Below are 228,359 nucleotides of genomic sequence, written 5' to 3' on the forward strand. Positions count from 1 at the left end.
TACGCCCTGGTGACCATGTGCATCGGCGGCGGGCAGGGCATTGCCGCCATCTTCGAACGGATCTGAGGTTCGCCTTGCGCCGTGTGTTGCTGAAATCGTCTGTCCCGGCGCTGGCCGCCGTGCTCGCCCTGACGGGCGCGGCGCAGGCCGCACCGGCGACCGAGTTGTCGACCGGCCCCGTCGGGGCCGTGTCGGGTGTCGGCGAAGGCCTCGGCATCAACCAGGCCATCCGCGATGGCGAGGCCAGGCGTGGCACGGCGCTGTCGACCGGCGCGCCCAGGCCGCTGGCACCGCGCGCTGAGTATTCCTCGCTGCCGGTTTATGTCGGCAAGGTCGGCGACCAGCCGGTGCGGCTGCGGCTCGGTCCCAAGCCCGACGAGCGCGACAGCGTGCGCGGGGAATACACCGGCCGCGGCGCCGGTGTGCGCCTGCTTGCCGGCGAATGGGAAAACGGCGCTTTCCTGATGGAAGAGTCCGACGACGGTACGCGCGTAACCGGCAACTGGGAGGGCAATATCGACGCCAGCGGCGCGGTACGCGGCACCTGGACCGATGCCTTCAACCCGGCCATCGTGCTGCCGTTCTTTATCCGCCCGCTGGGCGCGCTGGTCATTCCCCCGTTCGACATGACGCCCAACAGCGGCGTCACCTACGCGCCGCCGCCGCCCAGGTCGTCGATCTCCGGCTGGTAGCCGCGCACAATCCTCTCGCGAAATCTCGGGTGCCTCCTTGCATGCAGTACGGACCGCCACCGTACCCGGTGGCGCGGCAGGCATTTGCTGGTAAGCTCGGAGGCTCACCGAGTCTCATTCCTGGCCGGACAGCGTGATGCCCGCTTGGCATCGCAGCAGGACCGGCCAGCAGCCAGCAAGGAATCCGCCGTGTCCGATTCGCCGTCCGACAAGCCCGCATCCCGCCCCCATTACCTGCAGACCGTCGCGGTCCAGCCCGAGCTGGACATCGCGTCCGGCTTTGCTTCGTTCTCACCCGCCACCCACCGTGGCTCCACCGTGGTGTTCCGCAACCTGGCCGAACTGCGTGCGCAGGGCGACGGCGCCACCACTTACTGGCGCTACGGCCTGCACGCCACCCCGACCAGCGAGGCACTTTGCCAGCACCTGGCGCTGCTCGAAGGCGCGCGCCATACCTTGCTGCTGCCTTCGGGGCTGGCGGGGATTTCACTGGTCTACTTCGCACTGCTCAAGAGCGGTGACGACGTGCTGGTGCCGCACAACGTCTACGGGCCCAACCGCGACCATGGCGAATGGCTGGCACGCGACTACGGCGTGTCGGTGCGCTACTACGATCCGATGGACGTTGCCGGCATGGCCGCGATGATCCGTCCCGAGACGCGCCTGATCTGGATGGAGTCCCCGGGTTCGGTGACGATGGAGGTGCCGGACAGCGATGCCATCGTCGCCGCTGCGCAGGCGCATGGCGTGCTGACGGCAATCGACAACACCTGGTCGGGTGGCGTCTACTTCCGCCCCTTCGACAAGGGCATCGATATCTCGGTGCAGGCGCTGACCAAGTACCAGTCTGGCGGCAGCGATGTGCTGATGGGCGCGGTGTTGACCCGCGACGATGCGCTGCACGACCGCCTGCGGCGCACCCGCATGCTGATGGGCTGGGGCGTGTCCGCCGACGATTGCCACCTGGTGCTGCGCGGGCTGCCAAGCCTGCCGGTGCGGTTGGCGGCGCATGACCGCGGCGCGCGCGAAATCGCCGAATGGCTGCGCCAGCGGCCCGAAGTGGCGCGCGTGCTCCATCCCGCGCTGCCCGACTGTCCGGGCCATGCCAACTGGCGGCGCGACTTTACCGGCGCCACCGGCCTGTTCGCCATCATCCTGCGCGCGCGCTACTCGCGCCAGCAGGTCGATGCCTTCGTCGAGGCGCTGCAGTTGTTCGCGATCGGCTGGTCATGGGGTGGCGCGCACAGCCTGGCCGTGCCCTATCACGTGCAGGGCATGCGTCCGGCTGGCACCTGGCCGCCCGCCGGCTGGCAAGACACCGGCGAACTGGTGCGGCTCTATATCGGCCTGGAAGACACGCGCGACCTGATCGCCGACCTGCGCCAGGCGATGGAGGCAAGGCTGGGCGCGGTGTAAGGGCTGTAAGACAGGGCGGGGCGCGCAGGCGCGCCCCGCGCCGCTTCAGGCAGGCTTGCGCAGTGCCAGGTTGAGCTGGTCGACCACTTCGGCCCAGTCGGCGTCGTCGAGCAGTTCGTCGTGCAGCAGCGCGGATTGGGCCGGCGTCCAGAATGGTGCCTCCGCCAGCTCCACATCGTCTGGCAGCGGCGCATGCTGGCCGATAAAGCTGCGGATGCTGGCCTCATCGGAAGCCAGTCCGAGTTGTGCGAACAGTTCGGAAAACTGGTGGAAGGTAGGTTCCATGGCGGTCGGGTTCGATGATTGGGGGCTCATGTAGTGTAGGCGAGCCCCCGCCCAGCCGCCGGCGCTTAGCGGACGTCGGCGCCGGACATCGGCTTGGCGCTGGCAGTGGCCGCCGTCGTCACGGCAGCACGCGGCATCGCCCAGACCGACTCGGCCGGGCCGCTGCGCGCGCGCCGCAGGGTGGCGCGCGCGAGGGCGACAAAGCCCGCCGCCAGCGCGATGGCGCCGAGGTCGAAGCCGGCGATGATCCAATGCCCGCTGGGAATGCTGTGCAGCAGGTGGTCGCCGGTCAGGATGGCGTTGGCCACCGGCACGGTCAGCGCCGCCAGCGCCGCCACGTAAAGCAGCTCGATCGCTCCGCGTACCGGCGGGCGCAGCAGCGCCCACGCACAGGCGATGCCGAACGCCGTGAAGTAGGTGTAGCTCACCGCGCGCTCGGGCCACAGCAGCGCCGCCGGGAAGCACAGCGCCACGCCGATGCAGCAGCCGATGCACACGCCCACAGTCGCCTGCGCCAGCAGGCGGTGCACGCGCGGCTGCTCGGCCTGTCGCAGCTTGCGCCGCGACTCGATCCACAGCAGGTTGCCCGAGTAGAACAGGAACGCACCAGCCAGGCCCGCCAGCAGGTAGACCAGCCGCACTGGCAGTTCGCCAAAGGTGCCGAAGTGCAGGGCGTACAGCGCGCTGTAGAGCCCGTGGTTGCTGTCGCGCGTGCCGGCAGTCTGGTTGGCGGTCAGTTGGCCAGCGTTGGGCTCGCCCTGCGCGGCGTGGATGCCGACCGAGCCGAGATTGCCGAGCGCCCTGGTGCTGGTGCCACGCACCTCCACCACGGCATTGGCGTCGCCAAAGCGCTGGAAGCGGAATGACTCGGGCGTGAAGCGCTCGCCGCCATGCTGTTGCGCGATCTGCACCAGGCTCGCGGTGGGCATCGTAGGCACCGCGCGACCGGCGGCAGCCACCTCGGGCACCGCGGTGGTGGCGCGCGGCACCGCTTCGAACAGGCGGCCGTCGAAGGTCAGCGTATTGAACACCATCATCAGCACCAGCGACAGGCAGAACAGTGCGCCGGTGATGGCAAAGATCAAATGGAACGGCAGGCTGAACAGTCCCAGCACGTTGTGCGCGTCCATCCAGAAGCGCTTGAGGTTGCGGCCCGGTCGCACCGCGAGCAGGTCTTTCTTGAGGCGCGGCAGGTGCAGCAGCACGCCCGACACCAATGCCAGTCCATACAGCACCGAGATCGCGCCCATGAAGTAGATGCCGCCGACCGGGATGCCGAGCGAATAGTGCAGGCTGTTCAGGAACGCCGACAATTCCCCGATCACGTGGTCGCGCGACGTATCGCGCTGCATCGCGGCGTCGCCGGCCAGGCGCGCGTCGGTGGTCATCTGCCATTCGCCGGCCTTGTCCTGCCAGTAGGCGGCAATATTGGGCTCGCCTTCGGACGGCATGATCACGTAGGCGCTGGCGGCAGCCTCAGGATGGATCGCCACCAGCTTGTGCATGAAGCGATCGACCGCGGCCGGGTCGGCCTTGGCCTCGACCGGCGCATTGCCTTTCAGGCGCGTCGGCGATTGCCAGACGTGCAGCTCGTGGTGGAACACGGTCACGGCGCCGGCAAAGAAAGCGATGAACAGGGCCCAGCCGGCCATCAGGCCGACCCAGGTATGCAGCGTCTGGTACAGGCGCAGGGTTGCGGTTTTCATGATGGTGTTCTCAGGAGACAGGCAGTGCGGCCGGGGCCAGGCCCGCCAGGCGAAGCGCCCACAGCGCGCCGAAGCCGAGCAGGTTGGCACCCCCAAGCCACAGCCAGGCCGAGCGGCTGGTGCGGAACAGCAGGCTGCAACTGATGATGGTCACCCACACTGGCAGGCAAGCCACGACCGCGGCGACGATGCCGGTTTCCCAGCCGCCGGGCAGCCACAGGATCGACAGCGTGCACAGCAGGACGGCGAGGGGCAGGCCGAGCAGGGTGCCTGCCAGCCACTTGGTGCCCATGGTATCGGTGGCGGCGTTCATGCCTGCTGCCCCCCTTGCCCTGTACGCACCATTTGGCCCTGAGCCGCCTGGCGCTTGCGTTGGGCATAAATGCCGACGAAAGGCCAGGCCGACAGTGCGCAGGGCACCGTCGCCAGGCTGGCGGCGACCGCCACCGGCCAGCCGTTGGTCGTGCTCCACAGCCAGGTGCTGGCGATTACCAGCGCCAGGCCCAGCCAGCCAAATAGGCGCGGCCGCGGGCCGCGTCCGGGCGGCAGCAGGACCTGGTTAGGCGCAGCCAGGTACAGGCACGCAGCCGCGGCCAGGCCCAGGAAAACGGCCAGAACTTGCATGAGGGGAAATGTCAATGAATCAAAACATTAATGGTAATGATTCGCATTTGTCACTGCAAGCGGAATGTTGGAGAGCGGGGTCGAAACATGATGCAGCCGCCACCCCGCAAGAAAAGTACGATGTGGCGGCGCCACGTAACCGGCGCTGCGGGCCGATTGTGAATTTTCAGTGGGGGAACAGCGCCAGCAGCCCGTCCAGCCCGACGTGATTGAACGCCACGCTGGCCTGCGCGCGCACCACCGGCTTGGCGCGGAAGGCCACCGACAGGCCGGCAACCGCCATCATCTTGAGGTCGTTGGAGCCGTCGCCCATGACGATGGCCTGGTCCGGCGTGGCGCCGATCTGCGCGCAGACTTCCTGCACGGTACGGGCCTTGACGTCGGCGTTGACGATCTCGCCGACCACGTTGCCGGTCAGCTTGCCGTCGACGATCTCCAGCGTGTTGGCGCGGGTGAAGTCCAGCTTCAGGCGCGGCTTGAGCTGGTCGGTGAAGTGGACGAAGCCGCCGGACACCAGCAGCGTCTTGATGCCCAGCGCCTGGACGGCCTGCAGCATGCGTTCGGCACCCGGCGACAGGCGCAGGCGCTCGGCATAGACGCGGTCGAGCACGCTGGCGTCCAGGCCCTTGAGCAGCGCCACGCGGCGGCGCAGGCTTTCGTTGAAGTCGGTGATCTCGCCGCGCATCGCCGCTTCGGTGATGGCGGAGACCTCGGCCTTGAGGCCGCAGAAATCCGCGATCTCGTCGATGCACTCGATCGTGATCAGGGTCGAGTCCATGTCCATCGCCACCAGGCGGAAGTCCGACAGCTTGCGCCCGGCCGGCACCACGGCCCAGTCGATCGCGCGCGGACCGCAGAAATCGTCCAGCGCATCGCGCAGCGCCGGCGTCAGCGGCGCGCATTCCTCGGCGGCGGCCACGGTGTCGCTGCGCGGCACCAGTTCGGAGGCGCGGGCGAGGGTGCGGACGGTGTCGAGGTCGGCGGCGGGAAGCGGGGCGGTGCTCTGGAGGATCAGGGGCATGACAGGTGAGGATCGGGCGCGTGCAGCATGGCAGGCAAGCAGGGCGGCAACGTGGAAAAACCGCTATTGTAGCCGCCCCGGCCGACTAGCTGCGCGCTGTCCGGAGGCTCAGCGCTGCGCCATCACCATGTAGTTCACCGTCAGGTTGGACAGCGCGCGCACGCCGTTGATCAGCGCCGGCTCGTCAACATAGAACTCGGGCGAGTGATTGGAGGGCGCCTTGGTCACATCCTGGCCCTTCGGCGTCACACCCAGGTTGAAGAACAGGCCGGGCACCTTTTCCAGGGAGCAAACCAGCGGCGTCGAAGCTGGTCAGGCCACGCGCAGGCTATCCACCACCTTGTGCAGGAACCCCTCGCACGCCGCCAGCTGCTCCAGCGCGACAAACTCATCCGGCTTGTGCGCCTGCTGGATATCGCCAGGCCCGCACACCACCGCCGGAATACCCGCGCGCTGGAACAGACCGGCCTCGGTGCCATAGGCGACCTTGTTGGTATCGCGGTCCGCCGTCAGCGCCCGCACCAGCTGCGTGATCGCGGCCTGCTCGGCAACGTCCAGCGACGGCGCGGCGGCGATCTTGTTCAGCGTCAGGTCGGCATCGGCATGCTCGGCGCGCATCTTCGGCAGCAGCACGTCGTTGGCGTAGGCATGGATACGCGCGTAGATGGCTTCCGGATCCACGCCCGGCAGATTGCGGAACTCGAACACGAACTCGCACAGCGCGGGGATGGTATTGAGCGCGATGCCGCCCTGGATAGTGCCGGTCTGCGCGGTGGTGTAGGGCACGTCGAAGGCCTGGTCGTAAGGGCCGTTGGCCTTGAACTCATCGGCGATATCGCGGATGAAGCAGATCAGCCGCGCCGCGTATTCGATGGCATTGACGCCGCGCGGCGTCAGCGACGAGTGCGCGGCCTGCCCTTTGACGCAGCAGCGGTAGGCATTGATGCCCTTGTGCGCGACGATCACGCGCATGCTGGTCGGCTCGCCGACGATGCAGCCGCCGGGCGTCACGCCGCGCTCGCGCAGTTCGGCCAGCAGGTAGGGCGCGCCCATGCAGCCGATCTCTTCATCGAAGGAGAGGGCGTAGTGCACCGGCTCGCGCAGCTTCGCGCCGAGGATGGCCGGCAGCAGCGACAGGCTGGTGCCGATGAAGCCCTTCATGTCGCAGGTGCCGCGGCCATACAGCTTGCCGTCGCGGATCACCGGCTTGAACGGATCGGTGGTCCAGTTCTGGCCGTCCACCGGCACCACGTCGGTGTGGCCCGACAGCACGATGCCGCCGTTGGTGTCGCCATTGGCGGCGGGCACCGTGACGAACAGGTTGGCCTTGTCCTGCTGCGGGTTGTAGCTCAGATGCGGCTTCAATCCCCTGGCCAGGAAGTGGTCGCGCACGGACTCGATCAGGCCGAGGTTGGAGTGCCGGCTGGTGGTGTCGTACGCGACCAGCCGCTGGGTCCATTCGAGCGCGCTGCCGCGCGCGGCGGGTTCGTTGGCGGTCTGGCTGGCGGTGGCTCGGGCTGGCATGGGGGCGCTATCGCTGACTTGTCAAGGATCCGATGCTACACCCGGGTGCGCGCAGAGTCCATGCGATGCCTCAGGCCAGTTGCCGCAGCGTCTGCTTGATCGTCTGCGCGCGCACCGTCACGTCCGGCATCTTGGCCTCGATGCGCAGCTTGTCTTGTCCGGCCAGCTTGATATGCCGGTTTTTCTGCACAAGGTCGATGATGCGCATGGCATCGATCGGCGGGTTGGGCACGAACTGCACGCTGATGGTGGCTTCGCCCGCGTCGATCTTGCGCACGCCCAGCGGCGCCGCGGCGATGCGCAGCCGGTGCGTTTCCACCAGCGCCTGCGCCTGCGCCGGCAGCCGGCCGAAGCGGTCGATCAGTTCTTCCTGGATATCGTCGACACGCTCGGCGGTCTCGCAGTTGGCCAGGCGCTTGTACAGCGACAGGCGTTCATGCACGTCGCCGCAATAGTCATTGGGCAGCAGTGCCGGCGTGCCGAGGTTGATCTCGGTGGTGGCCGCCAGCGGTGCCATCAGGTCGGGCTCCTTGCCTGCCTTCAGCGCCTTGACGGCATGGTTGAGCATGTCGGTGTAGAGCTGGAAGCCGATTTCGTGGATCTCGCCCGACTGCTTGTCGCCCAGCACCTCGCCGGCGCCGCGGATTTCCAGGTCGTGCATGGCCAGGTAGAAGCCCGAGCCCAGCTCCTCCATCTGCTGGATCGCTTCCAGCCGGCGCTGCGCCTGCTTGGTCAGACCGTCGACATCATGCACCAGCAGGTAGGCATAGGCCTGGTGGTGCGAACGCCCGACGCGGCCACGCAGCTGGTGCAGCTGCGCCAGCCCGAACTTGTCGGCGCGGTGGATCAGGATGGTGTTGGCGGTCGGCACGTCGATGCCGGTCTCGATGATGGTCGTGCACAGCAGGATGTTGTCGCGGCGCGAGACGAAGTCGCGCATCACGCGCTCCAGCTCGCGCTCGTGCATCTGGCCGTGCGCCACCGCGATGCGTGCCTCGGGCACCAGCTCGGCCAGCCTGGCGCGCTTGTTCTCGATGGTCTCGACCTCGTTGTGCAGGAAGTAGATCTGGCCGCCGCGCTTGAGCTCGCGCAGGATGGCCTCGCGGATCACGCCGTCTTCCTCGCGGCGCACGAAGGTCTTGATCGCCAGCCGCTTCTGCGGCGCGGTGGCGATCACCGAGAAATCGCGCAGGCCTTCCAGTGCCATGCCCAGGGTGCGCGGGATTGGCGTGGCGGTCAGCGTGAGGATGTCGACCTCGGCGCGCAGCGTCTTCAGCGCCTCCTTCTGGCGCACGCCGAAGCGGTGTTCCTCGTCGATGATGACCAGGCCCAGGCGCTGGAATTTGACCTGGTCGGACAGGATCTTGTGCGTGCCGATGACGATGTCGACGGTGCCTTCGTTGATCTGCTTGATGGCCGCGTCGATTTCCTTCTTGGTCTTGAAGCGCGACAGTTCGACGATGCGCACCGGCCATTCGGCGAAGCGGTCCGACAGCGTCTGGAAATGCTGCTCGGCCAGCAGCGTGGTCGGCGCGAGCATTGCCACCTGCTTGCCACCCAGCACCGCGACGAAGGCGGCCCGCAGCGCCACCTCGGTCTTGCCGAAGCCGACGTCGCCACACACCAGCCGGTCCATCGGCTTGCCCGAGGTCATGTCGGCAATCACCGCGGCAATGGCGGCGGCCTGGTCCGGCGTTTCCTCGAAGCCGAAGCTCTCGGCAAAGGTCTCATAGTCCTTCGGCGAGAGCGGGAAGGCAAAGCCCTCGCGCGCGGCGCGGCGCGCGTAGAGGTTGAGCAACTCGGCAGCGGTATCGCGGATCTGCTGCGCCGCCTTGCGCTTGGCCTTGTCCCACTGGCCCGAGCCCAGGTGGTGCAGCGGCGCGGTGTCCGGATCGGCGCCGGAGTAGCGCGAGATCACATGCAGCTGGTGCACCGGGACATACAGCTTGCTGCTCTTGTCGTATTCGAGGTGCAGGAATTCCTCGTCGCCCTGGCCCATGTCGAGCGATACCAGGCCATGGTAGCGGCCGATGCCATGCTCGCTGTGCACCACCGGGTCGCCGATCTTCAGTTCGGCCAGGTCGCGCACCATCGAGTCGACGGCGGTGGCCTGCTCCTGCTTGCGGCGGCCGGCGCGGCGCGCGGTGCCGGCGTACAGCTCGGCTTCGGTCACGAAGGCCAGTTGCCCATGTGGTAGCGCAATGGGCAGCGCGAAGCCGCTCCCCAGCGGCGCCACCGCGATCGAGAAGTGCGATTCGCCGGCAAGGAACGCGGCAAAGTCGTCCACCGGCTGCGGGCGCAGGCCGCTTTCGGCAAACAGCTGCAGCAGCGTCTCGCGCCGGCCGGCGGAGTCGGCGCACATCAGCACGCGGGTCTGCTTGTCGAGCAGCAGTGCTTCCAGGTTGACCAGCGGATCGTCGGCACGACGGTTGACCGAGACATCGGGCAGGATCGCAGAGAACGGCGTCTGGTCCGCGCCTGGCTCCGTCTGCAGCACCAGCCGCGCCATCGGCTTGGCGCCGACGAAGAACTGCTCCTCGGACAGGAACAGGTCGGCCGGAGGCAGCAGCGGGCGCTCGCGGTCGTGCCGCATGAAGTTATAGCGCTGCGTGGTGTCGGCCCAGAAGCGGCGGATCGCTTCATCGATGTTGCCCGCGAAGGCGAGTTGCGTATCCGCGGGCAGGTAGTCGAACAGCGTCGCGCTGTCTTCGAAAAACAGCGGCAGGTAGTACTCGATGCCCGCCGACGGCACGCCATTGCCGATGTCCTTGTAGATCGGCGACTTGGTCGGGTCGCCCTCGAAGACTTCGCGCCAGCGGCCTCGGAACGCGGTACGCGCGGCTTCGTCGAGCGGGAACTCGCGGCCCGGCAGCAGGCGCACTTCCTTGACCGGGTACAGGCTGCGCTGCGTGTCCGGGTCGAACGCGCGGATGGTCTCGATCTCGTCGCCGAACAGGTCGATCCGGTACGGCAGCGCGGAGCCCATCGGGTACAGGTCGATCAGGCCGCCGCGCACGCTGTATTCGCCGGGGCGCATCACGGCGCTGACGTGCTCGTAGCCGGCCAGCGTGAACTGCGCCTTCAGCGCGGCTTCGTCCAGGCGCTCGCCCTGCTTGAAGAAGAAGGTGTAGGCCGCCAGGAAGGACGGCGGCGCCAGCCGGTACAGCGCGGTGCTGGCCGGCACCAGCATCACGTCGCATTGCCCGCCCTGGATGTCGTGCAGCGTGGCCAGGCGTTCGGAGACCAGGTCCTGGTGCGGCGAGAAGCTGTCGTAGGGCAGCGTTTCCCAGTCGGGCAGCAGGCGCACGCGCAACTCGGGTGCGAACCAGGGGATTTCCTCCGCCAGGCGCTGGGCGTCGACGGCATTGGCGCACACCACTGCCAGCATCGGCACGCGTTCGCGATGCCGGCGCGCGTACGCGGCAATGGCCAGTGCATCGGCGGAGCCACGCAGGCCGGCCACGGTGTGGCGCAGGCCGGGCTTGACCAGCGGCAGGTTGACGAAGGGTAGGGAGGGCGTAACGTCGGGCATGTCGGCAACGGGCGTTCAAAACGACAACACCCCGCCGGCGATGCGGGCGGGGGTCGGACAGAATGCTGCGGGCATGGGACTGCACCCGCCCACGCCGCCAGGCACACGCATGCGGCATGGCGACGGGCAAGGGCCGTATTATAGAATGCGACCCGGTTGTTCCGCTGGCGCCGCGACGCCGGCACAAGCCCCGTACCTCATTCACTTCCTGCCCAAGCCGTGTCCGCTCGCCGCTTTGCCCTGATTCCCTGTGCCGGTACCGGCAGCCGCGCCGGCGGCACCGTTCCCAAGCAATACCAGACCGTGGCCGGCCGGCCGATGATCTGGTACGCGCTGGCGGCGTTCTCGGCGTGCGACGCGATCAACGCCACCGCGCTGGTGCTGGCGCCCGACGATATGCCGCTGGAATCGCGCTTCGGCGCCGCGACGTTTGCCGGACTCCGCTTCGACACCGCCTTCGTTGGCGGCGACACGCGGCATGCATCGGTGCTGGCAGGACTGCATCACCTGGCCCAGCTCGGCGCCACCGATACGGACTGGGTGCTGGTGCACGACGCCGCGCGGCCGGGCCTGACCCCGGCGATGATCCACGCGCTGGTGCGCGCGGTCGAAAGCGACGGCGACGACGATCCGGATGCGGCCATCGGCGGCATCCTGGCGGTGCCGGTGCCGGACACCCTCAAGCGCGCGCAGGACGATGCCCGCATCGGCGGCACCGTGTCGCGCGAAGGGCTGTGGCAGGCGCAGACCCCGCAGATGTTCCGCCTCGGCGTGCTGCGCCAGGCGCTGCAGGATGCCATGGCGGCCGGCGCGGTGGTGACCGACGAAGCCAGCGCGATCGAACGGCTGGGGCTCCATCCGCGGCTGGTCAACGGCTCGCTGCGCAATTTCAAGGTGACCTACCCGGAAGACTTCGCGCTCGCCGAAGTGCTGCTGGGTACAGGCACAACAGGCACAACAGGAGCATAAGGAGCGTAACCGCAATGATGCCTTTCGATATCCGCGTGGGTCAGGGCTATGACGTCCACGCACTGGTACCCGGCCGCAAGCTGATCCTTGGCGGCGTGGAGATCCCGCACGACCGCGGCCTGCTGGGCCATTCGGATGCCGATGCGCTGCTGCACGCGGTGACTGACGCGCTGTTTGGCGCGGCCGCGCTGGGCGATATTGGCCGCCATTTCCCCGATACCGACGCGCAGTTTGCCGGTGCCGACAGCCGCGTGCTGCTGCGCGAGGCCGCGCGCCGCGTGCGTGAGGCTGGCTATGAGATCGGCAATGTCGATGCCACGGTCATTGCGCAGGCGCCCAAGCTGGCGCCGCATATCGGCGCGATGGTGGCTAACCTTGCGGAAGACCTCGGGCTGGCGCCCGGGCGCTGCAACGTCAAGGCCAAGACCAACGAAAAGCTGGGCTTCGAGGGCCGCCAGGAAGGGATCGTGGCACAGGCCGCGGTACTGGTCTGGCGCGCTTCGGTGACGGGCGTGCAGGACTGAGCGCCCGGTGGCGGGCCGGGCGGGCAGGGCAGGCGAGAGCCGCTAGCTTCGCGGCGCGTCCGCCGCCGGGGCGTTTTCCGGGGTGATGGCGTAGGTGTAGTCGATCAGGCGCGCCATGGCGCCCGAGCGGGCTCCGGCCTCGGTGCGCTTGGTGAAGCCCATCTGCTGCACCAGACGGTTTGCCGACGCCATTTCCGGCATGGTCCGCACCAGCAGCGTGGGCGAGCCAATATCGCGCGCGCGCTGGATGCAGATCTGCATCAGCGTGCGCCCCAGCCCCAGGCCGCGCGCCTGCGGGCTGACCGACAGCAGCCGCGCCTCCGGCTGCGTCAGCGTGATGGTGCTGCCGTCGAGCGCGGGCAGCGTCGCCCCGGGATGGCAGAACAGCACGGCCCCCATGATGCCGTGGTCGGTTTCCGCCACCCACCATTCCATGTCGGGATTGCTGGTCGCCAGTACGGACTGCATGCCGCGCTGGAACGAAGCCCGGCAGTCTTCCATGATTTCCAGCTCATACTGGCCGTAGGCTTGCTGCGTGACGGCGGCGATGTCGCCCCAGTCATGCACTGCGGCAAGGCGGTAGTGGAAACGGGGGGAAGTCGGCGAAGGCAGGGTCATGGCAGGCTGAAAGTGCATATGCTGCCTGGATTGTAGGCCGATCGCCGCGCCAGTCCAGTCCCGGCGCGCGGTCGGTTGCAAGATGGGGACAGCCGGCATTTCCCGCTGGGAAGCTGCCGGCTGCTGTGCTACAGGGGCCGTGGAACGGCCCCTCGGAGGGCGCGGGGGCGCGCTGTCCGCTCGCTTTCCGCTTACTGGGTGGCGATCACGTTGGCCGCGGCCACGATCACCGCGGCGATGCGGCCCACGTCGCGCAGTTGCTGCGCGGTCATGCCCTGTTCGTTCTTCAGCAACTGGTAGTGCGACTTCACGCAGAAGTGGCACTTGCCCACGATCGACGCGGCCAGCGCATACATCTCGAAACGGCGCTTGTCGACGCCGCCATGGGTGGCGTAGGCGTTCATGCGCAGGCCGGCCGGCTGGGTCGACAGGTCGGTGTCGCCCGCCATCTCGACGTACGGGTACCAGGTGTTGTTCATGCCCATCAGCGCCGCGGCGGTCAGCGCGCCGTTGGTTTCCTCGGGCGACAGCACGCCGGCATTGCGGATGGCATCCACCAGCACCTTGCTCTGCGCCGCGAATGCCGCCGCCAGCGCCACGCCGACCGCATCGTTGCCTTCCAGCGAGGAGCGGGCGATGGTGCCGTCCACGTTCAGGCGGATGTCCTTGGCGTAATCGGGAATAAGGTTCTTAATCGTGCTGAGGAATTCCATTTATTTCTCCTATCGATCGGGGCCCAAAAAACCCGCGCAAGCGGGTTTCGGAGCGGAGGGCTGGGCCCTCCGCGGATCGCCACGGTGTCTGGCGAAGAACTGCAAATTACAGCGTTGCGCCACCAACGGCACGGTTGCACGGGCACAGCTCGTCCGTTTGCAGGCCGTCCAGGATACGCAGGACTTCGTCCGGGTTGCGGCCGACGTTCAGGTTGTTCACCGAAACGTGCTGGATCACGTTGTCCGGATCGACGATGAAGGTCGCGCGCAGGGCCACGCCGGCAGCCTGGTCACGCACGCCCAGCTGGTCGATCAGCGCGCCGGTCACGTCGGCGAATTGCCACTGGTCCAGCTTGTTCAGGTCCTTGTGTTCGCGGCGCCATGCCAGCTTGACGAACTCGTTGTCGGTCGAGCCGCCCAGCACGATTGCATCGCGGTCGGCGAAGTCGCCGTTCAGCTTGGCGAATGCAACGATTTCGGTCGGGCACACGAAGGTGAAGTCCTTCGGGTAGAAGTAGATGACCTTCCACTTGCCTTCGAACGACTTTTCGGTGATGTCTTCGAAAGCCGACTGGCCGTTCTCTTCGTGATTGTTGAAACCCGGCTTGACACCGACGACGTGGAAGGCTTCCAGCTTTTGACCAACGGTCTTCATAAGACTATCTCCAGATACGTTGCAATAAGTACAGTGCCGCCGTTGTAACCCGGCGTGGATCTTGCCAGGCACTTTGCTGCGGTGCACCGCGACAAAACGTGATTATGCGTGAACATCCCGCATGGGGCTAATTGATATTCTCAAAGAGCCCGATAGGCACGGCATGTGGCGATTTAGTGCCGCCTGCATCGGCCGGCAGGGCTGGCCATGCGAAGCGGCAAGTATGCCATGCAAGGCAAGCACGCAAATGGCAAGTTGGTGACGATCCGCCGGGATTCAAGCCCGCTTTCACGCGCGGCGAAAACAGGCGCTGACCACCAGGCCCGAATCCGGCGCGGCGCGGTTGGCCAGCAGCAGCCGCCCGCCGTTGCGCTGCATGATGCGGTTGACGATGGACATGCCCAGTCCCGCGCCCTTGGCCTCGCTGCGCGCGCTGTCGAGCCGGTAGAACGGCCGCGTCAGCAGTGACAGCTGGCCTTCGGGCACGCCGTTGCCGCGGTCGGCCACGGTCAGCACCGCTTCCTTGTCGTCGACGCGGGTGGAAATCTCGACCACCGCCATGCCGCTCTGCTCGTCCTTGGCATAGCGGCGCGCGTTCTCGACCAGGTTGTCGAGGATGCGCTGGACTTCCATGCGGTTGGCCACGGCCATCACCGGCGCATTGGCGCGCACATGCACGCGCACGTCGTCGTGCGCGGCATAGACGCCCACGGCATCGTGCACCAGTGCTGACAGGTCGACCGGTTCGACGGTTTCCAGCGGCGGCCGCGCGTAGTTGAGGAACTGGCCGATGATCGCGTCCATCTGCTCGATGTCGGCGATCATGGCGTCGCGCGTGGGCGTGTCCATCGGCGACATCTCGGTCTCCAGCCGCAGCCGCGTCAGCGGCGTGCGCAGGTCGTGCGAGATGCCGGCCAGCATCACCACGCGGTCGTCGTCGAGCTGGCGCAGGTCTTGCACCATCTGGTTGAAGCTGTGGTTGGCCAGCGCCACTTCGCTGGCGCCGCGCTCGGGCAGCGGCGGCGGGTCGCCGCCGGCGCCGATCGCCCGCGCGGCATTGGCCAGGCGCTTGAGCGGATAGTTGACGCGCGCGGTGATAAAGGCCGCGCCGATGATCGACAGCAGCAGCGCGGCAATACTCCACCACAGCCACTGGATGCCGGGCACGCGCTCGAAGCGCTCGGGGCTGATCGCGACCCAGTAGTCGTCGCCCTCGATCTCGAAGCTGACCCACACGCCGGGGATGTCATTGACGGTGGTGGCCAGCACGGTGTCCTCGCCCAGGCGGCTGCGGATTTCCTGCTGGACCAGCGAGGTCAGGAAGGGATTGGCGGTGGGCGCGGCGAAGTCGTCGTCCTTCTCGCGCGGATAGACCTTGATGCCTTCGTTCTGCACCAGGTCGAGCAGCAGGAAGCGGCGCCGCGCGGGGTCTGAGTAGAGCAGCGCGGCGCGCGTGAGCTTGACCACGCTGACCACCTGCATGGCGATCTGCTGCGCGCGCGGGGCGCGTTCGAACAGCCGGTAGCTCTGGAACCAGATACCCAGCGAGATCGCCAGCAGCAGGGCGATAAGCATGAAGGTTCGCCAGAACAGCGAACCAAAGAACCGCGTCGCGGTCCTGCCGATAACGGTCGCCACGATAGGAACAGCGGCCGTTATCGGTTATTTCACGCCATCGGGAATGAAGACGTAGCCCAGGCCCCAGACCGTCTGGATAAAACGCGGGTTGCTGGGGTCCGGCTCGATCAGCTTGCGCAGGCGCGAGATCTGCACGTCCAGGCTGCGGTCGAATACTTCGTATTCACGGCCGCGCGCCATTTCCATCAGCTTCTCGCGCGACAGCGGCTGGCGCGGATGGCGGGCAAACACCTTGAGCACCGAGAATTCGCCGGTGGTCAGCGTGATTTCCTCGTCGTTCTTGGTCAGCGTGCGCGTGGCCAGGTTCAGCACGAAATCGCCGAAGGCGAAGGTCTCGGGCGTTTCCGACGGGGCGCCGGGTACTTCGGCCGGACCCTTGCGGCGCAGCACCGCGTGGATGCGCGCGATCAGCTCGCGCGGATTGAACGGCTTGGGCAGGTAATCGTCGGCGCCCATTTCCAGGCCGACGATGCGGTCCACATCCTCGCCCTTGGCGGTGAGCATGATGATCGGGGTCTGGTCATTGGCGCCGCGCAGCCTGCGGCAGATCGACAGGCCGTCTTCGCCCGGCATCATCAGGTCCAGCACAAGCAGGTCGAAACGCTCGCGCAGCCAGAGCTTGTTCATCGCGGTGGCGTTTTCCGCCACCAGCACGGTGAAACCCTGTTCGCCCAGATAGCGGCGCAGCAGATCGCGCAGACGCGGGTCATCGTCGACGACAAGAATCTTGTGGCTGGTATTTTCCATGGCGGTATCTTAGCGACTATCGCTTTCGCTCAAAATGGCTTAACAAAACGTTACATACTTTACCCCGTGGTATGGCAGCGTGCATCAATCGTGCGATTACACTGCGCCATCGCGTCTTTTTGCGTACCTTGCGCGCCGATTTTCCGCGCGTTTGACCGCAGGATCCACGGCATCGGCCGCCCCGGCTCGCGGGCCCTGGCCCGATGCTTGCAGAGGACAGTAGCGCCAGACGGGTATCGGACGGGGTAACGAAATTTCCCGGCTTCCGGCGGTTTCAAGGACCGCATTTCCCGAAGCCAAGACCGCCATTATCAATGAAAGTGAACCGAACCCGGCACGGGCTTCCGCAGCATGGTATCGCCGGCGCATGCATTGCGCTTGCTGCTGCCGCATGGCTGCTTGGGCCGGCCGGGCCGGCACGGGCGCAGTCGGCCGGCATGGCCAACCTGCTCAAGCGGCATCCGTCGGCGCAGGCGAGCGATCCGGGCAATGGCCAGCGCGAGGCGCGTGCCCGTGCCGAGCGCCATCGGGCCGAGCAGCGCGAGACCGACCGCCGCCGCGCGGACGAACGCGACCGCGGCGGTTCGCGGCTGTCGCCGGACGAGCGGCGCCGTCTGCGCAAGAGCCTCTACGATTTCAGGCGGGAGATGTACGACGGCAGTTGAAAGCTGCCGTTTGCCGTCAGCCGCGCGGCTGGAAGTGCCGCAGGAAGTCGACGAAGACTTCGGCCGCCAGTTGCGCATCGTGGGCGGTGATGGTCTCCAGCGGGTTGTGGCTGATCCCGCCATTGCCGCAGCGCACGAACAGCATGGCCACGTCGGTGATGCGGTGCATCATCATGGCGTCGTGGCCGGCGCCGGAAGGCAGCTCGAACGCCTCCAACCCCCGTTTCTTCAATACCGCGCCGAACTGGTCCATCAGCCAGCGGGCGCAGGGCGCGTTGTTGACCGGCGGCACGCGCTCGACCTGGGCCGACAGCCCGCGCCGTGCGGCGATCCGTTCGATGCCGGCCACGATGTCGACGATGGCCGCCTCGCGGATGTCGTCGGCACCGGCGCGGATATCCATCGAGAAGGTGCAGGCCGCCGGAATCACGTTGCTCGATCCGTTGGGCACCTGCAGCTGGCCGACGGTGCCGACCAGCGTGGGCGCTGCGGCGCAGCGCTCTTCCACCAGCAGGATCATTTCGGCCGCACCCGCGGCGGCGTCCTTGCGCATGCCCATCGGGGTGGTGCCGGCATGGCTGGCCTGGCCTTCCACCCGCACCTGGAAGCGGCTGCTGCCGGCAATCTGCGTGACCACGCCCAGTGGCAGGTCGTGGTGCAGCAGCACCGGTCCCTGTTCGATATGGACTTCGACAAAGCCCAGCAGGGTTGCGGGATCGAGCGCCGCCGCACGCAGCGCGTCCAGGCCGCCCGTGCCGGGCAGGCCGGAGGCAGCCAGCGCCTCGGCCAGCGTGACGCCGTCCGCGTCGGTGCGGGCTAGCAGGGCAGGATCGAAGCGGCCCGCCAGCACGCTGCTGGCCAGGAAGCTGGTCTTGAAGCGCAGCCCTTCCTCCTCGGCGAACCCCACCACCTCGAAGTGGTATGGCAGGCGGATTCCGGCCCGGTTCAGCGCGCCCACCACGGCGATCGGCAGCAGGATGCCAAGGCGCCCGTCATAGCGGCCGCCATTGCGCACCGTATCGAAGTGCGAGCCGGTCATCAGAACGCGGGCATCGGTGACGGCGGCGTCGGCGGCGTAGCGGCCGATGACATTGCCGATGGCGTCGATGCGCACCTGCATGCCCGCGGCTTCCATCCATTGCGCCAGCTGCTCCTGCGCGGCACGGTGCGCCGGCGTCAGGTAGGCGCAGGTCAGGCCGCCCTCCAGGTCGGAGAAGCGGGCGAGTTGGTCGGCGTGGTCGAGGATGGCCTGGCCGAGGGAAGCGGTAGTCTGGGTCATGACGGGTATCGTGGCTGGGCTGCCTATTTACTATGCATCAACTATTGCGGATCCAGGTCTTCCAGGCGATCCACAGCTTGCGCAGCGGCGTCAGGGCGATGCGCTGGCCGAGGACCTGGAACTGGCTGGCCTCCAGCTCATCGAGCAGCGCATGGTAGATCGCCCCCATCAGCAGGCCGGCGCGCTGGGCGCGGCGGTCCTGGCGGGGCAGGGCGGCCAGCGCCTCGCGGTACAGCTTGCGGGCGCGCTCGGCGTGGTATTGCATCAGCGCGACGAAGCGCTCGGAATGCTGGCCCTTGAGGATCTCGGAAGCCGGCACCTGGAACTGCTGCAGCGTATTGACGGGCAGGTAGATGCGGCCACGGCGGGCATCCTCGCCCACGTCGCGCAAGATATTGACCAGTTGCAGCGACAGCCCAAGCTTTTCGGCGAATTCCAGCGTCTTCGGGTCGGTATAGCCGAACAGCCGCGCGCTGAGCGTGCCGACCACGCCGGCCACGCAATGGCAGTAGCGGTTCAGGCCGGCTTCATCCAGGTAGCGTGTCTGCGCCAGGTCCATCTCCATGCCGTCCAGCACCTCGGCCATTTCGGCCTGGGGCAGGCCGGCGCCGGCAACATGCGGCTGCAGTGCCTGGGTGGTCGGGTGCGTGGGCGCGCCGTCGAACAGCCGCCGCAGTTCCGCGCGCCACCAGTCCAGTTGCTGGTGCGCCAGGCCCGTATCATGCGTATCGTCGACCACGTCGTCGACTTCGCGGCACCAGGCGTAGAGCGCGGTGATGGCGCGCCGGCGTTCGGCTGGCAGGAACAGGAAGCTGTAATAGAAGCTGGAGCCGCTCTGGGCGACTTTCTCTTGGCAATACTGATCGGGCGTCACGCCGGTCTCGGTCTGAAAGATGGGGTGGGGGAAGGGTGGGGGGAAGCGCGGGGCGCCGATTGTAGCATCGCCGCTCCCGGCAGCCGGCCGCCGCAGATCGCCGCCAGAGGGCCGCCAGAGGTCCGGGCGGCAGACATTTAACCACAGCTCATCCGCCGGGAACGGCACCTGAGGAGGCATTCCAGTTGTTTCATCGCCTGCCGTTTGACGCACCCCGGTGGGGATCGCTATATTACTGACCGGCCAGTTATTTATTGCCCCGCACTGGCCTCCGCGGCCGACGGCCTGTCTTGCCAGCTGTTCCATCCGACTCTAGCTTACCGATGCCAGTGCTTTGCCCAGTGCCGGAAGTTGCGGCCGCAGCGACTCTTTTTGACACCAAATCGTTACGCCGCGCGCGCTTCGGGCGCGCCTGGCGCCTGGGACGCCTGGGGCGCTTCGCAATTGCCGCGCTGGTGGCCGTTTCCGCCGTCACGGTCGCGGGCTGCGGCAAGAAGGCCGAGCCGGCGCCCGAGGTCCGCCCGGTGCGCCTGATGCAGCTCAGCCCGCACAGCGGCAAGACCGCCTTCGAGTTTTCCGGCGACGTGCGCCCGCGCGTCGAATCGCGGCTGGGGTTCCGCGTGGGTGGCAAGATCGCCGCCCGCCTGGTGGACGTGGGTGCCGTCGTCACCAGAGGCCAGCCGCTGGCCCGGCTCGATCCGACCGACCTTTCCCTGGCCGAAGCAGGCTCGCGCGCCCAGTTCGAAGCGGCGAAAACCGACCGCGACCTCGCCGCGTCAGACCTGAAGCGCTACAACGACCTGTATGCCAAGGGCTTTATCAGCGCCGCGGAACAGCACCGTCGCCAGGCCAGTTTCGAGGCGGCCGACTCGCGCCTGCGCCAGGCTCAGGCCGGCCTGCGCAGCCAGGCCAACCAGACCGCCTACGCCGTGCTGCATGCCGATGCCGACGGCGTGGTCACGGCCATCGATGCCGAGGTGGGCCAGGTCGTCACCCCGGGCCAGCCGGTGGTGCGCGTGGCCCAGACCGCGGAGAAGGAAGTGGCGATCGGCCTGCCGGAAGACCAGGTCGACCTGCTGCGCGGCATTACCGACGTCAGCATCCATACCTGGGCCGAGCCGCAGCGCGCGCTGCCCGGCCGCGTGCGCGAGATCGCCGCCGCGGCCGACCCGGTCACCCGCACCTATGCCACCCGCGTCACCATTCCCAATCCGCCGGCCGACCTCAAGCTCGGCATGACGGCCGTGGTGACGTTCGTACGCACCGGCGCCACGCCCGCGATCCGCGTGCCGCTGACGGCGCTGCTGCAGGAACAGGGCCGCAACCAGGTGTGGATCTACGACGCTGCCGCCGGCACGGTCAAGCCGGTCACGGTGACGCTGGGCGACGCCGTCGGCAACGAGGTGGAAGTGCGCCAGGGGCTGGCACCGGGCCAGACCATCGTCACCGCAGGCGTGCACCTGCTGCGCCCGGGTCAGAAGGTGCGGCCGCTGCAGACCGTCGCGCCCGCTTCCGCGCCGACCCCGGCCCCGACAGCGGCTCCGACAGCGGGCCCTAAGCAGGGCTGAGGTCGGCATGGATCATTCCCGCTTCAACCTGTCGCGCTGGGCGCTCGAGCACCAGCCGCTGACCCGTTACCTGCTGGTGGTGCTGCTGCTGGGCGGCCTGCTGGCGTTCTTCCAGCTGGGGCAGGACGAGGACCCGCCCTTTACCTTCCGCGTGATGGTGGTGCAGGCATTCTGGCCGGGCGCCACCGCCGAGCAGATCGCGGTGCAGGTGACCGACAAGATCGAGCGCCAGCTGCAGGAAGTGCCTTATGCGGACAAGATCCGCAGCTTCTCCAAGCCGGGCGAAACCACGGTGATCTTCCAGCTCAAGGACACCTCGCCGGCCAGGGAAACCGGGCAGATCTGGTACACCGTGCGCAAGAAGATCGGCGATATCCAGCAGACGCTGCCCGCGGGCGTGCGCGGGCCGTTCTTCAACGACGAGTTCGGCGACGTCTACGGCACCATCTATGCGCTGTCGGCCGATGGCTTCAACTACAAGGAACTGCGCGAGTACGCGGACCTGGTGCGGCAGGAACTGCTGCGCGTGCCGTCGGTGGCCAAGGTGTCGCTGATCGGACTGCAGGACGAAAAGGTCTACATCGAGTTCAACCAGGCGCGCTTTGCCCAGCTCGGGCTCGACATCAATGCCATCGCCGACCAGATCTCGCAGCAGAACAACCTGACCGGCAGCGGCGTGCTGGTCACGCCGAGCGACAACCTGCAGGTGCGCCTGTCCGGCCAGTTCGCCAGTGTCGAGGACCTGGAGAACCTGGTGCTGCGCGGGCCCAACGGCATCGCCAATATCCGTCTTGGCGATATCGCGCACGTGTACCGCGGCTATGTCGACCCGACCCAGACCCGCATGCGCTTCAACGGCAAGGACGTGATCGGGCTTGGCATATCGATGCAGAAGGGCGGCGACATCATCCAGCTCGGCAAGGACCTGCGCGCGGCCTTCGAGAAGCTGCGCGGCCAGCTGCCGGTCGGCATCGAGATGGACCAGGTGCAGGACCAGCCCAAGGCGGTCAGGCAATCGGTGGGCGAGTTCGTGCGCGTGCTGATCGAAGCCGTGGTAATCGTGCTGGCCGTCAGCTTCGTCGCGCTGGGTTTGCATACGCGGCCGCTGCGGCTGGATGTGCGGCCCGGGCTGGTGGTGGCGCTGACGATTCCGCTGGTGCTCGCGGTGACCTTCCTGTTCATGCACATCTTCGGCATCGGCCTGCACAAGATCTCGCTGGGCGCGTTGATCGTGGCGCTGGGGCTGCTGGTCGACGACGCCATCATCGCGGTCGAGATGATGGTGCGCAAGCTGGAAGAGGGCTTCTCCAAGATGGAGGCGGCCACCTTTGCCTATACCTCGACGGCGATGCCGATGCTGACCGGCACGCTGATCACGGCGGCGGGCTTCCTGCCGGTCGGGCTGGCGCGGTCGACGGTGGGCGAGTACACCTTCGCGATCTTTGCCGTGACCGCGCTGGCGCTGGTGCTGTCGTGGCTGGCGGCAGTGTATTTCACGCCTTACCTCGGCTACCTGCTGCTCAAGACGCGTGGGCCGGGCGCCGGCGAGCATCATGAGGTGTTCGATACGCCGTTCTACGCGCGCTTCCGCCGGCTGGTGGACTGGTGCGTGAGCTGGCGCAAGCTCGTGATCGCAGTCACGCTGGTAACGTTCGCGCTCGGCATCTATGCCTTCAAGTTTGTCGAGAAGCAGTTCTTCCCCGACTCCAGCCGGCCCGAACTGATGGTGGAGCTGTGGATGCCGGAAGGCACCAGCTTTGCCCAGATGGAAGCCGAGGCCAAGCGCTTCGAGCGGCTGGTGGGCAAGGACAAGCAGGTGGAGAGCCTGACCACCTTCGTCGGCACCGGCGCGCCGCGCTTCTACCTGCCGCTCGACCAGATCTTCCCGCAGAGCAACGTGGCGCAGGTGATCGTGATGCCGGTCAGCACCGAGGTGCGCGATGCGCTGCGCCGTCGCATCATCACGCTGCTCGACACCGAATTCCCATACCTGCGCGGCCGCGTCAAGCTGCTGCCGAACGGGCCGCCGGTGGCGTATCCGGTGCAGTTCCGCGTGATCGGCCCGGAGGCGGGCGCAGTGCGCCAGCTGGCCGACCAGGTAAAGGCCATGATGCGCGCGAACCCGAACACGGTCGGCGTCAATGACAACTGGAACGAGAACGTCAAGATGCTGCGCCTGGAGATCGACCAGGACAAGGCACGCGCGCTGGGCGTCACCACCAGCGCGATCGCACGCGTGACGCAGACCGTCCTGACCGGCGTGCAGGTAGGCCAGTACCGCGACGGCGACAAGCTGATCGAGATCCTGATGCGCACGCCGCGCAACGAGCGAGATGCCATTTCCGACCTGAACAACGTGCTGGTGCCGACCAATGCCGGCCGCACCGTGCCGCTGACGCAGGTGGCTCGCGTGGCGCTGAAGTCCGAGCCCGGCGTGGTCTGGCGCGAGAACCGCGACTTCGGCGTGACCGTGCAGGCGGACGTGGTCGACGGCATCCAGGGCCCGACCGTGACCGCGCAGATCAACCCGCAGCTGGACAAGCTGCGCGCGCAGCTGCCGGCAGGCTACCGCATCACCGTGGCCGGCGCGGAAGAAGAAAGCGGCAAGGCCGGCGCGTCGATCGCCGCGCAGCTGCCGCTGTGCATCTTCCTGATCTTCACGCTGCTGATGCTGCAGCTGCACAGCTTCTCGCGCGCGCTGATGGTGTTCCTGACCGGGCCGCTGGGCCTGATCGGCGCCGCCGCGACGCTGCTGCTGCTGCGCGCGCCGATGGGGTTCGTGGCGCAACTGGGCATTACCGCGCTGCTGGGCATGATCATCCGCAACTCGGTGATCCTGGTCGACCAGATCGAGCAGGACATCAGCGCGGGCGTGCCGCCCTGGACCGCCATTGTCGAGGCCGCGGTACGCCGATTCCGCCCGATCATCCTGACCGCCGCCGCGGCGGTGCTGGCGATGATTCCGCTGTCGCGCTCGATGTTCTGGGGGCCGATGGCGGTGGCGATCATGGGCGGGCTGATCATCGCCACCGTGCTGACGCTGCTGTTCCTGCCGGCGCTGTACGCGGCGTGGTTCCGCGTCAAGCGGCCGGAGGGCGGTGTCTCGACGCTGGCCGGCTGAAACTCAGTCCGCGCAACGGTGTCCTGAGAAAGTTGCGGTGAAGGCCGCGGCCGCCTGCGCCGCCTCCCGCATCAGCCCGGCCACGATCTGCGCGGCCGGCGTGATCGCGTCGCAGAAGCCGCCGGCCGGGCCCAGCGAGACGATGCCCGCTTCGACCTCGCCGTCGGCATAGACGCGCTGCCGTGTACGCGACGACAGGATCAGGTCGCCGAATTCCGCATGGCTGCGGGCCCCGGCGGCTTCCAGCCGCTGCACTTCGCGCGCCGCGTCGTTGGCCAGCACCCGCCAGGTGTCGCCGAGCGTGCCGAGGATCGCGGTGGAGCAGTGCTGGTCGGATTCGACGATGCGCTGCTTGAGCGCCGCATGCGCGCGGATCTCGGCGGCCACCATGAAGCGGCTGCCCATCACCACGCCGTCGGCGCCCATTGCGAGTGCGGCAGCGATCTGGCGGCCGTTGCCGATGCCGCCGCCCAGCAACAGCGGCACGCGCAGCCTTGGCAGCGCAAAGGCGCCGTTGACAAAGGTCGGCAGCTGGTTCGCGCCCGGGTGCCCGCCTTCCTCCATGCCGACCAGCGTGACCGCGTCCACGCCGAGCCGTTCGGCGCTCAGCGCATGCCGCACGCTCGGGCACTTGTGGATCACGATGCCGCCGCCCTGGTGGATGGGCTCGACCAGCCCTTCCGGCGAGCCCCCGGCAGTCTCGAAACAGCGCACGCCTTCATTCAGCGCCACATCGATCCACGCCTGCACATGGCGGTTGTGATCCGGCCGGCGCGCCAGTGTCAGGTTGACGCCGAACGGTTGCCCGCCGGTCAGGTCGCGGCAGCGGCGCAGGTCGTCGCGCAGCGCACCCGGTGAAGCGAACGAGCGCGCCGTGATGAAGCCCATGGCGCCGGCGTTGACCATGGCAGCGACGATGCGCGACTCGCCCAGGTGGTGCATGCCGCCCAGCAGGATCGGGTGGCGGATCGACAGCAACTCGGTGATGCGGGTACGGAATGCAGCTTGCATGGTGGGGTAACCGGGCATGAGCGGGGTGAGCGCGTCAGGCGCAGAGCGATTCGCGAACGAAGTCGGTCATGGTGCTCCCTGGCTGCGCCAGCAGCGACTGGCCAAGGATCCGGTTCCAGTACGCCTCCGAGCCGTCCGCCATGCGCCACTCATGCAGGCGCCGGGTGTACAGCTGCAGGTCGTATTCCTCGGTCACGCCGATGGCGCCGTGCAGCGCATGCGCGGTAGCGGCCACCAGCGGTACCGCCGTGCTGGTGCGGGCCTTGGCGATGGCCGCCGGCATGCGGGCGGGAGTGCCGCGGTCGCCAGCGAAGGCCAGTTCCGCCGCGATGCCAGCGGCCGCCACGTGCTGCGCCATCACGCTGAGCTGGTGCTGCACCGCCTGGAACTTGCCGATCGACTTGCCGAACTGGGCGCGGTCGTTGCAGTACTGCAGCGTCATGTCGAAGACGCGGCCCATCGCGCCGGCGATGGCGGCGGCGTGGATGGCGGCGCTGAAGTCGCGCACGCGCTCGCCGTGGTCGCCCACTGGTCCCGGCAGGTCCTGCACGGGCCAGGTCAGCGTGGCAACCAGGCTGCCACGCACGCCGGTCGGCTGGCGCCGGGCCAGGCTGGCGTCGAGCAGCAGCATGCCACCCTCCACATTGGCCAGTACCCAGTCAGCCAGCGTGCCGAAGGGCAGCAGGGGCGCGGTGATGGTGCCATCGGTGGCGCGCACGCACTGGCCCGCGAGCGTAATCATGCCGGCTGGCGCCTGCCTGCCCGTGGGCGCCAGCAGCGCGCGCGCCGCGATCGATTGCGCCGCCGGCACCGGCACCGCATGGCGGCCGAAAGCGGTGAAGATCGGCGCGACCGCCGGCAGCGACAGCGCCGCGCCTCCCGCCGCTTCCGGCGCCATCAGCTCCAGGAACCCGGCATCGGCCAGCGCGGCCCACAACGGCGCGGGCGATGCGCCGGCCTCGATGGCGCGCAGCGCCGCGGGGGTGGCATGGTCGCGCAGGATATCTTCGATGGCTTCGATAAACATGTTGTCCCTCGGTCTCTGTCCTCTGTCGTCTGTCTTCTGTCCTCGGCCCGGATTCGCTCAGCGCAGCCCGAGGCCGCGCGCGATCATTCCGCGCAACACCTCGCGCGTGCCGCCGCGCAGCGAAAAGGTGGGCGAGATCTGGCTCAGGAAGGCCACGGTGCGGACCAGTTCCTCATCCGGCATCGCAGCGGGGTTGGCGCTGATCACCGCTTCCAGCAGGGCGGGGATAGACTGCTCGAACCCGGTGCCCAGGTCCTTCACCAGCGCTGCTTCCACGATCGGGCTCTCGCCGCGTGCCAGCCGCGCCGTGACCGCCAGCGACAGGCAGCGCAGCGTGGCAAGCTGCGTGACGAAGCTGCCGAGCAGCGCGGCGCCGGCGTCGCACGGCTGGCCGGCGCGCAGCGACCGGATCCAGCGATCCATCAGCACGATGCTGGAATACAGCCGCTCGGGGCCGCTGCGCTCAAAAGCCAGTTCGGCCGTGACCTGCTCCCAGCCGCTGCCTTCCTCGCCTACCAGCGCGCCGTCGGGCAGGAACACGTCGTCGAACGTGACTTCCGAGAAATGCGCGTCGCCGGTCAGGTCCGCGATCGGTCGCACGGTGACGCCGGGGGCTGCCAGGTCGACGATGAACTGCGACAGTCCCTTCTGGCGGTCTTCCGGGACCCCGGAAGAGCGCACCAGCGCGATCATGTAGTGGCAGTGGTGCGCGTTGGTGGTCCAGACCTTGCGGCCGCTCAGGCGCCAGCCGCTCCCGTCCGCGCAGCGCGTGGCGCGGGTGCGCACGCTGGCCAGGTCCGAGCCCGAGTTGGGCTCGCTCATGCCGATGCAGAAGAAGGCGCTGCCATTGCAGATGCGCGGCAGGTAAAAATCCTTTTGCGCCGGCGTGCCGTACTTCAGGATCAGCGGGCCGCTCTGGCGGTCGCCCACCCAATGCGCCGCCACCGGCGCGCCCGCGGCCAGCAGTTCTTCCACCAGCACGAAGCGGTGCCAGGCATCCATGCCCGCGCCGCCGTAGCCGGCCGGCAGCGTCACGCCGACCCAGCCGCGCTGCGCCAGCAGCCGGCTGAAGCCGGCATCGAAACCCATCCACGAACGCGCGCGGATATCGGAAGTGGCTGGCGGCAGGTGCTCCGCCAGGAAGCGCTTCACCTCGGCGCGAAAGGCTTCCGCCGCCGGCGGCGGCGCGGTCAGCCGGAAGGCATCCAGCAAATGGCTCATGTCTTGCTCCTCACTGTGCATTCCAGTAGCGCTCGCGCAGCGACTGCTTGTACAGCTTGCCGGTCGGCAGGCGCGGCATGGTGTCGATAAAGTCGATCGAGCGCGGCACCATGTAGCGGGCTACCTTGCCGCGCAGGTATTCGAGCAGGGTCTCGGCCAGCTCGGCGGAGGGCGCGATGCCCCTGGCCGGCTCGACGATCGCCTTGACCTCTTCGCCCATCTCGGCGTTGGGCACGCCGATCACGGCGGCGTCGCCGACGCTCGGATGCACCGCCAGCGCGTCTTCGATCGCCTGCGGATAGATGTTGACGCCGCCCGAGATGATCATGAAGGCCTTGCGGTCCGTGAGGTACAGGTAGCCGTCTTCATCCAGCCGGCCGATGTCGCCGACCGAGGTCCAGGCGGCATGGCGCGGATGCTGCGCGGCGCGGGTCTTGTCGGGGTCGTTGTGGTAGTGGAACGGCAGCGCATCGCGCTCGAAGTACACCAGTCCGCTCTCGCCGACGGCCACTTCGTTGCCTTCGTCGTCGCAGATGCGTAGCACGCCCACCAGCGCCTTGCCGACCGAGCCCGGGTGCGCCAGCCACTCCTCGGTGTTGAGCGTGGCCACGCCATTGCCTTCGGTGGCGGCGTAATACTCGTGCACGATCGGGCCCCACCAGTCGATCATCTGGCGCTTGATTTCCTGCGGGCAGGGCGCGGCGGCGTGGATCGCCACGCGGTGGCTGGACAGGTCGATGCCCGCGCGCTGCGCCGGCTCCAGCTTGAGCATGCGGATGAACATGGTCGGCACCCACTGGCTGTGGGTGACGCGGTAGCGTTCGATCAGGCGCAGCGCCTCGAGCGCATCGAACTTCTCCATGAAGACCACGGTGCCGCCGCCGAACTGCGTCTCCAGCCCGTAGCCGAGCGGCGCGGTGTGATAGAGCGGCGCCGGCGACAGGTAGACGGTGTCGGCATCGAAGCCATAGCGGACGAACTGGGCCCGGCGCGGCGAGCCCGAGCCTTCGGTCACGTAGCCAGCTGGCTGCGCGCGCACGATGCCCTTGGGCCGGCCGGTGGTGCCGGAGCTGTAGATCATGGTGCCGCCCATCCATTCCTCGGCCAGGCACTCGGCCGGATGCGCGGCAATGGCCTGCTCGTAGCTGTCCCAGCCGGCAATGGTGCCGTCCAGCATCAGGCGGCCGTGGCACGTCGGCATCAGGTCCGACAGCTGGGCGGCCAGCTCGCGCATGGCGTAGGAGGTCACCAACACCCGGGCCTGGCTGTCCTCGATGATGTAGGCGGCTTCCGGTGCGGTCAGGAAGCGGTTGACGGGCGTGATCAGCAGGCCCGAGCGCAGGGCCGCCCAGCACAGCTCGAAGCAGCGCATATTGTTCTCGAGCACCATCGCGATGTGGTCGCCGCGGCGCAGGCCGAGCGCATGCAGGTATTGCGCGAAGCGGTTCGAGCGCTCATCGAGTTCGCGATAGGTCAGCACCTCGCCGGTGGTGCCGTTGATGGCGGCGGGCTTGCCGGGGGTGAGGGCGGCGTGGTCGCCCAGATACTTGGGTGTCGGATTCATGGCTGGGCTCGGTAGGTGCGGTCTGCTCGGTAGGTGCGGTCTCAGGCGGCAGTGATCTCGCCCGACGTGTCGGCGTTGGCCGCCGCCTGGCGGACCAGCGCGGGGATGTGGCGGCCGAGTTCCGTGGCGTCCCAGCGACCCTCCTTGTCGATGCGCGGGCCGGCATGCCAGCCTTCGGCCACGGTGATGCGGCCGCCGCGCACGCCGAACACGCGCCCGGTCACCTCGCCGGATTCAACGCTGCCGAGCCACGCCACCAGCGGCGCGATGTTGCCGGCGTCGAGCGGATCGAAGCCGGGCGCGGCGCCCGCGGTGAACTCGTCGCGCCGCCTGGCAAAGATGTCCTCGGTCAGCCGGCTCATCGCGGTGGGATAAATCGCGTTGACGGTGACGCCGTAGCGGTCCAGCTCGCGCGCGGCGATCACCGACATCGCGGCAATGCCGGCCTTGGCCGCGCCGTAGTTGGCCTGGCCGGGGTTGCAGTAGAGACCGGAGGAGGAACTGGTGTTGATCAGCCTCGCCGCGCGCTGGCGGCCTGCCTTGGATTCCTCGCGCCAGTAGGCGGCAGCATGCCGCGATGGCGCGAAGGTGCCGCGCATGTGCACGCGGATGACCGAATCCCAGTCGTCCTCGGTCATGTTGGCCAGCGTGCGGTCGCGCAGGATGCCGGCGTTGTTGACCAGCACGTCGAGCCCGCCAAAGGTATCGATGGCGGCGCGGATCATGCGTTCGGCACCGGCCCAGTCGGCCACGTCGTCGAAATTGGCGATCGCCTCGCCGCCGGCGGCGCGGATCTCGGCCACCACTTCCTGGGCCGGGCCGCTGGCGGCACCGCTGCCGTCGCCGCGGCCGCCGAGGTCATTGACCACCACTTTCGCGCCCTGGCGGGCGAACTCCAGCGCGTATTTGCGCCCGATGCCGCGGCCGGCCCCGGTGATGACGACAACGCGGTCCCTGCAAAGCTGTGACATGGTGAATCCCTTGAGATTGTTCGGTGTAGGCGTTCAGCGCGCGCTGATGTCGTAGGTCTTGACCAGTTGCCCGTAGCGGCCCCGCTCCGAGGCGATCATGGCGCTCATCTTCTTGCCCGGGTCGGCCAGCACTTCGGCATAGGCGGTGCGCGCGGCGAAGTTGCGGAACTCCGGCGTGCCGAGCGCCTTCAGCAGCGCGGCCTCCAGCTTCTGCGCCACCGGCTCGGGCGTCTTGCTGCTGACGCCGAAGCCGATCCACACCGACAGCTCGTAGTTGGCGACGCCGCTTTCGCGCATGGTCGGCACCTCAGGCAGTTCAGGATGGCGCGCCTTGCTGGTGACCGCGATGGCCCGCAGCTTGCCGGCGCGCAGCAGCGGCAGGGCGCCGCCGACATCGAGCAGCGCCAGGTCGACCGCGCCACCCATCAGGTCGGTCTGCACCTGCGCGGCGCCCTTGTAGGGGATGTGGTTCAGGTCGATGCCGGCGGCCTGCTGCAGCTGTAGCCCGCCGAGCCGGTAGTGGTAGCTGTAGTTGGCCAGGCTGACCGTGTGCGGCGTCTTGCGCGCGGCGGCGGCGACGTCGGCAAAGGTCTTGTAGGGCGAGTTGACGCCGGTCACGAGCACCGCCGAGGCACGGATCGCGGCGGCCAGCGGGCGGATCTCGCGCGGATCATAGGGCAGCTTGTCATTGACCAGCGGGTTGATGACCATCGCCGTGGGCGCGATCATCAGGATGCTGTAGCCATCGGCCGGCGCATTGAGCAAGCTCTGCACGGCAATGACGGAATCGCCGCCGGGGCGGTTCTCTACCACGGCGGGCTGGCCGAGGTCTTTGCCGACCAGTTCGGCCACATAGCGCGTGACGCTGTCCGAGGCGCTGCCCGGCGTCAAAGGCACGATAAAGCGCAGCGGACGCGACGGGAAATTGTCGGCGGCCCCGGCGGGCAGCACCATGGCGCAGGCCAGTGCGAAGCCGAGCAGGCGGGAGAGGGTGGCGGAAATGGTGGATGAAATGGTGGCTGAATGGGTGGCTGAATGGGTGGATCGTTTCATGGCGGTCTCCTTGCGGAACGCTGCCGTCGGCTGGTGCCGGCGGCGCGCCGCGTCGTTGGTGTGAACGGCCTAGTTCTTGCCGTACAGCGTCACCACGCAGGCGCCGCCGAGGCCAAGGTTGTGCTGCAGCGCCAGCTTTGCGCCCTCGACCTGACGATGCTCCGCGCTGCCGCGCAACTGGTGGGTCAGCTCATAGCACTGCGCCAGCCCGGTGGCGCCGAGCGGATGGCCCTTGGACAGCAGTCCGCCCGACGGGTTGACCACCACCTGGCCGCCGTAGGTGTTGGCGCCGTCCATCACGAATTTCTCGGCGCCGCCTTCGGGGCAGAATCCCAGCGCCTCGTAGGAGATCACCTCGTTATGCGCGAAGCAGTCGTGCAGCTCGCACACATCGATATCCTCCGGGCCGATGCCGGCCTGCTCGTACACCTTGTTCGCCGCCGCGCGCGTCATGTGCGTGCCCACGTAGTTGAGCATCGAGGGCGGGTCGAACGAGGCGGGCGGATCGGTGGCCAGTGCCTGTGCCACGATCTGCACATCGGTGCGCAGGCCGTGCTGGCGGGCAAAGCGCTCTGACACCAGGATCGCCGCGGCGCCGCCGCAGGTCGGCGGGCATGCCATCAGGCGCGTCATGATCCCGGGCAGCAGTTCGACGTCGTTCATCACGTCTTCGGTGGTGACGACCTTGCGGAACAGCGCCAGCGGGTTGTTGGCGGCATGGCGGCTGGCCTTGGCCCGCACCGCGGCAAAGGTTTCCATGCGCGTGCCGTAGCGCTGCATATGCTCGCGCCCGGCGCCGCCGAAGGTGCGCAGCGCCTGCGGCAGGTGCGCCATGTCGGCGGTCAGGCCGTGCATGATCGGCTGGAAGCGGGCGCGCGTGACTGGCCGGTCATCCCAGTGCGACTTCAGCGCGCCGGCCTGCATCTGTTCGAAGCCCAGCGCCAGCACGCAATCGGCATCGCCGGTCTCGATCGCCTTGCGCGCCAGGTAGAGCGCGGTCGAGCCGGTCGAGCAGTTGTTGTTGACGTTGATGATGGGAATGCCGGTCATGCCGACTTCATACAGCGCGGTCTGCCCGCAGGTCGAATCGCCGTAGACGTAGCCGGCAAACGCCTGCTGCACGTGTTCATAACCGATGCCGGCGTCGGCCAGCGCGCGGCGCGTCGCTTCGGCGCCCATTTCGGTGTAGCTCAGGCTTGCGCCGGGCTTGGCGAACGGGATCATGCCGACGCCGGCAACCAGGACTTTCTCGCTCATGGTGATTCCTGAAAAGTGCGTAAGTGAAGGAAGGGGACTGTCCGGAACTCAGAGCTTGCGCGCGATCAGGTCGCGCAGCACTTCGCTGGTGCCGCCGAAGATGCGCGTCACGCGCATGTCGACAAAGGCGCGCGCGATCGGGTACTCCAGCATGTAGCCGTAGCCGCCGTGCAGCTGCACCATGTCGTCGATGCACTTCCACAGGGTCTCGGTGGCGTACAGCTTGGCGATGGCGGCCTCCTGCAGCGACAGCTTCTGCACCATGTGCTTGCCGATGTAGTAGTCGACCATGGTGCGCACCGCCACTGCTTGCGCCTTGACGTCGGCCAGCTTGAACCTGGTGTTCTGGAAGTCCCACACGGTCTGGTTGAAGGCGCGGCGGCCCTTGACGTACTGCAGCGTCAGCTCCAGCTGGCGCTCCAGCTTGGCGGCGCAGTAGACCGCGATGATCAGGCGCTCCTGCGGCAGCTCTTCCATCAGGTGGATAAAGCCGCCGTTCTCGTTACCGATCAGGTTGCCCACCGGGACGCGCACGTTGTCGAAGAACAGTTCGGCGGTATCCGCGGCATGCTGGCCGACCTTTTCCAGCTTGCGCCCGCGGCGGAATCCGGCCCGATCGGCTTCGACCATGATCAGGCTCACGCCCTTGGCACCTGCTGCCGGGTCGGTCTTGCAGACCACCACGATCATGTCGGCATTGAGGCCGTTGGAGATAAAGGTCTTGCTGCCGTTGATGACGAACTCGTCGCCGTCGCGCACGGCGGTGGTGCGGATCGACTTCAGGTCCGAGCCGCTGCCCGGCTCGGTCATGGCGATGGCCAGGATCTTCTCGCCGCGGCAGATCTCGGGCAGCCACCTGCGCTTCTGTTCCTCGGTGCCCAGCCGCACGATGTAGGGCGCGGTGATGTCCGAGTGCACCGAGAAGCTCGGGCCGGAGATGCCGGAGCGGTGGTATTCCTCGGCCAGCACTGCGGAGTGGCCGAAATCGCCGCCGCCGCCGCCGTATTCCTCCGGCACGGTGACACACAGCAGGCCTTCGCGGCCGGCCTTGCGCCAGGTCTCGCGGTCGACCACGCCGGCCTCATCCCAGGCCGCCTGGCGCGGCAGGCATTCGCGCTCAAAGAAGCGGCGCGCCGTTTCCCTGAACATCTCGTGGTCTTCGCGGTAGACGCTGCGGACGATTTCCATCGATGGCTCCTGATTTGACTGGTTGGCGGCAGCGCTCAAGGGGCTGCCTCGTTGGAACCAGTTTGGCGCGGAGCCGGCGCGGCGTCCCTACACCGGTGGTGTGGGTGGGGAAGATCAGGATGCCGGCGCGGCAGGGCGCGAGGCGTTGGCATCGCGCAGGCGGGCCACCGCCTCGTCACGGCCGGTGACGTCGAGCTTGGCGTAGACATTGCGCAGGTGCCACTTCACCGTGTCGAGCGACACATTGAGCACGCGCGCGATCTTCTTGTTGGGCATGGCCTGCGCCAGCAGCCCGAGCACTTCCTGCTCGCGCTCGCTGAGGCTGGCCAGCCGGGCCGCGGCGGGCGCGGCAGCGCGGGCGCCCGGGGCCGGCGCGGCGGCGTCGGCCAGCCGCTGCGCGTAGAACGCCAGCACCGGGTCGAGGGTGTCGTCATCGGCCAGCGTGGCCAGCAGCGCCGGCACCTGCGTCGAGGCGTCGAGCAGGCTGCGCACCAGCCCGTGGCGGTGGCCAATGCGCAATGCTTCGATCAGCAGGCGGCGGGCCTCGGCAGGGTCGCGCCGGCCCTGGTGCGCCAGCGCCATCAGCATGCGCAGGGCGGCTACGCGCGGCCAGCGGCCGCCGGCCTCTGACAGCGCCGCGAGCGGCGCCAGCCGTGTCAGCGCGCCGTCGAAGTCGTTGTGGTGCAGGCACATGGCGATGCGGGCCAGGTCGGCATGCACCCGCACTTCCCAGGCCGTGCTGCGCACCGCGCCGGCGTGGCGGGCAGCCAGCGCCTCGAGCCGCAGCAGCGCATCGTCGGCGTCATCGACATTGCCGGCTTCCAGCAGCCGGCGCGAGCGCTGGCACAACGCGGCGGCCACCAGCCGGTCGACACGGCGGCGCTGCCCGTGGCGCTCCAGCCGGTCCAGCAGGGCCAGCGCACCGGCGTGGTCGCCGGCCAGCCAGCGGCTGCCGGACAGCGCCAGCAGCGCCCGCAGCACGGTGTCGGGGATCGAAATGCGCACCAGCACGCCCATGCGCGCCTCCAGCAGGCTGGCCGCGGCGTCGACGTCGTTGAGCTCGTACAGGGTTTCGCCGAGCAATGACGCAGCCATGCAGGCCACGCCCGCACAGGCGGGGCCGCGCTGGCCGGCCTCGGCCAGCACTTCCTGGAGCACGCGCTCGGCAACCAGCACCTTGCCTTCCACGGCGTGCGTCATGCCCCCCATGCAGCGGCCCAGCAGTGTGCCGCGCGGGGCGCCGCCGCAGGGGGCGCCGTCTTCGATCACGCGCCGGGCGAGCTCATACTCGCCGCGGTAGATATGCATCCACGACAGGATGTTGCCGCGCCCGGTCAGGGTAAAGTCATCGGCGCCCGGCGGCACGCGCTGCAGCTCGGGCAGCAGCATGGCCACGGCGTCGGAGTCGTCGCGCTGCAAGGCGATGCTGCCGCGCAGCAGCGCCAGGGCGTAGCGCTCGCGTGGGCCCAGGCGCTCGGGCTGGGCCTGCATCCGCTGCAGGCTGTCGTCCACGGCGGCGACATCACCGGCGTACATCTGCAGGTGGGCCTGCACCAGCAGCAGGCCGAAGCGGGCCTGGACCTGCGCGCCGGGCAGCAGCCGCATCAGCGCCGCAAGCTGGCTCAGTTCGCCGCGCGCCAGCAGGCCGTGGGCGCAGTCGTGCACCAGTTCAGCGGCCGCATCGGCATTGCCCGCCAGCACGGCGTGCCGGACGGCTTCGTCGAGGTCGCCGTGCGCGTGGAACCATTGCCAGGCCGCCGCGTGCAGCGTGGCCAGCTCGCCGGGGGGCAGCTGGCCCAGACGGCCGAGCAGCACTTCGCGCAGCAGCGGGTGGAGACGGTACCAGGGCTCGCCCTGGCCGGCATTGCCAAGCTGCGCGATAAAAAGGTCGTCCCCGGCCAGGTGCGACAGCCGGGCGTTGATCTCGGCGGCGGCGCCGAGCCGGCCCAGCAAGGTCGCGCACAGTGCGCCGCAGAAGCGGTGGCAGACCGCCATGCGGGTGAGCAGGTGCAGGTCAGCGGCGTCCAGGCGCACCAGCACCTCGCGCTCGAAATAGTGGGCGAAGGCCTGGGCGTCGCGCACCTCGACGGGATGGAAGGCGCCGCCGCGCTTGCCCTTCAGGTCGATGGCATAGAGCTGCAGGCCCGCGGCCCAGCCGTCGGTCAGTTCATGCAGGCGCCTGGCTTCGTGGGCTTCGATGGTGCTGAGCTGGTCTTGCAGGAAGCGCGCCGATTCCTGTGCGGAGAAGCGCAGGTCCGCCAGCCCGAATGCCGATAACAGACCTTGCGAGCGCAGCCGCGCCAGCGACAGCGGCGGCGCCGTGCGCGATGCCAGCACCACGTGGAGCTGTGGCGGCGCGTAGTCGATCAACCAGCGCAGGGCCAGCAGCGCGCCCGGGTCATCGAGGTGGTGGACATCGTCGAGCATCAGCACCAGTTCGCGCTTGCGCGCGGCGATCGCGCGCACCAGCGTGATGACCCAATGCTCGGCCGCGGACTGGTTGCCGTCCCGCCCCATCAGCAGCCAGGCATCGCGCACGATGGCCGCATCCACGGTTGCCAGGCTGGCCACCAGACCGTTGAAGAAGACCGCCAGGCTGTTGTCCTCGGCTTCCAGCGACAGCCAGGCCACGTCAAAGTCGAGCTTCAGCAGCGCCTGCCGCCAGGCCACCAGCGTGCTGGTCTTGGCGCAGCCGGCGGGGCCCTGGATCACCACGCAGCGCTGGCGCCGCGCTTCGGTCAGGCGCGCCAGCAGCGCATCGCGCGGCATCAGCGGGCGGGCGCTGCGCGGCGGCACCAGCCGGGTCGGGGCGACGTTGGAGGCGGGCGTATCGGGCGTGTCGGGGCTGCCTTGGCTTTCGTTGCTCTCGGGGCTTTCGTAGCTCTCGGAAGGGACGGGATCTCGGGGGAATGCCGTCGTGGGGCGTACTCCGGCCAGGGTCATGCTGCGGTCCTCAATGCATCCTGTGCCCGGATGCGATGAGGCCATTGTAGGAGTGCCGCGCCGGCTGGCAGAGGCCGGCGCGGCGAGCCACCCGACGCGGGTGGGCAGGGCGGGTGGCGAACGGGGCGCGGCGTGGCGCAGGCGTCACGGCCTTTCTGGTGCGTCCCGGTCGGCAACGATGCGCTCGGCCAGTGCAATCAGGCTGCGGTCGCTGCCGGCGGGCCCGAGCAGCGAGATGCCCAGCGGCGCACCGTCGCGGCTGGCCAGCGGCAAACTGAGTTGCGGGAAACCGCTCAGCGGCGTCAGGCACAGGGTCTGCGAGGCCAGGTTGCGATAGCTTTCCAGTGCGTCGATCGGTGTGGCGCGCAGCGGGGCGATATCGGGCATGGTGGGTAGCACCAGCACGCCGTCGTCGCCGAGCAGGCTGGCGAGATGCGCGGTGAAGTCGCGCCGCACTCCGCTGGCCTCATCGAACTGCGAGCGCGTCACGCTCTTCGAGAACGCAAAGCGCGCGGCCACGTCGGCGCCCAGCTCCAGCCCGTACTGCTCGATCAGCGCGCCGTCGCTGCGCCACGCTTCCCAACCCTGGATGTAGCGGAAGGCCCACCATAGTTCGGACAAGGGCCGGTCGGCCACCGTCACGGGCGACGCCTTGCCCAGCGCGATCTCGATCGTGGCGATGGCCGGCGACAGCGCGGCGCAGGCCTCGGGCGTGAGTTGCGCGAACAGGTCGGTTGCCAGCAGCAGGCGGGGCAAGGCGGGCAGCGGCTTGCCGTCGGCGCCGAACATCACCTCTGCCACGCGCGCGAACGTGCCGGCGGCCCGCGCGAAGAAGCCGCACGTATCCAGGCTCTCGGACAGCGGCAGGCAACGCTCCAGCGAAATGCGCCCGTGCGTGGGCCGGATGCCGAACAGCCCGCAGTGGCTGGCCGGCGCGCGCACCGAGCCCCCGGTGTCCGAGCCAAGCGCAAAGTCGCACAGCCCGTTGGATACCGCCGCGGCCGAGCCGGACGAGGAACCCCCGGTGATCCGGTCGGGCGCCGCGCCGTTGACCGGCCGGCCGTAATGCGCGTTCTGCCCGTTCATCGAGAACGCCAGTTCGTCGGTATGGGTCTTGCCGACGAAGGCGGCGCCCGCGTCCAGCAACTGCTGCACCGCGGGCGCGGTCGCGGCCTTGATGCCCGAGCGCGCGAGCACGTGCGGATTGCCGCCGCCGGTGGGATAGCCCGCCACGTCGAACAAGTCCTTGACGGCAAAGGTCAGTCCTTGCAGCGGACCGCCGGCGGCGTGGGGCACGGCAACGTCCGGATAGGGCATGAAGGCGCGGGCGGGATGGGTGGCAAGCGTCATGGGTGATCTCTTGGAAGGTGGGGCGATAGCGGGATTACGCCGCGGTGGCAACGGCCGGTTCGGCAGCCAGCACACAGCTGACACGGTGCCCGGCGCCGATGCTGACCGGCGCCGGCACTGCTGCCAGGCAGGCCGGCCGCGCATGCGGGCAGCGCGGCGCGAAGGTGCAGCCGGGCGGCAGGTCGGCGAGGTCGGGCGGGGCGCCGCCGATGGCCTGCAGACGCTGGCCGCGCGCCATGCCGTGCTGGCGGCTTTGCAGCAGGGCGATGGTGTACGGGTGCCGTGCCTCGCGCAGCAGCGTGCGGATCGGGCCTTCCTCGATGATGCGGCCGCCGTACATCACCGCGACGCGGTCGGCGATTTCGACCGCGGCGCCGATGTCATGGGTGACGAAGACGATCGACAGGCCGAGCTCGCGCTGCAGTTCGCGCAGCAGGATCAGCACCTGGATCTGCACGGTCGCGTCCAGCGCCGTGGTGGGTTCGTCCGCCAGCAGGATCTTCGGGCGCGCCGACAGCGCCAGCGCGATCATCGCGCGCTGGCGCATGCCGCCAGACATCTCGTGCGGGTAGGCGGCGAGGCGCCGCTCCGGGCTGGGAATGCGCACTGCCTCGAGCGCCTTGAGGGCGCGTTCCCGCGCCTCGGCGGCTGAAGCCTTGCCGTGGGTGCGGATGCACTCGACGATCTGCTGGCCGACGGTGTAGACCGGGTCCAGTGCCAGCAGCGGCTCCTGGAACACCATCGCCACGGTTCCGCCGCGCAGGCGCGCCAGCGCGCGCTGGTCCAGCGCCATCACGTCGGCGCCGTCGATGCGGATCTCGCCCTCCATGCGGGTGCGGCGCGGCGGGTGCAGCCGCATCAGCGCGCGCAGCGTGACGCTCTTGCCCGAGCCGGATTCGCCAATCAGCGCCACGGCCTCGCCGGCGCCTACATCGAGCGAGACGCCGTTGACCGCGCGGATGGTCTTGCCGCCGCCGGAGAAGGTGACGTGCAGGTCCCGCACCGAGACCATCGGCGCGGCGAGGGGAGCTTGTTGTGGGGTCGCAGTCATGTCGGGCTCCTCAGGACGCGGTGGCCAGCAGGCAGGCCGCCAAATGGCAAGGCACCAGTTCTGCCAGCTGCGGTTCCCTGCGCGCGCAAACGTCCTGCGCCATGGCGCAGCGCGGGTGGAAACTGCAGCCGGAGGGCGGGTCGATCGGATTGGGCGGGTCGCCGGCCAGCGGCGCGGCCTCGGTGCGGCGGTCCGGGTCCATCGACGGCATCGAGGCCAGCAGCGCGCGCGTGTACGGATGCGCGGGGTTCCGGTAGAGGGTCTCGGTGTCGCCGATTTCCACCACCTTGCCCAGGTACATCACCATCACGCGGTCGCACAGGTAGCGCACCACGTTGAGGTCGTGGCTGATGAAGACGTAGGTCAGGTCGAACTCGGCCTTCAGTTCGAGCAACAGGTTCAGCACCTGTGCCTCGACGGACTTGTCCAGCGCCGATACGGCCTCGTCCAGGATCACCAGCCGCGGGCGCAAGGCGAGCGCGCGGGCGATATTGACGCGCTGGCGCTGGCCGCCCGACAGTTCGTGGGGATAGCGCCCGGCAAAGCGCGCCGGCTCCAGCCCGACGCGCTGCAGCAGGAAGCGCGCGCGCTCGGTGGCCTCGCGCGCCGGCACGCCGTGCACGCGCGGCGTGAAAGAGATCGATTCCTCGATGGTCAGGCGCGGGTTCAGCGACGAATAGCTGTCCTGGAACACCATCTGCACCTGGCTGCGGAACTGCTTCATCGGCAACTGCGCCGAGCCGACGCCTTGCGCGTCGAAGATCAGTTCGCCGCTGTCCTGCCCGGTCAGCTGCATCAGCAGCCGCGCGGTGGTGGACTTGCCGCAGCCGGACTCGCCGACCACGCCAAGGGTCTCGCCCTTGAGCACGTCGAAGCTGACGCCGTCGACCGCGCGCACCGCGGCTGCGCGCGGGCGCAGGCCGGGCATGCCGGACTTGATCGGGAAGTGCTTGACCAGCTGGCGGGCGATCACCAGTGGCTGGGCCGGGCCGCCGAGATCGCGCGCGGCAGTGGGGGAAGGGGCCTGCATCAGTGCTGGCATGGTTCAGTCCTTGATTTCCATGGCCGAGCGGATCCCGTCGGCCAGCAGGTTGAACGAGACCGAGGTCAGGAAGATCATGGCACCGCGCAGCGCGGCCACCCACGGCTGGGTGTAGATCGCGGTGCGCAGCGTGTTGAGCATCAGGCCCCACTCGGGTTCGGGCGGCTTCACGCCCAGCCCGAGGAAGGACAGCCCCGAGGCCAGGATCATCGATACCGAGATCAGGCTGGTGGCATAGACGAAGATCGGCCCCAGCACGTTGTTGAGCACGTGGGCGCGCACGATCGTCAGCGACGAGGCGCCCGAGGCACGCGCCGCATCGACGAACTCGCGGTTGCGCACCTGCGTGGTCACGCTTTCCGCTACGCGCACGATCTGCGGTATGAAGACGATGGTCAGCGAAAGCAGCGCGTTGCCCACGCCGGCGCCCAGCGTGCCGGACAGCGCGATCGCCAGCAGCACCGACGGGAAGGCATAGAGGATGTCGGTGACGCGCATGATCACGGTGTTGGTCCAGCCGCCGGCATAGCCGGCGACGATGCCAAGCGTGCTGCCGATGACAAAGGCCAGCAGCACTGGCGCGATGCCCATGAACAGCGACAGCCTTGCGCCCAGCATCAGGCGCGACAGCATGTCGCGGCCCAGCTCGTCGGTGCCGAGGGGGAAGTGCTCGGTGCCGATCGGCTTCAGGCGCTTGAGGATGGACGAGGCATACGGGTCGGCCGGCATCAGCATCGGCGCGAACAGCGCCATCAGCACCAGCGCCAGCAGCACCAGCGCGGCCAGCATTGCGAGCTTGTTGCGCAGCAGGCGGCGGCCCACCGTCGCCCAGTAGCCGGGCGAGCGCTGCACCGCCGGCGCGGCTTGCGAGCGGTTGTCTAGCGTCATTTGCATGGCGGTCTCCCTGGCGCTAGCTGCGCTGGATGCGCGGGTCGAACAGCGTCTGCAGCGTGTCGACCAGCAGGTTGAGCAGCACGAAGAACACCGCCAGCACGAGGATCGTGCCTTGCAGCAGCGGGAAGTCGCGCTGGAAGATGGCGGAATTGAGCAGGAAGCCGGTGCCGGGCCACGAGAACACCGTCTCGATCAGGATCGAGCCACCAAGCAGGTAGCCCAGCTGCAGGCCCATCACCGACAGCGCGGTCGGCGCGACGTTCTTCAGCACATGGCGGAACACGGCCAGGTCCGACAGCCCGCGTGCCCGCAGGCCGACGATGAACTCGTTGGACAGGATCTCCGCCACCAGCGCGCGCACGGTGCGCGCGACGATGCCCATCGGAATCACCGACATGGTCACCGCGGGCAGCAGCATGTACTGCATGTGCTCCCAGTCCCACGCCCAGTCGCCCGAGCCGCCCGGTCCAGCGCCGGTAGCCGGCAGCCAGCCGAGCAGCACCGAGAACGCGATCACCAGCACCATGCCTAGCCAGTAGTGCGGGATGCTGACGCCCAGCACCGACAGCAGCGATGCGGTGCGGTCGGCAATCGAATCGCGCAGGTAGCCCGCGACGAAGCCGAACAGGCAGCCGAAGCTGAAGCCGATCAGCGTGGCGATGGTCGCCAGCCGCAGCGAATTGACCACGGCGTTGCCGACTTCGGCCATCACCGGGCGGCTGGTGGCGATGGACGTCCCCAGGTCGCCGTGCAGGGCGCGCCAGAGCCAGTGGACGAATTGCTCCAGGAAGGGCTTGTCGAAGCCGTAGAGCGCGGTGAGCTGGCGGCGCAGTTCTTCGGAGGCGTCGGGCGGCAGCACCGACACCAGCGGGTCGCCCGGTGCGATGTGAACCAGCGAGAAGCACAGCAGCGCCACCCCAAGCAGGATCGGGACGGCATAGAGGATGCGGCGGAACAGGTATTGCATGGCTGGCGGTATCCAGGTGAGGCGGGCTGCGGGGAACCACCGCCGTTCCCGCGCAGGCGGGAACGACGGTGTAGACGGCAGGCGGATCAATCCATCGACATCGTCGCGATGTCGATAAACCAGCTCTGCGGCTGCACCACGCCCTTGACCTTCTTCGAGATCGCGCGCGGGCCGACGTCATGCGCAATCAGCACGAACGGCGACTCCTCGACGATGCGCGCATGCAGCCTGGACAGCGCCGCGTCGCGCGCTTTCTCGTCGAACGAAGTGCGCGCTTCCTCGATCAGCTTGTCGAACTCGGCATTGCCGAAGTAGCCCCAGTTGTTGGAAACCGGTGGCTGGGTCTTGGTGCTGACGAAGCGCACCATCGCGAAGAACGGGTCCATTGCCGCGAAGCTGACGTTGATCGCATTGGCGCCGTGCGCGCTGGCGTCCTTGGCGCCGACGCGCCAGTTGGTGAAGAGCGTGTTCCACTCGACCACGTCGAAGTCGACGTCGATGAAGCACTCCTTCAGGTTCTGCTGCACGTACTCGTTCATTGGCAGCGGCTGCATCTGGCCGGAGCCCGAGGCCGACACCTGCACCTTCACCTTGACCGGCCTTGCGGCCGAGTAGCCGGCCTCCTGCATCAGCTTCTTCGCGGCGGCCGGGTCGTACTTGATGTCGAATTTCGGATTGCCCCACCACGGATTGCCGGCCTCGACGATGCCCTTGGCCTCGGCCATGTAGCCGCCCAGCAGCGTCTTCAGCCCGCCGCGGTTGACGCACAGGTTGGCCGCCTGGCGCACGCGCTTGTCCAGCCACGGCGAGCCGGGCGCAAACGACAGTTGCCATGGCCACATATGCGGCTGCGTGTTGGCATAGACCTGGAAGCCGCGGCTCTTGATCTGCGCGACGGCGTCAGGCGCGGGTGCCTCGATCCAGTCGACCTGCCCCGACAGCAGCGCGGCGGTGCGGGCGTTGGCCTCGGGCATCGGCACCATCACCACCTTGTCGATCTTCGGCACGCGCTTTGCGTCCCAGTATTGCTCATTGCGCACCACTTCCAGGCGCTCGCGCGGGACGAAACGGCTCATCTTGAACGGGCCGGTGCCGGCGGCGTCGGCGGCAAAGGCCACCCACGCCTGCTTGGAGCGCTCCACCGGCTCGGTGACCGAGGCCGGCACCGCGGCGAATTTCTTCTCCCACTGCGTGGGCGAAGCCATGAACAGGTTGGTCAGGTTGTAGGGCAGGAAAGAGTCCGGCTCGGACGTGACCAGCTCCACCGTGAGGTCGTCGACCTTCTTCGCGGAGCGCAGCGTCGGCATGCGCGACGCGGTCACGCCGACCTGGCTCGGGTCGAACTGCTTCGCGGTCTTGTCCAGGACCTTGCCGACGTTCCACACCACGGCATCGGCGTTGAACGGAGTGCCGTCGTGGAACTTGACGCCGGGGCGCAGCTTGAACACCCATTTGGTCTTGTCCCTGGCATCGACCTTCCATTCGGTGGCCAGGCCCGGGATCAGCAGGCTGGGGCCGTTGCCCTTGGACAGGTCCCACTGCGTCAGTCCGTCGTACATGGGGATGCCGGAGAAGCGGTTGCCTTCGAAGCCCTGGTCGGGCTGGCCGAGCGTGCGCGGGATGTCGGCCGCGGTCATGCCGATGCGCAGCACCTTGTCGGCATGCGCGGCCCCGGGCAGTGCGAGCAGCGTCAGCGCGGCGGCGCTCATCAGGGAAGCGGCGGACTTGAGGCCTTTCGCGAGAGGGGAGGGACGGTGGTGCACAGGCTTGCTCCTGGTTTGGCGTGAGGTCATGTGTGAAGGGACGCAGGTCGGCAAAGCAAGTCATGTGCCACTTTGGCGGTGGCGGTAGCTGCCGCTGCAGCGGCTGCATGCGGTGGTCTGCTTCTTGCTGAACCGATGTCATTCCCTCACCAACCAGCAGACATGGAACCGACACACCTTCCCCGCATCAATGGCGCCCGCCTGTGGCAATCGCTGATGGACCTCGCAGCGATCGGCGCGACGGCCAAGGGCGGCGTATGCCGCATCGCGCTGACCGAGGCCGACCGAAAAGGGCGAGATCTGGTGGTGCAGTGGTGCCGCGAGGCCGGGCTCGACGTGCGTGTCGACGAGATCGGCAACGTGTTCGCGCGGCGTGCCGGCACCGATCCCGCTGCGCGCGCCGTGGCCACCGGCAGCCATATCGACACGCAGCCCTCGGGCGGCAAGTTCGATGGCAACTTCGGCGTGCTGGCCGGCCTTGAGGTCATGCGCACGCTCGATGACCTCGGCGTCGCCACGCGCGCGCCGCTGGAGGTCGCGTTCTGGACCAACGAGGAAGGCACGCGCTTTACGCCGGTGATGATGGGCTCGGGGGTGTTCGCCGGCGAGTTCGACGCCGGCTTTGCGCGCGCGCAGAACGACCTCGACGGTGTCAGCGTGGGCGATGCGCTGCAGGCCATCGGCTACCTCGGCGCGCATCCCGCGGGCGAGGTGCCGGGTGGCATGTTCGCGGCGTACTTCGAAGCGCATATCGAGCAGGGGCCGGTGCTGGAGGCGGCCGGGATACCGATAGGCGTGGTCACGGGCGCGCTCGGGCAGCAGTGGTACGACGTGACCGTGACCGGCATGGACGCGCACGCTGGCCCCACGCCGCTGGCGCTGCGCCACGACGCCATGCTGGCCGCCGCGCGCATGGTCGATGCGGTCAACCAGATCGCGCGCGACGAGGCGCCGCACGGGCGCGGCACGGTCGGCTACCTGCAGGTCACGCCGAATTCGCGCAACGTGATCCCGGGCCGGGTCGATTTTTCAGTGGATTTCCGCAACCTGTCGCAGGCCGGGCTCGATCGCATGGATGCGGCCATGCATGCCGCCTTCGAAGGCATCGCCGCGGCCGCCGGTGTCGAGGTCGGGATCCGCCAGGTGGTCAAGTTCGCGCCGTGCGAGTTCGCGCCCGCGTGCGTCGACAGCGCGCGGCGCGCGGCGGCCATGCTCGGGCTGCCGCACATGGACGTGGTCAGCGGCGCCGGCCACGACGCGGTCTACGTCGCACGGCGCGCGCCCACCGGCATGATCTTCGTGCCTTGCAAGGACGGCATCAGCCATAACGAGCTGGAGGACGCGCTGCCCGAGCATATCGAGGCGGGCGCCAACGTGCTGCTGCAAGCCATGCTGGCGCAAGCGCGCTAGCGCCAGCCAGCGCGCGGCCATTGCAGGCGCGGGCCGGACGGCCTGCGCGCCTAGTTGCAGATCGTGCCGGGAACCGGCTTGCCGGAGTTGGTCAGGCCCTGGCAAGCGTCGCCGTTGGCCAGGCTGGTGTCGGAGGCCGAGGCCGGCGACAGCTTGAGCTTGCCTGCCACCGTGCAGCAGCCGCGCGGCGGCGGAGGCATCGGTGTGCGCTTGATCGGCGGAGCCAGGGCCGGGGCCGGTCCCGGTCCGCCGGCTTCAGCCGTTTCTTCGGCATCGGGGAACACGCACTGCCCTTGCTGGCAGATCCGCTCCCCTTTGCACTGCATGTCGTACTGGCATCCGGCAGCCTGGGCGAGCGATGACCAGCCAGCGGCCATCGACGCTGCCAACAGCAAGGCAGAAACTTTCATATGCCCTCCGAAGGGCTGAGATGAAGACTGGAGTGGCCGGGGAACTGTGCAACACCGCTCCAACACCTTCAGCATAGATCGCGTGGAGGGGCTGTGAAAGCCATTGGCACTCAGGTGTTCTACCACCTCCCGCGAAGCCAGCTCGTTTCGGCGCCCGCGGTCAGTGGGCGATCGAGCGGGAGATCGCCCACGCGCATTCCTGCACCAGCGGCGCCAATCTTTTCCTGGCATCGGCCATGGTCCAGCGGCTCGCCGGCGGCGACACGTGGACGGCGCCGACCGCCTGGCCCTGGCTGTTGACGATCGGCGCGGCCAGGCCCATGTCGCCGAGAAAAAGTTCCTCCTCATTGGAGGCGTAGCCCACAGTGCGGCATTCCTCGACGCGGGCCAGGATCGCCGCCACGTCGGTCAGCGTCGCCGGCGTTCGCGCGACGCGCTCGGACTGCTCCAGCATCTCCCGCACCTGCGCGTCGGGCAGCGTACTCAGGTAGGCGCGGCCGGAACTGGTGCAATACATCGGGATGCGCATGCCCACCGGCGTCAGTACCGGCATGTGCTTGGCGGTCATCAACTGCGCCACGTAGACCATGTCGAGCCCGACCGGCTCGGTCAGGTTGGCGGTCTCGCCGCTGGCGGCGGCGAGCTGCGACAGGTAAGGACTGGCCACCGGGATCAGCGCATCGGCGGCAAGGTAGTTGTAGCCGATCTCCATGACCCGCGGCGTCAGGCGGAAGCGGCGGGTCTGCGGATGCTTGTCGACGTAGCCGAGCGCCTCCAGCGTATGGACCGTGCGCTGGGCCGAACTCTTGGTCATGCCGGTCAGCGTGGCCAGCTCGGGCAACGTCAGCGTGCGGTGGACGCCGTTGAAGGCGCGCAGGACTTCGAGGCCTTTCTCGAGCGACTGGTTGAAGAGCGGGTTGTCGCGGTCGGGGGAGGGCGCTGCTGGGTGGCCGGGCTTGGTCGCCATGGGTCGGTCAGTTTTGTGGGGCTGGCTGCGGGGGCGGGGCGGCACGGGGGCACCAGCGACGGGCCCGCTGCACCACGATGGCAGGATATTGCACCAATATACGGGCATATCGAATAACGATATGCCGGCCATGATAGCGCTGAAGTTTCACGTGCGGAAGCTCCATGGCTATGCGATCTGCCGCGGCGTTATCGGTTCGACTGGGGATGTGGTGAGACCGCCACGGGAAGAGGCGGATGGTGCGAGGGAGGGGACTCGAACCCCTACACCATTGCTGGCGTCAGGACCTAAACCTGGTGCGTCTACCAATTTCGCCACCCTCGCGGTCCTTGCGGCGCAGCCCGGACGGGCGGCCGCGATGCTCGTTGGCTGTGCGGGACACGAAAGCAAAAAAGGCGGCTGGAACTGCCCGCCTTTCATCGGTCCGCTGCTGCCGGCGCCTGCCGTGGCAGCTTATGCGCCTGCAGCGCAACGAGGCTGCGGATTGTAGCGCAAGGCGCCGGGGGAATCCAGCCCTGCCGGCCGTCGATATATATTGTCGGCATTGCCAACGCGTGCCGCCTGGGGCGGCGCGCTCCCCGTCCCATGCTTCCTGGTCTGACTTCCTCTTTGAAGGCGCCGCCGTGGCGTCTGCTGTTCTGGGCCTGTGCCTGCGCCGTGCTGGCCCTGTCGCTGATGCCGCCATCCCAGCCGTTGCCAAGCACAGGCTGGGACAAGGGCAACCACCTGCTGGCCTTCGTTGTGCTGGCGCTGCTGGGGCGGCGCGCCTATGGCGGCCACTGGCTAGCCTTGCTGGTGGTGCTGGTTGCTTATGGCGGCGTGATCGAGTTGCTGCAGGGCATGACCGCCTACCGCGAAGCCGACTGGCTCGACCTGGTGGCGGACACCTGCGGGGTGCTGGCAGGCCTGGCGCTGGACTGGCTGTGGCGCAACCGCGGCCGGCGCTTGCCGCGCTGATTTGCTCTAGCGGGCGCTAACTGGCGCGGCGGCGCCTCGCGCTACCGCTCTTCGGCTTCCAGCGTGAACTTCGCGCCGTCGTCCTGGCCGAGCAGGCCGACCAGCAGCGGCATCGCCTCCTGCAGCATTTCCTTCAGCCGCCACGGCGGGTTGACGATAAACATGCCGCTGCCGTGCAACCCCAGCCCGCCTTCGGCCGGGTGCCTGACCGTCAGCGTCACGTGCAGCCAGCTCTTGAGCGGCAGGGCCTTCAGCTGCACCGGCAGCTGCAGCGATTCGCGCCGTTGCACCTGCGGATACCAGACCGCGTAGACGCCGGTGGCAAAGCGCTCCAGGCCATCGCGCACGGTCTGCACGGTGCGGGCGTAGTCCTGCTTGTCTTCGTAGGACGGGTCCACCAGCACCAGCGCGCGCCGCGGCGGCGGCGGCAGGATCGCCTTGATGCCGCCGAAGCCGTCGCCGTCGTACAGCATCACGCGGCGGCCGGCGCCGCGGAAGTTGTCGCGCAGCACCTGGACTTCGGTGCTGTGCAGTTCGAACAGGCGCAGCCGGTCGTGCTCGCGCAGCATCTGCCAGGCCAGCCATGGCGAACCAGGATAGTGGCGCAGGTTGCCGTCCTGGTTCAGCGCCCGGACCTGGTCCAGGTACTCGTCCAGCAGCGGCGGCAGCGCGGTGCCGCTGGCGGCGGCCTGCCACAGGGGCGCAATGCCGGTCTCGAACTCGGCCTTCTTCTGCGCCCATTCGTGCTCGAGCGCATAGAGCCCGGCGCCGGCGTGGGTGTCGATATACCAGAACGCCTTGTCCTTCTGCGCAAGGTGCTCGAGCAACTGCACGACGACGGCATGTTTGAGGACATCGGCATGGTTGCCGGCATGGAAGGCGTGACGATAGCTGAGCATGGCGAAGCGGGGCGCCGCTGAGGCGCAAGATCGGGAGCAGGGCGGCGTGGCCACTGCGGGGAAGGCCGCTATGCTACCATCCGCGGCGAGTCGCCCCCTCCCATGTCCGGCACGTCCGCCCGGGCCCTAGTATCCGTATCCCATGCCGCGCGCACTCGAGCCCGCCGAGCCCATCCTGTCTGCCGAAGGCACCCCGTACTCACCCCGCTACGACGACGTCTACCACAGCACCGAAGGCGGGCTGGCGCAGGCCGCCCACGTCTTCCTCGGCGGCAACGGCCTGCCGCAGGCGTGGGCCGGGCAGCGCCAGTTCGTCATCGTCGAGACCGGCTTCGGCCAGGGGCTGAATTTCCTGGCAACCTGGCAGGCGTGGCGCGACGATCCCCAGCGCTGCGGCACGCTGCATTTCGTCTCGATCGAGAAGCATCCCTTCACGCGCGAGGGCCTGGCCCGGTTGCACGCCGGCCTGGACGGCCTGGAGCCCCTGGCGCAGGCGCTGCAGGCGCAATGGCCCGATGCCTTGCCTGGCCTGCACCGGCTGGCATTCGACGGCGGGCAAGTGGTGCTGACGCTGGCGCTGGGTGACGCCGAGCAATTGCTGCCGAAGCTGGCGGTGGGTGCCGATGCCTTCTACCTCGACGGCTTTTCGCCGGCGCGCAATGCGGACATGTGGTCGCCGCCGGTGTTCCGGGGGCTGGCGCGGCTGGCCCGGCCGGGCGCGACGCTGGCTACCTACACCGCCGCGGGGTTCGTACGGCGAGGGCTGAAGGAGGTCGGGTTCGAAGTCAGCAAGGCGCCGGGCTTCGGCGGCAAGCGCGACATGACGGTCGCGCGCTTCCGGCCGCTGTGGAAGTTGCGCCGCCATGCGCCGCCGCCGGCGGCGCAGTGGCCCGATCGGCATGCCATCGTGATCGGTGCCGGTCTGGCCGGTTGCGCCGTGACCGAGCGCCTGGCCGCGCGCGGCTGGCGCATTACGCTGTTCGATGGCCACGACGGCCCCGCGCGGCAGACCTCGGCGCACCGCGCGGCGGCCATGCATGCCCATTTGTCCGCCGACGACAGCCTGCTGTCGCGCCTTTCGCGCGCCGGCAACCTGTACGCACTGCGCGCCTGGGGCGCGTTGTGCGAGGCCGGGCATCCGGTCAACTGGCACGGCTGCGGCGTGCTGCAGATCGGCGAGGACGAGGCCGAAGGCGAGGCCCAGCGCACCGCGCTGGTGGCCATGGGATTGCCGGAATCGTTCGTGCGCTGGATGAGCGCGGAGGAGGCAGCGTCTGCCCACCGTGCCGGCGTGCCGCGGGGAGGGCTGTGGTTTCCCGCCGGCGGCTGGGTGGCGCCGCCCGACATCTGCATGGCGCAGCTGGCCCGTGCCGGCGACGCGGTCACCGCGCGCTTCGGTTGCCGCGTGGCAAGCATCGCGCGCGAAGATGACCAGTGGCACGCGCTGGACGCTGACGGCGCCGTACTGGCGTCGGCGCCGGTGCTGGTGCTGGCCAATGCGCACGAGGCGCAGCAACTGCTGCCGCAACAGCACTGGACCATGCGGCGCGTGCGCGGCCAGCTCACCACGCTGCCGGCAGCGCAGGCCGATGCGATCGGCCGCTGGCCGGACTGCGTGGTAACGGGCGCCGGCTACCTGCTGCCGCGTGCCGCGGACGGCACAGGCCGTGTCGGGTCCAGCTACGACCCTGACGAAGGGCCACTGGCCGAGCGTCCGGAAGTGCATGCGGCAAACCTTGCACGCCTGGCTGGTCTGCTGCCGCGGCAGTCTGGCGCGGTGGCCGGTATCGATCCCGCCACGCTGACGGGCTATGTCGGCGTGCGCACGGTTACGCACAACCGGCTGCCGCTGATCGGGCAGGTCGCCGACGAGGCGGCCGCGCGTGCACACGCGAATGCGTTGCGCGGCGCGCACCTGCGCGACCTGCCACGTGTCCCAGGCCTGTACGCAGCCCTTGCCTATGGGTCGCGCGGCCTCACCTGGGCAGCACTGGGGGCCGAGCTGCTGGCCAGCCAGATCGAAGGCGAGCCATTGCCGCTCGAGGTCGACCTGGCCGATGCCATCGATCCGGCACGCCTGCTGCTGCGCGCGCTGCGCCACGGCCAGGTGGGCTAGCGGCGAAGGTGCCGGAAAGCAGTTCCTGGCCCGCTTCAGGGTAAAAACTGCCGGAACCGAACCGAAACCGTGCGATAATCCTCGTTTTCCGTTTGCGCGGAGCCCTCCGTGCGCCGTCGCGCCGCGTCGGCCCCAGGCAGTGCTGCAAATGGCGCAGCGCAAGCGGTAGCGCCAACGAACACAACTACATTTCTGGATTGGATCTACGACCATGTCGAACGTGATTGAGAACCTCGGCAAGCTGGACCGCAAGGTGACCCTGGCCATCCCCAAGGCCGAAGTGGAGAAGGAAAAGCAGGAGCGCCTGGTTCGCCTGTCGAAGACCGTGAAGATGTCGGGCTTCCGTCCGGGCAAGGTGCCGATGAAGATGGTCGAGAAGCAATACGGCCAGCAAGTCGAGTTCGAAGTGCGCTTCGACAAGGCCGCGCGCAAGTTCTTCGACCTCACCAAGGAGCAGGACGTCAAGGTTGCCGGCCAGCCCAAGTTCGAGATCAAGACTGAAGGCGTGGACGCTGACCAGGTCGCGTTCGATGCCACCTTCGAGGTGTACCCGGAAGTGAAGATCGGCGACCTGGCGGCTGCCGAAGTCACCCGTACCGGCACCGAGATCACCGACGCCGAAGTCGACAAGACCGTCGACATCCTGCGCAAGCAGCGCGTGCATTACCACACCCGCGGCGAAGCCGGCGAGCACGGCGACGGCGGTGCCGACGTCGCGGCCCAGAATGGCGACCGCGTGACGCTGGACTTCGTCGGCAAGATCGACGGTGAAGAGTTCGCCGGCGGCAAGGCCGAGGACTTCCCGTTCGTGCTGGGCGAAGGCCGCATGCTGCCCGAGTTCGAGCAAGCCGCGCTGGGCCTGAAGGTCGGCGAGAGCAAGACCTTCCCGCTGGCATTCCCGGAGGACTACCACGGCAAGGAAGTGGCCGGCAAGACTGCCGAGTTCACCGTGACGCTGAAGAAGATCGAGTGGGCCCACCTGCCGGAAGTCAACGAAGCCTTCGCCAAGTCGCTGGGCATCGCCGACGGCAGCGTTGAGAAAATGCGCGCCGACATCCGCGAGAACCTGGAGCGCGAAGTCAAGCGCCGCACGCATTCCATGCTGAAGGACCAGGTCATGGAAGCCCTGCTGAAGGCGAGCGAGCTGGAAGTGCCCAAGGCCCTGATCGAGCAGGACCAGGAACGCCTGGTCGAGATGGCCCGCCGCGACCTGGAACAGCGTGGCATGCCTAACGCCAAGGACATGCCGATCCCGGCCGAAATGTTCACGCAGCAGGCTGAGCGCCGCGTCAAGCTGGGCCTGATCCTGGCCGAGATCGTCAAGGCCAATGGCCTGGAAGCCAAGGCCGACCAGATCAAGGCTGAGATCGAAGATTTCGCCAAGAGCTACGAAGACCCGAAGGAAGTGATGCGCTGGTACTACGGCGACCAGCAGCGCCTTGCCGAAATGGAAGCCTACGTGCTCGAAAACAACGTGGTAAATTTCGTGTGCGACAAGGCCAAGGTCACCGACAAGAAGGTGTCCTTCGAGGAACTCACCGCCGAAGGCAACCAGCAGCAAGCCTGAGGTCGGGGATAACCCGCAAGCCCGCTTTCTTCGGCGCCAAGGCGCGGGGGAGCGGGCCGGTGTCCCGAGTGACTGATTGCCTTGCGATCCGATGAATCCATGGAGAACCTGCATGACCCGCAATGATTTGCTTGACCGTCTCGCCACCACGCAGGCTTCGGCACTGGAAACCCAGGGCCTGGGGCTGGTGCCGATGGTCGTCGAGCAGTCCGGCCGGGGCGAGCGCGCCTATGACATCTATTCGCGCCTGCTGAAGGAGCGTGTGGTGTTTATGGTGGGCGAGGTCAACGACCAGACCGCCAACCTGGTGGTGGCGCAGCTGCTGTTCCTGGAGAGCGAAAACCCCGACAAGGACGTGTCGCTCTATATCAACTCGCCGGGCGGTTCCGTGTCGGCGGGGCTGGCGATCTACGACACCATGCAGTTCATCAAGCCCGACGTGTCCACGCTCTGCATGGGCATGGCGGCAAGCATGGGTGCCTTCCTGCTGGCGGCTGGTGCGAAAGGCAAGCGGTTCGCGCTGCCGAACTCGCGCATCATGATCCACCAGCCGCTGGGCGGCGCGCGCGGCCAGGCCTCGGATATCGAGATCCAGGCGCGCGAGATCCTGTACCTGCGCGAGCGGCTGAACAGCATCCTGTCGGAAGTGACCGGCCAGCCGGTCGAGAAGATTGCGCGCGATACCGATCGCGACAACTTCATGAGCGGCGACCAGGCAGTGGACTACGGCCTGGTGGACAAGGTCATTGCCCGCCGCGGCTGATGCCACTGGCCGCCGTTGTGGTAGCCGGGCAACCCGCATTGCGCGGGACGTCCCGGCGCGGCAGCGTTGCACCAAATGGCGAAGGCTACACCGGAACGAGGCCTTGTGCCTCGTTTTTTGCTTTTGCCCCACAGCCGGGGGAGAGCGCCGGTGAGGCCAATTGTTTTGGCGTATGATGCGTTTAAAGCGTATCGCCGGGGAGCCTTTCGCCCCGCGGTGTGCGCAATGCAAAAGTGACTGATTCCTATGGCGGACAAAAAAGGTTCATCCAGCGAAAAGCTTCTTTACTGCTCCTTTTGCGGCAAGAGCCAGCATGAGGTCAAGAAGCTGATCGCGGGCCCCTCGGTGTTCATTTGCGACGAATGCATCGACCTGTGCAACGAGATCATTCGTGACGAAGCCACCGCAACCGAGAAAGACGCCGCCGCGGCCGCGCGCTCGGACCTGCCCACGCCCCACGAAATCCGCGAAAGCCTGGACCAGTATGTGATCGGCCAGGAACAGGCCAAGAAGATCCTGGCTGTGGCGGTGTACAACCACTACAAGCGCCTGAAGCACCTCGGCAAGAAGGACGATGTCGAGCTGTCCAAGAGCAACATCCTGCTGATCGGGCCGACCGGCTCCGGCAAGACGCTGCTCGCGCAGACGCTGGCGCGCCTGCTCAACGTGCCGTTCGTGATCGCTGACGCGACCACGCTGACCGAAGCCGGCTACGTGGGCGAGGACGTCGAGAACATCATCCAGAAGCTGCTGCAGAACTGCAACTATGAAGTCGAAAAGGCGCAGCGCGGCATCGTCTACATCGATGAGATCGACAAGATTTCGCGCAAGTCCGACAACCCGTCGATTACGCGCGACGTCTCGGGCGAGGGCGTGCAGCAGGCGCTGCTCAAGCTGATCGAGGGCACCATGGCCTCGGTGCCGCCGCAGGGCGGCCGCAAGCACCCGAACCAGGATTTCCTGCAGGTGGACACGACCAACATCCTGTTCATTTGCGGCGGTGCCTTCGACGGCCTGGAAAAGGTCATCATGCAGCGTTCGGACAAGACCGGCATTGGCTTTGCCGCGCAGGTCAAGAGCAAGGAAGAGCGCGAAGTCAGCGAAGTCCTGCCGCAGACCGAGCCGGAAGACCTGATCAAGTTCGGCCTGATCCCGGAACTGATCGGCCGCCTGCCGGTGGTCGCCACGCTGTCCAAGCTGGACGAGGCCGCGCTGATGCAGATCCTGGTCGAGCCCAAGAACGCGCTGGTAAAGCAATACCAGAAGCTGCTGGCGATGGAAGGCGTCGAGCTGGAAATCCGCCCCGGCGCGCTCACCGCCATTGCGCGCAAGGCAATCCGCCGCAAGACCGGTGCCCGTGGCCTGCGTTCGATTCTGGAGCAATCGCTGATGGACGTCATGTATGACCTGCCGAATTACAAGGGCGTGCAAAAGGTGGTGATCGATGAAAATACGATCACCGGCGACGCGCCGCCGCTGCTGATGTACGAAGAGCAGCAGCCGAAAGTGGCAGGCTCCAACTGACGCGAGGGCTGCCATCGGTGGTAAGTGGTTGGAACCACACCGGCAGCCAGGCGAGAAAGCCGTTCGCGTAGAAGCGAGCGGCTTTTTTTGTTTATTTCCACCGACGAGAAGGAGGAAACGCGGGTATGCTGTTTCAGAGGGGCCTGCAAGTGCAGGAAGCGGCATCTTCCTGTCTTGGTGAATCGATTGGCACGTATCTTGTAATCGACTCAGGCGGCCCAACTTACGCCTTAAATGACTGACTTGGGGAAAATGATGTCCGGAACACAACTCCTCCCGGCCGAGCCGATTCGCCTCCCACTGTTGCCGCTGCGCGACGTGGTGGTGTTTCCGCACATGGTGATCCCGCTGTTCGTGGGACGCCCGAAGTCCATCAAGGCGCTTGAGACTGCGATGGAGGCGGGCAAGAGCATCATGCTCGTAGCCCAGAAGACGGCGGCCAAGGACGAGCCGACCGCCGACGACCTGTACGAGGTCGGCTGCATCGCCAATATCCTGCAAATGCTGAAGCTGCCCGACGGTACCGTGAAGGTGCTGGTCGAGGGTACCCAGCGTGCCAATATCCGCGAGGTGAGCGAGGACGATTCGCACTTCATGTGCGAAGCCGTGCCCGTGCCGCCCGCACCTGGCGAAAGCGCCGAGACCGAGGCCCTGCGCCGCGCGATCGTGTCGCAGTTCGACCAGTACGTAAAGCTCAACAAGAAGATCCCGCCGGAGATCCTGACCTCGCTGTCGGGCATCGACGAGGCAGGCCGCCTGGCCGACACCATCGCCGCGCACCTGCCGATCAAGCTCGAGCAGAAGCAGAAGATCCTGGAGATGGTCAATGTGACCGAGCGCCTGGAAAGCCTGCTGTCGCAGCTCGAGGGCGAGATCGACATCCTGCAGGTTGAAAAGCGCATCCGTGGCCGCGTCAAGCGCCAGATGGAGAAGAGCCAGCGCGAGTACTACCTGAACGAGCAGGTCAAGGCCATCCAGAAGGAACTGGGCGAGGGCGAAGAAGGCGCCGACCTGGAAGAGCTCGACAAGCGCATCAAGGCGGCGCGCATGCCGAAGGAAGCCAAGAAGAAGGCCGACGCCGAATTCAAGAAGCTCAAGCTGATGTCGCCGATGTCGGCCGAAGCCACTGTCGTGCGCAACTACATCGACACGCTGGTGAACCTGCCGTGGCGCAAGAAGAGCAAGGTCAACAACGACCTGGCCAACGCCGAGCGCGTGCTGGATGAAGACCACTACGGCCTGGAGAAGGTCAAGGAACGCATTCTCGAGTACCTCGCGGTGCAACAGCGCGTGGACAAGGTGAAGGCGCCGATCCTGTGCCTGGTCGGGCCTCCCGGCGTGGGCAAGACCTCGCTCGGCCAGTCAGTGGCGCGCGCGACGAACCGCAAGTTCGTGCGCATGGCACTCGGTGGCGTGCGTGACGAGGCCGAGATCCGCGGCCACCGCCGTACCTACATCGGTTCGATGCCGGGCAAGATCCTGCAGAGCCTGTCCAAGGTCGGCGTGCGCAATCCGCTCTTCCTGCTCGATGAAATCGACAAGATGGGCATGGATTTCCGCGGCGATCCGTCGTCGGCGCTGCTCGAGGTGCTGGACCCGGAACAGAACCACACGTTCCAGGACCACTATATCGAGGTGGACTTTGACCTGTCCGACGTGATGTTCGTGGCGACGTCGAACTCGCTGAACATCCCGCCGCCGCTGCTCGACCGTATGGAAGTGATCCGCCTGTCGGGTTACACCGAGGACGAGAAGGTCAATATCGCCCAGCGCTACCTGCTGCCCAAGCAGATCAAGAACAATGGTCTGAAGGCAGGCGAGATCGAGGTCGCAGAAGATGCGATCCGCGACATCATCCGCTACTACACGCGTGAAGCAGGCGTTCGTTCGCTGGAACGCGAGGTGTCCAAGATCGCCCGCAAGGTGGTCAAGCTGCTGCTGCTGAAGAAGGAGTCGGGCACGATCAAGGTCGATTCCGAGAACCTGGATAAATTCCTGGGCGTGCGCAAGTACGACTTCGGCCTGGCCGGCAAGGAAAACCAGGTTGGCCAGGTGACCGGGCTGGCGTGGACCGAGGTGGGTGGCGACCTGCTGACCATCGAAGCCGCGATCATGCCGGGCAAGGGCAACATCACCCGCACCGGTTCGCTGGGCGATGTGATGAAGGAGTCGGTCGAGGCCGCGCGTTCGGTGGTGCGTTCGCGGGCACGTCGCCTGGGTATCACGGATGAGATGTTCGAGAAGCGCGACATCCACATCCACGTGCCCGAAGGCGCCACGCCCAAGGACGGCCCTTCGGCAGGCGGTGCCATGACCACGGCGCTGGTGTCGGTGCTGACCGGCATCCCGGTGCGCGCGGATGTCGCCATGACCGGCGAGATCACGCTGCGCGGCGAGGTGCTGCCGATTGGCGGCCTGAAGGAGAAGCTGCTGGCGGCCCACCGTGGCGGCATCAAGCTGGTGCTGATCCCGGAGGAAAACGTCAAGGATCTGGCCGAGATCCCCGACAACGTGAAGAACGCCATCGAGATCGTGCCGGTCCGCTGGATCGACAAGGTGCTGGAACTGGCGCTCGAGCGCAAGCCCGAGCCGTTGCCGGAAGACGATGCCAAGCCCGCTGACGTGGCGGACAAGGCTGCGGCCAAGGTGGAGCGCTTGCACCACTGATCCGGGCAGAGTGAAATGAACGCCGCGGGGCAGCGATGCCCGGCGGCGTTTTTTTATGCGCACGGCCTTGGCAAACTGAAATCCCCTGTATTACACTTGCGCCCTCGCAACGCAAACCACGGCAACTGCCGCGAGGTGCGAAGCGAAAGCAACCTGCAGGCAGCCTGCCTGCGATGGTCGAGCGGGTGCTTAGCTCAGTTGGTAGAGCGGCGCCCTTACAAGGCGTAGGTCGGGGGTTCGAGCCCCTCAGCACCCACCACGCTCCCCATCGCAAGCGCGGCAAACATGCGGCAGGAAGCAACCGACAAAGGAGTGGTAGTTCAGTCGGTTAGAATACCGGCCTGTCACGCCGGGGGTCGCGGGTTCGAGTCCCGTCCACTCCGCCAGTTTTATGAAACGCCCGCTTTAGCGGGCGTTTTTCATTTTGCGGAGTGGAGGAAGCCGCCTGCGCGGCTTCCGGCGGGAATCGAAGGGCTGCGCTTGCAAGCGCAGCCGCGGCCCGCGGGATGTGGGCGAGTCCCGTCCACTCCGCCAGTTTTATGAAACGCCCGCTTTGGCGGGCGTTTTTCATTTCTGCCGCAAGTTTCCCGCCCTGCACAAAAGGGCTGCCCCCACCGGCTCCTGCTAGAATCGCGGAGTTTGTCTTTCGTGCCAATCCACTACCCGAATCCGCATGCTTGATTTCGTACGCAACAACCGGCGCCTGATGCTCTTGCTGCTGCTGGTGCTTGTTTTCCCGTCGTTCGTGTTTTTCGGCGTGGAGAGCTACTCGCGCTTCATGGACAGCTCGCACGATGCGGCCAAGGTCGATGGCCGGGCCATCAGCGTTCAGGAAGTCGACAACGTCGTCCGTGACCAGAGCGAGCGTGCGCGCCAGATCCTCGGTGCCAATTACGATCCGCGCCAGTTCGAGGGCCCGGATGCCCGCAAGGCGGTACTGGACCAGCTGATCCTGCAGCGCGTGATGGCCAATACCGTGGCGCGCGAGCACCTGACCGTGTCGGATGCCAAGCTGCTCGAGGAAATCAGCAGCCTGCCGGCGATCGCCCAGCTGCCGCGCACGAAAGACGGCAAGATCGACGACAAGGCGTACCTGCAGCTGCTGCAGTCGCAGGGCATGACGCCCGAGCAGTTCGACGCACGCATGCGCTTCGAACTGGCAACGCAGCAACTGGGCGCTTCGGTGGCCGCGACGGCGTTCATGCCCAAGTCGCTGCTCGACCGCCTGATCGCCGTGCGTGACCAGCAGCGCGATGTGCAGGCGCTGGTGTTCAAGCCGGCCAGCTACACCGCCAAGGTGCAGCCCGATGCCGCCGCGCTGAAGGCCTACTATGACAGCCACCAGTCGGCCTTCTCGGTGCCGGAGCAGGCCAAGGTCGAGTACCTGGTGTTGTCGGGCGAGGCGCTTGCCGCCGCGCAGCCGGTCACGCCGGAAGAGTTGAAGTCCTACTACGAAAGCAATATCGCGCGCTTCCGTACCGATGAGCAGCGCCGCGCCAGCCATATCCTGATCGCCGCGCCGAAGGATGCGCCGGCTGCCGAACGCCAGGCTGGCAAGGACAAGGCCACCAGGCTGCTGGACGAGCTGCGCAAGCATCCCGGTACCTTTGCCGACGTGGCAAAGAAGCAGTCACAGGATCCGGGCTCGGCGGAGAAGGGCGGCGACCTCGGCTTCATGGGCCGCGGCGCGCTGGTCAAGCCGTTCGAGGACGCCATGTACGCGCTCAAGGATGGCCAGATCAGCGACGTGGTCGAGACCGACTACGGCTACCACATCATCAAGCTGACCGGCATCAAGGCGTCGGAAACCAAGCCGCTGGAAGCCGTGCGTACCGAACTGGAAGCCGAGCTGCGCAAGCAGTTCGCCGACAAGAAGTTCGCCGAGCAGGCCGACGCCTTCGGCAACACGGTGTACGAACAGGCTGACAGCCTGAAGCCGGCCGCCGACAAGTACAAGCTGACGATCCAGACCGCCGAGAACGTGACCCGCCAGCCGAATCCGGCCCTGGGCGCGCAGAACCCGCTCAACAACGAGAAACTGCTGAAGGCACTGTTCAGCGAAGAGTCGATCCAGAAGAAGCGCAATACCGAAGCCGTCCAGGTCGCGCCGAACACGCTGGTGGCTGCCCGTATCGTCGACTATCGCCCGGCCACCGTGCGCAAGTTCGAGGAAGTGGAAGCCAAGGTGCGTGAGGGCTATGTCGCCCAGCAGGCTGCGGAGCTGGCCCGCAAGGCTGGCGAGGCACGCGTCGAGGCGCTGAAGAAGGCCGACAGCGCCGATGGCTTCGGTGCGGTGCAGACCGTGTCGCGCGCCAAGATCGAGGGCGTGCCGCCGAAGGCGGTCGAGGCAGTGATGCGGGCCGATGCCACCAAGCTGCCCGCGGTGGTCGGTGTCGACCTGGGTGCCGACGGCTATGCCGTCTATCGCGTCACCAAGGTCAGCCAGCCGTCGCAAGCCAACCCGGCGCAGCGCCAGGCCGAAGCGCAGCAGCTGTCGCAGCTCGCTGGCCAGGCTGACCTGCAGGCCTTCTATGAAAGCCTGAAGGCGCGCTCCAAGGTCAAGCTGGTGACGCCGGCGGGCGGCACGCAGTCGCAGGGCGCCGAGTAAGACTGTCACGCATCACGCGCACGCCGCAAGCAAAAAAACCCCTGCCATGGTGGCAGGGGTTTTTTGTTTTCGGAAGCTTCGTCGTCAGGCGTTTACTTTGCCGCGGTGCGCTTGAGCATCGGCTTGAGCTGCGGCCATACGGTGTCCAGCAGCGCGGATTGCGCCTCGGCGGTGGGGTGGATGCGGTCCGGCTGGAACCAATCCTGCCTGGCCATCACCTTGTCGAGGAAGAACGGCACCAACCGCACCTTGTATTCGCCGGCCAGTCTTGGATACAGCGAAAAGAACTTTTCGGTGTAGTCCTGGCCATAGTTGGGCGGGATGCGCATGCCGACCAGCAGCACCCCGGCGCCGGCCTTCTGCGCGCTGCTGACGATCTGGCGCAGATTGGCCTCGGTGGTCTGCAGCGGCAGGCCGCGCAGGGCGTCGTTGGCACCCAGTTCCACCACCACGATGGCCGGCTGGTGCCGCGACAACAGATCCGGCAAGCGGGTCTTGCCGCCGATGGTGGTCTCGCCGCTGATGCTGGCATTGACGACGTTATAATCGAAACGCTCTTGCTTGAGCCGGTCTTGCAGCAGCGTGACCCAGCCGGTGCCGCGCGTGATGCCGTATTCGGCGGACAGGCTGTCGCCCAGTACCAGCAGCGCAGGCGCTGCGGCCTGTGCTGGCTGCATCCCGCCGAACATCGTCAGCGCCATCGTGGCTGCAAGCATCAGCCTGCGCCTTTTGCCCCGGATCACTCGGATCACTCGGATCACTTTATCCATGTCCTCTTCCATTCTTGCCGTCGAGTCTCTTGGAAAGACCGTAGCCGACACGACAGGTTCGCTGACGATTTTGCACGACGTGTCCTTTTCCGTCACGCCGGGCGAAACGCTGGCCATCGTGGGCGCGTCCGGCTCGGGGAAGTCTACGCTGCTGGGGCTGCTGGCCGGGCTGGACCTGCCCAGCGCGGGCACGGTGCGCCTGCACGGCCAGGACCTGTATGCACTGGACGAGGACCAGCGCGCAGCGCTGCGGGGTCGGCATGTTGGCTTTGTGTTCCAGTCATTCCAGCTGGTGGGGCACCTGACAGCGCTTGAAAACGTGATGCTGCCGCTGGAACTGCGCGGCGAAACGTCGCAGGTACGCGAGCGCGCGGTGGACATGCTGCAGCGCGTCGGCCTCGGCGCGCGGCTGAACCACTACCCGCGCACGCTGTCGGGTGGCGAGCAGCAGCGCGTGGCGCTGGCACGCGCGTTCGTCGCGAGTCCCGACATCCTGTTTGCCGACGAGCCGACCGGCAGCCTCGATACGGCCACCGGCGAAGCAGTGATCGCGCTGATGTTCGCGCTCAACCGCGACGCAGGCTCGACGCTGGTGCTGGTGACGCATGACCGCTCGGTGGCGGCACGCTGCGGGCGCATCCTGACCATCGACGCCGGGCGCGTGGCCAGCGACGAATGGATGGGCGCCGAGGTCTGATGCCTTAGCTGGCAGCGCCCGCTTTCAGGACTGCGCGGGCGCGCTCGATCAGCGCCGCGGTCGAGGCGTCGTGCTGGCCAGTGCCGGCGCCGGTGAGCTCGGCTTCGATCGGCCGGGCCAGGATCTTGCCCAGCTCCACACCCCACTGGTCGAACGAATTGATCTTCCACACCACGCCCTGCACGAAAGTGCGGTGCTCATAGAGCGCGATCAGCGCGCCCAGCACGTGCGGCGTCAGGTCCTCCATCAGCAAGGTATTGCTGGGGCGGTTGCCGTCGAACACCATATGCGCGATGCGCACTTCGTCGGTCAGGCCGGCGGCGCGCAGTTCGTCGGCGCTGCGGCCGCGCATCAGTGCCTCGGCCTGCGCAAAGCAGTTGGCGAGCAGCTTGGCGTGATGGCCCGGCAGCCGGCGCGGCGGCACCAGCGGCGCGACAAAATCCACCGGTACCACCTGAGAGCCCTGGTGGATCTGCTGGAAGTAGGCATGCTGCCCGTTGGTGCCGGCCGTGCCCCATACCACCGGCGAGGTATGGGTGCGCACGCGCTGGCCGTCGAGCTGTACCGACTTGCCGTTGCTCTCCATCTCCAGCTGCTGCAGGAATGCGGGGAACAGTTCTAGCGACGTGGAGTAGGGCGCCATGCAGCTGGTCGGCAGGTGCCAGAAATTGCGGTACCAGATGCCCAGCATGCCGAGGATCACTGGCATGTTGCGTTCCAGCGGCGCTGTGCGGAAGTGTTCGTCCATGGCGTGGCCGCCGGCGAGCAGGTCGGCAAAGGCGTTGAAGCCTACCGCCAGCGTGATCGACAGGCCGACTGACGACCACAGCGAGAAGCGTCCGCCGATCCAGTCCCAGAACTCGAACATGTTGGCGGGATCGATGCCGAACTCGCGCACGGCGTCGGTATTGGTCGAGACCGCGACGAAATGCTTGGCCAGGTCACTCTCGGCTACCCCGTTGGCGATAAACCAGGCACGCGCGCTGCGCGCATTGGCCATGGTTTCCAGCGTAGTGAAGGTCTTCGAGCAGACGATCACCAGCGTGCGCTGTGGATCGAGGCGCACCAGCGTCTCGGCGAGGTCGGTGCCGTCGACATTGGAGACGAAGTGCATGCGCGGACCGGACTGGCCGTCGGCGTCGGACAGGTGCGACAGCGCGCGGCAGACCATGCGCGGCCCCAGGTCGGAGCCGCCGATGCCGATATTGATGACGTCGGTGATGCGTTCGCCCGTGGCACCTTTCCAAACGCCGCTGCGTACGCGTTCGGAGAAGTCGCGCATGCGCACCAGCACCTGCTGGATTGCCGGCATGACGCGCTCGCCGTCGACCTTGTAGCCATCACCGGCCGTGGCGCGCAGCGCAACATGCAGAGCCGCGCGATCCTCGGTGGTGTTGATATGCTCGCCGGCGAACATGGCGTCTCGGCGGCGCGGCACGCCAGACTCGGCCGCCAGTTGCACCAGCAGCCGCATGGTCTCGGGCGTGATGCGGTTCTTCGAATAGTCGAGATAGAGGCCGGCGGCTTCCAGCGAGAACTGCGAGACGCGTTGCGCGCCCTCGGCATCGAACCACTCGCGCATCTGTGCATCGCGAATCGTGTCATGGTGCCGAAGCAGGGCGTTCCAGGCGTGAAGGTCAGTGGGCATGCAGGACTAGTCAGGTTGCAGGGGGCGAGCCGCGTCGCAGACGGAAAGTATAGCGTCAGCGATGTGGCTTTCCGGGCAGGCTGCCACGGCATATCGTTACCACTTGAAACATAGCAGGCACCGTGCCTGCCAGCTATCGGACGTTGTCCGACGGGCGCGTCGCGCGCAGACGCGCCGCCACCGCGCGTAATGCCGGCTCGCCGCCGGCGACGCACAGTCCACCCAGGCAGATGACGCCGATACCGGCCGCCGTGGTCCAGTCAGGCAATTGCCCGAAAGCCAGATAGCCGATCGCCGTGGCCGAGAGGATCTGCAGGTACAGGAAAGGGCTCAGGAACGAGGCATCTGCATGCTGGAAGGCACGGATGACGAAATAGTGGCCCAGCGCCCCCGTGATGCCCGCCGACAGCAGCAGCGCACATTGCATCGGCGTAGGCCAGGCAGGGAACCAGAAGAAGGGCACGATCAGCGTGGTCAGGCACGCGCCGGTCACGCCGCTCTGGATCAGCGTGGTCATGGGCGTGTCGTGCGCGGCAATGCGGCGTGTCAGCATCTGCAGCAGTGCGAACACCAGCGCCGACACCAGTCCCAGCCCGACGCCGAGGGGACTTAGCTGTCCGCCTGGCCGCACCACCACCAGCATGCCGGCAAAGCCGACGATCACGCCGGTCCAGCGCATCCAGCGCGCGTGCCGCCCGGGGCGCTCGCCCAGCAGCCACGGCGACAGTGCTACCACGAACAGCGGTGCGCAGAAATTCAGCGCCGTGGCCTGCGCCAGCGGCATCAGCATCAGCACGCTGAAGAACACCAGCGTCGACACCAGCATCAGGCCGCCGCGCAGCCACTGCAGGCCGGGCTTTGCCGGACGCCAGTGGCGCCGCCAGCCGGACGGCCCCAGCAGCAGGAAGATCGCGGCCACATGGCCGACATAGCGCACCCACGCCACCGCGACCAGCGGCAGGCCCTGCTGCGTCAGCGTCTTGCTGGTGGCGTCGAGCAGGCTCAGCACCCATTGGCCGATCACCAGCAGGGCGATGCCGGCCAGCAGCTGGCGGCGGTCGGATGGGTCACGCAGCAAGGCCGCGCCAGCCGTCATGCGGCGCTTTCCGCGAGCAAGCGGTTGAACACGGCGCGGGCGGGCAGATACAGTTCGCTGGCGGACACGCCTGCCGGTCCGGTGCCTTGCGCGACGAGGTCGTCCGCCGCCTGGCCGTGGATCCATACCGCCGCCTGCGCTGCCGCCAGCGGTGGCATGCCTTGCGCCAGCAGTGCGCCGATCATGCCGGCCAGTACGTCTCCGGTGCCGGCGCTGGCCAGCGCCGCGTTGCCTGTCGGGTTCAGCGTGCCGGGACCGCCGTCCGGTGCCGCGATGACCGATCCCGAGCCCTTGAGCACGACCACTGACTGCCATTGCGTAGCCAGCGCGGTGGCCGCCGCGATGCGGTCGCGCTGCACGTCTGCCACCGAGGTGCCCATCAGGCGCGCCGCTTCAAGCGGATGCGGCGTCATCACGCAGGGCGCCCGGGCGGCCGCCAGCGCGCCGGCGAGGGCAGGATCGGACGCGAGCAGGTTGAGCGCATCGGCGTCCAGCACCGTCGGCACCGGGGCCGCGGCGAGGCCCTGCAGCAGCCGCGCGAAGTGCCGCTGCGCCGTGGCATCAGTGCCAAGGCCCGGCCCGATTACCAGTGCCGACATCGCGCCGGGCGCCAGGCCGTCCAGCGCATGCAGCATCAGTTCCGGATGCATGGGGTCGAGCAGCGGCGCCGGCTGCGCGAGAAAGCCGATATGGACCTTGCCCGTGCCCAGGAACTGCGCAGCCCGGGCACCAAGCAGGGGCGCGCCGGTCATGCCATGGTTGCCGCCAATCACCGCCAGCGAGCCATGCGTGCCCTTGTTGCTGGCATGGCTGCGGCGGGGCAGTGCCGCGCCGAACAATGCAGGGCCGTTGACCCGTGCGCCTGGCGGTTCCGGCGGCGGATATTCGAGGCCGATCGGCGCGATGTCGACGGCGCCGGCGCAGTCGCGGCCATCCAGCGTCAGCAGGCCGGGCTTGGCGGCAATGAAGGTCAGCGTGCGACGGGCGCGGACCGCCGGCGCGCCCGCGCCGGTGTCGGCGAACAGCCCGCTGGGAATGTCGAGGGCGTAGACCGGCAGCCCGCTGCGGTTGATCTGTTCGATCCACCAGGCCATGCCGCCGCTGGCGGCGCGGTTCAGGCCGATGCCGAGCAGGCCGTCGACGATGGCGGCGGTTTGCGGCGGCCAGTCCGGTGCGGGATCCGCCGTCGATGCCGGCATCGCCCCAACTTCCCGTATCGGCACGCCTGCCACCTGCGCCTGCTGCCATGCGATCGCCGCGTCGGCCGGCAGCCGGGTCGGATCCGCAGTGATCCATACCTGTACCGTGTGGCCCGCGCCGTGCAGCAGGGTTGCCGCCACCAACGCGTCGCCACCGTTGTTGCCCGGGCCCGCCAGGAACAACAGCGGACCGGCCGGCGCATGCCGCGCCAGCCAGCCAGCGGCGGCGTCGCCGGCCCGCGACATCAGCGTGAACGAAGGCAGTCGTACAAACGCGGCGTTCTCGATGCGGCGGATGGTGGCGACGTCGTACAGCGGAACAGGCAACGGCGAGGCGGCGTCGAGCGCGAACCAGTCGTTGTCCTGGTCTGGCGGCGCGGCGGTGGATGCGGCAGGGTGGCTCATGGGTGGCTATCGGGCGGGGCCAAGGCCATAGCGGTCCGGCAGCAGGCCCTCCATGTCGATGTCGGGCCCGCATGCCGCGCCGGCGCTGGCGGCGATCTGGTCAGCCGCAATCTTGCCTGATCCGCAGCTCATCGCCCAGCCCGTCGAACCATGGCCGAGGTTAAGGAACAGGCCAGGCACGGCAGTGGGGCCGATCAGCGGTGGACCGTCCGGCAGCATCGGGCGCGCGCCGGCCCATTGCGTGGCCTCCTGGTAATTGCCCGCCACCGGGAACCAGTCGCGCGCCACCTTGATCAGCGTGCGCAGCGCGGCGGGGCGCAGGTCGAGCCGGCGCGAACCCAGCTCGGCCGTGCCGGCGACGCGCATGCGGTTGCCCAGCCGCGTGATCGCGATCTTGTGCGACTCGTCCATCAGCGCGCCCAGAGGCGCCTGCAGTTCGTCGCGCACCAGCAGCGTGACCGAGTATCCCTTGACCGGATACAGCGGCACGTGCAGGCCCAGCGGCTGTAGCAGCGGGGCGCTGTCGACGCCAGCGGCGACCAGCACGCGGTCCGCGGCCATTGCCGGCGCGCTGCCACCGCTGGCGTGCGCAAGTTCGACCTGGAGCCTGCCGCCCTGGTCCGCCCGGATGCGCGCCACCTGTGTCTCGAAGCGGAACGCGACGCCTGCCGCCTCGGCATGCCGGTGCAGAGCGCGCACGAACATCGGGCAGTTGCCGGACTCATCCTCGGGCAGGTGCAGGCCGCCGGCCAAGGGCGTATCGGCGGCCAGGCCCGGTTCAATGCGCCGGCATTCCTGCGCGCTGACCAGCTGGTGCGGGACGTTGTTCTCGCGCAGCAGCGCCACGGCGGGGCCGGCCAGGTCCAGGTCGCGCGCGGCACGGAACAACTGCAGGTATCCCTGCGACTGCTCGTAGTCGATCTCCAGTTCGCCGCGCAGCCGGTGCAGGCACTCGCGGCTGTAGAACGCCAGCCGCTGCATCCGCAGCTTGTTGGCGCGATAGCGTTCCAGCTTGCATTCGCCCAGCCAGCGCGCGATCCAGCGCCACATCGCCGGGTCCGCCGATGGGCGGAACACCACCGGCGCCTCGCGCGCGAACAGCGTGCGCAACACCTTGCCCGGCATGCCCGGCGCCGCCCACGGCGTGACATAGCCCGGCGCGATCATGCCGGCATTGCCGAAGCTGGTCTCCTGCGCGGGCGCGCCGCGCCGTTCCAGAACGGTGACGTCGAAACCGGCCTGGCGCAGGTACCACGCGGAACTGACGCCGATCACGCCGGCGCCGATGACGATCACGTGCATGCCGTTCGCAGCCTCCGCGCAGTGCATCGGAACCGAAGCGGCGCCCGGGGCATGCTATTTGACCTCCTGCTGCATGACCATGTCGGGCAGCCACGTCACCACTTGCGGCCAGATCGTGATGATGGCGATGGCGACCACCATCATCATGAAGAACGGCAGCGAAACCCTGGCGATATAGTTGCTGTCCTTGCCGGTCATGCTCTGCAGCACGAACAGGTTAAACCCGACCGGCGGCGTCACCTCGGCGATCTCCACCAGCAGCACGATGAAGATGCCGAACCAGACCAGGTCGAAGCCCGCTGCCTGCACCATCGGCAGCACCGTGGCGGTGGTCAGCGCGATCATCGAGATGCCATCCAGCGCGGTGCCAAGCACGATGTAGATCACCGTCAGCACCGCGATCAATGCCCATGGCGACAGGTGCAGCGCGGCTACCCACTCGGCCAGCGCGCGCGGAATGCCGGTAAAGCTCATTGTCACCGACAGGAACGAGGTGGCGCCGAGCACGAACATGATCATCGCGGTCAGGCGCGTCGCCGACATCAGGCTCTCCCAGAACGCCGCGCGCGTGAGCGAGCCGCCCGCCCACGCCAGCCCCAGCGACGCCACCACGCCGTAGGCCGCCGCTTCGGTCGCGGTGGCATAGCCGGTGACCATGACCCAGGTGATAAAGGCAATCAGCACGATGCACGGCAGCAGTTGCCGGATCGACGCCAGCCGCGCATGCCAGTCGAAGCGGTCCGGCGCCGGGGTCTTGTCCGGATTGGCCAGCGCCCAGACCACGATGTACCCGGAGAACAGCAGCATCAACAGCAGCCCGGGGATAAAGCCGGCCAGGAACACGCGGATGATCGACACGTCCGCCGACACCGCATACACCACCATCGTGATCGACGGCGGGATCAGGATGCCCAGCGTGCCCGCGCACGACAGCGAGCCGAGCGTGGTGCTCTCGTCGTAGCCGCGCCGCGTCAGTTCAGGCAATGCGGACTTGGCGATGGTGGCGCAGGTCGCCGCCGACGACCCCGATACCGAGCCGAAGATGCCGCAGCCCAGGATGTTGACGTGCATCAGCCGGCCCGGCAGCCAGTTCAGCCACGGCGAGAGCCCGTTGAACATCTGCTCCGACAGCTTGGTGCGGAACAGGATCTCGCCCATCCAGACAAAGAGCGGCAGCGAGGCCAGCGTGTATGACGCGCTCGACGACCACCACGCGTTGGCCAGGCTCACCAGCGCCTCGCGGTCGGAGAACACCACCAGCCCGATCCACGACGTGACCGCGATCGCCACCGGAATCCACGCGCCGATCGCCAGGAAGACGATCATCACCAGCAGCAGGACCAATGCAACCAGGACTGTGCTCATCAGACCGTCTCCCCGAAATCGCCGGCGGCAAGCTTGGCTTCCTGCGCGAGCTGGTAGCGGGGCTTCTGCCGGCGCAGCACGCGCAGCCATTCGTCAGCGACCGCCAGCAGGAAGCCGATGATGCCCAGCACCGCGAAGCTCTGCGGAATCCACAGCGGGATCACGATCTGGCCCTGCGAGACATCGCCGATGTCCCAGCTTTGCCAGGCGAAGGTGCCAAGCGCCCAGGCCGCGTAGGCGGCAAAGGCCAGGCAGATGGTCAGCGATGCCACCTCCAGAACCCAGCGCCGCCGCGGCCCGACAGCTTCGAGCAGCATTTCCACGCGCACGATGCCGCCGTGCTGGAAGGTCTGGCCGAGGACGAGGAAGGCGGAGGCCGCGCACAGCCAGGCGACGATATCGTCGCCGCCCTTGAAGATCACCGCGGTCTCGCGCGACAGCGACATCAGGATCATGATCACGCAGACGGCGAGGATGCAGAGCGCGCCGAGCGCGGCGAACAGGTCGAGCAGGCGGTCGAGCCAGCGCTTGGGGAGTGGGGCAGTCGGCATGATGGCGGCGTCAGGGAGGAGAGGATCCCCCGCCGTGCCAGCCTGCGCGGCCTGGCGGGAGGCTGCGGTGCTGCTGGCTTACTTGCGATAAGCGTTCAGGATGGCCTTGCCGTCATCGCCCGCGGTCTTGGCCCAGTCGTCCACCATGGTCTGGCCGACCTTCTGCATGTCGGCCTTGAGCTGCGGCGAGGGCGGCTGCACCGTCATGCCGTTCTTCGACAAGGTTGCCAGGTACTCCTTGGTCTTTTGCTCCGAGACTTGCCAGCCGCGCTTCTCGGCGTCGGCGACGGCCTTGAGCAAGGCATCCTGCGTCGGCTTGTCCAGCGCCGCGAAGGCCTTCTTGCTGACCACCAGCATGTTCTTGGGCAGCCACGCGTCCACGGTGTAGAAGTACTTCACGCTTTCCCACACCTTGGTGTCGACCCCGGTGGCGCCCGACGACATGAACGAGTTGACCGTGCCAGTGGCCAATGCCTGCGCCAGGTCCGCTGCCTGGATCGTCACCGGCTGGGCGCTGACCAGTTCGGCGATGCGCGAAGTGGCCGGGTTGTAGGCCCGCCACTTCAGCCCCTTCATGTCGCCGGCCGAGTTGATCGGCTTGTTGGCGTAGATGCCCTGGGGCGGCCATGCCACCGCATAGAGCAGCTTCATGCCCTGCTTGTCGAGCACCTTCTCTGTGACCGGGCGCGATGCCTGCCACAGCTTGTAGGCATCGGTGTAGCTGGTGGCCAGGAACGGCACCGCATCGATGCCGAACACGGGATTTTCGTTGGCCAGCAGCGACATCAGGATCTCGCCCATCTGCACCTGGCCGGTCTGCACGCCGCGCTTGATCTCGTTGGCCTTGAGCAGCGAGCCGTTGGGATGCAGCACGATCTTGAGCTTGCCGCCGGTCGCCTTGTCAACGTCGTTGGCCATCTGCTGCAGGTTTTCCGTATGCAGGTTGCCCGCCGGGTAGCCGGTGGGCAAATCCCACTTGGTATCCGCCTGTACCGTCATGGCGGCCAGCGCCAGGCCGGCCGCAACGATTGCCTTGACTCGCATCTCGATCTCTCCTGGTGTGCGCTTGGGGGCGCGGTTGTACAGCTGGTCTGCGTACTACCTGGTGCCTTCCGCGGCGTGGCCGCGGTCAGCGCAAGATCAACAGCGCGGCGGTGGTCTCAGTCGTCGCGCGAAGACGGTTGCACGATCCGTTCCAACGCAAGCGCTGTGCCCAGCAGTTCGGCATCGCGCATCGGGCCGTGCGACAGCATCAGCCCGACCGGCAGCTCGTCCGGCGCATGGCAGGGCATCGAGATCGAGCAGCCGTCGAAGAAGTTGAAGGCCGAGGTGTTGCGCAACAGCAGGGCATTGACGCGGAAGAACTGCGCGTCATCGGTGCGCAGCGGCGCGATCTCGGGCGCGACCATCGGCACGGTCGGACACACCACGGCGTCGAAGCGGGCCAGGCGCGCTTCCATGCGGGCGATCCAGTCGAGGCGGGCGCGGCCCAGGTCGATATAGTCGGCGGCGCTGACCGTTGCGCCGCGGTCGATGCGCGATGCCACGCGCGGGTCGTACAGATCGCGCTTGCCGGCCAGCACATGGCGGTGGATGGCATAAGCCTCGGGCGCGCTGAAGCCACCCTGGGCGTTCAGGGCGGCGAGCTCGCCAAGCTCGGGCAGGTCGACATGCTCCAGTTGCACGCCGGCGGCCGACAGCCGGCCGAGCGCGCGGTCGAAGGCGCGGGCGACGACGGGGTCGAGGTCGTCCAGCAGGTATCGGCGCGGAATCGCCAGCCGGATTGCCGAGGGGCTGGTGACGCGCGGCAGCGCCGCCTGGTCGGCGATTACGGCATCGATCGCCACGCAGTCGCTGACTGTGCGCGCCATGGCGCAGGCGGTGTCGAGCGTGTACGACAGCGGGAAGGCGCCGGTCAGGGGCACGCGCCGCGCGGTGGGCTTGAAGCCGGTGATGCCGCACAGCGCGGCCGGGATGCGGATCGAGCCGCCGGTATCGCTGCCGAGCGCCGCGACCGCCAGCCCCAGTGCCACCGACACTGCCGCGCCCGACGACGAACCGCCGGGGATGCGCGCCGCGCCGGGCTCGCTGGCCGGATTGACCGGCGTGCCATAGTGGGGGTTGATGCCGACGCCGGAGAAGGCGAACTCCGTCATATTGGTGCGGCCGACAATGGCGGCGCCAGCTTGCCGCAGGCGTGCCACCACGGTTGCGTCCGCCGCGGCCGGGGCTGCGTCCTGGCGCACGACAGAGGCCGCGCGCGTGACTTCGCCCGCCACGTCATAGAGATCTTTCACCGAGACCGGCAGGCCGGCCAGCGGGGGCAGCGTCTTGCCGGCGCCACTGGCGGCGTCGGCGGCGCGCGCGACCTGCGCGGCGGCCTCGAAGGTGCTGTGCAGGAATACCGCTGCGGCGGCGGGCCCGGCTGCCGCGGCGGCGGCCTGCTCAAGGATCGCTGCGCGGCACGTGGCGCCCTCGCGCAGGCGGGTGTTCAGGGTGTCGAGATCGGGAAGCATGGATGGCATGGGCGCGGGGTTGCGGTACCGGGGGTGGTGACCATGCTCATAATTCGTGAATCAAGTGTCAAGCTAAAAATGCCGAATGGCGCGCATAAGCGCAGCCCGGCATGCATGGCGGGGGCGGGCTTGCTTCCCGGGCTTGCACGTCACTCGGGCGATAAATTGCGCAAAGTGATGCATAAGCATTATCACGAACCCATCTAACACGGCCCCGCCGTGTTGGCGCAGTGCAAAATCCCCCGCCCGGCAAGGTACAATAATGGTTTCCCGCCAGCCGGACACCCCATGCAGCGGTGCCGGCCAAGCAGCAGCCATTAGCCATTACCCAGGCCTTTTTTGCCTTTACCCAGGCCTTACCTCCCCGACCGCTACGATCATGGCGCATTTCTCGTGCTTCCCCGGCGCTTTGGCGCTTTCCGCCTTCCGTCAGCAACGCCTGCTTACCGCCCTGCGGCAAATCGATGCCGATATCGAATCGGTGCACGGCCAGTTCCTGCATTTTGTTGACGCGCAGACGCCGCTGTCGGCCGACGAGCAGTCGCGCGTGGCGGCACTGCTGACCTATGGCGCACCCTTCGCCGAGCAGCCCGAGGGCGACCGTTTCGTCGTGATCCCGCGCTTCGGCACGATCTCGCCGTGGGCCAGCAAGGCCACCGACATCGCCCATAACTGCGGCCTGACGCACATCCACCGCATCGAGCGCGGCATCGAGATCACCGTCATCTGCAAGAAGGGCCTGCTGCGCGGCCGCAAGTCGCTGGACGCGGACACCCGCGCCGCCGTCGCCGCGCACCTGTTCGACCGCATGACCGAGACCGTGGTCGCCTCGCGTGACGATGCGGCCGGCCTGTTCCAGGAACTGCCGGCCAAGCCGCTGCGCTTTATCGACATCTCCGCCGGCCGCAGCGCGCTGGCCGCGGCCAACGTCGAGATGGGCCTGGCGCTGTCCGAGGACGAGATCGACTACCTGGTCGACGCCTACGCCAAGCTGGAGCGCAACCCGACCGACGTCGAGTTGATGATGTTCGCGCAGGCCAACAGCGAACACTGCCGCCACAAGATCTTCAACGCCACCTGGACCATCGACGGCGTGCAGCAGGACAAGTCGCTGTTCGCGATGATCCGCAATACGCACCAGCTCAATCCGCAGGGCTCGATCGTGGCCTATTCGGACAACTCGGCGGTGATGGAAGGCGACGTGGCCGAGCGCTGGTTCCCGCGCGGCGGCGACCACAAGTACGGCCGCCACGAGGCGCTGACGCACACGCTGATGAAGGTGGAGACGCACAACCACCCGACCGCGATCTCGCCGTTCCCCGGTGCCTCGACCGGCGCCGGCGGCGAAATCCGCGACGAAGGCGCGACCGGCCGCGGCGCCAAGCCCAAGGCCGGCCTGACCGGCTTCACGGTGTCCAACCTGATGCTGCCCGAGGCCGTCGAATCGTGGGAAAACGACCGCGACGCCGCCCAGCCGGTGGCGCACCGCAACCCGGACGACAAGCCCGGCGTGACCGGCAAGCCGGACCGCATCGCCTCGCCGCTGCAGATCATGATCGATGGCCCGCTCGGCGGCGCCGCGTTCAACAATGAATTCGGCCGCGCCAACCTGGGCGGCTACTTCCGCGTCTACGAGCAGAACGTCGGCGGCACCGTGCGCGGCTACCACAAGCCGATCATGATCGCGGGCGGCATCGGCAATATCGACGCCTCGCATACGCACAAGAACCCGCTGCCGGCAGGTACGCTGCTGATCCAGCTGGGCGGCCCGGGCATGCGCATCGGCATGGGCGGCGGCGCCGCCAGTTCGATGGCGACCGGCACCAATACCGCCGACCTGGACTTCGACTCGGTCCAGCGCGGCAACCCCGAGATGGAGCGCCGTGCGCAGGAGGTGATCAACGCCTGCTGGCAGCTCGGCGACGCCAACCCGATCCTGTCGATCCATGACGTCGGCGCGGGCGGTATCTCCAATGCTTTCCCCGAACTGGTGGACGGCGCCGACCGCGGCGCGCGCTTCGACCTGCGCCAGGTGCACCTGGAAGAATCCGGCCTGTCGCCGGCGGAAATCTGGTGCAACGAGTCGCAGGAGCGCTACGTGCTGGCGATCGCGGCCGACAGCTTCCCGCAATTCCAGGCCATGTGCGAGCGCGAGCGTTCGCCGTTCGCCGTGGTCGGCATCGCCACCGAGGAAAAGCAGCTGCAACTGGTCGACGCCAGCGTTGATGCCGCGCTCAAGGAGCACTACGCCGTCAACATGCCGATGGACGTGCTGCTGGGCAAGCCGCCGCGCATGCATCGCGACGTCAAGCGCGTCGAGCAGGCGCTGCCGGCCGTCGACGTGACCGGCATCAGCCTGGAGCAGGCCGTGCGCGACGTGCTGCGCCACCCGACCGTGGCCAACAAGTCGTTCCTGATTTCGATTGGCGACCGTACCGTCGGCGGCATGAACGCGCGCGACCAGATGGTTGGGCCGTGGCAGGTGCCGGTGGCCGATGTGGCCGTGACCACGCTCGACTACAAGGGCAACGCCGGCGAAGCGATGACCATGGGCGAGCGCACCCCGCTGGCCGTGATCGACGCGCCGGCTTCGGGCCGCATGGCGATCGGCGAGGCGCTGACCAACCTGGCAGCCGCTCCGGTCAAGGACCTGGGCAAGGTCAAGCTGTCGGCCAACTGGATGGCGGCCTGCGGCGTGGAAGGCGAGGACGCCAAGCTGTATGACACGGTCCACGCCGTCGGCATGGAACTGTGCCCGGCGCTGGGTATCAGCATCCCGGTCGGCAAGGATTCGCTGTCGATGCGCACCAAGTGGCAGGACGACGGCGTCAACAAGGAAGTGGTGGCGCCGGTGTCGCTGATCATCTCGGCCTTCGCTGCGGTGGACGACGTCAACCGTACGCTGACGCCGCAACTGCGCACCGACGCCGGCGACACCGTGCTGATCGCCGTCGACCTGAGCCGCGGCAAGAACCGCATGGCCGGCAGCATCCTGGCGCAGGTCATGCAGCAGGTCGGTGACAGTGCCCCGGACGTGGACAATGCCGAGGACCTGAAGAACTTCTTCAACGTGATCCAGCGCCTGAACCGCGAGGGCAAGCTGCTGGCCTACCACGACCGTTCGGACGGCGGTTTCCTGGCCACGCTGGCCGAGATGGCCTTTGCCGGCCACTGTGGCGTGTCGCTCAACGTTGACATGCTGGCACTCGATCCGCAGCAGGAACAGGACTACGGCGACGCCAAGAACTGGGCCCAGCAGATCGCCGAGCGCCGCAACGACCAGACCCTGCGCGCGCTGTTCTCGGAAGAGCTGGGAGCGGTGGTGCAGGTGCGCATGCAGGACCGCGACGCGGTATTCGCGGTGCTGCGCGAGGCCGGCCTGTCGGCATGCAGTCACGTGGTCGGCAAGCCCAACACCACCGACCAGGTCGAGATCTACCGCGATGCCAAGAAGGTGTTCGGTGCCTCGCGTACGGACCTGCAGCGCAACTGGAGCGAGGTCAGCTGGCGTATCGCGCGCCTGCGTGACAACCCGGCCTGCGCGGACAGCGAATATGACCGCCTGCTGGACGCCGCCGATCCTGGCATCAGCCCGGTGCTGACGTTCGATCCGGCGGAGGACATCGCCGCGCCGTTCATCGCTGCCGGCGCGCGTCCGCGCGTGGCGATCCTGCGGGAGCAGGGCGTCAACTCGCAGATCGAGATGGCGTACAGCATGGATCGTGCGGGGTTCGATACGCATGATGTGCATATGAGCGACCTGATTGCCGGTCGCGCCAACCTGGCGGATTTCAGCGGCTTTGTTGCCTGCGGCGGCTTCAGCTATGGTGACGTGCTGGGCGCGGGCGAGGGCTGGGCCAAGACGATCCTGTTCAATGCGCAGATGGCTGAGCAGTTCGCGGCGTTCTTCAATCGCCAGGACACGTTTGCGCTGGGCGTTTGCAACGGTTGCCAGATGATGAGCAACCTGGCGCCGATCATTCCGGGTGCGGGGGCCTGGCCGCAGTTCACGCGTAATCAGTCGGAGCAGTACGAGGCGCGCTACGTCACGGTGGAAGTGCAGTCGTCACCGTCGATCTTCTTTGCCGGGATGGAAGGCAGCCGCATTCCTATCGTGGTGGCACACGGGGAAGGGTTTGCTGACTTCTCGCAGCAAGGGAATGTCGGGGATGCCAGGGTGGCGCTGCGGTTTGTCGATAACTACGGCGCGCCGACGCAAACCTATCCGCTGAACCCCAATGGCTCGCCCGAAGGCATCACCTCGGTGACCACCGTCGACGGCCGCTTCACCGTGCTGATGCCGCACCCGGAGCGCGTGTTCCGTGCTGCGACGATGAGCTGGGCGCCGGATGCGTGGAAGCAGGTTGGCGATGGTGGCAGCCCGTGGATGCGGATGTTCCGGAATGCGCGGAAGTGGGTGGGGTAAGACTTTGGATTGGGGGGAAAGCCCCTGTCCTTCGCTTAGAGACCTCGTTGTTGGTGACATGCTGGCGGCCGTTGACGCGTTGGTGTCGCTGCTGGTGACATGCTGTCGGCCGTTTAACCGCCTGGTTCCGCCCTCCTGGGCGGGTCACTTTTTGGCCGAGCGCCAAAAAGTAACCAAAAAGCGCGTCGCCTGAGCGGCTGGCTATCAATTTGGCGGTGTGGGTGGTTCGGGCGGTGGTGATTTCCGTTTGGCTTGAGTGCCCGTTCGAACCTGCTAACGCCAGGTGATTCAGGGCCTGTGCCTGGCGTTAACCGGTTATTGAACGATCCCCATGCCGGGCGTAGGCCGCCTGCTGCATGCCATATTGGTGGGGGCGCCTTCGGCTGCGCTGCGCGCGGGTCCTGACGTGGCAGCGCGGCCGATCTCTCTCTGGCCATTGCCGTCGCCGCCTAGCGAGCGAAGCGATGCGTTCGTGCCAGGGCACCTCATCCGCGAGACTGAGCCGCGCGCAGCGCAGCCGTAGGCGATGATGCGATACCGCAGGCAGCAGGCGGCCTACACCCGTCCTGGGGATTGTTCAAAAGTGGGTATTCGCCAGGCACCGACATTCACTCACCTGGCGTAGCAGGCTGGCACCGCGACCACGTCTCACGGAGACCAATAACGCCCATACATCAAGAAGCGCCAAATTGGCTCAGCCAGCCGCAGGCGACGCGTTTTTTGGTTACTTTTTGGCGCTCGGCCAAAAAGTGACCCGCCCAAGAGGGCGGAACCAGGCGGTTCAACGGCCGACAGCATGTCATCAACAGCGACATCGGGCGCTTAAACGGCCGACAGCATGTCACCAACGGCGAGGGCCGTCGAGAATCTACGACAGAGCCGACTCACCCCAAAACCGCCCCCATCAACCTAGAACTCCACGACGCATACGCATAAGTCAACATCCGCCCCGCCTCAAAGCCGGGTGTAGGCCTGATCTCACCCCGAGCCTCCTTGTACGCCACCACGGCGTGCAGGATCTTCTCGGGCGCATAACGGTCACGCAGGGGAAGGTAGGAGTGGAGCTGGCGCCAGCCAGGGGCGGCGCCGTCCAAAGATGCCCAGGCCAAAGCGCAATAGCACATGCCCCGGGACGTGAGATGCCAAAGTTGCCAGTAGGGGGCGGTCGTCTCCACACGCTGCATCGTTCACCCTTGCAGAACCGGAGGCACGACCGGTCCGTGATTACTGGATTTTCGCCTTGTCCTTCAGCGACTTCATCATGGCCTGGAACTGCTCGCGCTGCCAGTTCTGGTCGCCCATCATCATCTGCATCAGCTGCGGCTTGACCTCTTCGAAGGACGGGATCTTGGCGTCGCGCACGTCCACCAGTTCGATGATGTGCCAGCCAAACTGCGTCTTGACCGGCGTATCGGTCATCTGGCCCTTCTTCAGGCCGGTCATGGCGGCCGAGAACTCCGGCACGTAGCTGCTGCTGTTGGCCCAGTCCAGGTCGCCGCCATTGGCTGCCGAGCCCGGGTCCTTGGACGCGGCCTTGGCCTGGTCCTCGAACTTGGCGCCGCCCTTGATCTTGGCGATGATGGCCTTGGCGTCCGCTTCCTTCTCTACCAGGATATGGCGGGCATGGTATTCCTTGCCATTGCCGAACTGCGACTTGATCTTGTCGTACTGCTTGCGCAGCTCGGCGTCGCTGGCGCCGTGGGTCTTGACATAGTCCTCGAACACCGCGCCGGCCAGCACGTTCAAACGTGCCTGCTCCAGTTGCTCCTGCACGTCGTCGCGCTGGGTCAGGCCGCGCTTGTTGGCTTCCTGCGCGAGCAGTTCGCGGTCGATCAGCATGTCGCGGCCACGCTTGCGCAGCTCCGGGTTGTCGGGCTGGCCGGTGCCGGCGATCAACTTGTCCAGCTTTGCCGACGGAATGGCCTTGCCATTCACGACGGCGGCATTCTGGGCGATGGCCGGCAGGCTGCCGGCTGCAAGCACAGCCGCCAGGCTGAACGAGAGGACTGTGGTCTTCATGGAATCAGGTCTGAGAGTTGCTGGAAGAAGCGCGCGCTTGGGCGCGCGATTGGTACTCTTGGTCGGTGTACGCAGTCACGGCCAAGGCGTGGATCTGCGCGGGGAACAGACTGCGCAGCGCATCATACACCATGCGGTGTCGCGCAACCCGGCTGTGACCTGCAAAGCGCTCGCTGACGATTGTCACGTCGTAATGTCCGCCGCCGGATGCGGCACCGGCGTGTCCGGCGTGCAATGCGCTGTCGTCGCGCACGGCGAGGTGGCTGGGGGCGAGCGCTTCACGCAGCATCGCCTCGATCGTGGCGGGATTGGCTGCCATCGTTGGATTCCTTTTGGGGAAGTGGGGCAAGACGGCCGGAACGCGTCAGTCCTGGCTGTTCTCAGGCATGTGGCGCGACAGCCAGACGCTCTGCGCGACGATGAACACCAGCATCAGCCCCATACTGCCGAACAGCTTGAAATTGACCCAGACGTCGGTGGAGAACTGGTAGGCCACGTAGAGGTTCAGCACGCCCATGGCCGAGAAGAAGGCGGCCCAGGCGGCATTCAGGCGCGTCCAGACCGGATCGGGCAGGCTGACCTGTTTTTCCATCATGGCGCGGATCAGGTTCTTGCGCCAGATGGTCACCGAGCCCATCAGCGCCGCGGCGAACATCCAGTAGAGCACGGTCGGCTTCCACTTGATGAAGGTCTCGTTGTGCAGCACCAGCGTGGCGCCGCCGAACACCCCGATGATCAGCAGGCTGACCCATTGCATCGGCTCGACCTTGCGGTGGCGGAACCAGACCCAGCCGATCTGCACCACCGTGGCGGCAATGGCCACGGCGGTGGCGGTGTAGATGTCGGCCAGCTTGAAGGCGGCGAAGAACAGGATGACCGGAAACAGGTCGAACAGGAATTTCATGCGGCACCAGGTTGTTGCCGGCGTCCTTGCCGGGGCATTCAGCGCGGCGGGTCGCGCCGTGGATCGTTGCCGCTGCCGGCGCCGTGGGCATCATCCGCCTCACGCTGCGCCGGGTCGCGATCGTCGAATTTTAGCGCAGCCGAGTTGATGCAATAGCGCAGGCCGGTCGGCGCCGGGCCGTCCTCGAAGACATGGCCCAGGTGGCTGCCGCATTCCTTGCAGCGGACTTCCACCCGCACCATGCCGTGCGTGTGGTCGGCATGCTCGGCAATGACCTCGCCGTTGATCGGGCGGAAGTAGCTGGGCCAACCGCAGCCGGCGTCGAACTTGGTGGCGGACTCGAACAGCGGCGTGCCACAGCCTACGCAATTGTATATGCCGCGATCCCAGTGGTCCCAGTAGCGGCCGGTGAACGGCCGCTCGGTGGCGGCCTCGCGCGCCACGCGGTATTCGATGTCGGAGAGCTGTTCACGCCACTCGGCGTCGGTCTTGGTGGTGGTCATTGTCATTTCCTCACGGTCTTGGCCGGGGTCATGGCCCCGGAACCTTCGTTGGTCGGCGCACTGGCGCGAACCTTACACCGTCCGGCGCCGGCGTGCCGGCTTCGTCTCATCCGCAATCGCATCATGACGAACAGCTGACTTCCAGCCCGGAGGCCCAGTCGGGCGGCAGCGCGGCGTAGTGCTCGGCCTCGGGCTGCTCGTCGAAGGGGCGCGACAGCACCGCCAGCAGTCGCTCGGTTTCGCTGAAGTCCTTTGCGCGCGCCTGCCGGATCGCGGTCTCGGCAAGATGGTTGCGCAGCACGTATTTGGGGTTAGCCGCCAGCATTTCCAGTTCTCGCGCGGCATCGTCCGATTGCTCCGCACGCAGGCGCGCGCGGTAGTCGGCGGCCCAGGCGTCGAAGGCGGCGCGGTCCAGGAACAGGTCGCGCACCGGTGCATCGCGCGAGGCATCCTGCGACGAGATGCCGCACAACTTTCGCCAGAACAGCGTGTAGTCCACGCGCTGCCCGTGCAGCAGCTGGAACAGGCTGGTCAGCAGGGGCTCGTCAGCCTTGTCGTCGCCACCCGCGGGCGGGCGCAGGCCCAGCTTGGCGCGGTAGTGGCGGAAGAAGGCGGCAGCATAGCGGTCGCGGAACGGGTCGAGCGCGGCGCGCGCGGCCTCGACGGCGGCGTCGCGGGAGCCTTCCTTGTTGTCGTCCTCAGCCGGCAGCCACAGCGGCAGCAGCGCCTGCGCCAGGCAGTGCAGGTTCCAGAACGCTACTTGCGGCTGCTGGCTGTAGGCGTAGCGGCCCTGCGTATCGGAGTGGTTGCAGATATGGTTGGCGTCGAACGCATCGAGGAAGCCGAACGGGCCGTAGTCGATGGTCAGGCCCAGGATCGACATATTGTCGGTGTTCATCACGCCGTGGCAGAAGCCGATGGCCTGCCAGTGCGCGACCAGTTCGGCGGTGCGCAGAGAGACTTCGCGCAGCAGCGCCTGGTAAGGCTGTGCATCGTCGCGGCAGGCCGGCATGAAGTTGTCGATGACAAAGTCCGCGAGCTGGCGCAGCGACGCTACGTCGTCATGCGCGGCGAAATGCTCGAAATGCCCGAAGCGGATAAAGGTCGGCGCCAAGCGCGTGACTACCGCCGCGGTCTCGATGGTTTCGCGCCGCACCGGGGCGTCCGAGCCGATGATGCTGAGTGCGCGCGTGGTCGGCACGCCGAGGGCGGCCATGGCTTCCGAGCACAGGTACTCGCGGATCGAAGAGCGCAGCACCGCGCGGCCATCGGCCATGCGCGAGTAGGGCGTCAACCCGGCGCCCTTGAGCTGGATTTCCCACGGACCCGTAAGGGTGTCGGCCTGTGCCAGCCGGATCGCGCGGCCGTCGCCGAGCTGCCCGGCCCAGATGCCGAACTGGTGTCCGGAATAGACCGTGGCAATGGGGTCGGCCCAGTCCGGTATCTGGTTGCCGACAAAGGTCTCGACAAAGCCCGGGTCGGCACCGATGCCGGCATCCCAGCCGAGCAGCTCCGCGGCGGCCGGCGCCACGCCGACCAGGTAGGGCGAAGGCAGTGGCGTCGGCTGCAGGCGCGTGAAGAATTTCTCGCCGAGCACGGAGAAGCCGGGCGTGGTGCCGAACGGTACGGCGAATGGTGCGGCGGGCGGCGTGGCGCCGTTGAGATCGGAGTCGTGCAAGGCGTTGGGCTGGGGCGTGTCTGGCATCGCGAAAGGGGCGCGCGGCATGCGCAATCCGCGGGTCCGGCCGCGGCGCGCAGGGCCGCTTCCGGGGCGATGCAGCGCCGCATGACGAGGGCACGGGAATGCGTAGATGGCTAGGGAAAACGACATGTTGAGGTGCAACATGCCACGCAGTATTGTACGTCCTCAACGGCTCACATCTGGTGAGACGGCCATGCACCGCACGGTTATTTCCCTCCTTCAGTGCGCACATGAATCCGGTGCATGGACTTCGCAGAATTGCGGCCCCGATGACCACGGCTTGAGTACGGCTTCACACCACGGCTTCACCACGGCTTCACCACGGCTTCACCACGGCTTCACCACGGCTTCACCTCACGGCTTAACCACAGCAGTACGGCAGTGCACAACAGACTCACCGTGACGCTGTTCCGAGGCGCGCGGACAACCGCCTAAAAATAGTACGGTTGTTCGTTTTTAGACGGAAAACAAAGACTTCAGGAGGCAGTTCCATGGCATTGATGGGTCAAATGATGAGCGCGCCGCTGCTCATTTCTTCCATCATCAAGCACGCCGCCCGTTATTACGGGGCAACGGAAATCGTTTCGCGCCGCACCGAGGGCGACCTGCATCGCTACACCTACCGCGATTGCGAACTGCGCGCCCGCAAGCTGGCGCAGGCGCTTGGCGCGCTGGGCGTGCAGCAGGGCGAGCGCGTCGGCACGCTGGCCTGGAACGGCTACCGCCACCTGGAAATCTACTACGGCGTGTCCGGCATGGGCGCCGTGTGCCACACCATCAATCCGCGCCTGTTCCCCGAGCAGATCGCCTATATCGTCAACCACGCCGAAGACGGCTATATCTTCTTTGACCTGACCTTCCTGCCGCTGGTGGAAGGTGTCGCGCCGCATTGCCCCAACGTGAAGGGCTGGGTCGCGATGACTGACCGCGCCCACATGCCGGCCGACTCCAAGGTGCCGCTGCTGTGCTACGAGGAACTGGTCGAGGGGCAGGACGGCAGCTACGAATGGCCGCAGTTCGACGAGAACCTCGCGTCGAGCCTGTGCTACACCTCGGGCACCACCGGCAATCCGAAGGGCGCGCTGTATTCGCATCGCTCCACCGTGTTGCATTCATACGCCTCGGCGCTGCCCGATGCGCTCGGCTGCTCCGCGCGCGACGTGATCCTGCCCGTGGTGCCGATGTTCCACGTCAATGCCTGGGGCCTGCCGTACTCGGTGCCGCTGGTCGGCGCCAAGCTGGTGTTCCCGGGCGCCAAGCTGGATGGCGCTTCGCTCTATGAACTGTTCGAGCAGGAGAAGGTGACCTTCTCCGCCGGCGTGCCGACGGTCTGGCTTGGCCTGCTGCAATACGTGCAGTCGAACAACCTGAAGTTCTCCACCTTCCGCCGCACCGTGATCGGCGGCTCGGCCGCGCCGCCGGCGATGATCCGCGCGCTCGAGGCGATGGACGTGGAAGTCATCCACGCCTGGGGCATGACCGAGATGTCGCCGCTGGGCACCTCGTGCAAGCTGCTGGCCAAGCACGAGGAACTGTCCGATGCCGACCGCCACCAGATCCTGGAGAAGCAGGGCCGCGTGATCTACGGCGTCGACATGAAGATCGTCGACGGCGAAGGCAAGGAGCTGCCATGGGACGGCAAGGCCTTCGGCGACCTGATGGTGCGCGGGCCGTGGATCATCGGCCAGTACTACCGCAACGACAGCAATCCGCTGGTCGACGGCTGGTTCCCGACCGGTGATGTTGCCACCATCGATGAAGACGGCTTCATGCAGATCACGGACCGCAGCAAGGACGTGATCAAGTCCGGCGGCGAGTGGATTTCGTCGATCGACATCGAGAACGTCGCCGCCGCGCACCCCGCGGTGCACATGGCGGCCTGCATCTCGGCCTACCACCCCAAGTGGGACGAGCGCCCGCTGCTGGTGGTGGTGAAGAAGCCCGGCGCCGAGATCACGCGCGAGGAACTGCTGCAGTTCTTCGAGGGCAAGGTTGCCAAGTGGTGGATCCCGGACGATGTGGCGTTCGTCACGGAGATTCCGCTGACGGCCACCGGCAAGATGCAGAAGCTCAAGCTGCGCCAACAGTTCAAGGACTACAAGCTGCCGGCCGCCTGAGGCCGGCAGGGCAGCATCCGGTACGCCATGCCTGCTTGCGGCACGGCGTTGCCGGGGCCGTCGCGCGGCGCACAGGGGGGCGCCACGCGGCCGGCCGCAATCCACGACAAGCCATCGACAAGCCAACGACAAGAGTGAAGGAGACAGGTATGACCAAGATGCGTCCGCTGGTGGCCAGCGTGGCCGTGTTCGCCGCAATGGGTTCTGCGCTGGTTTCGGGGTCGGCACTCGCGGATACGGTGAAGATTGCCTTCATCGATCCGCTTTCGGGGCTGATGGCCCCCGTTGGACAGAACCAGCTCAAGAGCTGGCAGTACGTGGCCGACGTCGCCAACCAGAAGGGCTGGGCCGGTGCGCACAAGTTCGAGGTGGTGGGCTTCGACAACAAGCTCTCGCCGCAGGAAAGCCTGACCATCCTGAAGCAGGCGATCGACCAGAACATCCGCTATATCGTGCAGGGCAACGGCTCGTCTGTGGGGCTGGCGCTGCAGGACGCGGTGGCCAAGCACAACGAGCGCAATCCCGGCAAGGAAATCGTCTACCTGAACTATGCCGCGGTGGATCCGGACATGACCAATGCCAAGTGCAACTACTGGCATTTCCGGCTCGATGCCAACTCGGACATGAAGATGGAGGCGCTGACCACCTTCCTGGCTAAGGATCCCAACGTCAAGAAGGTCTACCTGATCAACCAGAACTACTCGTTCGGGCACCAGGTGGCCAAGGCCGCCAAGGATTACCTGAAGCGCAAGCGCCCGGATATCCAGATCGTGGGTGAAGACCTGCACCCGCTGGCCCAAGTGAAGGACTTTGCGCCGTATGCGGCCAAGATCAAGGCGTCGGGCGCCGATACCGTGATCACCGGCAACTGGGGCAGCGACCTGGCGCTGCTGATCAAGGCGGGCAAGGACGCCGGCCTGACCACCAACTACTACACCTACTACGCCGGCACCACCGGCGTGCCGACCGCCATGGGCGCGGCCGGTGCCGAGCACGTCAAGTACGTGGGCTACTACAACCCCAACAACAAGGGGTTCAAGGGGGCAGATGTCATCGAAGGCTTCAAGAAGAAGTACAACGATGACTTCTACGTGATGGCGTCCTATACCGGCATCGCCATGCTGTCCAAGGCGTTCAAGGAAGCCAATTCGACCGACCCGGTCAAGGTGGCCAAGGCGCTCGAAGGCATCAGGGTCGAAAGCATGAACGGCACGGTCGAGATGCGCAACACCGACCACCAGGCCCAGCAGCCGCTGGTGGTGGCCACCTGGACCAAGATCGACGGCAAGGACATCAAGTACGACCAGGAGAACACCGGGTACGGCTGGAAGACCAATGCGCAGATGGACCAGTACGTGTCCGCGCAGCCGACGTCCTGCCAGATGAAGCGGCCGGGCTGATCCTGTCAGTTCTCGGGCCGGCCACGATGACGCGCCGCGCGAAACAGCGTGACAAGCGTGATAAAGCGTGACAGCGTGGCCGCCCGATCCTGCATACTTTCGGTCTTTCTGGATCGATAGCGGTAGCGTCCGGGGCGCCATGCGCCCTACGGAGGGGGACGCTCACCCCAATCCAACCGGACGGATGCCAACGCACCCCACTGCGGCGGCACCAGCTTGAAGGACACGCTGTGGAATTCTTCGTTATCTCTCTGCTCAACGGCATCAGCTACGGGCTGCTGCTGTTCATGCTGTCGTCAGGCCTGACCCTGATCTTCAGCATGATGGGCGTGCTCAATTTCGCGCACGCCAGTTTCTACATGCTGGGCGGGTACTTTGCCTACACCATCGCCAGCAAGGTCGGCTTCTGGCCGGCGCTAATCTTCGCGCCGCTGCTGGTAGCCGGGGCGGGCGCGCTGGTGGAGCGCTTCGGCCTGCGCACGGTGCACAAGTATGGCCACGTGGCCGAACTGCTGTTCACCTTCGGCCTGGCCTACCTGATCGAAGAGGGCGTCAAGCTGGTGTGGGGGCTGGCCGCAGTGCCGTACCGCATCCCCGCCGAGCTGGACGGGCCGCTGTTCCAGGTGTTCACCTCCTCCTTCCCCAAGTACCGCGCCTTCATGATGCTGGTGTCGCTGGGCATGCTGGTGGCGATCTACCTGGTGCTGACGCGCACGCGCATCGGCCTGGTGATCCAGGCCGCGCTCACCCATCCGGAGATGGTCGAGGCGCTGGGCCACAACGTGCCGCGCGTCTTCATGATGGTGTTCGGCGGCGGCGCCGCGCTGGCGGGGCTGGCCGGGGTGATCGGCGGCAATGCCTTCGTCACCGAGCCGTCGATGGCGGCGGCGGTGGGATCGATCGTGTTCGTGGTGGCGGTGGTGGGCGGCATGGGGTCGTTGGTAGGGGCCTTCATCGCCTCGATCCTGATCGGCGTGCTGCAGACTTTCGCGGTCACGATCGATGCCTCGCTCGCGGGGCTGCTGCGCAGCCTTGGCATGGCAGTCAGCGAAGCCACGCCGTTCTATGCCTTGTGGAAGCTCACGGTGGCCCAGGTGGCGCCGGTGCTGCCGTACCTGCTGCTGGTGGTGATGCTGATCTTCCGCCCGCGTGGACTGATGGGAACCCGGGAGAGCTGACACCATGGAGCAAGCGATGCAACAACGCCGCGAGCCGGTAGTCACCGGCCGCACCCTGCGCTACCGCCCGGTGAACCTGGCGCGGTGGCTGATCTGGAGCCTGACCATCCTCATCATGCTGGTGCTGCCGCTGGTGTTTACCGGGGGCTTCGCCATCACGCTGATGTCGCAGATGGGCATCATGGTCATCTTCGCGCTGTCGTACAACATGCTGCTCGGGCAGACCGGCATGCTGTCGTTCGGCCATGCGGTGTATTCCGGGCTGGGCGCCTTTATTGCCGTGCATGTGCTGAACATGGTTGGCGCCGGCAAGGTATGGCTGCCGGTGTCGATGCTGCCGCTGGTGGGCGGGCTGGCCGGCGCGTTCTTCGGCGTGATCTTCGGCTATGTCACCACCAAGAAGGCCGGCACCACCTTTGCCATGATCACCATGGGCATTGGCGAGATGGTGTTCGCCAGCTCGCTGATGTTCCCCGAGTTCTTCGGCGGCGAGGGCGGCATCTCCACCAACCGCGTGGTCGGGGACCCGTTCCTGGGCCTCACCTTCGGGCCCGGGCGCCAGGTCTACTACCTGATCGCGGTGTGGTGCCTGGTGTCGATGGTGGCCATGTACGCATGGACGCAGACGCCGCTGGGCCGCATTGCCAACGCGGTGCGCGACAACCCCGAGCGGGTCGAGTTCATCGGCTACAACACCCAGCGCGTGCGCTACCTGGTGCTGATCCTGTCGGCGTTCTTCGCCGGGATCTCGGGGGCGCTGGCGGCGATCAACTTCGAGATCGTCTCGGCCGAGAACGTCAGCGCGGTGCGCTCCGGCGGCGTGCTGCTGGCGGTGTTCATCGGCGGCGCGGGCGTGTTCTTCGGGCCAATCATCGGCGCGGTGGTGTTCATGCTGTTCGCGGTGGCGCTGTCGGACCTGACCAAGGCATGGCTGCTGTACCTGGGCCTGTTCTTCGTGCTGATGGTGATGTTCGTGCCGGGCGGCCTGGCCAGCCTGCTGCTGATGCAGCTGCCGCTGGCGGCAAAGGGCAAGCTGCGCCGGATGCTGCCGTCCTACGCCAAGGCGGGCGCGGCCGGCGTGGTGCTGCTGCTGGCGATGATCGTGACCGTCGAACTGGTCTACAAGGTGCAGGTCGACAGCGCCAATGGCACGGCCATGAAGCTGTTCGGCGTCGGCTTCGATGCCGCGACGTGGGCGCCATGGCTGGTGGCGGCGGTGATGTGGGCCGTGGGGCTGGCCGCATGGCGGCTGACGGTGCGCGCGGCGCGCGTGGAATGGGACAAGGTGCAGGCGGAAATCGCGGGAGGCACGGCATGACGGCGGCACTGGAACTGACCGAGGTACGCAAGAAGTTCGGCCAGACGGAGATCATCCGCGGCGTGAACCTGAGCATCCCGAAGGGCGAGCGCCATGCGCTGATCGGGCCCAACGGGGCGGGCAAGTCCACCACCTTCAACCTGATCTCGGGCCGCTTCGCGCCCACCAGCGGCACGGTGCGCCTGAACGGGCAGGAGATCGGCGGGCTGCAGCCGTTCGTGATCAACCGCATGGGGCTGTCGCGCAGCTTCCAGATCACCAATATCTTTCACCGGCTGTCGGTGTTCGAGAACCTGCGTTGCGCGGTGCTGTGGTCGCTCGGGTACAAGTACTCGTTCTGGCACCGCCTGACGGGTTTGCGCGATGCGCGCGAGCGGGCTGATGAGGTGCTGGAGCTGATCGGCATGCAGCACCGGCGCAATACGCAGGCGGGATTGCTGACCTACGCCGAGCAGCGCGCGCTGGAAATCGGCATCACCATCGCCGGCGGCGCCGAGGTGATCCTGCTGGACGAGCCCACCGCGGGCATGAGCCGCTCTGAGTCCGACCATGCGGTGGAACTGATCCGCAAGGTCACCGTGGGCAAGACGCTGGTGATGGTGGAGCACGACATGAGCGTGGTGTTCGGGCTGGCCGACCGGATTTCGGTGCTGGTCTATGGCGAGGTGATCGCCACCGATACGCCGCAGGCGATCCGCAACAACCGCAAGGTCAAGGAAGCCTATCTGGGAACCACGCTGGACGAAGACGCCACCGAAGGAGTGCACTGATGGGCAAGCGGATGCTGGAAGTCACGGGCCTGCATGCCTACTACGGCAAGAGCCATATCCTGCATGGCGTCGATGCGCATATCGGCGAAGGCGAGATTGTCGCGCTGCTGGGGCGCAACGGGGTGGGGCGGTCGACCATGGCCAAGGCCATCCTCGGCATGGTCAAGGCCGAGGGCTCGGTGAAGTTCCGCGGCGAGGAGATCCTGGGGCGGCGCACGTTCGAGATCGCGCACCTCGGCATCGGCTATGTGCCGGAGAACCGGGATATCTTCCCGACGCTGACGGTGCGGCAGAACCTGCTGCTGGGCGAGAAGCGCAATCCGCGGCAGCCCAAGCCGCGCTGGTCGGTGGAGGACATGTTCAATATGTTCCCCCGGCTCAGGGAGCGCGAGAACACCGCCGCGGGCGTGTTGTCCGGCGGCGAGCAGCAGATGCTGACGCTGTGCCGCACGCTGATGGGCGATCCCGACCTGGTGCTGATCGACGAGCCCACCGAAGGGCTGGCGCCGATGATCGTGACGCTGGTGGGCGACTACCTCAAGACGCTGAAGGAGCGGGGCATCTCCGTACTGCTGATCGAGCAGAAGCTGGCGATTGCGCTGGATATCTCGCAGCGGGTCTATGTCATGGGACACGGGCACATCGTGTTCGAGGGCACGCCCGGCGAGCTCAAGGCGAATTCGCAGATCCGGAAGGAGTGGCTGGAGGTTTAAGCGCTTCGGCCGGGGCCGCGCATCCTCGTGGCGTCGGCTTCACTTCATGTTTTCCCTGCAGGATGTGCCGAAAGTGGCTTGATGGTCGCCTTTCGCGGCAGCCCTCGGCGAAACAGCTGAGTGCTCCACCTCTTTTGCTGCTGACAAGCCGCTTTGTAACACTGTTGTAAATCTGTCTTAATTCTGCACTGGGAATGATTCGCATTTGTACTTCGATTCCTACATCCCTATAATCGCCCGCCGGGGATGGATGACTTGATTCACGGGCGACAGTGGTAGTGCTTCCTTGGGCTTGTCTTCATTGACCACGCTTGTTCGCGTCAAGAACTACAAGACAACACAGGGAAGGCAAGGCCGTGAAAGGAAACCAGAAGTCGTTTGAATTGACCCCGCTCGCCGCTGCGCTCGCGGGCGCCGTCGCAGCGTTTGCCATGCAGGGTGCATCGGCGCAGGAGAGCCAGCCTGTCGTCGTCGCCGCGGGCCAGGCCGCGCCGGTGACGCTGGAACGGGTTACCGTGACCAGCAAGCGCGAAGACGGCTACAAGGTGGAAGAGGCGCAGTCGCCCAAGTTCACCGCGCCGCTGCTCGACACGCCCAAGTCGGTGACCGTGGTGCCGGCCGAGGTGATCCAGCAATCGGGCTCCAACTCGCTGCAGGACGCGCTGCGTACCACGCCGGGCATCACCTTCGGCGCCGGCGAAGGCGGCAACCCGATTGGCGACCGTCCTTTCATCCGCGGTTTTGACTCGATGTCGAGCATCTATGTCGACGGCGTGCGCGATACTGCGTCGCAGACCCGCGACACCTTCAACATCGAAAGCATCGAAGTCATCAAGGGCCCCAGCTCGGCCTTCGGCGGCAAGGGCTCGGCCGGCGGCATGATCAATATCGTGTCGAAGCTGCCCCAGGCCGAGAACTTCGCGCAGGGCTCGATCGGCGTGGGCACGGACTCTTACTTCCGCGCCACGGCCGACGGCAACTACGTGATCAACGACAATACCGCCGTGCGCCTGAATGCGCTGGGGTACACCGCCAACGTGCCGGGCCGCAATGAAGTCGACCAGAATTCCTGGGGCTTCGCGCCGTCGGTGACGTTCGGCATGAAGTCCGATACGAAGGTCACGCTGTCCTACTACCACCTGCAGGGCAACGGCATGCCGGACTACAGCATTCCGTACTCGCGCCCTGCCAGCCAGTCGACCAAGGCCAATCCGTCGCAGCCGGCAAACGTCAACCGCAACAACTTCTACGGCCTGACCGACCGCGACTTCCAGAAGACGCAGAGCGATATCGCCACGGCCACCGTCCAGCATGATTTCCGCAACGGCCTGGTGTTCAGCAACACCACGCGCTGGGGCCGCGCCACCAACGACTACATCGTCACCAACCCTGACGACAGCCGCGGCAACGTGCCGCGCGGCTTTGTCTGGCGCAACACCAAGAACCGCGACTCGGCCACCGAGACGCTGACCAACCAGACCGACCTGACGGCCAAGTTCGAGACCGGCAGCCTGAAGCACAGCGTGCTGTTTGGCTTCGAGTTCAGCCGCGACGATACCAACAACACGCCATATAACGTTCTGTCGGCAAATCCTGCTTCCAATCCCACGGCCGCTGTGCCGACGGTGCCGGGCATTTGCAACGCATCGCTGGTGGCGAGCTTCGACTGCACGTCCCTGGCCAACCCGAACCCGAACGACCCGTGGCGCGGCAGCATCACCAAGATGCCGTTCACCACCAACACCACCACCAATACGCGCTCGGTCTACCTGTTCGATACGGTCGAGATCACCAAGCAGTGGATGGTCAACGGTGGCGTTCGCTACGACAGCTACGACACGCACGCCTTCACCAACGCCTACACCAACCCGAATACCGGCGCGGCAGTGGCGCAGGTGGACATTCGCAACAAGTCGAACTTCTTCAACTACCAGGCCGGCGTGGTCTACAAGCCGGTCGAGTACGGCAGCATCTACGTGTCGTACGGCACCTCGTCGACGCCGCCGGGTTCGACCAACGGTGACGGCGCCGACAACATCACGGCGGCGCAGCGCAACCTGGAGCCGGAAACCGCGCGTTCGGTGGAAATCGGCACCAAGTGGGATCTGCTGGCCAGGCGCCTGTCGCTGACTGGTGCGATCTTCCAGATCGAGAAGAACAATGCGCGCGTGGCGGTCGATGCCAACACCACGGTCAATGCGGGCAAGCAGCGCGTGAAGGGCTTCGAGCTGGGCTTTGCCGGTAACCTGACTGACAAGTGGGGTCTGTTCGGCGGCTATACGTACCTGAACAGCGAACTGATCGACAATGGCCCGCAAGCCGCCAATGCGGCCAACAACGGCAACCAGTTCCCGAATACGCCGAAGAACAGCTTCAGCCTGTGGACCACCTACCAGGTGCTGCCGGCGCTGACGGTTGGCGGTGGTGCGTACTACGTCGACAAGCTCTATGCCAATCCGGCCAACTCGCTGTACGTGCCTTCATACTGGCGCTTTGACCTGATGGCCGCGTATCGCGTCAACAAGAACCTGTCGCTGCAGCTGAATGTGCAGAACCTGTTTGACAAGACCTACTACACCAAGGCGCATAACCACTACGGTGGGCTGGGTGCGGGCCGGTTCGGGATGCTGACGGCCAACTTCAAGTTCTGACAAGGGCGCAAGTCAGCCTGAACGGCTGACGCCGCCACCCAATGAAAACCGCGTGCTCCGGCTGATGCCGGGGCCGCGGTTTTTTGCTTTCCGGCGTGACGCGCTCACTCACGGCCGCGGCCTGTGCCGGGCTCCCAAATAAAGTCGCATACTGCTTAGAGCCAGCCTTCGGTACAAAGCCGGAAGTGCATCGGGCGCCATCGAGCAGCGCGGCGCTATGGCGTTTTCGGCGTCCGGATGGCGGACGTCATGCACGCCGATAAGGGGCGCAATGCGTGCGGCTTATTCCGCATGGGAAGCCTCCAAATTGAAATTGAACGACCGTGCTATTTTGTGTATGCTTGTTTCGCCCAAGCCCCGGAGGGCTTGTGGCAAGCAGCAACCGCGGCGGGTTAACCCTGTGCCAACCGCGCCCGCACCCAGCAGCAAAACAATAATTCGAGAATTCGAATCCCGAGACAAACTTCTGTAAAAGGAACCAGCATGACAGCGCAGTATCAGGTTCAGGACGGCGTAGCCGTCATCACGCTCGACAATCCCCCTGTCAACGGCCTGGGTCACAGCACCCGTCTTGGCATCGTCGAAGGCATGACCCGTGCGCTGGACGATGCCGCCGTCAAGGCCATCGTCATCACCGGCGCCGGCAAGGCATTCTCGGGCGGCGCCGATATCCGTGAATTCAATACCCCCAAGGCCATGCAGGAGCCGACCCTGCACTCGGTGATCCGCGTGCTGGAGGCGTCGTCCAAGCCGGTTATCGCCGCCGTGCACTCGGTCGCCATGGGTGGCGGCCTGGAACTGGCGCTGGGCTGTAACTACCGCGTGGCGTCCAAGGGCGCGCAGATCGCGCTGCCGGAAGTGAAGCTGGGCCTGCTGCCCGGTGCCGGCGGCACGCAGCGCCTGCCGCGCGTGATCGGCCTGGAGGCCGCCGCCAACATGATCGTGTCGGGCACCCCGGTGCTGTCCGAGAAGTTCGCCGGCACCAAGCTGTTCGACGAGATCGTCGACGGTGACGTGCTGCCCGCAGCGGTCAAGTTCGCGCAGAACGTCGGCGCCGCCAACGGCCCGCATCCGAAGGTGCGCGACCTGAAGGTGCGCCACGAGAACCCGGAAGGCTACCTCGGCTTTGCCCGCAACACCGTGGCCGCGATGGCCAGGAACTTCCCGGCGCCGCTGAAGTGCCTGGAAGCGGTGGCCGGCTCGCTCAAGCCGTTCGAGCAAGGCCTGAAGGAAGAGCGCGAGGGCTTCCTGTTCCTGGTGACCACGCCGGAATCGCGCGCGCTGCGCCACGCCTTCTTTGGCGAGCGTGCCGCCAGCAAGATCCCCGACGTGCCCGAAGGCACCCCCGTGCGCAAGATCGAGAAGGTTGCCGTGATCGGCGCCGGCACGATGGGCGGCGGCATCAGCATGAATTTCCTGAACGCGGGCATCCCGGTCACCATCCTGGAAACCAAGCAGGAAGCGCTGGACCGCGGCGTCGGCATCATCCGCAAGAATTACGAAAACAGCGCCAGGAAGGGCAAGCTCACGCAGGAGAAGGTCGAGCAGCGCATGGGCCTGCTGAGCACCACGCTGTCCTATGACGAGATCAAGGACGCCGACATGGTCATCGAGGCCGTGTTCGAGGAAATGGGCGTCAAGGAAATCGTCTTCAAGAAGCTGGACGAAGTGATGAAGCAGGGCGCAATCCTGGCTTCGAACACCTCCACGCTGGACGTCAACAAGATCGCCTCGTTCACCAAGCGTCCGCAGGACGTGGTCGGCATGCACTTCTTCAGCCCGGCCAACGTGATGAAGTTGCTGGAAGTGGTGCGTGGCGAGAAGACCGGCAAGGACGTGCTGGCCACGGTCATGCAGATCGGCAAGAAGATCAAGAAGACCGCGGTGGTGTCGGGCGTGTGCGACGGCTTTATCGGCAACCGCATGATCGAGCAGTACAGCCGCCAGGCCGGCTACCTGCTGGATGAAGGCGCGCTGCCGGAGCAGGTGGACAAGGCCATCGAGAAGTTCGGCTTTGCCATGGGCCCGTTCCGCATGGGCGACCTGGCCGGCAACGACATCGGCTGGGCCATCCGCAAGCGCCGCGCCGTGGACAAGCCGGAGATCCAGTACTCCAAGACCGCCGACCTGCTGTGCGAGATGGGCCGTTACGGCCAGAAGACCGGCGCGGGCTGGTACGACTACAAGGCGGGCGACCGCAAGCCGTACCCGAACCAGCAGGTCAACGACATGATCGTGCAGCACTCGAAGGACCTGGGCATCACGCGCCGCAAGATCTCTGATGAAGAGATCGTCGAGCGCCTGGTGTTCGCGCTGGTCAACGAAGGCGCCAAGATCCTGGAAGAGGGCATTGCTTCCAAGGCCTCGGATATCGACATGGTGTACCTGACCGGCTACGGCTTCCCGCTGTTCCGCGGCGGCCCGATGCTGTACGCGGACCAGGTCGGCCTGTACAACGTGGCGCTGGCAATGAAGCGCTACGCCAAGGGCTACCACGGTGAAGCCTGGCAGGTCGCGCCGCTGCTGCAGAAGCTGGCGGACGAGGGCAAGGGCTTTAACGGTTAATACGCCACGAGGGTTCAGCCCGGAGCTGAGTTGAACACCACCATCGGACCTGACGATTGCCTGCTGGTGATCGACGTGCAGAACGACTTCATGCCTGGCGGCGCGCTTGCCGTGCCCAACGGCGATGAAGTGGTGCCCGTCATCAACCGGCTGGCACGCGCGTTCGGGCACGTGGTGGTGACGCAGGACTGGCATCCGGCCGCGCACGTTTCGTTCGCGGCCAACCATGCCGGCACGCAGCCGTTCCAGATGCTCGCGCTGCCGTATGGCGAGCAGGTGCTGTGGCCGGTGCACTGCGTGCAGGACACGCCCGGCGCCGCGCTGCATGCGGGCCTGCACGTGCCGCAGGCACGGCTGGTGATCCGCAAGGGCCACCACGCCGACGTGGACAGCTACTCCGCTTTCCTTGAGGCGGACCGCACCACGCGCACCGGGCTGGCCGGCTACCTGCGCGAGCATGGCGTGAAGCGCGTGTTCTGCGCCGGGCTGGCGACGGACTACTGCGTGGCATGGAGCGCGCTCGATGCGCGCGCCGCGGGCTTCGAGGCCGCGGTGATCGAGGATGCATGCCGCGCCATCGACCTGCAAGGGTCGCTGGCGCAGGCATGGCAGGACCTCGGCGCCGCCGGCGTTGCACGTGTCATGTCCGCCGATGTGCTGAATGGGGCTTGAGGGCCAGGGCTGAACCGAACCACCGAACTGAAAGACACAAGAGATTCCGAGGAGCAACACATGAACGAAGCAGTCATCGTATCCACCGCACGTACCGCGCTGGCCAAGAGCTGGAAGGGCGCCTTCAACATGACCCACGGCGCCACGCTGGGTGGTCATGCCGTCGAGCACGCCATCGCCCGCGCCAAGATCGACGCCGCCGAAGTGGAAGACGTGCTGATGGGCTGCGCCAACCCGGAAGGTGCCACCGGTGCCAATATCGCGCGCCAGATCGCACTGCGCGCCGGCTGCCCGGTCACCGTGCCCGGTGCCACCGTCAACCGCTTCTGCTCGTCGGGCCTGCAGACCATCGCCATGGCCGCGCAGCGCGTGATCGCCGATGAGGGCGACATCTTCGTCGCCGGCGGCGTGGAAAGCATCTCCTGCGTGCAGCAGGAAATGAACCGCCACATGGTCCAGGAAAGCTGGCTGGTGAAGAACAAGCCGGAAATCTACTGGAACATGCTGCAGACCGCCGAGAACGTGGCCAAGCGCTACAACATCGCGAAGGAGCGCCAGGACGAATACGGCGTGCGCAGCCAGCAACGCGCCGCCGCCGCGCAGGAAGCCGGCAAGTTCAAGGACGAGATCGTGCCGATGACGGTGCTCGCCGGCGTCGCCGACAAGTCCACCGGCCAGCTGGTGACCAGGGAAGTCACGATCTCCGCCGACGAAGGCATCCGCGCCGACACCACGCTGGAAGGCGTGGCCAAGATCCGCAGCGCGGTGCCGGGTGGCGTGATCACCGCGGGCAATGCCTCGCAGTTCTCGGATGGTGCTTCGGCGGCCGTGGTGATGAACGCGCGCGTGGCCGAGGCCAGGGGCCTGCAGCCGCTCGGCGTGTTCCGCGGCTTTGCCGTGGCCGGTTGCGAGCCGGACGAGATGGGCATCGGTCCCGTCTTCGCGGTGCCCAAGCTGCTGAAGAAGGCTGGCCTGAAGGTCGAAGACATCGGCCTGTGGGAGCTGAACGAGGCCTTCGCCGTGCAGGTGCTGTACTGCGCCGACAAGCTGGGCATCCCGATGGACCGCCTCAACGTCAACGGTGGCGCCATCGCGGTGGGCCACCCGTACGGCGTGTCGGGTGCGCGCCTGGTTGGCCATGCGCTGATCGAAGGCAAGCGCCGTGGCGTGAAGTACGTGGTGGTGACCATGTGCATCGGCGGCGGCCAGGGCGCGGCTGGGTTGTTCGAGGTCCTGTAACGGCAGACCGCTGGTTTGCTCCCCTCTCCCGCCTGCGGGAGAGGGGCCGGGGGAGAGGGCAGGCGCTGGCACACCAACGCGCTTTACTTCGTCGCCCCGCCGGCCCTCTCCCCAACCCTCTCCCGCAAGCTGGAGAGGGAGCACCCACGCGATTCGTCTTAGAGCCCCGCGGTCAGCACAAGAAGCCAACAAGAAAATCGCGGCCGCGCCACCGCAGTGCGCCGCATGGAGACACCATGTCGATGATCCTTTCCCGCCGCGACCTGAACTTCATTCTGTACGAATGGCTCAAGGTCGACGAGCTGACCCGCATCCCGCGCTATGCCGACCACTCGCGCGAGACGTTCGACGCCGCGCTGGACACTTGCGAGAAGATCGCCGCCGACCTGTTCGCGCCGCACAACAAGAAGAACGACCAGCAGGAACCCGAATTCGACGGCGACACCGTCACCATCATCCCCGAGGTCGGCACCGCGCTGAAGGCCTTCTGCGAGGCCGGCCTGATGGCCGCCGGCCAGGATTACGAGCTGGGCGGCATGCAGCTGCCGGTAGTCGTGGAAAAGGCCGGCTTCGCCTACTTCAAGGGCGCCAACGTTGGCACCAGTTCCTATCCCTTCCTGACCATCGGCAACGCCAACCTGCTGCTGACGCACGGTACGCCGATGCAGGTCGAGACCTTCGTCAAGCCGGAGATGGAAGGGCGCTTCTTCGGCACCATGTGCCTGTCGGAGCCGCAGGCCGGCTCGTCGCTGTCGGATATCACGACGCGCGCCGAGTACGAGGGCGAATCGCCGCTGGGCGCGCAATATCGCCTGCGCGGCAACAAGATGTGGATTTCCGCCGGCGAGCACGAGCTTTCGGACAACATCGTCCACCTGGTGCTGGCCAAGATCCCCGGCCCGGACGGCAAGCTGATCCCGGGCGTGAAGGGTATCTCGCTGTTTATCGTGCCCAAGTACCTGGTCAACGAGGACGGCTCTCTGGGCGAGCACAACGACGTGGTGCTGGCCGGCCTGAACCACAAGATGGGCTACCGCGGCACCACCAACTGCCTGCTGAACTTCGGCGAGGGCATGAAGTACAAGCCGGGAGGCAAGGCCGGTGCGATCGGCTACCTGGTGGGCGAGGCGCACAAGGGCCTGGCCTGCATGTTCCACATGATGAACGAGGCGCGCATCGGCGTGGGCCTGGGCGCGGTGATGCTGGGCTATACCGGCTATCTGCATGCGCTCGACTATGCGCGCAACCGTCCGCAAGGCCGCCCCGTCGGCCCCGGCGGCAAGGACGCCGCCAGCCCGCAGGTGAAGCTGGTCGAGCACGCCGATATCCGCCGCATGCTGCTGGCGCAGAAGAGCTATGTCGAGGGTGGCCTGGCGCTGAACCTGTATTGCGCGCGGCTGGTTGACGAAGAAGAAGCCGCTGCCACCGCCGGTGACCAGGAAGCGCACGCGCGCCTGGCGCTGCTGCTCGACATCCTGACCCCGATAGCCAAGAGCTGGCCGTCGCAATGGTGCCTGGAGGCCAACAACCTGGCGATCCAGGTGCATGGCGGCTACGGCTATACCCGCGAATACAACGTCGAGCAGTTCTACCGCGACAACCGCCTGAACCCCATCCACGAAGGCACGCACGGTATCCAGGGCCTGGACCTGCTGGGCCGCAAGGTGGTGATGAAGGATGGCGCCGCGTTCAAGCTGCTGGGCGAGCGCGTGCAGGCCACCATCGGCCGCGCGCTGGCCGCGGACGATGCCGAGCTGGCGGGGCAGGCGCGCGCGCTTGGCGCCGCAACGCAGCGCCTGGCCGAAGTGACCCAGACGCTGTGGAGCGCCGGCGATTCCAACGTGACGCTGGCCAACGCGTCGGTCTACCTGGAAGCCTTCGGGCATGTGGTGGTCGCGTGGATCTGGCTGGAGCAGGCACTGCTGGCGCAAGCCGCGCTGGCGCAGGCGAGCGGCAAGGAAGACCAGGACTTCTATCGCGGCAAGCTGGCCGCGGCGGCGTACTTCTTCCGCTTCGAGTTGCCCAGGGTCGGCCCTCAGTTCGACCTGCTGGCGTCGCTCGACCGCACCACGCTGGACATGCAGGACGCGTGGTTCTGACCTCTGGTTCTGACCGATTACTACTGATTCAAAGACAACCAAGGAAGAGACACATGCGCACCATCCAGCAACTGTTTGACCTGAAGGGCAAGACCGCACTGATCACCGGCGGCTCGCGCGGCCTTGGCCTGCAGATCGCCGAGGCACTGGGCGAGCAGGGCGCGCGTATCGTGCTGTCGGCGCGCAAGGCCGACGAACTGCGCGCGGCGCAGGAACACCTGAAGGGCCTGGGTATCGAGGCCGACTGGATCGCCGCCGACGGCTCGCAGGAGTCCGAGATCGCACGCCTGGCCGACGAAGCCATCGCCAGGCTTGGCCACGTCGACATCCTGGTCAACAACGCCGGCGCCACCTGGGGTGCGCCGGCGGAAGACCATCCCGTGGAGGCGTGGGACAAGGTGATGAACCTGAACATCCGCGGCCTGTTCCTGCTGAGCCAGCGCATCGGCAAGCTGTCGATGATCCCGCGCCGCTATGGCCGCATCATCAACGTGGCGTCGATCGCTGGCCTGGCCGGTAATCCGCCGGGGTCGATGGACACCATCGCCTACAACACCTCCAAGGGCGCCGTGGTCAACTTCACCCGCACGCTGGCGGGCGAGTGGGGCGAGCACAACATCACCGTCAACGCGCTGGCACCGGGCTTCTTCCCGTCCAAGATGACCAAGGGCTCGCTGGAGCGCATGGGCGTCGATGCGATGTGCGCCGGCGTGCCGCTGCACCGCCTGGGCGACGACGAAGACCTGAAGGGCGCGGCGCTGCTGTTCGCCAGCGATGCCGGCAAGCACATCACCGGGCAGATCCTGGCGGTCGACGGCGGCGTGAGCGCAGTCTGAGCGACAGCCTGCGTTTGCGGCAATAATGCGGGATCGGCGCCGGCGGGCAAGCTGCCACCGGCGCCTCTCCAACCCCCACTTCCACTCGCATTGCCATGAACCAGTACACCGGCTCCCTGAGCCATATCCCGTTCCTTGCCGACCTCGGCGTGACCTGCACTGTCGCAGAGGGCGGGCGCAGCGAGATTTCGCTGCCGGTTGAAAAGCGTCACCAGAACAGCTGGGACATGGCCCACGGCGGCGTGATCATGACGCTGCTCGACGTGGCCATGGCGGTGGCCGGCCGCAGCAGCGATGCCGATGGCCGCGGCGTGGTCACCATCGAGATGAAGAGCAGCTTCATGGCGCCGGGCCGTGGCCAACTGACCGCGCGCGGCACCACCGTGCATCGCACCACCACCATGGTGTTCTGCGAGGCCGAGATCGTCGATGCCGAGGGCAAGACCGTGGCGCGCGGCTCGGGCACGTTCAAGTACATCCGGCGCATGCCGCCGCAGCGCCCGGGCGAAACCGATACCGGCGCCGACGGCTGAGCGCCGGCGCCAGGACATGCGGGGCGGATCACGCCCCGCTTTAGCAGTTTCCATGCAGTTTCCATCTCCCATTGGAAGGAACCCGACCATGTCCAACACGTTCAAGCGCATCGTCCTGGCCTCGCGTCCCGAGGGCGCGGTGACGCCGGCCAATTTCCGGCTGGAAGAAGTGCCCGTGCCGCAGATCGCCAACGGCCAGGTGCTGGTGCGCAACCACTACCTGTCGCTCGACCCGTATATGCGCGGGCGCATGAACGACAGCAAGTCGTACGCCGCGCCGCAGCCGCTCAACGAGGTGATGATCGGCGGCACCGTTGGTGAAGTGGTGGAGAGCAAGAACAGCAAGTTCAAGCCGGGCGACAAGGTCGTCGGGATGTTCGGCTGGCAGGAAATGGGTGTCAGCGACGGCACCGGCCTGCAGCCCGTCGATACCACGCATATTCCGCTGTCGGCCTACCTGGGCTCGGTCGGCATGCCGGGCGTGACCGCATGGTATGGCCTGAACAAGATCATCCAGCCCAAGGCGGGCGGGACCATCGCGGTCAGCGCCGCGTCGGGCGCGGTCGGCAGCGTGGTTGGCCAGCTGGCCAAGCTGGCGGGCTGCCGCGCGGTTGGCTTTGCCGGCGGCAAGGACAAGTGCGACTACGTGGTCAATGAGCTGGGGTTCGACGCCTGTATCGACTACAAGGCGGCGAAGGATCCCAAGGAGCTCTACACCATGCTCAAGGAAGCCACGCCCGACGGCATCGATGGCTATTTTGAAAACGTCGGCGGCGAGATCTTCGACGCGGTGCTGTCGCGCATGAACGCCTTCGGCCGCATCGCCATGTGCGGCATGATCGCCGGCTATGACGGCCAGCCGCTGCCGCTGAAGAATCCGCAGCTGATCCTGGTCTCGCGCCTGACGATCGAGGGCTTTATCGTCTCCGAGCATATGGACGTGTGGCCGCAGGCGCTGAAGGAGCTGGGCACCGCGGTTGCGCAGGGCAAGCTGAAGTTCCGCGAGAGCATCGCCGAAGGCCTGGCCAGCGCGCCGGAAGCCTTCATGGGCCTGCTCAAGGGCAAGAACTTCGGCAAGCAGCTGGTCAGGCTGGTCTGAGCGCAGCACCGGCACCCCCGTGTCCCCACGGGTTTGCCGGGCAGGACAACGCAGGCAATACAAGAGGAGGAGACACCCATGAATGCCCCGCAAGTTCCGCAAGTCCAGCAAGTTCCCCAGGCAACCGATGACGAGATCGGCGCCGGCCTGCCTGAAGAGGTCAAGGCCCGCTACCGCAACCTGCCGCGGCCGCCGCAGTTTGCCACCGCCGCCGAAGAGCGGCTGCACCGCAAGCAGCGCGTGGCCGCCGCCTTCCGCCTGTTCTCGAAATTCGGCTTCGATGAAGGCGTGGCCGGCCACATCACGGCGCGCGATCCCGAGTTCACCGACACCTTCTGGGTCAATCCCTTCGGCGTGCATTTCAGCCAGGTCAAGGTCTCCAACCTGATCCGCTGCGATCACCACGGCGACGTGGTGGAGGGCGATTACCCGGTCAACGCCGCGGCCTTCGCGATCCATTCCCGCGTGCACCAGACCCGGCCCGACGCGGTCGCCGCCGCGCACTCGCACAGCACCTATGGCCGCGCCTGGTCGACGCTGGGCCGCCCGCTCGATGCGCTGACGCAGGACGTGTGCGCGTTCTACAACGACCACGCGGTCTACGACGATTTCGGCGGCGTGGTGGTGGAGCTTGACGAAGGCCAGCGCATCGCCAACGCGCTCGGGCAGAGCAAGGCCGCGATCCTGCAGAACCATGGCCTGCTGACGGTCGGCAAGACCGTCGACGAGGCCGCGTGGTGGTTCATCACCATGGAGCGTTCGTGCCAGGTGCAACTGCTGGCCGAAGCCGCCGCGGCGCGCACGCAGGCGCCCCTGAAAGTCATTTCCGACGCGGCCGCGCGCCAGGCGTTCTCGATCGTCGGCACTGCGCAGGCGGGCTGGTTCCAGTTCCAGCCGCTGTACGCGCGCATCGTCAAGGAACAGCCCGATCTGCTGGACTGATCGCCGGCATCGGGTGTTGCAGCACGGCCGCCGGCTGGCGGCCATTCTTGCAGTCGTTCCACTGACAGGGAGGTGGCTCGCATGGCAGACATCATTCTTCACCAGTACGCAACCTCGCCGTTCTCGGAAAAAGTCCGGCTGCTGCTGGGCGCCAAGGGCCTCGCATGGCAGGCGGTGGAAATCCCCGCCATCCTGCCCAAGCCCGACCTGCTGTCGCTGACCGGCGGCTACCGGCGCACGCCGGTGATGCAGGTCGGCGCCGACATTTATTGCGACACGGCATTGATCTGCGAGGTCATCGACGCGCTGGCGCCATCCGCGCCGCTGTATCCGCCCGTGCAGGCCGCGGCGGCGCGCATGATGGCGGCGTGGTTCGACAGTGCGCTGTTCACTGCCGCCGCGACTTACGTGTTCCAGCCGGCCGGCGTCGCCAGCATGCTGGGCCATTTGTCGCCGGCGCAGATCCAGGCGTTTGTCGCCGACCGCAAGGCCATGCGGGGCGACACCAACGCGCTGCGCATGCCGTTGCCCGAGGCCACCGCGCAGCTGCATGAAACCTTCGGCAGAGTGGAAACGCAGTTTGCTGCCGGCGTCGAGCATGTCGCCGGGCCATTGCTGTCGGTGGCGGATTTTTCGCTGTACCACAACCTCTGGTTTATCCGCCGCGCCGGCGCGCTGGCGCAGATGCTGGAGGCGTATCCCAGGCTGCAGGCCTGGTATGCGCGCATGAATGCCTTCGGCCACGGGCGTCCCCGTGTGATCGACGGCGAGCAGGCCATCGGCGTGGCGCGCAGCGCCGACCCGGTGGCGCTCGAAGAAGGCGTGCGCGAGGGTGAAGGCGTGCAGCAGGGCGACCCGGTCACGGTCACGCCCACCGACTACGCACGCGACCCGGTGGCAGGCGTCTTGCTGGCACTGGGCCCGCACCGCGTCACGCTGCGCCGGCAGGACCCGCGCGCCGGCGCGCTCAACGTGCATTTCCCGCGGCAGGGCTACCAGGTGCAGCGCGCCGCCTGAACCGGCGCTGCGCTGCGTCGCTGCGCGCGGCCATCCACCTACAGATTTCACGCGACAGGACAGACGACATGAAGGATTTTTCCAACAAGGTAGCCGTCATCACCGGTGGTGCTTCGGGGTTTGGCAAGGAATTTGCCCGCATCGGCGCCGATCTCGGCATGAAGCTGGTGCTGGCCGACGTGCAGGAAGACGCGCTGGACGCGACCGTGGCCGAATTCAAGGCGCGCAACGTGCCGGTGATCGGGCTGCGCACCGATGTGTCGCGCGCCGAGCAGGTGCAGGCGCTGGCCGATGCCGCCATGGAGGCGTTCGGGCAGGTCAACCTGCTGTTCAACAATGCTGGCGTGGGCGCGGGGGGACTGCTCTGGGAAAACTCGCTGCGGGACTGGGAATGGGTGCTCGGCGTCAATCTCTACGGCGTGATCCACGGCGTGCGCATCTTCACGCCGCTGATGGTGGCCGCCGCGGAGAAGGACCCATCGTACCAGGGCCATATCGTCAACACCGCGTCGATGGCAGGACTGCTCAACCCGCCGGCGATGGGCGTGTACAACGTGTCCAAGCACGCGGTGGTGTCGCTGTCGGAAACGCTGTACCAGGACCTGGGGCTGGTCAGCGAGCAGGTGCGTTGCTCGGTACTGTGCCCGTATTTCGTGCCCACTGGCATCAACCAGTCGCAGCGCAACCGGCCGGCGGAGCTGGCCAACCAGACGCCGCCGACGCGCTCGCAGCTGGTGTCGCAGGCGCTGTCGGACAAGGCGGTCGGTTCCGGCAAGGTGACCGCGGCCGAGGTCGCGCAGCAAACCTTCGATGCCATCCGCGCCGATAGCTTCTATATTTATTCGCATCCGCAGGCACTGGCGCCGGTACGCCAGCGCTTCGAGGACATCGTCGGGCCGCGCAACCCCGGCGATCCCTTTGCCGACAAGCCCGAAGTCCGTGCGGGCCTCGTTGCCGCGCTGCGCGGCTGACACGCCAACGCTACCAACGAGGAGCCACGCACATGGAGACCACCATGGCCGCCCCCGCCGCCGTGATCCGGCACCTGCAGTACGCCAGCCTGTCCAACGGCACCCGTCTGCACTACGCCAGCGCCGGCGAGCGCGGCAAGCCGCTGATGCTGTTCGTGCACGGATTTCCCGAATTCTGGTACGAATGGGAAGCCCAGCTGGCCGAGTTCGGGCGCACGCACTTCGCCGTCGCGCCCGACCTGCGCGGCTTTAACCTGTCGAGCAAGCCGGGCGACGTAGCGTCCTACCGACCGCGCCATATCGTCGAAGACCTGGTGCAGTTCATCGGCGCACTGGGTTATGACCAGGCCATCGTTGTCGCGCACGACTGGGGTGGCGCGATCTGCTGGAACCTGGCGATCCAGTTCCCGCAACTCGTGCGCCAGCTCGTCATCATCAACTCGCCGCACCCGTACCTGTTCGCGCGCGCGCTGGCCACCGATCCGGAGCAGCAGGCCGCTTCCGCCTACATGAACTGGCTGCGCAAGTCCGGCTCGGAAAGGGCATTGGCCGCCAACGACTTCGCGCTGCTGGACCGCATGCTGGCGGATGCCGACGGCAAGCCGGCCGCGTGGTACACGCCGGAGACGCGCGAGCGCTACCACGCCGCGTGGTCGCAGCCGGGCGCAGAGGGTGAAGAGGGCGTGCATCCGCTGGCCGGCGGCGTCAACTTCTACCGCGCCTCGCCGATGCGGCCGCCCGGCGATGGCGAAGCGGGACCGGACCTGTCGCAGCTGGATCCGGCCAGGTTTGTCATCCGCGTGCCGACGCTGGTGATCTGGGGCGAACGCGACCGCGCCTTGCCGAAATCCCTGCTCGATGGCCTGGAGGACTTTGTCACGGACCTGCGCCTGGAGCGCATCCCGGACGGCACCCACTGGGTCGTCCACGAGCAGCCGGAGCACGTCAACCTGCTGATCCGCAGCGCATTGCCAGCGGGCTAGCCGACGACGGCCAGGCTGTGCTCCGCCCAGGCCTGCGCCACAAGTTCTGACGCAGGCCCCGGCGGCCAGCGTCAGGCCAGGCGCTCGCGGTACAGGCGGTAGTTCTCGTCGTCGAAGCAGACGAAGGTCACCTGCTCGATCTCGGGCGCTGCCGCCAGTGCCTCGCGCACCGCGGCTATGGCGATATCCGCCGCGCGCTCGCGCGGGAAGCCGTAAATGCCGGTGCTGATATTGGGGAAGGCGAGCGTGCGCAGGTGGTGCTGCGTGGCTACGCGGATGCTGTTGCGGTAGGCGTCGGCAAGCTGTTCGTCCTCGCCTTGCCCGCCGCCGTGCCAGACCGGCCCGACCGCGTGGATGACGTACGGCGCGGGCAGGCGCCCGCCGGTGGTGATGACTGCCTCGCCGGTGGGGCAACCGCCGTTCGCGTCGCGGATCGCGCGGCAGGCCTCCATGATGGCGGGGCCGCCGGCCCCGTGGATGGCGCCGTCAACGCCGCCGCCGCCCAGCAGGCCGCTGTTGGCCGCGTTGACGATGGCATCGACTTCCATCCGGGTGATGTCGCCATGGACTACCTGCAGGTGCTCGCCGGTCATGTCGTCTCCTGGTTTGAGAGCGCGCCCGCCGCGGTGCCGGCGGGCCATCTTGCTGCTACGTACTACATGGATTGCTCAAGCATACGCCGATAATCGGCCGCGCTGGCTTCTTTGGGGTTGGTCTTGTGGCAATGGTCGGCCAGCGCGCCGGCGATCACCTTGTCGAACATGTCCTCGGTGACGCCCATCTGGCGCAGGCCGGTGGGCAAGCCCAGGCGCGCGGTCATGTCATGCACGGCTTGCGCGAGATCGGCGCCGTCGGGCAAATGCATGGCGCGGCGCAGGCGCGCGTAGCGGTCGTCGCGCACCACCGTGGGCGCGTCGGCGTTGAAGCGCAGCACCGCCGGCATCACCACCGCGTTGAGCGTGCCGTGGTGCAGGCCGGTGCGGCCGTCGATCTTCAGCCCGCCCAGCGGGTGCGACAGCGAATGCACGCAGCCCAGGCCCTTCTGGAATGCCATCGCGCCCTGCATCGATGCGCTCATCATGTTCAGCCGCGCGTCGCGGTCCTGGCCGTCGCGGGTGGCGCGCTCGATATGGGTCCAGCCGCGCTCCAGCCCGTCCAGCGCGATGCCGTCGGCGGGCGGGTTGAAGGCGGGGGCGAGATAGGTCTCGATGCAGTGCGCGATCGCATCCATGCCGGTGGCAGCGGTCAGCCCCGCGGGCAGGCCCAGCGTCAGCTCCGGATCGCAGATGGCCGACTTGGGCAGCAGGTGCCACGAGTGGAAGCCCAGCTTGCGTCCGTCGTCCAGGATGATGATGGCGCCGCGCGCCACTTCGCTGCCGGTGCCCGAGGTGGTGGGCACGGCGATCAGCGGCGCGGCCTGGTCGGTGATCTTGATGCTGCCGCCTTCGATGGTGGCATAGGTGGTCAGCTCGCCCGGGTGGGTGGCGAGGATGGCGATGCCCTTGGCCAGGTCGATCGACGATCCGCCGCCCACCGCCACCAGCCCGTCGCAGCCGGCCTCGCGGTATTGCCCGGCGGCCTTGCGCACCATCGCCTCGGTCGGGTTCGACGGCGTCTCGTCGAACACCGCGACCTGCAGCCCCTGCATCGCGTCGATGGCGCGCTGGGCCACGCCGGCGGCGACCACGCCCTTGTCGGTCACCAGCAGCGGACGGCGGATGCCGATGCGTTCGCACTCCGACTTGAGCAGGCTGACTGCGCCGAAATCCAGGTGGATGTTGGTCAGATAGTAGATAAACGCCATATTTGTTTGTCTCCTGCAGGGTTCTGCCGCGATCTGGGGTCCGGGTAAGGCACTGGCCAGGTGCGCCGCCTTCGGTTTCAATGGGTTGTCGTGGCCCCGTGCCGCGCGTCAGCCGATCATCGCGCAAAAACTGGCCGCGTGGCAGGCTGGCGTGAGGCTTTTGGGGTTATCTCGTACTGCCTCGTTTCAGAAACATCTGGCATCATACTAAAATCGAACGATCGTTCACTATTCGAACTTCCACCGATGCGGGCGGCGTCCGCGACACGCCGGCCGCTGCAGCCGGAGTTCGGATTTAACTGATTTCTTCATGTCCGCCGTACCGTCTTCCGACAACCCAACGCCCGGCCTGCCGTCGGCGCCGCTTGACCCGCAGGTGGCGCAGCTGCTGGAACTGATCGCCCGCGCCAAGCGGCCGCCGATCAACGCACTGGATCCGGAGGACGCCAAGATCGCCTACGAGAAAAGCGCGCCGATCCTCGACATCAGCCCGCCCGCCGTGCACACGACCGAAGACCTGCACGTGCCTGCGCGTGATGGCCATGCCATCCCGGCGCGGCTGTACACGCCGCGCGAGGCCAGCTGGGCCGAGCCGTTGCCACTGCTGGTGTACTTCCATGGCGGCGGCTTTACGGTCGGCAGCGTCAGTTCGCACGACGCGCTGTGCCGGCTGCTGTGCAGCCAGGCCGATTGCATGGTGCTGTCCGTGGATTACCGCCTCGGACCGCAATGGCGCTTTCCCACCGCGGTCAACGACGCGTTCGACGCGCTGCACTGGATTTTTGCGCAAGCCGGGCGGCTGGGCGCCGACCCGGCCCGCATCGCGCTGGGCGGCGACAGCGCCGGCGGCACGCTGGCAGCGGCCAGCGCGGTGGAGGCACGCAACGCAGGGCTCGCGCCCGTGTTGCAGATGCTGCTCTATCCCGGCACCTGCGCGCGCCAGGACACGCCATCGCACCGCGCGCTGGCCGAGGGCTACCTGCTGACCGCCGGGATGATCCGCTGGTTCTTCTCCCAGTACCTGGACCAGGAAGCCAGCCGCGACGACTGGCGCTTTGCCCCGCTGGACGGTGGGGGCACCGGCGCCGATGTGCGCAATGTGTGCCCGGCGTGGATCGCGGTGGCGGGCTACGACCCGCTGCATGACGAAGGCGTCGCATACGGCGCCAAGCTGCGCGCCGCCGGCGTGCCGGCCACGCTGGCGAACTACCCCGGCATGATCCATGATTTCTTCAAGCTGGGCCGGTTCGTGCCGGCGGTGGCGCAGGCGCATGCCGACGCCGTTGCCGCGCTGCGCACAGCATTCGACCAGCCCTGAACACAAAAAAGCAGCACCGACAATTTTCAGCAGTGACTTGCAGCACAAGGAGACCTAGTCAAATGCAACGCCGCCATTTCCTCGCCCGCGCGGGCCTCGCCGCCGCCACCGCAGCCATCGGCCTGGCCGCCATGCCTGCCCAGGCACAGGCCGACAAGTTCCCGCAGCGCCCGATCCGCCTGGTGATCGGCTATACCGCCGGCGGCTCCACCGACATCCCGTTCCGCGTCCTGGCCGAGAACGCGTCCAAGATCCTGGGCCAGCCGGTGATCGTCGAGAACAAGCCCGGCGCCGGTGGCGTGCTGCCCGCGCAGATGATGCAGGCGACCGCGCCCGACGGCTACACGCTGGCGCAGGTCGCCATGCCGGTCTACCGCCTGCCGTACACCACCAAGATCAACTGGGACCCGGTCAAGGACCTGAACTACATCATCAACCTCGCCGGCTATTCGTTCGGCCTGGTGGTGCCGGCCGATTCGCCGATCAAGACCATGCAGGAGTACGTCGCCTACGCCAAGGCCAATCCGGGCAAGCTGACCTATGGCACGCCAGGCAGCATGACCACGCTGCACCTGACCATGGAGGAGCTGGCGCTGAAGCAGGGCGTGCAGTTCTCGCACATCCCTTACAAGGGCAATGCGGAATCGATGCAGGCACTGCTGGGCGGCCACGTGATGTCGGTGGCCGATACGCCGGCCTGGGCGCCATACGTGGAGCAGGGCAAGCTGCGCCTGCTGTCGACCTGGGGCGAAAAGCGCTCGGCGCGCTTCCCCAACGTGCCGACGCTGAAGGAACTGGGCATGGGGATCGTGCAGACCTCGCCGTTCGGCCTGGTCGCGCCCAAGGGCACGGACCCGAAGATCGTGCAGAAGCTGCATGACGCCTTCAAGAAGGCGATGGAAATGCCCAACTACCGCGAATCGCTGGCCAAGTTCGACATGGAGCCGTTCTACATGAACAGCCAGCAGTACGCACAGTTCGCGGCCGAAACCGTCAAGAAGGAAAAGGCGATCATCGAGAAGCTTGGCCTGGCCAAGCCGCAGTAAGCCAGCGCCGATTCCATTCAGCCAGGCCGCCGCGCCTGCCGGCCCTGTGCCGGCGGGACGGCGGCCTGATGCTATGCATCGCTCAGGCAAGCAACCAAGGAGACCATGTCAATGGCCAAAGAGGAGTTCCGCCACACCATCCCGCTGCGCGTGCGCTGGTCCGAAGTCGACCCCCAGTCGATCGTCTTCAATGCGCACTACCTGACCTATTGCGATATCTGCGTGACCGAGTACTGGCGTGCGCTGGGGATCCGCTATCCGGAGGACGTGCTGCACGCGCATGGCGTGGATATCTTCGTGGTCAAGTCCACGCTTGAATATCACGCGTCGGCGCGGTTTGACGATGAGCTGGAACTGCGAGGGCGCATGGCGCGGCTGGGGCGGTCCAGCATGTTGTTCCGGGTGGAGATGTACCGGGGCGACGAGCACCTGATCACCGGTGAAATCGTCTATGTGTGCGCGGACCCGGCGACGCAGCAGTCGGCGGCGATCCCGGGGGTGGTGCGGGAGATTATCGAAGGGTATGAGGTGGTGAAGCCGGCCATGTGACTGGCCAGAGGCGCCACCATCCTGTCGGCGCCCACGCCTTAGCTCCAGTTCTTTGCAAAAGTCACTGCAAATAGGACGTTTCCGATTGCTTCTCGTCGCCGATTTCGGCCCACTGATATTCGGTAAAAGCCGATTTCGCACGAGGAGCAATGATGCCAGATACTCGCTACGCACTCCGGAACGGAGACAAGACCAGCACTAGTGGCGTACTTGTCGCCACGGGCCGCAGCGTCTTCCACCATGACACGACGATAGGTGTGGAAGGTGACTACGCAACCTGCCCAGTCTGTAAAGCTGGCGGTCCTGTGATGAATGACTGCTACCCAGCTTTCGATATTGGCGGAAAGCAGGTATTGGTCAGTGGTGCGCACGTCTACTGCAGGTGCCAAACGAAGCCGGTCGTGCTGCCATCGCAACATGATTTCACCATCGAGGTAAACCGGCTAGGCCGCAGCATCGCTACCAACCCTGGGCCCTCCACGATTCTTGGTGAAACCAGTTATACGGGCAGTCATAAATGCGACGAGCTAATCGTTCTAGTGGACGAGGATGGCTATCCAGTGGCCCACCAGCGCTACAAAATCACCACAGAAAATGGATGGATTCATGAGGGCATGACCAACGAGGCCGGTGAAGCGAGTCGGATTAGCACCGATGGTCCGAGCAAGCTCACGATCGAATTGGTATGAGTGAAGTCATGTCAAATTTCATGCGGAACAATGTCGCTACAACGAATTCCCGTGACGGCAGCCGGCATGCTGTCATCGTCGAAACGCGCTACGTAAAACTGGATGAGAATACATACGGTTGGCTAAGAATCGCCTTGGCCGATGGTGGCTTTGATTTTCTCTGCGAATATACCAAGGTGACAATGGTGAAAACAGAGAATGGGCGCACCCATTTCAAGGTCGCTGATGGATGGAGCGCCAGTGTTGGTAAAACGGCGAGCCTGTCCGAAGAAAACGCCGCAAAGCATTTGGTGAAATCCGCCCCCGCTAACAGAATGGAGACCGTGAGGATAAAGTATGGCCCACGAAAGGAGGAGGTGTCGCCGTTTAAAGGTCGGTTGTTGCAGCAATGGGCGACGTTGAACGTAAGGGGGCAGGCTATCCGGGTGACTCTCAACAGCCTGTGGAATGGAGCCTTTTTCCCAATTCCCCAAGGCATTCATCGAATCATGGCACCCGATACTTCTCATGCAAATATTTCGACCCGTGGTTATCGTGACAGTTTCCCTGGGCGGATCAAGGCAAACGATGTTTGGTTTCCGATCGAGTTGGATGGAAAGATCGGGAATTCATCCCGCTATGTCCATATCGGTCACCTGTCGGAGGGTTGCGTCACTGTGTACGATATCGAGCGATGGAATATCGTTTATGATTTTCTTATTTCAAACCGATTGTCGGGTAGCAACGGAAGATATGTTGCACTGCTCGAGGTGACAATATGAAGTGGGTTTTTCTGCTGTGCCTGATTGCAATACTCGGAAATGCAACGGCATCAGAAGAAGCAGCGCCGCATCTTGTTTGCGGCGACTTTATGAGCCGGCTTGGCTTGCAACGACCCGACGTAAGATTCGTCAGTTGTGAGCCGGTCAGGAGTAGCGATCCCGGTATGGATAGGCTGGAGGCGGTGTACCGCGTCGAAGGAAAAGATATTGCGAAGGTGGAGAACTGGCTGATCCGATTTGCCCACGTGAAGCCGTTGAGATTCGCGTGCTGTGGCTGGCAAACCAGCGAGGGAGCCTTCACTGGCCGCGATGGTGCCTTTTATACGATTGGCATGGGCGGCGAAACGTCCGTGAGCACGCGCAAAGCGTTTGCCAAGATTCCATTCCTGAAACTGCGGATAACGCGCTACTTCGAGCAGCCATGAGAGCCTCGCGGGCTTTGACGCTTGCGCATGTCACGAACCCTCTCCCGCAAGCGGGAGAGGGAACCGTTCTTCAGCAGATGTAGGGCGTCGTCATAACGAAAGCAGCAACTTCTTACTTGCCCACCCCGGCATCTTCCATATAAGCCCGGATCACCGCATCAAAGCTGGCATCGCTCTCGAAGCCCAGCGACAGCGCCCGCTCGGCATTCCACGCCGCCGGCCACGTGCCGACGATCTTCTCGACGCGCTCTTCGCGTTCCCACGTCACAAGATCCGCCACAGCATCGCCGGCCACGCGGCGCAGCGCATCGACCATGCCCGCCGCCGTCACCGACAGCCCCGGCAGGTTGACCACGCGGCGGTTGCCCAGGCGTTCGCCGGCCAGTTCGATGCCGTTGACCAGCGCCGCCACCGCCGCGCGCGGCGACAGCAGCCACAGCTTGGTCTCCGGTGCCACCGGGCAGTTGGCCGCCACGCCCGACAGCGGCTCGCGGATGATGCCGCTGGCGAACGACGAGGCCGCCGCGTTGGGCTTGCCCGGGCGCACGCTGATGGTGGGCAGGCGCAGCACGCGACCGTCGACGAAGCCGCGGCGGCTGTAGTCCGACAGCAGCAGTTCGCCGATCGCCTTCTGCACGCCGTACGACGATTGCGGGTTCAGCGCGGTGTCGTCCTGCACCACCGGCGGCAGCTCGCCGCCATAGACGGCGACCGAGCTGGTGAACAGCACGCGCGGCTTGTGGCCGAGTTCGCGGCAGGTTTCGAGCAGCGCGCGCGAGGCGTCGAGGTTGACGCGCATGCCCAGTTCGAAATCCGCCTCGGCCTGGCCACTGACCACGGCGGCGAGGTGGAATACCGCGCCGGTGTCCTGGTCGATGGCCTGGCGCAGCACCGCCGGGTCGGACAGGTCGCCGGTGACCACGCGCACCCGTGCATCGTCCAGACCTTGCGGCGCGACCACGTCGAGCAGCGTCAGGCGGTCGAAGGCGACGGCATTGCCGTCCAGGTTAAGGGTGCCGCGTTGCAGCAGCAGGCGGGCGAGTTGCAGGCCGAGGAAGCCGGCGCCGCCGGTAATCAGTACGTTCATGGCAAGAGATCAGTGGTTGTTCTGTGTCAGCGGCCGAGGTAAGGCTTGAGCCAGCCCAGTCCTTCGGAGGTACCGGCGCGCGGACGGTATTCGCAGCCGATCCAGCCCTGGTAGCCGAGCGTGTCGATCAGGTCGAACAGGTACGGGTAGTTCAGCTCGCCCAGGTCAGGCTCATGGCGCTCGGGCACGCCGGCGATCTGGATATGGCCGATGCCGGGCATGTCGCGCTTGAGCTTCATCGCGATATCGCCCTCGACGATCTGGCAGTGGTAGCAGTCGAACTGCACCTTCAGGTTGGCGGCGCCGACTTCCTTGCAGATCGCCTGCGCGTCGTCCTGGCGGTTCAGGAAATAGCCCGGCATGTCGCGCGTGTTGATCGGCTCCAGCACGATGGTCACGCCCTGTGCGGCGGCGGCCTTCGCGGCGAAAGCGACGTTTTCCAGATAGCTGGCACGGTAGCGCGCGCGGTCGGCGTCGGCCGGCACCAGGCCTGCCATCACATGCACGCGGTCATTGCCGATCACCCCGGCGTATTCCAGCGCGCGGCCGACGGCGTCGCGGAATTCAGCCTCGCGCCCCGGCAGCGACGCCAGGCCGCGCTCTCCGGCTGCCCAATCGCCCGGTGGGGCGTTGAACAGCGCCTGCGTGAGACCGTTCGCATCGAGGCGCGCGCGCAGCTCGGCGGCGGGGTGCTCGTACGGGAACAGGTACTCCACCGCCTGGAAGCCGTCCGCCGCGGCAGCGGCGAAGCGGTCCAGGAAAGCGTGCTCGTTGTACATCATCGAGAGGTTTGCGGCGAAGCGCGGCATGGGAACTCCAGAGCGTAAGACGGAGCCGGCCCCGTCGCAGTTGCGCGACCGGGCCGGCCGGATATCAGCAGTATCAGCGGTATCAGCGGTATCAGCGGTTGACCAGTTTAGCCGGCGTCAGCCACACCAGCACGGCACCGACGATCAGGATCGCGGACAGCACGTACATCGGCAGCTGCGTGCTGTGCGTCAGGTCCTTCAGCGCGCCGACCATGTACGGCGACACGAAGCCGGCCAGGTTGCCGACCGAGTTCACCACGGCGATGCCGGAAGCGGCGGCAATGCCGGACAGGAACGCGGTGGGCAGCGACCAGAACAGCGGTGCGCAGGTCAGCACCCCGGCAGCGGCCAGCGACAGCGCGGCGATGGACACGGTCGTATTGTTGGTGAACGAGGCGGCAATGGCAAAGCCCACCGCACCCATCAGCGCGGGTACGATCAGGTGCCAGCGGCGTTCCTGGCGCGCATCGGCGCTGTGGCCGAGGATGTTCATGACGACGATGGCGCAGATGAACGGGATCGCCGAGAGCAGGCCGATCTTCAGGTTGCCGGTGACGCCGCTGGCCTTGACCAGCGTGGGCATCCAGAACGTCAGCGCGTACTGGCCGGTGACGAAGCAGAAGTAGATCAGGCACATCCACCACACGCGGCGGTCGCTGAACACGGCGCCCAGCGAGTGGCCGTGCGCCTGGCCGGCGGCGGCGCCGGCCTTCTGCTGGTCTTCCTCGACATTGCGCTTGAGCACGCGCTTTTCATCGGCGCTGAGCCACGGTGCCTTGTCGATGCCGTCGCGCAGCACGAAGACCGTCACCACGCCGATCACCAGCGCGGGCAGGGCTTCCAGCAGGAACATCCATTGCCAGCCGCTCATGCCATGCGTGCCGTTGAAGGCATCCATGATCCAGCCCGACAGCGGGTTGCCGAACATGCCGGCGACCGGAATGCCCGACATGAACAGCGCGATCATCTTGGCGCGGCGGTTGGCCGGGTACCAGTAGGTCAGGTACAGGATCACGCCGGGGTAGAAGCCCGCCTCGGCCAGGCCGAGCAGGAAGCGCATCACGTAGAACTGGGTCGGCGTCTGCACGAACACGAACAGCGCCGAGATGATGCCCCAGGTGATCATGATCCGCGCAATCCAGATGCGCGCGCCGATCTTGTGCATCAGCAGGTTGCTGGGCACCTCGAACAGGAAGTAGCCGATAAAGAACAGGCCGGCGCCCAGGCCGAACACGGTCTCGGAGAAGGCCAGGTCCTGGCCCATCTGCAGCTTGGCGAAACCGACGTTGACGCGATCGAGGTAGGCGATCACGTAGCACAGCATCAGGAACGGCATGATGCGCCAGAACACCTTGTTGTAGGCGCGTTTCTCGATCTGGGTGTCGGTGTCGAGCCGGGCGTTGCCGCCCAGGCTGTCGAAGGCGGGCGCGCTGGCCGCCGGTTGGTTGGATGGCATCGGTGGTCTCCGGGTAGGGTGAGTCTGGTCTAGTAATGGGTTGCGGCCACGCGAAGCGCAGGCGTGCGCGTGCCCCGCACGGTGGCCGCAAGGCAACCGCGCCGGTTAAATGCGTATGGCCGTGGTCAGTCGGAAAAAACGGGTGGCTGTGCTACCAGCGCGCCTGGAAGGCGTCGCGCAACTCAGCCAGTGCGCCGTCGGGCAGCGCCGCGCGGGCGGCGAAGCCCGGCGTGTCTTTCATCATCATCCATAGCTTCGCGGTCTCCTCCAGTTCTTCCAGCGCGAACGCGGCGCGCGAGACGCTGGATTCCCACACCACCGGGCCAAGGCGCTCCAGCAGCACGCCACGCACCTGCGCGGCCAGCGTGGCCACGCGCGCGGCGACCGCGGGATCGCCGGGCCGGTGATAGGGAATCAGCGGGATATGGCCGACCTTCATCACGTAGTACGGCGTGAGCGGCGGCAGTACGTCGTCCGGTTGCCAGGCACCGGCCAGCGTCAGGGCCACGAGGTGTGTCGAGTGCGTGTGCACCACGGCGTGTGCCCCGGGGTTGTTGTCGTAGATCGCGCGATGCAGCGTGAGCGTCTTGGACGGCTTGTCGCCCGATACCCAGGTGCCGTCCGTGGCCACCTTGGCGACCGCGGCGGGGTCCATCATGCCCAGGCAGGCATCGGTCGGGGTGATCAGCCAGCCGTCATCCAGCCGCGCGCTGATATTGCCGGCCGAGCCGACGGTGTAGCCGCGCTGGTAAAGGCTGGCGCCGATGCGGCAGATCTCTTCGCGCAGCTGGCTTTCCGTGGACATCACTGACCTCCCAGCTGTCGCAGCGCTTCGTCGAAGAAGTCCGGGCCGCCGAAGTTGCCCGACTTGAGCGCCAGCGCCAGCGGCGTGGCGCCCAGCGTGACCGTGGCCGGCACGCCGGGGGCGATCTGCGAGCCAATGCGCAGCGCGCGTACGTTCAGCGCCTGCACCACGGCGCCGGAGGTCTCGCCGCCGGCGACGACAAAGCGGCGCGTGCCGCGCGCGAGCAGGCCGGCAGCGACCGCAGCCAGGCATTGCTCGACCAGGTGGCCGGCGCGCTCGACGCCCAGCTCGGCCTGCACGGCCTTGACCTCGTCGGGGCTGGAGGTGGCGTAGACCAGCACCGGCTCGTCGTGCGAGGCGGCGAAGTCCAGCGCGGTGTCGGCCACGGCTTCGCCGCGCGCCAGCGCCAGCGGGTCGATGCGCAGCGCCGGGCGGCTTTGCTCGAGCCAGCGGGCCACTTGCCCGTTGGTCGCGCGCGAGGCACTGCCCGCCAGCACCACGCCCGGGCCGTCGATGGCGGGGACCGCGTCGGCATCGCCGCGCTGCGGCAGCAGGCCGGCGCGACGGAAATTCCCGGGCAGGCCCAGCGCGATGCCGGAGCCGCCGGTGATCAGCGGCAGGCCGGCGCAGGCTTCGCCCAGCGTAAACAGGTCGGCATCCGAGACCGCATCGGCAATCGCCAGCCGCACGCCATCGGTGCGCAGCGCGGCGATGCGGTCGGCCGTGGCCTGCGCGCCGCGCGCCACGGCGTCATAGCGCAGCAGCCCGACCTTGCTCTGGCTCTGGCGCTGCAGCACGCGCACCAGGCTGGCATCGGTCATCGGCGTCAGCGGGTGGTGCTCCATGCCCGATTCGTTCAGCAGCGCATCGCCCACGAACAGGTGGCCGCGGAAGATGGTGCGGCCGTTCTCGGGGAAGGCGGGGCAAGCGATGGTGAAGTCGCTGTCCAGCGCGCCCAGCAGCGCTTCGGCGACCGGGCCGATATTGCCGGCGTCGGTCGAATCGAAAGTGGAGCAGTACTTGAACACGAACTGGCGGCAGCCCTGCGCGCGCAGCCATTGCAGCGCGGCCAGCGACTGCGCCACGGCTTCGGCGGCGGGGATGGTGCGCGACTTCAGCGCGACCACCAGTGCATCGGCGTCGCCGATATCGGCTGCGGTGCCCGCTTCAGGCACGCCGATGGTCTGCACGGTGCGCATGCCATTGCGCACCAGCGTGTTGGCGAGATCGGTGGCGCCGGTAAAGTCGTCGGCGATACAGCCCAGGAGCGCGGTCATGGTCGGTGCTCCTTATTCAGCCTTGCCCGGCAGCTCGATGCCCGGGAAGATCTTGATCACCGCCGAATCGTCCTCGCCGCCATGGCCGGCGGTGGAGGCCATCATGAACATCTGGTGCGCGGCGGCCGACAGCGGCAGCGGGAATTTGCTGGTGCGCGCGGTGTCGAGCACCATGCCCAGGTCCTTGACGAAGATGTCGACGGCCGACAGAGGGGTGTAGTCGCCCTTCAGGATATGGGGCACGCGGTTCTCGAACATCCACGAGTTGCCGGCGCTGTGCGTGATCACGTCATAAAGCGCGTCCGGATCGACACCTTCGCGCATGCCGAGCGCCATCGCCTCGGCCGCGGCGGCGATATGCACGCCGGCCAGCAGCTGGTTGATGATCTTCACCTTGGAGCCCGCGCCGTGCGCGGCGCCCAGGCGGTAGACCTTGCCGGCGATGGCGGCCAGCACGTCCTCGGCCAGCGCATAGGCTTCGGCCGGGCCCGAGGTCATCATGGTCATCTCGCCGCTGGCGGCGCGCGCGGCACCGCCGGAGACCGGGGCGTCCAGCAGCAGCAGGCCCTTCTCGGCGAGGCGGCGGGCCAGGGTCTCGGCAAAGCCCGGCGGCACGGTGGCGCTGGCGATCACCAGCTTGCCCGGCGCCATGGCGGAAGCGGCGCCTTCAGCGCCGAACAGCACGGCCTCGGTCTGCTGCGCGTTGACGACCAGCGTCAGCACCACGTCGCAGCGGCTGCCCAGCTCGGCGGGCGAGACGCACGGCACGCCGCCGGCATCGGCAAAGCGCTGCAGCACTTCGGGGCGCAGGTCGCAGGCGTGCACGTTGAAACCGGCACGCAGCAGCGACTGCGCGACACCAAAGCCCATGGCACCAAGGCCGATGACGCCGATATTCCTGGACATAGAGGGACTCCTGAAGCTGATACGGGAAATGCTCGAATGGTGCGGGTAGCGTCAGTTGGACGCACCCCGGATGGTGGCGGCGTCATCGCCGCTGGTCGCGTTTTCATCGGCACCCAGCTGGGCGAGCCGGCGCGCGGCGTTGTACATGTGGTTCTGCGCGGCATTGCGCGCGGCCAGCGGGTCGCCGGCGCGGATCGCCGCGACGATGGCCTGGTGCTCCTCGCGCACCTGGCGCGAGAAGTCGGCGCGGCGCGCCTCGTTGGTACGGGTCACACGGGTCGCGGCTTCCAGGTACTGGCTGAGGAATTCCAGCGTCTTCAGGAAGTAGGGGTTGCCGGTGGCGCCGGCGATGGCGCGGTGGAAGGCCACGTCGGCGGCCACGCCGTCGCCGCCTTGCTCGACTTCCTCGTCGATGCGGGCCAGCGCGGCATCGATGGCGGCCATCGACGCATCGGTGCGGCGGCGGGCGGCCTGCGCGGCCACCTCGGCCTCGATCGCGCGGCGCAGCTCGACGATCTGCAGCACCGATTCCAGCGTGCCCGTGTCGGTGTAGTCGATGCGCAGCGGCCGGATGCCGGCCTGCAGTGTCACGAACACGCCGCTGCCCTGGCGCGACTCGACCACGCCTTCGTACTTCAGCCGGGAAATCGCCTCGCGCACCACGGTGCGGCTGACGCCGAACTCCTCGGACAGCACCGCTTCGGTGGGCAGCTTGTCGCCGCGGGCAAAGGCGCCGTTCTGGATCTTGTCCAGCAGTTGTTCGGCGACGTTGTCGGTCAGGGCGCGGGCAGGGACTTTCTGGAACATGCGGATTCCCCGGGTTATTCGGTAATCAGGTCATCATACAAATTTGCTAGAGCGATGCCGATCCCGGGAAAACCCTAGTATGGTGCGATTTGTGAAGGATTGGGGTTGCAAATGCTCCACTTTGGTGCTTCGTCGCTTGTTTTGGGTTGGCGTATCATGGGCGCCCGTCCGGGATCGCAAAGCCGGACACCTACGAATGCTCCAGCCTGACCCTAGCCAACATGCCAGTCACTGTCCTGATCTGCCCCTGGTCCGAAGCGCGTGAGCGCGCGCGCGCCATCCGTTACACCGTGTTCGTCGAAGAACAGAACGTGCCGGTGGAACTGGAATGGGATGAATGGGACGAGCCCAGCTGGCACGCACTGGCGCTGGCCGAGGACGGCACCCCGGTGGCCACGGGCCGGCTGCTGCCCGACGGCCATATCGGCCGCATGGCCGTGCTCAAGGCGGCGCGCGGGACCGGTGTCGGGGCGCAGGTGCTGCAGGCGTTGATGGAGAAGGCCGCGCAGCTGGGCTATCCGGAGCTGGTGCTCAACGCCCAGACCCATGCCGCGCCGTTCTATGCGCGCGCGGGGTTTGCCCAGTTTGGCGGGGAGTTCGAAGAGGCCGGCATCCCGCATATCGAGATGCGCAAGCGGCTGGCGGGCTGAGCGCCCGCTACCGTCAGTACCGCGGCGTTTGCACGATGCCGGTGTCGCGCGACAGGTTCAGCTTGCCGTGGTAGGACACGTCGCCGATGCGGCCAGTGGCGTCGAAGCTGCGTTCGCTCAGGTCGAAGCGGCCATCGTGCCGAACGCGCAACACCGTGCTGGCGCGGGTGCCGTATGACGGCGAGCGGATAAACGCCGACGACAGCAGTTTCTCCCACTCCGGCGCAACGCCGGTGGAAGGCAGCTCGAAATCCGCCGCCTGGCGCTCGTCGGCCAGCATCCGCAGGTATGGCTCGGCACTGGCATCGGCCCGCCCGCTGTCGCGCGCCAGCACCTCGGCCAGCGCGCCCACGCGGCTGCGCACCTTGGGCCAGGGGGTGTCGAGCAGTGCATTGGACAACCCGTACAGGCCCGGCCGCAGCTTCTGCGGCTGGCGCGAGGCCGAGCGGTTGCTGTACCACCAGAGTTCGCGCAGGTCGCTGGCGAGCAGGTTGAAACCGTTGTAGCAGCCGTCCTCGCCGGCCAGCCCGTCGAGGTAATCAAACGGCGCATGGTGGCCGCGCAGGAAGCCAGCCACCAGTTCGCCGCGCGAGCGCGCATCCGTGCGTTTCTCGGAAGGGGCGCGGTAGTTGGTCAGCGCCGCAAACCGCCCGTCGGCATTGACGCCCATCCAGGTGCCGGGCTCGCCGATGACTTCCGCCAGGTCGCGTCCGGCCAGCACTTGCGGCGCTTCCTGCCACCAGTGCGCGGCCGCCGCGGGGCGGACATAGAATTCATCGCGGTTGCCGGCGACGACCAGGGCATAGTCCGGGTGGGATTGCCAGGCAACCAGGATCAGGCACATCGTTCGACTTCCTTTGCCGACGGGGGCGCTGGGGGGCGCGGTAGTCCCGGCGTACTTCGCGTTTCGGCGGTTCCCGGACGCTACAGCACGTCCAGGTCGATAAAGTGTTCGGCCTGCCGCTCGCCGTCCACCCACTGGTCCAGCCCGCTCTGGCGCCACAGGCCGGCCAGCGTGACATCGAAGGCGGGCGGCACGTCGGCGTAGCATTCCATCCAGGTCTGCAAGCCGGCTCGGGTCTCGGGCCTGCGCATCAGCGTACCACCAATTCCGGTCGCCTCGGCAACCGTCTCCATCCAGCGGTGCCAGAGCGGCATCGCTTCGGCGGCGGCGGCTTCGGGCACGCGGAAATAGACGAACAGGTGGTCGCTCATGGAGGGGCCCCGTTTCAAAAAGTCAGCCCGCCGCCTGGGCAGCATCGCCCAGCGGCACGTCGTAAGGCAGGGTGGCAGTCGCCAGCGCCGGGCCTTCTGCGCTGCCCAGCCGCAGCGTGCTCCCGGCGGCGTCGATCTTCAGCTCGGCCAGGCCGGCCCAGCCGCCCTGCGGCGCGGGCGCGGCATTGACGATCATGCCGCACGGCTGGCCGGGATCTTCCGGCCGGTAGATCTCCGCGGCGGGCGCCGGCACCTCGCCGTCGCCCTGCACCAGCCACATGCGGCGCTTGAGCGTGCCGCGGTACTGGCTGCGCGCCACGATTTCCTGGCCCGGGTAGCAGCCCTTGCGGAAATTCACGCCGCCGACCAGTTCGAAATTGATCATCTGCGGCACGAACTGTTCCTGCGTCGCGGCGACGATGCGGGGCAGGCCGGATTGCACCTCCAGCCAGTCCCACAGCGCCGGCGGCGCCTCGTGCAGCTTGCCGGCGAGCGCCGCGCGCACGGCGTCGGCGCGCCCGGCCGGCACCACCAGTTGCCAGCGCGGCTGGCCGGCGGCGTCCGGCAGGCGGATCACGGTGATGCCGTCAGCCTCGGCCACGCCAAAGGCGGCTTCCGGCGTCGGCAGGTTTGCGGCAGCCAGCGCGGCTGCGCCACCGGCGCCCGCCACGCCGATGACGGCGCTGGTGGGCGAGATATCGGAGAGCCTGGCCTTGGCGCGCAACACGAACATCGACAGTCGCTTCTGCACCGCAGGCTGGATATCGGCAGACAGCTGCAACACGATGCCTTCGGCATCACGCCACATCAGGAAGGTGGCCAGCAGGCGCCCCTTGGGCGAACAGTAGCCAGCCAGGCGCGCGGTGCCCGGCTCCAGGTCTTCAACCCCATTGGTGAGCTGGGTGTGCAGGAAGCTGGCGGCATCGTCGCCTGCCACGCGGATCAGTCCGAGCCCGGCGGGGGCACAGACGATTCCGCCGGCCTGCAAGGATTCAAGGCTGGCGGCGAGTTCCGGGGCTTGGGCATTCATCACTGGCATTGCGAAATTGTGGCGATCGTCGGGACGGATTGTCGGGACAAAGCGGGTTGGAAAGGCACCGATGGCGGCGCGCGCGGCCGGGGTGCGCAAGCGGCGCCGGAGCCGCCGCGCATGGTCGGTGCGAGGCTGCCGGTTATTATATGGGGCTACGAGATTTTCGGCCGGGGCCGGCGCCGCTGCGGCGGTGCGACAGCGCTCCGAGGGCGTTCGGAGGGCGGTAAGCACTGTCCTGGACCACCCGCGCCGCCGTCTCGCCCCTGATCCTGATACATGAAACGTTTTTTCCTTCGCCTGGGCCTGGCCGTCCTGGTACTCGCGCTGGCGGCAGCCGGCGGCTTTGCGTGGTGGGCCAATCACCCGCTGGCGCTGAACCGTTCGCCGGTAGAAGTGGTGATCAAGCCCAGTTCCGGCGTGGCCAGCGTCGGCCGTCAGATCCAGCGCGGCGGCGTCGGCATGGATCCGCGGCTGTTCGCGTTGCTGGTGCGCCTGACCGGGCACGGCCCCGACCTGAAGGCCGGGGGCTATGAATTCGAGACCGGCGCCACGCCGCTGTCCGTGATGGGCAAGCTGGTGCGTGGCGAAGTCACGCACTATGTGGTCACCGTGATCGAGGGCTGGGAATTCCGCAAGATGCGCGCGGCGGTCGATGCCAGCCCCGCGCTGCGCCACGAGACGCGCGACATGTCCGACGCGGAGCTGATGAAGGCGATCGGCGCCGCCGAGACTTCGCCCGAGGGGCTGTTCTTTCCGGACACCTACCTGTTTGCGCGCGGCAGCAGCGATATCGACCTGTACAAGCACGCCTACCGCGCCATGCAGCGCCGCCTCAACGAGGCCTGGAACGCACGCGCGCCCGACCTGCCGTACAAGTCCCCGTACGAAGCGCTGGTGATGGCATCGATCGTGGAAAAGGAAACCGGGCAGGCAGCCGAGCGCCCGATGATTGCCGCGGTGTTTATCAACCGCCTGCGCAAGAACATGATGCTGCAGACCGACCCGACCGTGATCTACGGCCTGGGCGAAGCTTTTGACGGCGACCTGCGCAAGCGCGACCTGCAGGCCGACACCCCGTACAATACGTACACCCGCACCGGCCTGCCGCCCACGCCGATCGCGTTGCCGGGCCTGGCCTCGCTGGCGGCGGCCACCGCGCCGGCGCCGTCCGATGCGCTGTACTTCGTCGCCCGCGGCGACGGCAGCAGCCATTTCTCCAACTCGCTACCTGAACACAACCGCGCGGTCGACAAATACCAGCGCGGCAAATAGGCATTCCATGCGCGGAAAATTCATCACCTTCGAAGGCATCGACGGCGCCGGCAAGAGCACCCATATCGACTGGGTGGCGGCAAGGCTGCGTGAGCGCGCCGGCATTCCCGCAGTCGTCACCACCCGCGAGCCGGGCGGCACGCCGCTGGGCGAAGACCTGCGCCAGCTGCTGCTGCACCGGAAAATGCACCTCGAGACCGAGGCGCTGCTGATGTTCGCGGCGCGGCGCGAGCATATCGCCGAGGTCATCGCTCCCGCGCTGGCGCGCGGCGAATGGGTGATCTCCGACCGCTTTACGGACGCGACCTTTGCCTACCAGGGCGGGGGCAGGGGCCTGCCGACGCAGCGGCTGGAAGTCCTGGAAAAATGGGTGCAGGACGGGCTCCAGCCGGACCTGACGCTACTGTTCGACGTGCCGCTGGAAACCGCCAGCGAGCGGCTGGCCGGGGCCCGTGCGCCGGACAAGTTCGAGGCGGAATCGCGTGCGTTCTTCCAGCGCACCCGCGATGAGTACCTGCGCCGTGCCGCCGCGGCGCCGGGGCGCTTCCGCGTGATCGACGCCACGCGCAGCATCGAGGCGATTCGCGAGGAACTTGAACAAATCATCGCAAGCCTTTGATCAGGCAGAACCATATGCAGACGATGATGGCGGCGCCTTGCACTGTTGCGCGCCCCGCAATAACGCGGTCTGCTAAGCCAATACGTCAAATACCGCGGCTAACCCACTGATTCACATGCTCTATCCCTGGCAGAAGGAAGACTGGAAACGGCTCGGCATCCTGCGCGAACGGCTGCCGCATGCGCTGCTGATCCATGGCCAGCAAGGCATCGGCAAGCGCGACCTGGCGCTGCATTTCGCCCAGGGGCTGCTGTGCGAGGCAGCGCTGCCTGACGGCCAGCCCTGCGGCCAATGCGCGGCCTGCCACTGGTTCAGCCAGGGCAACCACCCCGATTTCACCGTGGTGCGCCCGGAGGCGCTGGACGCCTCGGCCGAGCCCGATACCGACGAAGGCGGCAAGAAAAAAGCGCCGAGCAAGATCATCCGCATGGAGCAGGTACGCGCGTTGATCGATGCCGTTGGCGTTGGCACGCACCGGGCCGGCCTGCGCGTGGTGGTGGTGTATCCGCTCGATGCGCTGCAGACCGAGGGCGCCAACGCGCTGCTGAAGACGCTGGAGGAACCGCCGCCGTCGACCGTATTCCTGCTGGTGACCGATCGGCTCGACCGTATCCTGCCGACCATCCTGTCGCGCTGCCGCCAGTTTTCGGCGCAACGCCCGACGCCGGAGGCCGCGCTTGCGTGGCTGCAGCGCCAGGGCGTTGCCGATGCCGAAGCGCAGCTGGCCCAGGCCGGCGGCTCGCCACTGACGGCGTTGCACGCGGCCGAGGCCGAGGAGCAACCGCTGCAACGCCTGCTGGTCAGCCAGCTGGGTGCGGGCGCCGCGTTCGACGCCTCCGCCGCCGCCGAACAACTGCAGAAGCTGCCGGTGCCCGCCGTGCTTGGCATCCTGCAGCGCTGGACGTACGATCTGCTGAAGCTGCGGCTGGATGCCGCCGGCAGCACCGCGCCGCGGTATTTCCCCAAGGAGCGCGTCGCGCTGGCGCGCTGTGCCGCGGCAACCGACGCGCACCGGCTGCAGGCGTATGCGACGCGGCTGACCGCGCACCGCCGCAGCGAGAACCATCCGCTGGCGGCGCGGCTGGTGATGGAAGCGGTATTCCTGGAGTACCGGCAGCTGTTCCGATAGCTGTTCCGATAGCTGTTCCGATAAGGCAGCGCCATTGCAGGACAAAGCCAAAACAACAAAGCAACATCGTCATTCAGGGGGTCAACCATGAACACTGCAGTGACCGGGGCACCACCGGCCGCCCCGCTGGGCGCGCCGACCGGCAGCGGCGCCGCATCGCGTCCCAATGTGCTGTCCTTGTCGATCAAGGACCAGGCCGGACTGTACGCGGCCTATATGCCTTTCCTGGCGCGCGGCGGCATTTTCGTGCCGTCGAACCGGCCGTTCCGGTTGGGCGAGCAAGTGTTCCTGGTGCTGTCCCTGCTGGACCGGCCGCAGAAGTACCAGATCGCAGGCCAGGTGGCCTGGATCACCCCGGCGGGCACGCCGATGAAGACCCCCGGCGTCGGCGTACACTTCCCCGACGACGACAACGGGCGCAACCTGCGCCGTGCGGTGGAGGAAATCCTGGGCAAGCTGCTGGAGTCCGGACGGCCCACCCAAACCTTATGAAGATTGCGAAGATCGTTTCGCAGTGTATTGATTGTTAATGAATTCTTCCCGTTTTTCCCTGCGTATTGCCGAGCCCCGCGACCTGCCGGGCATCGTGGCGATCTATAACAGCACCGTGCCCTCGCGCATGGTCACCGCCGACACGGAACCCGTCACCGTGGCCTCGCGCCAGGCCTGGTTCGACGCCCACCAGCCGGGGCGCCGCCCGCTATGGGTGTGCGAGGATGCCGATGGCCGCATGGCCGGCTGGATGAGCTTCTCCGATTTCTATGGCCGCCCGGCCTATGGCGGTACTGCCGAGGTCTCGATCTACCTGGACGCCGAGCGCCGCGGCCAGGGGCTGGGCCGCTACCTGCTGCAGCAGGCCATCGACCATGCGCCCGCCGTTGGCGTGAATACGCTGCTCGGTTTCATCTTTGGCCACAATGCCCCCAGCCTGGGCCTGTTCGACGCGATGGGCTTTACCCGTTGGGGCGACCTGCCGCGCGTGGCCGTGCTGGACGGCGTCGAGCGCGACCTGATCATCCTCGGCCGCCGCGTGGATGGCGAGCAGCAGGCCTGAGCAGCCGAGAACCAGAGATTTCCCATGTTTGTTGATTCCCACTGCCATATCGATTTCCCCGAGCTGGCCGCGCGCCTGCCCGAACTGCTGGACAACATGCGCGCCAACCAGGTCACGCATGCGCTGTGCATCTCGGTGACACTGGAGGACTTCCCGCGCGTGCTGGCGCTGGCCGAGCAGCATCCCAACCTGTATGCCTCGGTCGGTGTGCACCCCGACTATGAAGAGGGCGAGGACCCATCCGTCGAGCGTTTGGTTGCGTTGTCGGCGCATCCGCGCGTGGTCGGCACCGGCGAGACCGGGCTGGACTACTACCGCCTGAACGGCCGCAGCATCGCCGACATGGAATGGCAGCGCGAACGCTTTCGTAACCATATCCGCGCCGCGCGCCAGACCGGCAAGCCGCTGATCATCCATACCCGTTCGTCCGCCGACGACACGCTGCGCGTGATGCGCGAGGAAAACGCGGGCGAAGCCGGCGGCGTGATGCACTGCTTCACCGAAACCTGGGACGTCGCCCGCCAGGCGCTGGACCAGGGCTTCCATATCTCGTTTTCCGGCATCGTCACCTTCAAGAGCGCCGCCGACCTGCAGGAAACCGCGCGCAAGGTGCCGCTCGACCGCATGCTGATCGAGACCGATTCGCCCTACCTGGCGCCGGTGCCATACCGCGGCAAGACCAACGAGCCGGCGTGGGTGCGCCACGTGGGCGAGTTCATCGCGCAGCTGCGCGGGGAGCCGGTGGCGCAGGTGGCGGAGCAGACTACGGAGAATTTCTTTAACCTATTCAAGCACATCGACAGGAATGCTCATGTTTGACCTGAAGTTTGTCCGCCGCGCAGCGGGCGCCCTGGTGCTCGCGGCGGCCACGCTGGCGCAGGCGGCGCCCGCCGACGACATGCGCAAGGCGGTCGAATTCGACGACGCCAATACCGTCAAGAAGCTCCTGGCCAAGGGCGTCGATCCCAATATCGTCGACAGCCGCGGCAACCCGGCCCTGGTGCTGGCACTGCGCGAGAAGTCGCTCAAGGCGGCGACGGTGCTGATCCGCGCCAAGGACATCGATTTCGACAAGGCCAACCCCGCCGGCGAGACCCCGCTGATGATGGCGGCGCTGCAGGGCCAGCTCGACATGGTCAAGCTGATGGTCGACGAGATGGAGGCCGAGATCAACAAGACCGGCTGGACCCCGCTGCACTACGCGGCCACCAACGGCCATAACAACGTGGTCAAGTACCTGGTCGACCATGCCGCGTATATCGACGCCGAGTCGCCCAACGGCAGCACGCCGCTGATGATGGCCGCGCGCGGCGGCCATATCGAGACCGTGAAGCTGCTGCTGGACGAAGGCGCCGACATGCGCCTGAAGAACCAGCAGGGCATGACCGTGATCGACTTTGCCGAACGCTACAACCACGCCGAAATCGCCAACGGCCTGAAGTCGCGCTGGCAGAAGATGTATCCGCAGACGCCGATCGTGCCGGCGCCGCCGCTGAAGGCGCCCACGGGCACCCCGGGTGGCCAGCGTCCCGCCACCGCGCCGGCCGCGCCGCAGACCAAGGGCTGGTAAGGGCTGCTAAGGGCTGGCAGCGCGCCCCGGCATGGATGCCGCACCAGCCCCGGCCGCGCCAGGCCGCCTGCGCCAATGGGCGCGGCGGCTCAAGGCCAGCCTGCTGACGCTGTGGTTCTGCAGCCGCCACCCCGGCACGCCGTGGGGCGCGCGGCTGCTGGCGGTGCTGGTGGTCGGCTATGCCTTCAGCCCGATCGACCTGATTCCCGATTTCATCCCGGTGCTGGGTTACCTCGACGACGTGGTCCTGGTGCCGCTGGGCATCTGGCTGGCGTTGCGGATGATCCCGCCTGCGGTCACCGAGGAATGCCGTGGCCGTGCCGAGGCCTGGCAGGCCACCCATGCGCAACGGCCGCGCAATCGCGCGGCCGCCGTGGTCATCGTGCTGTTGTGGGTCCTGCTGGCGTGGCTGTCGTGGCGCTGGCTGACGCCGCGCTGAGCCGGAACCGCCCGACGGCAGCTAGACGTCGTCCGCCAACCGCACGCCGGTGAACTGCCAGCGCTGGTGCGGGTAGAAGAAATTGCGGTAGGTCGCCCGGATATGCGATTCGGGCGTGACGCACGACCCGCCGCGCAGCACCATCTGGCCGCTCATGAACTTGCCGTTGTACTCGCCGACCGCCCCGGCGTTGGGGCGGAAGCCAGGGTAGGGCAGGAAGGCGCTGCCGGTCCATTCCCAGACGTCGCCGAACATCTGGCGCAACACGCCGGAAGTGTTCTGCCGGTCCGGCAGCGGCCGCAGCGCGCGGCCTTCGACAAAATTCCCCGTCGCCGGCAGGCTGCGCGCGGCTTGCTCCCATTCGGCTTCAGTCGGCAGCCGGCGCTCGGCCCAGCGCGCAAAGGCGTCGGCTTCATAGAAGCTGATGTGTGTGACCGGGCTGTCAGGGTCGACCGGATGCATGCCGCGCAGCGTCATCTGCCACCACGTACCCTCACGCGCTTCCCAGTACTCCGGCGCCTGGACGCCTTGCTCGCAGACCCAGCGCCAGCCATCCGACAGCCACAGGCCGGCGGTCTGGTAGCCGCCGTCGTCGATGAACTCGAACCACTGGCGGTTGCTCACCGGATGCGAGCACAGGGTAAAGGGCTGCAGGTAGACCTTGTGGCGCGGGCCCTCGCAGTCAAAGGCAAAGGTGTCGCCGCGATGGCCAATCTCGACCACGCCGCCGTCGAAGCCGATCCAGTCGGGCGCCGGGCGCGGATCGGCGATCACCGGCTCGGGCAGCTCCGGCGCAAAGGCCGGTCGCAGCGGGTTCTGGGCGAACAGGTGCAGGATGTCGGTCAGCAACAGTTCCTGGTGCTGCTGCTCATGCTGCAGGCCCAGCGTGATCAGCGCGGCCTCGGCGTCGGTCTGGGCGCTGCCGAGCAGCGCCATCATCGATTCGTCGACGGCCTCGCGGTAGGCCAGCACCTCGTCCAGCGACGGGCGCGTCAGCAGCCCGCGCCGCGGGCGCGGATGGCGCGGGCCGACCGCTTCGTAATAGGAGTTGAACAGGTATCGGTAGTCCGGATCCACCGGCTCGTAGTCGGGGATGCGCGCGGCCAGCACGAATTCCTCGAAGAACCAGGTGGTGTGCGCCAGGTGCCATTTTGCCGGGCTGGCGTCGTCCATCGACTGCACGGTGGCATCGGCATCGGACACGTCGGCCACCAGCGTCTCGGTGCTGGCGCGGACGTGGCGATACTGCGATAGCAGGGCGGGTTCGTGCGGGGGATGGAGGGCGGCGGCGGGCAACAGGGCTGAAGTCATGCGGGCTCCCGGGTATGGATCGATCGATGACTGCGGCCGGCCGGCGCTTGCCTTGCTGCCTGCGCCAGCGTGCCGCCAATGGCACGCGGGGCGCCGTAGCGCCCCGATCCATCATAGACCCGATCCGTTGCCGGAGCGAGCAGGCGCCGTCCTACAAGGCGCGTAGCTGCTTGCTGGCTTCAGATGGCCGATCAGGCGGCCAGCCGGGTAGCGTCGTTCAGCGCCGCGGCTTCGGTGCGGGCGTTGGCCAGGCCGGCTTCGCGGAACTGCGGACCCATGGCCAGGCCGTGGGCGCGCACGTAGGTGATGTCGGTGATGCCGAGGAAGCGCAGCACCACGTCGACGGTGACTTCGTGCAGGTCCAGCGCGCTGGCGTCCTGGCGCACGCCGCCGCGCGACGACACCACAATCACGCGCTTGCCGCCGGCCAGTCCGACGGGGCCGTTCTCGGTGTACTTGAAGGTGCGGCCAGCCTGCGCGATGCGGTCGAACCAGGCCTTGAGCTGGCTCGGGATGCCGAAGTTGTACTGCGGCGCGCCAAGCACCAGCACGTCGGCGGCGAGGAACTCGGCCAGGAACTGCTCGGTGCGCTCCAGCTCGGCTTGCTGCACGGCGCTCAGGCCATCCTTGGGACCGCCCAGAACCGGCAGCAGGTTGCCCGACAGGTGCGCCGGCGCATCCTGGTCCAGGTCGCGCACGGTGACCTTGGCTTGCGGGTTGGCGGCGACGAGGTCGGCCACCACGCTGGCGGTCAGGGTGCGCGAAACGGAGTTGTCGCCGAGGACGCTGGAATCGATCTGCAGGATGTTCATGTCTTTCTCCACGAAGGTGCGGTTGCGATGGAGGAAAGATACTGGCTGGCCATTGGTATCGGTAGTGAGGCAAAATGCAAATGATTGTTCTATCGGTGCAACGCCCACCCGTTTCGGCGTGCGGAGCCTCCATGCAAGATCTCAACGACCTGTCCCTGTTTGCGCAGGTGGTGGAACACGGCAGCTTTTCGGCGGCCAGCCGCGCCACCGGCGTGCCCAAGTCGCGCCTGAGCCGGCGTATCGCCCAGCTTGAGCGCGACCTAGGCGTGCAGCTGTTGCGCCGGACTACGCGCCAGGTGCGCGTGACGCCGCTTGGCGAATCGTTCTACGAACGCTGCCGCGCCATGCTCAACGAAGCCGAGGCCGCGCGTGAAGTGATCGAGCAGGCGCGCGAGCAGCCCGGCGGCACGTTGCGCGTCAGCTGTCCGGTGGCGATCGCGCAGATCCTGCTGGCGCCGGCCATCGGGCATTTCATGCGTGCCAACCCGGCGGTGCGCATCGAACTGGAGGCCACCAACCGGCGTGTCGATGTGATCGCCGAGGGCTTCGACCTGGCGCTGCGCGTGCGCGAGGTGATGGAAGACTCGAGCCTCGCCGTGCGCACCTTCGGCGAGAGCCAGCTGATGCTGGTGGCCAGCCCCGGGCTGCTCGACAGCATCGGCCGGCCGCGCACGCCGCAGGCGCTTGACGGCATGCCCGGCGTGGGCCAGCACCCGCATGACGGCAAGCATGTCTGGACGCTGCGCTGCAAGCCCGGCGAGACCATCCAGATCGCCTATGACCCGCGCCTGGTCACCGATGAATTCGCGCTGCTGCGCGAGGCCGCGATCGCCGGCGTGGGCGTGGCCATGCTGCCGCGCATGTACTGCCGCGACGCCATCGACAGCGGCCAGCTCGAACTGCTGCTGCCGCAGTACGAGATGCCGGTCGGCATGCTGCACGCGGTGTTCCCCTCGCGCAAGGGCGTCACGCCGGCGACCCGGCGCTTCCTCGATTTCCTGGGCGAGATCCTGCCCGAGTGCGCGCGCAAGGTCGGCATGGTCGAACCGAGGCAGCCCGCCATGCACAGGGTGGTCTGAGCACCGCGCGCAAGTTCGACAATTGCGGCTTTACCTTCACGCCGGCTCGCACTAAGGTACAGGGCGGCACCTGGGCGTGAGGGTAAAGGCGCATGGCAGGGCCGGACCGTTCCCGTACAACTCGGCAAGGAGAATGGCCATGGGTGGCTCTCAGGGTTCCCAGGACTTGGGCAAGGCGCTGCTGCGCATCGTGCTTGGCGTGCTGATCCTGATGCACGGCATCGCGAAGGTGACTGGCGCATCCGGCATCGGTTTCGTGTCGAAGGTGGTCGCGGATGCGGGATTGCCGGCCTGGGTCGCCTACGGTGTCTATATCGGCGAGCTGGTGGCGCCGATCCTGCTGATCATCGGGCTGTGGAGCCGGCTGGCGGCGATCGTCGTCGCCGTCAACATGCTGTTTGCGATGTTCCTGGTGCACGCCAAGCAGTTCGGCATGCTGGCCGATACCGGCGGCTGGGCGCTGGAGCTGCAGGGCATGTTCCTTGGCGCCGCGCTGGCCGTGGCGTTGTTGGGCGCGGGCCGTCTCAGCGTGGGCGGCATCAACGGCAAGCTCAACTAGCTTCCTGCCGAATTGACGCCGCGCGGCATCGTGGCGTTCCGGTGCCGTGGGTGGGCGAGGGTGCTGCGCGGACGCATGACCGTGGCCTCTGGAGACGTATCGTGAAATCCTTCCGGCTGTCCTTTTCGCTGGTGGCGGTGGCGCTGACCGTTGCAGGCTGCGCCAGCGCCCCCGACATCAAGACCGACTACAACCGCTCGGCCAACTTCAGCGCCTACCGCAGCTTCGGCTTCGTCGAGCAGCTGGGCACCGACCGACAGGGATACGAAAGCCTGACCACCCAGTACCTGAAGGGCGCGGTGCAGCGCGAGATGACCGCGCGCGGCTACCGCTACGCGCAGCAGTCGCCCGACCTTCTGGTCAACTTCAACGCGCGCTTGCAAGAGAAGGTCCAGGTCAGCCCGGCACCGGCGCCGATGATGGGCTACTACGGCTATCGCGGCGGCCTCTATGCGCCGTGGCCCGGCTACGGCTTCTACAACGACGTCTATACCTACACCGAAGGCACGCTCAATATCGACCTGGTCGATGCCCGCGAGAAGAAGCTGGTGTGGGAAGGCGTGGCGGTGGGCAGCGTGGATACCGGCGACAAGGCCGATGCGCAGCAGCGCATCGACAAGGTTGTCGGGCAGATCTTTGCCAAGTATCCGTTCCGCGCGGGGCAATAGCCCGCTCCAGGCCGCTCCAGGCCGCGCTAGCCGGGGCGCGGCGCGCGCTCGATCGCCTCGGCGATAAAGGCGTCGACGGGTTTCGGCGCCGACCACAGGTAGCCCTGGCCGAGCGGGCAGCGCAGCGCGCGCAGGGCCGCGCGCTGACTTTCCGTTTCCACGCCTTCGGCCACGCATTCCAGCCCCAGGTCGCGCGCCATCGCGATCATGTGGCGGCAAATGGCTTCGCGCTGGCCGTGGCCGTCGATCTCCGCGACGAAATAGCGGTCCAGCTTGAGCTGGGTGAAGGGCAGGTCCGCCAGCAGCCTGAGCGTGGCAATGCCGATGCCGAAATCGTCGATCGCCACGCCGTAGCCCTTCAGCCGCAGCCGGTTCAGCGCGACCGACAGCGCCACGTCGTCACGGACGGGATACCCCTCGGTCAGTTCCACCGTCAATGCGCGCGGCGGCACGCCGCTGGCCGCCACCAGCGTATCGAGCTGGTCCAGCACGGCGGGCCGGCACAGGGTTTGCGCCGAGGCGTTGATGCCCAGCGCAATGTCGATGCCCGCCGCGTGCAACTGCCGCTGTGCCGCCAGGCACTCGCGCGCGATGAAGGCAAAGACCGGGTCGGCGGCATCCAGCGCTTCCAGGCGCGGAATAAAGGCATCGGGACGCAACAGCCCATGGACCGGATGGCGCCAGCGCACCAGCGCTTCGGCGCCGGCCAGCCGGCCGCTGGCGAGATCGTGCTGCGGCTGCAGCATCAGCAGCAGCCCGTCGCCTGAGCGCGCCGCGGCGGTCAGCTCGGCATCGTCGGGCGACCAGGCGGGCAATTGTGCGTCGTCGCCCGGCCCGGGCGCGAGCGCGGCGGCCAGGATCTCTTCCACGGCATCGCGCGACAGCGGCTTGCGCAGCGCATGCACGCGCGCAATGCCGGCGGCATGCGCCAGGCTCCGGTTCGATTCCAGGATGTCTTCGGCCAGCGCCGTGACCCAGACCCACACCGGCGGTGCCCCGGCAAATGCCTGCGCGCCGCGGCGGTGCAGGTCGGCGATCAGTTCGGGGCCGTTGCAGCCGGGCATCTCGATGTCGCACAGTACCGCGTCGAATACCTGGCCGCCGAGCAGGGCGGCGGCCTCATTGCCGCTTTCGGCGCAAACCACGGCTTGCACGCCCAATTGCCGCAGCAGTCCCTCGGCCGCGAGCCGCTGGAACGGGTGGTCTTCGACGACGAGAATGCGCAACGTGGCGAAGCGGATCGGCATGGGGAGGGGAGGGCGCGGCGCGCGCATCCTGGCATGGTAGCGCGGCACCGGCGCGTCGGCCAGCATGCCGGCTGGCGCTGCGGATTTGTCGCGATGATGCCGCGAAACCAGCGAAAACGCGCTGCGTTACGAATATTTGCGCTTTCCGATTCAATGACCCGCTGCCATACCCGCTACAATCGCTGCCCGTAGTTTTGAACATGGCATGTCGATAATGGGTTTGGGCTGGTTCGGATTTTCGACTTTCTGGGTGGTGCCGCTGGTCTGGCGGATGGCCGGGCGCTGGCTTGCCGGCGATCGCCGGCTGGCCGGGCCGGGTTCGCTGCGTACCTGGCTGGGTACGCTGGCCGTGCTGTGTGCCAGCGCCGGCCTGGAGGCGCTCACCAGCGGGGCCGACCCCGAGTCCACCGCGGGCGGTTCCGCCGGACGCGCGCTTGCCGGCATGTTCGGCAACCTGCTTGGCTGGACGGGTGCCTTGCTGCTGATGCTGGGGGTGCTGGCGCTGGCGGCACCCATGGTGTTCGGCGAAACCTGGCGCAGCCTGTTCGCGCGCAAGCCGCGCCACGCGGTGGCTCCCGATGCCGCGGCCGAGGAGCCGGCGCCGGCCTTCACCAATCCCTTCGCGAATCCCTTCACGCCGCAGGCGCCGCGCGACGCCGAACGCCGCGAGGCCGCTGCCGTCGCCCACGGCAACTGGAGCGCGCCGGCCCAGCGCCACCGCAGTTTCGAAGCAGTCTCGGCACGGCGCCAGCCCGCGTGGCAGCCGCCGCGGCGTACCCGTGAATCGCCGCCGCAGCCTGGCGAGATCTGGCTGCATGCTGCCGATGGCCCGACGGCGGGCAAGCCTGTGCGCGCTGCGGGAACCTCCGCTGCGGCGGGCGTTGCCCAGGCCGTTGCGCAGGCGGCGCCGGTACCGCGGCCCGCACCGGTTCCGGCCCCGACCCCGGCGCCACGCAAGCCCGCTGCAGCGCCGGCACCGGCCTCGGCGTCGGTGCCTGCGCGTCCTGCGCAACCACCGCGCGCGACCGTGGTCAGCAGCCCGTTCCGGCAGCCGCAGCCGCTGGTGCGCTCGTCGATCACGACATTGCCGGAGGCGCAGGCCAGGGCGGCGACTACGGCGCCATTGGCTGCGCTTTCGCCTGCCGCCGTGGCTGTGCCTGAGACGGCGGCCAGCGTTGTGCAGGCAGCGGTCGAGCCGGCGACTGCCATCGCCGAGCCCGCAGTGCCGGACACGCCGGTGGCAGAGGCCACCGCGACGGTGGCAACTCACGCGATTGTGATCGAGCCCGACACCGCGGCGCCGGTAGCTGCGGTGGAGGCGGCGGCCGTGCCGCCGGCCGTTGACGAAGTCATTGCCGACACTGACGCCGCCACGCTGGCAGCGATCCGGCAGGAAGCGCTGGACCTGCTGGCCGAGTTGCAGGCGCTGGCGCGCAAGGCTATCGCGCAGCCCGCGCCAGTCCCGGAAGTCACCGAAGTCCCTGAAGTCACCGAAGCCCCGGAAAGCGCCGAGATCACGCCGGCCGTGGACGACCTTGCCGACGCAACCGCTGGTGCGGCCGATATCGATGCTTCGCCACAGGTCGAGGCAGACGAAACACAGCCGGAAAGCCAGTCAGTAGTGTCCGCCGAGCCGTCTGATGACATTGCCGATGCCGATGCCGATACCGATGCCGATGCCGTGGCACAGGCGGTTATTACCTCGGCGATGGAGGAGGGGAGCGGGGCTGCACCGGTCTCGGCCGACCCCGTCGCTGACCGGGACACGGAAACGCCGATGGACGGTAACGGCCTCGTAGGCGAAGCCCTTGCCGATACGGAAACAGTTGAAGCTGCTGGCGAGGCGGAGGTTGTTGAGGCCGCTGGGGTCGTTGAAGCCGCTGCGGTTGTTGAGGCCGCCGAGGTCGTTGAACCTGCTGAGGTTGTGGAGGCCGCTGAACCCGCTGAGGTAGTAGAGGCAGTAGAGGCAGTTGACTCTGTTGAAACAGTCGAGTCATCTGCGGCCACCGAGCCTGAGGAAGAGGTAGCGGCCACCGTGGTCGAGGCGGCAGCAGAACCTGCAGAAGCCACCGCCGTAGCCGAGCCGGCAACGCCCGAGATCGCCTTGCCCGTGGCCAAGCCCCGCATCGTCCTGCCGGCCGTGGTCGGCCGGACGGTGCCGCTGGCCGCGACACAGCTCGCTCCCGCACCCGCACCCGCCCCGGCTCCCGCCCCGGCTCCCGCCCCGGCTCCCGCCCCGGCTCCCGCCCCGGCTCACGTGCCGCCCGCTCCCCGCCCGCCGGTGGACTACCGCCTGCCGCCCGCCGACCTGCTGGAAAACCAGGTCGACAGCGGCGAACAGGTGTCGGAAGAACGCTTGCGCGAAACCGGTGAACTGATCGCGCAGCGGCTGGCCGAGTTCAAGGTGCCCGTCGCCGTGGTCGGCGCCGATGCCGGCCCGGTCATCACGCGCTTCGAGGTAGAGCCCGCCATGGGCGTGCGTGGCGCGCAAGTCGTCGGCCTGATGAAGGACCTGGCCCGCGCGCTCGGCGTGACCTCGATCCGCGTGGTCGAGACCATCCCCGGCAAGACCTGCATGGGCCTGGAGCTGCCCAATGCGCGCCGGCAGATGATCCGGCTGTCCGAGATCGTCAAGGCCGCCTCGTTCCAGGCGCACCATTCGCGCCTGGTGCTGGCGATGGGCAAGGACATCACCGGCAACCCGGTGGTCACCGACCTGGCGCGCGCGCCGCACTTGCTGGTGGCAGGTACCACCGGCTCGGGCAAGTCGGTCGCGGTCAACGCGATGATCCTGTCGATGCTGTACAAGGCCACGCCGGAAGAAGTGCGCCTGATCATGATCGACCCCAAGATGCTCGAGTTGTCGGTCTATGAGGGCATTCCGCACCTGCTGTCGCCGGTGGTAACCGACATGAAGCAGGCCGCGCACGCGCTTAACTGGTGCGTCGGCGAGATGGAAAAGCGCTACAAGCTGATGTCGGCGCTGGGCGTTCGCAACCTGGCCGGCTACAACCAGAAGATCCGCGCCGCCGAGGCTGCCGAGCGCAAGGTGCCCAACCCGTTCTCGCTGACGCCGGAGGCGCCCGAGCCGCTGTCGAGGCTGCCGATGATCGTGGTGGTGATCGATGAACTGGCCGACCTGATGATGGTCGCCGGCAAAAAGATCGAAGAACTGATCGCGCGCCTGGCCCAGAAGGCCCGCGCCGCCGGCATTCACCTGATCCTGGCGACGCAGCGCCCGTCGGTCGACGTGATCACGGGGCTGATCAAGGCCAATATCCCGACGCGGGTGGCATTCCAGGTCTCGTCCAAGATCGATTCGCGCACCATCCTCGACCAGATGGGCGCTGAAAGCCTGCTGGGCCAGGGCGACATGCTGTTCCTGCCGCCGGGCACCGGCTACCCGCAGCGCGTGCATGGCGCCTTCGTCGCCGACGAGGAAGTGCACCGCGTGGTGGAGCACTGGAAGCAGTTCGGCGAGCCGGACTACGATGAAGCCATCCTGGCCGGCGACCCGGCCGAAGCCAGCAGCGCCGACCTGTTCGGCGAGGGCGGCGGCGATGGCGAAGCCGACCCGCTGTACGACGAAGCCGCGTCCTTCGTGCTGACCAGCCGGCGCGCCTCGATCTCCGCGGTGCAGCGCCAGCTGCGCATCGGCTACAACCGCGCGGCGCGGCTGATCGAGCAGATGGAAGCCGCCGGGCTGGTGTCGCCGATGGGCCGCAACGGCGCGCGCGACGTGCTGGCGCCGGGGCCGGCGGACTGACGCAACGTTACCTGCCGGAGAACGCGATGGCGCTCGAGCATGGAAGCCTGCTGGCCGATGTGCCGGTGAACCTGATGGAAGAAGTGTTCCAGCCGCTGCTGGCGCGGCCGGGCCTGAAGATCGAGCGGATCGTCTCCAACGGGCAGGCCAGTCCGCAAGGGTCCTGGTATGACAGCGCGGAAGGGGAATGGGTGTTGCTGGTCAGCGGCAGTGCCGCGCTGGAAGTGGAAGGCGAGCCGGCATTGCGGGTGATGCAGCCGGGGCAATGGCTGCATCTGCCCGCGCATTGCCGGCATCGGGTGGCGTGGACGGATGCGGCGCAGCCTACGGTGTGGCTGGCCGTGCATTACGATGCCGCCGACAAGGCGGCTGCGCCTCAGCGCGCTGACTGATCCGGAAACACCGGCTCCCCCAGATTCAGCATCAACCGGTTCGCCCACGCAAAGATTGCAACCGAGTGGATCAGGTCTAGGATCTCCGCATCCGACACCCCCACATCGCGCAGCGGCTTGAGCTGTGCCGCCGTCACCTCCGCCGGCCGCTCCGTCAGTTCGATCGAGAACTGCGCGATCGCCTTTTCCCGCGCCGTGGTGCCCGCCGTGCGCGGGTCCTCGAACACCTCCTTGATCACGTCGTTGCGCTTGGCCAGTTGCTCGAAGCGCTGTGCATGCACCGATGCGCAATACACACAGCCATTGATGCGCGACACCACCGTGGTGGCCAGCTCGCGCTCGGCGCGCGGCATGCCGCCGGGCGCGTACATGATGGCGTTGAAAGCGGTGGAACGCTGGCGCAGGATCTCGGGCTGGTGCACCAGGAAGCGGTAATAGTCCTGCACCTTGGCCTTGGGATGGCTTTCTTCGAGAACGGCAATCTGCTCGGGCGTGGCCTGGTCCAGTTCGACGATATCGAGCCAGGCCTTCCAGTCCAGCACTTCATTGGTAAAACCGTGGGATTGGATGATCTCGCTCATGCCTGGGCTCCTGCGTTGTCATTCAAGTCCTTCAGGGCGTCCAGTCCGGCGACGAGGCGGACCTGGTACGACAGGAAGGCAATCAGCTGCGCCAGCGTAACCACGGCGGGCGTGCTCAGGCCCGCGGCGGGCAGCGCCTGCAGCGCGGCCTGGTCGCCTTCGACGGGCTTTTCGATCAGCGTGCGGGTGAAAACGAGTATCGCGTGCAGGCGCGGGTCGGCGATGTCCTGCGGCTGCCCTTCGGCGGCGGCGCGCACCTGCGCGGCTTCGGCGCCGAGTTGTTCCAGCCGCGCGCGGTAGTGCGCCGCCAGCGCCGCGGACGGCGTCAGCCGTGCCGCGTACAGCGCGACCAGCAGGCGTTCTGCGAGCGACAGGCCGGGCAGGGCCGGGTCGAACAGGGCGTCATAGCTGCCTTGCGTGGCGGCCACGACCTTGTTGCGCTGGTGGCGCAGCGCATGGGTGGCGCTGCCGGGCGCCAGGCCGGTGAGCTGGTCGATCAGGTCGACCGCGGGGGCGGAGGTCTGGGTCATCGGACTCTCTTGGTTCGGGTATCGGTTCAAAGGGTTACGGTCAGGCCTGCGCGGTGCGCAGTGCCGGCGGCAGCGCCGGGGTCCATTCGTCGCCGAAGACTTCAGGTTCGGCAAAGGCCTGCAGCGCTGCGTAGTGCAGTTCGACGTCTTCCTGGTACAGCAGCGCGGCGATGCCCTGGCCGAGCCGGCGCGCGCCGTCGCTGATCGCCGGGATATCGCCGGAAATGGTGCCGTGCGACAGCGCCGCCGGGTAGCAGAAGCAGTGGATACGCGACAGGCCCGGGCACGCGCCCGGGGTTTTTTCCTGGAATTCAAAGGATTCGCCCAGGTCCGGCGAATCGGACAGTTCGCGGTCTTCCTGCCCTGCCGGCGGCACGTAGCGGTCGCGCCAGTAGCGGATATGCGGGGCAAAGGCGGCAAATTCCCGCCGCGTATCCAGGTCAATGCGGAAGCCGGTCGAGAAGATCAGGAAATCGAGTTCGAAGGTGCCTTGCGGCGTCCTGGCGACGAGCACGTCGCCACGCATTTCGACCGATTCCAGCGCCGCGCCCAGGTTGAAATGCGCATTGGCATGACCCGACACGCGCAGCGTGCTGCCGCGCGGCGGCGGCACCTGCTCGGCGTTGATGTAATGGCGCAGCCGCCATTTCCAGGCATCCGGCAGGCCATAGTGGCCGTGGGTCAGGCCCGGGTTGCCGGCGCCCTTGCTCTTGTTGACGCGCGGGATGTCCTGGCGCCGAACCAGCATCTCGACGCTGGCAGCGCCGGCTTCAAGCGCGGTGGCGGCGCTGTCCATCGCCGACGCACCGGCGCCGACCACACCCACGCGCTTGCCGCGCAGCGTGGCGTAGTCCATCTCGTCGGACGAATGCGCCCACAGCTGGCGCGGCAGCGCATGCGCCAGCGGCGGCACGTAGGCGCCGCCGAGGCCATCGCGGCCGGTCGCCAGCACCACGCGGCGCGCGAGGACAGTCAGCGGGCCGTCGGGGCCCTGCATCGACAGCGACACCAGGCCATCGGCGCGCGGCACGATCTGTTCGACGCGGTGCTCGTTGCGGATATCGAGCTCCAGCACCTGTCGATACCAGCGCAGGTAGTCCATCCACTGCAACCGCGGGATCTTGTCCAGCGCCTGCCACGCAGCGTCTCCGAACTGCGCCTCGAACCAGGCGCGGAAGGTCAGCGCCGGCAGGCCCAGCGCCGGGCCGGTCAGCTGCTTGGGCGAACGCAGTGTTTCCATGCGCGCCGTGGTGGCCCAGGGGCCTTCGAAGCCGGCCGGCGCGCGGTCGAAGGCGCGCACGCGGATGCCAAGGTGCGCCAGCGTGGCGCTGGCCGCCAGGCCAGCCATGCCGCCGCCGATCACGGCGACGTCCAGCACGTCATGGCCGTCGTGGGTACGTGGCATGGTCCACGGTTTGGCGGGTAGTTCCAGCCAGGACAGGTCCTGGCGCAGGCGTGCCTCGAGTGCGGACAGGCCGGCGGGGGTGGGAGTGGTTGGGTCAGTCATGGCTGGGAAGGTCGGTATCTGGTGAAAGCAAGTCGGTGCCATCGCTGGCGTCTCCGTACAGCGATTGCAGCAGCGCGCCGTGCTCGGCCGGGTCGCGCATCAGCAGGTCAGGCAGCAGCGCCGCGGCGGCATCGGCCACCGCCTGCACCAGCCCCAGCACCGCGGTACTGGCCGGGCGCGCCTGCGGCGTGATGACGCCGAAATAGAACGGGATATCCGCGTCGATCGGGCGCACGGCAATGTCGGTCAGCGGCAGCCCGCGCGCGGTCACGGGCTCCAGCAGCGCGATGCCGAGGCCGGCGCGCACCAGCGTCAGCGCGTTGATCGAGGTGTTGGTGTCGATCACGCCGGCCGCCGGCACGCCCGCACTGGCCAGCGCCCGGTCCACGCGGCGGCGCAGCCGGTAGGGGTTGTGCATGGTCACGATGCGGCGCGCGCGGCAATCCTGCAGCGAGACCGACGCTTGCGCCGCGAGCGCATCGCTGGCCCGCACCGCCGCCACGCAAGCCGACTGGCCAATCCAGTGCACGGTCACGCCGCGGTGCTCGAGCGGCAGGCTGTTTAGGCCGATGTCGGCGGCACCAGTCAGCACGGCATGCACCACCTGTTCCGGCGACACGCCTTGCACGGCCACCCGTTCCGGCGCGCACAGGCCGCGCTCGAACGCCAGCGCCAGCGCGGGCGGCAGCAGGCCCGCGGCCAGTGCCGGCGTGGCCGCGATGCGCAGTGGCCGGCCGTCGCCGCGCGCCAGCGCCGCGGCGCGGTTGCGGATCTGCTGCATGCCGGCCAGCGTCTGCTCGACCTCGTCGTAGAGCAGGAAGCCTTGCTCGGTCGGACTGACACGCGGGCCGCTGCGCGTAAACAGCGCAAAGCCGAGTTCGGCCTCCAGCTCCTGGATCAGGCGCGTGATGGCCGGCTGCGAGCGGCCCAGCAGGCGCCCCGCGGCGGTGACGCTGCCGGTGGTCACGACGGCGGCGAAGGCTTCCAGTTGCCGGATTTCCATTGGCGTTGGCTATGTATGTGTAAATTGGATTCTGACGTGCTCATCATGCAAATGGCAAATACTATTTCGGGATATGGCTATGCCGCAGCTATGATGTAGAGATGCCGGGCGCACACCGGCCCACCAAAGTGACCCCACAGAAGGACCCCACCAAAGGACCCCACCAAAGGACCCCACCAAAGGACCCCACCAAAGGACCCATTAAAAGGACGGATGTTTTGGCCTGGCTCCGTGGCAATCAGCAGAAGGACGGCACGCCCATGCTCTGGCGCATCGCGCTTTGGGTGCTCGCCGCGGCACTCGCTGGCGTGGGGCCAGCCAAGGCGGCCGACCCCTTGCGGGTCGGCTCCAAGCGCTTTACCGAGTCCTACATCCTTGGCGAACTGCTGACGCAGGCCGCCGGACCGCGCGGCATCGCGCAGCACCAGCAGGGGCTGGGCAATACTGCGATCGTGTTCGAGGCGCTCAAGGCCGGCAGCATCGACCTGTATCCCGACTACACCGGCACGCTCGCTGCCGAGATTCTGAAGCTGCCGCCGGGCGCCGGCCTGGATGCAATCCAGCGGGCACTGGCCCCGCTGGGGCTGGGCGCCGCGATCCCGCTCGGCTTCGAAAACACCTATGCACTGGCCGTCTCCGATACCCGCCCGCCCCACCTGCGCCGTCTCAGCGACCTGGCCGCCCAGCCGCGGCTGCGGCTGGGCCTGTCGCACGAGTTCCTCGGCCGGGCGGACGGCTGGCAGGGCCTTGCCAGCCGCTATCGCCTGCCGCAGCATCCGATCGGGCTGGACCACGGCGTTGCCTATGAGGCGCTGGCTGCAGGGCAGGTCGATGCGATCGACATCTATTCGACCGACGCCAAGATCCTCAAGTACCGGTTGCGCGTGCTGGAGGACGACCGGCGCTATTTCCCGCGCTATGACGCCGTGGTGGTGTACCGCCTGGACCTGCCGCAGCGCTTCCCGCAGGCGTGGCAGGCGCTGCAGCGCTTGTCGGGCCGCATCAGCGCGGCCGACATGGTGGCGATGAACGCGGCGGCGGAGATCGACCGCAAGCCGTTCGATGCCGTCGCGCGCGAGTTCCTGGCGCATGGCTCGAATCCCGGCAACCCGGCCGCAGTGCCGGCGTCCGCGGCTTCAGGCAGCAACGATCGCCGCCTGCTGGGCGCGCTGCTTGGCCCCGACACCAACCGGCTGGCACGGCGCCATGTCGGCCTGGTGGCCGGTGCGGTCGGCGCTGCCACGCTGGCCGGCGTGCCGCTGGGCATTTTGGCCGCGCGCCGCCGGCGCACCGGGCAAGTGGTGCTGGGCGCCGTCAGTGTGCTGCAGACCGTGCCGTCGCTGGCCTTGCTGGCGATGCTGATCCCGCTGCTGGGCCGCATCGGCGTGTGGCCGGCGCTGGTGGCGCTGTTCCTGTATGCGCTGCTGCCGATCGTGCGCAACACCGCCACCGGACTGGAGCAGGTGTCGCCGGGCATGCGCGACGCGGCGCGCGCGCTGGGCCTGCGCAGCGGCCAGGTATTGCGCTATGTCGAATTGCCGCTGGCGCTGCCGGTGCTGCTGGCCGGCGTCAAGACCGCCGCCATCATCAGCGTGGGCACGGCCACCATCGCGGCTTTCGTCGGCGCCGGCGGATTTGGCGAGCGCATCGCCACCGGGCTGGCGCTTAACGACACCACGCTGCTGCTGGCCGGCGCGATCCCGGCGGCGGCGCTGGCGCTCGTCGTGCAGGCCGCGTTCGAGACGCTGGAATGGGCGCTGCGCCGCCACCGCGACGCGCGCTGACGGGGCTCAGGCGGACTGTTGCGCGATCAGCCGCCCGAGCGTGGCAATCGCCGCCTCCGCCTCGTCGTTCCACAAATGCCCGTAGTTGAGCCGGATGCAGTTGCGGTAGCCCTGCCGCGCCGAGAAGATCGGCCCCGGCGCCAGCCCGATGCCGGCCTCCAGCGCGGCATGGTGCAGCGCCAGCGCGTCAAAACCCGGCGCAAACTCGACCCACAGGAAGTACCCGCCATCCGGACGCGACACGCGCACGCCTTCCGGAAAATGCCGGCCGATGGCGTCGAGCATCTGGCCCTGCTGCATCTCCAGCACATGGCGCAGGCGGCGCAGGTGCTTGTCGTAGCCGCCGTGCTGCAGGTACTCGGCCAGCGCCACTTGGGTCGGCACGCCGGCCGACAGCGTGGTCATCAGCTTGAGCCGCTGGATCGCCTCGCCGAAGCGGCCCGGCGCCACCCAGCCGATGCGGAACCCTGGCGACAGCGTCTTCGAGAACGAACTGCAATGCATGACGAGCCCTTGCGTATCGAAGGCCTTGGCCGGCAGCGGGCAGCGGTTGCCGAAGTAAAGCTCGCCATAGACGTCGTCCTCGATCAGCGGCACCTGGTGGCGCGCGAGCAGGGCTACCAGCGCCTTCTTCTTGTCTTCCGACATGCTGGCGCCGAGCGGATTCTGGAACTGCGTCATGAACCAGCAGGCCTTGATCGGGTGGCGCGACAGCGCGTTGTCGAGCGCGCCCAGGTCGATGCCCTCGGCCGGATCGACCGGGATCTCCAGCGCCTTGAGCCGCAGCCGCTCCAGCGCCTGCAGCGCGGCATAGAAGCCCGGCGACTCGATCGCGACCACGTCGCCCGGCTGGGTCACGGCCATCAGGCACAGGTTCAGCGCCTCCAGCGCGCCGTTGGTGACGACCAGGTCTTCGGCTGGCTGCGGCGCGCCCGCGCCGAGGTAGCGCAGCGCGATCTGCCGGCGCAGCGCGGTGTTGCCGGGCGGAAGGTCGTTGACCGAATACCACGGATCCAGCGCACGGCCGGCGCGCGCCAGCGACTTGCCCAGCCGCTCCCACGGGAACAGCTCGGGCGACGGGAAGGCCGAGCCGAACTGCACCAGCTTGCGGTCGCGCGCGCCCTCCAGCACCGCGAACACCAGCTTGGAGATGTCGACCTGGGTCGAAACCTGCCGCGACGGCCGCGCCTGCGGCTGTGGCATATCGCGCCGTGCCGGCCCCGCCACGTAGTAGCCGGAACGCTCGCGCGCGCGCACCAGGCCGCGCTCCTCCAGCCGGTAGTAAGCCTGGAACGCGGTGGAGGGGCTGACGCCGTATTGCGCCACGGTCTTGCGGATCGATGGCAGGCGCGTGCCTGGGGGCAGGCTGCCGTTGCGGATATCGGCGGCCAGGGTCTCGGCGAGGGCTTCGTACCGTTTCATGGAGCGCTGTCGGGAGCGGAGGGCGGTCGTGCCATTATCGCCGCGTGCGGCCAACTGATACGTAAATTTTCCCGGTATCTGATGCTGTTACGGCTGGCGCCTGACGGCCATAATCGGTCCTGACCGCCAGAGGCATTTCTGCAAGGAGAGGCAATGAACCCATTCAGGCTGTTGCGGACCGTGCTGTGGGGCTTCTTTGGCCTGCGCAAGGGCCAGGAGCACCAGCGCGACCTGGAAAACCTGCGTCCCGTCCCGCTGATCCTGACCGGCGTGGCCGTCGCCGCCGGGCTGGTGGTCTGCCTGGTGCTGGCCGCCAACTGGGCCGTTTCCACGGCATCATCAGCGGCAACCGCGGTGCCGACGGTGACGATGGCCTGAGCGGCAGCGTCACGCGACTTATCCACCACAACGAAAAACTGACTGTCCCCATGTTTCGCCCGACCGGGCGGCATCGCGCCGCCGCATTGCTGCCGGCGCAATGGCTGCCCTGGCTGTGGCTATCCCTCGCACTGCTGCTTGCGTGGCCGGTCCGCCCGGCACTGGCTGCCGGCGCCACCGATGCACAGCAGGTCGAGCGAGGCCGCTACCTCGCGCGCGTCGCCAACTGCGCCGCATGCCATACCCGCGAAGGCGGCAAGCCGTTTGCCGGCGGCTTGCCAATCCGCACCGCCGTCGGCACCCTCCACTCGACCAATATCACCCCCGACGCCACCACCGGCATCGGCGCCTATACCTTGGCCGAATTCGACCGCGCGCTGCGGCAGGGCGTGGCGCGCGACGGCAAGCGCCTTTATCCGGCCATGCCGTACCCGTCCTACGCGCGCATGCGCGCCGACGACGTGGCCGCGCTGTATGCCTACCTGCGCGCGGAAGTCGGGCCGGTGGCGCAGACCAACACGGCGCCGCAGCTTCGCTTTCCGTACGGCATGCGCTCGCTGCTGTCGGTGTGGAACCTGCTGTTCCTTGACGATGACCCGGTGCGCACCGAGCCCGCGCGCGGAGACGCATGGAACCGCGGCGCCTACCTGGTGCAGGCGGTGGCCCACTGCGGCGCCTGCCATACGCCGCGCGGCCGGCTGTTCGCGGAGAAGGGCCTGGACGAGCGCAGCCGCCACTTCCTGTCCGGCGCCAGCGTGGAAGGCTGGTCCGCGACCAACCTGACCGGCGACCAGATCACCGGCCTGGGCGCCTGGTCGCGCGCGGACATCGCCGAGTTCCTGCGCACCGGGCGCAACGGTCATGCGACCTCGTTCGGGCCGATGTCCACCGTCATCTCCACCGCCACGCAGTACATGAGTCCGGCCGACCTCGATGCCGTGGCGGCCTACCTCAAGTCGCTGCCCGGCGCGCGTGGGGAGGACAAGCCGTTCCGCCCCGATCCGGCCACCGCGCGGCAATTGCAGCAGGGCCGCTTCGACTTGCCGGGCGCGCGCCAGTACGCGGTGTACTGCATGCCGTGCCATGGCGCAGACGGCAAGGGCTTCGCGCGCGTGTTCCCGCCGCTGGCCGGCAACCCGACCGTGGCCGATCCCGATCCGGCCTCGCTGGTCAACCTGCTGCTCGATGGCGCCGTGACCGCGCGCGTCGGCACCGCCGCCACCGACTACCACATGCCCGGCTATGGCTGGACGCTGGACGACCAGGAACTGGCCAGCGTGCTGACTTTTATCCGGGGCGGCTGGGGCAACCGTGCCGGCCCGGTGACCGAAGCCGAAGTCGCCGCGCGGCGCAAGGCGCTGGCGGCACAGCGCTGAGGCCAGGCGTTCCGGCACGCACCGATTACCGATGAGCATCCGATGACGATCACGCGCAGAGACTTCCTCAACGGCACCGCGTTGACCATTGCCGCCGGGCTGGCCCCGGTGCAATGGGTGAATGCACAGCAGGGCGGGGCGGCCAGCCCTGGCTACCCTCCGTCACTGACTGGCCTGCGCGGCAATCACGAGGGGACTTATACGCTGGCCCACAGCCTGGCGCGCGAGGGGGCGAAGTATCCCGTGGTGCTGGCGCGCGAGGCCTTCGACCTGGTCGTGGTCGGCGGCGGACTGAGCGGACTGGCCGCGGCGTGGTTCTACCGGCGCCGCTTCGGCGCCGCCCGGCGCATCCTGATCCTGGACAACCACGACGACTTCGGCGGCCATGCCAAGCGCAATGAATTCACGGTGCGCGGCAAGCGGCTGGTGACCTACGGCGGCAGCGCCGAGATGCCGCCCGGCGCGGTCAGTGACGCCGCCATGCGTGAGTTGCTGGCCGGCATCGGCCTCGATCCCGCGCGCCCGCCGGCGGGCACGCCGTCAGACCCATATGCCGCACTGGGCATGGGTCGCGCGGTGTTCTTCGATGCCGAGCATTTCGGCCGCGACCAGTGGGTCGGCGGCGATCCCTTCGGCGAGCTGTTTGATGCACGCAGTGGCCTGCGCGCGCAGGGCGCTGACGCCGTGGCCCTGCAGCGCTTCCTCGACCTGGCGCCGCTGCCCGCGGCGGACCGCGCCGCGCTGTCCCGCCTGGCTGCCGGCACCGCCGACTACTTGCCCGGCCTGGAAGGCACTGCCCGCGCCGCTGCGCTGCGCACCATGCGCTACGCCGCCTTCCTGCGCGACAAGGCCGGACTCGGCCTGCCAGGGCTGCGCTTCCTGCGCAGCCGCAGCAACGACGCCTATGCGCTCGATGCCGACGGCATATCGGTGGCTGACGCCATCGCGATCGGGTTGCCCGCCGGCGCCAGCATGCCCGCGCCGGCGGGCAACCCCAGGCTGGGCAAGTCGCCCGCCTCGCGGCTGTGGTTCCCGGATGGCAACGCCTCGCTGGCGCGGCTGCTGGTGCACAGCCTGATTCCCGGCGTGGCGTCGTTTGGCACCCCGGTCGACGTGGCCGGCGCCGCCTTCGACTACAGCCGGCTGGACCGCGACGGCGCGCCGGTGCGGCTGCGCCTGAACAGCACCGCGATCGCGGTCGAGCCCGACGGCAACATCACCCGGGTGACCTACGGATGGAGCGGCAACCTGCATCGGGTCGAGGCGCGCCATGTGGTGCTGGCCGGCTACAACATGATGATCCCGCACCTGCTGCCGTCGCTGCCAGCGGCGCAGAAGGCGGTGCTGCGCGACGAGGCCAAGGCGCCGCTGGTCTACACCAAAGTGGCGCTGGACCACTGGCAGGCCTTCGCCACACTGCGCACGCGGCGCATCCATGCACCCGCCATGCCGTACAGCGACCTGTGGCTGGAGCCGCCCGCGGGCACCCGCCCGTCCGACCCCGCGGTGCTGCACATGCTTTATGTGCCAACCGTGCCCGACAGCGGCATGCGCGCGCGCGAGCGCTTCCGCGCCGGGCGGGCCTTCCTGCTCGGCACGCCGTTCGACGCGCTGGAGCGCGACATCCGCACGCAGCTGGACCGGATGCTGGCGCCGGCCGGCTTCAGCGCCAGCAAAGTGATCCGCGGCATTACGGTGAACCGCTGGGCGCACGGCTACAGCTATATGCCGGACAGCGTGGCCGGCGAAAACGTGGCTGCCGATGCGGCCTGGCCGAATCTGGCGGGGCTTGGCAACGTCAGCATTGCCAATAGCGACAACGCCGGGAGCCCGTCGGTGACGGCGGCGGTCAGCCAGGGCAAGCGGGCGGTGGAGCGGCTGCCGGGGTAACAGGGAAGGCGTTTGCCGGGCAATGCGCGCGCGGTCAGCCAGCGCGCCCGGTCGTCAAGTCCTCGATCTCGTCGTCCTTGTCCTGCCACTGCTGTGCCAGCCAGTGATGGAACTCGGTGCGGAACGCCTTGTTGGTGGCGTAGTCGGCCTCGCAGAACGAAGGCGGCACCGGCAACTGGTGCATGCGCACCACCACCATGCCGGCGCGGCCGCAAGCCAGGTCCCAGAAGCTCGGCACGCCGTCGGGATAGGCGATGGTCACGTCGATCATCGAGCGGAAGCGCGTTCCCATTGCATTCAGCGCCACCGCCAGCCCGCCTGCCTTGGGCTTCAGCAGGTGGCGGTATGGCGAGGCCTGCGCCGCACGCTTGGCCTCGGTAAAGCGCGTGCCTTCGGCAAATACCATCACACTGGTCGGCACCAGCGAAAATTTCTCGCACGCGCGCCGCGCCGTTTCCTGGTCCTGGCGCCGCAGCGCAGGGTTGCGGCGCAGTTCCGCCTTGCCATGCCGTTTCATGAACGGGAAGTCCAGCGCCCACCAGGCCAGCCCGATCACCGGCACGTAGATCAACTGCTGCTTCAGGAAAAACTTCAGCAACGGGATGCGCCGGTTCAGCGCGCGCTGCAGCACAAAGATATCGGCCCACGACTGGTGGTTGCAGTTGACCAGGTACCAGTCCGCATAGCGCAGCCCGGTATTGCCCTGGATATCCCACGGCGCCTGCTGGATGCGCGCGAACCAGCCGGACGTACAGGAAATCCACGCCGTGGCAATCCCGTTCAGCATGGGATCGATGCGCCGGCGGACCGCGGCGAACGGCAGCGCCAGCTTCAGCAGCGCCAGCGGGAACAACAGCGCGCACCAGAACAGGGTGCTGGCAACCAGCACGATCCAGCTGACGATGCCGGTGATCCACCCAAAGCGGCCGCGCGGCAAGGGCAGGGTGCGATGAGACCCGGAGGATGCGCTGGATTGACCAGCATCGGCGGCACGGGGCGTGCCGGATGGCGAGGTAGGAAAAGTCATGGATGCCAGTTTGCTAGCTCTCGGCGGATAAAGGCTTGAGCAGAGTCAAGGCGGGCAGTACGAATCTGGAGCCGCAGGACACAGTTGTGACGCCAGTGTGACGTCAGTGCCTAGTGTACGACAGGATGCGCGCCGGAAATGGCGCCGGGGGCACCTGCAATGCTGGGGCAGCCCGTCTGGACGGCGCGCTGCGGAGGAAGTCCCGGATCAACGCGGCGTGGAAGGACTATGCTTTGAGAACGGGCATGCCGGACGCAATGCGGGCTACGCTGGCATCACGGCCCCAGCCACGCACAACCGTATGGCGGTGACGACATGAAGCGTGTTCACGCCCTGATCGCGGCCAGCGCAATGCTGGCTGCCTGCGTTTCGACGGGCGTCGACGTCCGGCAGGAGCATCTGGAAAACTTCATGCTCGGCTTCTCCACGCTTGACGACGTGACCGGGCAACTCGGCAAGCCGACCTCGGAGACGACGCTGAGCAACGGGTCGATCATCCTGGTCTATTCCTTCGCGGCCTCCCGGCCGCATCCAGAGAGCTTCATCCCCTTCATCGGCCCGCTGTTCGCCGGCGGCTCCATCCGCTCGTCGATGGTGCTGTTCGAGTTCGACGAAAACGGTGTGCTCAGGAGCCAGCGCAGGAGCATGTCGACCAGTGCGTCGGGGCTGAGCGTATTGCCGGCGGATGCTTTGCCGTAGCGATGTCCTCGCGGACACCGCCTTGGGTCGCTTCCGGTCGCTTCCTGTCGCTCCAGGCCGCTTCAGGCTGCTTCGGGCACGGATTCCGGCCGGGTTGCCGCGCCGGCCTCGGCCCGGCCCGTGGGATACCCTGCCGCAAACACCATCCGCCCCGCCGACCACGTATGGGTGACCAGCGGCTGGCCGGCCACGCTGGCCACGGCAATCACGTCGGCGCGCAGTCCCGGCGCCAGGCGCCCGCGGTCGCGCAGCAGGCAGGCTTCCGCCGGGTTTGCCGTCACCAGCGCCAGCGCTTCGTTCAGTGGCAGTTCAGCCTGCCGTGCCGCGGCATAGGCGGCGGCGATCAGCGTAGAGGGCTGGTAGTCCGAGCACAGGATGGTGCCGACGCCGGCGTGGATGGCGTCGATCGCCCGCATCGAGCCGCTCTGGCTCTTGCCGCGCAGTACGTTGGGTGCGCCCAGGATGGTCGGCAGCGCTTGCGCGCAGGCGGCTTGCGCAGTCTCCAGGTTGATCGGGAACTCGCTCATGCGCACGCCCAGCGCCTGCATGGCTGCGATGCGCTGGGGCGAATCGTCGTCATGGCTGGCCGTGGGGATGCCGAGACGGTGCGCCTGTGCCACCAGCCGGTTGACGCGCTCGTGCGCGCCGTCCAGTGCGGCAGCTTTCTTGTCGGCGGCATCGGCGGCTTCCTCGCGGGTCATGCCGTGGTTGCCCATCATGTAGGCAAGGTAGGCGTCCAGCGTCTTGAACTGGCCCTGGCCCGGCGAATGGTCCATCACCGACAGCAGGTCGACCACGCCCTCGGCCATCAGCATTTCCAGCACCGGCACGGCGCCGGCGTCGGTCACTTCATAGCGGCAGTGGATGCGGTTATCGACCAGGCTGTGGCGGCGGAACGCGGCTAGGGTACGCACCAGCGTGGCGGCGGTGTCGACGTTGCGCACGCCGAAGTGGTTGCCGGCAAAGGACAGCGCATGGTACGGCGTGGTGATGCCGGCGGCGGCGTTGCGGCGGTCGACCTGGGCCACGGCGAAGTCCAGCGGAAACAGCACGTTGGCGCGCGGCTCGACCTCTTTCTCGATGGCATCGCAATGCACGTCGACCAGCCCCGGCATCAGGGTGTGGCCGCGCAGGTCGATCACCTCGGCGTGCGCGGGCGCGGCGGCAGGCTCGATGGCGGCGATATGGCCGTCATCGATCAGCAGCGCGCTGTCGTGCAGCACGCGGTCGGGCAATACCACGGTGGCGTGCGTGAGGTAGGTTGCAGGCATGTCCGGCTCCGTTGTTCTGACAGTTACTGGCCGGCGAGGGCAGTGGCAGGCTGCAGCGGCAGCAGGCGCGTGGCCACGGCGTCGCGTACCGCCTCGTCGTGGAAGATGCCGATCAGCGCGCGGCCTTCGGCCAGCGCCTCGCGGATCAGTTCGACCACGACCGCGCGGTTGTCGGCATCGAGCGAGGCGGTGGGCTCGTCGAGCAGCAGGATGGGGTGCCCGCCGATCAGGCCGCGTGCAATGTTGACGCGCTGCTGCTCGCCGCCGGAGAACGTGGCCGGCGGCAGTTCCCACAGCCGGCGCGGCAGATTCAGGCGTCCCAGCAGCACCTCGGCGCGGGCGCGGGCTTCTTCATGGCTGGTGCCGCGCTGTTGCAGCGGATCGGCCACCACGTCCAGCGCCGACACGCGCGGGATGGCGCGCAGGAACTGGCTGACATAGCCGATAACATCGCGGCGCAGCTTCAGTACGCGCTGTTCGGGGGCGTTGTTAAGCTCGACCCACGGCTCGCCGTCGGCGCTGGTGTCGCGCAGGCGGATGCTGCCTTCGGTCGCCAGGTAGTTGCCGTACAGGCAGCGCAGCAGCGTGCTCTTGCCCGTGCCGGACGGACCCGACAGTACCAGGCATTCGCCGCGCGCGGCGTCGAAGTCGATCGCGCTCAGCACCGGCAGGCGGATGCCCCCCTGGTTGTGCAGCGTAAACATCTTGCCGAGGCCGCGGACCTCGACCAGTTTCTGTGCATTGTCTGCTTGCATGTCGTCAGCCTTGCAGGATGGAGGAGACCAGCAACTGCGTGTACGGGTGCTGCGGGTCGTCGAGGATCTGGTCGGTCAGGCCTTGCTCGACCACGCGGCCGCCCTGCATCACCAGCGTGCGGTGCGCGAGCAGGCGCGCCACGGCGAGGTCGTGCGTGACCAGCACCGCGGCCAGGCCCAGGTCGGACACCAGCCGGCGCAACAGGTCGAGCAGGCGCGCCTGCACCGAGACATCGAGCGAGGCAGTAGGCTCGTCCATGAACACCAGCCGAGGATGCGTGACCAGGTTGCGCGCGATCTGCAGGCGCTGCTGCATGCCGCCCGAGAACGTGCCGGGCACGTCGTCCAGGCGCGCGAGGTCGATCTCCATTTTCTCGAGCCAGCTTCCGGCGACTTCGCGCAGGTTGCCGTAGTGTCGCTCGCCCACGGCCATCAGCCGCTCGGCGATATTGGCGCCCGCGCTGACCTGCATGCGCAGGCCGTCGCGGGCATGCTGGCGCACGAAGCCCCAGTCAGTGCGGGCCAGCAGCCGCATGCGCGCGCTCGACAGCGTGGCGAGGTCGGCCAGGCCGGACTCGCGCATGTCGTAGCTGACGCTGCCGCGCTGCGGTGGCGCCTGCATCGACAGGGCCTGCAGCAGCGTGCTCTTGCCAGAGCCGGATTCGCCGACCACGCACAGCACCTCGCCGGGATAGAGGTCGAAGCTGACGTCATGGCAGCCATGCAGGCCGTCCCAGGTGCGCGTCAGGTCGCGCACCGACAGCAGCGGGGTCGCGCTCATCGTGCACCTCCTGCGGCGGCCTTGAGGGCTTGCTCGGCCTGGCGGTCCGCGCAGTACTCGGTGTCCGAGCACACGAACATGCGCGTGCCGGCATCGTCGGTGATGATCTCGTCCAGGTAGCTGTCGGTGGCGCCGCACTGGGCGCAGCAACTGGTCCACTTCTCGACCGTGAACGGGTGGTCGGCGAAGTCCAGGCTCTTTACCGAGGTGTAAGGCGGCACGGCATAGACGCGCTTCTCGCGCCCGGCGCCGAACAGCATCAGCGCAGGGCTGCGGTCGAGCTTGGGGTTGTCGAACTTGGGAATCGGCGACGGCCGCATCATGTAGCGCTGGTTGACGATCACGGGATAGTCGTAAGTGGTGGCGATATGCCCGTGATGGGCGACGTCTTCATAGAGCTTGACGTGCATCGCGCCGTACTCCGACAGCGCGTGCATGGTGCGGGTCTCGGTCTCGCTCGGCTCCAGCCAGCGCAGCGGCTCGGGGATCGGCACCTGGAACACCATGGTCTGGCCCGCGCGCAACGGCGTTTCCGGAATGCGGTGGCGGGTCTGGATGATGGTGGCCTCGGCGGTGCGCTCGGTGGTCTGCACGCCGGTCACGCGGCCGAAGAAGCGGCGGATATTGATGGCGTTGGTGGTGTCGTCGGAACCCTGGTCGATCACCTTGAGCATGTCAGGCTTGCCGATAATGGCCGCGGTGACCTGGATGCCGCCGGTGCCCCAGCCATAGGGCAGCGGCATTTCGCGGCTGCCGAACGGGACCTGGTAGCCGGGAATCGCCACGGCCTTGAGCAGCGCGCGGCGCAGCATGCGCTTGGTCGATTCGTCGAGGTACCCGAAGTTGTAGTGTTCGTCGCGGGCGATGCCCGTGGTGGCGGATGCGTTCGCGGTGGTCATGCCAGCGACTCCTCTTGCGGCTGGGGCCGGGGTTGCGATTCAGGTTGCGACCCCGCCGGCGCTGCGGTTGTGATCGTGCCTGCCTGCTCGCCGCGCAGGCGGCGCAGCAGTTCCAGGTTGGCCTGGAAGTCCACGTAGTGCGGCAGCTTCAGGTGTTGCACGAAGCCGGAGGCCTCGACGTTGTCGCTGTGGTACAGCATGAATTCGATATCGTTGGCCGGGGCGTCGGCGGCTTCGCCCAGTTCGGCGGCGCGCATGGCGCGATCGGTCAGCGCCATCGACATGGCCTTGCGCTCGTTGTAGCCGAACACCAGGCCGTAGCCACGCGTGAAGCGCGGCGCTTCGTCGGCGTTGCCGGCGAACTGGCTGACCATCTGGCATTCGGTCAGTTCGATCTCGCCGATCGTCACCGCGAAGCCGAGCTCTTCGACAAACAGTTCGACCTCGGCGGTGCCATAGCGGATTTCCGCCGCGAACGGGTGCGAGTTGCCATAGCCGCGCTGCGTGGAATAGCCCATCGACAGCAGGAAGCCTTCATCGGCGCGCGCCAGGTTCTGCAGGCGCGCGGCGCGGCTGGCGGGGAAGGTCAGCGGTTCGCGCGTCAGGTCGGGCGGGGCGGGGTCGCCCACGGGGATCTCGTCGGCTTCGACCAGTTGTTCCGCTTCCAGCAAGCCGGTCACGCGCGGCATGCTGGCGGGCAGCGGCTCGGCCGATGGCGGCAGCGGCGCGGGCTCGCGGCCGGCTTCGAGTGAAAAGTCCAGCAGGCGCTGCGTGTAGTCATAGGTCGGCCCGAGTACCTGGCCGCCGGGCACGTCCTTGAAGGTCGACGAAATCCGGCGCTGCAGGCGCATCGCGCCGGTATCGACAGGCACCGTATAGCCAAAGCGCGCCAGCGTGGTCCGATACGCGCGCAACAGGAACACCGCCTCGATCTGGTCGCCGGCGGCCTGCTTCAGCGCCAGCGCGGCCAGGTGCGGGTCGTACAGCGAGCCCTCGGCCATCACGCGCGACACGGCCAGCGGCATCTGCTCGCGGATCTGCGCCAGCGTCAGCTCCGGCAGCGCCGTGTCGCCGCGGCGGTAGGCGTCGAGCATCTGGTAGGAATTCAGGATGGCGCGTTCGCCACCTTTGACGGCTACATACATGTCAGGCCTCCATCTGCGTGGTGCGCGTCAGCGCGCAGAACCGGTCGCCGCTGGCGAGCAACAGGTCGACGCCCAGCGGAAAGCCGGCGTTGTTGGCGCGCCAGGCGCCGCGGAAGTCCGCCGGCAGGCCGGCCACGCGCAGCGTTTGCGTGTGCTCGATGCCGGGGCCGCACAGCGTGAAGGTGTCGCCGTCGTCCAGCGAAGCGACTTCCACCAACAGCGTGGCCGAGCGGTCCGGGAAAGCGGACTCGCCCTGCGCGCACTCTGCCAGCGCCGGCATGGCGTGGCCGGCGGGCACGCACACGAAGGTGGCGGCGCGGAGGTCGTCGGTCAGCGGACAACCGCAATGGAAGCGCAGGAACGCGCGCGCCGCGGCGGGCACGCCCGCGGGCAACCACACCGGGGTATCGGGATCGGCCAGCGTCAGCAGCAGCGCGGCCAGCGCCGGCGACAGGCCGTCGGGCAGGCCGCTGGTCACCGGCAGGGACTGGATTTGTCCGGGATGGGCGAAGGCATGCAGCGTGGCGCGGAATACCTGCTGTGCATCGTCGACCGGGTTGTCAAAGCCAGGCACCAGCGAGGTGGCGGCGGACAGCACCGGCGTTGCGGAGGATTGGGCGGATGTCATGTCAGTCCTCTCCCCGGACCATGGTGAAGAACTCCACGCGCGTCTGCGCGGCGACGGCGGCCTGCTGCGCCGTGCGCGCGGCATGGGCGTCGGCCAGCGGCGCCAGCACGGCGTCGTGCACGCGCCGGTGCCACGCCGGGCGCTGCAGCAGCGCATCCAGCACCGCGGCATGCTGCGCGTGCTGTGTGCTGCGGCCTTGTACATAGGCAACACCCACGGTGCCGCCGGCATCGCCGTCTTCCAGCACGACCGCGCAGCGCGTGACCGTGATCTCGCCGAGGTTGAACTGCGCGCCGGTGCCGCCGGCACGCGCCCGCACCATCGCCATGCCGGACTCCGGCTTGCGCAGCAGGCGCCACGCGGGCAGGGCCGCTGACTGGCCCAGTCGCGCGTAGGCCGCATCGAGCGCCTCGGTTGGCGCCATCGCCAGGATTCGCAGCCAGGCAGCGCGGGCCGCGTTCGCATCGGTCGTTGCCGGACCGGCGTTTTCGCTTTGCATCATCACCCCTATACGTCTATACGTTTAGATGTCACAACGTGAACACGCCGCTACTAGACCACAGGCAGATGAACGTTTCGTGACGGTGTGCGGCACTAGTCGGGCAACACGCCATGCCGGCATAACTCGGGCACAATCGCATGGCACCAATGAACGCTTGATGACAAGAGGGCAGGATGTCTGATCGGGAAGTAGAACGGGGTTCCGGCGTGGCAGTCTGGCGCCAGATCGGCGAGGCGCTGGCGGACGACATCCGCAACAAGCTGTACCAGCCCGGTGAGCAACTGCCGCCGGAGCCGGAGCTGGCGACACGCTTCGCCGTGAACCGGCACACCATCCGGCGCGCCATGGGCGAGCTGGAACTGAGCGGGCTGGTGCGCATCGAGCAGGGGCGCGGCACTTTCGTGCAGGAGCATGCGATCGACTACGCGATCGGGCGGCGCACGCGCTTTTCGCGGAACCTGGCCGCGCAGGGGATGCGCGGGCATACCGAGATCATCGGCTGCCAGGAACTGCGCGCACCGGAGATCGCACGCCACCTGGGGCTGGCGCGCACGGCGCCGGTCTTGCACGTGCAGATGCGCGGGCAGGCCGAGGCCCGCACCATCGACGTTGCCGAGCACTATTTCGATCCGAAGCGCTTCCCGGGCCTCGACGAGGTGCTGCGCGCGCAGCAATCGGTGTCGCGCGCGCTCGCGCACTTCGGCATCGCGGACTACACGCGCAAGTGGTCGCGCATTACCGCCGCCATGCCCAGCGCTCCGGTGGCACGGCTGCTGAACCAGCCCAAGACTCGCCCGGTGCTGCAGGTGGAGGCGCTCAACGTCGATATCGACGGCGCGCCGGTGCAGTACAGCGTGACACGCTTCGCCGGCGACTGGGTCCAGCTGACGGTTTCCGACAGCGACTGAGGCTGGACTGAGGCCGCACGGACGCTGCGCGCATTGGTCTAGACATCTGTCTGTCATCTGCCGGCGCTAACGTGCTGACCATGCATACGATCATTCCTACCCAAGCGCCGCAACTGAGCGGCATCACGGGGCGCCGCGTGCTTGGCGCAGCGGGCCTGGGCCCGGCCACGCTCGGCTGGCACGACGGCATCGTTGCCCCGCATCCGCCCGCATCCGGCCTGTGGCTTGACGCAGGCGACCTGCTGGTGCTGCCCGGCATCGTCGATATCCACGGCGACGCGTTCGAGCGCGCGGTGATGCCGCGCCCGGGCGTCAGCTTCCCGTACGCGGGTGCGCTGCTCGACGTGGACCGCCAGTTGCTGGCCAACGGGATTACCACCGAGTTCCATGGCGTGACCCTGTCATGGGAAGGCGGGTTGCGCGGCGAAGCGTATGCGCTGCGCATGTTCGAAGCGCTCGCACAGGCAGCTCCCGTGCTTGGCGCCGGGCACAAGGTACACCTGCGCTTCGAGGCATTCCACCTCGCCGGCGTCGAAACCGCGCTGGCCTGGATCGCCGAAGGCCGTGTCGGGCTGCTCGCCATCAACGACCACCTGCCGATGATGGCGCGCCGCATGGCGGACGAAGGCAAGTTGCGGCAATACGCCGAACGCGCCGAGTGTGACGTCGAGACCTTCCGCCGGCGGCTGCGCGCAGCCAGCGCCAATGCGCAGGAAGTGCCGGAGGCGATGGCTCGCCTTATCGCCGCGGCGCGCGCGGCCGGGCTGCCGGTCGCGTCGCATGACGACCCGGACGTGGCCACGCGCCAGCACTATCACCGCCGTGGCTGCCGCATTGCCGAGTTTCCGCTGACCATCGACGCTGCCACGCTGGCGCGCCAGCTCGGCGACGACATCGTGTTTGGCGCGCCCAACGTGGTGCGCGGCACCAGCCACACCGGCGCGCCCAACGCGACCGAGATGGTGGCCGCCGGCCTGTGCACGGTGCTTGCCTCCGACTACTACTACCCGGCGCCGCTGCAAGCCGCGCTGCGCCTGGCGCAACTGGGCATGCTCGACCTGCAGGGTGCGTGGCAACTGGTGTCGCGCAATCCCGCGCGCGCCGCCGGACTGCGCGATCGTGGCATGCTGGCCGCGGGCCTGCGGGCCGATGCGATCCTGGTCGATGACCGCCAGCCGGGCGCGCCGCGCGTCTGCGCCACTATCGTCAATGGCGAGCTGAAGCATGCGGCGGCGATGCCACTGCTGGTCGATCTTGCCGACGCCGGTACACTGGCGGCATGACCATGCATGCACACCGTTACGCGATATACCTGGCGCCGGCTGAGCCGTTTCGTACCTTCGGCAACCAGTGGCTTGGCCGCGATGCCGATACGGGCGCGGCTCCGCTGGTGCCTGCCGCATTCACTGCGCCGCCTCCGGAGTGGGTGCGGGCGCCGGCCCACTACGGCCTCCATGCCACGCTGAAGCCACCATTCCGGCTTGCCGACGGCATCGACGCCACGCAGCTCGACGCCGCAGCCCGCGCTTTCGCGCGCGGCCGCGAAGCGTTCGACGCGCCGTTGGCGCTGCACTCGCTGCGTGGCTTTGTCGCATGGTGCCTGGCCGAAGCTTCCTCGCCGATGCAGGCGCTGGCCGATGACAGTGTGCTGGCATTCGAGCGCTTCCGGGCGCCGCCCGGCGCGGCGGAACTGGCACGGCGCAAGCCGGAACAGCTGAACGAGGCGCAACGCCGGATGCTCGATGCGTGGGGCTATCCGTACGTGTTCGAGACCTTTGTCTTTCATATCACGCTGACCGGCATGCTTGATGCCGCCAGCGAGGCCGCTGCACTGGCACGCCTGTCCGCTGTGGTGGGCAAGCTGCCGGAAGTGCCGCTGCATGTCGACGGCATCAGCGTGTTCGTGCAGCCGCAGGCTGGCGATGACTTTATCGTCGGGCGCCACTATGGCTTCGATGGCAGCATCAACGATGGCGCCGGTGCGGCGTACCTGGACGCATGAGTACGCGAATCAAAACTGACGGCAGTGGCCTGTTTTACGTGATGGGGCCGTCCGGCAGCGGCAAGGATTCGCTGCTGCGCGCGTTGCGCGAGCGGTTGGGGCCTGATGATCGCGTCGTGGTGGCGCATCGCTATATCACGCGGGAGGCAGATGCCAACGAAGCGTCGGTGGCACTTAGTCCTGATGAGTTTCAGCGCCGGCGGGCGCTTGGGTGCCTGGCGCTGAACTGGCACAGCCATGGGTTGCATTACGGGATTGGGGTCGAGATCGAGCAGTGGCTGGCTGCGGGACTGACGGTGATCGTCAACGGCTCGCGGGAGTATCTGCCGCAGGCGGTGGCGCGCTATCCCAAACTTTGCGCTATCCATGTGCGGGTCAAGCCGGAGGTGCTGGCTGCGCGCCTGCGTCAGCGCGGGCGTGAGTCAGAGGAGGCCATCGCACGGCGGCTTGTGCGGGCCGGGCAGGCGTTTGATGTTCCTGATGGATGTTTGTTGGTAGAGATTGATAACAGTGGGGCGTTGCGGGCGTCGGCGGATGATTTGGCGCGGGTGGTGGGGGTGGGAGGGGATTAGCTCGGTCCTGCCACTGTGGCTCAAGGTTGTGACATGCTGTCGGGCTTTGAAGCGCCGGGGTCGCTGCTGGTGACATGCTGTCGGCCTTTGAAGCGCCGTGATCGCTGCTGGTGACATGCTGTCGGCCTTTGAACCGCCTGGTTCCGCCCTGCTGGGCGGGTCACTTTTTGGCCGAGCGCCAAAAAGTAACCAAAAAGCGCGTCGCCTGAGCGGCTGGCTATCAATTTGGCGGCGTGGGTGGTTCGGGCGGTGGTGATTTCCGTTTAGCTTGGGTGCCCGTTCGAACCTGCTAACGCTATGTGAGTTAGGGATCGTGCCTGCGTTAACCGGCTCTTGAACAATCCCCATGCCGGGCGTAGGCCGCCTGCTGCATGCGATATTGGTGGGACGCCTTCGGCTGCGCTACGCGCGGGCCCTAACGTGGCAGAGCGGCCGATCTCTCTCTGGTCATTGCCGTCGCCGCCTAGCGAGCGAAGCGATGCGTTCGTGCCAGGGCACCTCATCCGCGAGACTGAGCCGCGCGCAGCGCAGCCGTAGGCGATGATGCGATACCGCAGGCAGCAGGCGGCCTACACCCGTCCTGGGGATTGTTCAAAAGTGGGTATTCGCCAGGCACCGACATTCACTCACCTGGCGTAGCAGGCTGGCACCGCGACCGCCCAGGAGGGCGGAACCGGGCGGTTCAAAGGCCGACAGCATGTCACCAGCAGCGATAACGGCGCTTCAAAACCCCCAGCAGCGACCCCGGCGCTTCAAAACCCGACAGCATGTCACCAACATCCACAGCCGCGCCTCAAAGCCCAACACTAAAACTAACGCCATGCTCAATAAACCCAAGCCCCCGATAAAACCGATGCGCCTGTAACCGCCGCGCATTGGACGAAAGCGCCAGCTTCCCAGCCCCAGCCTCACGCGCCAGCCGCATAGCCTGCTGCATCATCGCCTTGCCAACTCCCATGCCACGCGCGTGCGGCGCGACCACCACGGCCTCGACAATCGCCTCTGGCCGCCCGTCATGAACGATCACAGGAAACACCAGCAAACAAAACGTGCCAAGTGGAATCTCGTCAGCATCCACCATCATGTAGCAGCGATAGTCCGGATAGCGCCGCATGGTCGCATAGCGCTCACGCATCGTCGCCAGAGACAACGGCGGCTCGCCATCCATTGAGGCAAGCAGTGCGGAAAGGTGCCGCAACTCCGCATCGGACCCCCGCACCTCGCGCAAGGCAAGGGCAGGAGCAGCGGAACAGTCCTCGGAGCGGGAACGCATCAGCATAGGATTACACCAGCACCTTGCGGATCTGCGCAGAAATAATATCGATGGCCGACACAAACAGGATGATGATGATCATCACCGCGCAGGTCTGCCCATACTGGAAGCTGCGGATGATTTCCCAAAGCACGGTGCCGATGCCGCCGGCGCCGACAATGCCCACCACCGAAGCCGACCGTACATTCGACTCGAAGCGATACAGCGCAAACGACAGCCACAGCGGCAACACCTGCGGAATCACACCGTAGACGATCTCTTCGATCGGACCGGCGCCGGTGGCGCGCACGCCTTCGACCGGCCGCGGGTCGATCGCCTCGACCGCTTCGGCAAAGAGCTTGGCCAGCACGCCCGTGGTGTGGATCCAGATCGCCAGCACACCAGCGAACGGCCCCAGGCCGACGGCGACGATAAACAGCATCGCGAACACCATCTCGTTGATGGCGCGGCAAGCGTCCATGATGCGGCGCGCCGGCTGGTAGACCCACACCGGCACAATATTGGCCGAGCACAGCAGGCCCAGCGGCACCGCCAGCGCGACCGCCATGGCCGTGCCCCACAAGGCGATCTGGACAGTAACCAGCATCTCGTCCAGGTAGTGGCGCCAGTCGCGGAAGTCGGGCGGGAAGAAATCGGCGGCGAATTTCGCCATGTTGTCGGAATCGCGCAGCAGGTCCATCGGGCGCATGTCGGCGCCTTGCCAGGACAGCGCAAGCAAGGCCAGCACGACCGCCCAGGTCAGCATCATGGCAAGGGACGTGCGCGGCGGCCGGACAGGATTTTGACGCGAGGGGGGCAGGCCGGGCGTGGCGGTGGCGGTCATGGGCAATCCGGTTTGAAGCATGTGAGGAAGTAGCGGCCTTGGGTCGGCAACAAGCCGGCCCAAGGCAAAACAGCTTATTGCGCGCTGGTCGCGGCAGCGGCCTTGTCCAGCTCGGCCAGGCGGCGCGAGACGTCGGCGAGGCGCTTGTCCTTGTCGGCGGCGGCCAGCGTGGTGTCGGTCTCGATCTTGGCCTTCTCGCGCGCCAGTTCGATCTGGCGGATCGGCACCAGCTGCGCGTCGCTGGAGGTGCGGAAGCCCTGGTAGGTCAGCGTGGCCAGCACCTGCTTTTCGCGCGCGGCGTCGGTACCTTTGCCATAGTTGACGAAGAAGGTCTGGATCTTCTTCTTCAGCTCGGGCGACAGGTCCTTGCGGTAGACCATCGGATCGGCCGGGATCAGCGGCGACTTCCACAGCACGCGTACCTGGTCATAGGGATTCTTGCCCGTGTTGATGCGGTAGCGCTCCATGTTCTCGGTGTTGTTCACCGCCACGTCAACTTGCTTGTTCAGCACCGACAGCAGGTTGGCTTCGTGGTTGCCGATGCGCACCGCCTTGAACAGCGTTTTCGGCTCGACCTTGTTGGCGGTCCACAGGTAGAAGCCCGGCACCGCGGTACCGGAGGTAGAGTTGGGATCGCCGGCGCCGTAGCTCAGCTCCTTGCCGCGCTTGATCACGTCCTCGACGCTCTTGATGTCGCTGTCTTTGTTGACGATCAGCAGCGACCAGTAGCCCGGGTTGCCGTCCTTGTCGATCACCGAGGCGAACACTTCGCCGTTGGCGCGGTCCACCGCTTCCATCGCGGACTTGTTGCCGAACCAGGCGATCTGGACCTTGTTGAAGCGCATGCCTTCGATGATGCCGGCATAGTCCGAGGCGAAGAACGGCTTGACCGTCACGCCCAGCGTCTTGCTGAGATCGTCGATCAGCGGCTGCCAGGCGCTTTTCAGGTTCGAGGACGATTCCGTCGAGATAAAGCCGATGCTCAGGCTCTTGGCGTCCTGGGCGAAGGCGGGCAGGGCGACCAGGCCAGAAGCGACGACGGCGACAAAGGTTCTGCGAAGCATGGATAACTCCGATTGGGAAGCTTGGGGGGAGAAGACTGCGTGGGCGGGGCGGCGCTCAGGCCGCCGCCAGGTTCATCGTGACCATCGCGGGCGCGGGCATTGCCGGGGCGGTTTCGTCCGCATCCGTTGCGGCATCGTGCAGCAGCTCGTCGGCCTCGGTGCCGTACAGGTCGCGCAGCATGGCCGGCGTCAGCGCCGCCGAGGGGCCGTCATAGACCACCTTGCCGTGGCGCAGCGCCACCACGCGCGGGCAGTAGCGCATGGCCACGTCCACCTGGTGCAGCGATACCACCACCGCCACCTTGCGCGTGCGGTTGATCTGCGTGAGCAGCGACATCACGCGGCGCGACGATTCCGGGTCGAGCGAGGCAATCGGCTCGTCGGCCAGGATCACGCGCGCGTTCTGCACCAGCGTGCGCGCGATGGCCGCGCGTTGCTGCTGGCCGCCCGACAGCGTCGAGGCGCGCTGAAACGCATAGTCGTCTATACCAACCTGGGCAAGCGCATCGAGGCCGGCGCGTAGTTCATCGGCCTTGAAGATACGGAACAGGCTGCGCCATTTGGGGATGCGGGCCAGCATGCCGACCAGCACATTGGTGATCACCGGCAGCCGGCCCACCAGGTTGAACTGCTGGAAGACGAAGCCGATCTCGCCGCGCACCTGGCGCACGTTGCGGGCCAGGCGGCCATTGCGCTGCACCGGGCGGCCGTTGACCAGGATCTCGCCGGCATCGGCGGTGACGAAGCCGGCCATATGGCGCAGCAGCGTCGACTTGCCCGATCCCGAGGCACCCAGCAGTGCAACCATTTCGCCGGGGGCAACGCGCAGCGTGACCTCGTCAAGCGCCTTGCGGTCCGCGCGGAACGATTTGGAGAGCCCGCGGACTTCAATTGTGTGGGTCATGACGACTCCGTGGCTTGAATGACGTCACGGATTCTGGCGGGCGTATATGTCAGACAGATGAAGATGGACGTCCCGTGCTACAAGCCGCCGAGCGCGTTCACGGTGAACGCCAGGATTCCCATGTTGAACAGGAACGCGGCCATGCAGTGCGCCAGCGCCACCTTGCGCATATGCGCGCCGTGGATAGTGATGTCCGACGTCTGGAACGTCATGCCCAGCGTGAAACTGAAATACAGGAAGTCCCAGTAGCTGGGCTCCCGCACGCCGGGCACCTCCAGCCCGCGCCGGTCGCCGGTGGGAGACTGCAGGTAGAAGAGATGCGCATAGTGCAGCGTGAAGACGGTATTGGCGAAGAGCCAGGACAGGATCAGCGTGGCGACGATCAGCGCGACATCCATCCAGTGTGGCGTCTCCGGGCGCGCGACCAGCGTGCCGATCGATACCAGGATGACCATCGACAGCAGCACGGTGATGGCCAGCAGCGCGGGCCGGTTGGCGTCGTTGAGCTCTGCGGTGCGCCGCATCGCGGCGGCATCGGCACGCAACAGCGGCAGTGCTGCGCCAAGGAAGACCAGGGCGGCGATATCGAAGCCGATCAGCAGCGCGATGCGCAGCTGCGCGCCGAGCGCTGCCGCGGCGCCGGTCGCGACGATCAGGATGGCGCCGCACACCAGGAAGCGCGGCGGCGCGAGGCGTTTGCCGATGGCAATGGAAGAAGGTGTGTGCATGGCTGGAGCTGGTGTCCGTAATCAGGCCTTGACTGCCGGCGATCAAGCCGCGGGCGCGGCGGGAAATCGCATACCGACCAATCGGTCGCACATAGCCCTTGCGTCGCCATGTTGCGCCGCGACGCGCGAGCGCCGGCTGGCAGGGCAATGTGAGGATATGCAGCGGTCAGCCATTCCGCATCTGGTATTGAACAGTCCCGGCTGACCGACTAAGATGGACTTTCGCGGCGCAAACGGTAAGCGCCGCCAGCCAGTCCCTCGCCCCGGCAACGACGTCTGCACCACCAGACCGGCTTCCGGCGGCGTTAGCGCAGTCCCGTTGCAAGACACTACCCCTGTTTGCCGAGGAGACGCCTGTGCTGAGTCATCACGAGTTTGCCACCCTGGTCCTTGTCAACGACAGCATCGACCCGCCCGAACTGGAACGAACCGACGTGGAAGCGCTGCTCGCGCACCAGCTGATTACGCTGGAACGGGTCGGGCCCAGCGTCAGCCGGCCGCAGGTCACGCTCCAGGGTTACCGTTTCCTCAAGGCGCTTGGGCGCATCCGGGCGAAAGAGCCTCGCGCCTGCCAGTGACGCCCTGCCATGCGCGGCTTGCCGCCGCGGCATGCTTGCCAGTCCCCCGATGTCCGCCGTGCATTCGGTTTTGCCATATGGCCCTTTCGGGAAATCCGGATAGCCAGCCGTAGCCTTGTCCTGCAATCTGGCGGCCGATCGATAACAGACCGGCGCGCAGGTGCCGGCAGCATGGAGACGGCAACGATGGCGACGCAAGCAATGCAGGTACAGGGCAAGGGCAAGGGTTGGCAATGGATGGTGGTCGGAGCGCTTGGCCTGGCGTTCGCCGGCGGGGTGCAGGCTGCGGATGCCTATCCGTCCAAGCCGATCACGCTGGTGGTGCCGTTCTCGGCAGGCGGGCCCACCGATGTCGTGTCGCGCGCACTCGGCCAGGCGATGTCCAAAGACCTGGGCCAGAGCGTGGTGGTGGAAAACCGCCTGGGCGCTGGCGGGACCGTCGGGGCGGCGTTCGTGGCGCGCGCGCAGCCGGATGGCTACACCATCCTGATCCATCACAACGGCATGGCCACCGCGCCGGCGCTGTACAAGAAGCTGTCGTACAGCCCGCTGAAGGATTTTGAATATATCGGACAGGTTGCCGATGTGCCGATGACGCTGCTCGGCCGCAAGGACCTGCCGCCGGCCAATGCGGCCGAACTGGTGAAGTACGTGTCGCAGAACAAGGACAAGGTGTCGCTGGCGAATGCCGGCCTCGGCGCCGTGTCGCAACTGTGCGGCCTGTTGTTCGAGGAAGCGTTGCACGTCAAGATGACCGCTGTCCCGTACCAGGGGACGGGGCCCGCGATGACGGCCCTGCTGGGCGGCCAGGTCGACCTGCTGTGCGACCAGACCACCTCCACGTTGCCGCATATCAACGCCAACCGCGTCAAGCTGTATGGCGTGACGACCCCCAATCGCATCAAGGCGCTGCCCAATGCGCCGACGCTGCAGGAGGGCGGATTGAAGGGCTTTTCCATGAAGGTCTGGCATGGTGTCTACGCGCCCAAGGGCACGCCGCCGGCCGTGGTGGCGCGGCTGAACAAGGCATTGCAGCAGGCACTGAAGGATCCGGTGGTCGCCAAGCGCCTCGATGACCTGGGCGCCGAGATCGTGCCCGCCGACAAGCAGACGCCGGAGGGGCTGAAGACCTGGCTCAAGGCCGAAAGCGACAAGTGGCAGCCGCTGCTGAAGACGATGAAGATCGAGGCCGACTGAGTCGGAGGCCGACTGAGCGCGCCCGGCCTCGGCCAGCGCACGCAGGCAACCAGCATGCCGCACGGCGAAAGCCGTGCGGCATGCTTGCATTTGCGGCCTGCCGAGGCCATGTTTGCGCCCACGGACCCATTACGGGTAAACACGGCAGTACAAGCCCCAGGCATGCCGGCGCGTGATGGCAGCAGCGGAATTTTCTATTTCACCATCCGAAAGCTAGCTCGCTACCATCGTCTCAACGGGTGCCGCCATGCCGCGACACGCCTGACCATAACTACCCGTGGAAGAGACAATGAAACGCTTGCTTGCCCAAGTGGGGATCGGTGCGCTCGTCGTATCCGGTGCGCCTGCCGATGCCGCTTATCCTGACCACCCCGTGCGCATGGTCGTCGGCTTTGCCGCCGGCGGCAGCACCGATGTCGTGGCGCGGCTGGTTGCCAACAAGCTTGGCGCGCTGCTCGGCCAGCCGATCGTGGTCGAGAACAAGGCCGGCGCCGGTGGCACCATCGCGACCGAGGCCGTGGCCAAGAGCCCGGCGGACGGCTACACGCTGCTGTTCGGCACCAGCTCGCATGCCATCAATGCCACGCTGTACAAGAAGCTGCCCTACGACTCGGTCAATGACCTGGTGCCGGTCTCCGTGGTCGCGGCCGTGCCGATGGTGCTGGCGGTGAACCCGTCGGTGAAGGCCAATACCGCGAAGGAGCTGGTCGAGGACATCAGGAAGAACCCCGGCAAATACAGCTACGGCTCGGCGGGCAAGGGCAGCGCGGTCCATATGGCGGTCGAGCTGCTGCAGTACCAGGAGCACCTCAGCCTCACCCACGTGCCGTTCCGCGGTGCAAGCCAGGCGATCCAGTCAGTGATCTCGGGCGATGTGCAGTTCATCACCGATGGCGTGTCTACCGCCGCGCCGATGATCCAGTCGGGCCGGCTCAAGGCACTGGCGGTGACCACGTCGACGCGCTCCAGCGTGCTGCCGAACGTGCCAACGATGAAGGAGGCCGGCTATGGCAACTACGAGACGTCGCTGTGGAACATGGTGATGGTGCCGCGCGGCACGCCCGCCCCTGTCATCCACAAGATCAGCACAGCCTTGCAGGCGACCGTCAAGGATCCGGAGGTGCGCCAGCGTATGGAAAAGATCGGCGTGCAGCCGATCACCGATTCCACGCCGGACAAGGCGGCGAAATTCGTCCAGGCGGAAACGCGCCGCTGGGCCGAGGTGATCAAGGCGGCGAATATCGAACTCGACTGACGGGGGGTAATGTCGGGCGTCCACCGAAGCCGGGGCAGGTTCCGGTTGGCGTGAGGCGATAGCCTTCTATCGCATGCCAGCCGCGCACGACCAGCGGTGCATGGCAGGCGGGAGCGGACAAAGCGATTCAATCGCCAAAGGGCAGCTTGATTCTAGGCCGCAGCAGTTCCTTCCTCCACGATGCGGCGCCGTTTCAGCCGAAGCACGACGCCATAGACGGCCAGCGCTGCGATGACGTGCTTGAGGGTGTGTCCGCTGACCAGTCCCGTCAGCGCAGCGATCTGGTGGTCCAGTACATCGCAAACCAGTGCCAGCACATAGCAGCCGGTGATGGCCAGCACGTCCCGGTCGCCCGTGTAGCGCGGTGCATAGAGGCAGAGCAGCAGCGGTACCACCAGAATGGCGCAGGCCTGGACCAGGAGGTAAGGGCGCAGGTCGCCGCTGCCGCGGGCTTCGCTCCATGCCCAGTAGCCGACGCTGGCCGGCCCCACGATCAGCAGCAGCGGCAGCAGCCGCAAGCCGGCCTTCAGGCTGGCGCGCTCGCACACGTTGGCGCCCAGCCAGGCCATCAGCGCGAGTGCCAGCGGAGCGCGGTCCCACACCAGCCGCTGGTTGTCCGGTGCCAGGTGGTAATAGCCCGAGCCCAGGCCCACGAGGAATACGGCCAGAAAAAGCACCCGGTAAGGCCAGGCTTCGGCCGGAGCGATAAACGCGCGGCTGGCAGCGGTGACGCCCAGATAGCGCAGGCCGGCCGCGCCCGCGAGCAGGAACAGCAGGTTCGAGCCGATGTCGAGGCAATGGGGCGTGCCGAAGCAGACGTAGGGGTCGGCAAAACGATGATATTGCGGCGGCTGCGCGATGCGCGGCACCAGCCAGGCCCCGGCGGCCATGGCCGCCACCAGCAACCAGACCCCGGCGGCCCTGGCGGCAGGGCGGGCTTGCCGGCAGGCGCGCATGATGGCTCTCTTCAGCTCGTTGGCATCCGTGACTGCAATGCAGGTTACGACGGTAGCACGATCTGGGCGCGACAAGATTCAATCGCCGCCGCGCACTGGCCGTTCGTGCCGAGGGACGTAGTGATTGCTACATCGCCGGTCCGTGTAGCCGCGCTTGCCGATGAAACATCGCGCTCAGTCCGTGCACTGCTGGATGAACTGCGTAATGGCCGGCAGGATGGATTGCCGGAAGCCCTGGCCGGCGAACGTCCCATAGTGGCCCACGCCGTCAACGACCAGGTGTGCGCGCCTGTCGGCGGCAAGGCCTGGGCAGAGTGCGTGGGCCGCTTCGGTCTGGCCCCGGCCGGTGATGTCATCCTCGCCGCCTTCGATGGTCAGCAGCGAAACATTCGTGATTGCCTCGGGGTGGACACGGCGCTGGCCGATTTCCATGCAGCCGCGGCACAGGTGATGCTCAAGGAAGACCTTCTGGATGGTTTCCAGATAGTACTCGGCCGGCACGTCAAGCACGGCGTTGTACTCGTCATAGAACTGGCGATGCCTGGCGGCTTCGTGCTGCCTGCCATCGACCAGGTGGCAGTAATAGTCAAGGTGAGCACCAGCGTGGCGTGCGACGTTCATCGAGATAAAGCCCGCAAGCTGCAGGAAGCCGGGATAGACCCGGCGCCCCCGTCCGGGGTAGCTGTCGGGTACCCGTTCGATGACATTCGACTCGAACCATGACAACGGATATTTCTGCGCGAACTGGTCGACCGCAGTCGGGCTGACGCGGGTGTCGATCGGCGCGGCGATAAGCGTCATGGAGCGGGGCTGGGCGTGCTCGTTGTCCTCGGCCATCTGCGCGACCGCACAGAGCAGCGGGACGCCCGGCTGGCATACCGCTACCACATGCGTGCCGGCGCCGAGGTATCGCATGAACTGCTTGAGGTAGTCGACATAGCTGCCAAGGTCGAAGTCGCCGGCGTGAAGTGGGACCAGGCGCGCATCGGCCCAGTCGGTGATGTAGACATCATGCTCGGCCAGCAATGCTTCGACCGTCGGGCGCAGCAGCGTGGCGTAGTGGCCCGAGAGCGGCGCCACCAGCAGCACACGGGGACCGGGGCTCGGCATGTCCTTCCTGAAATGCAGCAGCCGGCAGAAGGGCGCCTCAATCAGCACGGTCTCGGTGACAGCCACCCGTTGCCCACACGCGATGACGTGGTCGATGGCGAAGCCAGGTTTCCCGTAGGACTTGGTCAGACGCGTGAATAAATCAAGCGCGGCGCCGGCCTCGCGCATCCCTGGCACCCACGCGAGGGACTCGCCCCAGAAACCGACTGCACGCTGGCCTGCCTCGATCATGGCCCCGAGCGGCCCGACCGACTGCAGCGTGAGTTCACGCAGAGCATAGAGCGCCATGGCAATCCCCGTCTTCTGAAAAAATGGTTGCTGCATTGTTCCGAGGCCGGGAGCTGCAAACCGCGCGTGGCCTCTTGCTGGCGCGATGCCGCGATCGCTTCAGCGCACAGGGTGCGCCGGACAGCGGCAGGACCGACTTCGTTCAAGGTGGACGGGCGGGCGGCAGGCTTGTAACGCGGCTCGGCCGGAGGGAGGTGGGCAGTGCGCCGCGAGGTGCCGCGCACGGCCAAGGTGTCGTCGATGCCGAATTGCCTGGGCGCGGGTAGCGTGCGCCTTGCCGGGACGGCTGGTCCGGCAGCTGCGGCCGGATGCAAGCGCACGGCTCAGGCCGCACGCGAATCGATTGGAATGCTGCATGACGTCCCCACGACTCAGGGCTACCGGCATTGCGTCGCAATACCGGTGCAACAACATGCATTTAAGTTACGCGATTTACATTCAGTAACATATTCGATCTAACCCTACTGCAACGCCTTGCATGCTTTTTCTCGGGGAAAGTGACTCGGGTGACATCGCTTGTTCGCAACTCGGATTCAAGGGTTCTCGCGAAGTGATGCTTGAATTCCAATGCGCTGCTGCAGCTAGCGCTGGCTGCCGTGCAATTTGTAAATCTTTGCAAACAGGGGGCCTGTTGCTGGGTCAGTCACTGATCCACGTTGCCCCCGGCCAGGCGCCATCGAGCACCAGCCGCTTCATCAGCGCGACCAGTTCCGCGGCAGCGAAACTGGTCGCGGGCGTCAGCCGCCGTGTGGCGGCGTGGGCCAGCACGATGCGCCGGGCGAGGTTCGGCGAGACGACCGGCGCGCCCGCAAGGACGCCATCCTCCATCTCTCCCGAAACCGCCGAACTCGGCAGCACGGTAAAACCGAAGCCCTTCGCCACGAGGTTCTTCTGCACCGCCAGCGAGTTGGTTTCGACGGCGATGGTCGGGCTGAACCCCGCCACTGCGCACGCATGCTCCACCACGCTGCGCAGCCCGTGCGGGGCATTGGGCAGGATCAGGGGCAGGTCGCGCAGGCGCTCGACGGTCTCGTCCTCGCCGGGCGACAGGCTGCCGGCCGGTCCGATCAGGTAAAGCTGTTCATCGAGCAGCGGCTCCACCTGCAGGCCGGGGGACGCCTTGGTGTCGTAGAGCAGGGCGACCTCGACGTCGCCAGCCTCCAGCCACTGCAGCAGGTTGCCCGCATAGCCCACGTTGAGGCGTATTCCGAGTTGCGGGTGCCTGGCCTTGACGGTCGCGACCAGTTCGGCCGCAAGCAGCTCGCAAGTGCTGGGAAGCAGCCCGATCACCGCGGTGCCTGAAATCGCGCCTGCCGCCGGCTTGATTTCCGCACGGGCCCGGTCGAGTTCCTGCAGCGCCCGGCGTCCGTATTCGACCAGGGTGCGGCCCGCGTCGGTCAGGACCATGCCATGGCGCTCGCGCTCGAACAGCTCGACGCCCAGTTCTTCCTCAAGCAGGCGCACATGCCGCGACACGGCAGGCTGCACGATGCGCAGCAACTCGGCCGCCTTGGTGGCGCTGCCGGTCTCGGCGATGGCTAACAGGGCGCGCAGTTGCTTGATGTCCATGCGTCGGGGAGTGGCTGGTTGGCATGCAGGTTTGTGATTGCAGGCATCAATTTATTGTATTTCATGGCGCCAGCTAATCAACTCTATGATAGCAAACGTTCCCGCCGCAGTTCTCCATGTCGCAATTCTCTATCCATGTCCCGCTATGACTACTCCCCACGCTGACCCCCTTGCCTGGCAGGAAGACATCTTCCAGGCCCTCAAGCAAAACGACATTCGCCAGGTGGCCTACGTGCCGGATGCCGGCCACTCGCATGTGATCCGGCGCGCCAGGGCCGATCCTGATATCCGTGACGTGGTGCTGACCACCGAGGAAGAAGGTGTTGGCGTCGTCAGCGGCGCCTGGCTGGGCGGCCAGCGCGCCGTGCTGCTGATGCAGAGCAGCGGAGTCGGCAACTGCGTGAACATGTTCTCGCTGCTGGGAAGCTGCCAGTTCCCGTTCTTCACGCTGGTCACCATGCGCGGCGAGTACGCCGAGTTCAATCCCTGGCAAAACCCGATGGGCCTGGCTACCCAGCAGGCGCTGGAGCTGATGGGGATCACCGTCTACCGCGTGAACTCGCCGGAAGACGCCGCCGAGCTGGTCGACGCCGGCCTGGCCTCTGCCTTCGACGCTGGCAACCGCGTTGCCGTTCTCCTGTCCCAGAGCCTGATCGGCCGCAAAAAGTGGATGCGCTAAACCCATGACTACCTCGACCTCCAAGCACGCCCATCCCGGCCTTGACCGCCGCAAGTTCGTCGCCGAACTGCTCAAGCAATTTCCTGACGCCCTCGTCGTCACCGGCCTCGGCTCGCCTTCGTACGACGTGTTTGCCGCCGGCGACCGCCCTGGCAACTTCTACCTGTGGGGGGCGATGGGCGGCTCCACCTCGCTGGCGCTGGGCCTGGCCATCGCGCAGCCGGAAAAGACGGTGATCGCCATCACCGGCGACGGCGAGCAGCTGATGGGCATCGGCAGCCTGGCTACGGCCGCGGCGCAAGGGCAGAAGAACCTGAATATCATCATCCTGGACAACGGCCACTTCGGCGAGACCGGCATGCAGCAGAGCCACACCAGCCTGGGTACCAACCTGGCCCAGGTGGCGAAGGCCGTCGGTGTGCCGACCACGCTGGAAATCACGGATATCGAGCAAGTGGAACAGCTCGCACACCAGATCAGGAAGGCCGACGGCATGACCGTGGCGCAGGTCTATATCTCGACGGACGAGCCGCAGCGCGCACTGCCGCCGCGCGATGGCACTTACGTCAAGAACCGCTTTCGCCAGCATCTCGGCTTCGCACCGTTCTAGCCTGCCTACCCGAACCAGAATTCGAACCCGGACCGCATCGCGCCATGAAGCAGTATCAAATGTTCATCGACGGGGCCTTCGTCAATGCCGACGACGGCCGCTGGTTTGAAACCCAGAATCCCTATACCGGCAAAGCCTGGGCCGAAGTGGCCCGCGGCACCGCAGCGGATGCCGACCATGCCGTCCAGGCGGCCGACCGGGCGTTCCGCGCCGGCCCGTGGCCGGAGATGACAGCGACGCAGCGTGGCGCCTTGCTGCGCAAGCTCGGCGACCTGATCGCGCGCGACGCCGAGCGGCTGGCCGAGTTCGAAGTGCAGGACAACGGCAAGCTGCTGGCGGAGATGAGTGCCCAGCTGAAATACCTGCCGCAGTGGTTCTACTACTTCGGGGGGCTGGCCGACAAGGTCGAGGGCTCGGTCATCCCGCTCGACAAGCAGGGCTACTTCAACTACACGCGGCGCGAACCGCTGGGCGTGGTGGCGGCCATCACGCCGTGGAACTCGCCGCTGATGCTGCTGGCGTGGAAGATCGCGCCCGCGCTGGCGGCGGGCTGCACGGTGGTGGTGAAGCCGTCGGAATTCACCTCCGTGTCGACACTGGAGCTGGCGCTGCTGTTCGAGGAAGCCGGCTTCCCCGCGGGGGTGTTCAACGTGGTGACCGGGTTTGGCGCCGAAGTTGGCTCGCCGCTGGTGACGCATCCGCTGGTCAGGAAGGTCACCTTCACGGGATCCGATGCCACCGGGCGCGTCATCAACCAGCAATGCGCGGCGCAGTTCAAGCACGTCAGCCTTGAGCTGGGGGGCAAGTCGCCGAACATCGTCTTCAGCGATGCAAAGCTGGACGATGCCGTCAACGGCGCCGTCTCGGGCATCTTCGCCGCGAGCGGCCAGACCTGCATCGCGGGTTCCCGGCTGCTGCTGCAGGAAGATATCCACGACGTCTTTGTCGAGAAACTGCTGGCGCTGGCGCGGACCGCCAGGCTCGGCAACCCGATGAATGCCACCACGCAGGTGGGGCCGATCACCACGCCCGCGCAGTACGACAAGGTGCTCTCGTATATCAAGATCGCGCAGGAAGAGGGCGCGGAGCTTCTGCTCGGTGGCAAGCCCGCATCCTGCCAGGGATGGTTTGTCGAACCGACCATCTTCGCCGGCGTTTCCTCCGCCATGCGCATCGCCCGGGAGGAGGTCTTCGGGCCGGTCCTGTCGATCCTGAAGTTCCGCGACGAAGACGATGCCATCGCGATCGCCAACGACAGTTGCTACGGGCTGGGTGCCGGCGTATGGACGTCCGATATCGGCCGCGCTTTCCGCATGTCCGAGCGGATCCAGGCGGGGACGGTGTGGGTGAACACCTATCGCGCAGTCAGCTTCATGTCGCCGTTCGGTGGCTACAAGGACTCGGGCCTCGGCCGGGAAAACGGCAGCGCCGCCATCGACTCGTACCTGCAGACCAAGAGTGTGTGGATCAACACGGGGGCGGCCACCGGCAATCCTTTCACCATCCGCTAATTCGCGTCTTGCCGAAGCCTCCTCGCCTGCAGGCGGGGAGAGTGCCTTGCCTCGGCAGTTGCGCAGTCTGCAAACTGCGCTCGCGGGTCACCGTGAAAGCGCGTCTTCCGGGCTCCCGCCCGCGGCCTGCGCCACTTCGATCAGCTCATCGATCAGCGCCTTCGCGCAGCCGGGCAGGCCGTCCAGTTCCCGCACGATCACCGCGCGCTCGCGAACCGCCCACGCTTCCGGCAGTTCGATGATGTCGATCTTCATCGTCTGCCGATGGCGCAACGCTGCCGACAATGGCACCACGCCGATCCCCACCCCGGCCTCGATCATCCTGCACATCGCCTCGAAGCTGCGGATCTGGATGCGGATCTGCAGCTTGCGCCGTTGGTCGCGCACGAGTTCGGTCAGGAAGGCATGCAGCGTGCTCCCTTCATGCAGGCTGACGTGCTCGTAGTCGAGCGTGTCGTCGAAGGTGACGTTTTCCTTCCGCGTGAGCGGATGCCCTATCGGCGTGGCCAGCACCAGCTTGTCGGTACTGAAGTGGATGACCTCCAGCCCATCCGGGTTCAGCGGCCCGGAAATGATGCCGAGATCCGCGCTGCCATCCAGCACGCCGCGAATGATGTCGCGCGTCAGGCGCTCCTGCAGGTCGACAGTGACCGCCGGGCGTTCGGCCATGAAGCGCGCCAGCACCTCGGGCATGAATTCGGTGACGGCCGTGGTGTTCGCAAAGATGCGGATATGGCCGACGGAGTCTTTCGAATACTCCTCGAACTCGCTCCGGACATGCTCGAACTGCCGTTCGATCACGCGGGTATGCCGCAACAGGCGCTCGCCGGCTGGAGTCAGCGCCAGGCCCTTGCTTTCCCGGTAGAAGAGGCGGGTGCCGAGCTGGTCTTCCAGCGCCTTGAGCCGGGCGCTGGCGGCGGCTGGCGACAGAAATGCCTTTCTCGCCCCGCGCGACAGGTTTTCCTCTTCGGCGATGCGGGCAAACAGCCTGAGGTCGGCAAAATCGAAATGCATGGGGGCTCCTTGGCCGTAACTCTATCAAGGCACTTCAGGTGGCGCAAACCGCGGCTGGCCGTTGTGCGGCGGTGCTTTCGGCCCGAGCGAACGGCTGCTTCGAGAAAACGAGATTTACCGCGCCGGCCCGTGCTGCGAGACTTGATGCATTGGCGGCCGGCACAACGGGCCGCAACCGGATCACCGTTGTTTGCGCGCGCTGTGGCGGTGCAAACGCAATCTTCACGAAAAGGCTGCTATGCGTCCTCTTGATGGCATTACCGTGGTTTCCCTGGAGCATGCGATTGCTGCGCCGTTCTGCACCCGCCAGCTGGCAGACCTGGGCGCTCGGGTCATCAAGATCGAACGGCCCAAGGTCGGCGATTTCGCGCGCGGCTACGACGAGCGCGTTGACGGGATGTCGTCCCACTTTGCCTGGACCAACCGCTCCAAGGAAAGCCTGGCGCTGGACCTGAAGCACCCGGAAGCCCCCGCCATCCTGCAGAAGATCCTGGACCAGGCCGATGTGCTGGTGCAGAACCTGGCGCCGGGCGCGGCCGACCGGCTGGGCTTGTCGTACCAGGCGCTGTCGCAACGCTATCCAGGCATCGTCGTCTGCGACATCTCCGGCTACGGCAACGACGGCCCATACCGCGACAAGAAGGCCTATGACCTGCTGATCCAGGCGGAGTCCGGTTTCGTCTCGATCACCGGCACGCCGGAGAGCCCGTCCAAGGCTGGCTGCTCGATCGCGGATATCGCGGCCGGCATGTATGCCTACACCAATATCCTGGCGGCGCTGCTGCAGCGCGGCAAGACGGGGAAGGGCGCCCATATCGATGTGTCCATGCTGGAAAGCATGGCCGAGTGGATGAGCTTCCCGCTGTACTACGCCTTCGACGGCGCCACGCCGCCGCCGCGCGCCGGCGCCTCGCATGCCACCATCTTCCCGTATGGCCCGTTCACCGCCGGAGACGGCAAGACCATCATCCTGGGGCTGCAGAACGAGCGCGAATGGGAGGCTTTCTGCCGTGTGGTGCTGGAGCGGCCGGAACTGGCCACCGACGCGCGTTTCGTCACCAACTCGCTGCGCTCGAAGAGCCGGGCCGAGCTGACGCAGATCATCACCGATGTCTTCGCCGCACTGACAATCGACGACGTGGTCGGGCGGCTGGAGCGCGCCCAGATCGCCAACGCGCGCATGAACGATATGCGGGACCTGTGGAATCACCCGCAGCTCAAGGCACGCGAGCGCTGGACCTCGGTCCAGTCCCCGGTCGGCGTGATACCCGCGTTGCTGCCGCCGGGGCAGTCGAATGCCTTCGAGCCGCGCATGGACGCCATCCCGGCGCTGGGCGAGCACAGCGAAGCGATCCTGCGCGAACTCGGCTACACCGGCGACGACGTCGCGCGCCTCCATTCGGAAGGCGCCATCTAGCCCGCGCCGCTCGCTTTTCCCCACCATGTCTTGCCGCCACCATGTCTTGCCGCTCTACGCCCGCCTGTCGGCGGGAAGGCGGCGCTCGCCCGTACGCCAGCAGGGTTCCCATGACTACCACCGCCATTGCCCGCTCTTACCTCTTCGTCCCGGCCAACCGGCCTGAGCGCTTTGCCAAGGCCCATGCATCCGGTGCCGACCGGGTCATCCTGGATCTGGAGGATGCGGTTTCCGAAAGCGACAAGGACCGCGCCAGGCACCTGCTGGCTGAATACCTGGCAGCAGGCGGCACCGGGCTGGTCCGCATCAACGCCACGCAGACGCGCTGGTTCGAGGACGACATGCGTGCCTGCCTCAGTCCTGGCGTGCAGGGCGTGGTGCTGCCGAAAGCCGAGAGTGCCGGGCAGGTTGCGCAGGTGACGCGGCACCTGCCACCGCAGGTCAAGGTGCTGCCGCTGATCGAAACCGCCGCGGGCATGACCAACGTGGCGCAGATAGCTGCGGCGCCAGGCGTGGAGCGGCTGATCTTCGGCACCGTGGACTTCCGCACCGAGCTGGGCATCGAGGGCGACGACGAAGAACTGCTGTTTTTCCGCTCGATGCTCGTGCTGGCGTCGCGCACGGCGGGCATCGCGGCGCCGGTGGACGGCGTGACCGTGTCCATTGCCGATGCGGATGAGCTTGGCGCCGCCAGCGTGCGCGGACGCCGGCTGGGATTCGGCGCCAAGCTGTGCATCCATCCCTCGCAGGTGGAAGCCGTGAATGCGGCGTATCGGCCCTCTGACGCCCGGGTGGCGTGGGCCGAGCGCGTCATCGCGGCTGCCAAGACCAGCCCAGGCGCATTCCAGCTCGACGGCGAGATGGTAGACGCCCCGGTAATCGCCCGTGCCACGGACCTGCTGCGCCAGGCGGGGCGCAATCACTGAGAACACCTTTCCGTGCGAGCGAATGGCTCGTTCAGAACTTTCGAATGGGAACCGGCCGCGCCAGCAGGCATAGTGGAACCACGCAATCAACACCAGAGACCAGAGAGACGTGATGGACGTTGTTAAGTTGAAGGAATGGATCGGCAAGACCACGGAAAGCCAGGACGAGATCACCGCGTATCCCGTCAAGGCGCTGTCGGCAACACTCGACTATGAACACGCCGCGGCGACGCGCGGCGACGGCATCCCGCCCCTCTGGCACTGGCTCTACTTCCTGCCGCTGCACCGCCAGTCAGAGATCGGCGCGGACGGCCACGCCAGCCGCGGCGGCTTCCTGCCGCCGGTGCCGCTGCCGCGCCGCATGTGGGCGGGCGGCCGCCTCTGGTTCCACCAGCCGCTGCGCGTTGGCGATGCGGCGTCCAAGGTATCCCGCATCCTCGATGTCAGTGCAAAGACCGGCCGCACGGGTTCGCTTGCATTCGTCACAGTGGAGCATAAGTACTCGGGCCCCAATGGCCTCGCGGTCACGGAAGAGCACGACATCGTCTATCGCGAAAGCGCTTCGCCGGATGCGCCCGCACCGGCCCCGGTTCCCGCGCCGACGGACGAAGAGTGGGCGCAGGAGGTGGCAACCGATCCCGTGCTGCTGTTCCGCTTTTCCGCACTGACCTTCAACGGCCATCGCATCCACTATGACAAGCCGTACGTGAGCACGGTCGAGCATTACCCGGACCTGATCGTCCACGGCCCGCTGCAGGCGATGTTGCTGCTGGAGCTGGTGCGCACCAACCTGCCGGACGCCGTGGTCAAGACCTTTTCGTTCCGAGGCGTGCGTCCCACCTTTGTGCCGCAGCGCATTTTCGTCTGCGGCAAGCGCAGCCCGGACGGCAAGACCGTCGAGTTGTGGATCCGCCATGAAGACGGCGCCCTCGCGATGAGCGCGACGGCAGAACTGAACTAACCCCCAGGAAGTTGGAGACCAGGCTGTGCAGAACCGAATCGATGAATACCAGGAAATCCGTGAGGCCGTCCGCGACCTGTGCGGGCAGTTCTCATCGGAGTACTTCCGCAAGGTCGACGAAGTGCGGGGCTACCCCGAAGACTTCGTCAATGCGCTGACCGAGGCCGGCTGGCTGGCGGCGCTGATTCCGGAAGAGTACGGCGGCTCAGGCCTCGGCCTGACGCAGGCCTCCGTGATCATGGAGGAAATCAACCGTGCCGGCGGCAACTCGGGCGCCTGCCACGGCCAGATGTACAACATGGGCACGCTGCTGCGCCACGGCTCCGCCGAGCAGAAGAAGCTGTACCTGCCCAGGATCGCCAGCGGCGAACTGCGCCTGCAATCGATGGCCGTGACCGAGCCGACCACCGGAACCGATACCACCAGGATCAAGACCACCGCAGTGCGCAAGGGCGACAAGTATGTCGTCAACGGCCAGAAAGTGTGGATCTCGCGCGTGCAGCATTCTGACCTGATGATCCTGCTGGCGCGCACCACGCCGCTGGCCGAGTGCACGAAGAAGTCGGAAGGCATGTCGATCTTCGTCGTCGACCTGCGCGAGGCGATCGGCAAGGGCCTGACTGTCCAGCCGATCCTCAACATGGTCAACCACGAGACCAATGAGCTGTTCTTCGACAACCTGGAGATCCCGGTCGAGAACCTGATCGGCGAGGAAGGCAAGGGCTTCAAGTACATCCTCGACGGGCTCAACGCCGAGCGCACGCTGATTGCCGCCGAGTGCATCGGCGACGGCTACTGGTTTATCGACAAGGTGACCAAGTACGTCAACGAGCGCGTGGTTTTCGGCCGTCCGATCGGCCAGAACCAGGGCGTGCAGTTCCCGATCGCCAAGGCCTTCGTCAACGTCGAGGCCGCCAACCTGATGCGCTTCAAGGCGGCAAAGCTGTTCGACGCGCACCAGCCATGCGGTGCCGAAGCCAATATGGCGAAGATGCTGGCGGCGGATGCGTCGTGGGAAGCCGCCAATGCCTGCCTGCAGTACCACGGTGGCTTTGGCTTTGCGGCGGAGTACGACGTCGAGCGCAAGTTCCGTGAGACGCGCCTGTACCAGGTGGCGCCGATTTCGACGAACCTGATTCTTTCCTACGTAGGCGAGCATATCCTGGGGATGCCGCGCTCGTTCTGAGGCTGGGCGAGAACGCTTGCCTGTGCCGCCACCTCTGGCAAACGCTCCCCTCTCCCGCGCGCGGGAGAGGGGAGCAAACCGGCAGCGTGCCGGGCTTGATCGGTTCTGGCAACGCGCTGTCGTTACCTACAGCACCCTCTCAAACGCAAACAACGCCTGTCCATAGCCGACCAGGCTGCCGCAGTCAGCGGCCTGCTCGCCCAGGATTAAGCGTTCCCCCGCGAGCACGGCGCTCAGTACAGCGCCCACCTGCAAATAGCCGACTGGCTCCCCGGCCTCGATGACGAGGCGTGCCGGTTCAAAGGTTTCGTCCGCCAGTGGATGACTGGCGTGGAAGATGCCTGCTGCTGGCGCCCGTATGAAATCTTCATCGCAGCCACGCAGTTGGGGCTGGGTTGCAGCCTGGGACACTATCGCGGTCTTGTCTTGCGCCACCACGGGCCCGCTCAACACCAGGCGCTTGCCGCCCAGTTCGAGTTCCAGGAGTTCCATGGTGCCGGATCGCATCCGCTCGGCCAGCCGCTCGATCGTTTCAAGGTTCATGTCAGGCGCGCTCCCCAAGCCCTTGCTCCAGGCACCGTTCCAGGTGGTGAATGTCATAGCCGCCCTGCACGAACCCAGGTTCGTCCATCAGCACCCGGTGCAGCGCCACTGTTGAGTCGATGCCTCCCAACACGATTTCATCCAGCGCCACGCGCATGCGTGCGATCGCTTCTTCGCGCGTGGCACCATGCGCGAGCAGCTTGGCGACCAGGGAGTCATAGTTCGGCGGTACCGCGTAGCCTGCATAGAGATGGGATTCCACGCGTATGCCGGGACCGCCGGGCGGCACCCAACCGGTGACACGGCCGGGAGCCGGGGTGAACCGCCACGGGTGTTCGGCGTTGATGCGGCATTCCACGGCATGCCCGCGAAGCACTACGTCTTCCTGTCGGAAGGAGAGCGGCTCGCCGCGGGCGATACGGAGTTGCTCGGCGACGATGTCGATCCCGGTGACCAGTTCGGTGACCGGATGCTCCACCTGTACCCGGGTATTCATCTCGATAAAGAAGAAGGCGCCGTCCTCATAGAGGAACTCGAAGGTGCCGGCGCCACGGTAGCCGATATGCAGGCACGCCCTGGCACATTGCTGACCGATCCTCGCAATCGCCTCGCGGGGAATGCCCGGCGCCGGCGATTCCTCGATGACCTTCTGATGGCGCCGCTGCATCGAGCAGTCGCGCTCGCCGAGCCAGACGGCATTGCCATGGGCGTCCGCCAGCACCTGGATTTCGACATGGCGGGGACGTTCGAGGAATTTCTCCAGGTAGACGTGCGGGTTGTTGAATGCCCGTGCGGCTTCCTCGCGGGTCATGGCGATTGCCTGGGCAAGCTCGGCCGGTTCGCGCACGATGCGCATGCCGCGCCCGCCGCCACCACCTGCCGCCTTGACGATCAGCGGGTACCCGACCTTGTCGGCGAGCACCGCCGTGGCTTGCATGTCGTCCGTCAGCGCGCCCTCGGAGCCGGGAACGCAGGGAACGCCGGCTTCGATCATCGCGCGCTTGGCGCTGACCTTGTCTCCCATGCGCCGGATCGAGGCCGCGGTGGGGCCGATGAAGACCAGCCCGGCATCCTCCACCGCCTGCGCAAAGTCCGCGTTTTCCGACAGGAAGCCATAGCCGGGATGGATCGCATCGGCACCTGACAGGCGTGCTGCCAGCAGCAATTCGTTCTGGTCCAGGTAGCTTCGGCCCGCGGGTGCCGGACCGATGCACAAGGCCTGGTCCGCCAGCGCGACGTGACGCAGGTTGGCATCGGCCTCGGAATGCACGGCTACCGTGCGGATGCCAAGCTTGCGGCAGGCCCGCAGTACCCGCAGCGCAATTTCGCCACGGTTGGCGATCAACACAGTCTCAATCATGGTCGTCTCCCGCAGGCTCGATCACGAAGAGCGGCGCGCCGGCTTCCACCGAGGCGCCATCCGTGGCGACGATCCGGACAACGCGGCCCTTGTGGTCGGCCTCGACCGTGTTCAGCATCTTCATGGCTTCGATGATGGCAAGCTGTTGTCCTGCTTCCACGAGGTCGCCTACCGCCACGAACGCAGGCTGGCCAGGCGCGGGGGCGCCGTAGAACATGCCGGAAAGGGGCGCCGAGACGGTTTGGGTCCTGTCCTGCGGGGCAATGGCTGCGGCAACAGGAGCAGGCGCATCCTGCACTGGCGTGGCAAGCGTGGCGGTAGCGTCGGCCTCCGGCGCACCGGAGCGGACCAGCCGGACGCGCCCGCTATCCTCGGCGTACTCCAGTCCTGACAAGGCCGAACGCTCCAGGATGCCAATGAGCTGCTCTATGAAGTCGATATCGATCGGCATGCTCACCTCAGCTGAAGGCCCGTACCGCGACGCCAGCCTCCTCGAGGGTGCGCCGCACCTGCGCGGCCATGGCGATTGCCCCCGGGGTATCGCTGTGCACGCAGATCGACTCGATCGGCGCGGGAAGCAGCTTGCCCGAGATGGTTTCGATCGCGCCGGCACGCACCATTCGCAGCATCCTTGCAGCGGCCTCGTGCGCGTCGTGCAGCACCGCGCCGGGGATCTTGCGATGCACCAGGTGACCCTCGTCGGTGTAGGCGCGGTCGGCGAACACTTCGGCACATACCCGCAACCCCATCTCCTTGCCGATGCGCTCGAGATGGCCGTTGGCAAAGGTCAGGCAGACCAGGTTGGCATCCACTGCCTTGATGGCGCGGGCAATGGCGGTGGAGACGTCGGCATCGGTCTGGGTCAGGTTGCCGAGCGCGCCATGTGCCTTGACGTAGGTGATGGGGTGGCCCGCGTAGGCGGAAAGCGCTTGCGCGGCACCGATCTGGTAGGCAACCAGCCGTTCGATCTCGCCGGTGCTGAACGGGATGATGCGCCGGCCGAAGCCCCAGAGGTCGGGGAAACCGGGGTGCGCACCCACGGCGACGCCACGTTCCCTGGCCAGGGCGAAGGTGCGGGCCATGATCTCCGGATCGCCGGCGTGCAGGCCGCAGGCGATATTGGCGGAGCTGACGATATCGAGGATGGCTTCGTCGTCGCCCATGCGGTAGGCGCCGAATCCCTCGCCCATGTCGGAGTTCAGGTCGACGCGCAAGGCTGCTGCATTCTGTGTGGTCATGGTTGCTTATGTCGATGTGGTTTGGGGGAGGCTTCAGCGGCGTTGCGCCATCAGCGCGAGATTGCTGCGCAGTGACGCGCGTTCTTCGGATTGCGCCTGCGATGCGGCAAGGGCCTGGTCCTGGCCGACCGCCATGAATCGCACGCGGCAGCCGACAGGCGCCTGGGCAAGCCGCCACAGATCAGCCTCGATCACGGTGGCGATCTTGGGATAGCCGCCGCAGGTGTTGGCCTCCGCGAGCTGGATGATGGGTTGGCCTGAGGGCGGGACCTGTACGGTTCCGGGCACGATGCCATGCGACAGCAGTTCCAGCGGCCAGGTCAGCGTCAGGGCTTCGCCGGCCAGGCGGTATCCCTGGCGGTTGGCGTCGGGTGTCACCTTGTACTCGGTGCCGGTGAAGGCGGTCCTGGCCTGCTCGCTGAACTGTTCGTACTCGGCAGCCGGGACGGCCCGTACCGTCACGCAGCCCTGGGACAATTCCTGCCAGAACGCGGGAATGTCGTTGGGGATCAGGCCGAGCCCTGAGCCTTGCAGCGCGGGTTTTGCCGCGGGCGTCGCCTCGGGGGTCGCATTGGCGAGCGGCAGCACGTCGCCACGCCGCAGGCCACGTCCCTCCCAGCCGCCGAATCCGCCTTTGAGGTCGGTCGATCTGGAACCTAGAACGGGCGCGACATCGATGCCGCCGGCGAAGGCCAGGTAAGCACGCGCGCCCCGGCGGGGGCGCTCCACCACCAGCACCTGGCCAGCGCGGGCGCGTTTGCTCCACCACGGCGCCAGTACGCGCTCGTCGAGCAGCACGCGGCTGTCCGAACCCGTGCAAGCGAAGACCGTGTCGGACTGGAAGCGCATGCGGAACGGGAACAGGCTGATCTCGATCCCGGCCGCGCCATCGTCGTTGCCGGCCAGCGCATTGGCAAGGGACAGCGCCATGGCATCCATCGCGCCGCTGCGGCCCACCCCGATACCAAGGTGGCCACGCCGGCCCAGGTCCTGGACGACGTTGGGCGCTCCGGTGGAGAGGATTTCGATCATGATGCGATGCCCTCCACCCTGAAGTGCACACGGTCTCCCGGCGCCAGCAGGCAAGGCACGCTGCGGTGCGGGTCGAACGTATCCAGCGTCGTCATGCCGACGAGATGCCAGCCGGACGGGGCCGTGCATGGCATTACCCCGGCGTGGCTGCCACCGATCGCCACGGAGCCTTTCGCCACCTTCGTCCTTGGCACCTGCCGGCGCGGCGTGGCAAGCCTGGCCGGCAGGCCCGTCAGGAAGGCAAAGCCAGGGTATGCGCCGATGCAGGCGACCGAGTACACTGCGGCGCTGTGCAAGCCGACGAACGCTTCGATGGTCAGTCCGGCGCCTGCCGCCAGGGCCGGCAGGTCTTCACCGGCGTCTGCGCCATAAAGCACCGGAACCTCGATATCCCGGCCCGGTCGTGCCTTGACCTCAAGCGTCTCCCAGAGGCCGACCAGGCGAGCGCGGGCGCTGGCAGGCTGCAGCAGCACAGGATCAAACACCACGAGCAGATTGTTGACGCCCGGTACGGTTTCCCGAACCCCGTCAAGCACCTTGCCCCCCGACAGCAGGGCGGAAAGCGCCCAGATGCGTTCCTGTATCGCCTGGTCGAATTCGCCGGCTGCGGCATCGAGCAGCAGCGCGGTGGTTCCTGCGGCGTGGATCCTGGGCATCCTGTCGGCGCTGTCCACGTGGCCCGCAGGCTGTTCTTCAATGGCATGCATGGTCGTATCCACGGGATTCAGTCGAGCTTGATGCCAGCGTCGTCGACCACCTTCTTCCACTTGGCGGTTTCGCTCTTCATCACCGCACCCAGCTGCTCCGGGCTGCCTCCGGCCGGATCCAGCCCCATCTCGACCAGCTTGCTGCGGATTTCCTTGTCGCGGAGGATTTCATCGATCGACTGGTTCAGCCTGGCAACGATCTCCCTGGGCGTGCCCGCCGGCGCGACAAAGGCCTGCCAGAAAATCATCTCGAACCCCTGCATGCCGGACTCGGCGATGGTGGGCAGTTCGGGGTATTCGGCGGAGCGCTTTGCCGTGGTGATGGCCAGCGCCTTCAGCTTGCCGGCCTTGACCAGCGGCATCGCCTCGGGCAGCAGCGCCATCATGATCTGCACCTGGCCCGCCATCAGGTCCTGCAGCGCGGGCGCGCCGCCCTTGTACGGCACATGGACGACATTGGCGCCGGTGACGCGCTTGTACAACTCCATGCCGAGGTGGCTGGGCGTGCCGTTGCCGGCCGAGGCGTAGCCTTCGCTGCCGGGCTTGCCCTTCAGGAACCTGAGCAGGTCCGGCATCGACTTCGCCGGTACGTTCGGGTTGACCACCAGCACGCTGGGGATGGTGGTGGCCTGGATGACAGGCGCGAAGTCCTTGCGCGGATCGTAGGCAAGCTTGCTGTACAGGCTCGGGTTGACCGACAGGCCGGTCATCGTGGCCAGCAGGATGTTGTAGCCGTCGGGCGCGGATTTCGCCACGAAGCTCGCGGCGATTGCCTCGCTGGCGCCGGGCCGGTTATCGACGACCACGGGCTGGCCAAGTTTCACCGAAAGTTTCTGCCCGACCATGCGCGCCACCGCATCGGTGGAACCACCGGCCGGGTAGGGCACGACGAGGCGAACCGGTTTGGTCGGATAGTCGGTGGCGCTTGCCGTGGAGATGTCGGAGGCAAACGTCAGGCAGGCAACCAGGCAGGCAATAGCGAACTTCATGACAGTCTTCCTTCAAGGGGGGCAGGAACAACATCGTGGAAACACGCAGCGCGCAAAGGCATGGCGGCGCCGCGACAAGTCTTGGTGCTGGCGTTGGATATCGGTGCCACTGCCGCGCTATGTGCCCGACAACCGCGCCAGGAACCCGGAAATCCGCGCCCACATCTCCGGCGGGTTCGAGTACATGGGGAAATGCCCGCACCGCGGAATCTCCGCGAGTTCCACGCCATGGCGTTCGAGATGGGCCAGGTAGGACAGCGAGGCGTTCTGCGCGCCGTACATGAACATCTTCGGGCAAGGCAGGCCGAGGAATTTCGTCATCAGGTCGCCGTTGTCGGAAAGGTCGACCATCGACTCGAAGATGCCGCGGACGGCGCCGGCGCGCACCTTGTGCCGCAGGCTGGCCGCATATAGCGGGCTGGAGAAGTACGAGGAGTGCCAGGTGCGCTCGATGAACGCTTCAAAGAAGCGGTCCGCGTCGTCGGTGCGATGCGAGACGATCTGCCGGCTGAGGAAGCAATCCTCGGGGGCCACATTGCCCTCGATGTCGATAAAGCTCAGCACGCGTTCGGGGGCGCGGTGGGCCAGCATCAGAGCGGTCAGGCCGCCCATGGAATGGCCGACCAGGTGAAAACGTTCCATGTCGAAGTGGTCGAGGGCGGCAAGCGCCGTTTCGACCAGGAAGGGGATCGAGATCCGGGACAGGTCCCCGCAACGCGTCTCGCCGCAACCGGGCGCATCGTAGGCCAGTACTGCGCGGCCGGCGAGTGCGGGCTGCAGGACGATGTCCGCGTAATCCTCCTTGGTCGAGCCGAAGCCGTGCAGGAAGACAAGGGGAGGGTATTCGCCGGGGCAATGGAGCGTGGAGAGCTCGATTGGCGCTCTGCTTACGGTTAGTGGAATGCGTTGCCTGGTGAGTGGTGACACGTTGGAGCCTCCAGATGTGGGACGAAGACAGCCCAGCTTGAGCAGCCGGCAAGCCGAAGGGCCGGCGCTCAATCCCTCAGCGCACCGCAAAACCCCGCGATCGCCTCGCACGCCTGCCGCAGCGATTCCGTATCCAGCGCATACGCAATCCGGATATACGGCCCCAGCCCAAACGCGCTGCCGTGCACGACCGCGACATTGGCTTCATCCAGCAGCGCGCCAGCGACATCCTCGTCGGTCTGCAGCAGCGTGCCGGCCGCCGTACGCCGGCCCAGCAACCCCGCGCACGAGGCAAACGCATAGAACGCGCCGCCAGGCACCGGGCATTCCAGCCCCGGCGTATCGTTGAGCATCCGGATCATCAGGTCCCGTCGCTCCTCGAACACGGCACGCGATTCCGTAATGAAGTCCTGCGGCCCGGTCAGCGCAGCCAGCGCGGCATGCTGGGAGATGGAGCAGGCGCCCGAAGTCTGTTGCCCCTGCACCTTCTCCATCGCTTCCAGCAGCCAGCGCGGCCCGGTGCCGAAGCCGATGCGCCAGCCGGTCATCGCATACGCTTTGGATACCCCGTTCATGGTCAGCGTGCGCGATGCGAGGCGTGGTTCCACAGCGGCCAGCGTGTGGAAGCGGGCGCCGTCGAACGTCAGGTGTTCATAGATATCGTCCGACAGCACCAGCACATGCGGGTGCGCCAGCAGCACTTCGGCCAGCGCGGCCAGCTCTTCGCGCGTATAGACCGCACCGGTCGGGTTCGACGGCGAATTCAGTATCAGCCAGCGCGTCTTTTCTGTGATCGCCTGCGCCAGCGCGGCAGGGGTCAGCTTGAAACCGGCTTCCGCACCGCACGGAACAATCACCGGGATGGCGCCCGACAACTGCACCATCTCCGGATAGCTGACCCAGTATGGCGCCGGCACGATGACCTCGTCGCCCACGTTCAGCGTCGCCGACAGGGCGTTGTAGATCACCTGCTTGCCGCCGGTGCAGACAATGGTGTCCTGCCAGTCCACGTCCAGGCCGTTTTCATGGCGGAACTTGGCGGCGATGGCTTCGCGCAGCGCACGCATGCCGGCCACCTGCGTGTAGCGCGTGTGGCCGGCGCGGATCGCTTCGATGGCGGCATCGCGGACATGTGCCGGGGTATCGAAGTCGGGCTCGCCGGCACTCAGCGAGATGATGCTGGCACCGGATGCCCGCCGGGCTGCCACCCGGTCCATGATCCGGTAAGTCGCGGAGGCCCGGGCGCAGGCCAGGTTGACGTTCAGGCGCTGGATATCGGCGTGCATCAGGACTTCCTCTGCAGGGTGTGGTAGCCAAGGGCCGCACGGGCCTCGCCGAGCGTCTTGCCGCTGGCGATGTGCTCACGGATCTGCGCTTCGACCGCTTCGATGCTGCGCGCCAGTTCCGCCACCTCGCGCGCCCGCTCGCGCGGCACCACCACCACGCCGTTGGCATCGGCGACGACGATGTCGCGCGGGCAGACGCGCGCTGTGCCGACGGATACGGGAGCGTTGACCGCTTCCACTTGCACGCGATCCTTGCCGGTGCGCATGAAGCGGCCGCGCGAGAACAAGGGATACCCGTCGCCCAATGCCCTGGCGACGTCGCGGCAGACGCCGTCGATGACGGTGCCGGCAATGCCGCGCGCGCCGGCATACTGGGTCATGATGTCGCCCCAGACGGTGCAGTCGGTGCGGCCATCGTTGTCGATGACGACCACGTCGCCCGCGGCTACGTCATCGATGAAATCGCCAACGGTGCCGGGCGGTGTGCTTGCCGGCACATACCTGACCGTGTACGCCGGCCCGACGACCACCTGGCGATAATTGTCCAGCGGCGCGATGCCGAGGCATTGGCCGGGCAGGCCCAGCCGGTCCATCGCATCCGATACTCCGGGGGTATCCAGTCCCTCGAACAGGGCAACCAGTTCCTTGTCTTGCGCGCTCATTTTGCTGCTCCGGTGTGGATGGCGTCGAATTCCTTGTCGTGCATGACCGCTTCCCCGGAACGGCCCGTGCGTACGGCCTGCACCATGCCGTCCTGCCGGCGCGCGATGTGCTCGGCCAGGTCGAGCACCGTTTCGATCCGCGCCGCCGGGACGAACACCGTGCCGCAGCGGTCCGCGATCACATAGTCGTCCTGGTGCACCACGACGCCAGCAAAGGCCACGGGTTCGCCAGAGCCGGTCTGCACCACGCGGTTGCGCGCGCTGATCATGGTCACGCCGCGGCCGAAGACGGGATAGCCGATCGATTCGCTGCCTTCGATATCGCGGCTGAGGCCGTCGATCACCGAGCCGCGCACTTTGCGGGCCGTGGCGGCATTGGCGAGGATGTCGCCCCAGCAGGAGATGCCGTCGAGGCCGCCGGCGATCACCAGTACGCGGTCGTCGCTGTCGATCGCCGCGACAACGGGTGTGATCAGGTGCGCCGTCGGCGCGGCGTCGGTCTTGGGACCCAGCTGGACGGTGCTGGCGCGGCCCGCGATCCTGGGGCAGTCCCACAGCGGGCGGATGCCATACGTGGCCCCTGGCAGTTCCAGGAAGTCGAGTGCGTCAGACACCGTGTTGGTATCGAGCGCGGCAAGGCGGTCAAGCAGGGTAGGAGAAGTCATTGCGGCTTCCAGAGTGGTTGCTTGGCCTGCACTATCGGCGCTAGAGTCTGATCCGTAAATTTCGAAGAACAGAACCTTTCCATACGCCAAAGCTATCAACCATCATGATCAACTTCAGACTGGTAAGGCACCTGTGGCTGTTCCTGGCCGTGGCCGAGGAAGAGCACTTCGGGCGCGCGGCGAAGCGGCTGGGGATGTCGCAGCCCCCGCTGACCGAGCAGATCCAGGTGCTCGAACATGCGCTGAAGGTCCGGCTGTTCGAGCGCTCCCGGCGCGGCGCGAAGCTGACCGCCGCCGGCGCGGCGATCCTGCCGGCGGTGCGCAAGTTCGCCGAGCAGCTGGAGCGGCTGGAGCTGGCGGTGCGCGAGGCGGTGCAGGGCCAGAGCGGCGTGCTGACCATCGGCGCCATCTCATCGGCAATGGTCGAGACCCTGCCAGCGCTGATCGAGCACCTGAAGGCGGAGTATCCGCAACTCACGGTATCGGTGAAGGAAATCGACAGCGTCGAGGCCGTGCCGGCGCTGGAGCAAGGCGATGTCGATCTCGCGTTCGCGCGCCTGGAAGGCGACCTTGGGCCGTCGATCCAGTCCATCGCGCTGAAGCAGGAGCGGCTGGCGGTGGCGCTGCCAAGGTCCCACCGCCTGGCGGAACTGCCCCGGATTCGCCTGGCGTCGCTGGCGGAAGAGGCCTTTGTGATCTTCTCCCGGCATGTGAGCCCGGTCTACTACGACAGCCTGATTGCCACCTGCCGGGCCGCCGGCTTTTCACCCCGCATCCTGCATGAGGTGCGGACCGTGTCGTCGCAGATCGCCTTTGTCAGGTGCGGGCAGGGGATCGCGCTGGTACCGGCTTCACTGAAGAAGGCGGCCTCGGACAATGTGGTCGTGAAGCCGCTGAAGGAGGCCGTCAACGTGGTCACGACCGCCATGGCATGGTCGACCAGCCGGGAGAACCCGATGGTGCAGGCGGCCGTGGCGGCCTTGTCGGCCGGCAAGATCGCGGAGCGCAAGCCGCGCCGGCGCGCGACCGCACCGCCTGCCGGCTGATAGGTTTGGCAGAACGAAACGATCCTGTCTTCGGAATTTACAGAAGGATCACGGAGGCAGAAAGTTGGCGGACTGGTGCGTCGCCACGGAAGGACCGTGAGGCGCGATGTCTTTCCGTACCGGAGCCTGCCGTGGCGTCAAACTTTGCCATCCACCCCGTTCCCCAACTTGCTCCGGCCGCGCTGGTCGAGGCCTTTCGCGAGGTCGTGACCCCGCATATCAGCGACAACCTGCAGCGCCTGTCCGGCGTGACCGGGCTGACGCGGTTTCACCGCAGCAAGAAGCTGGTCGGTACAGCCTTCACGGTGAAGGCCAGGCCCGGCGACAACCTGCTGATCTACAAGGCACTGATGGAACTCCAGCCCGGCCACGTGCTGGTGGTGGATGGTGGCGGCGATTGCACCAATGCGCTGATCGGCGAACTGATCATGCTCTACGCGCAGCAGCGCGGTTGCGCCGGATTCGTGCTCGATGGCGCGATCCGCGACACTGCGGCGTTCTACGAAGCCGATTTTCCCTGCTATGCGCGCGGCACCAGCCACCGCGGGCCGTACAAGCTCGGGCCCGGTGCGATGAACGTGCCGGTATCGATCGGCGGGCAGGTGATTTCGCCCGGCGACCTCATCGTCGGCGATGAGGATGGCGTGGTGTCGTTTCCGGCGGCCCAGGCGACTGCGCTGCTTGAAGCCGTGCAGGCCACCGTCTCGAAGGAAGACGCCATCAAGGACGAGATTGCAACCGGTCGGCGCGAGCAAGGCTGGCTTGAAGCCGTACTCGCGCCACACGGGCTGCTGGGGTAAGCCGGGCTACTTGTCCGCCACTGGCCCCGGGCGCCGCTTCCTGAGGGCCATCCCCTACATCCGGTACACCAGCCCCACCCAGACACTGCGCGGCGCCCCCGGCGCCACGAACAACGCCGTCGCGGCATCGCCGGGCGCCATGTGCGGCTGCACCAGGCTGCCGCCGGGAAACACGTTGTTCGCCACTTGCCCGTAGGTTTCGTAGCGCCGGTCGAACAGGTTGGCCACGCGCGCATAGACCTCGAAGCGCTTGTTCACCTTGTACGCGGCGCGCAGGTTGACGGTGGCGTAGCCGGGCACGTGCCAGTCGGCGGTCCTGGGCGGCTGGCCCGGCTGCGGATCGCTGCGCAGGCCGTCCTCGTTGCCGCTGGCGACGCTGCCGGACACGGCGACCAGGTCGGCGCCGAGCGTCAGCCCGGCCAGCGCCTGCCAGTCGGCGCCAAGCTTGAGCGTGTGGCGCGGCAGGCCGGCCATGCGCATGCCGGGCTGGACCTCGATGGTGCGCTCGCCGGCCGCCAGTTGGCCGGCCGCCTGGTAGGTAGCATGCAGGTAGCTGTAGGCCAGCCGCAGCGTGATATCGCCAGCGCGCTGGCGCGCGCTCAGGTCGAGCCCCTGGTTGCGGGTGCGGTCGAAGTTGGCGAAATAGCCGAGCTGGGTGTTGGGCGCGCGCAGGAACAGGATGTCGTCGTGGTTGTCGATGCGATAGAGCGCGGCGGTGACCTCGGTGTCCTTGCCGGGGCGCCAGCGCACGCCGGCTTCATAGGCGTGCGAGACCACCTGCTTCAGGTAGGGATCGGCCTGCAGTCCGGCCGGCAGGCGGCACGGGCGCGTGGGATCGGCGCAGCCGAGTTCGAGCACGGTGGGCACGCGGTTGTTCTGCGCGTAGCCGCCGAATACCGTGACGCCGCCGCCCAGTTTCTGGGCCAGCCCCACCGCCGGGTTGAGGCGGCGGTAGGTAAAGCTTTCGCGCGGCTGCTCGCTGCCGTCGCTGTTGCGCAGCGTATTGCTGACGGTGGCGAGATTCCACCTCGCCGACGCCGTCAGGAAGGTGCTGGGTGTCAGCGACCACGTATCGGACAGGTAGGCGCCGAAGGTGCGCGCGTTGCCGCTGACGCCGGAGAACAGCGCATTCGGCTCGGCCGGGTCGGCCACGGCGCCCCGGTCCGCGGTGAACGTGCCGGGCTGCTCGAACTGGGAATAGGTCAGCCGGCTGCGGTCCAGGCTGACGCCGGCGTTGAGCACGTGGCGATCGGTCTCTTTTGCCAGGCTGAGCGCCACGCCGACGGTCTGCTGCCGCATATGGGTGGTGTTGACCACGGCGGGATGCAGCGCGGCGCCTTCGGCGCGGGTCACGCCGCAGTCGCCGCCGCGCGGGCTGCCGTCGGCGTTGAAGCCGTCCTCGCAGGCTTCCGCATATTCCTCGTAATCGGGATTGACGTCGCCGTTGGTGGTGTCGCGGCGGCTGTTGCGCACATAGGCGAGGGCGGCGGCGCTGGTCTTGTCGTCGAACCAGTGGCGGCCGTTGGCGGCGACCTGGGTCACCTGGTTGCGGGTCTGGTCCGGGTAGGTATAGACGGCGCGACGGTTCGCCTGATAGATGTCGGGCAGCGTCGCGCTGCCGTCGGCGCGGTAGGACGGCACCAGCCCGTTGCCGGTCAGCGTGCTGCGGCCGTGCAGCAGCGAGACGTCGACGCTGCTGGTATCGCCCGCGTAGCCGGCCTTGGCGAAGATATTGCCGAGGCGCCCCGACGAATGGTCGCGCCAGCCGTGCTCCTGGAACAGGGTGCCGGCGGCGAAGGCGTGCCAGCCACCGTCGCTGCGCACGCCGCCCGACAGGTCCGCGCGCTTGCGGCTGCCGCTGCCATAGGACAGGTCGGCGGTGACGCCGGGCGAGTCCAGCCCGGAGCGGGAGGTCATGGCCAGCGCGCCGCCCAGGCTGTTCAGGCCATAGGCCGGGTTGGCGCTGGAGACCAGCGATACGCTGGCAAGCGCGGCCTCCGGGATCATGTCCCAGCTGACCACGTCGCCAAAGGGCTCGTTGACCCGAATGCCGTCGAGATAGACCGAGAGCCCCTGCTGCACGCCCGGGATCGATGAGGCGCGGAAGCCCCGGTAGGTGATATCGCTCTGGAAAGGGCTGCCCTGGATGTCGTTGACGTTGACGCCGGCCAGGTTGCGGGCCAGGTAGTCGGCCAGGTTGCTGGCGCGGGTGCCGTCCAGTTCATCGCCGCGCACGGTCTGCACGGTGTAGGGCACGAGGTCGCTGGCGACGCCGATGCCCGGCAGCGGCGCCGCGGCGACTACCAGCACTTCAGGCAGCACCGCACTGTCCTGATTTTGAGCAGCGGTGTCCAGTTGTGCAACAGCGGGACGCTGGAGCTGCATCGCCACGGCCATGGCGATGGCCGTGGCGATGCAGCGGCGGCGCGCGGCTGCGTGGCGGAATGCCTGCTTTTGCGGGACAGGGAACGGGCTGGCTGGCATCTTGCATCTCCTCGGGCGTACGGGGGTGCTGCCTGCATCGGGCGGCACCTGAAATCGAACTAGCTGAGGGGGTGGGGAGCAGGTTCCGTACCTCGGGCATCGGGAAAAACTCCCGACCTGGACCGGAGCGTCGACCACCAACGTCGACCGCCAACGCCGACCACCATCCCCCGGAGGAGCACTGCCATGACGATGTCGCACTTCCTGGCCAGCCGGGCCCTGTGGCTGTCCTGCGCATGCCTTGGCTGCGCGCTGCTGGCGGCGCTGTGGCAGGCACGGCAGGCGCTCGGCGAAGAGCGCAGCGGCGCTGCCGCCACGGCGCAGGCGATGGCGCGGCTGTCGGCGCTGCAGGCCGCGGGGCCGGCGGAGCGCGCGGCGCACCTGGCCGCGCTGCGCGCCATCAACCAGTCGGCGCAGATGCGCCACCTGCGGCTGCATGTGGAGGACGCCGCGGGCGGCGTGCTGGTGGGGGCCACGCCGCATGGCGACCCGGCGCATGCGGAAAGCCAATGGGACATCCGCGCGCGCGACGGCACCGTCTACCGGGCCGCGCTGCGCTGGAACCCGGACAGCGAACTGCGCGAAGCGCGTGGCGACGTGGCGGGCAACCTGGCTATGCTGGCCGCGTACAGCGTGCTGTTGCTGTGCTGCCTGTGCTGGGCCGCCCGCCGCGCCTTCGCGCCGCTGCAGCAGATCCTGGACGCCATCGGCCACTATGAACGCAAGGATTACAGCGTGCGGCTGCCCGCCATGCGCATCCATGAACTGGAGCTGGTGCGCCGCGCGCTGAACCACCTGGCGGGCGCGCTGGCGCAGCACCAGGCCGAACGCCGCGCACTGAGCCGCAAGCTGCTCGACGCGCAGGAATGCGAGCGCGCCCGGCTGGCGCGCGAGCTGCACGACGAGTTCGGCCAGGTGCTGACGGCCATGCGCGCGGACGCCGCCTATCTTGTCCGCAAGAGCGCGCATGCGCCGATGCTGCAGATCGTGGCCAACGACCTGGCCGGGCATTGCGCCAGGATCCAGGACGAAGTCCGCCACCTGCTGCACCGCCTGCGTCCGCATGGCGCGCAGCCCGACGGGCGCGTCGCCTGCCTGGCGCGGCTGCTGCAGGACCTGGTGCGCTGCTGGCGCGACCAGCCCGGCCAGTCGGTGCGGCTCGATTGCGAGGTCGACCTCGGCGGCGCCGCGCTGGGGCCGGACCTGACGCTGACGCTGTACCGGATGACGCAGGAGGCGCTGACCAATGTCATGCGCCACGCCGGCGCGGGCCAGGTGGCGGTCCGCATCGCCGCCACCGGCAACGCCGTCCACTGGTGCGTGCAGGACGACGGCAGGGGCATCGACGATATCGGCGCGGCGCTGCAGCGCAGCCACGGCCTGCGCGGCATGCAGGAGCGCGCCTGGGCGCATTGCGCCACGCTGCACGTGGGGCCGGCGCCAGGCATGCGCGGCTGCCGCTTGCGCGCAAGCTTTCCGGTGCCGGTGCCGGTGCCGGCGCAGGATGCCACGCAACTAGCCAACGTACCGGCAGGGAGCCAGCCAGCATGAACACGATCGATGTGGTGATTGCCGACGACCATGCCGTGGTGCGCACGGGCTACCGGCGCCTGCTCGAGCTGGACGACGGCATGCGCGTGGTGGCGGAGTTCGGCGATGGCGATGCCGCCTACGCCTGGCTCTCGCAGCACCGGGCCGATGTGCTGATCCTGGACTTGTCGATGCCGGGCCGTGGCGGCCTGGAGATGCTGCAGCGGCTGGGCGCACGCGTGCCGTCGCTGCGCACGCTGGTGTTCAGCATGCATGACAGCGCCGCCATCGTGCTGCAGGCCATGCGCGCCGGCGCGGCCGGCTACCTGACCAAGAACAGTGCGCCGGAGGCGCTGGTGGATGCGGTGCGCCGGGTGGCAGGCGGGGAGCAGGTGTTGTCCGCCGACGTCGCGGGGCTGGTGGACATGGGCCAGCCGCCGCCGCACCTGGCGCTGTCGCCGCGCGAGTTCGACCTCTTCCGCCAGTTCGCGCGGGGCACGGCGCTTGAGGACGTGGCCGCGTGCTTCTGCCTGAGCACCAAGACCGTGGCCAACTACCAGACCCTGATCCGCAAGAAAATGGGGTTGGCCAACCGCGTCGAGATGCATCGCTACGCAGTGGAGCATGGCTTTGGCTGACATGACCGCTACCCAGGCGCCGCTGGCGCTGCGCTGCGAGGCCGTGCGCAAGGCGTTCGGCGCCCGCGTGGCGCTGGACGGGGTTTCGCTCACCGTGCGGCGCGGCGAGTTCGTGGCGCTGCTCGGGCCCAACGGGGCGGGCAAGACCACGCTGTTCCAGATCCTCAGCGGCCTGTTCGTTGCCGATGCCGGGCGCGTGACGGTGCTGGACAGCGATATGCACGAGCACGACATGCGGCGCGATCCGGTGCGCGCGCTGGCGCGCCTCGGCATCGTGTTCCAGCAGCCGGCCATCGACCTGGACCTGCCGGTGCTGGCCAACCTGCGCTTCCATGCGGATTTGCACGGGCTGACGCGCCGCGTGGCCACGCAGCGCATCGCCCGGCTGCTCGACGCCTTTGGGCTGGCCCCGCGGGCGCATGCCCCGGTGCGCGAGCTGTCCGGCGGCAACCGGCGCAAGGTGGAGCTGGCGCGCGCGCTGCTGCACGAACCGGCGCTGCTGCTGCTGGATGAGCCCACCGTCGGGCTCGATCCGGCTTCGCGGGCGCAGCTGGTCAGCGATGCCAGACGGCTGACCGCGCAGGCGCAGGCCGGTGTGCTGTGGGCCACGCACCTGGTGCAGGAGGTGGAGCACGCCGACCGCGTGATCGTGCTGGACCGCGGCACCGTGCGCTTCGACGGCACGCCGGCGGCGCTGCGCGGCGCCGCCGGGCGCGACGACCTTGAAAACGCTTTCCTGGCTATGACGCGGGCACCGGCCGCTTCTGCCGCCACTTCCGCCAACAACACCGAAAGGAGCGTACCAGCATGAACGAGATGCCATCGCCGAGGTGGCTTGCCATCACGCTGCTGCTGGTGACGGCATTGCTGGTGGCCGCCGGACTGGCCGAAGCGGCGCGCGTGGCCAGTGGCCAGGTGTTCGTGTCGAGCGAGAAGGATGATGCAATTGCCGCCTTCGATGCGCGCAGCCGGCAACTGCTTGCCGTGTGGCGCCAGTGCAAGCGGCCGCGCCACCTGCAGCTCTCGCCCGATCGCGCGCGCCTGTATGTGGCCTGCAGCGATGACCACCGCGTCGACGTGGTCGACGTGGCCAGCCGCAAGACGCTGGCTTCGCTGCCGGTAGGGGACGACCCGGAGTTGTTCGACCTGAGCCATGACGGCCGCATGCTCTATGTCTCGAACGAAGAGGATGGCCTGCTGTCGGCCTACGACACCGCTTCGGGCAAGCGCGTATTCGCCGTCAAGGTTGGCGAGGAGCCGGAGGGCGTCAAGGTCAGCGCGGATGGCAAGCGGGTATACGTGACCTCGGAGGTGGCCAACCTGGTCCATGTGATCGACGTGGCCAAGCACAAGGTGGTCGGCAATATCCAGGTCGGCAACCGGCCACGCCGGCTGCTGCTGTTGCGCGACGGCAAGGAACTGTGGGTCTCGAACGAGCTGTCCGCCAGCGTCAGCGTGATCCGCACCGATACGCTGGAGGTGGCCCATACCATCCACTTCACGCCGCGGGGCTTCCGCGCCGGGGATGTGACCCCGGTGGGGATGGCGGCCAGCAGTGATGGCACGCGTGCCTATGTCGGGCTTGGGCGTGCCAACCACGTCGCGGCGGTGGACGTGGCGTCGCGCCGGGTGCTGGACTATGTGCTGGTCGGCCGGCGCGCATGGGGGCTGGCGCTGAGCCGCGACAACGCCAGGCTCTATGTCGCCAACGGCCTGTCGGACGACGTCAGCGTGGTGGATACCGCCAGCAGCAAGGCGACGGCAACCCTCAAGGCGGGCCGGGTGCCGCACTCGGTGGCGATCGATGACTGAACGCGTGCGCTGCTGCCGCTCGCTCGTTGCCGCGCTAGGCCTGTTCGCGGGTGCGGCCGGGGTGGCCGACTCCGCCGAGGTGCGCATGGCGGTGGTGTCGCTGGCCGGCGACCCGCGCCATGAGGCCCGCCGCCTTGCGCAGCGCTATCCCGGGCAGCCGCAGGGCCGCGCACTCGATGGCGCGCAGGTGGCGGCAGCGGAGGCCCGCTTCGCGCTGGAGGCAGCGGGCCAGTCGCTCAGGCTCGATGCCCAGGAAGCGCGCAGCGAAGCGGAAGTCGGGCCGATGGTTGCGGCGCTGGCGCGGCAGGGCACGCGCTTTATCCTGCTCGACCTGCCATCCGCGGCAGTGAGGCAGGCGACGGCCGCCATCAAGCCGGGCGAGGCCCTGCTGTTCAACGTCTCGGCCGATGACGACGACTTGCGCGGCGCCGCCTGTTCGCCGGTGCTGCTGCACACGCTGCCCAGCCTGCGCATGCGCGCCGACACCCTGATGCAATACCTCGCGCTGCGCACGTGGCGCCGCGCGCTGCTGCTGAGCGGGCCGTCGGCGGGCGACGCGGCGCAGCGCGATGCGCTGGTCAAGTCCGCGCGGCGCTTCGGCATTGCGTGGTCGGTGCAACGGACGTTCAGGCTGTCCAACGACCCGCGCGAGCGCGACCTGGCCAACGTGAACCTGCTGACCAATGGCACCGACCATGACGTGGTGGTGGTGGCAGATGCCGACGGCGAGTTCGCCCGCGGCGTGCCCTATGCCACGCAGCTGCCGCGCCCAGTGGTGGGCGCCAGCGGCCTGGGCGCGCAGGCCTGGCACTGGGCCTGGGACCGCAATGGCGGGCCGCAGCTCAACCGGCGCTTCACGCGTGCGGCGGGGCGCCCGATGACGGGCCACGACTGGGCCGCCTGGGTGGCGGTCAAGGCGATAGCGGAAAGCGTCGCAAGGCAGCCCAGGGCCGGCTTTGCCGCGCAGGCACAAGCCCTGGTCACCGGCAAGGTGGTGGTGGACGGCTTCAAGGGCCCGCCGCTGTCGTTCCGTCCCTGGGACCGCCAGTTGCGCCAGCCCGTCATGCTGGCTCACCCGGATGGCGTCGTTGCCGTGGCGCCGGTGGAAGGCGTGCTGCATCCGAAGAACAACCTCGACACCCTGGGCGCGGACGAAGCCGACACCGCGTGCCGCGCCCCGTCCTCGTAAGGCGCAACCCATGGCCACCGTGCTGATCCATCGCTGGCGCGCGCTGCGCGCCGTCTGCGGGCGCGAACTGCGCAAGTACCTGCGCCAGCCCGGGCGTCTGCTGTCGTCGCTGGTGCGGCCGCTGCTGTGGCTGCTGGTGTTCGCGGCCGGCTTCCAGAATGCGCTCGGCGTCGCGATCGCGCCGCCGTATGAGACCTACATCGAATACAAGGTGTACGTCGCGCCCGGCCTGCTCGGCATGATCGCGCTGTTCAACGGCATGCAGTCGTCGCTGGCGATGGTGTACGACCGCGAGATGGGCGTAATGCGCCTGCTGCTGACCGCGCCGCTGCCGCGTGGCTGGCTGCTCGGCTGCAAGCTGGCCGCGAGCACGGTGCTGTCGCTGCTGCAAATGGCCGCGTTCCTGCTGGTGGCGATAAGCTTCGGCATCCGGTTCGAGCCGTTGCACCTGCTGCCCGCTTGCGGCGCCATGGCGCTGGCGGCGCTGATGCTGGCTGCGCTGGGACTGCTGCTGTCGGTGCATGTGCGCCAGCTGGAGAACTTTGCCGGCACCATGAACTTCGTGATCTTTCCGATGTTCTTTGTCAGCTCGGCGCTGTATCCGCTGTGGAAGCTGCAGGAGTCAGGTGCCGAGATCGTCTATCAACTCGCGCGCTTCAACCCCTTCACGCATGCGGTCGAGGCCATACGCTTCGCGCTGTATGGGCAGGTGGCCCCCGTGAGCCTGGCCGTGGTGGCAGGCTGTGCTGCAGTGTTCTTTGCGCTGGCGCTGCGCGGCTACGACCCGCAGCGCGGCATGGCCCGCCAGGGGCAGGCGTGAACTGGGCTGCGGCCGCCACGCATGGCTGTTCAGATCTGGAGCAGATGCAACGCAGTGTTGCGTGCTGACACGGCCGCCGGCACGCAATGCGGCCGCTTTCGGCGTGCTAGCGCGGCAATCCGATTGGCATGGGAATTGCCGTAAGTGCGGGTCCGGTGCCTGGTGGGTGCCTGGTATCGGCGCACTGGCGCATCGGTGGGAAACCAAAACAAGAGAGGAGAAGGCAATGAGGACGTTACGAGCAGTGATGGCGATCGCGGCAGTCGCGACTGCCGCGGCCAGCCTAGCGGCGCAGGCGGCAGTGACCGACGCCATGATCGAGAACGACGCAAAGAGCCCCGGCGACGTGCTGTCGTGGGGCATGGGCCCGCAAGGGCAACGCTATTCTGCGCTGACGCGCATCAATACGAAAAATGTCGGCAACCTCGTGCCGGCGTGGTCGTTCTCGTTCGGCGGCGAGAAGCAGCGCGGCCAGGAAGCGCAGCCGCTCATACACGACGGCAAGATGTTCGTGACGGCATCGTATTCGCGCATCTACGCGCTCGACCTGAAGACCGGGGCCAAGCTGTGGAAGTACGAGCACCGCCTGCCCGAAGGCATCATGCCGTGCTGCGACGTGGTTAACCGCGGCGCGGCGCTCTACGACAACCTGGTCATCTTCGGCACGCTGGATGCACAGCTGGTGGCGCTGGACCAGAAGACCGGCAAGGTGGTGTGGAAGGAGAAGCTGGAGGACTATGCCGCCGGCTACTCGTACACGGCTGCGCCGCTGATTGTCAAAGGCATGGTGCTGACCGGCATCTCGGGCGGCGAATTCGGCGTGGTCGGCCGCGTCGATGCGCGCGATGCCAAAACGGGGCAACTGGCGTGGTCGCGCCCGGTGGTGGAAGGCCACATGGGCTACAAGTACGACAAGGACGGCAACAAGACCGAGATCGGCGTGACCGGCGCCGAGAACGCCAGCTGGCCAGGTGAGACCTGGAAGACCGGCGGCGCTGCCACCTGGCTGGGCGGCACCTATGATCCGGCCACCGGGCTGGTGTACTTCGGCACGGGCAACCCGGGGCCGTGGAACAGCCATATCCGCAAGGGCGACAATCTCTACTCCGCGTCGACGGTGGCGATCGATCCGGCCACCGGCAAGATCGTCTGGCACTACCAGAACACCCCGAACGATGGCTGGGACTTCGACGGGGTCAATGAGTTCGTGACCTTCGACCTCGATGGCAAGCGCATGGGCGGCAAGGCCGACCGCAATGGCTTCTTCTACGTCAACGACGCGCGCAACGGCAAGCTGGTCAACGCCTTTCCCTTCGTCAGGAAGATCACCTGGGCCAGCGGCATCGACCTGAAGACCGGGCGGCCCAACTTCATCAGCGAAGGCCGGCCCGGCGACCCGGCCGCCGGCACCGACCCGAAGAAGGGCAAGTCCGTGTTCGCCGCACCCGGCTTCCTGGGCGGCAAGAACCAGCAGCCGATGGCCTACAGCCCGCAGACCGGCCTGTTCTATGTGCCGGCCAACGAGTGGGGCATGGATATCTGGAACGAGCCGGTCAGCTACAAGAAGGGCGCAGCTTTCCTGGGCGCGGGTTTCACCATCCAGCCGCTGAACGAGGACTACATCGGCTCGCTGCGCGCGATCAATCCCAAGACCGGCAAGATCGTCTGGGAGGCTAAGAACGGTGCGCCGCTGTGGGGCGGTGCGATGACCACTGCCGGAGGACTGGTGTTCTGGGGCACGCCGGAGGGCTATCTGAAGGCAGCCGACGCCCGGACCGGCAAGGAACTGTGGAAGTTCCAGACCGGCAGTGGCGTGGTGGCGCCGCCGGTCACCTGGGAAGACAACGGCGAGCAGTACGTGGCCGTGGTGTCGGGCTGGGGCGGCGCGGTGCCGCTATGGGGCGGGGAAGTCGCCAAGCGGGTGAATTTCCTGGAGCAGGGCGGATCGGTGTGGGTGTTCAAACTGCACAAGAGCTGAACACGGGCCGGTCGATGGACATGCACGCTGGCATTGCGATGCCGGCGTGCGCGCATAACAAAACAGTGAGACCAATGGTATGAAGAAGGAATGGATGGCGCTGGCGGCTGCGGTGCTGCTGCCTTGCGCGGCGCAGGCGGGCACGGCGGCCGATATGCAGGCACTGGCTGACAAGAACGGCTGCTTCGCCTGCCACGGCATGCAGTCGAAACTGGTGGGGCCGGGCTTCGCCGAGGTGGCGGCCAAGTACAAGGGGGATAGCCAGGCAGCCGGGCGGCTGGCCAGGAAGATCCGTGAAGGTGGCAAGGGGGCGTGGGGGCCGGTGCCGATGCCGGCGCATGGCAATCTTGGCGAGGCGGATGCGAAGAAGCTCGCGGAGTGGGTGCTGGATGTAGGGTAGGAACGCGGTAGGAACGCGGTAGGAACGCGGTAGGAACGCGGTAGGAGCGCGTGAGAAGCGCGTAAGAAGCGCGTAAGAAGCGCAGCCCGGCTGGCGCGAGCCAGCCGGGCTTTCCTACTTGCCCGCAGCGCTCAGGCGCAGGGAGTTGCCATCGCTACGAAACACCATCGGCTGGACTTCGCCGCGCGCCTGCAGGGCCGCAAGCCGGCCCCGCAGCACGACCTCGCCGACCTTGCCGTGCTCTGCGGAGCGCTCGCAGACCGGATCGGTCGCAGCGGGGTCGCCGGTCAGCAGGAAGGCCTGGCAGTGGCAGCCGCCGTAGTCCTCCTCCCGGTGGTCGCAGGACCGACACGGTTCCTGCATCCATGCCGTGCCGCGAAAACGGCGGAACGCCTCGCTGTCGCGCCAGATCTCGCGCAATCCCTGCGTCGTCACATTCGGCAGCGCCAGCCCCGGCAGCATGCGCGCCGCGTGGCACGGCAGGGCAGTCCCGTCGGGCGCCACGCCCAGGAAGGTCGTGCCCCAGCCATTCATGCACTTCTTGGGCCGGGCCTCGAAGTAGTCGGGCACCACGAACAGGATCTGGCACCGCTTGCCGATGCGCGCCCGGTACTCCCTGACCACGGCCTCGGCCTCCAGCAACTGCTCGCGCGTGGGCAGCAGCGCAAGGCGGTTCTCCCACGCCCAGCCGTAGTACTGGGTATTGGCCAGCTCAAGGTATTCCGCCCCCATCTGCAGCGCCATCTCGATGATGGTGCCGACATGCGGCAGGTTGTGCCGGTGCAGCACGCAGTTCATCACCATCGGGTAGCCGTGCGCCTTGATCATCCGGGCTACGCGCTGCTTCAGGTCGAAAGTGCGGGTGCTGGAGAGGAAGTCGTTGAGCTCGCGCGTGGAATCCTGGAAGGACAGCTGGATATGGTCCAGCCCCGCCTCGCGCAATGCCGTGAGCCTGGCGTCGGTCAGGCCCACGCCAGAGGTGATGAGGTTGGTATAGAAGCCCAGGCCGTGCGCATGCCGCACCAGTTGTTCCAGGTCCTTGCGCAGCAGCGGCTCGCCGCCGGACAGGCCGAGTTGCACTGCACCCAGTGCGCGTGCCTGGCTGAATACGTCGCACCACTGCGCGGTGTCGAGCTCGGCCGTGTGCCGGGCATAGTCCACGGGGTTCGAGCAAAAGGCGCAGTGCAGCGGGCAGCGGTAGGTCAGCTCGGCCAGCAGCCACAGCGGCGGGCCGGGCTGGCCGGGCTGGCCGGGCGGGGGGGCAGCGATGGCGTCAGACCAGCCAGCCGCGTTCGGTCGCATGTTTGACAAAGGCATGTACCTCCGGGGCGATGCCCTGCACGCCGAATGCGGCCTGCAGGTCGTCGATCAGCATGTCGAGCGTATGGCCGCCGTCGCAGCGCTGCAGGATCGCGGCGGCGCTGTCGTTGAGGGTGACCAGGCCTTCCGGGTAGAGCAGCACCCAGTTCTGCTGGGCCTCTTCCCATTGCAGGCGGAAGGTCCGGTGCAGCAGCGGGCGGGCGAGGTCTGGCGCGTTGGCTGTCATGGCTGTCATGGCTGGGCGTGCTGGATGGCGTCGAGCATCGACCAGAGGACGTCGAGCTTGAACTGCAGGATGTCGAGCGCGCGCTGCTGTTGCTCCGGGGAACGGAAGTAATCCAGCGTCACGCGCAGTCCATGGTCGACGTCGCGCTGCGCCAGCGGGATGCGCGAACGGAAGTAGTCCAGCCCGGCGGCCTCGATCCATGGGTAGTGGGTGGGCCAGCCGGCCAGGCGCTCCTTGTGGATCTCCGGCGCGAACATCTCGGTCAGCGACGAGCACACGGATTCCTGCCACGGCGCGCGGCGCCCGAAATCGACATAGGCATCGACGGCAAAGCGCACGCCCGGCACCACGTGCCGATGGTCCAGCAGCGCCTCGCGCTCCAGCCCTACGGCCTGGCCCAGCCGCAGCCAGGCTTCGATGCCGCCGGGCACGACGTCGGTGCCGTCGTGGTCGAGGATGCGCACGACCCACTGGCGGCGCGTGTCGCGGTCGGGGCAGTTGGACAGGATCGCGGCATCCTTCAGCGGGATATTCGCCTGGTAGTAAAAGCGGTTTGCCACCCACGCGCGGATCTGCGCTGGCGAACACTCCCCGGCGGCCATGCGCCGGTTGAACGGATGGTGGATGTGGTAGCCGCTTTCCTTGGCACGCAGGCGGGCCTCGAACTCCGCCGGGCTCCATGCAATGGGATGTGTCATAGCGCGATTTCCATGCCGTCGCAGGCCAGCTCGATGCCGTGCCGCGCCAGTTCGGCGCGTTCGGGAGAGTCTTCCACCAGCACGGGGTTGGTATTGTTGATGTGGATGAGAATCTTGCGTGTGGCCGGCAGCCGGTCGAGGATTTCGATCATGCCGCCGCGGCCAGACAGCGGCAGGTGGCCCATGTCGGCGGCGGCCTTGGCGGAGAAGCCCAGGGCCTGCATCTCGTCCTCGCGCCAGAAGGTGCCGTCGACCAGCACGACGTCGGCGTCGCGCAGTTCCGCGAAGACGAGGTCGTCGACGCTGCCGAGGCCGGGCGCATAGAAAGCGCGGCGCCCGCTGCGGCTGTCTTCAATACGCAGGCCGATGTTGTCACCGGCGCGCGGGGCGTTGCGGCTGGGGGAATAGGGCGGGGCCTTGCTTTGCAGCGGCACGGCCGTGAGCCGGATGCCTTCCAGCGGCGGCACGGTGAACGGCGTGCCGTCGCAAGGCAGGGCGTGCGTCTGCAAGCCGCAGTAGTGCGACAGCATGCGGGTCAGCGGAAAGGCCGCCCCCAGGTCATCGAGGACCGCCGCGGTTGCATAGAGCGGCAGGGCCCGGCGGTGCTCGCGCAGCATCAGCAGGCCGGTGACGTGGTCGATCTGCGCGTCCATCAGCAGCACCGCCGCGATGGCGCTGTCGCGCGGCGCGCGCGCCGGCTGCAGTGCGGGCGTCTGGCGCAGCTGTTGCAGGATGTCGGGCGAGGCGTTGACCAGGATCGAATCCGGTCCGTCGCCGGACAGCGCGATCGACGACTGCGTGCGCGGCGTGGCCCGCACGGTGCCGCGGCGCACGCCGTCGCAGTTGTGGCAATTGCAGTTCCACTGCGGAAAGCCGCCGCCGGCGGCCGACCCCAGTACCCGGATGGTTGTCATGGCGCGAGCGCTTTGTCGTGGGGCATGGCGTCACGGAGCAGGCGCGCGGTCCGGCAATGCGGGCGTTGCGCCTGTCCGGGCGCGGTCAGCGGTTGGCGATATACATCGTGATCTCGAAGCCCAGCCGCAGCTCGGTGTAGGCAGGGGTGGTCCAGGTCATGTCTCTCTCCTTGGGTGGCATGGTTAGTGAATATCGTTGTGGCGCGGCAGGCTGGGCTGCCGCATCCCCGTAAAGGCAACATCCATGCCCGACGTATCCACACCCGACATATCCATGACCAATGCCTGCTTCTACCTGCGCACGCCAGACGCCCAGCGCCTGCATGTGCGCCTGGCCGGCGCCGCGCACGGCGAGCCATGGCTGGTCCTGCATGGTGGCCCCGGCAGCGGCTGCCCGGCGGCGATGGCGGCATGGTTCGACTTGCGGCGGCACCGCGTGGTCATGCCGGACCAGCGCGGCGCCGGCCGGTCCAGGCCGGCGGGGTGCCTGCGCCGCAATAACGTGGGCGCGCTGCTGGCCGACCTGGAGCAGTTGCGCCGCACGCTGGGCATCGAACGCTGGGGCGTGGTCGGCGGATCGTGGGGGGCGGCACTTGCGCTGGCCTATGCCGCGCGCTGCCCGGATGCAGTGGCGGCGCTGGTGTTGCGCGGCGCATTCCTGACCGGACGCGACGACGTGTTCAACCTGTTCTCGTCGCGCCATGGCGGCCGCATGCTGGAACGCGTCAGGCCGCTGGGCGAGCGCCTGAGCGATGCCCGTGCACGCCTGATCACTGTGTCACGACTGTTTCAAAGTGGGACACCTGTCCAGAAACGGGACACCGCCGCGGCGTGGCGGGCGAGCGAACAAACATTGCTTGGCATGCCGCGGCGGTTGCGCTCCCGCCGCCCGCTCCTGCGCGAGCGCGAGGCCACGGTGGCCAAGTACCGCATCCAGGCGCACTACCTGCGCAATCGCGCCGGGCTGGGCAAGCCGGCCCTGCTCAGGGCGGCGCGGGCGATTGCCGCGCACGGGCTGCCGGTAACGCTGCTGCATGGCCGGGCCGATGCGGTCTGCCGGCCCGCCAATGCGCTGCGCCTGCAGGCGGCGATGCCCGGCGCGCGCCTGGTGTGGGTGGATGGCGGGCACCTGACCGGCGGTGCGATGGGCGCAGCACTTGCCGCCGCCATCGGCGCGCCGGGCGTGGCTCAGCCGGGCTGGTGCGGCAGTCCGCGCGCTTCTTCCATCTTCCGGTAGACCGTATTGCGCGAAATGCCCAGCGCCTTGGCCGCCGCCGAGATATTGCCGTGGTGCGCCCTGACGGTGGCGACGATGGCCTGGACCTCGACCTCGGCCAGCCGCGTCGGCTGCGCACCCGGCGGCCCGCCCGTCAGGGCATGGGCTGCCGGCGCGGCCGCCCGCGCCTGCCGTTCGCGCAGGTCGTCCAGGAAATCGTCGGGCAGGTGGTCCTCGGTGATCTCGGCTTCGCCTTCGGCCATCAGCCGCGCGGTGCGCAGCAGGTTGCCGAGCTGGCGGATATTGCCCGGCCAGTGGTAGTGCCGGAACATCTCCATCACCGAGCCCTTGATGCGCGGTGGCACGCCTGCGGCCTGCTCCTGGCGCAGCAGCTTGCCGGCCACCACGTCCAGGTCGCTGCGCTCGCGCAGCGCGGGCAGGCGCACCACCAGGCCGTTGAGGCGGTAGTACAGGTCCTCGCGGAACTGCCCGCCGGCTACCATCTCGCGGAGGTTGCGGTTGGTGGCGCACACCAGCGAAACATCGATATGGATCACCTTGCTGCTGCCCAGCGGCTGCACCGCGCGCTCCTGCAGCGCGCGCAGCAGCCGCCCCTGCAGGTGCAGCGGCATGTCGCCGATCTCGTCCAGGAACAGCGTGCCGCCGTTGGCCAGCAGCATCTTGCCGATGCCGCCTTTCTTGCGGGCGCCGGTGAAGGCGCCTTCCTCGTAGCCGAACAGCTCCGATTCGATCAGGTTTTCGGGGATCGATGCGCAGTTCACCGCGATGAACGGACCCGCGCGGCGCGGGCTGTCGGCGTGGATGGCGCGCGCCATCAGTTCCTTGCCGGTGCCGGTCTCGCCCAGCACCATGACCGGGATGTCCTTGCCGATCACCTTGCGCAGCTTGCAGATGACGGCCCGGATCTGGGTGTCGCCGGTGTCCAGGTCATCCAGCCCCTCGGGCCCGGACGGGTCGGCGCGCAGGCGCTGTGGCGCCACGACGGCCTCGCGCGCGTCGGGGCGCATATCGTGGCGCACATCCGGGCGTACATCGGGGCGCGCTGCGTCCACGCCGGGCACCGCGCTCCGGCTGGTCTTCCATTCCACGCGCGCGCTGACCTTGACGCCGCTTGGCAACTGCAGCTGCACCATGGCCGCCTGTGCCGCGCGCACCGCATCGAACAGCTGCGACATCGACATGCCGAACAGCGAAGAGAAGGTATGCGCCTGCAGCGCGCCGTTGGACAGGCCCAGCTGGAACTGCCCGCTGCGGTTCGCCGACAGGAAGCGCCCGCCCGGCGTGAACGACACGATGCCCTCGACCAGCGTGCCCAGGAACTCCGCACGCGAATGGAAGCGGATGCACACCATGTCGCGGAAAGCGTTGCCGAACAACTGGTTTTCGATCATCTGCGCCGACATCCGCACCAGCGCCATAGTGTGCTTGTGGAAGCCGCGCTGGTCGCCGGTCACATCGAGCGCGCCGACGGTCTTGCCGTAGGGATCGAGGATGGTCATGCAGGAACAGGTCAGGAACTGGTTGGCCTCCAGGAAGTGGTCGGCGCCGTGGACCAGCGTGGCACGGTTCTCGGCCAGCGCGGTGCCAATCGCGTTGGTGCCGCGGGACGACTCCGACCAGTCCGCGCCGGCGCGCAGCGCCACCTTGTCGGCGCGGGCAAGGAAATCGTCGTCGCCCAGCGAGTGCAGGATCAGGCCGTCGGCGTCGGTCAGGATCACCATGCTCTGGGTGTTCACGATCTGGTCGTAGAGCGTTTCCATCACCGGCAGCGCATAGGTGAACAGTGATTGACTGCGTTCGATGCGGGTCTTCAGCTCGCTCTGCAGCACAGGGCAGAAGTCCGGCGACTCATATGGGCGCAGGCCATAGGAAGCGGAACGCTGGTGGGCCTGGGCAATCAGTTCGGCGCGTTCGGGTTGCGCAGGTTCACCTGCCGTGGCGGCTTGGAAGGTCATCTCTGTGTCTCCTGTGGAAGGTCGCCCGCGATCTTTGCGCGGGTCGCTGCCGGCGCCTTCAGCGGGCGCGTGTCCGACAGTGTTGCGTCATGAAGCAAGACGCTTGCCAGAGTGTGGCATTGCGGGACACCCGCGCGCCGATGGCTTGTTCCGCTCCGGCTGGCGCGGCCCTGGCCAGCGCTGCTGCGGAGCGGTTCCGCGTCCCGTCGGGCCCGTGTCCTGCCCGCTGGTATGGCTCTTGCGGAAATGACGTCAAACACAGAACCCATTCACCGCAGGAGACATCCATGAACACGCAGCGCCATTTGCTTGCCTTGCTATCGCTTTGCGCGGCCCTTGCCGCCCTTGCCACCCCCGCCTCCGCGCTGGCCCACGGCGACGTCACGCCACAGGCCGTCGACACCAAGGCCCTGCCACAGCTTGGCGACGAATGGCGTCCGGACAATCCCTACCGTACCGGCGCCGCGCAACAGGAAGCGCAGCGCATCGGCAGCTCGGCCTACAACCAGAACTGCGCGCGCTGCCACGGCCTGGAAGCGGTGTCCGGCGGCATCGCCCCCGACCTGCGCAAGCTCGACGGCGACTGCGTGTCGCTGGCGGATGCCAAGAAGAAGCAGGCCTGCATGGGCGAGATCTCGCAGTTCTACACCACCACCGTGCGCAAGGGCCGCACCCGCGACGGACGCGTCTACATGCCGCCGTTCGACGGCGTGCTGAGCCAGGAAGCGGTGTGGGCGATCAAGACCTACCTGGAATCCCGGCGCGAGTGAGCGCCGGGCGTCCCGCAGGCCATGCCGTTCCACATGCCGTTCCTATAGCCGTCGTCATTCAATTCCAGGAGAGACCTCATGCCTGCCAGCCCAGTCAGTGGCCAGAGGCTTTGCCAGACCCACGCTGCACCAGCGGCACCGGCATCTACCCGGCGCCGGCTGTGCCTCGCCTTGCTGGCGGCCGGCGCGTTGCTCTGCACACAGCCCGCGTTGGCGGACCTGGCCAGGATCCGCCAGAACGGCTCGCTCAAGGTCGCGGTCTACAAGGGCCTGCCGCCTTTCTCGGCGGTGGCGGGCAGCCATTACGACGGCATTGACGTCGCGCTGGCCAAGGCCCTGGCCAGCGAACTGGGTGTGTCGGTGTCGCTGCTGCCGTTCGATGCCGACGAGAACATGTCCGACGACCTGCGCTCGATGGTCTGGCGCGGCCACTATCTCGGCTATGGCCCCGCGGACGTGATGCTGCACGTGCCGGTCGACCGCGCCTTCATGCGCGCCAACGACAAGGCGCTGATCTTCGCGCCTTACTACCGCGAGACCTTCGTGCTGGTGCGCGACCGCGAGCGCGTGCCGGACTTGCGTAGCCTGGACGACCTGGCGGGCCAGCCTGCCGGCGCGGTGGCAGGCTCTGCCGGCGCCAGCGCGCTGCTGTCAGGCGCGGGCGGCGCCTTGCGCGACAAGGTGAAGATCTACCCCGAGGCCGGGCAGGCGCTGCGCGCGCTTTTCGCCGGCGAGATCGCCGCCGCGATGGTGACCCGCGCGCAATACGAGAGCGCGCTGCAGGCCGCTGGCCAGTCCGGGGCGCGCTTTGCCACGGCGGACGTCAGCTCGCCGCTGCTGCCGCCGCGCGGCTGGGCGGTCGGCATGGCGATCAAGGCCGGTGACACGGAACTGGCGCAATCGCTGGAAAATGCACTGGACGCCCTCAGGCGCAAGGGCGAACTGGCGCGCATCTTTGCCGGCTATGGGGTGACGATGCAGGAGCCGTGAGGCGAGGGCGATTGCCGTCATGGGCAGGCCAGCGCCGCTGCGGCATACAGCAGCAGCGCCACCAGTATCACCACGGTAAAGCCGGCATGGATGGCAACCAGCGTGGCCAGCACCGCCGCCACCACCGATGCGCAGGCGTTGATGCCCCAGGCCCACGGCACCAACGCTTCGTCGCGAGCCGCGATCCGGTCCAGGCCGAGCGGAAAGGGCATGCCCATCAGAAACGCCAGCGGCGCGATCAACAGCACCGCGACGGCAATCCGGGCCGGATCGGGCAATGCGATCAAGAGCCTGAAGAGGGCCGGCAGCCCCGCGAGGTAGAGCAGCGATATCGCCCAGATGCCGGCGACCGCCAGCATCACCTGGCGCCCATCGCGTGAGGGGAGGCGTTGCGAGTAGCGGCTGCCAAGCCCGGCGAAACAAAGGAAGGCGCACAGCACTACTGCCACGGCGTACAGCGGATGGCTCAGGAACAGGATGAATTTCTGGATGAAGGCGATCTCGACGAACATGAAGCCGACCCCGACCGCCAGGAAATAGAAGCCGACACGCCATGCGTGCGGACGCTGGCTGCCGCCGGTTGCGACGGGGGTGCGCCGCCGGAGTATTCGCAGCGGGACCACGATCAGCAGCAATGCCGCGGCGGTTGCCTGCAGCAGCGTGGCGACCAGCACCGGATAGCCCCATTCCAGCAGGGGCAGGCCGCCCTGCGACTTCAGCGCCAGCAATTCAGGCAGCGTGCGCCATTTGAAGAAATGGAAGAAATAGGGCTTGTCATCGGTGGCGGGCCGCACGTCAAACTTATATTCCGACAGGAAGCGCGCACGATCGGGGCCGAGCAAGGCTCGCGCAGTCTCGAAGAAGTAAGGCTTGTCGAGCACGTTGTAGCGATTGGCCTGGCCCGGCTGGATGCCGGGAAAGTACTCGACGTCGAACGAACGGGCGCGACAGAAGGCCTGCAACGCGGCAAGCTCCGCCGCGTCGAACTCGCCGTTTTTTACCAGGAGCGTCGCCGTCTTCCAGCCGCGGATCAGCACCAGCCGCCGCGCCGGCGCCGGCACGTCCATGCCCTCCATGGCTGCCACGGCGGTGGCGAACAGCTTGGGGATATCGCGCGGCGGCAGCGTGACCCAGCGCGTGATCGCCAGCATGCCGCCGGGACGCAGATGGCGCAGGTAGCCCTGGAAGGCTTCCACGGTATAGAGATAGCTCTCGGACAGCGCATACAGGCCCGCTGACGATGTGCTGAACGAATCGAGCAGGGCTACCTGGATCAGGTCGTAGCGGTCCTTGCTGGCCGCCAGGAAGCCGCGCGCTTCGCCGGTAAAGACACGCACGCCCGGTGCGCTGTACGGCTTGCCGGAGAACGCGGCGAAGCGGCCCTGGACCAGTTCGATCACCTGCGGATTCAGTTCCACGGCATCAACAGCGCTGGCGTGATGCCAGATTGCCTGCAGGACGTCCGCCCCGGCGCCGCTTCCCAGCACCAGCACCCTGGGGTTTCGCAGCAGGTGGAACGGCAGGGCAGAGGTCAGGTCGCCGAGGTACGCCAGCGGCTCGCGCCGGCCGTCATAGCGGTTGAGCGCGCTGAGCCCGTCGCCATCCGTCAGCACGGCCAGTTGCGGCGGCGGCTCGGTGCTGGCATTCAGGCTCAGTCCGGGCGCATGACGCAGCGGGATCGACGGGCTTTCCACCACCGTGACCAGCCCGAGCGGACTGGAGCGCTGCGCCACCACCCGTGCATCGCCGATGCGCAGCAACTGGCTCAGCTCCTTGTACTCGGATGGCCGCAGCGCGATCCATTCTTGGGGCACGGCAGCCGGCACTAGCGCCGCCACCAGCAGCAGCGCCGGCAACCATGGGCGATGCCAGCGGCATTCCATGCAAGCGAGCGCGGCCGCCGCCATGCCCGTCGCGCTGACCAGCCGCAGCGCCCCGACCGGGCTCAAGGCGAACAGCGCCACGATGATCCCGAGGCAACCCAGCCCGGCCCCCAGGATGTCGAAGCTGTAGACGCGGTGGACCTGCGCGTTGAAGCGAGAAAACACCAGGCAGACGCTGGTCGCCGCGCAGAAGAACGGCACGAATAGCAACAGGTAGAGCAGCAGCAGGCGCAGCGGCTGCGATGGCTCCCACAGGATTTCCAGCGGATTGAAGGCGACTTGCTGGGCAATCGCGAAACACGCCATCGTCCCGGCGCCGAAGAGCAGGGCGCCCGCAGCGAATGCCGGCATGAAATGGCGCAGCAGCGCCTGCCGTGCGAGGGCGACCAGCGCGCCGGCCGCGCCATAGCCCAGCAGGGCGACACTGATCATCATGTAGGCGAAGTGGTGCCACAGGATGATGGACAGCAGCCGCATCAGCAGGATTTCATAGCCGAGCGCAGCGGCGGACAGCAGGGCCAGGGCAAGCAGCGGCGGTCGTGGCATGGGCCGGCGGCGCGCTATTGCTTGCTTACCAGCGGCACGAACCTGACCGGCAGGATCTGCCGGGTGGACACGGCGCCGTCGGCGGCCTTCTCGACCAGCAGCAGGTATTGCGTCATGAACTGCGCGCCCACCGGGATCACCATGCGGCCGCCAGGCTTGAGTTGGCGGATCAATGGAGGCGGCACATGGCTGGCCGCGGCGGTGACGACGATGGCGTCATACGGCGCGTGTTCCTCCCAGCCGTAGTAGCCATCGCCAACCTTGCACGCCACTTGCCGATAGGCCAGTCGCTTCAGCCGGTCGCAGGCCTGCCGTCCCAGCGGCTCGATGATCTCGATGGTGTAGACCGCCTTGACCAGTCCGGCCAGCACAGCCGCCTGGTAACCCGAGCCGGTGCCGATCTCCAGCACGGTATCGCCAGGCTTTGCCATCAGCAGGTCAGTCATCAGGCCGACGATATAGGGCTGCGAGATGGTCTGGCCATGGCCGATGGGCAGCGGGCGGTTGTGATAGGCGTACGGCTTCTGCCCATCGGGAACGAACTCGTGCCGCGGTACCTGACCCATCACCGCCATGACGCGCGGGTCCAGCGTGTGTCTGCCGCTGGCCGCACCGGTGCCGGCCGCGACGGTGGCGATCTCCTTCACCATCTCGGCGCGCTCGGCGGTGCTTGCGTCCTGGGCGCTGGCGCTGCGCCATGCCGGCGCCACGGTGAGGGCGGCGGCGAGCAGTAAGAGGGCGGGTGACGGTTTCACGGCAAGCACCGGTAGGTTGCCTTATGGACATCGTAGTCACGAAAACGCGCGCTTCTAAGGGCTCGGGCCACGCGGATAATGCACATGGCTCGCCAAGTGGCAAAAGAGGCGCTTTCAGGATTTTTTGAAAAACACTTGCCACTTTGTTTCGGAGGCCCTAATATTCGCCCCCTCCTGCAGCGCAAGCAGCACTGCAAGCCGGCAGGAGGAAGTGGGTAGTTGAGATTTACTTCGGCTGGCAGCGCCAGTCGGAAAAAGAAAGTTCTCGAAAGTAGTTGCTAAATCGTAGAAAATTCTTTAATATCTCGTTTCTTCGCTGCTAACAAACAGCGACGCGACCAGCAAAGCGAATCGCGAAAGTTCTTTAACAAACAAACACCGATAAGTGTGGGCGCTTGATTAACGGATGCGAAAGACCTCGGTCTTTCAGCTTACAAGTTATACAGTGCTCGCACAGCAAAACGTGACTGGGTCTTCGGATCTGGTCAGTCAGTTTTCTGAGAGTGAGCGACCGCTCGAAAGAGCGAGGGAGCCGCGAGGCTTCCACACAGAGATTGAACTGAAGAGTTTGATCCTGGCTCAGATTGAACGCTGGCGGCATGCCTTACACATGCAAGTCGAACGGCAGCACGGGCTTCGGCCTGGTGGCGAGTGGCGAACGGGTGAGTAATACATCGGAACGTGCCCTGTCGTGGGGGATAACTAGTCGAAAGATTAGCTAATACCGCATACGACCTGAGGGTGAAAGCGGGGGACCGGTAACGGCCTCGCGCGACAGGAGCGGCCGATGTCTGATTAGCTAGTTGGTGGGGTAAGAGCCTACCAAGGCGACGATCAGTAGCTGGTCTGAGAGGACGATCAGCCACACTGGGACTGAGACACGGCCCAGACTCCTACGGGAGGCAGCAGTGGGGAATTTTGGACAATGGGGGCAACCCTGATCCAGCAATGCCGCGTGTGTGAAGAAGGCCTTCGGGTTGTAAAGCACTTTTGTCCGGAAAGAAATGGCTCTGGTTAATACCCGGGGTCGATGACGGTACCGGAAGAATAAGCACCGGCTAACTACGTGCCAGCAGCCGCGGTAATACGTAGGGTGCGAGCGTTAATCGGAATTACTGGGCGTAAAGCGTGCGCAGGCGGTTTGATAAGACAGGCGTGAAATCCCCGAGCTTAACTTGGGAATGGCGCTTGTGACTGTCAGGCTAGAGTATGTCAGAGGGGGGTAGAATTCCACGTGTAGCAGTGAAATGCGTAGAGATGTGGAGGAATACCGATGGCGAAGGCAGCCCCCTGGGACGTCACTGACGCTCATGCACGAAAGCGTGGGGAGCAAACAGGATTAGATACCCTGGTAGTCCACGCCCTAAACGATGTCAACTAGTTGTTGGGGATTCATTTCTTCAGTAACGTAGCTAACGCGTGAAGTTGACCGCCTGGGGAGTACGGTCGCAAGATTAAAACTCAAAGGAATTGACGGGGACCCGCACAAGCGGTGGATGATGTGGATTAATTCGATGCAACGCGAAAAACCTTACCTACCCTTGACATGCCACTAACGAAGCAGAGATGCATTAGGTGCCCGAAAGGGAAAGTGGACACAGGTGCTGCATGGCTGTCGTCAGCTCGTGTCGTGAGATGTTGGGTTAAGTCCCGCAACGAGCGCAACCCTTGTCTCTAGTTGCTACGCAAGAGCACTCTAGAGAGACTGCCGGTGACAAACCGGAGGAAGGTGGGGATGACGTCAAGTCCTCATGGCCCTTATGGGTAGGGCTTCACACGTCATACAATGGTGCGTACAGAGGGTTGCCAACCCGCGAGGGGGAGCCAATCCCAGAAAACGCATCGTAGTCCGGATCGTAGTCTGCAACTCGACTACGTGAAGCTGGAATCGCTAGTAATCGCGGATCAGCATGCCGCGGTGAATACGTTCCCGGGTCTTGTACACACCGCCCGTCACACCATGGGAGTGGGTTTTGCCAGAAGTAGTTAGCCTAACCGCAAGGAGGGCGATTACCACGGCAGGGTTCATGACTGGGGTGAAGTCGTAACAAGGTAGCCGTATCGGAAGGTGCGGCTGGATCACCTCCTTTCAGAGCGTGCATCCCAGGTTGAGCGTCCACACTTATCGGTAGTTTGTTGGTTAAGGCCAGGTGGCCAAATGCAAGCGCTTAAGGCTTTGAGCGTTTGCATTTGGCATTGCCAAGCGATCGAAGGATCGGCTGTTCTTTAACAATATGGGATGTAGTAAAGGTGTCGCGCGAGCGTTGATGAGACGCTGTAGTACCCAACGCGATACCGGGTTGTGATTGTATCAACCAAAATGTATTTAAGTGATCGAAAGATGACTTGGAATACGGCACAAATGCGAGAACTCAACCTGTAGTGAGCGGTGTCATGGAGCGCAAGCTTGAGACACACTTGTTATAGGGTCAAGCGAACAAGTGCATGTGGTGGATGCCTTGGCGATCACAGGCGATGAAGGACGCGGTAGCCTGCGAAAAGCTTCGGGGAGCTGGCAAACAAGCTTTGATCCGGAGATGTCCGAATGGGGAAACCCGGCCCGAATGGGTCATCCCACACTGAATTCATAGGTGTGGGAAGCGAACGCGGCGAACTGAAACATCTAAGTAGCTGCAGGAACAGAAATCAACCGAGATTCCCAGAGTAGTGGCGAACGAAATGGGAACAGCCTTGTACTCTTTAGCAGCATTGTTAGCAGAACGGGATGGAAAGCCCGGCCATAGCAGGTGATAGCCCTGTATGCGAAAACAGCGTTGTGGAACTAGGTGTACGACAAGTAGGGCGGGACACGTGAAATCCTGTCTGAAGATGGGGGGACCATCCTCCAAGGCTAAATACTCGTGATCGACCGATAGTGAACCAGTACCGTGAGGGAAAGGCGAAAAGAACCCCGGGAGGGGAGTGAAATAGATCCTGAAACCGCATGCATACAAACAGTCGGAGCCTGGCAACGGGTGACGGCGTACCTTTTGTATAATGGGTCAGCGACTTACATTCAGTGGCAAGCTTAACCGATTAGGGCAGGCGTAGCGAAAGCGAGTCCGAACAGGGCGTTGAGTCGCTGGGTGTAGACCCGAAACCAGATGATCTATCCATGGCCAGGTTGAAGGTGCGGTAACACGTACTGGAGGACCGAACCCACTAACGTTGAAAAGTTAGGGGATGAGCTGTGGATAGGGGTGAAAGGCTAAACAAATCTGGAAATAGCTGGTTCTCTCCGAAAACTATTTAGGTAGTGCCTCGTGTGTCACCTTCGGGGGTAGAGCACTGTCATGGTTGGGGGGTCTATTGCTGATTACCCCGCCATAGCAAACTCCGAATACCGAAGAGTGCAATCACGGGAGACAGACATCGGGTGCTAACGTCCGGTGTCAAGAGGGAAACAACCCAGACCGCCAGCTAAGGTCCCCAAGATTGGCTAAGTGGGAAACGAAGTGGGAAGGCTAAAACAGTCAGGAGGTTGGCTTAGAAGCAGCCACCCTTTAAAGAAAGCGTAATAGCTCACTGATCGAGTCGTCCTGCGCGGAAGATGTAACGGGGCTAAGCCAGTCACCGAAGCTGCGGACGCACAGCAATGTGCGTGGTAGGAGAGCGTTCTGTAAGCCTGTGAAGGTGTCTTGTAAAGGATGCTGGAGGTATCAGAAGTGCGAATGCTGACATGAGTAGCGATAAAGGGGGTGAAAGGCCCCCTCGCCGTAAGCCCAAGGTTTCCTACGCAACGTTCATCGGCGTAGGGTGAGTCGGCCCCTAAGGCGAGGCAGAGATGCGTAGCTGATGGGAAGCAGGTTAATATTCCTGCACCGTCGTATGATGCGATGGGGGGACGGATCGCGGAAGGTTGTCCGGGTGTTGGAAGTCCCGGTCCCTGCATTGGAGAAGGCGCTTAGGCAAATCCGGGCGCGGAATTCAAGGATGTGGGGCGAGCGGCCTAGTGCTGCGAAGCAATTGGAAGTGGTTCCAAGAAAAGCCTCTAAGCTTCAGTCATACGAGACCGTACCGCAAACCGACACAGGTGGGCGAGATGAGTATTCTAAGGCGCTTGAGAGAACTCGGGAGAAGGAACTCGGCAAATTGGTACCGTAACTTCGGGATAAGGTACGCCCTGGTAGCTTGACTGGCCTGCGCCAGAAGGGTGAAGGGGTTGCAATAAAATGGTGGCTGCGACTGTTTAATAAAAACACAGCACTCTGCAAACACGAAAGTGGACGTATAGGGTGTGACGCCTGCCCGGTGCCGGAAGATTAAATGATGGGGTGCAAGCTCTTGATTGAAGTCCCGGTAAACGGCGGCCGTAACTATAACGGTCCTAAGGTAGCGAAATTCCTTGTCGGGTAAGTTCCGACCTGCACGAATGGCGTAACGATGGCCACACTGTCTCCTCCCGAGACTCAGCGAAGTTGAAGTGTTTGTGATGATGCAATCTCCCCGCGGCTAGACGGAAAGACCCCATGAACCTTTACTGTAGCTTTGCATTGGACTTTGAACCGATCTGTGTAGGATAGGTGGGAGGCTTTGAAGCGTGGACGCTAGTTCACGTGGAGCCGTCCTTGAAATACCACCCTGGTTTGTTTGAGGTTCTAACCTTGGCCCGTGAATCCGGGTCGGGGACAGTGCATGGTAGGCAGTTTGACTGGGGCGGTCTCCTCCCAAAGTGTAACGGAGGAGTTCGAAGGTACGCTTGGTACGGTCGGACATCGTACCTAAAGTGCAATGGCAAAAGCGTGCTTAACTGCGAGACCGACAAGTCGAGCAGGTGCGAAAGCAGGACATAGTGATCCGGTGGTTCTGAATGGAAGGGCCATCGCTCAACGGATAAAAGGTACTCTGGGGATAACAGGCTGATACCGCCCAAGAGTTCATATCGACGGCGGTGTTTGGCACCTCGATGTCGGCTCATCTCATCCTGGGGCTGTAGCCGGTCCCAAGGGTATGGCTGTTCGCCATTTAAAGAGGTACGTGAGCTGGGTTTAAAACGTCGTGAGACAGTTTGGTCCCTATCTGCCGTGGGCGTTGGAATCTTGACGGGGGCTGCTCCTAGTACGAGAGGACCGGAGTGGACGTACCGCTGGTGTACCTGTTGTCTCGCCAGAGGCATCGCAGGGTAGCTATGTACGGAAGAGATAACCGCTGAAAGCATCTAAGCGGGAAACTCGCCTGAAGATGAGGATTCCCTGGAGGCTTGACCTCCTTGAAGGGTCGTTCGAGACCAGGACGTTGATAGGCTGGGTGTGGAAGCGCAGTAATGCGTTAAGCTAACCAGTACTAATTGCCCGTAAGGCTTGATCCTATAACCAGTGTGTTTCACCTGGTGTGTGTGATCGTGTCTGTGCCCTCGGTTGGCACAATACGCACAACCCCCAACTACATCCCGATTCGCAGCGTTGGCCTCAACCTCAGCGCTGCACCCCCTTATGCCTGGTGACCATAGCGAGCTGGAACCACCCCTTCCCATCCCGAACAGGACCGTGAAACAGCTCCGCGCCGATGATAGTGCGGATTACCCGTGTGAAAGTAGGTCATCGCCAGGCTCTTATTGTGCAAAACCCCTCGACAGCGTGTGCTGCGAGGGGTTTTTGCTTTTTTGGATTTGATTTTTGTTGCAAGGCAGTAGGTGGCCTGCTGGCGCGGTTGATGACATGTTGTCGGCCGTTAAAGCGCCGGTCTCGCTGTTGATGACATGCTGTCGGCTGTTTGGGCGTCCGCTGTTCGCTGCCTATGACATGCTGTGGGCCGTTGAACCGCCTGGTTCCGCCCTCCTGGGCGGGTCACTTTTTGTCCGAGCGACAAAAAGTAACCAAAAAACGCGTCGCCTGAGCGGCTGGCTATCAATTCATCGGCGTGGGTGGTTCGGGCGGTGGTGATTTCCGTTCGACGGGGCTGGTGGTTCGCACCTGCTACGCTAGGTGAGTTTGGGATAGTGGCTGCGTCGAACCGCTATTGGACGATCCCCATGCCGGGCGTAGGCCGCCTGCTAAATGCGTTATCGGTGGGACGCCTTCGGCTGCGCTGCGCGCCACTCAGTATCGCAGGTCGGGTGCTCTGGCAGGGAGTGCGTCGCTGCGCTCGCGCAGCGCCGTCGTGAAACACGCCTGGCCCGAAGCCGGGGCGAGAACGTGGGCGTAGGGGCCTGTCAGTTTTTTTGTGTGCAGGGCAGGTAAAGGCTCATCGCTCAACTTGAGGGGTGAGCCAGAATTATCTCAACGATGCGGATGAGTGAAGCGGTCCTCATAGAGGATCGCAAACTGATTCATGGCGGCCTTCCAGTCATGGGTTGAACTGCCCCACTTCCCGGTAATGTTGCGCAGGGCCAGCCACAGCAGCTTGGTCGCCGCCTCATCGCTGGGGAAGTGGCCCCGCGTCTTGATGATCTTGCGCAACTGCGCATTGATGCTCTCAATGGCATTTGTTGTGTAGATGATCTTGCGAATCGCCGGCGGGAACGCAAAGAACGGGATCACCTGATCCCAGGCGCGACGCCAGGACGCGGCGATCGGAGGGTAGTCCTTACCCCATTGCCCTTGCTCGAAGGTCTCTAGCTCGGCCAACGCAGCCTCCACGCTGGGGGCCGTGTATACGGGCTTGAGCGCCGCCGCCACGGCCCGGCGCTCCTTCCAACTGGCGTACTCCAGGCTGTTCCGGATCAGATGCACGATGCAGGTCTGCAGCGTCGTTTGGGGGAACACCGCGTTCAGAGCCTGTTCCATGCCCTTGAGGCCATCGGTGACCGCGATCAGGATGTCCTGGGTGCCGCGAGTCTTCAGATCATTGAACACCTTCATCCAGAACTTGGCGCCCTCGGTGGTCTCGATCCACAGGCCCAGGATGTCGCGGGTGCCGTCCGGCAGCACGCCCAAGGCCAGGTAGACGGCCTTGTTGCGCACCACGCCGTCCTCACGCATCTTGACCCGCAGCGCGTCGAAGAACACGACCGGGTACATCACCTCAAGCGGACGGGCCTGCCAGGCGGTGACCTCGTCCATCACCGCATCGGTCACCGAGCTGATGAACTCGGGCGAGACCTCGGTGCCATACTGCTCGGCCAGAAACGCCTGGATCTCGCGCACCGTCATGCCACGGGCGTACATGGCGATGATCTTGTCATCGAATCCGGTGAAGCGCCGTTCGTGCTTGGGAATCAGGACCGGCTCGAAGCTGCCGTCACGGTCGCGGGGGATATCCACCCGCAGCGGCCCGTCCTCGGTCAGGACCGTCTTGGCGCTCCTGCCGTTGCGCTGGTTGGCCGTGCCGGCCGGGCGCTCGGCGCCCGCCGGGTAACCTAGGTGGTGACCCAACTCAGCGCCCAGGGCCCGCTCGATCAAAGCCTTCTTGAACGCCATCGAGGCGTCCTGAACCGCCTCAGCGGTCATGGGGCCCTTTACGAATTGGGCAATCAGGTCCTCGGGGATGGTCGGCAGCTCACGGTCGGCGGCCTGGCTCGTCTTGGTTTTGCGTGGCATGACATGCTCCTTGGCGACATGTTATGCCCTAAACACAAAATTTCTGACAGGCCCGGGCGTAGCCCTGCCACCTTAGGGCCGGCGCGCAGCGCAGCCGCAGGCGTTCCTACCATGCCGCCCGCAGCAGGGTCCACCCACAGCTCTGGGCTCGTTCAAGCATCGCGTCTATCCCGAGCCACCGTGGCGCACCACGGCGTCAGGCAGTCTTGCCCTGCAACGAAGCAAAGCCCCGTACGAAAGCCCCCGTCCGCTACGATAAGAGTGGCCGCCCGCAGGGCCGTAAACGCGTTTTTTGGTTACTTTTTGCCGCTCGGGCAAAAAGTGACCCGCCCAGGAGGGCGGAACCCAGCGGTTCAACGGCCGACAGCATGTCATCAACAGCGACAGCGGGCCGCCAGCATGTGCCCGAGCCACAGCTAAAAACCCCCCAGTACCATAAACTTGGCAACCCCCGCCACGCCAAGCAAAACCATGCTAGCAATCCTGCGCAAAACCACCGACGCGCTGTTCGACACAAACCGTCGCTTTCGGCAAGCCAGGCTGTTCCACGCCACGCGTGTCGCACTGGCATTGCTGGCGTCAATTGCCCTGACCACCGGCATCGATATCCCGCACGGCGAGTGGGCCACCATCACCGTACTGGTGGTCATCGGCGGCCTCCAGCACCACGGCAATATCCGCCGCCGCGCCGCGGAACGGGGGATCGGCACCCTGATCGGGGCCCTCATCGGTCTCGCGCTGATCGTGCAGCAGTCCTTCTTTGGCCAGCCATTACTCACCTACGCGCTGCTGGCGCTGATCTGCGGATATTGCGCGTACCACGCCATCGGCACAGGCGGCTACATCGCATTGCTTGCAGCGATCACGGTGGTAATTACAGCCGGCCACGGCGAGCAGAATATCGCCGACGCGTTCTGGCGCACCGCTGACGTGTTTATCGGTACCGCGATCGCATTGGTGTTTTCCTTCGCGTTGCCGGCCTATGCCTCATACTCATGGCGCATCCGCCTGGCAGGGCTGTTGCGCGCCAGCATGGCGGTCCACACGCGGATGCAGCGCGGTTTTGCTGATGCCGCTGAACTGCGCGCCGCCATGATCGACCTGGGGTCGAAGCTGATCCCGCTGCGCGGGCTGATCCCCTCTGTGGCCAAGGAGACGGGCGTGCCCGCCGCCGAGTTCGAGGAAATCCAGCACGGAGCGCGCGTCTGTATCAGCGCGCTGGAACTGATGGCTACGATCGAGTTTGAGGGCGGCTTGCGGGAGGGCGACGATCCCGGCATCGACGCTACCTTGCTGGCGCTGGCCGACGCACTGGAAACTGGCATGGCACCATTGCCGGCGCCAGCACCACGCACCGTCGTGGCGGAGCCAGAGCCCGGGCCGCTGCCGATCATGGCGCGGCAGCTGGCCGGCGAACTGGCCAGCCTGCGCGCCAGGCTTGACCGGCTGAGCAGGCAGTATGGCTTTCCGTACGCCGCTCGCCCGTAACCTTTGTCAGCGCGGCTTGTCGGCTTGCTTGTCGACCTGTGCGCGTAGCCGTTCTTCCTGCTCGCGCAGCTCAGGCGTGAATTCGGCGCCGAAATCCTCGGCTTCGAACACCTGGCGGATCTCGATCTCGGACTCGCCCTCCATGGGGTTAGGGCAGCGCTTGACCCATGAGATGGCCTCATCCATCGATTTGACCTGCCACAGCCAGAATCCCGCAATCAGCTCATTGGTCTGCGCAAACGGGCCGTCCGTCACGGTCCGCTCCTTGCCAGAGAAGCGCACGCGCTTGCCCCTGGCGCTCGGATGCAGGCCCTCGCCGGCGAGCATGATGCCGGCCTTGACCAGCTCTTCGTTGAAGTTGCCCATTGCCGTCAGCAACTCCGTGCCCGGCATCTTGCCGGCTTCGGAATCGCTCGTTGCCTTGACGATCACCATGACGCGCATTGTCTTCCTCCTTGAAGGCCTGGCTGCCGCCATGGCAGCAGGAGCAAGTCAGAATAGGTGAAATTCAGGCCGCCTTCAAATGACGCCACGGGCGCATGGGATGCCCGCAAGACGGGGTCGGAACCCTTTGCAAAGGGCCCCGACCATCACCCCGCGATCAGCTTGAGCCCGGCGGGCAGCGCTTCCCCGAATACCCGTCCTTCGTCCGCGGCATCGAGCTCGACGATTTCGCGCACCATCGCAATCCAGCTTTGCGGCGCGTTGGCGGCTTCGAGCCGGCGCACGACATCGGCCCGGGTCTCGTCGGGCAGGTCACGGGTGCGGTCGCCGGTCATGCGCGCGATCTGCACCGCGGCGAATGCGGCGGGTTCGACCTTCTTCCAGTCGAGCGCGAGGATTGCGTCGAGCCATTGCGTAGCGATCTCCGCCGGCACCACGCTGTGCGCGCTGCCATAGAACGGCATGCGCGCGCCGATGCGGCCTACCGCCCACCAGGCCAGGTTATTTTCCGATGGCTTGCGCAGCCGCGTCAGCAGCCAGCCGGCAAGCTCGATCTTGGTGTCGGCCGACAGGCGTTCCAGCGATCCGGCCAGGCGCACCATGTCGGCATAGCCACCGCGCGTGGGACCAGCGGGCTTCTTGTAGTGTCCGCTGCCGGGCGGCTGCAGGTAGAACGCCATGTCTTCGAACAAGCGCAGCTGCGCGCTTTCATCGAGGCCGCCAGCGGCGCGCCGCCATAGCGTCCACCACTCCGACCAGTTCTGGCTTTCGTTGACGTACTGGATGCCCTGGTCGTACTGCGACCAGAGCTGCTCGACGCGCCATTCGTCCAGCGGATAGCCGAACCCCGGCCGCACGCAATAGCCGGCCAGGTTCAGCCACAGGCGTTCATGGTCGGCCGTGCGGCGGCGGCGTTTGGCGCGCTCCCAGAACGCGCCGAACAGCTCGCGCAGCAGGGCGCTGTCCCATTGCTCGCGCGCGCCCAGCACCTGCTCCAGTTGCGCACGCAGCCGCTTGACCTCCTTGGGGCCCACGTCCTGAGAGCGGGCGCCGAAGGTGCGGTCGATCGCCTCGATGGCCTGCGGCAGCGACGGATGCGCGGTCGCGGCTACGGGTGCTTCCGCCGGGGCGTCGTTGCCGCGCAGCTGGAACTCCAGCTGCCAGCGTTGCGCGGCATCGGCGATGTCGATGCAGTGGACTTCGAGCGTGCCCACCTCGGTCAGCGATGTGCTGATCTGCACCGGCGTCTCGCGCGGACCGCGGGCGCCGCGCGCCGGCACGACGGTGGCGATCGGCGGCAGGCGCACGAAGTCGCCAGCCGACAGGTCGACCAGCTCGCCTGGCTGGTAGGCGGTGTCGGCAACGGACGACACCAGGTGGAATTGCACGGGGTGCCCGACCCGCAGGGCAAAGGTACGGTCGCTGAGGTGGACCTCATGGCCTTCCTCGGTGCCCTTGGGCAGCAGGCAGATGCCTTGTTGCCCCGACGCACCGTCGTCAAGGACAAGGAAATAGCTGCGCGGCGAGCCGCCCCCGATGCGCGGCGCCTGTCCGCTGCGGGCCCTTGCATAGGCCACCGCGCCGCGCGCCACGGCAATGTCGGGATCGGCGTTGTGCAGCACGTGCAGCGGCGCACCGCGCCATGCGCCCAGGGTCTCGGCGATGCGGCCTGCCAGCGCATCCGCGCGGAACACGCCACCATTGAGCAGCAGGGTGTCGGGCACGGGCAGGGCATCTTCCTGCACCGGCGGCGCTTCCAGGGCCATGCGGGACTGCGCGGCATGTTGCGACAGGAAGCCCGCGACGTGCCGCGTCACAGCCGGATCGGACGCGTATGGCAGGCCGAACTCGACGATGGCACCTCGCGCGCGGCCGGGCCGTTCTGCGGATGCAACCTTGGGGAAGAAACCGTCGACGACGAGTTGCTCGACTTCCTGCCGCGTCACCTCCACCGATCGCGCGCCGCCGATCAGCTTCGAACCCGCACCGAGGAGGGTGACCGTGACGGAATCCGGCGCCTGCGCGCTGAGCAACTGCTCCTTGGCGGCGCGGCTGCGTGCCACCAGCTGCGACAGGCTGGAAGCTGACAGCCGCTGGCCTTCGCCGAGGCGCGCTTCGACCAGGTGCGCCAGCGCCAGGTCCATGTTGTCGCCGCCGAGCATCAGGTGGTTGCCCACGCCTATACGGGTCAACTGCGGCGTCGATTGCGGCTGCCCGTCCTGCATTTCCACCCGGATCAGCGTGAGGTCGGTGGTGCCCCCACCGACGTCGCAGATCAGCACCAGGCGTGTCTGCGCGAGGTCAGCGTCCAGCGTCTGGCGATGGTGGAACAGCCAGTCGTACAGCGCGGCCTGAGGTTCTTCGAGCAGCCGCAGCGCGGGCAGCCCGGCCAGGCGCGCGGCCTCGAGCGTCAGCGCGCGCGCGCCTTCGTCGAACGAAGCGGGCACGGTAAGGACCACGTCCTGCTGTTCGAGCGGCGCATCGGGAAACCGATGGTTCCAGGCCGCGGCGACGTAGCCCAGGTAGCTGGCGCTGGCGACCACCGGCGAGATCTTGTCGGCGTCGTCGGGCCCGCCCCACGGAAGGATGGGCGCGGTGCGGTCGACCGACGCATGCGACAGCCAGCTTTTGGCGCTGGCGACGAGCCGGCCGGGGACCTGCGCGCCCAGCGTTGCCGCCAGCCGGCCGAACACGGTCCGGCGCGCGGCGGCGCTGGCGGCGGTCTGCCAGGGAAGCTGCAGGTCATCGCCGCTGAGTTCGCCCGGCGCCGCGTGGTAGCGGACCGAGGGCAGCAGCGGGCGCGCCGCTACTTCGCCGGGGCTGACCAGCTGGTCGATATCGAAGACGCGGATATCGTCCGACCCGGCCCTCGCGTAGGCGACGACCGTATTGCTGGTGCCCAGGTCGATGCCGACGACGTACTGCTTCGCCGGCGAGGAAGCTGCCTCAGGCATCGGCGCTGCCGCGCACGTCGAACTCGACCTTCCAGCGTTCGCCGTTGCCGCGTGGCACCGCTTCCAGCTCCAGCGTACCGGCCTCGGTCACGCGCGCATGCAGCCTGACCGGCACCACTTCGCCAGCGGTGCGGCCTTCGGCGGGCAGCGTTGCCTGGATCTCTTCCAGTTCCTGCAGTTCTTCCGGACCCCAGAAGTCGAGCAGCGTGCCGACCTGGTCCTGGCGTCGCACCGACGAGCCGAAGAAGCGGAAATGCACCGGCTCGCCCACCACCAGGCCGAACTCCTGCGGCGGCAGCGCGGCATCGGTGCCTTCTTCCATGCCGAACGGCGCCACGCACAGCGCCTGGATCGGCGGCTCGAACCCGGGCACGGCCGGCATCGACGATTCCACCGCGACATAGTAGGCGCGCGCGGTGCCGCCACGGATGCGCACGCCCTTGCCGCGCCGCACGTAGCCGTAGTAGGCCGCGCCGCGTGCCACGGCCAGGTCCAGTTCGGCGCCGCCCAGCAGCCGCGCGGGTGCGGCGCTTTCGCCGGCGAGCCAGCCGTTGAGGGTCTGCAGGATACGCTCGACCAGCAGTTCCGACTTGAACACGCCGCCGTTGAACAGCACCGCGGTCGGATGCAGGAAGGTCGCGCCTTCCGCCTGCGCGCCCTGGAAGCCTTCCAGTTCGGCCAGCGCGGCAACCTGGCGGCCCAGGAACGCGGCCAGGTGGCGCGTGATGGCCGCATCCTGCGCGTACGGCAGCCCGAGCTGCGTCAGGCCGGCCCGGGTACGGCTGACCGGGCGGGCCGAGGCGTCGACCTGCGGGAAGAAGCCTTCCAGGATGGTCTGCGTCAGCTCGGCGCGGGTCAGGTCCGTGCGGATCGAGCCGCCGATCAGCTTCGAGCCGCGGCTCGGCACGACCAGCGGCACGGTATCGGTGGCGGGATCGGTAAGCAGCGTTTCCTTGGCCGCGCGGCAGGCGTAGGTCAGCGCGCGCAGTTGCCACGGATCGGCTTGCGTGCCCTGGGCCGCCAGCTTGCGTGCCACCACGTGGGCCAGCGCCAGGTCCATGTTGTCGCCGCCGAGCAGGATATGGTCGCCCACGGCGACGCGGTGCAGCTCCAGGTTGCCGTCGCGCTCGATCACCGCGATCAGCGACAGGTCGGTGGTGCCGCCGCCGACGTCGACGACCAGGATGATGTCGCCGACCTTGACCTGCTTGCGCCACTGGCCGCCGCTTTTCTGGATCCAGCTGTACAGCGCGGCCTGCGGTTCTTCCAGCAGGGTCATGCGGGCATAGCCGGCCGCGGCTGCCGCTTCGGCGGTCAGTTCGCGCGCGGCGGGGTCGAACGATGCGGGGATCGTGACCGTGATGTCCTGCTCGCCGAACGGCGCGTCGGGATGGGCCTGGTCCCAGGCTTCGCGCAGGTGGTTCAGGTAGCGGACCGATGCCTCCAGCGGCGATACGCGCGAGACTTCCGGCGGCGCGTCGGCCGGCAGGATCTGCGCGCGGCGGTCGACGCCGGGGTGGCACAGCCAGCTTTTCGCGCTCGACACCAGGCGGATCGGCGTGGCCGCGCCGCGGGTGCGCGCCATCTCGCCCACGGCGAAATCGCGCTCGGCGGTCCACGGCAGCGCCAGGTCGCCGGGCGACAGTTCGCTCGCGTGCGGCAGGTACAGGAAGGAGGGCAGCAGGTCGAGGTCTTCGACGGCGCCCGGCGCGGTCAGCTGCGTGATGGCCTGCACTTCCTGGCTGGTCTTCTCGCCATCGCTGGCGGCCAGGTCCACGTAGGACAGCGCGCTGTGGGTGGTGCCCAGGTCGATGCCGATGGCGTAGCGGGCTTCGCTCATAGCTCGACCTCGGCCGGGGCGATCACGGTGGCGTCATGGCGCTCGGCCACGCGGGGCAGGCGCACTTCCTCGACCTTCCAGCCGCGGTGGCTGATGCTGCCGTGGAACGGCGCGCTGCCGACCACGTTGCCGGTCAGGCGGATGGCGGTGGCGTCAAAGCCGTCGGCCACCGTCACGCGGCTGCCTTCGGCTTCCTCGCGCACCGGGCGGATGGTGAAGTGCTCGCGCAGCACCGCGCGGCAACCGTCGTGCACCAGGCGCGCGGCGGCGCCGATTTCCGTGTCGGAATAGCGGGCGATGTCTTCCTCGACGAAGTCGACGAAGCGGGCGTCACGCTGCAGCAGGCCCAGCAGCTGCAGTGCCGCCACCGGGCTGGCTTCCTTCAGTGCGGGAGTTTCAGGCGCTGCTGCCGGGACCGGTGCGGCCACGGGGGCCGGCGCCGCGGTCTCGCCGTTGCGCAGCCGCTTGATTCCTGCCGCGAGCTGGGCGTCGCCGAGGATGGCGAAGAAGGTGCCCACGGCAAGCGAAACCCTGCCGAAGAAAGATAGGTTCGAGTCAGTCATGAAAAAGCTCCCGTGGCCCGTCGGGGCCACCCAGACCGGGATTTTGCCCTAACAAGTGTGACAGCCGGCCAGTTTGCGACGAAACGGCCACGGCAGCTTCCCATGCGCCGCCCGGTGCACGCCGGCCGGCCGGAGATCAGGCGTCGCGCAGGTAGGTCATCAGGCGGTCAGCGCGGCTCGGGTGCTTGAGCTTCTTCATGGCCTTGCTTTCGATCTGGCGGATCCGCTCGCGCGTGACGTCGAACTGCTTGCCGACCTCTTCCAGCGTATGGTCGCTGGCCATGTCGATGCCAAAGCGCATGCGCAGCACCTTGGCTTCGCGCGGGGTCAGCTCGTCGAGCATCTCGCGCACTACCGCGCGCAGGCCCGCCTGCAGGGCGGCATCGGCCGGCGTGGCGTTGTCCGAGTCGGCAATCATGTCGCCCAGGCTGGTGTCGCCGTCTTCGCCCACCGGCGTTTCCATCGACACCGGCTCCTTGGCGATCTTCATGATCGAGCGGATCTTCTCTTCCGGCATCTCCATGCGCTCGGCCAGCACGGCCGGATCCGGCTCCTTGCCGGTCTGCTGCATGATCTCGCGCGAGAGGCGGTTGAGCTTGTTGATCTGCTCGATCATGTGCACCGGCACGCGGATGGTGCGGGCCTGGTCGGCGATGGCGCGCGTGACGGCCTGGCGCACCCACCAGGTCGCGTACGTGGAGAATTTCCAGCCGCGGCGGTATTCGAACTTGTCCACCGCCTTCATCAGGCCGATATTGCCTTCCTGGATCAGGTCCAGGAACAGCAGTCCGCGGTTGGTGTACTTCTTGGCGATCGAGATCACCAGGCGCAGGTTGGCCTGCGTCATCTCGTGCTTGGCCTGGCGCATCTGGCGCTCGGCGGCAAGCATCTTGCGGTTGACCGACTTCAGTTCGGCCAGCGACAGCGTGGCGCGGGCCTGGATGTCGATCAGCTTCTGCTGGTGCGATTCCAGGTCAGGCAGGGCACGCGCCACGGCGGCGCTGTACGGGCGGCCTTCGGCCACCAGTGCCTGCCCCCAGGCAAGGTTGGTTTCATTGCCGGGGAAGCGCGCCACGACGTCCTCGCGCGGCATCCCGCAGCGCTCGACCAGCAGTTGCAGCACCTGGCGCTCGACCACGCGCACGGCATCGACCATCGACTGCACATCGGCGCACAGGCGCTCGATGGTCTTGGCGGTGAAGCGGATCGTGCGCAGTTCTTCACGCACCGCGTCGCGGGCGGTCAGGAAGACTTGCGACTGGGTGCCGTCCGCCGTTTCTTCGCCGCGCATCACTTCGAACTGCGCGGCCACGCGCGCAAACCGCTTCAGGCATTCCTCGCGCAGCTGCGCCGAGTCGGTATCGGCACCGCCCTGCTGGGTCGAGCCTTCGTCGGCATCGTCTTCGTCGCCGTCTTCGTCGTCGGCGCTGACACTGGTGTCTTCGGCCTCGTCGTCGGAAGCGGGGGCTGCGGTGACGTCTGCACCGCTCTCGTCGCTCAGGCCGTCGACCAGGTCGTCGATCGACATGTCATTGGTGGACACCCGCTCGGACAGTTCCAGGATCGTCGCGATCGTCGACGGGCACGCCGAAACCGCATGGATCATGTTGTTCAGGCCGTCTTCGATACGCTTGGCCAGCTCGACTTCCTGCTTGCGCGTGAGCAGGGTGGCCGAGCTCATCTCGCGCATGTACATGCGCACCGGGTCGGTGGTGCGGCCGAATTCGGAGTCGACCGTGGACAGCGCCACCTCGGCTTCTTCTTCGGCCTGGTCGTCGGAGGCGACCGCCGGGCCGTCGCTCAGCAGCAGCGTTTCGGCATCCGGCGTCTGCTCGTAGATCTTCACGCCCATTTCGGCGAACGTGTTGACGATGCTTTCCATCGCCGCCGTGTCGGTGAAGTTTTCCGGCAGGTGGTCGCTGATATCCGCGTGGGTCAGGTATCCGCGCTGTTTGCCCAGCTGGATCAGGGCGCGCAATTGCTGGCTACGCGCGGCGGCCTCGGCCGAGGGGTCAGGCTGAGCCGCGGACCCGCCGGGGGTCTGGCCTAGGCCCTTGATGGCTCCTGCATCTCGTGATTTGGCTGCCGTACGTTGTGCGCCGCTTGTCATTGACTGCTTTTTCCTTCGTGAATGGCAATTCGACGGCAGCGCGCACGATCGCGTGCATCTGCTCCTGCTGCCGAGGCTAAAGAGGGGGTTCGTTATGGCGAGGGGCCGCAAAAAGGGGTCCGCCGTGGCCTTCGAATCGGGGCCCGACATTGTACAGCCATTGGTGCGTCGCAGCACCCTGTGGTCGCACGGAAGGTACTGTGGACTTGCCTGAACGGCGTAATCGGTGTATGCGCCGATCCATTCTATAGG

Annotated in this window: 198 protein-coding genes, 3 tRNA genes, 3 rRNA genes and 1 pseudogene (1 of these 205 running past the window's edge); 94 read left to right on the forward strand and 111 right to left on the reverse strand. The window is 66.9% G+C overall.

The annotated features are described in order from the left end of the window. The 3 genes from bktB to CTP10_RS06290 form a co-directional block, all read left to right on the forward strand. A protein-coding gene (gene bktB, locus CTP10_RS06280) for a beta-ketothiolase BktB (RefSeq protein ID WP_116321050.1) crosses the window boundary here: on the forward strand, window positions 1-66 show its end. 1,119 nt of this gene lie to the left of the window's left edge; 66 of the gene's 1,185 nt are visible here — the last part of the coding sequence; its start codon lies off the left edge, out of view; the stop codon is at window positions 64-66. Window positions 67-86: 20 nt separating this feature from the next. Beyond that, window positions 87-692, forward strand: coding sequence for a hypothetical protein (locus CTP10_RS06285; protein ID WP_233528199.1), 606 nt, complete (start codon window positions 87-89; stop codon window positions 690-692). Between the two features lie 189 nt (window positions 693-881). Next, entirely contained in the window at window positions 882-2,108 is a 1,227-nt protein-coding gene (locus CTP10_RS06290; RefSeq protein WP_116321077.1) for a cystathionine beta-lyase, read from the forward strand. A gap of 45 nt (window positions 2,109-2,153) precedes the next feature. On the opposite strand, the gene CTP10_RS06295 is transcribed toward CTP10_RS06290, so the two are convergent. The 8 genes and pseudogenes from CTP10_RS06295 to mfd all read right to left on the reverse strand — a co-directional run bounded on the left by CTP10_RS06295 (window position 2,154) and on the right by mfd (window position 10,800). Further along, window positions 2,154-2,393: a DUF2789 domain-containing protein gene (locus tag CTP10_RS06295; RefSeq protein ID WP_029049291.1), complete on the reverse strand. Its 240-nt coding sequence runs from the start codon at window positions 2,391-2,393 to the stop codon at window positions 2,154-2,156. Window positions 2,394-2,458: 65 nt separating this feature from the next. Next, window positions 2,459-4,099 carry a PepSY-associated TM helix domain-containing protein gene (locus tag CTP10_RS06300; protein WP_116321048.1) on the reverse strand — a complete coding sequence of 547 codons (1,641 nt, stop codon included), beginning with the start codon at window positions 4,097-4,099 and terminating at the stop codon, window positions 2,459-2,461. Window positions 4,100-4,109: 10 nt separating this feature from the next. Next, window positions 4,110-4,412 carry a hypothetical protein gene (locus CTP10_RS06305; protein WP_116321047.1) on the reverse strand — a complete coding sequence of 101 codons (303 nt, stop codon included), beginning with the start codon at window positions 4,410-4,412 and terminating at the stop codon, window positions 4,110-4,112. Beyond that, window positions 4,409-4,723 (reverse strand): hypothetical protein, encoded by a 315-nt coding sequence (locus CTP10_RS06310; RefSeq protein WP_116321046.1) that lies wholly within the window; start codon window positions 4,721-4,723, stop codon window positions 4,409-4,411. Before CTP10_RS06310 ends, CTP10_RS06305 begins: the two co-directional genes overlap by 4 nt. 166 nt (window positions 4,724-4,889) lie before the next feature. Continuing rightward, window positions 4,890-5,744, reverse strand: a complete 855-nt coding sequence (gene serB, locus CTP10_RS06315; RefSeq protein WP_116321045.1) for a phosphoserine phosphatase SerB — start codon at window positions 5,742-5,744, stop codon at window positions 4,890-4,892. A 108-nt stretch (window positions 5,745-5,852) separates the two neighbouring features. Next, window positions 5,853-6,026, reverse strand: a pseudogene (locus CTP10_RS06320) (amidohydrolase); the annotation flags it as partial. 30 nt (window positions 6,027-6,056) lie between these two features. Beyond that, on the reverse strand, window positions 6,057-7,268 hold the full coding sequence (argE, locus tag CTP10_RS06325) for an acetylornithine deacetylase (RefSeq protein ID WP_116321044.1): 1,212 nt from the start codon (window positions 7,266-7,268) through the stop codon (window positions 6,057-6,059). Between the two features lie 70 nt (window positions 7,269-7,338). Continuing rightward, complete coding sequence (mfd, locus tag CTP10_RS06330; RefSeq protein ID WP_116321043.1) at window positions 7,339-10,800, reverse strand: transcription-repair coupling factor; 3,462 nt, start codon at window positions 10,798-10,800, stop codon at window positions 7,339-7,341. Window positions 10,801-11,019: 219 nt separating this feature from the next. Between mfd and ispD the strand changes: the two genes are divergently transcribed. Beyond that, window positions 11,020-11,769 carry a 2-C-methyl-D-erythritol 4-phosphate cytidylyltransferase gene (gene ispD / locus CTP10_RS06335; RefSeq protein WP_116321042.1) on the forward strand — a complete coding sequence of 250 codons (750 nt, stop codon included), beginning with the start codon at window positions 11,020-11,022 and terminating at the stop codon, window positions 11,767-11,769. A 14-nt stretch (window positions 11,770-11,783) separates the two neighbouring features. Next, on the forward strand, window positions 11,784-12,293 hold the full coding sequence (gene ispF / locus CTP10_RS06340; protein WP_116321041.1) for a 2-C-methyl-D-erythritol 2,4-cyclodiphosphate synthase: 510 nt from the start codon (window positions 11,784-11,786) through the stop codon (window positions 12,291-12,293). 42 nt (window positions 12,294-12,335) lie between these two features. On the opposite strand, the gene CTP10_RS06345 is transcribed toward ispF, so the two are convergent. The 5 genes from CTP10_RS06345 to ompR form a co-directional block, all read right to left on the reverse strand. Further along, the gene (locus tag CTP10_RS06345; RefSeq protein ID WP_116321076.1) at window positions 12,336-12,911 is read right to left on the reverse strand and encodes a GNAT family N-acetyltransferase; all 576 of its coding nucleotides are present in this window, start codon (window positions 12,909-12,911) and stop codon (window positions 12,336-12,338) included. A 191-nt stretch (window positions 12,912-13,102) separates the two neighbouring features. Then, window positions 13,103-13,624 carry a carboxymuconolactone decarboxylase family protein gene (locus CTP10_RS06350; RefSeq protein ID WP_116321040.1) on the reverse strand — a complete coding sequence of 174 codons (522 nt, stop codon included), beginning with the start codon at window positions 13,622-13,624 and terminating at the stop codon, window positions 13,103-13,105. 106 nt (window positions 13,625-13,730) lie between these two features. After that, on the reverse strand, window positions 13,731-14,279 hold the full coding sequence (locus CTP10_RS06355; RefSeq protein ID WP_116321039.1) for a peroxiredoxin: 549 nt from the start codon (window positions 14,277-14,279) through the stop codon (window positions 13,731-13,733). A 288-nt stretch (window positions 14,280-14,567) separates the two neighbouring features. Next, window positions 14,568-15,917: an ATP-binding protein gene (locus CTP10_RS06360; RefSeq protein ID WP_116321038.1), complete on the reverse strand. Its 1,350-nt coding sequence runs from the start codon at window positions 15,915-15,917 to the stop codon at window positions 14,568-14,570. Between the two features lie 24 nt (window positions 15,918-15,941). Continuing rightward, window positions 15,942-16,664, reverse strand: a complete 723-nt coding sequence (gene ompR / locus CTP10_RS06365) for an osmolarity response regulator transcription factor OmpR (RefSeq protein WP_010810107.1) — start codon at window positions 16,662-16,664, stop codon at window positions 15,942-15,944. 314 nt (window positions 16,665-16,978) lie between these two features. Between ompR and CTP10_RS06370 the strand changes: the two genes are divergently transcribed. Further along, complete coding sequence (locus tag CTP10_RS06370; protein WP_116321037.1) at window positions 16,979-17,329, forward strand: hypothetical protein; 351 nt, start codon at window positions 16,979-16,981, stop codon at window positions 17,327-17,329. 16 nt (window positions 17,330-17,345) lie between these two features. On the opposite strand, the gene CTP10_RS06375 is transcribed toward CTP10_RS06370, so the two are convergent. Beyond that, on the reverse strand, window positions 17,346-18,608 hold the full coding sequence (locus CTP10_RS06375) for a Zn-dependent hydrolase (RefSeq protein ID WP_116321036.1): 1,263 nt from the start codon (window positions 18,606-18,608) through the stop codon (window positions 17,346-17,348). Between the two features lie 37 nt (window positions 18,609-18,645). Further along, entirely contained in the window at window positions 18,646-19,482 is an 837-nt protein-coding gene (hpnD, locus tag CTP10_RS06380) for a presqualene diphosphate synthase HpnD (RefSeq protein WP_116321035.1), read from the reverse strand. Between the two features lie 323 nt (window positions 19,483-19,805). On the opposite strand from hpnD, the gene CTP10_RS06385 reads away from it, so the two are divergent. Both CTP10_RS06385 and CTP10_RS06390 read left to right on the forward strand, forming a co-directional pair. Next, window positions 19,806-21,050 (forward strand): efflux RND transporter periplasmic adaptor subunit, encoded by a 1,245-nt coding sequence (locus CTP10_RS06385; RefSeq protein WP_147316223.1) that lies wholly within the window; start codon window positions 19,806-19,808, stop codon window positions 21,048-21,050. 7 nt (window positions 21,051-21,057) lie between these two features. After that, window positions 21,058-24,171, forward strand: a complete 3,114-nt coding sequence (locus tag CTP10_RS06390; RefSeq protein WP_116321034.1) for an efflux RND transporter permease subunit — start codon at window positions 21,058-21,060, stop codon at window positions 24,169-24,171. A gap of 3 nt (window positions 24,172-24,174) precedes the next feature. Here the strand turns inward: CTP10_RS06390 and CTP10_RS06395 are convergent, their stop codons facing one another. The 15 genes from CTP10_RS06395 to CTP10_RS06465 all read right to left on the reverse strand — a co-directional run bounded on the left by CTP10_RS06395 (window position 24,175) and on the right by CTP10_RS06465 (window position 43,419). Continuing rightward, entirely contained in the window at window positions 24,175-25,182 is a 1,008-nt protein-coding gene (locus tag CTP10_RS06395) for an NAD(P)H-dependent flavin oxidoreductase (RefSeq protein WP_116321074.1), read from the reverse strand. A gap of 34 nt (window positions 25,183-25,216) precedes the next feature. Continuing rightward, window positions 25,217-26,209, reverse strand: a complete 993-nt coding sequence (locus CTP10_RS06400) for an acyl-CoA dehydrogenase family protein (protein WP_116321033.1) — start codon at window positions 26,207-26,209, stop codon at window positions 25,217-25,219. A gap of 57 nt (window positions 26,210-26,266) precedes the next feature. Beyond that, a complete protein-coding gene (locus CTP10_RS06405) occupies window positions 26,267-27,430 on the reverse strand; it encodes an acyl-CoA dehydrogenase family protein (RefSeq protein ID WP_116321032.1) in 1,164 nt (387 codons plus the stop codon). 10 nt (window positions 27,431-27,440) lie between these two features. Then, entirely contained in the window at window positions 27,441-28,994 is a 1,554-nt protein-coding gene (locus CTP10_RS06410) for an acyl-CoA synthetase (protein WP_116321031.1), read from the reverse strand. Window positions 28,995-29,035: 41 nt separating this feature from the next. Further along, window positions 29,036-29,965: an SDR family oxidoreductase gene (locus tag CTP10_RS06415; protein ID WP_116321030.1), complete on the reverse strand. Its 930-nt coding sequence runs from the start codon at window positions 29,963-29,965 to the stop codon at window positions 29,036-29,038. Window positions 29,966-29,998: 33 nt separating this feature from the next. Continuing rightward, a complete protein-coding gene (locus tag CTP10_RS06420) occupies window positions 29,999-31,018 on the reverse strand; it encodes a Bug family tripartite tricarboxylate transporter substrate binding protein (RefSeq protein ID WP_116321029.1) in 1,020 nt (339 codons plus the stop codon). A 69-nt stretch (window positions 31,019-31,087) separates the two neighbouring features. Beyond that, complete coding sequence (locus CTP10_RS06425) at window positions 31,088-32,275, reverse strand: lipid-transfer protein (protein WP_116321028.1); 1,188 nt, start codon at window positions 32,273-32,275, stop codon at window positions 31,088-31,090. Window positions 32,276-32,323: 48 nt separating this feature from the next. After that, complete coding sequence (locus tag CTP10_RS06430) at window positions 32,324-33,463, reverse strand: acyl-CoA dehydrogenase family protein (protein ID WP_116321027.1); 1,140 nt, start codon at window positions 33,461-33,463, stop codon at window positions 32,324-32,326. A 114-nt stretch (window positions 33,464-33,577) separates the two neighbouring features. Further along, window positions 33,578-36,406 carry a LuxR C-terminal-related transcriptional regulator gene (locus tag CTP10_RS06435; protein WP_116321026.1) on the reverse strand — a complete coding sequence of 943 codons (2,829 nt, stop codon included), beginning with the start codon at window positions 36,404-36,406 and terminating at the stop codon, window positions 33,578-33,580. Between the two features lie 144 nt (window positions 36,407-36,550). Further along, complete coding sequence (locus tag CTP10_RS06440) at window positions 36,551-37,756, reverse strand: amidase (protein WP_116321025.1); 1,206 nt, start codon at window positions 37,754-37,756, stop codon at window positions 36,551-36,553. Between the two features lie 34 nt (window positions 37,757-37,790). Then, complete coding sequence (locus CTP10_RS06445) at window positions 37,791-38,807, reverse strand: ABC transporter ATP-binding protein (protein WP_116321024.1); 1,017 nt, start codon at window positions 38,805-38,807, stop codon at window positions 37,791-37,793. Between the two features lie 10 nt (window positions 38,808-38,817). Next, window positions 38,818-39,849 (reverse strand): ABC transporter ATP-binding protein, encoded by a 1,032-nt coding sequence (locus tag CTP10_RS06450; protein WP_116321023.1) that lies wholly within the window; start codon window positions 39,847-39,849, stop codon window positions 38,818-38,820. Window positions 39,850-39,852: 3 nt separating this feature from the next. Next, window positions 39,853-40,743 carry an ABC transporter permease gene (locus CTP10_RS06455; protein WP_116321022.1) on the reverse strand — a complete coding sequence of 297 codons (891 nt, stop codon included), beginning with the start codon at window positions 40,741-40,743 and terminating at the stop codon, window positions 39,853-39,855. A 16-nt stretch (window positions 40,744-40,759) separates the two neighbouring features. After that, window positions 40,760-41,710 carry an ABC transporter permease gene (locus tag CTP10_RS06460; RefSeq protein ID WP_116321021.1) on the reverse strand — a complete coding sequence of 317 codons (951 nt, stop codon included), beginning with the start codon at window positions 41,708-41,710 and terminating at the stop codon, window positions 40,760-40,762. Window positions 41,711-41,796: 86 nt separating this feature from the next. Next, window positions 41,797-43,419, reverse strand: a complete 1,623-nt coding sequence (locus CTP10_RS06465) for an ABC transporter substrate-binding protein (RefSeq protein ID WP_199414632.1) — start codon at window positions 43,417-43,419, stop codon at window positions 41,797-41,799. Window positions 43,420-43,635: 216 nt separating this feature from the next. Here CTP10_RS06465 and CTP10_RS06470 point away from each other — a divergent pair, with 216 nt between their 5' ends. Beyond that, window positions 43,636-44,883 carry a Zn-dependent hydrolase gene (locus CTP10_RS06470; RefSeq protein ID WP_116321019.1) on the forward strand — a complete coding sequence of 416 codons (1,248 nt, stop codon included), beginning with the start codon at window positions 43,636-43,638 and terminating at the stop codon, window positions 44,881-44,883. A gap of 50 nt (window positions 44,884-44,933) precedes the next feature. Here CTP10_RS06470 and CTP10_RS06475 read toward each other — a convergent pair whose 3' ends face one another. From CTP10_RS06475 to CTP10_RS06485, 3 genes are all read right to left on the reverse strand, one after another. Then, a complete protein-coding gene (locus tag CTP10_RS06475; RefSeq protein ID WP_116321018.1) occupies window positions 44,934-45,293 on the reverse strand; it encodes a hypothetical protein in 360 nt (119 codons plus the stop codon). Between the two features lie 160 nt (window positions 45,294-45,453). Next, window positions 45,454-46,260 (reverse strand): IclR family transcriptional regulator, encoded by an 807-nt coding sequence (locus CTP10_RS06480; RefSeq protein ID WP_116321017.1) that lies wholly within the window; start codon window positions 46,258-46,260, stop codon window positions 45,454-45,456. A gap of 237 nt (window positions 46,261-46,497) precedes the next feature. Next, window positions 46,498-46,584 (reverse strand) — tRNA-Leu (locus tag CTP10_RS06485). 261 nt (window positions 46,585-46,845) lie between these two features. Here CTP10_RS06485 and CTP10_RS06490 point away from each other — a divergent pair. After that, window positions 46,846-47,217, forward strand: coding sequence for a VanZ family protein (locus CTP10_RS06490; protein WP_116321016.1), 372 nt, complete (start codon window positions 46,846-46,848; stop codon window positions 47,215-47,217). 41 nt (window positions 47,218-47,258) lie between these two features. Here the strand turns inward: CTP10_RS06490 and CTP10_RS06495 are convergent, their stop codons facing one another. After that, window positions 47,259-48,116, reverse strand: a complete 858-nt coding sequence (locus CTP10_RS06495) for a 23S rRNA (adenine(2030)-N(6))-methyltransferase RlmJ (protein ID WP_116321015.1) — start codon at window positions 48,114-48,116, stop codon at window positions 47,259-47,261. 142 nt (window positions 48,117-48,258) lie between these two features. Between CTP10_RS06495 and mnmC the strand changes: the two genes are divergently transcribed. From mnmC to CTP10_RS06535, 8 genes are all read left to right on the forward strand, one after another. Further along, complete coding sequence (gene mnmC / locus CTP10_RS06500; RefSeq protein ID WP_116321014.1) at window positions 48,259-50,232, forward strand: bifunctional tRNA (5-methylaminomethyl-2-thiouridine)(34)-methyltransferase MnmD/FAD-dependent 5-carboxymethylaminomethyl-2-thiouridine(34) oxidoreductase MnmC; 1,974 nt, start codon at window positions 48,259-48,261, stop codon at window positions 50,230-50,232. A gap of 211 nt (window positions 50,233-50,443) precedes the next feature. Continuing rightward, window positions 50,444-51,799, forward strand: coding sequence for a trigger factor (tig, locus tag CTP10_RS06505; RefSeq protein WP_116321013.1), 1,356 nt, complete (start codon window positions 50,444-50,446; stop codon window positions 51,797-51,799). A gap of 112 nt (window positions 51,800-51,911) precedes the next feature. Further along, on the forward strand, window positions 51,912-52,562 hold the full coding sequence (gene clpP / locus CTP10_RS06510; protein WP_029049269.1) for an ATP-dependent Clp endopeptidase proteolytic subunit ClpP: 651 nt from the start codon (window positions 51,912-51,914) through the stop codon (window positions 52,560-52,562). Between the two features lie 246 nt (window positions 52,563-52,808). Beyond that, window positions 52,809-54,086: an ATP-dependent Clp protease ATP-binding subunit ClpX gene (clpX, locus tag CTP10_RS06515; RefSeq protein WP_116321012.1), complete on the forward strand. Its 1,278-nt coding sequence runs from the start codon at window positions 52,809-52,811 to the stop codon at window positions 54,084-54,086. Between the two features lie 255 nt (window positions 54,087-54,341). Continuing rightward, complete coding sequence (gene lon, locus CTP10_RS06520) at window positions 54,342-56,753, forward strand: endopeptidase La (protein ID WP_116321011.1); 2,412 nt, start codon at window positions 54,342-54,344, stop codon at window positions 56,751-56,753. Window positions 56,754-56,936: 183 nt separating this feature from the next. Continuing rightward, a tRNA-Val gene (locus CTP10_RS06525) sits at window positions 56,937-57,012 on the forward strand. Window positions 57,013-57,062: 50 nt separating this feature from the next. Next, window positions 57,063-57,139 (forward strand) — tRNA-Asp (locus CTP10_RS06530). Window positions 57,140-57,426: 287 nt separating this feature from the next. Beyond that, window positions 57,427-59,361, forward strand: a complete 1,935-nt coding sequence (locus CTP10_RS06535; RefSeq protein ID WP_116321010.1) for a SurA N-terminal domain-containing protein — start codon at window positions 57,427-57,429, stop codon at window positions 59,359-59,361. 92 nt (window positions 59,362-59,453) lie between these two features. Here the strand turns inward: CTP10_RS06535 and CTP10_RS06540 are convergent, their stop codons facing one another. Continuing rightward, on the reverse strand, window positions 59,454-60,143 hold the full coding sequence (locus tag CTP10_RS06540; protein ID WP_199414629.1) for an arylesterase: 690 nt from the start codon (window positions 60,141-60,143) through the stop codon (window positions 59,454-59,456). On the opposite strand from CTP10_RS06540, the gene CTP10_RS06545 reads away from it, so the two are divergent. Then, the gene (locus CTP10_RS06545) at window positions 60,130-60,828 is read left to right on the forward strand and encodes an ABC transporter ATP-binding protein (protein ID WP_116321009.1); all 699 of its coding nucleotides are present in this window, start codon (window positions 60,130-60,132) and stop codon (window positions 60,826-60,828) included. The two genes, CTP10_RS06540 and CTP10_RS06545, sit on opposite strands and share 14 nt — an antisense overlap. Before the next feature lie 4 nt (window positions 60,829-60,832). Here the strand turns inward: CTP10_RS06545 and pgi are convergent, their stop codons facing one another. From pgi to CTP10_RS06585, 8 genes are all read right to left on the reverse strand, one after another. Continuing rightward, on the reverse strand, window positions 60,833-62,476 hold the full coding sequence (gene pgi, locus CTP10_RS06550; protein ID WP_116321008.1) for a glucose-6-phosphate isomerase: 1,644 nt from the start codon (window positions 62,474-62,476) through the stop codon (window positions 60,833-60,835). Window positions 62,477-62,609: 133 nt separating this feature from the next. Then, the gene (locus tag CTP10_RS06555) at window positions 62,610-63,572 is read right to left on the reverse strand and encodes a DMT family transporter (protein ID WP_116321007.1); all 963 of its coding nucleotides are present in this window, start codon (window positions 63,570-63,572) and stop codon (window positions 62,610-62,612) included. Further along, window positions 63,569-65,176, reverse strand: coding sequence for an NAD(P)H-hydrate dehydratase (locus CTP10_RS06560; protein WP_116321006.1), 1,608 nt, complete (start codon window positions 65,174-65,176; stop codon window positions 63,569-63,571). The genes CTP10_RS06555 and CTP10_RS06560 overlap by 4 nt, the downstream gene beginning before the upstream one ends. Window positions 65,177-65,182: 6 nt before the next feature. Continuing rightward, window positions 65,183-66,478, reverse strand: coding sequence for a D-amino acid dehydrogenase (locus CTP10_RS06565; protein WP_116321005.1), 1,296 nt, complete (start codon window positions 66,476-66,478; stop codon window positions 65,183-65,185). 54 nt (window positions 66,479-66,532) lie between these two features. Next, entirely contained in the window at window positions 66,533-67,843 is a 1,311-nt protein-coding gene (locus CTP10_RS06570; RefSeq protein WP_116321004.1) for a TRAP transporter large permease, read from the reverse strand. Continuing rightward, complete coding sequence (locus CTP10_RS06575; RefSeq protein WP_116321003.1) at window positions 67,843-68,394, reverse strand: TRAP transporter small permease subunit; 552 nt, start codon at window positions 68,392-68,394, stop codon at window positions 67,843-67,845. The genes CTP10_RS06570 and CTP10_RS06575 overlap by 1 nt, the downstream gene beginning before the upstream one ends. 78 nt (window positions 68,395-68,472) lie before the next feature. Next, window positions 68,473-69,438, reverse strand: a complete 966-nt coding sequence (locus CTP10_RS06580) for a TRAP transporter substrate-binding protein (protein WP_116321002.1) — start codon at window positions 69,436-69,438, stop codon at window positions 68,473-68,475. 116 nt (window positions 69,439-69,554) lie between these two features. Continuing rightward, window positions 69,555-70,919, reverse strand: a complete 1,365-nt coding sequence (locus CTP10_RS06585) for an amidase (RefSeq protein ID WP_116321001.1) — start codon at window positions 70,917-70,919, stop codon at window positions 69,555-69,557. 370 nt (window positions 70,920-71,289) lie between these two features. Here CTP10_RS06585 and purL point away from each other — a divergent pair, with 370 nt between their 5' ends. Continuing rightward, entirely contained in the window at window positions 71,290-75,336 is a 4,047-nt protein-coding gene (gene purL, locus CTP10_RS06590) for a phosphoribosylformylglycinamidine synthase (RefSeq protein WP_116321000.1), read from the forward strand. A 1,224-nt stretch (window positions 75,337-76,560) separates the two neighbouring features. On the opposite strand, the gene CTP10_RS06595 is transcribed toward purL, so the two are convergent. The 5 genes from CTP10_RS06595 to CTP10_RS06615 form a co-directional block, all read right to left on the reverse strand. Further along, window positions 76,561-77,355 (reverse strand): peptidylprolyl isomerase, encoded by a 795-nt coding sequence (locus CTP10_RS06595; protein ID WP_116320998.1) that lies wholly within the window; start codon window positions 77,353-77,355, stop codon window positions 76,561-76,563. A gap of 4 nt (window positions 77,356-77,359) precedes the next feature. Further along, a complete protein-coding gene (locus tag CTP10_RS06600; protein ID WP_116320997.1) occupies window positions 77,360-77,674 on the reverse strand; it encodes a BolA family protein in 315 nt (104 codons plus the stop codon). Window positions 77,675-77,719: 45 nt separating this feature from the next. Further along, window positions 77,720-78,259 carry a septation protein A gene (locus CTP10_RS06605; protein ID WP_116320996.1) on the reverse strand — a complete coding sequence of 180 codons (540 nt, stop codon included), beginning with the start codon at window positions 78,257-78,259 and terminating at the stop codon, window positions 77,720-77,722. A gap of 38 nt (window positions 78,260-78,297) precedes the next feature. Continuing rightward, window positions 78,298-78,762, reverse strand: coding sequence for a peptide-methionine (R)-S-oxide reductase MsrB (msrB, locus tag CTP10_RS06610; protein ID WP_116320995.1), 465 nt, complete (start codon window positions 78,760-78,762; stop codon window positions 78,298-78,300). Between the two features lie 121 nt (window positions 78,763-78,883). Next, the gene (locus CTP10_RS06615; RefSeq protein WP_199414631.1) at window positions 78,884-80,467 is read right to left on the reverse strand and encodes a protein adenylyltransferase SelO; all 1,584 of its coding nucleotides are present in this window, start codon (window positions 80,465-80,467) and stop codon (window positions 78,884-78,886) included. 488 nt (window positions 80,468-80,955) lie between these two features. On the opposite strand from CTP10_RS06615, the gene CTP10_RS06620 reads away from it, so the two are divergent. The 18 genes from CTP10_RS06620 (at window position 80,956) to CTP10_RS06705 (ending at window position 103,567) form a co-directional block, all read left to right on the forward strand. Continuing rightward, the gene (locus CTP10_RS06620; protein ID WP_116320994.1) at window positions 80,956-82,581 is read left to right on the forward strand and encodes a 3-(methylthio)propionyl-CoA ligase; all 1,626 of its coding nucleotides are present in this window, start codon (window positions 80,956-80,958) and stop codon (window positions 82,579-82,581) included. Window positions 82,582-82,730: 149 nt separating this feature from the next. Further along, window positions 82,731-83,981: a branched-chain amino acid ABC transporter substrate-binding protein gene (locus tag CTP10_RS06625; RefSeq protein WP_116320993.1), complete on the forward strand. Its 1,251-nt coding sequence runs from the start codon at window positions 82,731-82,733 to the stop codon at window positions 83,979-83,981. A gap of 230 nt (window positions 83,982-84,211) precedes the next feature. Then, a complete protein-coding gene (locus CTP10_RS06630) occupies window positions 84,212-85,159 on the forward strand; it encodes a branched-chain amino acid ABC transporter permease (protein ID WP_116320992.1) in 948 nt (315 codons plus the stop codon). 4 nt (window positions 85,160-85,163) lie between these two features. After that, window positions 85,164-86,477 (forward strand): ABC transporter permease subunit, encoded by a 1,314-nt coding sequence (locus CTP10_RS06635; protein ID WP_116320991.1) that lies wholly within the window; start codon window positions 85,164-85,166, stop codon window positions 86,475-86,477. Then, window positions 86,474-87,247 (forward strand): ABC transporter ATP-binding protein, encoded by a 774-nt coding sequence (locus tag CTP10_RS06640; RefSeq protein ID WP_116320990.1) that lies wholly within the window; start codon window positions 86,474-86,476, stop codon window positions 87,245-87,247. The genes CTP10_RS06635 and CTP10_RS06640 overlap by 4 nt, the downstream gene beginning before the upstream one ends. Further along, the gene (locus CTP10_RS06645) at window positions 87,247-87,960 is read left to right on the forward strand and encodes an ABC transporter ATP-binding protein (RefSeq protein ID WP_116320989.1); all 714 of its coding nucleotides are present in this window, start codon (window positions 87,247-87,249) and stop codon (window positions 87,958-87,960) included. The genes CTP10_RS06640 and CTP10_RS06645 overlap by 1 nt, the downstream gene beginning before the upstream one ends. Before the next feature lie 356 nt (window positions 87,961-88,316). Then, window positions 88,317-90,611 carry a TonB-dependent receptor gene (locus CTP10_RS06650; RefSeq protein ID WP_442875113.1) on the forward strand — a complete coding sequence of 765 codons (2,295 nt, stop codon included), beginning with the start codon at window positions 88,317-88,319 and terminating at the stop codon, window positions 90,609-90,611. A gap of 483 nt (window positions 90,612-91,094) precedes the next feature. Beyond that, entirely contained in the window at window positions 91,095-93,176 is a 2,082-nt protein-coding gene (locus CTP10_RS06655; protein ID WP_116320988.1) for a 3-hydroxyacyl-CoA dehydrogenase NAD-binding domain-containing protein, read from the forward strand. Window positions 93,177-93,206: 30 nt separating this feature from the next. Next, the gene (gene pncA, locus CTP10_RS06660) at window positions 93,207-93,848 is read left to right on the forward strand and encodes a bifunctional nicotinamidase/pyrazinamidase (RefSeq protein ID WP_116320987.1); all 642 of its coding nucleotides are present in this window, start codon (window positions 93,207-93,209) and stop codon (window positions 93,846-93,848) included. 60 nt (window positions 93,849-93,908) lie between these two features. Next, window positions 93,909-95,087, forward strand: a complete 1,179-nt coding sequence (locus CTP10_RS06665) for an acetyl-CoA C-acyltransferase (protein ID WP_116320986.1) — start codon at window positions 93,909-93,911, stop codon at window positions 95,085-95,087. Between the two features lie 236 nt (window positions 95,088-95,323). Beyond that, window positions 95,324-97,186 carry an acyl-CoA dehydrogenase gene (locus tag CTP10_RS06670; RefSeq protein WP_116320985.1) on the forward strand — a complete coding sequence of 621 codons (1,863 nt, stop codon included), beginning with the start codon at window positions 95,324-95,326 and terminating at the stop codon, window positions 97,184-97,186. A gap of 53 nt (window positions 97,187-97,239) precedes the next feature. Next, complete coding sequence (locus CTP10_RS06675) at window positions 97,240-98,022, forward strand: SDR family oxidoreductase (protein ID WP_116320984.1); 783 nt, start codon at window positions 97,240-97,242, stop codon at window positions 98,020-98,022. A gap of 95 nt (window positions 98,023-98,117) precedes the next feature. Continuing rightward, window positions 98,118-98,555 carry a PaaI family thioesterase gene (locus tag CTP10_RS06680; RefSeq protein ID WP_116320983.1) on the forward strand — a complete coding sequence of 146 codons (438 nt, stop codon included), beginning with the start codon at window positions 98,118-98,120 and terminating at the stop codon, window positions 98,553-98,555. Window positions 98,556-98,643: 88 nt separating this feature from the next. Beyond that, a complete protein-coding gene (locus tag CTP10_RS06685; protein ID WP_116320982.1) occupies window positions 98,644-99,654 on the forward strand; it encodes an NADP-dependent oxidoreductase in 1,011 nt (336 codons plus the stop codon). A 78-nt stretch (window positions 99,655-99,732) separates the two neighbouring features. Continuing rightward, complete coding sequence (locus CTP10_RS06690; protein ID WP_116320981.1) at window positions 99,733-100,596, forward strand: class II aldolase/adducin family protein; 864 nt, start codon at window positions 99,733-99,735, stop codon at window positions 100,594-100,596. A gap of 81 nt (window positions 100,597-100,677) precedes the next feature. Next, complete coding sequence (locus CTP10_RS06695) at window positions 100,678-101,613, forward strand: glutathione S-transferase family protein (RefSeq protein WP_116320980.1); 936 nt, start codon at window positions 100,678-100,680, stop codon at window positions 101,611-101,613. Between the two features lie 68 nt (window positions 101,614-101,681). Further along, window positions 101,682-102,584: an SDR family oxidoreductase gene (locus CTP10_RS06700; protein ID WP_116320979.1), complete on the forward strand. Its 903-nt coding sequence runs from the start codon at window positions 101,682-101,684 to the stop codon at window positions 102,582-102,584. A gap of 32 nt (window positions 102,585-102,616) precedes the next feature. Further along, window positions 102,617-103,567: an alpha/beta fold hydrolase gene (locus CTP10_RS06705; protein WP_116320978.1), complete on the forward strand. Its 951-nt coding sequence runs from the start codon at window positions 102,617-102,619 to the stop codon at window positions 103,565-103,567. A 71-nt stretch (window positions 103,568-103,638) separates the two neighbouring features. On the opposite strand, the gene CTP10_RS06710 is transcribed toward CTP10_RS06705, so the two are convergent. Next, window positions 103,639-104,160 carry an O-acetyl-ADP-ribose deacetylase gene (locus CTP10_RS06710; RefSeq protein WP_116320977.1) on the reverse strand — a complete coding sequence of 174 codons (522 nt, stop codon included), beginning with the start codon at window positions 104,158-104,160 and terminating at the stop codon, window positions 103,639-103,641. Window positions 104,161-104,222: 62 nt separating this feature from the next. Continuing rightward, window positions 104,223-105,371 carry an iron-containing alcohol dehydrogenase gene (locus CTP10_RS06715; RefSeq protein WP_116320976.1) on the reverse strand — a complete coding sequence of 383 codons (1,149 nt, stop codon included), beginning with the start codon at window positions 105,369-105,371 and terminating at the stop codon, window positions 104,223-104,225. Between the two features lie 310 nt (window positions 105,372-105,681). Between CTP10_RS06715 and CTP10_RS06720 the strand changes: the two genes are divergently transcribed. The 6 genes from CTP10_RS06720 to CTP10_RS06745 all read left to right on the forward strand — a co-directional run bounded on the left by CTP10_RS06720 (window position 105,682) and on the right by CTP10_RS06745 (window position 110,159). Continuing rightward, the gene (locus CTP10_RS06720) at window positions 105,682-106,689 is read left to right on the forward strand and encodes an alpha/beta hydrolase (protein ID WP_116320975.1); all 1,008 of its coding nucleotides are present in this window, start codon (window positions 105,682-105,684) and stop codon (window positions 106,687-106,689) included. 62 nt (window positions 106,690-106,751) lie between these two features. Further along, window positions 106,752-107,735: a tripartite tricarboxylate transporter substrate binding protein gene (locus CTP10_RS06725; RefSeq protein WP_116320974.1), complete on the forward strand. Its 984-nt coding sequence runs from the start codon at window positions 106,752-106,754 to the stop codon at window positions 107,733-107,735. A gap of 111 nt (window positions 107,736-107,846) precedes the next feature. Then, window positions 107,847-108,284, forward strand: coding sequence for a YbgC/FadM family acyl-CoA thioesterase (locus CTP10_RS06730; RefSeq protein ID WP_116320973.1), 438 nt, complete (start codon window positions 107,847-107,849; stop codon window positions 108,282-108,284). 149 nt (window positions 108,285-108,433) lie between these two features. Next, a complete protein-coding gene (locus CTP10_RS06735) occupies window positions 108,434-108,973 on the forward strand; it encodes a PAAR domain-containing protein (protein ID WP_116320972.1) in 540 nt (179 codons plus the stop codon). Between the two features lie 8 nt (window positions 108,974-108,981). Beyond that, window positions 108,982-109,734 carry a hypothetical protein gene (locus tag CTP10_RS06740; protein ID WP_116320971.1) on the forward strand — a complete coding sequence of 251 codons (753 nt, stop codon included), beginning with the start codon at window positions 108,982-108,984 and terminating at the stop codon, window positions 109,732-109,734. Next, on the forward strand, window positions 109,731-110,159 hold the full coding sequence (locus tag CTP10_RS06745; RefSeq protein WP_116320970.1) for a DUF4952 domain-containing protein: 429 nt from the start codon (window positions 109,731-109,733) through the stop codon (window positions 110,157-110,159). The genes CTP10_RS06740 and CTP10_RS06745 overlap by 4 nt, the downstream gene beginning before the upstream one ends. 112 nt (window positions 110,160-110,271) lie before the next feature. Here CTP10_RS06745 and denD read toward each other — a convergent pair whose 3' ends face one another. From denD to CTP10_RS06780, 7 genes are all read right to left on the reverse strand, one after another. Next, a complete protein-coding gene (gene denD, locus CTP10_RS06750; RefSeq protein ID WP_116320969.1) occupies window positions 110,272-111,246 on the reverse strand; it encodes a D-erythronate dehydrogenase in 975 nt (324 codons plus the stop codon). A gap of 26 nt (window positions 111,247-111,272) precedes the next feature. After that, window positions 111,273-112,055 carry a 2-oxo-tetronate isomerase gene (otnI, locus tag CTP10_RS06755; RefSeq protein ID WP_116320968.1) on the reverse strand — a complete coding sequence of 261 codons (783 nt, stop codon included), beginning with the start codon at window positions 112,053-112,055 and terminating at the stop codon, window positions 111,273-111,275. Between the two features lie 91 nt (window positions 112,056-112,146). Further along, window positions 112,147-113,511 (reverse strand): MFS transporter, encoded by a 1,365-nt coding sequence (locus CTP10_RS06760; RefSeq protein ID WP_116320967.1) that lies wholly within the window; start codon window positions 113,509-113,511, stop codon window positions 112,147-112,149. Window positions 113,512-113,662: 151 nt separating this feature from the next. Further along, window positions 113,663-114,316, reverse strand: coding sequence for a 3-oxo-tetronate 4-phosphate decarboxylase (gene otnC, locus CTP10_RS06765; RefSeq protein WP_063241854.1), 654 nt, complete (start codon window positions 114,314-114,316; stop codon window positions 113,663-113,665). Further along, on the reverse strand, window positions 114,316-115,593 hold the full coding sequence (gene otnK / locus CTP10_RS06770) for a 3-oxo-tetronate kinase (RefSeq protein ID WP_116320966.1): 1,278 nt from the start codon (window positions 115,591-115,593) through the stop codon (window positions 114,316-114,318). The genes otnC and otnK overlap by 1 nt, the downstream gene beginning before the upstream one ends. Window positions 115,594-115,605: 12 nt before the next feature. After that, window positions 115,606-116,499, reverse strand: a complete 894-nt coding sequence (gene ltnD, locus CTP10_RS06775; RefSeq protein ID WP_116320965.1) for an L-threonate dehydrogenase — start codon at window positions 116,497-116,499, stop codon at window positions 115,606-115,608. A 51-nt stretch (window positions 116,500-116,550) separates the two neighbouring features. Continuing rightward, on the reverse strand, window positions 116,551-117,306 hold the full coding sequence (locus tag CTP10_RS06780; protein ID WP_116320964.1) for a FadR/GntR family transcriptional regulator: 756 nt from the start codon (window positions 117,304-117,306) through the stop codon (window positions 116,551-116,553). Window positions 117,307-117,527: 221 nt separating this feature from the next. On the opposite strand from CTP10_RS06780, the gene CTP10_RS06785 reads away from it, so the two are divergent. Next, window positions 117,528-117,956 carry a GNAT family N-acetyltransferase gene (locus tag CTP10_RS06785; protein WP_116321070.1) on the forward strand — a complete coding sequence of 143 codons (429 nt, stop codon included), beginning with the start codon at window positions 117,528-117,530 and terminating at the stop codon, window positions 117,954-117,956. Window positions 117,957-117,969: 13 nt separating this feature from the next. On the opposite strand, the gene CTP10_RS06790 is transcribed toward CTP10_RS06785, so the two are convergent. From CTP10_RS06790 to ygfZ, 3 genes are all read right to left on the reverse strand, one after another. Beyond that, window positions 117,970-118,800, reverse strand: a complete 831-nt coding sequence (locus CTP10_RS06790) for an NRDE family protein (RefSeq protein ID WP_116320963.1) — start codon at window positions 118,798-118,800, stop codon at window positions 117,970-117,972. Between the two features lie 80 nt (window positions 118,801-118,880). Beyond that, on the reverse strand, window positions 118,881-119,171 hold the full coding sequence (locus CTP10_RS06795) for a DUF4936 family protein (RefSeq protein WP_116320962.1): 291 nt from the start codon (window positions 119,169-119,171) through the stop codon (window positions 118,881-118,883). 22 nt (window positions 119,172-119,193) lie between these two features. After that, window positions 119,194-120,300, reverse strand: a complete 1,107-nt coding sequence (gene ygfZ, locus CTP10_RS06800; RefSeq protein ID WP_376790636.1) for a CAF17-like 4Fe-4S cluster assembly/insertion protein YgfZ — start codon at window positions 120,298-120,300, stop codon at window positions 119,194-119,196. Between the two features lie 180 nt (window positions 120,301-120,480). Between ygfZ and mltG the strand changes: the two genes are divergently transcribed. The 8 genes from mltG to CTP10_RS06840 all read left to right on the forward strand — a co-directional run bounded on the left by mltG (window position 120,481) and on the right by CTP10_RS06840 (window position 126,287). After that, window positions 120,481-121,476, forward strand: coding sequence for an endolytic transglycosylase MltG (mltG, locus tag CTP10_RS06805; protein ID WP_116320961.1), 996 nt, complete (start codon window positions 120,481-120,483; stop codon window positions 121,474-121,476). Between the two features lie 7 nt (window positions 121,477-121,483). Beyond that, on the forward strand, window positions 121,484-122,095 hold the full coding sequence (gene tmk, locus CTP10_RS06810) for a dTMP kinase (RefSeq protein ID WP_116320960.1): 612 nt from the start codon (window positions 121,484-121,486) through the stop codon (window positions 122,093-122,095). A gap of 115 nt (window positions 122,096-122,210) precedes the next feature. Beyond that, complete coding sequence (locus tag CTP10_RS06815) at window positions 122,211-123,224, forward strand: DNA polymerase III subunit delta' (RefSeq protein ID WP_116320959.1); 1,014 nt, start codon at window positions 122,211-122,213, stop codon at window positions 123,222-123,224. Between the two features lie 87 nt (window positions 123,225-123,311). Continuing rightward, complete coding sequence (locus tag CTP10_RS06820) at window positions 123,312-123,716, forward strand: PilZ domain-containing protein (protein WP_116320958.1); 405 nt, start codon at window positions 123,312-123,314, stop codon at window positions 123,714-123,716. A 37-nt stretch (window positions 123,717-123,753) separates the two neighbouring features. Then, a complete protein-coding gene (locus CTP10_RS06825; protein WP_116320957.1) occupies window positions 123,754-124,278 on the forward strand; it encodes a GNAT family N-acetyltransferase in 525 nt (174 codons plus the stop codon). Between the two features lie 24 nt (window positions 124,279-124,302). Further along, window positions 124,303-125,097 (forward strand): TatD family hydrolase, encoded by a 795-nt coding sequence (locus CTP10_RS06830; protein ID WP_116320956.1) that lies wholly within the window; start codon window positions 124,303-124,305, stop codon window positions 125,095-125,097. Next, window positions 125,090-125,848 carry an ankyrin repeat domain-containing protein gene (locus tag CTP10_RS06835; protein ID WP_116320955.1) on the forward strand — a complete coding sequence of 253 codons (759 nt, stop codon included), beginning with the start codon at window positions 125,090-125,092 and terminating at the stop codon, window positions 125,846-125,848. The genes CTP10_RS06830 and CTP10_RS06835 overlap by 8 nt, the downstream gene beginning before the upstream one ends. A 31-nt stretch (window positions 125,849-125,879) precedes the next feature. Further along, entirely contained in the window at window positions 125,880-126,287 is a 408-nt protein-coding gene (locus tag CTP10_RS06840) for a YkvA family protein (protein WP_116320954.1), read from the forward strand. Between the two features lie 21 nt (window positions 126,288-126,308). Here CTP10_RS06840 and egtB read toward each other — a convergent pair whose 3' ends face one another. Both egtB and CTP10_RS06850 read right to left on the reverse strand, forming a co-directional pair. Further along, window positions 126,309-127,598: an ergothioneine biosynthesis protein EgtB gene (gene egtB / locus CTP10_RS06845; RefSeq protein WP_116320953.1), complete on the reverse strand. Its 1,290-nt coding sequence runs from the start codon at window positions 127,596-127,598 to the stop codon at window positions 126,309-126,311. Between the two features lie 191 nt (window positions 127,599-127,789). Next, the gene (locus CTP10_RS06850) at window positions 127,790-128,410 is read right to left on the reverse strand and encodes an FMN-dependent NADH-azoreductase (RefSeq protein ID WP_116320952.1); all 621 of its coding nucleotides are present in this window, start codon (window positions 128,408-128,410) and stop codon (window positions 127,790-127,792) included. Between the two features lie 131 nt (window positions 128,411-128,541). On the opposite strand from CTP10_RS06850, the gene CTP10_RS06855 reads away from it, so the two are divergent. From CTP10_RS06855 to CTP10_RS06865, 3 genes are all read left to right on the forward strand, one after another. Further along, window positions 128,542-129,489, forward strand: a complete 948-nt coding sequence (locus tag CTP10_RS06855; protein ID WP_116320951.1) for a LysR family transcriptional regulator — start codon at window positions 128,542-128,544, stop codon at window positions 129,487-129,489. A gap of 139 nt (window positions 129,490-129,628) precedes the next feature. Next, a complete protein-coding gene (locus CTP10_RS06860; protein WP_116320950.1) occupies window positions 129,629-130,048 on the forward strand; it encodes a DoxX family protein in 420 nt (139 codons plus the stop codon). 101 nt (window positions 130,049-130,149) lie between these two features. Further along, on the forward strand, window positions 130,150-130,716 hold the full coding sequence (locus CTP10_RS06865) for a DUF4136 domain-containing protein (protein WP_116320949.1): 567 nt from the start codon (window positions 130,150-130,152) through the stop codon (window positions 130,714-130,716). Between the two features lie 26 nt (window positions 130,717-130,742). Here the strand turns inward: CTP10_RS06865 and CTP10_RS06870 are convergent, their stop codons facing one another. After that, window positions 130,743-131,963 carry an EAL domain-containing response regulator gene (locus tag CTP10_RS06870; protein WP_116321068.1) on the reverse strand — a complete coding sequence of 407 codons (1,221 nt, stop codon included), beginning with the start codon at window positions 131,961-131,963 and terminating at the stop codon, window positions 130,743-130,745. Between the two features lie 214 nt (window positions 131,964-132,177). Here CTP10_RS06870 and CTP10_RS06875 point away from each other — a divergent pair, with 214 nt between their 5' ends. Then, entirely contained in the window at window positions 132,178-135,729 is a 3,552-nt protein-coding gene (locus tag CTP10_RS06875) for an FtsK/SpoIIIE family DNA translocase (RefSeq protein WP_116320948.1), read from the forward strand. A gap of 26 nt (window positions 135,730-135,755) precedes the next feature. Further along, window positions 135,756-136,121, forward strand: a complete 366-nt coding sequence (locus CTP10_RS06880) for a cupin domain-containing protein (protein ID WP_116320947.1) — start codon at window positions 135,756-135,758, stop codon at window positions 136,119-136,121. Here the strand turns inward: CTP10_RS06880 and CTP10_RS06885 are convergent. From CTP10_RS06885 to CTP10_RS06900, 4 genes are read right to left on the reverse strand one after another with little or no spacing between them, the layout of a single operon-like run. After that, window positions 136,106-136,702: a peroxidase-related enzyme gene (locus CTP10_RS06885; protein WP_116320946.1), complete on the reverse strand. Its 597-nt coding sequence runs from the start codon at window positions 136,700-136,702 to the stop codon at window positions 136,106-136,108. The genes CTP10_RS06880 and CTP10_RS06885 overlap by 16 nt on opposite strands. Then, window positions 136,699-137,232, reverse strand: coding sequence for a CMD domain protein (locus tag CTP10_RS06890; RefSeq protein WP_116320945.1), 534 nt, complete (start codon window positions 137,230-137,232; stop codon window positions 136,699-136,701). Before CTP10_RS06890 ends, CTP10_RS06885 begins: the two co-directional genes overlap by 4 nt. Window positions 137,233-137,272: 40 nt before the next feature. Further along, on the reverse strand, window positions 137,273-138,739 hold the full coding sequence (locus tag CTP10_RS06895) for an FAD-dependent oxidoreductase (RefSeq protein ID WP_116320944.1): 1,467 nt from the start codon (window positions 138,737-138,739) through the stop codon (window positions 137,273-137,275). Then, entirely contained in the window at window positions 138,732-139,742 is a 1,011-nt protein-coding gene (locus CTP10_RS06900; protein ID WP_116320943.1) for a LysR family transcriptional regulator, read from the reverse strand. The genes CTP10_RS06895 and CTP10_RS06900 overlap by 8 nt, the downstream gene beginning before the upstream one ends. A gap of 260 nt (window positions 139,743-140,002) precedes the next feature. Here CTP10_RS06900 and CTP10_RS06905 point away from each other — a divergent pair, with 260 nt between their 5' ends. Further along, window positions 140,003-141,526 (forward strand): glycine betaine ABC transporter substrate-binding protein, encoded by a 1,524-nt coding sequence (locus tag CTP10_RS06905; RefSeq protein ID WP_116321067.1) that lies wholly within the window; start codon window positions 140,003-140,005, stop codon window positions 141,524-141,526. Between the two features lie 6 nt (window positions 141,527-141,532). Here CTP10_RS06905 and CTP10_RS06910 read toward each other — a convergent pair whose 3' ends face one another. Beyond that, complete coding sequence (locus tag CTP10_RS06910; protein WP_116320942.1) at window positions 141,533-142,948, reverse strand: aminotransferase-like domain-containing protein; 1,416 nt, start codon at window positions 142,946-142,948, stop codon at window positions 141,533-141,535. A 153-nt stretch (window positions 142,949-143,101) separates the two neighbouring features. Between CTP10_RS06910 and CTP10_RS06915 the strand changes: the two genes are divergently transcribed. Genes CTP10_RS06915 through CTP10_RS06925 form a run of 3 tightly spaced genes read left to right on the forward strand, consistent with a single transcriptional unit; the run spans window position 143,102 to window position 146,592 of the window. After that, window positions 143,102-143,326, forward strand: a complete 225-nt coding sequence (locus CTP10_RS06915) for a DUF2970 domain-containing protein (protein WP_116320941.1) — start codon at window positions 143,102-143,104, stop codon at window positions 143,324-143,326. A 50-nt stretch (window positions 143,327-143,376) separates the two neighbouring features. After that, a complete protein-coding gene (locus CTP10_RS06920) occupies window positions 143,377-144,702 on the forward strand; it encodes a c-type cytochrome (RefSeq protein ID WP_116320940.1) in 1,326 nt (441 codons plus the stop codon). Window positions 144,703-144,744: 42 nt separating this feature from the next. Then, window positions 144,745-146,592 (forward strand): NAD(P)/FAD-dependent oxidoreductase, encoded by a 1,848-nt coding sequence (locus CTP10_RS06925; protein ID WP_116320939.1) that lies wholly within the window; start codon window positions 144,745-144,747, stop codon window positions 146,590-146,592. Window positions 146,593-146,626: 34 nt separating this feature from the next. Here the strand turns inward: CTP10_RS06925 and CTP10_RS06930 are convergent, their stop codons facing one another. Further along, window positions 146,627-147,529, reverse strand: a complete 903-nt coding sequence (locus CTP10_RS06930; RefSeq protein WP_116320938.1) for an acyltransferase — start codon at window positions 147,527-147,529, stop codon at window positions 146,627-146,629. Between the two features lie 405 nt (window positions 147,530-147,934). Here CTP10_RS06930 and CTP10_RS06935 point away from each other — a divergent pair, with 405 nt between their 5' ends. Next, entirely contained in the window at window positions 147,935-148,318 is a 384-nt protein-coding gene (locus CTP10_RS06935; protein WP_116320937.1) for a hypothetical protein, read from the forward strand. Between the two features lie 62 nt (window positions 148,319-148,380). On the opposite strand, the gene CTP10_RS06940 is transcribed toward CTP10_RS06935, so the two are convergent. From CTP10_RS06940 to phnG, 7 genes are read right to left on the reverse strand one after another with little or no spacing between them, the layout of a single operon-like run. After that, window positions 148,381-149,589, reverse strand: coding sequence for an alpha-D-ribose 1-methylphosphonate 5-triphosphate diphosphatase (locus CTP10_RS06940; protein ID WP_116320936.1), 1,209 nt, complete (start codon window positions 149,587-149,589; stop codon window positions 148,381-148,383). 23 nt (window positions 149,590-149,612) lie between these two features. Next, a complete protein-coding gene (gene phnL, locus CTP10_RS06945) occupies window positions 149,613-150,344 on the reverse strand; it encodes a phosphonate C-P lyase system protein PhnL (protein WP_116320935.1) in 732 nt (243 codons plus the stop codon). A gap of 4 nt (window positions 150,345-150,348) precedes the next feature. Beyond that, on the reverse strand, window positions 150,349-151,125 hold the full coding sequence (phnK, locus tag CTP10_RS06950) for a phosphonate C-P lyase system protein PhnK (RefSeq protein ID WP_116320934.1): 777 nt from the start codon (window positions 151,123-151,125) through the stop codon (window positions 150,349-150,351). Continuing rightward, on the reverse strand, window positions 151,122-152,024 hold the full coding sequence (locus CTP10_RS06955) for an alpha-D-ribose 1-methylphosphonate 5-phosphate C-P-lyase PhnJ (RefSeq protein ID WP_116320933.1): 903 nt from the start codon (window positions 152,022-152,024) through the stop codon (window positions 151,122-151,124). The genes phnK and CTP10_RS06955 overlap by 4 nt, the downstream gene beginning before the upstream one ends. Then, on the reverse strand, window positions 152,021-153,169 hold the full coding sequence (locus CTP10_RS06960) for a carbon-phosphorus lyase complex subunit PhnI (RefSeq protein ID WP_116320932.1): 1,149 nt from the start codon (window positions 153,167-153,169) through the stop codon (window positions 152,021-152,023). The genes CTP10_RS06955 and CTP10_RS06960 overlap by 4 nt, the downstream gene beginning before the upstream one ends. A 1-nt stretch (window position 153,170) precedes the next feature. Further along, entirely contained in the window at window positions 153,171-153,797 is a 627-nt protein-coding gene (gene phnH / locus CTP10_RS06965) for a phosphonate C-P lyase system protein PhnH (protein ID WP_116320931.1), read from the reverse strand. Window position 153,798: 1 nt separating this feature from the next. After that, window positions 153,799-154,299 (reverse strand): phosphonate C-P lyase system protein PhnG, encoded by a 501-nt coding sequence (gene phnG, locus CTP10_RS06970; protein WP_116320930.1) that lies wholly within the window; start codon window positions 154,297-154,299, stop codon window positions 153,799-153,801. 173 nt (window positions 154,300-154,472) lie between these two features. Between phnG and phnF the strand changes: the two genes are divergently transcribed. From phnF to phnN, 4 genes are all read left to right on the forward strand, one after another. Next, a complete protein-coding gene (phnF, locus tag CTP10_RS06975; RefSeq protein ID WP_116320929.1) occupies window positions 154,473-155,207 on the forward strand; it encodes a phosphonate metabolism transcriptional regulator PhnF in 735 nt (244 codons plus the stop codon). 80 nt (window positions 155,208-155,287) lie between these two features. Further along, window positions 155,288-156,490 carry an alpha-D-ribose 1-methylphosphonate 5-triphosphate diphosphatase gene (locus CTP10_RS06980; RefSeq protein ID WP_116321066.1) on the forward strand — a complete coding sequence of 401 codons (1,203 nt, stop codon included), beginning with the start codon at window positions 155,288-155,290 and terminating at the stop codon, window positions 156,488-156,490. Further along, on the forward strand, window positions 156,487-157,209 hold the full coding sequence (locus CTP10_RS06985) for a DUF1045 domain-containing protein (RefSeq protein ID WP_116320928.1): 723 nt from the start codon (window positions 156,487-156,489) through the stop codon (window positions 157,207-157,209). The genes CTP10_RS06980 and CTP10_RS06985 overlap by 4 nt, the downstream gene beginning before the upstream one ends. Beyond that, entirely contained in the window at window positions 157,206-157,781 is a 576-nt protein-coding gene (phnN, locus tag CTP10_RS06990) for a phosphonate metabolism protein/1,5-bisphosphokinase (PRPP-forming) PhnN (protein WP_116320927.1), read from the forward strand. The genes CTP10_RS06985 and phnN overlap by 4 nt, the downstream gene beginning before the upstream one ends. Before the next feature lie 793 nt (window positions 157,782-158,574). On the opposite strand, the gene CTP10_RS06995 is transcribed toward phnN, so the two are convergent. The 5 genes from CTP10_RS06995 to CTP10_RS07015 all read right to left on the reverse strand — a co-directional run bounded on the left by CTP10_RS06995 (window position 158,575) and on the right by CTP10_RS07015 (window position 162,573). Then, window positions 158,575-159,060: a GNAT family N-acetyltransferase gene (locus CTP10_RS06995; protein ID WP_317921457.1), complete on the reverse strand. Its 486-nt coding sequence runs from the start codon at window positions 159,058-159,060 to the stop codon at window positions 158,575-158,577. 4 nt (window positions 159,061-159,064) lie between these two features. After that, the gene (gene phnE, locus CTP10_RS07000) at window positions 159,065-159,877 is read right to left on the reverse strand and encodes a phosphonate ABC transporter, permease protein PhnE (RefSeq protein WP_116323296.1); all 813 of its coding nucleotides are present in this window, start codon (window positions 159,875-159,877) and stop codon (window positions 159,065-159,067) included. Between the two features lie 74 nt (window positions 159,878-159,951). Next, window positions 159,952-160,941, reverse strand: coding sequence for a phosphonate ABC transporter substrate-binding protein (gene phnD / locus CTP10_RS07005; RefSeq protein WP_116323295.1), 990 nt, complete (start codon window positions 160,939-160,941; stop codon window positions 159,952-159,954). 55 nt (window positions 160,942-160,996) lie between these two features. Next, window positions 160,997-161,845, reverse strand: a complete 849-nt coding sequence (gene phnC, locus CTP10_RS07010; RefSeq protein WP_116323294.1) for a phosphonate ABC transporter ATP-binding protein — start codon at window positions 161,843-161,845, stop codon at window positions 160,997-160,999. Between the two features lie 77 nt (window positions 161,846-161,922). Beyond that, complete coding sequence (locus CTP10_RS07015; protein WP_116323293.1) at window positions 161,923-162,573, reverse strand: DUF1345 domain-containing protein; 651 nt, start codon at window positions 162,571-162,573, stop codon at window positions 161,923-161,925. Between the two features lie 356 nt (window positions 162,574-162,929). Here CTP10_RS07015 and CTP10_RS07020 point away from each other — a divergent pair, with 356 nt between their 5' ends. From CTP10_RS07020 to CTP10_RS07030, 3 genes are all read left to right on the forward strand, one after another. After that, the gene (locus CTP10_RS07020; protein ID WP_116323292.1) at window positions 162,930-163,151 is read left to right on the forward strand and encodes a hypothetical protein; all 222 of its coding nucleotides are present in this window, start codon (window positions 162,930-162,932) and stop codon (window positions 163,149-163,151) included. Between the two features lie 237 nt (window positions 163,152-163,388). Continuing rightward, a complete protein-coding gene (locus CTP10_RS07025; protein ID WP_233528426.1) occupies window positions 163,389-164,348 on the forward strand; it encodes a tripartite tricarboxylate transporter substrate-binding protein in 960 nt (319 codons plus the stop codon). Between the two features lie 289 nt (window positions 164,349-164,637). Beyond that, window positions 164,638-165,603 carry a Bug family tripartite tricarboxylate transporter substrate binding protein gene (locus tag CTP10_RS07030; protein WP_116323291.1) on the forward strand — a complete coding sequence of 322 codons (966 nt, stop codon included), beginning with the start codon at window positions 164,638-164,640 and terminating at the stop codon, window positions 165,601-165,603. Between the two features lie 152 nt (window positions 165,604-165,755). On the opposite strand, the gene CTP10_RS07035 is transcribed toward CTP10_RS07030, so the two are convergent. From CTP10_RS07035 to CTP10_RS07045, 3 genes are all read right to left on the reverse strand, one after another. Beyond that, window positions 165,756-166,559, reverse strand: a complete 804-nt coding sequence (locus CTP10_RS07035; protein ID WP_116323290.1) for a hypothetical protein — start codon at window positions 166,557-166,559, stop codon at window positions 165,756-165,758. Window positions 166,560-166,733: 174 nt separating this feature from the next. Continuing rightward, the gene (locus tag CTP10_RS07040; protein WP_116323289.1) at window positions 166,734-167,957 is read right to left on the reverse strand and encodes a polyhydroxyalkanoate depolymerase; all 1,224 of its coding nucleotides are present in this window, start codon (window positions 167,955-167,957) and stop codon (window positions 166,734-166,736) included. Window positions 167,958-168,596: 639 nt separating this feature from the next. Further along, complete coding sequence (locus CTP10_RS07045; RefSeq protein ID WP_116323288.1) at window positions 168,597-169,526, reverse strand: LysR family transcriptional regulator; 930 nt, start codon at window positions 169,524-169,526, stop codon at window positions 168,597-168,599. Between the two features lie 145 nt (window positions 169,527-169,671). Here CTP10_RS07045 and CTP10_RS07050 point away from each other — a divergent pair, with 145 nt between their 5' ends. Genes CTP10_RS07050 through CTP10_RS07060 form a run of 3 tightly spaced genes read left to right on the forward strand, consistent with a single transcriptional unit; the run spans window position 169,672 to window position 172,326 of the window. After that, on the forward strand, window positions 169,672-170,205 hold the full coding sequence (locus CTP10_RS07050; RefSeq protein WP_116323287.1) for a thiamine pyrophosphate-binding protein: 534 nt from the start codon (window positions 169,672-169,674) through the stop codon (window positions 170,203-170,205). A gap of 4 nt (window positions 170,206-170,209) precedes the next feature. Then, a complete protein-coding gene (locus tag CTP10_RS07055; protein WP_116323286.1) occupies window positions 170,210-170,815 on the forward strand; it encodes a thiamine pyrophosphate-dependent enzyme in 606 nt (201 codons plus the stop codon). Window positions 170,816-170,859: 44 nt separating this feature from the next. Next, on the forward strand, window positions 170,860-172,326 hold the full coding sequence (locus CTP10_RS07060; RefSeq protein WP_116323285.1) for an aldehyde dehydrogenase: 1,467 nt from the start codon (window positions 170,860-170,862) through the stop codon (window positions 172,324-172,326). 87 nt (window positions 172,327-172,413) lie between these two features. Here CTP10_RS07060 and CTP10_RS07065 read toward each other — a convergent pair whose 3' ends face one another. Beyond that, entirely contained in the window at window positions 172,414-173,340 is a 927-nt protein-coding gene (locus CTP10_RS07065) for a LysR family transcriptional regulator (RefSeq protein WP_116323284.1), read from the reverse strand. A gap of 238 nt (window positions 173,341-173,578) precedes the next feature. Between CTP10_RS07065 and CTP10_RS07070 the strand changes: the two genes are divergently transcribed. The 4 genes from CTP10_RS07070 to CTP10_RS07085 all read left to right on the forward strand — a co-directional run bounded on the left by CTP10_RS07070 (window position 173,579) and on the right by CTP10_RS07085 (window position 177,830). Beyond that, the gene (locus tag CTP10_RS07070) at window positions 173,579-174,757 is read left to right on the forward strand and encodes a CaiB/BaiF CoA transferase family protein (RefSeq protein WP_116323283.1); all 1,179 of its coding nucleotides are present in this window, start codon (window positions 173,579-173,581) and stop codon (window positions 174,755-174,757) included. 110 nt (window positions 174,758-174,867) lie between these two features. Then, window positions 174,868-175,683, forward strand: a complete 816-nt coding sequence (locus CTP10_RS07075; RefSeq protein ID WP_116323282.1) for an HpcH/HpaI aldolase/citrate lyase family protein — start codon at window positions 174,868-174,870, stop codon at window positions 175,681-175,683. 112 nt (window positions 175,684-175,795) lie between these two features. After that, on the forward strand, window positions 175,796-176,644 hold the full coding sequence (locus CTP10_RS07080) for an FAS1-like dehydratase domain-containing protein (RefSeq protein ID WP_116323281.1): 849 nt from the start codon (window positions 175,796-175,798) through the stop codon (window positions 176,642-176,644). A 25-nt stretch (window positions 176,645-176,669) separates the two neighbouring features. Continuing rightward, window positions 176,670-177,830: an acyl-CoA dehydrogenase family protein gene (locus CTP10_RS07085; RefSeq protein ID WP_116323280.1), complete on the forward strand. Its 1,161-nt coding sequence runs from the start codon at window positions 176,670-176,672 to the stop codon at window positions 177,828-177,830. Window positions 177,831-177,956: 126 nt separating this feature from the next. On the opposite strand, the gene CTP10_RS07090 is transcribed toward CTP10_RS07085, so the two are convergent. The 11 genes from CTP10_RS07090 to CTP10_RS07140 all read right to left on the reverse strand — a co-directional run bounded on the left by CTP10_RS07090 (window position 177,957) and on the right by CTP10_RS07140 (window position 187,239). After that, complete coding sequence (locus tag CTP10_RS07090) at window positions 177,957-178,373, reverse strand: hypothetical protein (RefSeq protein ID WP_147316316.1); 417 nt, start codon at window positions 178,371-178,373, stop codon at window positions 177,957-177,959. A gap of 1 nt (window position 178,374) precedes the next feature. After that, window positions 178,375-179,733, reverse strand: coding sequence for an acetyl-CoA carboxylase biotin carboxylase subunit (gene accC, locus CTP10_RS07095; RefSeq protein WP_116323278.1), 1,359 nt, complete (start codon window positions 179,731-179,733; stop codon window positions 178,375-178,377). Then, window positions 179,726-180,184, reverse strand: coding sequence for an acetyl-CoA carboxylase biotin carboxyl carrier protein (locus CTP10_RS07100; protein WP_147316315.1), 459 nt, complete (start codon window positions 180,182-180,184; stop codon window positions 179,726-179,728). Before CTP10_RS07100 ends, accC begins: the two co-directional genes overlap by 8 nt. 7 nt (window positions 180,185-180,191) lie before the next feature. Beyond that, window positions 180,192-180,971: a LamB/YcsF family protein gene (locus tag CTP10_RS07105; protein WP_116323276.1), complete on the reverse strand. Its 780-nt coding sequence runs from the start codon at window positions 180,969-180,971 to the stop codon at window positions 180,192-180,194. 33 nt (window positions 180,972-181,004) lie between these two features. Further along, window positions 181,005-182,003, reverse strand: a complete 999-nt coding sequence (locus CTP10_RS07110; RefSeq protein WP_116323275.1) for a biotin-dependent carboxyltransferase family protein — start codon at window positions 182,001-182,003, stop codon at window positions 181,005-181,007. Beyond that, window positions 182,000-182,710: a 5-oxoprolinase subunit PxpB gene (pxpB, locus tag CTP10_RS07115; protein ID WP_199414723.1), complete on the reverse strand. Its 711-nt coding sequence runs from the start codon at window positions 182,708-182,710 to the stop codon at window positions 182,000-182,002. The genes CTP10_RS07110 and pxpB overlap by 4 nt, the downstream gene beginning before the upstream one ends. Before the next feature lie 17 nt (window positions 182,711-182,727). Beyond that, window positions 182,728-183,699, reverse strand: coding sequence for a Bug family tripartite tricarboxylate transporter substrate binding protein (locus tag CTP10_RS07120; protein ID WP_116323274.1), 972 nt, complete (start codon window positions 183,697-183,699; stop codon window positions 182,728-182,730). A 117-nt stretch (window positions 183,700-183,816) separates the two neighbouring features. Further along, window positions 183,817-184,626, reverse strand: coding sequence for an alpha/beta fold hydrolase (locus CTP10_RS07125; protein WP_116323273.1), 810 nt, complete (start codon window positions 184,624-184,626; stop codon window positions 183,817-183,819). Window positions 184,627-184,694: 68 nt separating this feature from the next. Further along, on the reverse strand, window positions 184,695-185,912 hold the full coding sequence (locus CTP10_RS07130) for a pyridoxal phosphate-dependent aminotransferase (protein ID WP_116323272.1): 1,218 nt from the start codon (window positions 185,910-185,912) through the stop codon (window positions 184,695-184,697). Next, entirely contained in the window at window positions 185,912-186,574 is a 663-nt protein-coding gene (locus CTP10_RS07135) for an RraA family protein (protein WP_116323271.1), read from the reverse strand. The genes CTP10_RS07130 and CTP10_RS07135 overlap by 1 nt, the downstream gene beginning before the upstream one ends. Then, window positions 186,571-187,239 (reverse strand): RraA family protein, encoded by a 669-nt coding sequence (locus CTP10_RS07140; RefSeq protein ID WP_116323270.1) that lies wholly within the window; start codon window positions 187,237-187,239, stop codon window positions 186,571-186,573. The genes CTP10_RS07135 and CTP10_RS07140 overlap by 4 nt, the downstream gene beginning before the upstream one ends. A gap of 104 nt (window positions 187,240-187,343) precedes the next feature. On the opposite strand from CTP10_RS07140, the gene CTP10_RS07145 reads away from it, so the two are divergent. Together CTP10_RS07145 and CTP10_RS07150 are read left to right on the forward strand one after the other, a co-directional pair. Continuing rightward, complete coding sequence (locus CTP10_RS07145) at window positions 187,344-188,285, forward strand: LysR family transcriptional regulator (protein WP_116323269.1); 942 nt, start codon at window positions 187,344-187,346, stop codon at window positions 188,283-188,285. Window positions 188,286-188,416: 131 nt separating this feature from the next. Continuing rightward, on the forward strand, window positions 188,417-189,085 hold the full coding sequence (locus CTP10_RS07150; protein ID WP_233528424.1) for an RraA family protein: 669 nt from the start codon (window positions 188,417-188,419) through the stop codon (window positions 189,083-189,085). A gap of 54 nt (window positions 189,086-189,139) precedes the next feature. On the opposite strand, the gene CTP10_RS07155 is transcribed toward CTP10_RS07150, so the two are convergent. Continuing rightward, window positions 189,140-191,569, reverse strand: a complete 2,430-nt coding sequence (locus CTP10_RS07155; protein WP_116323267.1) for a TonB-dependent receptor — start codon at window positions 191,567-191,569, stop codon at window positions 189,140-189,142. 186 nt (window positions 191,570-191,755) lie between these two features. Between CTP10_RS07155 and CTP10_RS07160 the strand changes: the two genes are divergently transcribed. From CTP10_RS07160 to CTP10_RS07195, 8 genes are all read left to right on the forward strand, one after another. Then, a complete protein-coding gene (locus tag CTP10_RS07160; RefSeq protein ID WP_116323266.1) occupies window positions 191,756-193,120 on the forward strand; it encodes a sensor histidine kinase in 1,365 nt (454 codons plus the stop codon). Beyond that, window positions 193,117-193,737, forward strand: a complete 621-nt coding sequence (locus CTP10_RS07165; protein WP_116323265.1) for a response regulator transcription factor — start codon at window positions 193,117-193,119, stop codon at window positions 193,735-193,737. The genes CTP10_RS07160 and CTP10_RS07165 overlap by 4 nt, the downstream gene beginning before the upstream one ends. After that, window positions 193,724-194,548 carry an ATP-binding cassette domain-containing protein gene (locus CTP10_RS07170; protein WP_233528423.1) on the forward strand — a complete coding sequence of 275 codons (825 nt, stop codon included), beginning with the start codon at window positions 193,724-193,726 and terminating at the stop codon, window positions 194,546-194,548. The genes CTP10_RS07165 and CTP10_RS07170 overlap by 14 nt, the downstream gene beginning before the upstream one ends. Beyond that, window positions 194,545-195,549, forward strand: coding sequence for a PQQ-dependent catabolism-associated beta-propeller protein (locus CTP10_RS07175; protein ID WP_116323263.1), 1,005 nt, complete (start codon window positions 194,545-194,547; stop codon window positions 195,547-195,549). Before CTP10_RS07170 ends, CTP10_RS07175 begins: the two co-directional genes overlap by 4 nt. Then, a complete protein-coding gene (locus CTP10_RS07180; protein WP_116323262.1) occupies window positions 195,542-196,738 on the forward strand; it encodes an ABC transporter substrate-binding protein in 1,197 nt (398 codons plus the stop codon). Before CTP10_RS07175 ends, CTP10_RS07180 begins: the two co-directional genes overlap by 8 nt. A 10-nt stretch (window positions 196,739-196,748) precedes the next feature. Beyond that, the gene (locus tag CTP10_RS07185) at window positions 196,749-197,558 is read left to right on the forward strand and encodes an ABC transporter permease (RefSeq protein WP_116323261.1); all 810 of its coding nucleotides are present in this window, start codon (window positions 196,749-196,751) and stop codon (window positions 197,556-197,558) included. A gap of 226 nt (window positions 197,559-197,784) precedes the next feature. Beyond that, window positions 197,785-199,536, forward strand: a complete 1,752-nt coding sequence (locus CTP10_RS07190; RefSeq protein WP_116323260.1) for a PQQ-dependent methanol/ethanol family dehydrogenase — start codon at window positions 197,785-197,787, stop codon at window positions 199,534-199,536. Window positions 199,537-199,615: 79 nt separating this feature from the next. Further along, entirely contained in the window at window positions 199,616-199,936 is a 321-nt protein-coding gene (locus tag CTP10_RS07195) for a c-type cytochrome (RefSeq protein WP_116323259.1), read from the forward strand. Between the two features lie 114 nt (window positions 199,937-200,050). Here CTP10_RS07195 and pqqE read toward each other — a convergent pair whose 3' ends face one another. The 5 genes from pqqE to pqqA all read right to left on the reverse strand — a co-directional run bounded on the left by pqqE (window position 200,051) and on the right by pqqA (window position 203,254). After that, window positions 200,051-201,238 carry a pyrroloquinoline quinone biosynthesis protein PqqE gene (pqqE, locus tag CTP10_RS07200; protein ID WP_116323258.1) on the reverse strand — a complete coding sequence of 396 codons (1,188 nt, stop codon included), beginning with the start codon at window positions 201,236-201,238 and terminating at the stop codon, window positions 200,051-200,053. Then, window positions 201,210-201,482: a pyrroloquinoline quinone biosynthesis peptide chaperone PqqD gene (pqqD, locus tag CTP10_RS07205; RefSeq protein WP_116323257.1), complete on the reverse strand. Its 273-nt coding sequence runs from the start codon at window positions 201,480-201,482 to the stop codon at window positions 201,210-201,212. The genes pqqE and pqqD overlap by 29 nt, the downstream gene beginning before the upstream one ends. A 5-nt stretch (window positions 201,483-201,487) precedes the next feature. Further along, complete coding sequence (pqqC, locus tag CTP10_RS07210) at window positions 201,488-202,180, reverse strand: pyrroloquinoline-quinone synthase PqqC (protein ID WP_116323256.1); 693 nt, start codon at window positions 202,178-202,180, stop codon at window positions 201,488-201,490. Next, on the reverse strand, window positions 202,177-203,094 hold the full coding sequence (gene pqqB, locus CTP10_RS07215; protein WP_116323255.1) for a pyrroloquinoline quinone biosynthesis protein PqqB: 918 nt from the start codon (window positions 203,092-203,094) through the stop codon (window positions 202,177-202,179). Before pqqB ends, pqqC begins: the two co-directional genes overlap by 4 nt. Before the next feature lie 85 nt (window positions 203,095-203,179). Then, window positions 203,180-203,254 (reverse strand): pyrroloquinoline quinone precursor peptide PqqA, encoded by a 75-nt coding sequence (pqqA, locus tag CTP10_RS07220; protein ID WP_012355514.1) that lies wholly within the window; start codon window positions 203,252-203,254, stop codon window positions 203,180-203,182. Between the two features lie 84 nt (window positions 203,255-203,338). Here pqqA and CTP10_RS07225 point away from each other — a divergent pair, with 84 nt between their 5' ends. Next, complete coding sequence (locus tag CTP10_RS07225; protein WP_233528421.1) at window positions 203,339-204,331, forward strand: alpha/beta fold hydrolase; 993 nt, start codon at window positions 203,339-203,341, stop codon at window positions 204,329-204,331. Here the strand turns inward: CTP10_RS07225 and CTP10_RS07230 are convergent. Further along, window positions 204,283-206,286 carry a sigma-54-dependent Fis family transcriptional regulator gene (locus CTP10_RS07230; RefSeq protein WP_116323253.1) on the reverse strand — a complete coding sequence of 668 codons (2,004 nt, stop codon included), beginning with the start codon at window positions 206,284-206,286 and terminating at the stop codon, window positions 204,283-204,285. The genes CTP10_RS07225 and CTP10_RS07230 overlap by 49 nt on opposite strands. A 287-nt stretch (window positions 206,287-206,573) precedes the next feature. Here CTP10_RS07230 and pedF point away from each other — a divergent pair, with 287 nt between their 5' ends. Further along, window positions 206,574-207,056: a cytochrome c-550 PedF gene (gene pedF / locus CTP10_RS07235; protein ID WP_116323252.1), complete on the forward strand. Its 483-nt coding sequence runs from the start codon at window positions 206,574-206,576 to the stop codon at window positions 207,054-207,056. A 78-nt stretch (window positions 207,057-207,134) separates the two neighbouring features. Beyond that, window positions 207,135-208,046 (forward strand): substrate-binding periplasmic protein, encoded by a 912-nt coding sequence (locus CTP10_RS07240; protein WP_116323251.1) that lies wholly within the window; start codon window positions 207,135-207,137, stop codon window positions 208,044-208,046. 17 nt (window positions 208,047-208,063) lie between these two features. Here CTP10_RS07240 and CTP10_RS07245 read toward each other — a convergent pair whose 3' ends face one another. Beyond that, on the reverse strand, window positions 208,064-210,475 hold the full coding sequence (locus tag CTP10_RS07245; RefSeq protein ID WP_116323250.1) for a spermidine synthase: 2,412 nt from the start codon (window positions 210,473-210,475) through the stop codon (window positions 208,064-208,066). A 14-nt stretch (window positions 210,476-210,489) separates the two neighbouring features. Then, window positions 210,490-211,230 (reverse strand): protein-L-isoaspartate(D-aspartate) O-methyltransferase, encoded by a 741-nt coding sequence (locus tag CTP10_RS07250; protein WP_233528420.1) that lies wholly within the window; start codon window positions 211,228-211,230, stop codon window positions 210,490-210,492. A 556-nt stretch (window positions 211,231-211,786) separates the two neighbouring features. On the opposite strand from CTP10_RS07250, the gene CTP10_RS07255 reads away from it, so the two are divergent. From CTP10_RS07255 to rrf, 3 genes are all read left to right on the forward strand, one after another. After that, a 16S ribosomal RNA gene (locus CTP10_RS07255) occupies window positions 211,787-213,320 on the forward strand. A gap of 337 nt (window positions 213,321-213,657) precedes the next feature. Beyond that, window positions 213,658-216,538, forward strand: a 23S ribosomal RNA gene (locus CTP10_RS07260). Between the two features lie 127 nt (window positions 216,539-216,665). Next, window positions 216,666-216,779, forward strand: a 5S ribosomal RNA gene (gene rrf / locus CTP10_RS07265). The 16S, 23S and 5S rRNA genes sit together here, the layout of an rRNA operon. Window positions 216,780-217,448: 669 nt before the next feature. Here rrf and CTP10_RS07270 read toward each other — a convergent pair. Continuing rightward, on the reverse strand, window positions 217,449-218,708 hold the full coding sequence (locus CTP10_RS07270) for an IS256 family transposase (RefSeq protein ID WP_116323376.1): 1,260 nt from the start codon (window positions 218,706-218,708) through the stop codon (window positions 217,449-217,451). Between the two features lie 471 nt (window positions 218,709-219,179). Here CTP10_RS07270 and CTP10_RS07275 point away from each other — a divergent pair, with 471 nt between their 5' ends. Next, complete coding sequence (locus CTP10_RS07275; protein WP_116323375.1) at window positions 219,180-220,196, forward strand: FUSC family protein; 1,017 nt, start codon at window positions 219,180-219,182, stop codon at window positions 220,194-220,196. Between the two features lie 6 nt (window positions 220,197-220,202). Here CTP10_RS07275 and CTP10_RS07280 read toward each other — a convergent pair whose 3' ends face one another. The 5 genes from CTP10_RS07280 to rpoD all read right to left on the reverse strand — a co-directional run bounded on the left by CTP10_RS07280 (window position 220,203) and on the right by rpoD (window position 228,107). Further along, on the reverse strand, window positions 220,203-220,640 hold the full coding sequence (locus CTP10_RS07280; protein ID WP_116323374.1) for a YciI family protein: 438 nt from the start codon (window positions 220,638-220,640) through the stop codon (window positions 220,203-220,205). A gap of 146 nt (window positions 220,641-220,786) precedes the next feature. Beyond that, entirely contained in the window at window positions 220,787-223,594 is a 2,808-nt protein-coding gene (locus CTP10_RS07285) for an Hsp70 family protein (protein ID WP_116323373.1), read from the reverse strand. Continuing rightward, a complete protein-coding gene (locus CTP10_RS07290) occupies window positions 223,587-225,434 on the reverse strand; it encodes an Hsp70 family protein (RefSeq protein WP_116323372.1) in 1,848 nt (615 codons plus the stop codon). The genes CTP10_RS07285 and CTP10_RS07290 overlap by 8 nt, the downstream gene beginning before the upstream one ends. Continuing rightward, entirely contained in the window at window positions 225,431-225,997 is a 567-nt protein-coding gene (locus tag CTP10_RS07295; protein WP_116323371.1) for a DUF2760 domain-containing protein, read from the reverse strand. The genes CTP10_RS07290 and CTP10_RS07295 overlap by 4 nt, the downstream gene beginning before the upstream one ends. Before the next feature lie 136 nt (window positions 225,998-226,133). Next, window positions 226,134-228,107, reverse strand: a complete 1,974-nt coding sequence (rpoD, locus tag CTP10_RS07300; protein ID WP_116323370.1) for an RNA polymerase sigma factor RpoD — start codon at window positions 228,105-228,107, stop codon at window positions 226,134-226,136. Window positions 228,108-228,359 lie beyond the last annotated feature (252 nt).

Source organism: Cupriavidus sp. P-10 (assembly GCF_003402535.2).
In the GTDB taxonomy this organism is placed as follows: domain Bacteria; phylum Pseudomonadota; class Gammaproteobacteria; order Burkholderiales; family Burkholderiaceae; genus Cupriavidus.

Bases quoted from the DNA above. Each gene is read 5' to 3' on its own strand.
- CTP10_RS07275 (WP_116323375.1), top strand. From the start codon at position 219,180: ATGCTAGCAATCCTGCGCAAAACCACCGACGCGCTGTTCGACACAAAC.
- CTP10_RS06980 (WP_116321066.1), top strand. From the start codon at position 155,288: ATGCATACGATCATTCCTACCCAAGCGCCGCAACTGAGCGGCATCACG.
- CTP10_RS06540 (WP_199414629.1), bottom strand. From the start codon at position 60,143: ATGGAAGAGGACATGGATAAAGTGATCCGAGTGATCCGAGTGATCCGG.
- CTP10_RS07185 (WP_116323261.1), top strand. From the start codon at position 196,749: ATGGCCACCGTGCTGATCCATCGCTGGCGCGCGCTGCGCGCCGTCTGC.
- CTP10_RS06545 (WP_116321009.1), top strand. From the start codon at position 60,130: ATGTCCTCTTCCATTCTTGCCGTCGAGTCTCTTGGAAAGACCGTAGCC.
- clpP (WP_029049269.1), top strand. From the start codon at position 51,912: ATGACCCGCAATGATTTGCTTGACCGTCTCGCCACCACGCAGGCTTCG.
- CTP10_RS06490 (WP_116321016.1), top strand. From the start codon at position 46,846: ATGCTTCCTGGTCTGACTTCCTCTTTGAAGGCGCCGCCGTGGCGTCTG.
- CTP10_RS07070 (WP_116323283.1), top strand. From the start codon at position 173,579: ATGCGTCCTCTTGATGGCATTACCGTGGTTTCCCTGGAGCATGCGATT.
- CTP10_RS06670 (WP_116320985.1), top strand. From the start codon at position 95,324: ATGTCGATGATCCTTTCCCGCCGCGACCTGAACTTCATTCTGTACGAA.
- phnL (WP_116320935.1), bottom strand. From the start codon at position 150,344: ATGCAAGCAGACAATGCACAGAAACTGGTCGAGGTCCGCGGCCTCGGC.
- phnE (WP_116323296.1), bottom strand. From the start codon at position 159,877: ATGACCGCCACCGCCACGCCCGGCCTGCCCCCCTCGCGTCAAAATCCT.
- CTP10_RS07065 (WP_116323284.1), bottom strand. From the start codon at position 173,340: ATGCATTTCGATTTTGCCGACCTCAGGCTGTTTGCCCGCATCGCCGAA.
- purL (WP_116321000.1), top strand. From the start codon at position 71,290: ATGGCGCATTTCTCGTGCTTCCCCGGCGCTTTGGCGCTTTCCGCCTTC.
- phnD (WP_116323295.1), bottom strand. From the start codon at position 160,941: ATGCTTCGCAGAACCTTTGTCGCCGTCGTCGCTTCTGGCCTGGTCGCC.
- CTP10_RS06745 (WP_116320970.1), top strand. From the start codon at position 109,731: ATGAAGTGGGTTTTTCTGCTGTGCCTGATTGCAATACTCGGAAATGCA.
- CTP10_RS06620 (WP_116320994.1), top strand. From the start codon at position 80,956: ATGGCATTGATGGGTCAAATGATGAGCGCGCCGCTGCTCATTTCTTCC.
- CTP10_RS06725 (WP_116320974.1), top strand. From the start codon at position 106,752: ATGCAACGCCGCCATTTCCTCGCCCGCGCGGGCCTCGCCGCCGCCACC.
- CTP10_RS06430 (WP_116321027.1), bottom strand. From the start codon at position 33,463: ATGGAAATCGTCCGCAGCGTCTACCGCGAAGACCACGAGATGTTCAGG.
- CTP10_RS07270 (WP_116323376.1), bottom strand. From the start codon at position 218,708: ATGCCACGCAAAACCAAGACGAGCCAGGCCGCCGACCGTGAGCTGCCG.
- CTP10_RS06860 (WP_116320950.1), top strand. From the start codon at position 129,629: ATGGGTGGCTCTCAGGGTTCCCAGGACTTGGGCAAGGCGCTGCTGCGC.
- CTP10_RS06555 (WP_116321007.1), bottom strand. From the start codon at position 63,572: ATGACGGCTGGCGCGGCCTTGCTGCGTGACCCATCCGACCGCCGCCAG.
- CTP10_RS06470 (WP_116321019.1), top strand. From the start codon at position 43,636: ATGGAACCGACACACCTTCCCCGCATCAATGGCGCCCGCCTGTGGCAA.
- CTP10_RS07110 (WP_116323275.1), bottom strand. From the start codon at position 182,003: ATGATCGAAATCCTCTCCACCGGAGCGCCCAACGTCGTCCAGGACCTG.
- CTP10_RS06655 (WP_116320988.1), top strand. From the start codon at position 91,095: ATGACAGCGCAGTATCAGGTTCAGGACGGCGTAGCCGTCATCACGCTC.
- CTP10_RS06345 (WP_116321076.1), bottom strand. From the start codon at position 12,911: ATGACCCTGCCTTCGCCGACTTCCCCCCGTTTCCACTACCGCCTTGCC.
- CTP10_RS07080 (WP_116323281.1), top strand. From the start codon at position 175,796: ATGGACGTTGTTAAGTTGAAGGAATGGATCGGCAAGACCACGGAAAGC.
- ispF (WP_116321041.1), top strand. From the start codon at position 11,784: ATGATGCCTTTCGATATCCGCGTGGGTCAGGGCTATGACGTCCACGCA.
- CTP10_RS06735 (WP_116320972.1), top strand. From the start codon at position 108,434: ATGATGCCAGATACTCGCTACGCACTCCGGAACGGAGACAAGACCAGC.
- CTP10_RS06480 (WP_116321017.1), bottom strand. From the start codon at position 46,260: ATGGCGACCAAGCCCGGCCACCCAGCAGCGCCCTCCCCCGACCGCGAC.
- CTP10_RS07180 (WP_116323262.1), top strand. From the start codon at position 195,542: ATGACTGAACGCGTGCGCTGCTGCCGCTCGCTCGTTGCCGCGCTAGGC.
- CTP10_RS07160 (WP_116323266.1), top strand. From the start codon at position 191,756: ATGACGATGTCGCACTTCCTGGCCAGCCGGGCCCTGTGGCTGTCCTGC.
- phnN (WP_116320927.1), top strand. From the start codon at position 157,206: ATGAGTACGCGAATCAAAACTGACGGCAGTGGCCTGTTTTACGTGATG.
- phnH (WP_116320931.1), bottom strand. From the start codon at position 153,797: ATGACATCCGCCCAATCCTCCGCAACGCCGGTGCTGTCCGCCGCCACC.
- lon (WP_116321011.1), top strand. From the start codon at position 54,342: ATGTCCGGAACACAACTCCTCCCGGCCGAGCCGATTCGCCTCCCACTG.
- CTP10_RS07030 (WP_116323291.1), top strand. From the start codon at position 164,638: ATGAAACGCTTGCTTGCCCAAGTGGGGATCGGTGCGCTCGTCGTATCC.
- CTP10_RS06425 (WP_116321028.1), bottom strand. From the start codon at position 32,275: ATGAGCGAGAAAGTCCTGGTTGCCGGCGTCGGCATGATCCCGTTCGCC.
- CTP10_RS06830 (WP_116320956.1), top strand. From the start codon at position 124,303: ATGTTTGTTGATTCCCACTGCCATATCGATTTCCCCGAGCTGGCCGCG.
- CTP10_RS07045 (WP_116323288.1), bottom strand. From the start codon at position 169,526: ATGGACATCAAGCAACTGCGCGCCCTGTTAGCCATCGCCGAGACCGGC.
- CTP10_RS06535 (WP_116321010.1), top strand. From the start codon at position 57,427: ATGCTTGATTTCGTACGCAACAACCGGCGCCTGATGCTCTTGCTGCTG.
- CTP10_RS07240 (WP_116323251.1), top strand. From the start codon at position 207,135: ATGCCTGCCAGCCCAGTCAGTGGCCAGAGGCTTTGCCAGACCCACGCT.
- CTP10_RS07280 (WP_116323374.1), bottom strand. From the start codon at position 220,640: ATGCGCGTCATGGTGATCGTCAAGGCAACGAGCGATTCCGAAGCCGGC.
- argE (WP_116321044.1), bottom strand. From the start codon at position 7,268: ATGCCAGCCCGAGCCACCGCCAGCCAGACCGCCAACGAACCCGCCGCG.
- CTP10_RS06780 (WP_116320964.1), bottom strand. From the start codon at position 117,306: ATGTTCCAGAAAGTCCCTGCCCGCGCCCTGACCGACAACGTCGCCGAA.
- serB (WP_116321045.1), bottom strand. From the start codon at position 5,744: ATGCCCCTGATCCTCCAGAGCACCGCCCCGCTTCCCGCCGCCGACCTC.
- tmk (WP_116320960.1), top strand. From the start codon at position 121,484: ATGCGCGGAAAATTCATCACCTTCGAAGGCATCGACGGCGCCGGCAAG.
- CTP10_RS07165 (WP_116323265.1), top strand. From the start codon at position 193,117: ATGAACACGATCGATGTGGTGATTGCCGACGACCATGCCGTGGTGCGC.
- CTP10_RS07100 (WP_147316315.1), bottom strand. From the start codon at position 180,184: ATGCCGATCGATATCGACTTCATAGAGCAGCTCATTGGCATCCTGGAG.
- CTP10_RS06400 (WP_116321033.1), bottom strand. From the start codon at position 26,209: ATGTTTATCGAAGCCATCGAAGATATCCTGCGCGACCATGCCACCCCC.
- egtB (WP_116320953.1), bottom strand. From the start codon at position 127,598: ATGACTTCAGCCCTGTTGCCCGCCGCCGCCCTCCATCCCCCGCACGAA.
- ompR (WP_010810107.1), bottom strand. From the start codon at position 16,664: ATGGAAAATACCAGCCACAAGATTCTTGTCGTCGACGATGACCCGCGT.
- rpoD (WP_116323370.1), bottom strand. From the start codon at position 228,107: ATGACAAGCGGCGCACAACGTACGGCAGCCAAATCACGAGATGCAGGA.
- CTP10_RS06675 (WP_116320984.1), top strand. From the start codon at position 97,240: ATGCGCACCATCCAGCAACTGTTTGACCTGAAGGGCAAGACCGCACTG.
- CTP10_RS07140 (WP_116323270.1), bottom strand. From the start codon at position 187,239: ATGACTTCTCCTACCCTGCTTGACCGCCTTGCCGCGCTCGATACCAAC.
- CTP10_RS06385 (WP_147316223.1), top strand. From the start codon at position 19,806: ATGCCAGTGCTTTGCCCAGTGCCGGAAGTTGCGGCCGCAGCGACTCTT.
- CTP10_RS06405 (WP_116321032.1), bottom strand. From the start codon at position 27,430: ATGAGCCATTTGCTGGATGCCTTCCGGCTGACCGCGCCGCCGCCGGCG.
- CTP10_RS06395 (WP_116321074.1), bottom strand. From the start codon at position 25,182: ATGCAAGCTGCATTCCGTACCCGCATCACCGAGTTGCTGTCGATCCGC.
- CTP10_RS06635 (WP_116320991.1), top strand. From the start codon at position 85,164: ATGGAGCAAGCGATGCAACAACGCCGCGAGCCGGTAGTCACCGGCCGC.
- CTP10_RS06905 (WP_116321067.1), top strand. From the start codon at position 140,003: ATGCTCTGGCGCATCGCGCTTTGGGTGCTCGCCGCGGCACTCGCTGGC.
- CTP10_RS06680 (WP_116320983.1), top strand. From the start codon at position 98,118: ATGAACCAGTACACCGGCTCCCTGAGCCATATCCCGTTCCTTGCCGAC.
- CTP10_RS07040 (WP_116323289.1), bottom strand. From the start codon at position 167,957: ATGGCGCTCTATGCTCTGCGTGAACTCACGCTGCAGTCGGTCGGGCCG.
- CTP10_RS06925 (WP_116320939.1), top strand. From the start codon at position 144,745: ATGACGATCACGCGCAGAGACTTCCTCAACGGCACCGCGTTGACCATT.
- CTP10_RS06720 (WP_116320975.1), top strand. From the start codon at position 105,682: ATGTCCGCCGTACCGTCTTCCGACAACCCAACGCCCGGCCTGCCGTCG.
- CTP10_RS06595 (WP_116320998.1), bottom strand. From the start codon at position 77,355: ATGAAGACCACAGTCCTCTCGTTCAGCCTGGCGGCTGTGCTTGCAGCC.
- CTP10_RS07090 (WP_147316316.1), bottom strand. From the start codon at position 178,373: ATGAACCTTGAAACGATCGAGCGGCTGGCCGAGCGGATGCGATCCGGC.
- CTP10_RS07135 (WP_116323271.1), bottom strand. From the start codon at position 186,574: ATGAGCGCGCAAGACAAGGAACTGGTTGCCCTGTTCGAGGGACTGGAT.
- CTP10_RS06305 (WP_116321047.1), bottom strand. From the start codon at position 4,412: ATGAACGCCGCCACCGATACCATGGGCACCAAGTGGCTGGCAGGCACC.
- CTP10_RS06495 (WP_116321015.1), bottom strand. From the start codon at position 48,116: ATGCTCAGCTATCGTCACGCCTTCCATGCCGGCAACCATGCCGATGTC.
- CTP10_RS06890 (WP_116320945.1), bottom strand. From the start codon at position 137,232: ATGACCCAGACCTCCGCCCCCGCGGTCGACCTGATCGACCAGCTCACC.
- msrB (WP_116320995.1), bottom strand. From the start codon at position 78,762: ATGACCACCACCAAGACCGACGCCGAGTGGCGTGAACAGCTCTCCGAC.
- CTP10_RS06570 (WP_116321004.1), bottom strand. From the start codon at position 67,843: ATGAGCACAGTCCTGGTTGCATTGGTCCTGCTGCTGGTGATGATCGTC.
- CTP10_RS06450 (WP_116321023.1), bottom strand. From the start codon at position 39,849: ATGCCAGCACTGATGCAGGCCCCTTCCCCCACTGCCGCGCGCGATCTC.
- CTP10_RS07245 (WP_116323250.1), bottom strand. From the start codon at position 210,475: ATGCCACGACCGCCGCTGCTTGCCCTGGCCCTGCTGTCCGCCGCTGCG.
- CTP10_RS06955 (WP_116320933.1), bottom strand. From the start codon at position 152,024: ATGACCACCGCGAACGCATCCGCCACCACGGGCATCGCCCGCGACGAA.
- CTP10_RS06825 (WP_116320957.1), top strand. From the start codon at position 123,754: ATGAATTCTTCCCGTTTTTCCCTGCGTATTGCCGAGCCCCGCGACCTG.
- CTP10_RS06575 (WP_116321003.1), bottom strand. From the start codon at position 68,394: ATGCCGACTGCCCCACTCCCCAAGCGCTGGCTCGACCGCCTGCTCGAC.
- CTP10_RS06580 (WP_116321002.1), bottom strand. From the start codon at position 69,438: ATGCGAGTCAAGGCAATCGTTGCGGCCGGCCTGGCGCTGGCCGCCATG.
- CTP10_RS07175 (WP_116323263.1), top strand. From the start codon at position 194,545: ATGAACGAGATGCCATCGCCGAGGTGGCTTGCCATCACGCTGCTGCTG.
- CTP10_RS06875 (WP_116320948.1), top strand. From the start codon at position 132,178: ATGGGTTTGGGCTGGTTCGGATTTTCGACTTTCTGGGTGGTGCCGCTG.
- CTP10_RS06645 (WP_116320989.1), top strand. From the start codon at position 87,247: ATGGGCAAGCGGATGCTGGAAGTCACGGGCCTGCATGCCTACTACGGC.
- otnK (WP_116320966.1), bottom strand. From the start codon at position 115,593: ATGACCGCGCTCCTGGGCTGTATCGCCGACGACTTTACCGGCGCCACC.
- CTP10_RS06585 (WP_116321001.1), bottom strand. From the start codon at position 70,919: ATGCCATCCATGCTTCCCGATCTCGACACCCTGAACACCCGCCTGCGC.
- CTP10_RS06455 (WP_116321022.1), bottom strand. From the start codon at position 40,743: ATGCAAATGACGCTAGACAACCGCTCGCAAGCCGCGCCGGCGGTGCAG.
- CTP10_RS06815 (WP_116320959.1), top strand. From the start codon at position 122,211: ATGCTCTATCCCTGGCAGAAGGAAGACTGGAAACGGCTCGGCATCCTG.
- CTP10_RS06300 (WP_116321048.1), bottom strand. From the start codon at position 4,099: ATGAAAACCGCAACCCTGCGCCTGTACCAGACGCTGCATACCTGGGTC.
- CTP10_RS06940 (WP_116320936.1), bottom strand. From the start codon at position 149,589: ATGCCTGCAACCTACCTCACGCACGCCACCGTGGTATTGCCCGACCGC.
- CTP10_RS06355 (WP_116321039.1), bottom strand. From the start codon at position 14,279: ATGAAGACCGTTGGTCAAAAGCTGGAAGCCTTCCACGTCGTCGGTGTC.
- pxpB (WP_199414723.1), bottom strand. From the start codon at position 182,710: ATGCATGCCATTGAAGAACAGCCTGCGGGCCACGTGGACAGCGCCGAC.
- ltnD (WP_116320965.1), bottom strand. From the start codon at position 116,499: ATGTCCAGGAATATCGGCGTCATCGGCCTTGGTGCCATGGGCTTTGGT.
- CTP10_RS06475 (WP_116321018.1), bottom strand. From the start codon at position 45,293: ATGAAAGTTTCTGCCTTGCTGTTGGCAGCGTCGATGGCCGCTGGCTGG.
- CTP10_RS06350 (WP_116321040.1), bottom strand. From the start codon at position 13,624: ATGGAATTCCTCAGCACGATTAAGAACCTTATTCCCGATTACGCCAAG.
- CTP10_RS06855 (WP_116320951.1), top strand. From the start codon at position 128,542: ATGCAAGATCTCAACGACCTGTCCCTGTTTGCGCAGGTGGTGGAACAC.
- CTP10_RS06460 (WP_116321021.1), bottom strand. From the start codon at position 41,710: ATGCAATACCTGTTCCGCCGCATCCTCTATGCCGTCCCGATCCTGCTT.
- pqqC (WP_116323256.1), bottom strand. From the start codon at position 202,180: ATGACACATCCCATTGCATGGAGCCCGGCGGAGTTCGAGGCCCGCCTG.
- CTP10_RS06295 (WP_029049291.1), bottom strand. From the start codon at position 2,393: ATGGAACCTACCTTCCACCAGTTTTCCGAACTGTTCGCACAACTCGGA.
- CTP10_RS07025 (WP_233528426.1), top strand. From the start codon at position 163,389: ATGGTGGTCGGAGCGCTTGGCCTGGCGTTCGCCGGCGGGGTGCAGGCT.
- CTP10_RS07120 (WP_116323274.1), bottom strand. From the start codon at position 183,699: ATGAAGTTCGCTATTGCCTGCCTGGTTGCCTGCCTGACGTTTGCCTCC.
- pqqE (WP_116323258.1), bottom strand. From the start codon at position 201,238: ATGCGACCGAACGCGGCTGGCTGGTCTGACGCCATCGCTGCCCCCCCG.
- tig (WP_116321013.1), top strand. From the start codon at position 50,444: ATGTCGAACGTGATTGAGAACCTCGGCAAGCTGGACCGCAAGGTGACC.
- CTP10_RS07145 (WP_116323269.1), top strand. From the start codon at position 187,344: ATGATCAACTTCAGACTGGTAAGGCACCTGTGGCTGTTCCTGGCCGTG.
- otnI (WP_116320968.1), bottom strand. From the start codon at position 112,055: ATGCCGCGCTTCGCCGCAAACCTCTCGATGATGTACAACGAGCACGCT.
- phnF (WP_116320929.1), top strand. From the start codon at position 154,473: ATGTCTGATCGGGAAGTAGAACGGGGTTCCGGCGTGGCAGTCTGGCGC.
- CTP10_RS07155 (WP_116323267.1), bottom strand. From the start codon at position 191,569: ATGCCAGCCAGCCCGTTCCCTGTCCCGCAAAAGCAGGCATTCCGCCAC.
- CTP10_RS06420 (WP_116321029.1), bottom strand. From the start codon at position 31,018: ATGAAACGATCCACCCATTCAGCCACCCATTCAGCCACCATTTCATCC.
- CTP10_RS06760 (WP_116320967.1), bottom strand. From the start codon at position 113,511: ATGCCATCCAACCAACCGGCGGCCAGCGCGCCCGCCTTCGACAGCCTG.
- CTP10_RS06870 (WP_116321068.1), bottom strand. From the start codon at position 131,963: ATGCCGATCCGCTTCGCCACGTTGCGCATTCTCGTCGTCGAAGACCAC.
- CTP10_RS06695 (WP_116320980.1), top strand. From the start codon at position 100,678: ATGGCAGACATCATTCTTCACCAGTACGCAACCTCGCCGTTCTCGGAA.
- CTP10_RS07015 (WP_116323293.1), bottom strand. From the start codon at position 162,573: ATGCACACACCTTCTTCCATTGCCATCGGCAAACGCCTCGCGCCGCCG.
- CTP10_RS06600 (WP_116320997.1), bottom strand. From the start codon at position 77,674: ATGGCAGCCAATCCCGCCACGATCGAGGCGATGCTGCGTGAAGCGCTC.
- CTP10_RS06910 (WP_116320942.1), bottom strand. From the start codon at position 142,948: ATGAAACGGTACGAAGCCCTCGCCGAGACCCTGGCCGCCGATATCCGC.
- mfd (WP_116321043.1), bottom strand. From the start codon at position 10,800: ATGCCCGACGTTACGCCCTCCCTACCCTTCGTCAACCTGCCGCTGGTC.
- CTP10_RS06740 (WP_116320971.1), top strand. From the start codon at position 108,982: ATGTCAAATTTCATGCGGAACAATGTCGCTACAACGAATTCCCGTGAC.
- CTP10_RS06790 (WP_116320963.1), bottom strand. From the start codon at position 118,800: ATGTGCCTGATCCTGGTTGCCTGGCAATCCCACCCGGACTATGCCCTG.
- CTP10_RS07060 (WP_116323285.1), top strand. From the start codon at position 170,860: ATGAAGCAGTATCAAATGTTCATCGACGGGGCCTTCGTCAATGCCGAC.
- CTP10_RS07290 (WP_116323372.1), bottom strand. From the start codon at position 225,434: ATGAGCGAAGCCCGCTACGCCATCGGCATCGACCTGGGCACCACCCAC.
- CTP10_RS06820 (WP_116320958.1), top strand. From the start codon at position 123,312: ATGAACACTGCAGTGACCGGGGCACCACCGGCCGCCCCGCTGGGCGCG.
- CTP10_RS06560 (WP_116321006.1), bottom strand. From the start codon at position 65,176: ATGAGCCACCCTGCCGCATCCACCGCCGCGCCGCCAGACCAGGACAAC.
- CTP10_RS06835 (WP_116320955.1), top strand. From the start codon at position 125,090: ATGTTTGACCTGAAGTTTGTCCGCCGCGCAGCGGGCGCCCTGGTGCTC.
- CTP10_RS06715 (WP_116320976.1), bottom strand. From the start codon at position 105,371: ATGGCGTTTATCTACTATCTGACCAACATCCACCTGGATTTCGGCGCA.
- CTP10_RS06730 (WP_116320973.1), top strand. From the start codon at position 107,847: ATGGCCAAAGAGGAGTTCCGCCACACCATCCCGCTGCGCGTGCGCTGG.
- CTP10_RS07285 (WP_116323373.1), bottom strand. From the start codon at position 223,594: ATGCCTGAGGCAGCTTCCTCGCCGGCGAAGCAGTACGTCGTCGGCATC.
- mltG (WP_116320961.1), top strand. From the start codon at position 120,481: ATGAAACGTTTTTTCCTTCGCCTGGGCCTGGCCGTCCTGGTACTCGCG.
- pqqB (WP_116323255.1), bottom strand. From the start codon at position 203,094: ATGACAACCATCCGGGTACTGGGGTCGGCCGCCGGCGGCGGCTTTCCG.
- CTP10_RS07195 (WP_116323259.1), top strand. From the start codon at position 199,616: ATGAAGAAGGAATGGATGGCGCTGGCGGCTGCGGTGCTGCTGCCTTGC.
- pedF (WP_116323252.1), top strand. From the start codon at position 206,574: ATGAACACGCAGCGCCATTTGCTTGCCTTGCTATCGCTTTGCGCGGCC.
- CTP10_RS06665 (WP_116320986.1), top strand. From the start codon at position 93,909: ATGAACGAAGCAGTCATCGTATCCACCGCACGTACCGCGCTGGCCAAG.
- CTP10_RS07105 (WP_116323276.1), bottom strand. From the start codon at position 180,971: ATGACCACACAGAATGCAGCAGCCTTGCGCGTCGACCTGAACTCCGAC.
- pgi (WP_116321008.1), bottom strand. From the start codon at position 62,476: ATGCCCACTGACCTTCACGCCTGGAACGCCCTGCTTCGGCACCATGAC.
- CTP10_RS06880 (WP_116320947.1), top strand. From the start codon at position 135,756: ATGGCGCTCGAGCATGGAAGCCTGCTGGCCGATGTGCCGGTGAACCTG.
- CTP10_RS06935 (WP_116320937.1), top strand. From the start codon at position 147,935: ATGAAGCGTGTTCACGCCCTGATCGCGGCCAGCGCAATGCTGGCTGCC.
- CTP10_RS06605 (WP_116320996.1), bottom strand. From the start codon at position 78,259: ATGAAATTCCTGTTCGACCTGTTTCCGGTCATCCTGTTCTTCGCCGCC.
- CTP10_RS06310 (WP_116321046.1), bottom strand. From the start codon at position 4,723: ATGCAAGTTCTGGCCGTTTTCCTGGGCCTGGCCGCGGCTGCGTGCCTG.
- CTP10_RS06700 (WP_116320979.1), top strand. From the start codon at position 101,682: ATGAAGGATTTTTCCAACAAGGTAGCCGTCATCACCGGTGGTGCTTCG.
- CTP10_RS06785 (WP_116321070.1), top strand. From the start codon at position 117,528: ATGCCAGTCACTGTCCTGATCTGCCCCTGGTCCGAAGCGCGTGAGCGC.
- CTP10_RS06900 (WP_116320943.1), bottom strand. From the start codon at position 139,742: ATGGAAATCCGGCAACTGGAAGCCTTCGCCGCCGTCGTGACCACCGGC.
- CTP10_RS06445 (WP_116321024.1), bottom strand. From the start codon at position 38,807: ATGACTGCGACCCCACAACAAGCTCCCCTCGCCGCGCCGATGGTCTCG.
- CTP10_RS06920 (WP_116320940.1), top strand. From the start codon at position 143,377: ATGTTTCGCCCGACCGGGCGGCATCGCGCCGCCGCATTGCTGCCGGCG.
- CTP10_RS06985 (WP_116320928.1), top strand. From the start codon at position 156,487: ATGACCATGCATGCACACCGTTACGCGATATACCTGGCGCCGGCTGAG.
- CTP10_RS07295 (WP_116323371.1), bottom strand. From the start codon at position 225,997: ATGACTGACTCGAACCTATCTTTCTTCGGCAGGGTTTCGCTTGCCGTG.
- CTP10_RS06640 (WP_116320990.1), top strand. From the start codon at position 86,474: ATGACGGCGGCACTGGAACTGACCGAGGTACGCAAGAAGTTCGGCCAG.
- CTP10_RS06375 (WP_116321036.1), bottom strand. From the start codon at position 18,608: ATGACCCAGACTACCGCTTCCCTCGGCCAGGCCATCCTCGACCACGCC.
- denD (WP_116320969.1), bottom strand. From the start codon at position 111,246: ATGAACGTACTGATTACCGGCGGCGCCGGCTTCCTCGGCCTGCAACTC.
- phnK (WP_116320934.1), bottom strand. From the start codon at position 151,125: ATGAGCGCGACCCCGCTGCTGTCGGTGCGCGACCTGACGCGCACCTGG.
- CTP10_RS06710 (WP_116320977.1), bottom strand. From the start codon at position 104,160: ATGACCGGCGAGCACCTGCAGGTAGTCCATGGCGACATCACCCGGATG.
- clpX (WP_116321012.1), top strand. From the start codon at position 52,809: ATGGCGGACAAAAAAGGTTCATCCAGCGAAAAGCTTCTTTACTGCTCC.
- CTP10_RS06565 (WP_116321005.1), bottom strand. From the start codon at position 66,478: ATGCACGTGATCGTCATCGGCGCCGGCGTGATCGGCGTCAGTTCCGCG.
- CTP10_RS06685 (WP_116320982.1), top strand. From the start codon at position 98,644: ATGTCCAACACGTTCAAGCGCATCGTCCTGGCCTCGCGTCCCGAGGGC.
- CTP10_RS07170 (WP_233528423.1), top strand. From the start codon at position 193,724: ATGGCTTTGGCTGACATGACCGCTACCCAGGCGCCGCTGGCGCTGCGC.
- CTP10_RS06390 (WP_116321034.1), top strand. From the start codon at position 21,058: ATGGATCATTCCCGCTTCAACCTGTCGCGCTGGGCGCTCGAGCACCAG.
- CTP10_RS07225 (WP_233528421.1), top strand. From the start codon at position 203,339: ATGCCCGACGTATCCACACCCGACATATCCATGACCAATGCCTGCTTC.
- CTP10_RS06625 (WP_116320993.1), top strand. From the start codon at position 82,731: ATGACCAAGATGCGTCCGCTGGTGGCCAGCGTGGCCGTGTTCGCCGCA.
- CTP10_RS06915 (WP_116320941.1), top strand. From the start codon at position 143,102: ATGAACCCATTCAGGCTGTTGCGGACCGTGCTGTGGGGCTTCTTTGGC.
- CTP10_RS06370 (WP_116321037.1), top strand. From the start codon at position 16,979: ATGAAAGTGAACCGAACCCGGCACGGGCTTCCGCAGCATGGTATCGCC.
- CTP10_RS06690 (WP_116320981.1), top strand. From the start codon at position 99,733: ATGAATGCCCCGCAAGTTCCGCAAGTCCAGCAAGTTCCCCAGGCAACC.
- CTP10_RS06410 (WP_116321031.1), bottom strand. From the start codon at position 28,994: ATGAATCCGACACCCAAGTATCTGGGCGACCACGCCGCCCTCACCCCC.
- CTP10_RS06850 (WP_116320952.1), bottom strand. From the start codon at position 128,410: ATGAACATCCTGCAGATCGATTCCAGCGTCCTCGGCGACAACTCCGTT.
- phnG (WP_116320930.1), bottom strand. From the start codon at position 154,299: ATGATGCAAAGCGAAAACGCCGGTCCGGCAACGACCGATGCGAACGCG.
- accC (WP_116323278.1), bottom strand. From the start codon at position 179,733: ATGATTGAGACTGTGTTGATCGCCAACCGTGGCGAAATTGCGCTGCGG.
- CTP10_RS06435 (WP_116321026.1), bottom strand. From the start codon at position 36,406: ATGACCCTGGCCGGAGTACGCCCCACGACGGCATTCCCCCGAGATCCC.
- CTP10_RS07130 (WP_116323272.1), bottom strand. From the start codon at position 185,912: ATGCACGCCGATATCCAGCGCCTGAACGTCAACCTGGCCTGCGCCCGG.
- mnmC (WP_116321014.1), top strand. From the start codon at position 48,259: ATGCCGCGCGCACTCGAGCCCGCCGAGCCCATCCTGTCTGCCGAAGGC.
- CTP10_RS07035 (WP_116323290.1), bottom strand. From the start codon at position 166,559: ATGCGCGCCTGCCGGCAAGCCCGCCCTGCCGCCAGGGCCGCCGGGGTC.
- CTP10_RS07190 (WP_116323260.1), top strand. From the start codon at position 197,785: ATGAGGACGTTACGAGCAGTGATGGCGATCGCGGCAGTCGCGACTGCC.
- CTP10_RS06795 (WP_116320962.1), bottom strand. From the start codon at position 119,171: ATGAGCGACCACCTGTTCGTCTATTTCCGCGTGCCCGAAGCCGCCGCC.
- CTP10_RS07075 (WP_116323282.1), top strand. From the start codon at position 174,868: ATGACTACCACCGCCATTGCCCGCTCTTACCTCTTCGTCCCGGCCAAC.
- otnC (WP_063241854.1), bottom strand. From the start codon at position 114,316: ATGTCCACGGAAAGCCAGCTGCGCGAAGAGATCTGCCGCATCGGCGCC.
- CTP10_RS06995 (WP_317921457.1), bottom strand. From the start codon at position 159,060: ATGCTGATGCGTTCCCGCTCCGAGGACTGTTCCGCTGCTCCTGCCCTT.
- CTP10_RS07050 (WP_116323287.1), top strand. From the start codon at position 169,672: ATGACTACTCCCCACGCTGACCCCCTTGCCTGGCAGGAAGACATCTTC.
- CTP10_RS06440 (WP_116321025.1), bottom strand. From the start codon at position 37,756: ATGACGCTTGCCACCCATCCCGCCCGCGCCTTCATGCCCTATCCGGAC.
- CTP10_RS07055 (WP_116323286.1), top strand. From the start codon at position 170,210: ATGACTACCTCGACCTCCAAGCACGCCCATCCCGGCCTTGACCGCCGC.
- phnC (WP_116323294.1), bottom strand. From the start codon at position 161,845: ATGACCCACACAATTGAAGTCCGCGGGCTCTCCAAATCGTTCCGCGCG.
- CTP10_RS06960 (WP_116320932.1), bottom strand. From the start codon at position 153,169: ATGTATGTAGCCGTCAAAGGTGGCGAACGCGCCATCCTGAATTCCTAC.
- CTP10_RS06895 (WP_116320944.1), bottom strand. From the start codon at position 138,739: ATGACTGACCCAACCACTCCCACCCCCGCCGGCCTGTCCGCACTCGAG.
- CTP10_RS06840 (WP_116320954.1), top strand. From the start codon at position 125,880: ATGGATGCCGCACCAGCCCCGGCCGCGCCAGGCCGCCTGCGCCAATGG.
- CTP10_RS06415 (WP_116321030.1), bottom strand. From the start codon at position 29,965: ATGTCACAGCTTTGCAGGGACCGCGTTGTCGTCATCACCGGGGCCGGC.
- CTP10_RS06705 (WP_116320978.1), top strand. From the start codon at position 102,617: ATGGAGACCACCATGGCCGCCCCCGCCGCCGTGATCCGGCACCTGCAG.
- CTP10_RS07230 (WP_116323253.1), bottom strand. From the start codon at position 206,286: ATGACCTTCCAAGCCGCCACGGCAGGTGAACCTGCGCAACCCGAACGC.
- CTP10_RS06465 (WP_199414632.1), bottom strand. From the start codon at position 43,419: ATGAGCGCCGCCGCGCTGACGCTGCTCGCACTGCCCGGGGCCGCGCAT.
- CTP10_RS06885 (WP_116320946.1), bottom strand. From the start codon at position 136,702: ATGAGCGAGATCATCCAATCCCACGGTTTTACCAATGAAGTGCTGGAC.
- pqqD (WP_116323257.1), bottom strand. From the start codon at position 201,482: ATGACAGCCAACGCGCCAGACCTCGCCCGCCCGCTGCTGCACCGGACC.
- CTP10_RS06615 (WP_199414631.1), bottom strand. From the start codon at position 80,467: ATGCCAGACACGCCCCAGCCCAACGCCTTGCACGACTCCGATCTCAAC.